Genomic DNA, 230686 nt, shown 5'->3' on the forward strand with positions numbered 1-230686 from the left:
GACGTTGAGGCCGCCCACCGGGCGGCCTCAACGCATTCCCCGCCCTCCGCGACCCGCCGCACCCGCCAGCCAGGCGACGCGCCCCCGTCCGGCGCGGGCGGCTCGGGCGGCTCGGGCAACCCACGATCGACACCGGGCGTCCGTTCGCACGTCGTGGTCGTCTAGCGTGCCCGGGCGCACGTACCGTGCCTCGCCAACTGCTTCGCACCCACAGGAGGACGCGTCCGTGCCCGAGGGCCAGTCATCCGAGCGTCGCAACCGCGGCGGCGGTCAGCAGCGCCGCGGGCGCGAGACGCCGCAACGTGACCGTCGGCGCGACTCTCGCGGCGGCGAGGCCGAGACCGGCCGCTCGCTCGGCGCACCCACCGGGGCCCGCGCCCCGATCGGGCTCGATCGCGCCCGCTCGCGCGCCGGCGCGCCACCGCGTCCCGGGCGCGAAGCGGCTGCGCCGCCGCGGCCCGAGCTGCCCGAGGACGAGGAGCCGCAACTGCCCAAGGGCGTGCGGCGCGAGATCGACCGCGTCATCGGCAAGAACCGGCGGGGTCGCGAGATCGCCCTCGCGCTCAGCATCGGGGCCGCGGCCATCGAAGAGGAACGTCTCGACGTCGCGCTCCCGATGCTCGCCTGGGCCAAGCACGAGGCGCCGCGCATCGCGGCCGTCCGCGAGGCCTACGGCGTCGCGCTGTACCTCGAAGAGCAGTACCCCGCAGCGCTCAGCGAACTGCAGGCCTACAAGCGCATCACGGGCAAGGTCGACCAGAACCATCTGATCGCCGACTGCCTCCGGGCGCTCGAGCGCGGGGTCGACCGCGTCGTCGACGCGGCCGCGGCCCTCGCCAACGCCGACGACGCCCCCGAGGACCGCCGCGCGGAAGCCGCCATCGTGTGGGCCTCGGCGCTCGCCGACAGCGGGGACGTCGGCGCCGGGCGCGCCGTGCTGCGCAAGTACCTCGCCCGCATCGGTGCCGGCAGGGCCGAGCACGTGCTGCGCGTGCGCTACGTCGCGGCCGAGCTCGCCGAACGCGACGGCGACGCGGCCGAGGCGCGCGAGCAGTTCCTCACGATCCGGGCGGCCGACCCGGACTTCCTCGACGTCGACGAGCGGTTGGCCAGCCTGGACGGGTGAGCGGACCCGTCAGCCGACGTCCGTCAGCGTGCCCTCGTCGCGGCGCTGGAAGTAGCGCACGAGACCGGCGGCGTTGGACGTGTAGCCGGAGAGCAGCTCGATCCGGTCCTCGGCGTGAGGGTCGTCGGCGACCTGCGTGAAGTCGAGCTCGCTGGCGAAGCGGTGCTGCAGCGTCTCGGCGACGTGGTCGAGCTCCGTCCCGGTCGGACCGCCGGCGATGGCGTGGCGGTAGGCCGACTCGGCGGTCGCCGCCCACAGCCGTAACCGGTCCTCGGCCTCGGCCAGGGCCGCGTCGGGCGGGTCGACCGGGCCGTAGTGCGCCAGGTAGACCCGCGACGGCTCGCGCTCCCGGTAGCGCGCCAACGAGCGCAGCGCCGCCTCGAGGTGGAAGTCCGCCGGCGGGGTCGCCGGCCGGATGTGGGTCATGCCCGGCAGCTTCACCCCGACCGAGTCGCCGGAGAAGATCGCGCCGGTCCCCGAGTCGTGGACGCCGACGTGGTGCTTCGCGTGTCCCGGGGTGTACAGCAACTCCAGTTCGCGCCCGCCGCCGAGGTCCAGGCGGTCACCGTCGTCGACGCCGAGGAGCCGGTCGCGCTCGATCGGCGTGCAGTCGCCGTAGACCTCGTCGTACAGCGCGCCGTAGACCCGCCGGGAGGAGACGTTGAGCCGCGCGGGCTCGTGCAGGTGCGGGGCGCCGACCTCACTGACGACGATCCTGGCGTTGGGGAACGCGGCCGCCAGGTCGCCGGCACCGCCGGCGTGGTCGAGGTGGATGTGGGTGAGCACGACGTAGGCGAGGTCGTCTGGATCGAAGCCCAGCGCCCGCAGGCCCGCGATCACGGACGCGATCGACTTCGCCGGCCCGCACTCGATCAGCGCCGGTCGCGGGGCGGTCAGCAGGAACCCGGCCGTCACCGTGTCCATGCCGCCGGTCAGCGTGTCGAGCGCGACGACGCCGTCGTCGTAGCGCTCCGCGGGCGAGGGGACGATCTCGACGGCCTCGTCGTCGGTGTGCATGGGCTCCCTTTCCACAGCCCGATCGAGACTAGTGACCGCCTCGCGGCCCATGCGCTCTACCGTCCGCCGCCTCGCGAGGACACGACGTTGCAGGAGCGATGATGAGCACGCAGCAGGCGGCGACGGCCAACGACGGTGCCGAGGGTTGGGCCGTCAACGAGGTCCGGATCATCGGCCGGGCCAGCGGTGAGCCGGAGCGGCGGACCCTGCCGTCGGGCGACGAACTCGTGCTGCTGCGCGTGGTCGTGCCCCGGCCGGGTGGCGGCGCGGACACCGTGCCCGTCAGTGTCGGCCCGGCGCCCGCGCGGGGCCGGCCCGGTCCGGGGCAGGTCGGCCGGCGCCTGCTCGCCGACGCGCAACGGCTGCCGGCGGGGGAGCGGGTGGAGGTCACCGGCGCGCTCCGGCGGCGATGGTGGCGCACGCCAGGCGGCGGTCCGGCCAGCCGCATGGAGGTCCAGGCGGCGTCGGTGGCGCGCGCCGCCGGCACGTCCGTGGACGAGACGTCGGTGAACGGGTGAGGTCACCGCTCCTCGGCGGCGCAGCCCGGCATGTCCCGCGGACGGGGTGTCACGGCTCCTCGGTGGCCTCGGGGTCCTCGTCCTCCTCCTCGCTGGGGTCGTCCTCGGCGGGCAGACGGTCGCCCGGCAGCGCGACGTGCAGGATCGCCTGACCGGGTTGCACCAGCGGCAGGGTCGTCGCCCCGATCACGAAGCCTTCCTCGGTCGCCTCGTGCGTGGCGCGTTCCTCGCCCAGCGGGCTGACGGTCGTCCACAGCGGCCGGCCCGGCGTCAGGTGGTCGCCCGCGGCGACGTGCAACTCGAGCAGGCCGCCACGGTGGGCACGCAGCCAGCGCGACGCGTGCAGCACCATCGGCGCCGGATGTGCCGGAGGAGGCGCGGCGTGGATCATCCCCAGGCGCTGCAGGACCCGCAGCACGCCCCGGAGCGCGACGTCGATGGCGTCCTCGTCGAACCGCAGCGGCCCGCCGCCCTCGTAGGTCAGCACGGACACGCCCCGGTCGCCGGCGACCTCGCGCAGCGAGCCCGGCCGCAGCCGCGCATCCAGCACGAAGGGGGCCCCGAACGCCACGGCGAGATCGTGGGCGCGACGATCGCTCGTGTCGACGCGGACCTGGGGGACGTTGGTGCGATGGTTTGCCGCCGTGTGCAGGTCGATGCCGACGTCGCTGCCGACGATGACCTCCTCCACCAGCAGCCGCGCGATCCGTGCGGCCATGGAGCCGTCGTGGGAGCCGGGGAACGACCGGTTGAGGTCGCGCCGGTCCGGCAGGTAACGCGACCCGATCTGCACGCCCAGTACGTTGACGATGGGCACCACCACGACGACCCCGGCGAGCGTGGCCGGATCCAGGCGGTCGAGCAACCCCCGGGACACGGCGATGCCGTTCAGTTCGTCACCGTGGACGGCGGCGGTGACGAACACCCGTGGACCGTCCGCCGTGCCGTTGATCACGGCCATCGGCAACGTCGTGCGGTCGCCGGTGTAGGCCTCGGACGCCGACGGGAACAGGTGGCGGCGCTCACCCGGGGCGACGCTGACCCCGGCGACGCTGATCGGTCCGTTCACGCGGTGGTCCCGCCCGCCTTCGCCGCCGCCGCACCGGTCACCAGGTACCCGTTGGCCGGGTCGACCAGACAGTGGTGCTCGAGGGTCAGACGGCCCAGCAGCATGCGGAAGATCATCCCGGTCCGGTCGGTGAGCGTGACGTCGGCGACCGTGTCCAGCGGGCCGCAGACGATCCGTGTGCGCACGACCGGCCGCCGCTCGGCACGGGCGCCGGTGTCCTTCACGATCCGGTGGCCGACGACGGGTGCCTCGATCTCGTGGTGCTCCGGCGCGTCACGGCGGCCGAGCACGACGTCGAAACGCACGACGGGGAACGGGTCGCCGTCGTGCTCGTGCTCGCCGATCTCCTCGAGTCGGGTGACGTGCAGGGCACTGGACCGGGCGCCGGTGTCGAGCTTGCCGCGCACCTCCAGCCCCCACTCCGGCAGCGACACGTGCTCCTTCCAGCCGAGCACCGGCAGCCCATTGTCGGCCGGTGGCGTCGACACGCTGCCTCCTCGATCGGGTCGGCGCAGCCTAGACGTGAGCCGCGGCGCGGCCCGAGACGTCCGGTCAGCGCCAGTTCGGCGGTGGCGGTGGCGGCGGTGGCGGCGTGTCACGACGGCGCACCGGATGGAAGGGCTCCTGGCCGCGACGCTGTCGGCCACGGTCGAGCAGGAGCACCAGCACGAGGCCGACCAGGAAGCCGGCGATATGGGCCTCGTAGGCGACGGCGTCGGTCACGGGGCTGCGCACGGCGACGTACTGCAGTGCCAGCCAGCCGGCCAGCAGCAGCCAGGCGGGCATCGCGACGATCGCGAAGAACAGCAGCCACGTCCGGATGCGCACCTTCGGGAGGACCAGCGCCAGCAGGTACAGCGGGAACGGCACGATGGTGAAGACGCGCGCCCGCGGGAACATGACGAGGTAGGCCCCGAGGATGGCGGCGATCGCGCCGGACGCGCCGACCAGCGGCGTGAGTGCGGCGACACCCGCTGCGTTGAAGAAGACGTGCCCGGCCGTGGCGGCCAACCCGCCGGCCAGGTAGAAGCCGACGAACCGCCGCCGGCCGAGCCGGTCCTCGACGTTGTTGCCGAAGATGCCGAGGAACAGCAGGTTGCCCACGAGGTGGCCCAGGCTGCCGTGCAGGAACATCGCCGTGATCGCGGACACCAGCACGCTCTTGTCGACGCCGCCGGCGGCACACTCGCCGAGCACGGCCTGCAGCTCGGGGTCCGACAGGGCGCGGCCGGTCAGCAGTTCCTGGGGGATCGCGGCCCACCGGTAGACGAACCGGAACTGCTCGCATCCCGCCAAGGTGGCCTGGTAGGCGAACACGGCGATGTTGATCGCGATGAACGTCCAGGTGACGACCGCGCGGCGACGGGTCGGGTTGACGTCCCCGATGGGGAGCACCGCGACGGCCGGCGCGATCACAGCACCGCGCGCAGTCGCAACAGGTCCGTCATGGACGCATCCAGGCGGACCCGGTTGCTGGCGTAGGCACGCGAGAAGGTGAGCTCACCGTTCGCGACCGCCAGCAGGTCGTCGGACAACATCGAGATGCGGATGTCGGCGCGGCGCGGCGGTGCCTCCTCGAGGACGATGAGCTCGCCACGGCGCCACTCGGCGTGCCGCACGTAGTCGAGGTCGGGGCAGCGTGCCTCGATGGTGCGGCGGTTGGGCAGCAGCGCCCGCACGTCCTCGTCGACCTCGCCGAACCGGTCTAGGAGTCCCCACAGCACCGCGTCGACCTCTTCGACGGTGGCCACCGTGTCGGCTCCTGTCGGTGATGGGCCATATGGAAGGCCAGACGCTAGCAGTCGCCACCGTGGCCCTTCGGGCCGCAGGGCCGGGCGGTCGGACGCCTGGTGCCCGCCCGACGGTGCGGCGCGGCGTGCCCACGGCGGTAGCGTCCGGCGAAGCCTTTTCGCGGTCCGCCGACAGGAGACCCCGTGCGCCGCCTGCTGCCCGACGTGGTCGAGGAGGATCTCGCGTCCGTCTACGACGGGTTGCGCCTGGTGGGACCGATCGGGCGGCGAGCGGGCGTGAGCCTCGGCATGGTCTCGTCGGTGGACGGCGCCGCCAGCATCGCCGGTCGCACCGCGGCACTGGGCGATGCCGCCGACCGGACGGCCTTCGGTGCCCTCCGGGCGGCCGCCGACGCCGTGCTGGTCGGCGCCGGCACCGTACGCGCGGAGAACTACGGCCCGGCGGCCGGCAGCGCCGAGCGTCGCCGCCGCCGCGAACAGAAGGGGCTGTCGGCCGCACCGCGGCTGGTGGTGGTGAGCAACGGGCTCGACCTCGATCCGGGCGCACGGCTGTTCGCCGATCCCGCGCATCCGCCGCTGTTGGCCACCAACGCCCGCGCGGCCGCGGGCAACGCGCAGCTTGGCGAGGTCGCGGAGTACCTCGTCGCCGGTGAGGAACGGGTCGACCTTCGTGAGCTGCTCCTGCAGTTGGCCGCCCGGGGCCTGGGCGCGGTGCTGTGCGAGGGAGGCCCGTCGTTGAACGCGGCACTGCTGGCCGACGACCTCGTCGACGAGCTCTACCTCACGCTCGCACCGGTCCTCGTCGGTGGCAGCGCGACCCGGATCGTCGCGGGCCCCACGGAAGCCGTGCAGCGGATGGAGCTCGCAGAACTGCGCGAGCACGACGGCGAACTGCTGCTCCGCTACCGCCGCGACTCGCTCGCACCGACCGATCGGCTGTAGACGAAGCCCGCGCAGGTGGTTGCTAGCCTGAGCCGTCGACCCGAGATGGGGGAATCCACCGTGAACGACGCGCTCCAGCGCTACATCGAGGCCGCCTCCGGCCTGACGCAGGTGACGGCCAAGAAGGCCGAACGCATCGTCAAGAACCTGGTCCGCTCCGGCGAGGCCGCCAGCGATCAGGTCGGTGACCTGGTCGACGACCTGATGGAGCGCAGCGGCCGCAATCGCGAGGCGATCATGGCCCTCGTCAAGGCCGAGTCGACCCGCGTGGTCCGCAACATGGGGCTGGCTACCAGCAAGGAACTCGACCGGCTGCAGAAGCAGGTCGCCGACCTCAAGCGTTCGCTGGGCCGCACCCAGCGCGACAGCGGTGCGGCGAAGACGTCGACCACCACCGACGGCGCAGAGGCCGCGGCGAAGACGGCCAAGAAGACCGCCAAGAAGACCGCCGGCAAGACGGCGAAGAAGACCGCGGCTGCCGTCCCTGCGGGCAAGACCGCCGCGAAGCGGACCGTCAAGAAGACCGCGGCTGCTGCCCCTGCGGGCAAGACCGCCGCGAAGAAGACCGCGAAGAAGACCGCCAAGACGGCCGCCAAGAAGACGGCCGCCAAGAAGAGCGCGGCGAAGAAGACGGCGAAGAAGACCACCGCCGCCACGGCGACGCCTTCGGCCGAGGCGACCAACGCCGGCCCCGCGAAGACGGCGGCGAAGAAGACCGCCAAGAAGACGGCCGGCAAGAAGACGACGGCGAAGAAGGCCACGGTCAAGAAGGCGGCGGCCGACGTGCGCCGTGACGCGGCCACCGGCACCGACGCGCCGCCGGAGGCCTCGCCGATCCTCGCCGAGCGGCTCGAGCAGGTCACCAACGAGGGCGACGAGTCGTGAGCGACACGCCCGACGTCGATCGCGACGTCGATCCCGCCCTGGCGGCGTTGCACGACTCGCTGCGTACCGTCGACGCGCTCCCGGTGGGGGAGCGCGTCGCGGTGTTCGAGCAACTCAACGACGGCATCGCGCGCGAACTCGCCCGCCTCGACGAGGTCTGACCGTCAGCCCGGCACGCCGGCGACTGGACGCCGAGTTGGTCCGCCGCGAGCTGGTGACCAGCCGCACCGAGGCGCAGCAGGCCATCGCGGCGGGACTGGTCACCGTGGACGGTGCGCCGGCGCTGAAGCCGGCCACGCAGGTGCATGCCGGGCAGGCCGTCGTCGTGGCCGCGCCGCCACGCCCGTACGTCTCGCGGGGCGGCGAGAAGCTGGCGCACGCCCTCGACCGCTTCGCCGTCGACCCGGCCGGGCGTCGCTGCCTCGACGCGGGCGTCTCGACCGGCGGGTTCACCGACTGCCTGCTGCAGCGCGGCGCCGACCACGTGCTCGCCTACGACGTCGGCTACGGCCAGGTCCACGAGAAGCTGCGCCAGGACGAGCGGGTGACCGTCCGGGAACGCACCAACGTCCGTGACCTGACCCCGCAGGACCTGCCGCCACCGTTGCCCGACCTGCTGGTCGCCGACCTGTCGTTCATCTCGCTCGCGAGCGTGCTGCCCGTCCTGCGGCCGTTGCTGGCGCCACCGGCCGAGGGCGTCGTACTGGTCAAGCCGCAGTTCGAGGCGGAACGCGACCAGGTCGGCAAGGGCGGCGTCGTGCGCGACCCGACCGTCTGGGGCCAGTGCCTGCGGCGCGTTGCCGAGGCCGCCCGCTCGCTAGGGTGGGAGCGGCTGGACGTCACCGCGTCGCCCCTGCTCGGCCCGGCGGGAAACGTGGAGTTCCTGATGCACCTGCAGACCGACGCCACCTCGGCCCCGTCGCTCGACGAGGTCGTGGCCGCGGCCGTCGACGAGGGCCGCCGGCGCCGAGCGGACGCCCGCCCGTGAAGATCGGGCTGGTGGTCCATGCCGGACGCGACGCCTCGATCGCGGCCGCCGCGCAGGCCGCCCGCCTGCTCGACGACCTCGGCGTCAGCGTGGTGGTCGCCGACGGCGCGGCCGACGACGAGGCGCCGCCGGTCGACCCCGCCGGGATCGCCACGCCCGTGTCGGCCGAGCGGTTCGCCGACGGGCTGGACCTGGCGATCTCCTTCGGTGGGGACGGGACCTTCCTGCGCGCCGCGCACCTGTGCCGCGACGCCGACGTGCCGGTGCTGGGCGTCAACCTCGGCCGCCTCGGCTTCCTCGCCGAGGTCGAACACGACGAACTGACACAGGCGCTCCGTGAGGTGACCGAAGCCGGCTTCGAGGTCGAGCCCCGGCCGACCCTGGAGGTTCGCGCCCACGGCCCCGACGGCGCCGTCCTCGCCACCGGGTGGGCCCTCAACGAGGTGGCGCTGGAGAAGACCGCCCGTCAGCGGTTGCTGCTTATGGACGTGCACGTCGCCGACACGCTGTTCGCCAAGGTCCCCGCCGACGCGTTGATCGTGGCCACCAGCACCGGTTCGACCGCCTACGCGTTGTCGGCCGGCGGCCCCATCGTCTCGCCCCGCGTGCCCGCCATGCTGGTGGTCCCGGTGGCGCCGCACACGCTGTTCGACCGCACGGTCGTCGCCGCGGTCGACGAGGAGATCCGGGTCGAGCTGGTCGCCGAGCAGGCCCCGGCGGTCGTCTCCTGCGACGGCCGTCAGCCGGTCGTGCTGGAGGCCGGTGGCTACGTCACCGTCCGCGGCGACGGCCGCGCCGTGCGGCTCGCCCGTGTCGACGCGCTCGACTTCTACGAACTGGTGCGCCGCAAGTTCGGTCTGCGCTGACGCGCGCCGGTCGTCCCCAGCCGGTGACGCGGCGTCGGACGGTCTGCCCGGGAGGATCGGTAGCCTCCCGTCCGGTGCGGTCCGTGACACAGGAGCGGTAGGTGCTCGACGAGCTCCACATCCGGGGTCTGGGGGTCATCGAGGACGCCGTCCTGCAGCTGTCGCCCGGCCTGACGGTGGTGACGGGCGAGACCGGGGCCGGCAAGACCATGCTGGTGACGGCGCTGCAACTGCTGCTTGGCGCGCGTGCCGACACCGCGCTCGTCCGCGCCGGCGAGGACGTCGCGCTCGCGGAAGCGGTGGTCAACCCCGCGCCGCCAGAGGCCGCGGACTGGTTGCGGGACGGGGACGACGTGCTGATCGTGGCCCGTGAGATCCCCGCCGACGGCCGCTCACGCGCACGCGTCGGCGGACGTCTCGCCCCCGTCTCCACGCTGGCCGACGTCCTGGGCCGACACGTCGAGGTGCACGCGCAGCACGAGCACCATCGGCTCACGCGGCCCGAGGTGCAGCGCACGCTGCTCGACCGGTTCGCCGGGGATCCGCATGCACGGACGCTGACGCAGTACCGCGAGGCCCACCGCGCCTGGCGCGAGCTGGCCGACCGGCTGCAGCGTCTGGAACGCGACGCCCGCGAGCGCGCCCGTGACCTCGACCGGATGCGCTTCGAGGTGGCCGAGATCGACGCGGCCGAGTTGGATCCGGACACCGACGCGGCCATCGACCAGGAACTCGAGCGGCTCGCCAACGCCGAGGACATCCAGCTCGGTGCGGCGACGGCCGCACAGGCGCTGGGCAGCGACGGTGCGGGCGAGCCGCTGGGCGTGGCACTGGACGCCCTGCGGCGGCTGCCGGTCGACGAGCCCGACGTGGAGTCCCTGCGCGAGCGCGCGACGGCGATCGCGGCCGAGGTCGCCGAACTGGCCGCCGACACGCGGGCCTACGGCGAGGGGGCGGCTGCCGATCCCGAGCGGCTGGCACACCTGCAGGAACGCCGGCGGGTGTTGGGCAACCTGCTGCGCAAGTACGGCGCCGATCTCGCTGCCGTGCTGGCCTACGCCGACGAGGCCCGTGCGCGGCTGACCGCCCTCGAGACCGAGGAGTCCGACGCCGGACAGCTCGAGCAACGTGTCGCCGAGGCGCGCGGCCGCGTGCTGGAACTCGCTGGCGACGTCCACCGCGGGCGGTCGCTGGCGGCGGCCCGCCTGGCCGAGGCGGTCGACGGCCATCTCGCCGACCTCGCCATGCCGCATGCCAGGTTCCAGGTCGCGGTCGAGTACGACGAGGACGGCGACCCCGGCGCCGAGGGCCTCGATCGGGTCACGTTCCTGCTGGCCGCCAACCCGGGTGAGCCGGCTCGACCCGTCGCCCAGGCCGCCTCCGGGGGGGAGCGCTCGCGGGTCTCCCTCGCGGTCGAGGTGGCACTGGCCGACGTCGACGACGCCCGCGTGCTCGTGTTCGACGAGGTCGACGCCGGGATCGGCGGGGCGACCGCCCTGGCCGTGGGGGAGAAGCTGGCGCGCCTCGCGCGGGGTGCCGACGGGCGCGCCCGCCAGGTGCTGTGCGTCACGCATCTCGCGCAGCTGGCGGCGTTCGCCGACGTCCACCACGTGGTCGAGAAGGGCGTGGCGGGCGGACGGACCGTCACGACGACGCGGCGTGTCGCCGACGACGACCGTGCCGGCGAGCTCGCGCGCATGCTGGGCGGCGACGCGACGGCCGACGCCGGCCTGCAGCACGCCCGCGAACTGCTCGCCCAGGCCCGCCAGCGCCGGGCCGGCTGACGCGCTCCGCCAGCGCGTCTGCGGCAACCGCGCGAGGCGATGGTCCGACGCGCGTCGCGCGTACGCGTCGGCCGCCGCCTGGCGACGGTGATCGAACGTAGGTACCGTTTCCGGCCGCTGCGATGCCCGCCGGCACCTCTCGTGCCTCTCGGGTCCCACACGCTGGAGACCATGCCGTCCGGTGGCGTCGCAGCTTCCCCGTGTCCCCGCCCGGGAGCCTCGTGCTGTCTCGTCCGGTCTTCCGCCCTGCCCGCCGCCTGCGCGCCACCGGCGCCCTGGCCGTCACCGCCGTGGTCCTGCTCGTCCTGCCGCCCCTGGTCGCCGCCGAAGCGGGTGAGCGGGGCGCCGACGCCTCCGCCCCCGGGGTCGGCGTCGCCGGACCGGTCGCCGGCGCTGCGGCCGCGACCGATGGCGGCTCCGGGGACGCGGGGTCCACCGAGGACGATCCCGACCGCGCCGCGGCACTGCCGGCCGTGTTCGCGCGGGTGAAGGGGCTCGACCTGCGACTGCCCGCCGACGACGTCGTGGCGCACGGTTTCCACGAGGCCGCCGGCTCGGGCCCGCTGGTCCTGCGCCCCGTCGGCACCTGGGAGGAGCGGGCCGACGCGAACGGTTTCGACCCCGACGACGCGATCGCCGACGCGGACGGGCCCGGTTACCTCGTGCTCCCCACCCGTGGCCGGGCGCAGCATCCGACCAGCGCGGCCGACGTGGTCCTGGAGATCGACGAACCGGTCGTCGCCCCGGTCGACGGGCGCGTGACGAAGGTCGCCGACTACCGCCTCTACGACGAGCACGACGACCTGCGCATCGAGATCCGGCCCCACGACGCGCCGCATCTGCGTGTCACGCTGCTGCACGTCGAGGGCGCCGAGGTGAAGCAGGGCGACGACGTCCGCGCCGGTGACCTCGTCGCCGCCCGCGCCCGGCTCTTCCCGTTCCCCAGCCAGATCGACCGGTTCGTCGGCGCCGCACTGCCGCACGTCCACGTCGAGGTCTCCCACGAGGACGCCTGACGGACGGCTGCTGCGGCCGCGGCCTTTCGATTCGCGGACGGGTGATGCCACAGGACCTTGCCCCACCGGACTAGATTCCCGGTGCCGACGCCACCTGGCGTCGGCACCGTGCTGTCGGGCAGAGGAACGCACGCTGAGCCGCTCTCGTCACTGGTTCGGACGCCGTCGCTCGCGTGCGCCGGTGGTGTTCGTCGCCCTCGGCGGCCTCCTCGCCAGCGTCTCGGCCGTCTACGCCGTCGGTGCCGGTGGTCCCGGCGGCGCCATGGCGGGGCTGGAAGCCGACGACCAGGAAGCAGCCATCCGTCCCGCCCGGGCACCGCGCGCGGTCGAACGCGCACAGCCGTCGGGCCGGAGCACGACGCCCGCCGACCCGGCCACGGCGTCCACCGACCCGACCGTGGCGTCCGCCGGTACCGACGCGGCCCTGACCGACGCGCAGCCCGACGCCGTGCCGGTGCCGGCGACCGGGCCCTTCGCGCGCGTCGGTGAGCTGCAGCTGTGGCTGCCCGCGGACGAGTTGGTGGTCCTGGGCTTCCACGAGTCCGCGAACCGTGACGCGCTGGCGATGGAACCGGTCGGCGCGATCACCGACCACCAGAACACGACGAAGTTCGGCCCGCCGCCGACGGACCCCGCGGGGACCGACTACCTCGTGCTGTCGTCGCGCGGACGGCCCACGCCGGCGACCTCGGCCGCCGATCTGGTCTATCCCGACGGGGTGCCCCTCCGCGCACCCGTCGACGGCGAGGTCGTCGACGTCCGCGAGTACCACCTCTACGGCCGCCACCTCGACACCCGGATCGAGATCGTCCCGGACGCCGCACCGCACCTGCGGATCGTGCTGATCCACGTCGACGGCGCCGCGGTGGCAGCCGGCGACCGGGTCGAAGCCGGCCGCACCGTCATCGCACCGGCCGTGCGCCGGTTCTCGTTCTCCAGCCACATCGACCGCTACACCGAGCCGGACCGGTTCGGTCACGTCCACCTCGAGGTGCAGCCGGTCGACGCCCCCCGCCCGGGCGACGATGGCCCCGCCGACCCGGACCACGATGCCGCCTCCCGCCCCGACGAGGATGGCACCACCCGCCCCGACGACCCCGACGCCTCGCCGGACGGCTGATCGACCCGTCGGCGGTGTCACCTCGTTGGCCCGCGGCCGGCCGGCCCGCTACCGTCGTCCGGGCCCGCTGCGGCGTGGCCCCCGAAGCAGCCCTCGCCCCTCGCGCGCTCCCAGGAGGCCCCGCAGGTGGTCAAGTACATCTTCGTGACGGGTGGCGTCGCCTCGGCGCTCGGCAAGGGCATCACCGCCGCCTCGCTCGGACGGCTGCTGAAGGCACGCGGCCTGCGGGTCACCATGCAGAAGCTCGACCCGTACCTCAACGTCGACCCCGGCACGATGAACCCGTTCGAGCACGGCGAGGTGTTCGTCACCGACGACGGCGGCGAGACCGACCTCGACCTCGGCCACTACGAGCGGTTCATCGACGAGAACCTGCACCGCGGCTCGTCGGTGTCCTCCGGGCAGATCTGGTTGTCGGTCATCAACAAGGAACGCCGCGGCGACTACCTCGGCAAGACCGTCCAGGTCATCCCGCACATCACCGACGAGATCAAGGCCCGCATCCACGACGTCGCGGGCGCCGGTGGTGACGAGGTCGACGTCGTCATCACCGAGGTCGGCGGGACCGTCGGCGACATCGAGGGCCTGCCGTTCCTGGAGGCGATCCGCCAGCTGCGCTACGACGTCGGTCGCGACAACATCTGCTACGTGCACTGCGCCCTGGTGCCCTACATCTCGGCCTCGAACGAGCTGAAGACCAAGCCGGCGCAGCACTCCGTCCGTGAACTGCGCGCCGTCGGTATCCAGCCCGACGTGCTCGTGCTGCGCAGCGACCGCGACCTCGAGGAAGGCCTGCGCCGCAAGGTGGCGCTGCAGTGCGACGTCGAGGTGGATGCGGTCATCGCCTCGGTCGACCGCTCGTCGCTGTACGAGGTGCCGCTCGGCATGCGCGAGGAAGGGCTCGACCGGGTCGTGGCCAAGCGACTGGGGTTGCCCGACGTGACGCCCGACCTGTCGGAGTGGGAGGCGCTGGTCGGACGGGTGCAGTCCGCCCGCGAGACCGTGACGATCGCCATCGTCGGCAAGTACGTCGACCTACCGGACGCGTACCTCTCGGTCGTGGAGAGCCTGCGCCACGGAGGCCTCGCGCACGGCACCGACGTCGAGCTGCGGTGGATCGCCAGCGACGACCTCAGTCCCGTCGACCACGCCGACGCGGCGGAGACGGTCGCCCGCAAGCTCGCGGACGTGGACGGGCTGCTCGTCCCCGGCGGGTTCGGCGTGCGCGGCGTCGAAGGCAAGATCGCCGCGATCCGCTACGCCCGCGAGCACGCCATCCCGTTCCTCGGCCTGTGCCTCGGGCTGCAGTCGGCGGTCATCGAATTCGCCCGCAACGTCGCCGGGCTGCCGTTCGCCCACTCCTCGGAGTTCGAGCCGAACTCGCCCGACCCCGTCATCGACCTGATGCACGACCAGCGGGACGTGACGGACAAGGGTGGGACGATGCGGCTGGGTTCGTACCCGGCCAAGCTGCGGCCCGGGACGCAGACGCGCAAGGCCTACGGGGACGAGCCCGTCATCTACGAGCGTCACCGTCACCGTTTCGAGGTGAACAACCGCTACCGGCAGCGCCTCGAGGAGGCCGGGCTGGTCTTCTCCGGCCTCTCGCCCGACGACCGGCTCGTGGAGTTCATCGAGCTGCCCGACCACCCCTGGTTCGTGGCGACGCAGGCCCACCCGGAGCTGAAGTCACGGCCGAACCGGCCGCACCCGCTGTTCGACGGGTTCGTCGGCGCGGCGCTGCAACGTCGGCGCGAGACCTCCGGGCGTCTGCCGGTGGAGATCGACGGCGAGCTGGGCGACGGCGCCAACCAACTCGACGAGCCGACCGCCGCCGAACTCGCCGAGGCCGTGGGACGTGACGGCCTGTCCGACTCGCTGTCCGGCGCGCGCGACTGACCTCGCCCGGACCGCGGACGACCGCAGGAGGAACCGTGACCGTCTGGTTCGAGACCACCGATCGCCGCACCGTCTACGACGGTCGGGCCACGGTCCGGATCGACACGGTGCGGATGCCCGACGGTGACGAGGTCGAACGCGAGGTCGTCGAGCAGATGCCGGCCGTCGCCGTCGTCCCCGTGACCGACGACGGCGAGGTCTACCTGCTCAAGCAGTACCGCCAACCGGTCGGCGCCTACGTGCTCGAGGTGCCCGCGGGGGTGCTGGACGTCGACGGCGAGGCGCCCGAGGACGCCGCGCGGCGCGAGCTCGTGGAGGAGATCAGCCACGACTGCGACGAACTCGTCCCGCTGACCGTCTTCCTCAACTCGGCCGGGTGGAGCACCGAGCGGACGCACGTCTACCTCGCCCGTGGGCTCCGGCCGACGTCACCACCCGACGATTTCGTCGTCGAGCACGAGGAAGCCGACATGGAGGTCGTCCGGCTTCCGTTCAAGGAGGCGCTCGCCCTGGTCGTGGCGGGGGAGGTCGCGGACGCCAAGACCGTGGTCGGGCTGCTGTTGGCGGCGCTGGCGTTGGACCGCTGACCGGTCCCAGCGTCGGGTCCGCCGGCGCTCGGGGAGTGGCGCCTCCGCGGGGCGGGGCGCCGCGCTCACTACGCTGATCGGGGAGCGACCGAGGGAGCGAGTGCATGACGCAGCAGCCGGCGGCCGCCGGCGCGTCGTCCGCCACGGGCGCACTCACCTCGAGATATATCGACCACCTGCGGGCGGAGCGCGGGCTGGCCCGCAACACCGTCGAGGCATACCGACGCGATCTCGACCGGTACGCCACCTACCTCGCGGAGGTCGGGCTCACCGATCCGCGTCAGGTGGCGCCGGACGACCTGCAGGCGTTCGTCGCCTGGTTGCGGCGCGCGCGGGTCGGGGACGGGCGGGCCTATGCGGAGTCGTCGGTCGCCCGCATGGTGGTCGCCGTCCGCGGCTTCCACCGGTTCCTCGCCCGGGAGGGGCTGGCGGCGGAGGACGTCGCCGCCGACCTCGGGACCCCCCGGGCGCCCCGGTCGCTGCCGAAGGCGCTTTCGGTCGCGGAGGTCGAACGGTTGCTCGCCGCGCCGGTCGGGTCCGAGCCGCTCGCGCTCCGCGACCGCGCCATCCTCGAGGTGCTGTACGGCGCCGGGCTCCGGATCAGCGAACTGACGGGACTCGACGTCGACGACGTCGACCGCGTCGACCGGTTGGTCCGGGTCCGGGGCAAGGGCGACAAGGAACGCATCGTCCCGTACGGCGAACTCGCGGCGGTCGCCCTGGACGCGTGGATAGTCCAGGCGCGCCCGACCCTCGCCGGCCGGACACCCGCGCTCTACCTCAACGCCCGCGGCGGCCGGCTGACCCGGCAGGGCGCGTGGAAGATCATCGTGGCGCATGCCGACCGGGTCGGCCTGGGGGAGCGCGTCTCCCCGCACACGTTGCGCCACTCGTTCGCGACCCACCTGCTCGACGGCGGGGCGGACGTGCGCGCGGTGCAGGAACTGCTCGGGCACGCCAGTGTCACCACGACCCAGATCTACACGCTGGTGAGTCGTGCCGCCCTGCGGCAGGTCTACGAACGGGCCCACCCCCGCGCGAAGCGCTGACCGGGCGGCGTCGCCCCGCGGCCAGAGTTGCGGCCACTCCCCGGGGGACTCGGAGAGCGAGACCTCCCGACGCTGGAAGAAAGCTCCTAAACCATCACTCGACACCACGCAGGTGTTCAGCGTCGGGGGCTCCACGAACCGGATCGGCTTCCAGGTCCTGGCAATGCTCCTACCTCGCGGCGCTCGTCGGGTGGTCGGCACGGCGGTCGTCGCGAGCGGACCTGATCGCGGGCCGCGTGGGCCGCGGTGCGCGGCCGGGTTCCGCGTCGGACGCGCAGCGCAGGCCGCGTTCCCGGCGGGCCGGGCCCGCGCGCGTGGCCGTGCTGTCGCGAGGGCGGTGGTCAGGCACTCGCTGGGCGAACCCGAGCCGGCCACGTGGGTGTTCGATCCCGGCCGACGCCGGGGGCAGACGGGCGAGGCCGACGAGCCGGCCCGGCTCCGGAGGCGCGTGCTTGCCGCGCCGGAGCGCGCGACCCGCGCGCCACTACCGGAGGCGGAAGAGCGGCGCTCGCCATGACGGACCGGCCCAGTGCGGCGACGGGCGCGCGCGAACGCACAGGCACCGCTCGGCTCTCCCACACCACGCCGACCACGATCGGCGCAGGGGTCGGCGTGCGCATCGGCGTTCGGACGGGCCCGGCGCGACGTGATCCAGGCAGCTGCTCCGGCAGGCCGCTGGAGCCTGGCCGCGCCAGTGGCCGCCACCGCCGATGTGCACAGACCGATGAATCGTTCTATCGCTACGTCGACAGAACGACAACGGTGTGATTGTCCCGCCCTTCCGGCGAGGCTAGGGTCCGGCGACCTCGCGTCGCCGTGTCCCTGCAGCGATGTGGCGAGAGAGCGTTTTGTCGATGAAGCGCCCCGTGCTGGGGCGCTGCCCGCCGAAGGAGGAACCGTGTCGCAAGGTGCGGTCGAACCGACCATGCTCGGGGCTGACGCCGCCGCCAGCCTGCGGTCGCCACGCGACCAGCTGCGGCCCGGTGGCGGGCCGGAGAAGCGCCAGCCCGCGCGCGTCATCGCGATGGCGAACCAGAAGGGCGGCGTGGGCAAGACGACCACGACGATCAACCTCGGAGGGGCGCTCGCCGAGCTCGGTCAGCGGGTTCTGCTCATCGACATGGACCCGCAGGGATCGCTCGGGGTCGGCCTCGGCATCGAGCCGCACGCCCGGCAGGCGACCGTCTACAACCTGCTCATGCAGGACGGCACCACCCTCGACGACGCGTTGGTGGAGTCGCGGATGGAGGGCATGCACCTGCTGCCCGCCAACATCGACCTCGCCGCGGCCGAACTGCTGCTGGTCCAGGAGGTCGCGCGCGAGCAGGCCCTGCAGCGCGTCGTGGACCGGCTCCGGTACCGCTACGACCACATCCTGATCGACTGCCCACCCAGCCTGGGGCTGCTCACGATCAACGGGCTCACGGCGGCCGACGGCGTCATCATCCCCCTGGAGTGCGAGTACTTCGCGCTCCGGGGCATGTCGCTGCTGATGCAGACCCTCGAGCGGGTCCGTGACCGCCTCAACCCTCGACTCGAGCTCGAGGGCATCGTGGCGACCATGTTCGACGCACGGACGCTCCACACCAGGGAAGTCCTGGAACGTGTCCGTGACGCGTTCGGTGGCGCCGTGTTCGAGACGACGATCAACAAGACGATCCGGTTCGCCGAGGCACCGGTCGCCGGCGAGCCGATCCTCAGCTACGCCGGGCGCTCCCGGGGGGCCGAGGCCTATCGCCAGCTCGCCAAGGAGGTCCTCCAGCGTGAACCGTCGAGCTAGCCTGCCCGGCGCGGACGAGTTGTTCCGCGCCACGTCCGGCCGCGACGAGCGTCCCGGCAGCGAGGAACGTTCGCGCCGTGACGAGCCCCGGGGCCGTGCCCGGCTCTCGCCCGCCCCGGACCCGGCGGCCGACGCGCCGGAGGCCTCGGGCCGTGTCCGTCACGACCAGAAGATCACGGTCTATCTGACGGCCCAGGAGCTCCTCGACCTCGAACAGGCGCGCCTGCGGCTGCGGGCCGAGTTCGACATCGCCGTGGACCGCGGTCGCATCGTGCGCGAGGCCGTGGCCGAGTTGCTCCAGGAGCTCCACGAACGCGGACCCGATGCCGCCGTGGTGCGCCGTCTCAGCTGAGACGCCGCATCGCAGCCGCGGGGCACGCGCCGGCTGCCGGCCTTCGGCATCGACGAACAGGTGATCGCCATGTCGACACTCGAGATCCCGGTCCTCATCGCCCGCAAGCGTGACGGTGGCGAGCTCGGCCGCGAGCAGCTGCTGGGATTCGTGGCGGCCTACCTGTCCGGCGAGGTCGAAGACGCCCAGATGGCGGCCTTCCTCATGGCGGGTGTGATCCGTGGGTTCACGCGTGACGAGGCGGTCACCCTGACCGAAGCGCTGCTCGACTCGGGCGAGCGGATCGATCTCACCGGGCTGCGCGGCCCCACGGTCGACAAGCACTCCACGGGCGGGGTGGGGGACACCACCACGCTCGTGGTCGGGCCGCTGCTGGCCGCCGCGGGCTGTCAGGTGGCGAAGCTGTCGGGGCGCGGGCTCGGCCACACCGGCGGCACGCTCGACAAGCTCGAGGCCATCCCGGGGTTGCGGGTCGACCTCGCTCCGGACGAACTGCACGATCAGGTCGAGCGCATCGGCCTCGCCGTCGCGGCCGCGACGCAGGACCTGGTGCCGGCCGACAAGCGCCTGTACGCGCTGCGTGACGTGACCGGCACGGTCGCGAGCCCGGCGCTGATCGCGTCCAGCGTGATGTCGAAGAAGCTGGCTGGCGGGGCCCAGCACGTGCTGCTCGACGTCAAGGCCGGCAGCGGCGCCTTCATGGAGGACATCGACGAAGCGCGGGCGCTGGCGGAGCTCTGCGTGCAGATCGGCGAGGCACACGGCCGCCGGACGGGCGCGCTGGTGACCGACATGTCGCAGCCGCTCGGCGATGCGGTGGGCAACGCCCTGGAGGTGGGCGCGGCCGTGGAGATCCTGCGGGGTGAACGCAGCGGCCGCCTGCGCGACCTCTCGGTCGAGTTGGCGGCCGCGATGCTCGTCCTGACGGGGATCGAACCCGACGCGGCTCGCGCCCGCGTCGACCAGCTCCTGGGTGAAGGGGCTGCACTGGAAACGTTTAGGGAGTTCGTGACGGCGCAGGGTGGCGACCCTGCGGTCGCAGACCGGCCCTGGGAAGTACTGCCAGCTGCACCGATCGTCGCCGAATGGCGCCCCGGCGCCGGCGTGGTCGCCGGCTTCCAGTGCCGGCGCCTCGGCGAACTGGCCGCGCTGCTCGGGGCCGGTCGCCAGCGGCAGGGCGACCAACTCGATCTCGCCGTGGGACTCGAGGTGCTGCCCCGGATCGGCGACCCGGTCGCCGACGACGAGGTGGTCGTCCGTGTGCACGCCCGTCGGCAGGAGGACGCCGACCGCGTCCTGGCCGAGCTCGACGGTGCCGTGCAGTTCGCGCAGGGCTCGGTGCCGACCGTGCCCCTGGTCCACGCACACGTCGGGCTGGCGGGCGACCCATCCGCGGCCTCACCTGCGTGAACGCGTCCAGGTCGTCGCTGACGCGCGCTGGCGCCTCGGAGCAGGGTCCGGCATCTGGCGGTCACCACCAATCGGTGCCACGGAGGTCCCGGCGCGCCTGGTGTCAGCTCCGCGAGGTGACCAGCCCCCGTCGATAGGCCTCGGCAACGGCCTGCGCCCCGGTCTCGACGCCGAGCTTGTGGTAGACGGCGGTGAGATGGTTCTTCACGGTCTTCACCGACAGCTCGAGAGACGTCGCGATCTCGCCCGGGCGCAACCCGCGCGCCAGGGCGAGCAGGACGTCGCGCTCGCGGCTGGTCAGTGCCGCCGGTGCCACCTCACGTCGCGCCGCCAGGGCCGTGGCCCGGTCGGCGACGTTCGAGCTGACGTAGCGCTGCCCGTCGCCCAACCGACGGACGGCGTCGAGCAGCTCGTCGACCGGGGCCGACTTCGACACGAAGCCCTCGGCGTCCAGTGCCAGGACCTGACGCAGACTGGCCTCGTCGTCGTGCATGGTCAGGAACAGGATCCGGACCTCGGGAGACTCCCGGCGGACCTGCTCGGCGGTCGAGAAGCCGTCGCGGCCCGGCATCGCAATGTCCAGCAGCAGCAGGTCGGGCGCCGCCCCGCGGACGGCGGCGATGGCACCGGGGCCGTCGGACGCCTCGGCCACGACGCGCACGCCGTCGGCCTGCGCCAGCGCCTTGACCACGCTCTGCCGGACCAACGTGTGGTCGTCGGCGACCACCACCCGTAGCTGACTCAACGTGGCCTCCCGGACGTGCGTGTGGCCTGGGTTGACGTCGGGCAGCGCAGGTGGACCACGGTGCCGCCGCCGACACGCGGGCGAACTGCCAGCGAGCCGCCGAGCAGACTCGCACGTTCGCGCATGGTGCGCATCCCGACACCGCCGCCCGCCTGGGGGGAGCGGTCCGTCAGCCCGACGCCGTCGTCCTCGACGGTCAACTCCAGCACCGAAGTGTCGCGTTCGAGGGTCACCGTCACGCGCTCCGCGGCCGCGTGGCGAACGGCGTTCGACAGCGCCTCCTGTGCGACCCGCAGCACCTGCTCGGCACGCTCGGAGGCGACCGGTGCGCGGCCGTACGACACGAACTCGAGCGTGGGCCCGGTGGCCGACGTCAATCGATCGACATGTCGACGAAGCTGTACGTCGATGTCTCCCTCCGTCGGCAGGCGCAGGTCCGTGATCGTGGCCCGCAGCTCCTCCAGCGTGTGTCGCGCCAGCCGCGCCAGGCGCGCGAGCTCGGCGTCCTCCGGCGCCAGCGTGGCCGTCAGCGCCCGGAGCTCGAGTTCCATGCTGAGGTGGGCCAGCGACTGCGCGACGCCGTCGTGGAGGTCTCCCGCGAGCCGGCGCCGTGCGGCGTCCGCGGCGCGCGACTGCGTGCCGTCGAACAGCCTGGCGTTGTCCAGTGCCAGGCCCCCGTCCGCGGCGATCGACGCCAGCCGGGGGCGCAGCGCCCGGCCGCGGTCGAGGTCGTCGAAGCCGACCAACAGCACCCCGGCGAGGGAGTGCGCGGTCCCCAGCGCGAGCACCGTCCAGTGCCGTGCCGCGGCCGTCGCCGGCCGCAGGGCGGCCGGCAGTGCCTGCGGGGTGAGGAAACGCGCCCCGGACGCCGAGGTGGCCGCCCTCCCGCGCAGTTCGTCCAGCCGGACCCGCCGACCGGCGCCGGGGGCGAGGCCGGCGGCGGCGGCCGGCTCCAGCAGCCCGTGTTCCTCGACGAGTACGAGGACCGCCCGCGGGCCGGCCAGCGCCCGCACCTCGGCGACCAGTGCGGCCGACACCGTGGCGACGTCCAGCCCACCCGGCAGGTGGTCGGCCATGCTGCGCAGCGAGGACAGCAGTCGGTTGGCGGTCTGGAGCACGATCCGGTCCCGGTCGGACCGCTCGTACACGACCTGGACCACCGACGCCGCGGTGGCGCCGACCGCCGGGAAGAGCAGCGCCGTGGCGAGCCCGCCGCTGACCCCCAGGTCGGGCAGTCGACCGACGGCGGCGAGGCTCGCCACCAGCGCCAGCCCCAACGTGGCCCCCGCGGCCGTGCCGCCCCGCAGGCCGAACGCCGCCCCGGAGCGGACCGCACCGTGCAGCAGGAACGGCAGGAGCGGCAGGACCTGACCACGGGTGAGTGCCGTGAGGACGACACCGGCAGCCACGTCCGCCATCGGCTGCCACGCCGTGCGGGGGAGGGCGGTCGTGAGCGCGACGTAGCCGGCCAGCGCGCCGACGACGCCCGCGGCGAGGTCGACGCCGGCCAGCGTCGCCAGCAGCGGCGTGAGTGCCGCGGCGCCGAGCCGGATCCAGTCCTCGCTGTCCAGGCGCGGAAGGCCCGGCCGCGGGCGGCCTGCCGCCAGGGTCGAAACGCCCCGAGCGAGGCCCTGGTCCGGGTCTCGCACGTTGCCCTCCGACGTGGAACTGCCTGCGGCGTCGATCACGGGACCGGCCCGTGTCGCCGGGCCGTCGTCGCCTCGTTGACCCGTGTCGCGGGCGGAAGGATACTCCTGCACCCTTCTGTCTCGTCGAGGAGCAACCGTGCCCGCCGTCGGAGCCTCCTGGCTGCTGCGCGCCGACGGCCCGCCGCCTCCGCCCCCCGGCTCCGGCGGACCTGGCCCGTCGCCCTGGCGGCCCCCGGAAGCCGACCCGTCCGGTGCCCCGCGCCCATGGCAGGGTCCGGCGGGAGGTCCGCCTCCGGGCGGACGCCCGGGTGGGGCTCCGCCGGGCGGCGGAGGCGGTCCGTGGGGCCCGGCTCCCGGTGGAGGCGGCGGCCCGTGGGGCCCACCCCCGGGCGGGCCGCAAGGACCGCCCCCGGGTGGTGGGGGTCCGTGGGGCCCGGCCCCGGGTGGCCCGCCGCCGGGCGCACCCTTCGCGCCGCCGCCCGGCGCGCCGGGGCACCTGCTGCCGCTGCGCCCGCTCGCGGCCGGCGACGTCCTCGACGGCGCGATCACGATCCTGCGCCGCGGCTTCGGCGTGCTGGCGGCGATCATCCTGCTCGTGCACGGCCCGTACCAGCTGGTGGCGGCGCTGGCCCTGGACCGGGTCCTGCCGGAGTTCGGCGATCCCGACGCCTTCGCGCAGTTCTTCGGTGGCGAGGTGGCCGTCGACCTGCTCCAGCGGATCGTGCTCGTGGGCGGCCTCAGCGCCATCATCGGCCTGCTGGTGCACGTGCTGGTCGGGGGGGCGGTCGTCTCGGCCATCCTCGAACTCGACCACGGCCGCCCGTCGCGTGCCGCGCCGGCCCTGCGGCGCAGCTTCCAGGTGTCGGGCGGCACGCTCGGCGCCAGCGTGCTCGGCATCGTCACGGCCGTGATCGTGGGCGTCATGGTGATGGTGCTGATCGCCCTGCTGGCCGTGGCGGTGCCGCCGCTCGGGATCCTGCTGGGGCTCGCGAGCCTGCCACTGCTCGCGGGCATCGCGATCGCCGTCGTGTACCTCGTCCTGCCCGTGGCGGTCGTGGAGGAGACCGGCCCACTGCGCACGCTCTCCCGCGCGTGGTGGGTGCTGCGCCGTCGGTTCTGGTGGGTGCTCGGCGTGACCTCGCTGGCCGTCCTGCTGGTCGGGGCGATCTCCTTCGGTGTGCAGATGCTCCTGCTGCTGCTCGCCGGGCTCGCCGGCCCGCTCGGGTTCCTGGTCGAGGCCGCCGCCGGCACGTTGAGCGCGCTGATCTCGGTCCCGGTCACGGTCGGGGCCGCCCTGCTGCTCTACCACGACGCCCGCATCCGCGGCGAGGGCTACGACCTGCGGGCCCGCGCGCAGGGCCGGCCGTGGGGTTGACCCGGTTGCCGACCCTCCTTCACGGATCCGGCGTCGTCGCCGCGGCCGCGCCGCTGCGCCACGACCCCGAGGTCCTGCGCGACACCGCGCGTGAACTGCTGTCGCGGCCCCCGTACACCGAGCAGGCGCCGGGCCCGGTCACCGACGTGCTGCTGCGCCTGCGCCAGTGGATCGCCGGCGTTCTGGACGCCGTGCTGGGCGCGGTCGCGGGCAACACGGGGTTCGCCTGGGCCGTCGTCGCGGCCGGCACCGGACTGCTGGTGGTCCTGGCGATCCGCTGGAGCCGCGGCCTCACGCTGGACCGCGCCGACGCGGTCGCGCCCGTGGGCGAGCCCGGACGCACGGCATCGGATTGGCGGCGCGAGGCCACCGCCCACGCCGAGGTCAGGGCGTGGTCGGAGGCGGTGCGCGCCGGCTACGCGGCGGTCGTGGCCGACCTCGTCGCCGCCGGCGTGCTCACCGACGCGGGCGGGCGGACGGTGGGCGAGATCGACCGGCAGGTGACGGCCGACGACCCGACGAGCGCACCGGCGGTGCGCCGCGCCGGACGAGTGTTCGAGGACGTCTGGTACGGGCACCGCCAGGCCGGTGAGGACGACTTCCGAGCCGTCGTGGCCGCCTGGCGTACCGAGCGGGCCGGGGCGGCCACCCGCGGGCGTGCCGCTGCGGACGCGGAGTCGGCGCCTTGACGCGGATCGACGCACCCGGGCGAGCCGGCCCCCGGCGGGGCCGTCTCGCGGTCGTGGCCGCCGTCGTCAGCCTCGTGGTCGCCGGCCTGCTGGTCGGGCCCACCGCCACCGACGACCCACTGGACCCGGCCTCGGTCGGCCCGGAGGGCCTGCGCGGGCTGGTCGAGGTGCTCCGCCACAACGACGTCGACGTGGACGTCTCGCTGGAACCTCCCGCCGACCAGGCGACCAGCGTCTTCGTCCCCGTCGACCTGCTCACCGACGCCCGACGCGACGCGCTGCTCGACTGGGTGGAGGCCGGCGGGCGGCTGGTGGTCGCCGACGCGGGCTCGCCGCTGCACGGCCTGGCCGCCGCCGGCGCCGGGTTCGTCGACACCATCGGGCCGACGACCCGCGCACCCCGCTGCGACCTGCTCCCCGAGGTGGCGGCGGTCACCCATGCCGGCTGGGTCGGCTACGAGGTCCCCGACGACGCGACGGCCTGCTTCGCGCTGGGGGACGACCACGCCTGGCTGGTCGCGACCAGCCACGGCAGCGGCGAGGTGGTCGCGCTGGGTTCGGCCGCGCCCTTCACCAACCGGCTGCTCGACGACGACGACCATGCCGTGCTGGCGGCGAGCCTGCTCGCGCCCGCACCGGGGGACCGGCTGCGGATCGCGCCGCGCCCCCCGCTGGGCGAGGGCGAGACCTCGCTGCTGGACCTGGTCGACCCGCGGGTGTGGCAGGGGCTGGCGCTGCTCCTGGGGGCCGTCGTCGTGGCAGCGATCGCCCGCGGGCGCCGGCTCGGCCGTCCCGTGGCCGAGCAGCTACCGCCGGTGCTTCCCTCGATCGAGCTCACGAACTCGCTCGCGCAGTTGTTGCAACGCGCCGGTCGGCCGGCCGCGGCGGCCACGCGTCTGCGCGCCGACGCCCGCGGGGTCGTGGCCCACGCGACCGGGCAGCCGCCCCATGTCACGGACGAGCGGCTGGTCGCCGCGGCCGTCGCCCGGCTGGGCGTGTCCGAGGTTGAGGCCCGCACGGCCCTGCTCGACCAGCCCGAGGTCGCCGACGCCGACCTGCTCACCGTCCAGAAGGCGGTCCGACGCCTCCGCCACGCCGCCACCCACGCCGGCACCGGCGACGACGCCGGCGACGACGCCCGCGATGCCGCCGGCGACGAACCCATCCAGCGATGAAACGATCTGTCGACCTGTCGTCCCGGATTCCGGCGAGCCGCTGCCGGGAACACGCGATCAACCCTTCCAGGAGCTCCACGTGACCGAGTCCGCCTCACCGTCCCTGGCCGCGCCCGAGGTGACCGACGCCGACGCGCGGTCGGCCCTGGTGGCCGTGCGCGAGGAGATCGCCAAGGTCGTCGTCGGGCAGGAACCGGTGGTCACCGGGCTGGTCACCGCCCTGCTCGTGCGGGGGCACGTGCTGCTCGAGGGCGTGCCCGGTGTCGCCAAGACGCTGCTGGTCAACACCCTGGCCGCCGCCCTGGACCTGCGCGCCAACCGGGTGCAGTTCACGCCGGACCTGATGCCGGCGGACGTGACCGGTCAGCACCTCCTCGACGAGGCCGGCACGGGGTTCCGGTTCCGCGAGGGCCCGGTCTTCACCAACCTGCTGCTGGCGGACGAGATCAACCGCACCCCGCCGCGGACCCAGGCGGCCCTGCTGGAGGCGATGCAGGAGCGGCAGGTGACGACCGCCGGGGAGACCCGCCGGTTGCCGGAGCCGTTCCTCGTGGTCGCGACACAGAACCCCGTCGAGTACGAAGGCACCTACCCCCTGCCCGAGGCGCAGCTCGACCGGTTCCTGTTCAAGCTGCAGGTCCCGTACCCGAACGAGGAGCAGGAGCGCGAGATCCTGACCCGCCACGACCGAGGCGGTGACGCTTCCGACCCGGCCGAGGCCGGCGTGCGGCGGGTCGCGGACGCCGCCACGTTGACGGCGGCCCGTCAGCACGTGCGGAGCGTCCGGGTCGAGGCCCCGGTCCGGGACTACGTGGTCGCACTGTGCCGTGCGACGCGCGACGCACCGGCCGTCGAGCTGGGCGTCTCGCCGCGCGGGACGACCATGCTGCTGCACGCGGCCAAGGCCTGGGCGTGGCTGGCGGGACGGCCCTACCTCACCCCGGACGAGGTCAAGGCGGTCGCGAAGCCGACTCTCCGCCACCGCCTGCAGCTGCGTCCGGAGGCGGAGCTGGACGGCACCACGGCCGACCTGGTCCTCGACGGGGTACTGGCCAACGTCCCCGTACCGCGATGAGCGGCGCGCCCACGGCGACCCCCCGCCGCGGCAGCCGCACCTGGTGGTCCGGGGTCCTGCCGCTGCCGACGGTGCGCGCCGCGGCGGTGCTCGTCGCGTTGGTCCCGCTGGTGTGGGTCGCGCCGGTGACGGTGCCGTTCTGGGCGCCGGTGCTGGCGGTCGCGGCACTGGTCACCGCCGACGCCTGGCTCGCGCCGACCCCGTGGCACCTCGTGGTCGACCGCGAGCTGCCGCCGATCGTGAGCCTGGGCAGCGACGCCGAGGTGGTCTGGTCGGTGCGCAACCCGACCGGCCGGCGCGCCGCCGTCGCCGTCGCGGACGCGCTGCCACCCAGTCTCGGCGCGGCGCGGCGACGGTTCGCGCTCACGGTCCCAGCCGGGTCCCGGCGGCAGGTCACGGCGACGCTCGCCCCGAGCCGGCGAGGCACGTTCCGGCCCGCCACGCTCACGGTCCGGGTGACGGGGCCGCTGGGGCTGGGCCGGCGACAGGCCGACCGTGCGGTCCCGGGCCGCGTCGAGGTCCATCCGAGCTTCCGCTCGCGGGCCGCCGCCGAGCTGCGGGTGCGCCGCAACCGGGTCCTCGAGGAGGGCCTGCGCGCCATCCGGGCCCGGGGCGGCGGGACCCAGTTCGACGCGCTGCGCGAGTACGTCGAGGGTGACGACGTGCGCCGGGTGGACTGGGCGGCCACCGCCAGGGCCGGCCACCCGGTCGTCCGCACCTACCGGGCGGAACGCAACCAGCAGGTGCTCGCACTCCTGGACGCCGGCCGCCTCAGCGCCGGACTGGTCGAGGGCGTGCCCCGGCTCGACCACGCCATGGACGCCGTCCTGGCGCTCGCGACGATCGCCATGCGCTCCGGCGACCGCACCGGCCTGGTCGTGTTCGGCACCGCGGTGCACGCCACGGTGCCGGCCCGCAACGACCAGGGCCAGCTGCGGCGGCTGTCGACGGCCATGCACGCGGTCGAGCCGGAGCTGGCGGAGAGCGACTACCGCGAGGCGTTCCGCACCGCCCTCGGCCGCTTCCGGCGGCAGGCGACGCTGGTGCTGTTCACCGAGCTCGGCGCCGAGGCGGTGCAGGAGAGCCTCGTCCCGGCCCTGCCGCTGCTGGTCCGCGACCACGCCGTCATCGTCGCGTCGGTGCGTGACCCGGCGGTGGAGCACGCCCGCGACCGTGTCCCGGACCGGCCGGCTGACGTCTACCGCTCGGCGGCCGCCGTCACGGTGCTGCGCGAACGCGACCGGGCGGCCCAGCAGCTGCGCGCCCTCGGGGTGCAGGTCGTGGACGCGCTGCCGGGTGAGTTGGCGGGTCGTGTCGGCGACGCCTACCTGGAGACCAAGGCCCGCGGACGCTGACCTGCGGCGGCCGCGCCCTCGCCCAGCGCGCCGGTGCGGCCGGCCCGAGCGGCGCGCATGCCCAGGACGCCGACGTAGGCGAGGAACGCCGCCCACACCGCGGCGCCGGTCCCGACCCGCGCCCAGGTCGGCCACGGCGCGGCGGTGACGTAGCCCTCCAGCAGGCCGGCCACCAGGAAGACGAGCACCAGGCCGATCACGATCACGATCGAGCGGCGGCCCTCCTCGGCGAGCGCCTCACGTCGGGTGCGGTCGCCCGGTGCCACCAGCGTCCACCCCAGCTGCAGGCCCGCCCCGCCGGCGACGAAGACGGCGGTCAGCTCGAGCAGGCCGTGGGGCAGGATCAGGCCCCAGAAGCGGGCCGCGTCCCCGGCGGCGTGGAAGAGCCCGGCCGCCACCCCGACGTTGACGCCGTTGAAGAGCAGGATCGCCAGGGTCGGCACGCCGGCGGCGATGCCGCTGCCGAACGCGAGCGCACCGACGGCCGCGTTGTTGGTGAACACGCGGGCCGCGAAGGTCGTGCCCGGTTCGGCCGAGTAGTAGGCCTCGAACTCCTCCTCGAGGTAGGCCTGCCGGGCGGCCTCGGGCAGCGCCGCCTCGAACGCGGCCGGGCTGTTCGCCAGCCACACGGCCACGGCGGCGAACCCTGCGACGAAGACGATGGTCGCGACGAGGATCGCCCGCCGCGCGTGCCACACCGCCGCCGGGAAGGTCACCACCACCGCCTCGGCGAACGTGCCCAGCGACCGGGCCCGCGAGCCGTGCACGACCGCCCCCGAACGGGCCACCAGCCCACTGAGCTGGGCCGCCAGCCCCGGGTCGCGGTAGCGCACACGCACGGTTGACAGCTGGCTGGACACCCGCAGGTGCAGCCGCACCAGCTCGTCGAGTTCGGCGTCGGACAGCCGGCCGGGTGCGCCGCCGGCGCGGCGCACGAGCTCGTCCAGCCGCTGCCACGTCGGCTGGTTGCGCAGGATGTACCCGTCGATGTCCGTGGTGTGCCCCCGGGTCGGGCCGGGAGGGACCGGCTACCGTCCCGGCAGTCTAGGAGGCCTGCCGTTTGCGTTCCTCGCCGTCCCCGCCGGGCACCGTCACTCCCGAGGCGGTCGAGCTGGAGCTCGAGTACGCCACCGTCGGCTCGCGCGGGATCGCCTACCTGCTGGACCTGCTGATCATCGGGCTGCTGTTCGTGCTGATCGCCGTCGCCGAGGGCACCTTCGGGGTCAGCGGGTTCGTACCGGGCTGGCTCGGGCTCGCGCTGTTGCTGCTGCTGGCCTTCGCCGTGCAGTTCGGCTACCCGATCGGCTTCGAGACCCTGTGGCGCGGCCGCACCCCCGGCAAGGCGGCCATGGGGCTACGGGTCGTCACGGTCGAAGGGGCGCCCGTCGGGCTGCGCCACGCCGCCCTGCGTGCCGTCGTCGGCCTGTTCGAACTGCTCCCCACGCTCGGCGTGCCGGCGATGATCAGCTCGCTGGTGGGCGCCCGCGGCCAGCGGCTCGGCGACCTCGCGGCCGGGACGGTCGTACTGCGCGAGCGGCGAGGCAGCCGTGCACCGGCACCCCAGCAGTTCGCGGCGCCCCCGGGTCTGGAGGGCTACGTCGCCCACCTCGACGTCAGCCGCCTCGGGCCGGCCGACTACGCAGCCGTCCGTGACACCCTCCTGCGCCTGCACGAGCTGACCCCGGCGGCCCGGCGCCACGTGGCCGAGACCGTCGCCGACGGACTGCTCGGGCGGGTGGCCCCGGCTCCGCCGTCCGGGGTACCGGCCGAGGTCTGGCTGGCCTGCGTCGCCGCCGCCGTGCAGGCACGCCGCTCGCCCGGACCGCGTCCGACGGCGCCCGCCCGGCCCGCCGGCGGCCCGGCCGGGCCGGCCGGTGGCGGCGGATGGGCCGCACCGCCCCGCGAGGCGGGCTCGGATACGCCGCCGGCGTCGCGTGCAGGCGAGGCGGTGGACCCGCCGCGACCCGCCGGGGAGGCCCAGAACCGGCCGGGCACGGACACGGGCTTCCAACCGCCCGCCTGACCCGACACGTCGTCACGTCGGTAGAGCGACGGTGTCGACCTGTCGGCAGGAAACGCCACGACGGACGCTCGTCCCGGTCGGCCGGGGCCCACCGCTACGCTGGCACGCTCGTGCCGGCCCCGTCTTCCCCCGCGCAGGATCGTCCGCCACCCATGGCCTACCAGGTGAAGCTCGAGGTCTTCGAGGGGCCGTTCGACCTGCTGCTGCAGCTCATCTCGCGGCGCAAGCTCGACGTGACCGAGGTCGACCTGGCCGAGATCACGGCCGACTTCCTCGCCCACCTCGAGCAGGGCATCGAGGACCTGGACCTGGAGACCGCCACGCGGTTCCTGGTCGTGGCCGCGACGCTCATCGAGCTCAAGGCGGCACGGCTGCTGCCCCGCGATGACCGCGAGGAGCTCGATGACCTGCTGGGTGACGCACGGGACCTGCTCTACGCCCGCCTGCTCGAGTACCGCGCCTTCCGCGACACGGCCCGTGTGCTGGCCCACCACCTGCTGCGCAACGAGGCGCACCTCGGCCGTGAGGTGCCACCGGAGCCGTGGCTGCAACGGCTCGTGCCGGAGACGCCCCTGGCGGTGGACGCCACCGGGCTGGCAGCCATCGCGGCGTCCGCGCTGGCGCCGACCCCCGAGGCGCCCGTCGACCTCAGCCACATCCGCCGCAGCTACGTGACCATCCGCGAGGCGGCCCTGACCGTCCTCGACCGGCTGCGACCGGGCGGCGAGGCCGCGAGCTTCTCGGACCTGGTCGCCGACCGCGGGCGTGGCGACCGTGTCGTGTTCTTCCTGGCCCTGCTCGAGCTGTTCAAGCTCGGACACGTGGACCTCGACCAGCCCGACCACCGCGGTCCGTTGGCGGTGGCGCGGCGCGAGGGCGGCCAGGACCTGGAGTCCCTGACCGAGTCCGACGACCCCGACGAGTCCGCGCCCGAGGCGGCTGAGGACGCGCCGGCGGAGGCACCCCTGGACGTGCGAGGAGCGTCGTGAGCGAGCCATCACCGACCGACACCCCGGCCGTGGAGACCGGCGACGGCCTGCCGCTGGCGGCCCCGCCCGCCCAGCCGCCGGCCGACGCCGACCTGCGCCCGGGCGTCGAGGCACTGCTGTTCCTCGCCGACGAGCCGCTGGACGCCGCGGCGATCGCCGAGGTCGTCGATCGTGACGTCGCCGAGGTGGAGACGCTGCTGGAGGAGCTCACCGCCAGCTATGCGGCCGCCGGCGGGGGCATACAGATCCGGCAGGTCGCCGGCGGCTGGCGCATGTACACCGCCCAGGCGGCCCGCCCGGTGCTCGAGCGCTGGGCGCTGGCCGGCAAGACCGGCCGGCTGACCCAGGCTGCCCTGGAGACCCTGGCCGTCGTCGCCTACAAGCAGCCCATCAGCCGCAGCGAGATCGGCGACATCCGCGGCGTCAGCGCCGACGGCGCGGTCCGCAGCCTCGTGGCCCGCGGGTTCGTCACCGAGGTCGGCCGCGACGAGGGTCCCGGACAGGCCGTGCTGTACGGCACGACCACCCTCTTCCTCGAGCGGCTCGGTCTGCAGTCCCTCGACGAGCTGCCCCCGCTGACCGACTTCCTGCCGGAGGCGCCCGCCCCCGACGAGCCCGACCTCGCCAGCCTCAAGGAGGTGCGCCAGCGCCTCGCGCGCGGCGACGAGCTGCCCGTGCGCGGCGTCCTGGAAGGTCGTCGGACCAACACCGGCACCGACGAGGAGCCGGACGACGAGGACGACGTGATGCCCGCGCCGACGACGGCGGTGGGGGCCGGCCGCGGCGGCGAGGACATGGACGAGCTGACCGACCGGCTGGAGCAGGCGGCGCGCAACGCCGTCGACCGGCTCCGGCAGGCGGTGGCCGCCGGTGAACGCGACGCCCAGGACGACGCCGCGGACGTCACCGAAGGCGCCGAGGAGCCGACACCCGCCGGGGAGCCTTCCGATGGCTGAGGAACGTGTCCAGAAGGTGCTCGCGGCGGCCGGGATCGCCTCGCGGCGCGCCTGCGAGGAGCTGATCGCCGAGGGCCGCGTCACGGTCAACGGCGAGGTGATCGAACTGGGCGCCAAGTGCGACCCGTTGGCGGACGTCATCGCCGTCGACGGCGAACGGGTCAACACCGACCCGGACAAGCTCTACGTCCTGCTCAACAAGCCGCGCGGGGTGGTGACCACCGTGGACGACCCCCAGGGCCGGCCGACGGTCGTCGATCTGGTCAACCTGCCGCAGCGCCTGTACCCGGTCGGCCGTCTCGACCAGGACACCGAGGGCCTGCTGCTGCTCACCAACGACGGCGAGCTCACCCACCAGCTGCTCCACCCCTCCTTCGAGGTCGAGCGCGTCTACGTGGCACTCGTGCCCGGCCCGGTGCGCAAGAAGGCACTGGCGCAGCTGCGCGAGGGGGTCGAGCTGGACGACGGCATCGCCCGGGCCCGCCGTGCCCGGGTGCTGGAGGAGGAGCGCGGTCGGGCGCTGGTCGAGCTCGTCATGACCGAGGGCCGCAAGCGTGAGGTGCGCCGCATGTTCGCCGCGCTGGGCCTCACCGTGGAGCGGCTGGCCCGGGTCGCCTACGCCGGCGTCGAGCTGGGGGACCTGCGGCAGGGCAAGTGGCGCTTCCTTACGCAGGCGGAGATCGGCCGACTGTATGCGGCGGTCGCGACGCCCCACCGCGGCGACCCGCCACGACGACCGACCGCTGCCCGCGGGTCGCGACGGAGCTCGCGCACCGAGCGCGACGCGCGGGCCGCCAACACGGCGCGGGCGACGCGCCGGGGAGGACCGCGATGAGCGACGAACGCGTCCGGGCGCTGCGCGGCGCCACCACGTTGGACCACGACGACCGCGACCACCTCATCGAGCGAACGCAGGAGCTGATGGCGGCCGTCTTCGCCCGCAACGAGCTGGTCGAGGACGACCTCATCTCGATCGTCTTCACGGCGACCGACGACATCCACGCCGCCTTCCCGGCCGAGGCCGCACGCGAGGCCGGCATCACCCACGTCCCACTGCTGTGTGCCCGCGAGCTGGAGATCGACGGTGGCATCCGGCGCTGCGTCCGGATCCTCGTCCACGCCTACACACGGCGGACACCGCGGGAGCTGCGCCACGTCTATCTGCACGAGGCCCGCCAGCTGCGCACGGACCTCCCGGAATGAGCCGCCACCGCTCCTGCGGCGCCCGGGAGGCGCCGACACCCCCGGTCGGCGGGTGCCTCGACCCTGCCGTGGCCCGCAACGCCCCGCCTGACGCGTCTGAGCGTGTTCGCGCAGGTCAGCGGCCGTGAGCAGCAGCCGGGACCCCGGCGCCGGTCGTGTACTGCCCGGCCGCGTCGCCGTCGTCGGCGGCGGACTGATCGGCGGCTCGCTGGCCGCCGCCTGCCGCCGGGCCGGGGTCGGCGAGGTGGTGCTGACCGACCGCGACCCGCAGGTGCGTCGCCGCGCGGGGGAGCGCGGGCTGGCCGACCGGATCGCGGGAGACGTCGCCGAGGCGGTGGCCGACGCCGATCTGGTCGTGCTGGCCGTGCCCGCGCACGTGGTGCCGGAAGTGGCCCTGACGGCCGCGGCGTCCGCCCCCACCGGCGCGATCCTGACCGATGTGGCCAGCCTCAAGTCCAACTTGACGGTTGATGTCGAGTCGAGGTTGAGGCTTTCGGGGTTGGATCCGAGCCGGTTCGTGGGCGGTCACCCCATGGCCGGCAGCGAGCACAGCGGACCGGACGCGGCCGATCCGACGCTCTTCCAGGGCGCGACCTGGATCCTCACGCCGACCGCGGTCACCGGGACCGCCGCGGTGCAGGTCGTCTCGGGGCTGCTGCGGGGGATCGGCGCCCGGGTCCTGGCCCTGGCGCCCCAGCGTCACGACGAGCTCGTCGCGCTGGTGAGTCACCTCCCTCATCTCGCGGCCAGCACCCTGGCCGACGTCGCCGGTGAGGCCTCGGCGGCCGCGGGGGAGGTGGTCCTCGCGATCGCCGGCGGGGGGTTCCGGGACACGACCCGCGTGGCCGCGTCCGACGCCGCCCTGTGGCGCGGGATCCTGACCGGCAACCGGGCCGCCGTGCTGGCGGCCCTCGAGCGCTACCGCGACCGTCTCTCGGAGGTCCACGACGCGCTCGCGCGCGGTGACGACGACCGCCTGGAGACGGTGTTGGCTCGTGCCAGTGAGGCCCGCCGGCGCATGGTGCCGAAGGCCACCGACGAGGACGTGGTGGACGTCGTCGTGGCCCTCGACGACCGGCCCGGCACGCTCGCCGTCGCCACCACGGCACTGGGGGAGGCCGGCATCAACGTCGAGGACCTCGCCATGCGCCACGCGGTCGACGGCCAACGCGGTGCGCTGCTGGTGCGCGTGGCTGGTGGCGTGCGCGAGCGCGCACTGCAGGTGCTGTCGGCACAGGGGCTGGCCGTGCACGTGGAGTCCGAAGGTGCGGCCGAGAGCTGACCGGCTGACCGGCTGCCCGGCCGGCGGCGGCTCCCGCGCGGATGTGCGGCACCGGCCCGTCGGTGGCAGGCTGCCGGCGGCCACCACGCCCCGAACGACCCTCCCGCCCAGCCGCCCCGTCGCCGTCGAGACCGCCCGTGAACCAGCGCCTGATCGAGCCGCTCACCGTGCCGCCCGACGCGGACGTGCGGGTCCCCGGCTCCAAGAGCCTGACCAACCGTGCGCTGGTGGCGGCGGCGCTGGCGCGCGGCACCTCCGTGCTCGAGGGCGTGCTGTTCGCCGACGACACCGAAGCGATGCTGACCGCGCTGCAGGCCCTCGGGGTGGGCGTGACGGTCGACCACGACGCCGAACGCGTCGTCGTCGAAGGACTCGACGGCGCGGTCCCGGCCGGCCCGACCGACCTGGACGTCCGGCTGTCGGGGACGACGGCGCGGTTCCTCGCGCCGCTGCTGGCGCTGGGGCGCGGCCCCTACCTGCTCGACGCGGCGCCACCGTTCCGGGCCCGGCCGATGGGTCCGCTGTTCACGGCCCTGCGGGACCTGGGGGTCACGATCGAGGAGCAGGGCGCCCCCGGGCACCTGCCGGCCGTGTTCACCTCGGCTGGCGTGCGGGGCGGCCGTCTGACGGTCCCGGCCGACGTCTCCAGCCAGTTCCTGTCCGGCCTGCTGCTGAGTGCCCCGCTGTTCCCAGAAGGCCTCGAGGTGGCCGTGGCCACCGACCTGGTCTCGCGCCCCTACGTCGCCCTGACGACCGCGGTGATGGCCGCGTTCGGTGCACGGGTCGAGGCGGCCGACGACGGCATGTCCTACGTCGTGGCTCCGACCGGCTACCGGGCGGCGGACTACCGCATCGAGCCCGACGCGAGCGCCGCGTCCTACTTCCTCGCCGCCGCCGCCATCACCGGCGGGCGGGTCCGCATCCCCGGGCTCGGCCGCCGTGCCCACCAGGGCGACGTGCGCTTCGCCGACCTGCTCGGCCGCATGGGGGCGCAGGTCGCGTGGTCCGCCGACGCCGTGGAGGTCCGGGGCACCGGCACGCTGCGGGGCATCGACGTCGACATGGCCGACGTGTCCGACACCGCCCAGACGCTCGCGGCGGTGGCCGTCTTCGCCGAAGGGCCCACGCGCGTGCGCGGCATCGGCTTCATCCGCCACAAGGAGACCGACCGGGTGGGTGCGGTCGTGGCCGAACTGCGCCGACTCGGCATCGACGCCCGCGAGGAGGACGACGGCTTCGTGGTCCATCCCGGCGCCCCCACCGCTGGGGTCGTGCACACCTACGACGACCACCGCATGGCGATGAGCTTCGCGCTGCTCGGCCTGCGGGTGCCGGGGATCGTGATCGCGGACCCGGGCTGTGTCGCCAAGACCTTCCCCGACTACTTCGCCGTCCTCGAGTCGCTGCGCCGGGCGGCCTGACAACGGCCCGACGCGCGGTCGTCCGCGGCCACCGCCGGGTCGGGTGGCCGGGCGCCGCGCGGGAGCCGGTCGGCGCCCGCGGGTAGGGTGACCCGGTCCGCCACCCCGGCGCCCGCCGTCCGCCACCTCGTGTCCCAGGAGTACCTCGCCGTGCCCGCCGATGCCTCGTCGCGCATCCCGCCGACCGCGGACGACACCGCCGATGGCACCGTGGACGACGCCCCGCACGACGCCGAACGTGTCGGGGCGGGACGTCCCCTGGTGGTCGCGATCGACGGACCGGCCGGCTCGGGCAAGTCGTCGGTCGCCCGGCGCGTCGCTCAACGGCTGGGCATGCCCCACGTCGACACGGGCGCGCTGTACCGGGCCGCGACGCTGGCGGTCCTGCGCGCGGAGGTCGACCCGGACGACGAAGACGCCTGCGCGGCCGTGGTCGCGGCGGTCGACCTGCAACGCCGCGGCGACCGCACCTTCCTCGACGGCGAGGACGTCGAGGACGAGATCCGCGGTGACGCCGTCACGGCCGCGGTCTCCGCGGTGTCGGCACACGCCGCCGTCCGCGCGGCGCTGCTGCCCGCCCAGCGGCACGCGGTCGCCGAGCACGGGGGCGTGGTGGAGGGGCGCGACATCGGCTCGGCCGTGCTGCCCGAGGCGGACGTCAAGGTGTTCCTGACCGCGTCGGTCGAGGAGCGCGCCCGCCGCCGCGGCGGCCAGGTCGGCCGCGACGACCTCGAGGTGCTCGCGCAGGAGATCGCCGCACGCGACGCCGCCGACGGTGGCCGCGCGGTGTCGCCGATGGCCGTTGCCGACGACGCCTGGGTGCTGGACTCCTCCGATCTCGACGTCGAGCAGGTGGTCGACGCGGTGGTGGACCGGGTCCGCGAGGTGGCCGGCGCCCGCCCGGTCGACCCGCTGTCCGCCCGCCGTGCCCTGCCGCGCGTCGCCATCGTCGGACGGCCCAACGTCGGCAAGTCCACGCTGGTCAACCGCATCCTCGGCGCCCGCGTCGCCATCGTCGAGGAGAAGCCCGGCGTGACCCGCGACCGCACCGAACATCCCGCGGAGTGGCTCGGGCGCCACTTCCTCGTCGTCGACACCGGCGGCTGGGAGCACCAGGCCGAGGGCATGGCCGCCCGCATCGTCGAGCAGGCCGAGGCCGCGGTCACCGACGCCGACCTGGTGCTGTTCGTGGTGGACGCGACGGTCGGGGCGCTGGAGGACGACGAGCGCTACGCCCGCCTGCTGCGTCGCAGCGGCGTGCCGACGCTGCTGGTGGCCAACAAGGTCGACAGCAACGCACAGGAGTCACTGGTCCACGAGCTGTACGGGCTCGGCCTGGGCGCAGCCCACCCCGTGTCCGCACGGCACGGCCGCGGCGTCGGTGACCTGCTCGACGAGGTACTGGCGGGCCTGCCGGAGGCGGCCGAGGTGGCGCCCGAGGCCGACGCGGTCCCGCGGGTGGCGATCGTCGGCAAGCCCAACGTCGGCAAGTCCTCACTGTTCAACCGCCTGCTGGGTCAGGAACGCTCCATCGTCGACAGCGTCCCGCACACCACCCGCGATGCGGTCGACACCATGGTGGAGGTCGACGGCGAGCCGTGGGTGTTCGTCGACACCGCCGGTATGCGGCGGCGCTACCGCCACGGCGAGGAGACCGAGCTGTACTCGGTCGACCGGACCCGCGCCGCCATCCAGGGCGCCGACCTGGTCCTGTTCGTGATCGACGCGTCCGAGCCGCTGGGGGAGCAGGACCAGCGGCTGGCCGCCCTGCTGCGCGAGGCCGGCCGCGGGGTCGTGCTGGTGTGCAACAAGTGGGACCTCGTCGACGAGGACCGTCGCCACGAACTCGAGCGCGAACTCGACCGGTTGCTGTCGTTCGCGGCCTGGGCGCCGCGCGTGAACGTGTCCGCGGCCAGCGGCCGGGGTCTGCGCCGCCTGCTGCCGCAGCTGCGCAGCGTCTGGGGCAACTACCGCCGTCGCGTGCCGACCCGCGAGCTCAACCGACTCGTCGAGGACGCGGTCGCGCGCCACCCGCTGCCACGGCAGGGCAACCGCAACCTCAAGATCCGCTACGCCACCCAGGCCGAGATCGCCCCGCCGCGCTTCGTGCTGTTCGCCAACGGGGCGCTGCCGCCGTCCTACCGGCGCTACCTGGAGCGCGAACTGCGCCAGCAGCACGACTTCACGGGTGTGCCCCTGCTGTTCGAGGACCGCCCGCCCGCGCCCCGCAACCGGCGCTGACCGGGCGCCGGCGACACCGCGCGGCGGGATCGCCCGGTTGGCTCGCGGCGGCCGCAGGCGGTAGCGTGCTCGCTTCGCGCGACCGGCCTTCGCCGGGCGCGCACTGGTGGCCGACGACCCGCGTTCGCAGGTCCGTCGGGCCGACCACCGGGCTGTGGCGCAGTCAGGTAGCGCACTCGTCTGGGGGGCGAGGGGTCGCCGGTTCAAGTCCGGCCAGCCCGACGCGAACCGCCGGGGTCCCACGCGGACCCCGGCGGCACGTGTCTTCGGCCGAGGCTCGCTAGCGTGCATGGTCGGGCAGCCAACGGGCAGGACGGCGATGCGCTTCTACGACCTCGGCGGCGGTGGGGAGCAGCGCGTGGCCTCGCGCCGGGTCCTGACCGTGCCGAACCTGCTGTCGTTCGCGCGGTTGGCGATCCTGCCGGTCGTGTATCTCGATCTGGTCCAGGGCCGGCTCGTGCGGGCGTTCGTGCTGCTGGTCGTCTTCGCCTCCACGGACTGGTTCGACGGCTACGTCGCCCGCCGGTTCGACCAGGTCACCGAACTGGGCAAGCTGCTCGATCCGATCAGCGACCGGGTCCTGTTCGTGGTGGTCGGCGTCGCCTTCGTCGTGTCCGGCCTGCTGCCCCTGTGGGCGGTGCTGGTCCTGCTCGTGCGCGACGTCCTGGTCGGCATCGCGGGCGTGGCGCTGGTCCTGCGCGGCGCCAAGCCGCCGGACGTGACCCGCCTGGGCAAGACCGCGACGTTCGGGCTGATGTGGGCGCTGCCCACCTTCCTGGTGGCCGCGATCGTCGGTGACGGCACGCAGGACCCGCAGCCGGTGCTCTACGCGATCGCCTGGGTCCTGTTCCTGGTCAACGCGGCGCTGTACTGGCTGGCCGCCGCCGACTACGCGCGCACCGTGCGACGCCGGGCCCAGGTCGCGGCCGAGGGGGACCGTCCCGCACCCGACGGCGACTGAAACCCGCGCGCGACGCTGCGGTAGGGTGACCCGCGTCGGCCGGATGGTCGACCAGCCCGGAGCGTCCTTCCCGCAAGCGCTCCTCAGGACCAAGACAGGAGACCCCTGCCGTGGCGGACGACACGCCCAGCGAGCTGCGCTACACCGAGCAACACGAGTGGCTGCGGGACGACGGTGACGTGATCACGGTCGGCATCACGAAGTTCGCGCAGGAGCAACTCGGCGATGTCGTGTACGTCGACCTGCCGAGTCCCGGTGCCGAGGTCGAGCAGGGGCAGGCGTTCGGCGAGGTGGAGTCCACCAAGTCGGTGTCGGACCTGTACGCGCCGGTGAGCGGGGTCGTCGTCGAGCGCAACGAGGACCTCGACGAGCGGCCGGAACTGGTCAACCTCGACCCCTACGGGCAGGGCTGGATGGTGACGATCCGGCCCGGCGATCGCTCGGAACTCGACGGACTGCTGGACGCCGACGCCTACGAGTCCCACGCACAGGGCTGAAACCGCCGGGGAGTCTCCGGTTCCACCTGAGGTCGAGACGCCGGCCGCGTCGGCCGCGCCGGCCGCGACCGGCGCCTCGTGCGGACCTGTGGTGAAGGCTGCGCGGCGCACCCGCGTCGTCTACGCTGGTCCGCCCCGCCGGGACGGCACGAGGGTCGACCTCGACCTCACGGCGAGCCGCGCCGGCGGTGCCGGCGTTCGACCATCTGCCGACCGAACCCGGGTAGGAGGCGACGTGTACTGCAGCCAGTGCGGCGAGCAGGTCCCCGAGGACGCCAACTTCTGTCCCTCCTGCGGGGCACGCATCGTGGCCGAGGGCAGCCACGAGCACACCACCGCCGCCATCGAGGTCGGCGCGTTCGACCCCTCCCACGAGCCCGGCGCGCTGCCGGAGCTCGAGCCCGGCACGGGCATGCTGGTCGTAGTGCGGGGCCCCAACGCCGGGGCGCGCTTCGTCCTCGACCACGACCCGGTGACCGTCGGACGCCACCCTGACTCCGACATCTTCCTCGACGACGTGACCGTGTCGCGCCGCCACGCGGAGCTCGTCCGCAGCGACGTGGGCACGGTCGTTCGCGATCTGGGCAGTCTGAACGGGTCGTACGTCAACGGCGAACGGGTCGAGGAGCGCTCGCTCGCCACCGGTGACGAAGTCCAGATCGGCCGTTTCAAGTTGCTGTACGTCGGTGACGGTGGCGATCCGGCCGGGCTGGCGCCATGAAGTCCCTCACCATCGGTGAGGTGCTGAACCGGCTCAAGGACGAGTTCGACGACATCACGATCTCGAAGATCCGGTTCCTGGAGGCCGAGGGCCTCATCTCGCCGGACCGGACCGAGTCGGGGTACCGCAAGTTCACCGGCGAGGACATCGACCGCCTGCGCTACGTGCTCCGTGCCCAGCGGGACCGTTACCTGCCGCTGAAGGTGATCAAGGAAGAGCTCGAACGCATCGACGCCGGGCAACCCGTCGAGCGGCCGGCGTCGTCCGCGGACGATCCGTCGGCGGCGGCGCCCGCGACCGCGGACGGGACCGTCCCGGCTCCCGAGCCCGGTGGCGGCGCACCGACGCCGGCCCCGGCCGGCGAACGATCGGTCTTCGACGCCGCCCCCGGCGACGTGCGTCTGTCGGCGGCCGAGCTCGCCGACGCGACCGGACTGACGGAACGTGACGTGGCCCAGCTGCGCGAGCACGGGCTGCTGGGGCCGGGTCCCCACCACGACGGCGACGACCTGCAGGTCGCCAAGCTGGCGGCGTCCCTGTTCGACAACGGCTTGGAAGCACGACACCTGCGCATGTACCGCCAGTTCGCCGACCGCGAGGCCGCGCTGGCCGAGCAGCTGGTCGCACCCCTGCTGCGCCAGCGCAATCCCGACAGCCGCCGCACCGCCACCGAGCAGACCGAGCGCGTGGTCTCGGCCGGCGGAGCCCTGCACCGAGCGCTGCTGGCCAAGCAGCTGCGCAACCTGCTCGGCTCGTGAGGGCCACGGAGATCCCGTGCCGCCGCGCGGCCGGGCTGCTGCTGATCCTCGCGCTGCTGCTGGCGACGGCGGCACCGGCGCCTGCAGGGGCGGCCCTGCCGGTGCTGGACGACCCCGCCGTGGCCGGCCCGCCCCCCGAGGCCTGGCCCGAACCGGCTGCCACGGAGGTCCCGGCGACCAGCTGGGTCCTGGTCGAGGCCAGCACCGGCCAACGGCTGGCCGAACACGACGCGGAGGAACTCCGGCCGGTCGCCTCGACCATCAAGGTGCTGACCGCACTGACCGTCGTGCAACGGGCCGACCTCGACGAGGAGGTGACCGTCGGCCGGGAGGTCCTGGTCGAGGGCGCGTCGGTGGGTCTGCAGCCAGGCGACACCTGGACGGTCGGTGACCTGCTCGAGGCCATCCTGGTCCGCTCGGGCAACGACGCCGCCGAGGCGCTGGCCCGACACGTCGGCGGCGACACCCAGCGCTTCCTCGAACTGATGGAGGCGGACATCGAGGCACTCGGGCTCGACGCCCGCGATCTCGTCAGCCCTACCGGTCTGGACGACGCCAACCGGCTGTCGGCGCTGGACCTGGCCACCATCGCCCGGGCGGCGCTCGCCGAACCGGAACTGCGGCCGCTGCTGGCCCTCCGGGAGACCACCACGCCGGTGGTCGGCCCGCGCGAGAACCGCAACGAACTGCTGCAGCGCTACGACGGCGCGACGGGGGTTAAGACCGGGTTCACGCTGGCCGCGGGCAACAGCCTGATCGCCAGCGCGCAGCGGGACGGTCGTGAGCTGATCGCGGTGGTACTGGACGCCGGCGACGACCCCGCGCGGTTCGAGCAGGCCGCCCAGCTCCTGGACCTCGGGTTCGACGACTTCACCCGGCACGAGCTGACGAGCGTCGTCGACCTCGCGGTGGCCGGCGGCTGGCAGACGTTCACCGCCGGGCCCGTGACGGTGAGTGCCCCCGGCGCGGCGACGCCCGACCTCGTGCTCGACCTGCCGGCGCGGGTACCCGAGACGTCGCTGTCGCTGCAAGCCGTGGTCGACGGCACCGTTCTGGCCGGTGTCGATGCCGTGGCGGACACCAGCGGTGCGTTCGAACCGGCACGCGCGGAGGCGGCCGATCCGGCCGCCGACCCGCCTGCGGCCCGCCTCGGCCAGGCCCTGGTCGACGGTGCCTACGCGTCCCTGCGGGCAGCCGCCGCTGCAGACACCCTCCGCTAGCCTGCAGCAGTCGACGACCCAGGAGCACCTCTTGATCGAGATGGAGCTCGTCGGCGTGCGGGTGGAGCTGCCGGCCAACCAGCCGATCGTGCTGCTCAAGGAACGGCACGGCACCCGCTACCTGCCGATCTGGATCGGAGCGGTCGAGGCCACCGCCATCGCCTTCGCGCTGCAGGGCGTGGAGACGCCCCGCCCCTTGACCCACGACCTCTTCGTGGACGTCCTCGGCCAGCTCGGTGCCGAGCTGTCGGCGGTGCACGTGACCGCCCTGCGCGACGGGACCTTCTACGCCGAGCTCCACCTCTCACGCGAGGGCCGGACGCTGACGGTGTCCGCCCGCCCGTCGGACGCCATCGCCCTGGCCAGCCGACTCGAGGGTGTGCCGATCTTCGGGGCCGAGCAGGTGCTGGAGGAAGCCGGCCTGGAGATCGAGGCCTCGGACGACGAGGGCGAGGAGGGCGTCGACGCCGAGGAGGCGGTCCGCCAGTTCCGCGAGTTCCTCGAGGACATCAGCCCCGAGGACTTCCGCGAGCAGTGACGCCGGCCGGCGGGTCGCGTCCGGGCGCGCCGGGGGATCGGGGTCTTCCGTCGTCCGTGACGGAAACCGCTTCGCCCGCCCACGGCCGCCGGCCTCATGCGCCGGGCTTTCCGTCGCCCGTGACGGAAACCGCTCACGCCCGCCACGGCTCGCCGGCCCCACGCGCGGCCGGTGTGTGCGCACAGAGCATCCGCGCATCGGGGCTGGACGCCACCTGACCACGGCATTTCGTGCCCTTTCGATGCCGCTGGAGAGCCTCGACGTGGCGTCCAGCTACGGGAACTGGCACGAGCAGGGCACCCCACACGCGTTCCCTTTCGGGCCATTTCGCTACCTCTGCATGCACAAAACTCTCGACCTGGAGTCCAGGGTGAGGCAGTAGGAACCCTGCAGCTGCCATTGACACGGGTGTAGTTCCGCCCGTAGCCTCACGTCGGCCGTATCGGTGGAGGGGCGTCAGCCCGCATCGCTCCACCGGAGACGGGCCTCGGGGAGTGGAGCGGATCAGCGGATCTCGCTCCACCGGCGACACCAGGAGCACACCGTTGAGCACGATGCCGGAAGCCGGTCAGCTCGCCCTCGACGTCGGCGACGTCGGCGTCCGCGAGGGCTACCGAGGCTCCTCGGCCACGAAGATCGTGGGCATCACGTACCGCCAGCTCGACTACTGGGCGCGGACGGGCCTGGTGGAGCCCAGCGTCAGGAAAGCCACCGGCTCCGGCACCCAGCGGCTGTACTCCTTCGACGACGTCGTCCGCCTCCGCGTGGTGAAGCGGCTGCTGGACACCGGCGTGTCGCTGCAGAAGGTCCGGCGGGCCGTCGACGAACTGCGCGCCCGCGGCCGCTCCCTGGCCGACGCCACCCTGGTGTCGCACGGCGACTCGGTCTACCTCCTGGAGGACGACGCCTCGCTGGTCGACCTGCTGCGTCGCGGGCAGGGCGTGTTCGCCATCGCGCTCGGCCCGGTCATCGAGGAACTGCGCGGCGAGGTGACGGCGTTCCCCACCGAGCGCCTCGACGACGTCGCCCCGGGCCAGGCCGCCGACATGGACGACGCTGCCAACGGCTGAGGCCGTCAGGCGTTGGCAGGGGCCAGACGCTCGCGCAGCCAGGCGATGTCGCTGGCCTGCGAACCGTCCTCGCCGTCCGGGGTCTCCACGATCACGTCGGCGCCGGCCTGGCGCACCACCTCGACGAGCACGTCCGGCGAGATGCGGCCGCGGCCGAGGTTCTGGTGACGGTCGCGGCCAGAGCCGAAGTCGTCCTTGGAGTCGTTGAGGTGGACGAGGTCGATCCCGCCCGTGAGCGCGCCGATGCGGGCGACGGCGTCGTCGAGTTCCTCGCCGGCCGCATGCGTGTGGCAGGTGTCGAGGCAGAACCCGAACGGGGTCTCCACGCCGTCCAGCGCCTCCCAGAGCCGACCGATGCGGTCGAAGTGCCGGGCGACGGCGTTGTTGCCGCCGGCCGTGTTCTCGATGAGGATCGGCACGGACGTCTGCAGCCGCTCGAGGGTCGAGCGCCAGTTCGCGTAGCCGGCCGCGACGTCGTCGTCCTCGGGGAGGTGGCCGCCGTGGACGATGACGCCCAGCGCGCCGATGGCCTCGGCGGCGCGCACCGTCTTCTCCAGCAGTTGGCGGCTGGGATGGCGCACGCGGTTGTTGGTGGTCGCGACGTTCACGAGGTACGGCGCGTGGACGTAGATCGCGACGTCGCTGGCCCGCAGGACCTCGGCGTCCTCCCGTGGCTTCGGCCCGCGGAACTGCTGCGGCGGTGACAGGAAGACCTGCACCGCGTCGGCGCCGCGCTCCGCGGCGGCCGTGAGCGGGTCCTGGGGTGGCACGTGGGCGCCGATGCGCATGACGGGCGAGCCTTCTCGGCGGGGACAGGACGTTCTCTTCCGAGGAGGCTATCGCGCGTCCTTGGCAGCCCGGCTGCGAGGCTGGTTCGATGCCGCCGGATGCGGTCGAACCCCTTTCGACACGTCCCGAAACGTCGTCGTCGTCCCGCGGAGCCCACCGTGCCCAACCCGACCGACCTCGCCGGCCTGCAGGACGAGTCCGGGTTCCACCGGCGCCATCTGGGCCCCGACGACGCCGACCGGCGGGCGATGCTCGAGGTGCTCGGCGTCGAGGACGTCGCGACGCTGCTGGACCGGGCGGTACCGGCCAGCATCCGCGACGACCAGCCGCTCGACCTGCCGGCGCCCGCCTCCGAGGCGACCGTGCTGGCCCGCCTGCGCGAACTGGCGGCCCGCAACACGGTGCGCAAGGCGTTCGTCGGGCTGGGCTACCACGGCACGGTCACGCCGCCGGTCATCCGCCGCAACGTGCTGGAGGACCCGGGCTGGTACACGGCCTACACGCCCTACCAGCCGGAGATCTCGCAGGGCCGCCTGGAGGCGCTGCTCGTCTTCCAGACGATGGTCCGCGACCTGACCGGCATGGACCTGGCCGGGGCGTCCCTGCTGGACGAGGCGACCGCCGCCGCCGAGGGCCTGACCTTGTGCCATCGGGTGTCACGCAAGCAGGGACCGGACGGCGCCGATGCGAGCGCGCTGCTGATCGACGTCGCCTGCCATCCGCAGACGATCGCGGTCGTGCGCACGCGAGCCCTGCCGCTGGGGCTGCGCGTGCACGTCGCCGACCTGCGCGACGCGGACGTGCTGGCGGGTCTGGATTTGGACGACGTGGTCGCCGCGCTGGTCCAGCAGCCGACCACCGACGGACTGGTCGTCGACGACACCGCGTTGATCGAGCGTCTGCACGATGCCGACGTGCTGGTCACCGTCGCGACCGACCTGTTCGCCTGCACGCTGGTGACGCCGCCGGGGGAGCAGGGCGCGGACGTCGTCGTCGGCTCCACGCAGCGCTTCGGCGTGCCCATGATGTACGGCGGCCCGCACGCGGCGTTCCTCGCCACCCGCGACCGCTATGCCCGCAACCTGCCGGGGCGGCTCGTCGGCGTCTCGGTCGACACCGCCGGCCGCGAGGCCTACCGCCTGGCGCTGCAGACCCGCGAGCAGCACATCCGCCGCGAGAAGGCCACCTCCAACATCTGCACCTCGCAGGTGCTGCTGGCCGTGGTCGCGGCCATGTACGCCGTCCACCACGGGCCCGGCGGGCTGCAGCGGATCGCCCGCCGCATGCACGCCTATGCCGGGGTCTTGCGCGAGCTGCTCGTCGCGGCCGACCTCGAGGTACGCGGCGACACCTGGTTCGACACCCTGACGGTGACCGTACCGGGCCGGGCCGACGCGGTCCTGCGAGCGGCGGCCGACGCGGGCTACGAACTCGGGCGGGTCCCCGCCGACGACACCGGCGCCTGGGACGCCGACCACGTGCGGGTCGCCTTCGACGAGACCACGAACGTCGCTGACCTCGCCGCCGTGGCCCGCGTGCTCACCGGCGAGCAGGTGTCGGTCGCGGACGTCGAGGCACGACTCGACGGCGGCCAGCGTGACCTGGCCGCCGGCCTGCCCGGCGTCCCCGACGGGCTGCGGCGCACCAGCGACTTTCTCACCGACGCGCGCTTCCACCGCTACCGCTCGGAGACCGAGCTGCTGCGCTGGCTGCGCTCGCTGAAGGCCAAGGACGTCGCGTTGGACCGGGCGATGATCCCGCTCGGGTCCTGCACGATGAAGCTCAACGCGACCGCGGAGATGGAGGCGATCACCTGGCCGGCGTTCGCCGACCTGCACCCGTTCGTGCCGGTCGACCGCTCGCCGGGCACCCGTCAGGTGATCGCCGACCTCGAGCACTGGCTCGCGGAGATCACCGGCTACGACGCGGTGAGCCTGCAACCCAACGCCGGCTCGCAGGGCGAGCTCGCGGGGCTGCTCGCGATCCGTGGCTACCACCGCGCCAACGACGACGACGGGCGCGACGTGTGCCTGATCCCGTCCTCGGCGCACGGCACCAACGCCGCCAGCGCCGTCATGGCCGGCATGCGGGTCAAGGTGGTGGCCTGCGACGAGGACGGCAACGTCGACGTCGACGACCTCAAGCGGCTGGTCACCGAGCATGCCGACCACCTCGCGGCCCTGATGGTCACCTACCCGTCGACGCACGGGGTCTTCGAGCGGCGCATCGGCGACATCTGCGCCCTCGTGCACGACCACGGCGGCCAGGTCTACCTCGACGGCGCGAACCTCAACGCGCTGGTGGGCGTGGCCCGACCCGGCCGGTTCGGGGCCGACGTCAGCCACCTCAACCTCCACAAGACGTTCTGCATCCCGCACGGCGGGGGCGGGCCGGGTGTCGGGCCGGTGGGATGCCGCTCGCACCTCGCGCCCTACCTGCCGACCCACCCGCTGGTGCCAGAGTCCGGACACGCGGCTTCCCGCGACGTCGAACCGGAGCTGCGTACGGGACCGGTGGCGGCCGCGCCGTGGGGGTCGGCCGGGATCCTGCAGATCTCGTGGGCCTACATCGCGCTGATGGGTGCCTCGGGCCTGCGGGCCGCGACCGAGACCGCCATCCTCAACGCCAACTACGTCGCGGCCCGGCTCGCCGACGGCTACCCGGTGCTCTACACCGGCGAGAACGGCCTGGTGGCCCACGAGGCGATCGTCGACGTGCGCGGCTGGAAGGAACGTTCGGGCATCACGAACGAGGACGTCGCCAAGCGGCTCATCGACCACGGCTTCCACGCGCCGACGATGTCGTTCCCGGTCGCCGGCACGCTCATGATCGAACCGACGGAGTCGGAGTCGAAGGCCGAGCTCGACCGGTTCTGCGACGCGATGCTCGCCATCCGTGCCGAGGAGGAGCGGGTCGAGGCAGGGGAGTGGCCCCGCGACGACAACCCGCTGGTCAACGCGCCGCACCCGGCCGAGGACCTGCTCGCCGACGAGTGGTCGCATCCGTACGGCCGCCGGGAAGCGGCCTACCCGGCCGGCGTGCGTCGCGACGACAAGTACTGGCCGCCGGTGTCCCGGATCGACAACGCGCACGGTGACCGCAACCTCGTGTGTGCCTGCCCGGCGCCCGAGGCGTTCGCGGACTGACGCGCCAGCGGCCGGAAGGTTGCAACGACTTCCGTGTCGTGCAGGGGCTGCACGATGCAGCCGGTGACGCAACCTCGGCAGGGGTTCGCCGGTCTGGAGGGGTGAAGGCTCCCACCCTCCGCGCTGGACGCGCGGCCCTCCCAGACAGGCACCACGATGTCCGCCCTCACCCTTCCCTCGTTCCGTGACACCCGTCTCGTCGCCGGCCGTGGCATGCGGCTGCTGCTGACCGTCCTGCTCGCCGTGTCCCTACTGGGGATCGGCGGTGTCGGCACCGCCGAGGCCGCCACCAGCAACGCCACCATCAAGGAACTGCAGCAGCGGCTGAAGGACCTCGGCTATCCGGTCGGCACGGTCGACGGCGTCGACGGTCCGCGGACCCGCCAGGGCCTGTGCGCCTGGCGGCGGCTGAGCGGGGGGACCGCCAGCCGCAACGCCCTGGCCGCCGGCGAACTGAAGGCGATCCGCGCGACCACCGGCCTGCCCAAGGCCGCGGCGGGCCGCGGCGTCACCATCGACAAGACCTGCCAGACGATCTACCACCGCGCCGACGGCAAGTGGCGCAAGGTCCTGATCACCTCGACCGGCACCGGCGGCCTGCCGCGCAACGGCGACTTCAGGATCCAGCGCGTCAAGCAGGGCTGGCACACCTCGTCGCTGTACCCCTCGCCGACGCCGAACATGTACAGCCCGATGTACTTCGACGGTGCGATCGCGATCCACGGCTCCAACAGCGTCCCCGCCAAGCCCGCCAGCCACGGCTGCGCGCGGGTCACGCCGAAGGGCGCCGACTACCTCTTCGCCCGCCTGAAGGTCGGCGACCCGGTCAAGGTCATCGGCAAGTACTGATCGTCGGCGGCGTCAGCGCCACCCGTCTGGGTCGACGCCGCCGGGCACCCCGGCCCCCGGGTCGTAGGGCGTGCGGGTGAAGACGAACGACGCGAGGTCGAGGTGGTTCACCTCGGCCTCGTCGTCGTACCGGACCCGCAGCACCTCGCCGGCGTAGTAGCCGTCCAGCCCCAGCCAGGTGCCGTCGTCCTGGCGCACGAACCTCGACGCCCGTGCCGGGCCCTGGACGGGCTTCATCTCGAGGCGGCCGTCACCGGTCGCGGTGACGGAGACCGGGGTCGGCCCCCAGTACCAGATGCCGGCCAGGGCCAGCGCGGCCCGGTCGACGCCGCCGGGCTCCCAGGCCGGAGCCGGCTTCGGGGCGTGCTCGTGCAGCAGCGCCAGCAGGTCGCGGGACAACTCGAGGTCGAGCCCGGCGGTCGTGTTGGTGGCGACCACGACCGCGTCACGGGTGTCCGCGTCGACGCGCAGCAGGGCGAGGAACCCGGGCATGGAGCCGCCGTGGCCGAAGCTACGGCGGCCCTTGGCGTCGGCGAAGACCTGCACGCCCAGCCCGTACGCCGAGGTCCAGGGCTGACCCGGCCGGTCGTCGATCGACACGGGGCGCCGCGCGGCATCCAAGGTGTCGGGGCTCAACAGCCCGTCACCGTCGCCGCCGAGGAACGCCGCCCAGCGGGCGAGGTCGGGCAGCGTCATCCACAGCTGACCGGCCGGAGCCATCGCGCCGGCGTCGTGCTCGGGCTCCGCCAGCACGGCGTCGGCGAAGGGGTGCACGGCCAGGCCCGGCGCGAAGGGCGGCCGCGGGCGCACGGTCGTGTCCGCCAGGCCCAGCGGGCCGAACCAGTCCTTGGCCAGCACCTCGTCCCAGCGGCAGCCGTGCGCCAATTCCAGCAGCCGGCCGAGCACGGCGTAGCCGACGTTGCTGTAGTGGTGGCGGCGACCGGCGCCCAGCGGCGCGGTCGGCTGCTCGAGCCGGCCGAGCAGGTCGTCCCAGTCGCCACCGGGGGCGCGCTCCCACCACGGCCCCGCGGTCTCCGCCCGCAGCCCGGCCGCCTGCGCCAGCAGCTGCAGCACGGTGGCACGTCCGACCGGCGCGTCCGGCACGTGGTCGGTCACCCGGTCGTCGAGGTCGACGCGGCCCTGTTCGGCGAGCCGCAGCACGGACATGCCGACCAGCGTCTTCGTGATCGAGCCGATGCGGTACTGCGTGCGGGCGTCGGGCGGACGGCCGTCGACCTGCCCGGCGGCGCCCTGCCAGACCAGCTCGCCGTCGCGCACGAGCCCCGCCACCACCGACGGCAGCCGCGAGGTGCGCTGCGCCTGTGCCAGGCGCTGGGCCAACCGCTCGGACACCGGGTCGGGAAGGGCGGGCAACGGGGCACTCCTGGCGGGCGACGAGGTGGGACGTGCGTGGCCCTGCATGGCCGTCGGGCCGGACGATGGCCGCGACGGACCGCGAGGGCACGGTTCGGCAGCGAGGCTACTCGGCGCCGGTGGCGTACCGTTCCGCGGTTGGCTCGCGGCGGCGCCCACCTCGGCGCCCCGCGTCGTTCCCCGAGGTTCGGATGTCACTCGCCCTGTCGACGGCGCTGCTCGTGGTCGGGCTGGCGCTGCTGGTGTTCTCCGCCGACCAGTTCGTCGCAGGCGCGGAGGCGATCGCCCTGCGTTTGCGCTGGTCGGCGACCGTGATCGGCGCCGTGGTGGTGGGGTTCGGTACCTCGCTGCCGGAGCTGGTGACCTCCGTGCTGGGCGCCCTGCGAGGCGACGCCGACCTGGCCATCGGCAACGCGGCCGGCTCGAACGTCGCGAACCTGCTGCTGATCCTCGGCGTCGCGGCCATCGTCGCCCCCATCGTCGGCAAGCGCGACCAGGCGCCGGTCCGTGACGCGACCATCGCCGGCGTGGCCGGGGTGCTGCTGCTGGTGCTGGCACTGGACCGCACGATCGGGCTGCTCGACGGGCTGCTGCTGACGGCGGTGCTGCTGGGCACCGTGATCTGGCAGGTCCGGACCGCCAGCGACGACACGGTCCCGGAAACCGGCGTGCCGCTCACGCCCGCGCACCGATTCGTCGTGCCACGGGTGGTGTTGGGACTGGCCGGCGTGCTGGTCGGTGCGCAGCTGCTGGTCACCGGCGCGATCGACCTCGCCGAAGCGGCCGGCGTGCCGCAGATCGTGATCGCGTCCGTGCTGGTGGCGGTTGGGACCTCGCTGCCGGAGTTGGCGACCGCCATCGCCTCGTCACAACGTGGGCAGGTGCAGATCCTGCTGGGCAACCTGCTCGGCTCCAACGCGTTCAACGCGTTGTTCGTCGTCGGCGCGTCGGCACTGGTCGCCGCCAGCCGCGACGACGGCCTGCAGGTGGACACGCCGGCGCTGGCGGTCGTGGTCGCGGCCGCGGTCGTCACCGGGGTGGCGGCGCTGGTGCTCGCGCGCCGGCCCAGCGTGCCGCGAGGAGCCGGCATCGCCCTGGTCGCCCTGCACCTCGCCTCGGTGCCGGCCCTGCTCGCGATCAGTTGACCGCCCGAAGCGGCCGGTGAGCGGACAGAGCCGATCAGCCCGGCGAGCTCTCCGCCGCCCCAGGGTTGATCTCTCCCATGCTCGGGCGACCCCACGGGTCACGCGACGATCTGATCGCGACGGATCCGGCGTCGAAGATCAGCCCGTGTTCCCACCGCGGTGCGCGCCTCCGCGCCCGTCGCACGAACATCGGCTGCCGAACTCACGGGCTGGTGACGCGGACGTAGTAGCCGTCGGGGTCGAGCAGCCGGAAGTCGCGGCGTCCCCACGGTTGATCGCCCAGACCGGTGGCGAGCGTGGCACCGGCCGCTTGCGCGTGTTCGCAGGCGGCCTCGACGTCGTCGACCTCGAGCACGAGTTCGACGCCGCGGCCGGGTGCTTGGCCCTCGACGCGAGCGGCCGGGTGGTCGTCGGGCAACATGCCGGCGCGGCCGATGCCGATGACCGCATCGCCCCGCCGCACGGCCACGTAGTCGCGTGACGCCCCGTCCTTCGCCACACGCTCGAAGTCGAGGACACGGCAGTAGAACCCCACCGAGCGCTCGACGTCGTCGACGAACAACTCGACCTGCAACTTGCCGTCCATGCGCTCTCCTCAGGTGATCTCTTCTCGTCGCGCGCGGGCAAGTGCCGCGCGCGTCGAGGCGAGCAGGTCCGCGTCGCCTCGCTGCTCACGATGTGCGAGCGCCCGTGAGAGGTGGTGCACCGCCTTCGCTGTGTTGCCGGCTTCGAGGTGCGCCTTGCCGAGGTGCTGGTGCACGAAGTCGAGCAGGTCGTCGAGGGACGGCTCGTTCCGTACCTCGTGCAGCAGCTCCGTCAACTGCTGGACGGCCGTCGCGGCATCACCCCGCAGCGCGTTCACATCCGCCAACCGGATCCGTGATGCCGCCGCCTGTCGGGCGAGCCCGTGACGGTTCGCCGAGATGATGGCGTCGCTCAAGAGTACCTCGGCACGGTCGAGGTCCCGGACGATCGCGGCGTAGCCGCCCGCACGCCCGAGCAGCCGGACGCGTTCCTCCGCTGTGGGTGCTTCGGCGGCGCGATCGACCAGCCAGTCGACGGCCGCCAGCATCTGCTCGGGGTCGTCGGCCTCGGCCCGCAAGCCGTCGCGGATCGTGTAGCCGACCGCATGGGGTGGCTCGCCATCGGCCACAGCAGCTCCGTCGCCCGGGGACGCGGCGGGGCATTGAAGCAGCGAGACCGCACGACCGCGGTCGGCCTGCAGAAGCCGATGCCGGCGCGCAGGCCTGGAGGCGGCAGCGGACGCCGTCCGTCGGCCGCTGCGAACGCGGCGATCATGGCAGCCGGGTGCGATGATGCTTGCGGGACCCGCCGGGTTCGTCGGGAGGTCGTTCGGTGCTGCGACGTCTCTACAAGGCCGCCATCGGCCTGCTGCTGGTGATCGCGGGCATCGCCATGCTGGTGCTGCCCGGCCCGGGGCTGCTGTTCATCGCCGGCGGCGGGGCGCTGATGCTGTCGCAGTGGCCACGGGGCCGCCGGGCGCTCGCGTCGCTTCGCGTGTGGCTTCGGGGCCGCTACGGCTCCCACCGCGTCCGTCGCGTGGAGGCGCGGATCCCCAAGGAGGTCTGCCCGCCGGCGGAGACGATGGAGCTGCGGGCACTGGCCCAGGCGCCGATCCCGCCGCCCGCACCCGACGGCGAACCGCCGCGCTGACCTCCGCCCGTCGGCGGTCACAGCATCGACAGTTGCTCGACCTGCGCCGAGGTCGGCGTGGGCACCTCGTGGCCGCTGCTGCTGCGCTCGTCGCCGCGGACGACGCGGCGGCGTCCGGGCTCGCCACCGTGACGGTCGACGATGCGACGCACGAGCCGATGGATGCGCTGCTGCTCGGCCTTGGGCGCGTAGCTGCGGGCGTACAGATGCCGGTAGCGCTCCAGCAGTTCCGGCCGCACCTCGGCGAGCCAGGGCAGGAAGACGTCGCGGAGCCCGGGTCGCAGGTGCAGCACGATCGGGGTGATGCGGTCCGCGCCGGCCTCCAGGGCGCCGCGCACGACGGCCTCGAGCTGCTCCGGCGCGTCGCTGAGGCCGGGGATGATCGGCGCGACCATCACGCCGGTCGGGATTCCGGCCTCGTGCAGGGCCGCGATGGCCTCCAGGCGCCGCTGCGGGTGCGGGGTGCCCGGCTCGGAGGCGCGCCAGACATCGGTGTCCAGCGTCGGGATCGACATGCTCACGCCGGTGCACACGCCTCGGCGGGCCGCCTCGGCCAGGACGTCGAGGTCGCGCGTGACCAGCGTGCCCTTCGTCAGCACGGAGTAGGAGTTGCCGGCCTCGGTGAGGGTCTGGATGACCCCGCGGGTCAGCCGGTAGCGCCCTTCGCACCGCTGATAGGGGTCGGTGTTGGTGCCCAGCGCCACGTGGTTGCCGCCCCACGATGGCCGGCACAGCTCGGCGCGGAGCCGCTCGACCGCGTTGATCTTCACCACGATGACCGACTCGAAGTCCTTACCGGCATCCAGGTCGAGGTACGTGTGCGTCGGCCGAGCGAAACAGTAGGAGCACGCATGGGTGCAGCCCCGGTAGGTGTTGATCGTCCACTCGAAGGGCATGCCGGCCGCGGCGGGGACGTGGTTGAGCAGGCTCTTCGCGCGGACGTGGACGAACTCGACGCCGGCGAACTCCGGGTGGGTGATCCGCTCGCCGAGGCCGGGCAGCGCCGACTCCTCCTCGACCGTCGCCCACCGCAGCCGCTGCGCTGCCTCGCCCATCGTCCGCTGCCTCGCTCCGACTCCGCCGACAAGGGTAGCGAACGTATGTTCGAGTGCGGCGTGGTCGCGACCGGGCCCGCGGAGGACCAGGCTGCTCGTCACCGATGCGACGTGCGGAGCAAGCTGGGGGACGAACCCCGGCCGGTCGCTCCAGACCCACGAGGCCTCGCCCCGGCCCGGGCGTCGATCCGGATCTCGGCCACGCATCCCGGCCACGGATCCCGGGACACGGGTTCCGGCCGCGCACACCGCCCCCTACGCCCAGCCGGGCCCTTCCCGGTCGACCGACCGCGACTACGGTTCCGGGCGGGCGGAGAGGAGCCAGGCAGATGGGATACGACGCGGACGTCATCGTGGTGGGCGGGGGACTGGCGGGCCTGGTCGCCACGGCGGAGCTCGCCGACGCCGGCCGGCGCGTGCTGCTGGTCGACCAGGAACCCGAGCAGTCGCTGGGCGGCCAGGCGTTCTGGTCCTTCGGCGGGCTGTTCTTCGTCGACTCGCCCGAGCAGCGCCGCATGCGCATCGACGACTCGCGCGAGCTGGCCCTGCAGGACTGGATGGGCACCGCCGACTTCGACCGCGACGAGGACCACTGGCCACGCAAGTGGGCCGAGGCGTACGTCGACTTCGCCTGCGGCGAGAAGCGCGCCTGGCTCCACGAGCAGGGCATGCGGTGGTTCCCGATCGTCGGCTGGGCGGAGCGCGGCGGCTACGGCGCGTACGGGCACGGCAACTCGGTGCCGCGCTTCCACATCACCTGGGGGACCGGGCCGGGCGTGGTGGAACCGTTCGAACGGCGCGTGCGTGAAGCGGCCGAGCGCGGTCTGGTGCGCTTCCACTTCCGTCACCGCGTCGACGAGCTGATCGTCGAGGACGGCGCCGCTCAGGGCGTGCGCGGCAAGGTGCTCGAGCCCTCCGACGTGCAGCGGGGTGAGCGCAGCTCCCGCGTCGAGGTGGGCGAGTTCGAGCTGCGCGCGCAGGCCGTCGTCGTCACCTCTGGCGGCATCGGCGCCAACCACGACCTGGTGCGCCGCAACTGGCCGGAGCGGCTCGGCCCGCCACCGCAGCGGATGCTGTCGGGCGTGCCCGACCACGTCGACGGGCGCATGCTGCAGATCACCCAGGACGCCGGCGCCAACGTCATCAATCCCGACCGGATGTGGCACTACACCGAGGGCATCGCCAACCACACCCCGATCTGGACCAACCACGGGATCCGGATCCTGCCCGGCCCGTCGTCGCTGTGGCTGGACGCGACCGGCAAGCGTCTGCCGGTGCCGCTGTTCCCGGGCTTCGACACGCTCGGGACGCTGGCGCACATCACCCGCACGGGCCACGAGCACACCTGGTTCGTGCTCACGATGAAGATCATCGAGAAGGAGTTCGCGCTCTCCGGCTCCGAACAGAACCCGGACCTGACCGGCAAGGACCTGAAGCTGCTGTCCACGCGTGTGCGCTCGGGCCCGTCCGGGCCGGTCCAGGCGTTCCTCGACAAGGGCGAGGACTTCGTGGTGGAGAACAACCTCGAAGCGCTCGTGCGCGGCATGAACCAGCTCACCGACGAGCCGCTGCTGGACTTCGAGCAGGTCCGCCGCGAGGTGACCGCCCGCGACCGCGAGCTCGCCAACACGTTCACCAAGGACCTGCAGATCGCCGCGATCCGCAACGCCCGCACCTACCTCGGCGACAAGCTGATCCGGGTCGCGACGCCGCACCGCATCCTTGACCCCGACGCCGGCCCGCTCATCGGCGTGAAGCTCAACATCCTGACCCGCAAGACGCTGGGCGGCCTGGAGACCGACCTGGACGCCCGTGTGCTGCAGCCCGGCGGCGAACCGGTGCCGGGCCTGTACGCGGCCGGCGAGGTGGCCGGCTTCGGTGGCGGTGGCATGCACGGCTACCGCGCCCTGGAGGGCACCTTCCTCGGCGGCTGCATCTTCTCCGGCCGGGCGGCGGGTCGGGCGGCTGCGGCGGCCGTCGGCTAGCCCCACACTGGCGGCATGCCCGCCACCGCAGTCACCGACGAGACGCCCGGCCACGGCCGTGAGCCGGGCGGCCGGCGGTGGCTGCGCCGACTGGGAGTGCTCGTCGTGGTGCTCGGCGTCCTGGCCGCGACGGTCGCGGCCGTGCCGGCGCTGCGGGTCCGGGCCGTGGCCGCCGCGACCAGCCTCGACGCGCTGGGCGTGCCGGTCCCGCGCCCGTTCGCCGCCGAGGTCACGACCGGCCAGCGCACCATCGCCGGCGTCGAGGGCGCCTGGTTCGACCCCGGCCCCGACGCGCCGGTGGTCCTGCTGGTGCCGGGTGCCGCACCGGAGGGCCTGGACGACCCACGGATCGTGCGGGTCGCCGAGGCGCTGGCGCGCTCGAAGCGGGCCGTGTTCATGCCCGAGCTGCGGGTGTACCAACAGGACCTCGTCGTCGACGACGTCCACGACCTGGCCGACATCACGCTCGAGCTGGCCCTCGAGCGCGGGCCGGTGCTGCTGGTCGGCGCGTCCTTCGGCGGCTCGCTGGGGCTGCTTGCCGCCGCCGATCCAAGGCTGGACGGCCAGCTGCTGGGGGTGGCGACGTTCGGTTCCTACGTGGACCTGCTCGGCGTCGTGCAGGCCGGCACCACCGGCACGGCGCTGGTCGGCGACCGGGCGATCGCGTGGGACCCGCATCCGCTGGCCGACCAGGTGATCCGCGACCAACTGGTCGATCTCCTGCCGGCCGAGTTCCGCGCCGAGGTCGTCGAGGTCCTCGACGGCGAGCGGGATCCCGACACGCTCCCGGAACCGATCCGCGCCGCCTACGAGCTGGCAATGAACGACGACCCGAACCGCACCCGCGAGCTGGCCCGGCAGATCCCCGAGGAACTCCAGCGCCGGCTGGCCGAGGTGTCACCGGTCACGGTCGCCGACGACATCGACACGCGGGTGATCGCGATGCACTCGACGCAGGACCCGGCGATCCCGTACGCGGAACTGCTGCGGCTGGGCGACGCGATCCCACACGCCGAACTGCACACCCTGGACACGTTCACCCACGTCGACCTCGCCCTGGACACTCCGCGCGACTGGTGGGACGCCGGCGGCGACCTGCGCGTCGTGTGGACCTTCGTCACCGAACTGCTGGAGGCGCAACGGACCTGACGGCCGGTACGCCCGGCTTGGCGGCGGAGGACGAAGGCACCAGCGATCGCGACGCCGGCTCGATTCGGGTTAGGAACGTCCCGGACGCCTCGCCCGGACGCTGATTGGCTCGAACGGGCCTCAGGCGTTCGGTGAGCGGTGCTCGAGCGTGCGAAGCGATGTCCGGCCTGCCTCGCCGTCTGGCGCGGCAGGTCCGCGCGGTTCTGCGGCCGGTGCGGCGCCGTCCTGACGCCCACGCGGCCACGCGCGTCGACGCCGCGCCGCCCACACCGCCGCACCTCGCTGCTGACCGGGACCGCCGCGATCGGTGTGCTGGTCGCCGTCCTGGCCGGCGTCCGCGTGTGGACGCCGGACCGGCTGCCGGGAAGCGCGGTGGTGGAGATCGGCGCCGGGCGGACCGCCACCAGCGAACCGGCACCACCGGGCAGCAACCTGCCGCCCGCCGCCGTCGGTGGCGGGCTGATCATCGTCCTCGAAGACGACCGGCTGCTGGCCTCCGACGCCGTCACGGGCTGGCCGAGGTTCGACGTCAGCCTCACCGCCATCGGCCTGCCCGTCACCCAGCAGGTGGCGAGGTCGGCGCCCGGACCGGCGCCGGAGACGACCACCTCGGTGAGCGTCCGCGCCCACGACGGCGGGGCGATCGTGGCCAGCGGTGGCGTCACGGTCGCCCTGGATGCGCGCGGCGGTGTGCGTTGGACCCACCGCTCGACCCGCTGGCACACGGCCGTCACGGCCGCGGACGACGAGCGCGCCGTCCTGGTCGGCCCCGACGACGACTCGGGGAAACGGTTGCTGCTGGAGGTGCTGGAGACCGACGACGGCACGGTGCGCTTCAGCCGGCGGGTCGCGACCGTGATCGGGGTCGGCAAGCACTCCGCCATGGTCGAGGAGATCGGCAAGGACGGGCAGATCGCCGCCATCGACCTGGACGACGGCAGCCTGCGCTGGCGTCTGGGATCGCGTGGCCCCACCGACCGCCGGACCGCAGCCCGGTGACGCCCGTCGACGTTAGGTCGACGGCCGACCGGCGCCGGTCGCGTTCAGCGGCCGGCGAGTTCCAACCAGCGCAGCAGCGTGCGGACCGCGAAACCGGTTCCGTGGCGGGGGTTGTGGTAGCGGTCGGCGTCCTGCCAGAACGGCCCGGCGATGTCGAGGTGGGCCCAGGGCCGCTCGGCGACGAACTCGCGCAGGAACAGCCCGCCCATGGTCGCGCCGGCCTCGTCGCCGCGGCCGAGGTTCTCCAGGTCGGCCACCTCGGACTCGAGGTTGTCGCGCAGCTCCTCCCACAGCGGCAGGTGCCACAGGGTCTCGCCGGCGCTCTCCGCGGCGGTCAACAGCTGCCGTAGCAGGTCGTCGTCGTTGGCGAACACCCCGGCCGCCCGCTTGCCCAGCGCACGGGCGACAGCGCCGGTCAGCGTGGCGACGTCGACGACCGCCTCGACGTCGTCGTCCTCGACGGCCAGACTGAGCCCGTCGGCCAGCACCAGCCGGCCCTCGGCGTCGGTGTTCATCACCTCGACGGTGGTGCCGTTGCGGATCCGGATGACGTCGCTGGGACGCTGGGCGTCGCCGCCGATCATGTTCTCCGCGAGGCACAGGTAGCCGACGACCTCGACCTGGACGTCCAGCTCCGGCAGCGCGGCGAAGACCGCCAGCACGGCGCCGGCGCCGCCCATGTCGCCCTTCATCGCCTCCATGATCGGCGAGGGCCGCTTGAGCGAGATCCCGCCGGTGTCGAACGTGATGCCCTTGCCGACCAGCGCGACCTTGGCGACCGGCGACTCGGGCCGGTAGCGCAGCTGCACCAGGCACGGCGGCCGCGACGAGCCGCGCCCGACCGCCAGCAGACCGCCGCAGCGCTCCTCGACCAGCCGCTCCTCGTCCCAGACCTCGACCTCGACCGCGTCGGGCAGCAGCGCGCGGGCCTGCTCGGCCATGTCGGCGGGGCCCAACAGGTTCGGCGGCGTGGTCACGAGGTCACGGGCGATGTTCTGCGCCTCGGCGTGCAGCCGGGCCAGCTCGAGCTGCCGGCCGGCGTCCTCGGCCAGCGACGAGGGCACCACCAGGGTCAGGTCGTCCAGGCGCAACGGGTCGCGCTCGGGCCGGCAGTCGTCGTAGCGGTAGGCACCCAGCAGCGCACCCTCGGCGACGGCCCGGACGGTCTCCAGCCCCGGGCGCACCAGCACCAGGGTGGTCGCCAGCGTCCGGCACTTCGGCGCGAGGTGGCGCACGGCGGCGCCGGCGGCGCGGCGCAGCTGCTCGGGCGACAGCTCGTCCATGCGTCCGAGCCCGACCAGCGTGACCCGGCCCCACGGCTGGCCCGGCGCGGCGAGGTCGAGCACCTCGCCGAGCCGGCCCCGGAAGCTCGCGTCGCGCGGCACCTCGTCCAGCCCGAGCGCCCGCAGCGCCTGCTCCGCGCCGGGCGCCTCGATGGCGCCGCGGAAGACCGGGACGACCAGCGCGTCGACGTCCAGTTCGTCGACGCCGTCGGTCGTGACGTGCACGGCGGGCAGTCGGCTGGGCAACGACGCTCCAAGGATCCGGGGGTGACCGCGCAGCCTAGACAATCCGGGTCGCGACGAGACCCGGCCCGTCGGCGTCAGGCCTGGGGGATGCGCAGGGTGAAGGTCGCGCCCTCGCCTTCGGGGCTGGTGACCTGCAGCGAACCGCCCATGCCCTCGGCCAGCGCCCGGCCGATGTAGAGGCCCAGGCCGGTGCCCGACACGCCCTCGTTGTCGCGGCCGCGGAAGAACTTGTCGAACACGCGCTCGAGCTCGTCGGCCGGGATGCCCTCGCCGTGGTCCTTGACCGCGAACGCGACCTGGTCCCCGTCGGCGTAGGCGCGCAGGCAGATGGGCTGCTCGCCCGCGAACTTCAACGCGTTGTTGCACAGGTTGACCAGGATCTGCTCGACCCGGTCGGGGTCGCCCAGCGCCAGCGGGAGCGAGTCCTCCACGTCGGTGTCCGGCAGCGGCGTGTCGCACAGGTCGGCCACCGCCGCGACCACGTCGGCGGGGCGCAGCGGCACCGGCTGCACGTCGGGGAGCCGGTCGCCGTCGAGGCGGGAGAAGTCGAGGAACTGCTGCACCAGCCCGCGCAGGCGCTGGCCCTGCCGACGCACCCGCCCGGCGACGGCCGAGTACTCGGGCAGCTCGGCGGACTCCACGACGCTGAGGAACCCGAGGATGGAGGCCAGCGGGGTCTGCATGTCGTGGGACAACCCCGCCATCATCTCGTCTCGGACGCGGTCGGCGGCGAGCCGCTCGCGGTAGCGGGCCATGTCCAGGTTGGTGCGGATGCGGGCCACCAGCTCGAGGTTGGTGAAGGGCTTGACGAGGTAGTCGTCCGCGCCGGCGTCCAGGCCGCCGACCGTGGCCTCCTCGCCGGCCCGGGCGGAGAGCATCACGACCGGCAGGCGCGCGTGGTCCGGGTCGTCACGCAGTGCCTGGACGAGTTCGAAGCCGTCGAGGTTGGGCATCATCACGTCGGTCAGCACCAGGTCGGGCGTGCGCTGGCGGATGCGTGCGAGCGCCTCGGTGCCGTCGACGGCCGAGGACACCTCGTAGTGCTCGCCGAGCACCCGCACGAGGTAGCGGCGCATGTCCGGGTTGTCGTCGACGACCAGCACGTGCGCGCCGCCGGTGTCGCCGACGTCGGCGGCGGTCACCGATGGCGCGTCCGCCCGGCCCGGCTCGGTCCAGCCCAGCGCCTCGTCGAGGAACACGGTCGGGTCGATCGGGGTGCGCTCGAGCGCAGGGGCGGCGTCGACCTGGTCGGCCGGCAGGTGCGCGCGCCCGTAGGGGATCGCGACCCGGAAGGTGCTGCCGACCCCCTCGGTGGTCTGCACCTCGATGTCGCCGCCGTGGAGACGGGCCAGCTCACGCGCCAGCGACAGGCCGATGCCGGTGCCCTCGTGGCTGCGGGCCCGCGCGCCGCGCACCCGGTGGAAGCGCTCGAACAGCCGCCCGACCTCGTCGGGTGGCACGCCGACACCGGTGTCCTCGACCTCCAGCACGGCGTGGTCGCCGCCGTCGCGGAGCCGCACGGCGATGTGGCCGTCGAACGTGTACTTGATGGCGTTGGACACCAGGTTGAAGACGATCTTCTCCCAGCTGTCCCGGTCGACGTGGACGGCCTGGGGCAGCCCCTGCAGCTCGACCCGGTAGTCCAGGCCGGCCCGCTCCACCGCGGAGCGGAACACGCTGGCGAGGTCGCCGGTGACGTCGGTCAGGTCGGTGGCGACGAAGCTGGCGCCGGCGCGGCCGGCCTCGATGCGGGAGAAGTCCAGCAGCGTGTTGACCAGCTTGGTGAGGCGGTCGGCGTTGCGCCGCACGACGTCGAGGTCGTCGCGGTAGCCGGCCGGCAGGTCCGGGTCGCTGAGCACGTCCTCCAGCGGGCGCAGCAGCAGCGTCAGCGGAGTGCGGAACTCGTGGCTGACGTTGCTGAAGAACTCGGTCTTGGCCCGGTTGAGTTCCGCCAGGGCCTGGGCCCGGGCGCGTTCCTGCTCGGCGGCGCGGACGTCCGCCAGCGCCTTGGCGACCTGGTCGCCGACCAGCGCGAGGAAGTTCTCGTACTCCTCGTCCCACGGGCGCTGGGCGTTGACGCCGGTGACCAGCACGCTGGTGACCTCGGCCGCGCCCGGGTCCCGCAACGGCTGCACGTAGGCCTGCCGCGGCGAGGGCCCGTCCAGCGGTTCGAGCGCGTCGTCGAGCCAGCCGGGCACCTTCACCAGCGCCGGACCGTCCAGGACCACCTTTGCCAGCTCGAACGGTGCGTCGCGGTCCAGCGGGCAGCTCTGCCCGACCAGCTCGGGGTCCAGTGACGACTGGGCGTCGAGGCAGGCCTTCTCGCCGTCGACGAGGTACAGGGCGGCAAAGGCCACGTCACCGCGATCCTCGCCGAGCACCGGCAGCAGGGCGGCCGGAGCGCCCTCGGAGGAGGTGAGCTCGCGGGCGCGGTCGCTCAGCCGGCCGAGCACCCGCAGGCGGCGGTCCTGCAGCACCCGTTCGGTCGTCTCCGTCACGGCGGTGAAGATGCCGTCGATGCGTCCGTCGGCGCCGGGCACGGGGCTGTAGGAGAAGGTGAAGTAGCTCTCCTCGACGCTGCCGCTGCGGTCTATCCGCAGCAACTGGTCCTCGGACCACGTGGCCTCACCGCTCATGGCCTGGTCGAGCATCGGACCGATGACGTCCCAGATCTCCGGCCACACCCGCCGGCCGGGGGCCCCCATCGAGGCCGGGTGCTTGTCGCCCAGGATCACCCGGTAGGCGTCGTTGTAGAGCATGACCAGCTCGTCGCCCCACCAGATCAGCATGGGGAACTTGGACGCGAGGCAGACGTCCAGCGCCGTGCGCAGGTTCTGCGGCCAGTGCTCGGCGGGCCCGAGCGGCGTGGCCGCCCAGTCGATCCCGTCGATCAGGGACGCGCAGGCGGCATCGTCGATGTGTTCGTGCAAGTCCCCGTCCCGCGGCTCGAGAGGTGGGCAATGGGCGAGGATTCAACACCACCGGGTATCGGCTCCGAACGGTCGGCGCGGTCGGGAACGACCCGGAAAGCGGCAAACCCGCCACGACGGGTCGTGGCGGGCCTGCAGGCGGGGTTCGCGGATGGTGATAGGTCAGCCGACCAGACCCTGCTCCTGGAGCCATTCGCCGGCGATCTCGTTGGGTGCGAGCCCCTCGGCCGCGCGGCTGTTGAGGTCGATGAGCACCTCGGTGGTGAGCTGGGCGCTGATGCCGTCGATGAGCGAGACCAGGTCGTCGCCGTAGGCGTCGACGACCTCGGTGCGCAGCACCGGCACGATGTTCTCCGGCGGCACGATGGCGTCGGGGTCCTCCAGGCGCACCAGCGACTCGTCGGCCAGCGGCGGGTCGGTGGAGAACAGCAGGATCACGTCGACGTCACCGGCCTGCAGCGCGGCCAGGCGGGCGGCCGACTCCTGGATGGACTCGAACTCCACGTCCAGGCCGTAGCCTTCGGTGAGGCCGAGCAGGCAGGTGTCGCGCTCCTCGCACTCGGGCGGACCGGCGAACGTGATGGCCGTGCCCTGCAGGTCGGCCAGCGAGCTCACGCCGTTCTGCTCGGCGAACTCGGCGGTGGTCACGAACGCGTTGGCGTTCTCCGCCGGCGCCGGCTCCAGCACCGTGACGTCGTCCTCCTCGAAGGCGGCCCGGAGTGCCTCGACGCCGCTGTCGACGTCGGTGGGCGCCTCCTCGCCGAAGCCGACCACCAGGGCCGAGCCGAGGTACTCGGGCAGGAAGTCGAGGTTGCCGCCCGACAGCTCCGGGAAGATCAGCTCACGGGCGCCGAGGTCCAGCTCGCGGCCGACCGGGTAGCCGGCGTCCTCCATCGCCTGGCCGTAGATCTCCGCCAGGATGGTCGACTCCGGGAAGTTGAACGACGCCACCGCGATCTCCGGGCCCTCGGGCACCTCGGTGTCGGCGCCCTGCGGCTCCTCCTCGGCGGGGTCGCCGGTCTGCGCGTCGGGGGTCTCCTCAGCGTCCTCGCCGTCGCCGCCGCAGGCCGCGAGCAGCAGCGCGAGCGCTGCCACCGGGGCGAGCGTGCGGGTCAGGCGGCGCCGGCGGCCGGCGCGCGCCGCAACGGTACGCATGGGTCGTTCCTCTCGGTCAGGTCGGTTCGGGAGCGTAGGCGGGGGTCGCGGACCGGAGCGGTCCGCGGCACGAGGTGGTCAGCCGGCGGCGCCGGCACGGTTGGCGACGTCGGCGAGGGCGGTGTCGTCGCGGACGCCGCTGGGGACCAGCAGCCGTTCCAGACGCGTGAAGGCGACGTCGGCGAGCAGGGTCAGGGCGGCCAGCAGCAGCGCGCCCGCGAGCACGATGTGGCGGGCGCCGGCGCCGCGCGCGAACCCGTCGACGACGTAGCGGCCGAGCCCGCCGCCGTTGGTGACGATCGCGCCGATCGCGGTGGTGGCGATGACCTGCAGGAACGCGATGCGCACGCCGGCGAGCATCACCGGGCTGGCCAGCGGCAGCTCGATCTGGCGCAGCACCTGCCCTTCGGTGTAGCCCATGCCGCGGGCCGCCTCGACGGTGGCGGCGTCGACGCCGCGCACGGCCGTGTAGGTGTTGGTGAACACCGGCGGCATCGCCAGCGCGGTCAGCGCCAGCACGAGCGGCCAGAACTGGGTGCCGACCCAGCCGGTGCGGGTTGCCAGGAGCCAGAACAGCACGATCAGGCCGAACGAGGGGATGGCGCGGCCGAGGTTGACCACGGCGGAGGCGGCCGCCTCGGCCCGGCGGTGATGGGCGAGGAAGAGCGCCGGCGGGATCGCCAGCCCGACCGCCAGCAGGATCGCGACCAGCGACACCCACAGGTGCTGCATGGTGCGGAACGGCACGCCGGCCGGGTCGGTGAGGCTCCACCGGACGGGCTCGGCCAGCCAGGCGGCCGTGTCGCCGAACAGCTCGATCATGCCGGCAGCCTCCGCCGCGCCCACGGGGTCAGCGCCCGCTCGACGCCCAGCAGCAGCACGTCGATGACGATGGCCAGCACGACCGACAGCAGCGTGCCGACCACGATCATGCTGGGGAACGGTGGCAGGGTCCGGAACCCGCGCAGGATGAAGGCGCCCAGCCCGCCGCGGCCGAGCAGCGCGGTCACCGTCACCAGCCCGATCACGGTCACCGACGCGATCCGCAGCCCGGCGACGATGACCGGCAGCGCCAGCGGCAGCTCGATCTCCAGGAACCGGCGCCCGCGCCGGTAGCCCATCCCGTCGGCGGCCTCGAGTACCTCGGCGGGCACGCCCTCGATGCCGGCGACGATGTTCCGCACCAGGATCAGGATCGTGTAGGTGATCAGCGCGATGATGGCGACCTGGTCGCCGATGCCGGTGAACGGCACCAGCAGCGCGAACAGCGCCAGCGACGGGATCGTGTACAGCACCCCGCCGAACGCCAGGATCGGCGCGAGCGTGCGTCGGTAGCCCAGGGCGACCAGCGCCAGGCCGAGCGAGATCAGCAGTCCGAAGCCGACGGCCACGACCGTGAAGTACAGGTGCTGGAGGGTCTGCGCCCAGATCCAGTCGGCGTTGCGCACGACCCAGTCCCACTCCAGCAGCGGGCGGGTGGCCTGGGCGACCACGGCCGTGCTCACGTCGCGAGCCGCCGGGCGACGTCCTCGATGAACAACATGCCGAGGTAGTGCGGCCCGTCGGTGACGACGGCGACCTGGTTGCGGGTGGTCACGATCGCATCCAGCGCGCCACGCAGCGACGTGTCGCCCTTGATGACGACCCGGAACTCGCGGGTGTCGTGGTCGCCGACGCGGCGGGTGGGGTCGAGGTCGTCGACCCACAGCCAGCCGCGCAGTTCGTCGCCGTCGAGCACCCCGATCCAGTCGACGCCTTCCTCGGTGGCGACGCGGCGGGCGTCGTCGGCGGAGGCGGTCGCATCCACGACCGGGCCGCGGACGAGGTCGCCGTCGGACGCGGACAGCAGCGACAGCTGCTTGAGGGCGAGTTCGGCGCCGAGGAAGGAGCGCACGAAGTCGTTGGCGGGGGAACGCAGCAGCTCGGTGGGGGTGGCGTACTGCTCCAGCACCCCGCCGACGTTGAGGATGGCGATGCGGTCGCCGAGCTTGATGGCCTCGTCGATGTCGTGGGTGACGAACACGATGGTCTTGCCGAGCTCGCGCTGCAGCTCCAGCAGCTGGTCCTGCAGGCGGGTGCGCACGAGCGGGTCGACGGCGCCGTAGGGCTCGTCCATGAGCAGCACGGGCGGGTCGGCGGCCAGGGCCCGGGCGACCCCGACACGCTGACGTTGCCCGCCGGAGAGCTCGGAGGGATACCTCGACGCCAGTGCCGGGTCGAGGTCCATGCGCTGGAGCAGCTCGGTGGTGCGGGCCTGGATGCGGTCCTTGTCCCAGCCGAGCAGGCGCGGGACGGTGGCGACGTTCTGGCCGATGGTCTTGTGCGGGAACAGCCCGATCTGCTGGATGACGTAGCCGATGTCGCGGCGCAGCTCGTGCGGGGCCCGCTGGGTGGTGTCGGTGCCGTCGAGGAGGACCGTGCCGCTGGTGGGCTCGATGATCCGGTTGATCATCTTGAGCGTGGTGGTCTTGCCGCAGCCCGAGGGGCCGACGAGCACCACGACCTCGCCGCGCGGGACGGTGAGGCTGAGCCCGTCCACGGCCGGCGTGTCGCTTCCGGGGAAGCGCTTGGTGAGCTGCCGCAGCTCGATCATCGACTCCCCGCCGGCGGGCGAGGCGGGAGCCGGCGCCGGGGCGGTCTGTTGCACGCGGGTCTCCTGTCCGGCGGGCTCGCGGCGGGCACGAAGCCTAGGCGAGCCCGGCAGGGCCCGGTGGGAGCCGGACCGTGGCGTGTTCGGAGCTACGGTCCTCCCGGCCGGGTGACCGGACCATGGACGAAAGGCGGTCGAGGTGTCACTGTCCGATCTGGACGAGGTCTTCGACGGAGCGCTGGTGTGGGGGATGGAGCTGGATCCCCGCTACCGGGTGCTGGCCGTGACGCTGGAGCCCACGGCCGAGCGCTACCCGTGGGGGGACGCCGACGATCGTCGGGTGCAGCTGCTGGTGCATCCAGTGTCGACCGTCCTGGCCTCGTTCCGCTCGGTCGAGGACGGGCGGCGGCTGCTGCACACGTTCACGGACGCGCAGTTGGTCGACGTGGCCGGCGCGTTCGGCGGGGCGGCGGTGGCGGCGCCGCTGTTCGGGCGGCCCGAGCCGCGGCCGGGGGAGTGGTCGCCGCAGTTCAGCATGGAGGGCCGCTCCAGCGCCGCCGACGGCACCCGCCACACCCTGACGGTCCAGCTCCGCGCCGACGACCTCGAGCTCGACCTGTTCGCCCGCTTCGACGAGGTCGAGGTGAAGGGTCCGGACGGCACGAACCTGGACCTCGACGCCCGGCGCGCGTCGGACTGATCCGCGCGCCGGGTGATCCGACCTGTCGAACGTGGGTCGGCGGACGCGATGCTCTGGCACGATTGGTCCTCCAGGGGCGAGGGGCAAGGTCGTGTCGTGTCGGTGACGGAACGGTTGGAGTCCGCCAGCCGCTTCTGGATCGCCTGGTGGGCACTGGGGATCGTGGCGCTCGTCGGCCTGGTCGTCGTGCCGCTGATCCTCGACGTGTCCGGGGGCGTCAGCGTGCCTCGATTCAACCGCTGGCTCGTCGAGGTCTGGCTGGTGACCGGGCTGGTCGCACTCGTGGTCCGACGGCTGCGCCCCTTCGATCTCTGGAACCGAACGCAGAAGGTCGTGTTCACCGGGCTGGCGGTGGGTGTCCTCGTTGCCCAGCTGTCGCCGATCAGCCTGCCGATCTACCCGTTCAGCGACTGGGCCATGTACACCGAGCCTGCCGCCGAAGTGCCGTATCCGGCGTTCGTCATGCTCGCGGACGGCGCAGAGGTCGGCCATCTGCCGATCGCCGACCTCGTTCCGAACGTGCTCGGCCGCGAGATCATGGACCGGTTCGGCGAGCTGAGTGTTCGCGCGGAGGAGGGGGACACGGGGGCCGAGCAAGCCATCACGAAACTGTTGCACCGACTCCTCGACGCGCACGGAGATCCTGACGTGGACGCCGTCGAGGCGCGCTCGTGTCTTGTCGCGGGAACAGGGATCGCTCGGCACACGGACTGCCGGACGGTCCTGGTGGTGCAGCGATGATCGAGAGCACCGTGGCCGCCCAGCGGCTCGCCGTGGTCCGCATCGTCGTGTTCGGCGTCTGGTTCATCCGACTCGCGACCACACCGGTCGCCAGCTACGCACTGTTGCCATCGGAGGCGGTGCAGCCGGTCGGCATCATGCAGCTGCTGCCTGTGGCGACGCTGCTGAGCTCGCCGGTGGCGCTGGAGTTGCTGAGGGGCGCCGGGCTGGTCTTCACGGCCGCATGCGTTCTGGGCCTTCGGCCGTGGCGTCTCCTCGGCGTGACGGCGTTCCTGCTCGTGCTCTGGCACGACGGAGCGATGAAGGCGACGCAGGCCTACGTGAACCACGGTCAGGCGCTGGCAATGTTCGCGACCCTGATGCTCGCTGTCTCACCGGCGGCTGACGCATTCAGTGTCATGACGAACCGGGTCTCCGCGGCTCGCTCGAAGGCGTATGCCGGCGGCCTCCTGGCGTGCGCCCTGTTCGCCACGACGAGTTACACCTTCGTGGGCCTGCGCCGCATCATCTACGGCGGCTGGAGTGTCTTCACGGACGGCACGATCGAGCGCTGGGTCGAGGCACGTTCGCTGGAGTACGCCGCCTATGACTTCCGCCTGGGTGCGGAGTTGCTCCAGGTGCGTGGCGCAGGTGCGGTGCTGGTTCTCGGCATGCTCCTGGCCACCGTCGCCGAGGCGGGAGCCGTCCTCATCCTGCTGTGGCGACGTCTGCAAATCCCGTGGCTGGTGGCGATCGTCGGCTTCCACGTGTCGACGCTGCTGCTGATGAACATCTTCTTCTGGGAGAACGTGGCGATCCTGGTTGCGCTCTTCGCCACGCCCGAGTTCCTCGAACGTCGCCTTCGCGAGCCAGATGCCGCTCTGACGGTTTGATCAGTCGTTCGGCTCGTCCTCGTGGTGTCGGACGTCGAATGCCCGACACCACGAGGATCCGTCGTCAGTCGCTGCGGGTGGCCGGCGGCAGGACGCAGGCGCCGCCGAACGGGCTGGCCGCCGCACGGGTGGCCAGATCGGCGTTCACGGTCAGCCACGACTGCAGCACCGGTGCGGTGACCGCCGGGGCTGCGCCACGTTCGGCAGGCATGTCGACCTCGAGGATCTCCATGCCGCGGGTCGGGTCCTGGGTGTAGACGAGGTTGGTCTTGCGTCCCGTCTGGTGGCCGTCGGCGTCGTACTCGGGCACCCACTTCGCGCCCCAGGTCTCCTGCACGCCGGTGATCCAGAAGCCGACCTGGCGGATCTCGGTCGGGTCGTTGACGTCGAGGATGCGCAGGCCCTGCTGGTACCAGCCCTGCGCGACGTAGCCGTCCTGGTGGTAGTCGAAGTAGTGGGCCGAGCAGAACGCGCCGGCGGGCGTCTTGACGCCGGTGTCGAGCAGTTCCGTGTTCCACTGGTCGAGTGGCGTGATCGTGCCGCCGTCCTGGACGCCGTCGGGGTTGATGGTCGGGTCGAGGTCGGGGACGTGCCAGGTCTGGAACGAGCCCTCCGACGCGCAGGTGGTGTCGATGTAGTCCTCTTCGGTGACCAGCAGCACGTTGCCGCGGTCGACGTGCGGGCTGCCGCTGTCAGTCACGCGATGGCCCTTCGCGTTTCCCTTCGGGTTGGCCTTGCCGGGACGGTGCCGCGGGCCGGTGAAGTCGTCGGCATTCGGACGCAGGCTGTTGTGGGAGATGAAGTTGTTCCAGGCCGGGTCGCGGCCGTGGACGTCCGACGAGTTGAGGACGACCGGTGCGGTGGGGTCGGTGACGTCGTAGCCGACGATGCCGCCGGTGCCGACCCACCACGTCACCTCGTCGGCGTCCACGTCCCAGTCGTGGCCGATGCCGGTGGAGAAGGCCGCGTTGCCCTCCATCGGCTGGCCGGTGACCTGGTCGAGGACAACCGGGTCGTCGAGGTCGGTGAGGTCCACGACGTCGAAGGCGGCGCCGCGGCCGGACGAGTAGGCGTGGGTGCACTCGCGGTTGGCGCAGCCGACGGTGTGGGTGTCCGTGCCGACGTTCACACGTGAGCGGATGTAGGGCGAGGCCGGGTCGGTAACGTCGACAACCACAATCTCGTCGTAGGTGCCGACGTCGGTCGGGTCCTCGGTCGGTGTGACCCCGATGCTGTCGAAGCCGACGAGCACGAACTTGGTGCCGTCGGCGCGCTCGCCGAGCTTGACGTTCTCGTTCTGGAACAGCGCCATCGGCACCGCACCGAGCAGCCGCGGCAGCCGCGGGTCGCTGATGTCGTAGGTGCGGATGCCCGTCAGCGTGGATGCGTACATCAGCGGTGCGTCGCTGGCGAACGCGACCGAGATCACCGACGGCTCCGGCAACAGGCCGACCGGCGTGACGTTCGGACTCGGCAGCAGCGTGTCGGCCGTCGCCTCGACGATCGAGACCGTGAAGCCGACGACGCCACCGACGGTGCCGGTCACGTCGTCCAGCGTCGACCCCAGGCCGGTGGCCCCGAGCGGTGAGGTCGCCAGCACCAGCGGCGCGACGGCCAGAGCGGCGTAGCCGCGGATCCTTGTCATGTCCCCTCCCAGGTGAGTGAGTTCCTGAGGAGGACAACGATCTCGCCGCGGCGAGGACACGCGACCGGCAGCCGGGATTGTCGGCAAGGCTGGGGCCGCCCGATCCAGTCGGACCCGCGTATCGGACCGTTCATCAATCTTGGCGATTGAGCCAATCCTGCGGGCAACGGATAGTTCCCGACAGCAGGACGACGTCAGCAGTGAGGCGGGCGTCGGAAGCTACACAGGAGATGGACAAGCATGACGCAGGACCTCTTCATCAAGCTGGCCGTCGCCCGCAACAACTTCGTCGCGCGCACGCGCGACGGGGTTGAGGGTGCCACGGCCGTGGAATACGGCCTCATGGTCGCGCTCATCGCGGTTGCCATCATCGGGGCCGTGCGACTGATCGGCACCAACCTCGACACGATGTTCGATGGCGTGGCCAACGACATCGCCGGCACCTGAGATTGCTCGAATCTAGGCGGGGCGGCTGACAAGGTGTCGCCGCCCTGCCTGTATAGGCACGATGCAAGCGAGGTCACGATGCTGGAGAAACGCGAAGAGGGAGCGACTGCCGTCGAGTACTCCCTGATGGCGGGCCTCATCGCTCTCGCCATCATCGCCGCGGTCCGCTCCTTAGGAACGGCCGTGCTGGGCATCTTCGTAGATCTTTCGTCGCGGATGGGCTGGGGATGACATCGCGGGGAAGAAAGCACCGCAACGAGGGGGCCGCGGCCGTAGAGTTCGCGCTCGTACTGCTGCCCCTGCTGGCAATTGTGGCCGGCATCATCGACTTCGGGTTGATGCTCAACGCCCAACTCAGCCTGACGCACGCCGCGCGTGAGGGCGTCAGGGTTCTCGCCATCGGCGACGGAGACGGGGCAGCCGCAGCGACGACAGCCTTCCAGCCATCGCCGGGCGCGACTGGATTCGCTGCCACGCCGACAGGGTGCCCGAACGCCGCTGGCCGAGCCGTGATGCAGACATCGGCAACCTACGAGTACTACTTCCTGCGGGTGTTCCTGCCCGAGGACGGACGACCCCTCCAAAGTCGGGCGGTAATGCGATGCAACGGCTGAATCGAGACGATGGCGCAGTGACGGTCATCGTCGCCCTCCTGATCGTCACGCTCCTCGGCGTTGCCGCAATCGCCATTGACGTCGGAAATCTGTTCTGGGAACGCCGCGCCCTTCAGAATGGCGCCGATGCCGCTGCACTTGCGGCCGCTCAGGATTTCGCGTCCGGTAATGGTGCAGCAGCAGCAGAGGTGGCTGCGCGTGACTTCGCCGACAGCAACAACAGTCGTGGCGCTTGGGTCGAGTCCTTCACACAACCGACTTCCAACAGCGTCCGGGTGGTGACGCGCTCCGGCAACATCGATGGCGAAGTGCCACTCAACTCGATCCTCGCGCAGTTTCTTGGCAGGGAGACATACTTCGCTCGTGCCACTGCCACTGCGGCCTGGGGCGGCATGGGTGGTGGGTCCACGGTCCCGCTCGCCTTCTCCTGGTGTGAGTGGGATCGGTTCACCAACGGGCTCGGGATTGATGCATTGCCGACCGCCAACCTAACGGTATTCCACCACACATCCTCCGCGTCGGATGAAAACGACTGCGATGGGCCCGCCGGTCAGGACTATCCCGGTGGCTTTGGCTGGTTGGACACCAATGGTTCCGGAACATGCACCGCCGATGTGATTCTGGGGCAGGTTGGAGGCGACACGGGCAACTCGCCTCCTGTGCCGGCAAGTTCGACGGGATGCACGAGCGCCTTCTTCGCGGGCTTGATCGGTCAGACAGTTCTCATGCCCGTATTCGGGGACGTTACGGGCACTGGTAGCAACGCCACGTACGACGTGTTGGGGTTCGCTGCCCTGGAGGTCACAGGCTTCAGGTTCGGCGGCTCGCTCACCGGTGGTGTGGTGCCCTGCGGCAACCCGAATCGCTGCATCAGTGGGCGATTCGTCGCCTACTACGACCTCGGCCAGGAACCCGTGGAGGGTGCGCCGGACTACGGCGCTTACGTCATTGGTCTGACCGGTTAGGAGTATCACCATGGTTCGCAAGGTCTTGGGTGTAGTAGGGGCCGTGCTGCTCGCGTTGATCGGCACTGGGCTTCTGGTGGCATACGTGCGGGGGGCCGAGGACCGAGCACTCGCCGGGGAGGAGGTCGTCGAAGTTCTGGTCGTCCGCGAGGACGTGCCGAGGGGCACCGAGGCCGAGGCACTCGGCGACTACGTCGCGGTGGAGCGTGTCCCGAAGAAGGTTCGCGCTATCGGTGGCATCGACGACCTCGATGCCCTCAACGGGCAGGTCGCGGCCGTGGACCTCGTGGCCGGCGAGCAGCTGGTGCGGCCGCGCTTCGTCACGCCGGCGCAACTCGAGGAGGAATCGCAGATCGAGGTGCCCGAGGGGCTGCAGGAAGTGACGCTGTCCCTCGAACCGCACCGAGCCATGGGCGGGAAGGTGAAGCCCGGGGACACCGTCGGGATCTTCGCCTCCTTCGACCTGAACGACAAACGTGAAGACGAGCAGATCGCGGAGGCGGAGAACGAGGACTACCGCCAGCGTCTCAGCGAGACCTCCAAGATGATCCTGCACAAGCTGCTGGTCACGAGCGTGCAATGGGAGCAGGTCCCGCAGACGCCCGACAACACCGGTGACGAGGCTTCCTCGGGGGCGTCGGGTGGGCGGATCGAGCTCGCTCCCACCGGCAACCTTCTCGTGACCTTCGCCGTCAGCGTCGAGCAGGCCGAGCGAATGATCTTCACCGCCGAGCACGGCACCGTCTGGCTGTCGGCCGAACCGGAGACCGCCGACGAGGACGGCAGCGTCCTGCGGACGCCGGGGAACATCTACAATGACTGACCTGCGCATCCTCCTCGCCACCCCCCACGCCGGCTATGAGCAGCGCGTCCGGCAGGCCTTCGGTGGACTTCTAAACGGCGACCTGCGCCGCTGGGACGCGGCGCTCGGGGCCGTCAGTCCCGACGGGCTGCTCCGGCAACTCAGCGACGCGCAGCCTGATGTCGTCGCCATCGGTCCGGGGCTCGACCTTGACACCGCACTGGCGATGGCGGCTCAGCTTGAGCAGGACCGCCCGGAGATCAGTGTCCTGCTCATCAGCGAGACCGAGCCGGCACTGTGGGAGCGGGCAATGCGGGCCGGCATCCGCGACGTCCTCGACCCCAGCGCCGTCGACGCCGATGTACGCGCCGCGTTCGATCGCGCCTTGCACGTCGCCGAGGGACGCCGCCGCAACCTCGTCGGCGTGCCGGACGCCGCGCCTTCGGGCCGAATCATCACCGTGTTGTCCCCGAAGGGCGGTTCGGGCAAGACGACCCTTGCCAGCAACCTGGCGGTCGGGCTGGCACTGGCCGAGCCCAACAAGGTGGCGATCGTCGACCTCGACCTGCAGTTCGGTGACGTCAGCAGCGCGCTGCGCATGAATCCGGAAACCAGCATCGTCGACGCCGTGCGCGCCCCTGGGCACCAGGACGCGATGACCCTGAAGACGTTCCTGACGGCCCACCCGTCAGGCCTCTGGGCTCTGTGTGGTCCCGACGCCCCGGCCGAGGGCGAACTGGTGACCGCAGAGCAGGCCAAGGCCGTCGTCCAGACGCTGGCCGGCGAGTTCCGCTACGTCGTGGTCGACACCTGCGCAGGTCTGACGGAGCACACCCTCTCGGTTCTGGAGGTCTCGACCGACCTGATCCTGATGTGCGCGATGGATGTGCTGAGCGTCCGCAGCCTCCGCAAGGAGGTGGACGCGCTGGAGCAACTCGGGATGACGCACCAGCGCCGCCACTTCGTCATCAACCGCGCCGATTCCAAGGTCGGCCTGGACATCAAGGACGTCGAGGCCACCGTCGGCCAGCCGGTGGACGTGGCCGTGTCGAGTTCGCGGGTCGTGCCGCTGTCGATGAACCAGGGCAGCCCCGTGGTCGAGTCCGAGCCGCGCTCGCAGGTGGCCAAGCAGTTCACCAGCCTGGTCCACAAGTTCGCCGAACAGCCGCAGCAGAGCGGCTTCTCCCTTCTGCGCAGGAGCGGACGATGAAGCTCAGCCAGCGACTCAACGGCGCCGGCGCGCCGGACTCGCCCGCCGGCGCCGGCGCGGCTGCCGTGTCCGCGCCGACGGTTCCGCCCCCGCCGTCACTCCCGAAGCCCGAGGTGACGCCGAAGGTCGACCCGCTCCTGCAGATCAAGCAACGAGCGCAGCAGGCCCTGTTCGCTCGCCTGGGCTCACGGCTCTACGACTCCTCGCTCAGCGACGAGCAGCTGCAGGCGTTCGTCCGTCAGGAACTCGGCGAGATCATCGACGGCGAGCGGATCCCGCTGACCGCCGAGGAGCGGCAGCGACTGACGGCCGACGTCAGCAACGACGTCCTGGGCTACGGCCCGATCCAGCCGTTCCTCGACGACGAGACTGTCACCGAGGTGATGGTCAACGGCGCTGAGAACATCTACGTCGAGCGCACCGGTCACGTGCAACGCACAGAGGCCCGGTTCGTGACCGAGGACCACCTGCGCCGCATCATCGAACGGATCGTTTCCCAGGTCGGACGCCGCATCGACGAATCGTCGCCGATGGTGGACGCTCGACTTCCCGACGGGTCGCGCGTCAACGCGATCGTGCCGCCGCTGGCCGTCGACGGGCCGTCGCTCACGATCCGCAAGTTCGCCAAGGACCCCTACGGCATCGATGACCTGATCAGCTTCGGGACAATGACCGGCCCGCTGGCACAGCTGCTGGACGCCGTCGTGCGAGGTCGCCTCAACGTGCTGGTCTCCGGCGGTACCGGTACCGGCAAGACGACGCTACTGAACGTGCTGTCCTCGTTCATCCCGGAGGAGGAGCGGATCGTCACCATCGAGGACGCGGTCGAACTGCAACTGCACCAGGAGCACGTCGTCCGTCTCGAATCGCGCCCGCCCAATATCGAGGGCAAGGGCCAGATCACCATCCGTGACCTGGTCCGCAACTCCCTGCGCATGCGGCCGGATCGGATCATCGTCGGTGAGACGCGTGGTGGTGAGGCACTGGACATGCTCCAGGCCATGAACACCGGCCACGATGGCTCGCTGTCCACCGTTCACGCCAACTCGCCGCGTGACGCGATCTCCCGACTGGAGACGATGGTGCTGATGGCCGGCGTCGACCTGCCGGTGCGGGCCATCCGGGAACAGGTCGCGTCGGCCATCGACCTGATCGTGCAGATCAGCCGGCTTCGTGACGGCAGCCGCCGCATCACCCACGTCACCGAGGTGCACGGCATGGAGGGCCAGGTCGTCACTCTCCAGGACGTGTTCGTGTTCGACTACGGCGCCGGCATCGACGAGGACGGACGCTTCCGCGGCACCCAGCGGCCGACCGGGATCCGTCCACGCTTCACAGAGACGCTGGAGCAGTTCGGGATACCGATCCCGGCGCTGGTGTTCGGGGCGCCGATCGACGCCGACGGCCCGTTCAGCACCCATGGCGTGGTGGGACGATGAGACGCCCGCTCGGCTTCCTCGGCGCGCTGCTCGCGTTGATGTCACTGCCCGCATCGTTGGCTGGGGCACAGGAGTCGGCCACCATCCGGATCGGGGACGTCGGCCTCGACGCCTTCCCAGATGTGCGGGTAGAGGTCGCCGTCCCCGTTTCCGCTGGGGCGGAGGGGCTCGAGGACGCCTTCACCGTCCGGGAAGAAGGTGAAGCTCGCGAGGTCCTCGGCGTCCGTCAGGCCTCGAGCTCTGACCTGCAGGTCGCCCTGGTCATCGACACCAGCGGCAGCATGGGCATCGACGCGATGAACGAGGCCAAGGAGGCCGCGACCTCGTTCCTCGACCAGTTGCCGGAAGCCGCGAAGGTCGCCGTGCTGAGCTACGCCTCCGAGGTGACGCTGCACACCGACTTTGAGGCGACGCACGACGAGCACGACGCGGCCATCGACGCGCTCGTCGCCAACGGCAACACCGCCATGTACGACGGCGTCCTTGCGGCCATCGACGCGTTCCCAGAGCCCGTTGCGGAGACCAAGCAGGCGGTAGTGCTGCTCACCGACGGTGCCGACACGGTCAGTGAAGCGGGACTGGACGCCGTCACGGCGGCGCTCGAGGCGGGTGGCGTCACGCTGCGTGGCATCGCCTACAAGACCGAGGATGCCGACGACACGTCGATCGCCGCCATGGCGGAAGCGTCGCAAGGCAGCTGGGCAGAGGCCGACGACCAGGAAGCGTTGAACTCCATCTACGACGCGCTCGCCGCCGAGCTGACCAACCGCTACCTCGTGGACTACCGCTCGGACAGCGCCGGCGACACGGAGATCGCGGTCGAGTTGGCGTTGGGCGGCCAGAGAGCCGTCGACCGTCGGACGATCGAGCTGCCAGCCCTGCCCGCTCCGGTCGAAGAGGAGTCAGAGGTCGCGGTCGCTGAGCCCGCTGTGCCGTCCGTCGTGATACCAGACATCGACGCCCGACCGCTGCTGTACAGCGGTGCAGTGCTCTGGTTCGTCGCGCTCGCCGTCATCCTGGCCACCGTGCTGGCGCCGCGGGAGCGTCGTGCGCAACTGTGGGGGGCCGCTCGCCGAGCGCGCGGCGGCAGCGGTCGGGAGTTCGCGAACCGCGCCGCGATGCTGGCCGAGCGCAGCCTCGAACGACGCGGATATCAGTCCGGACTGAACGCAGCACTCGAGCGGGCTGGCATAGATCTCCGCCCCGGCGAGTTCATCGTCCTGACATTCAGCGTCATGGTGACCGCCGGAGCGGTCGGTTGGCACCTTGACGGCCTGCCGGTCGGTGCGCTCATGGCCCTCGCTGCGGCCGTTGGTGCGCGTCTCGTGGTTTCGGCGAAGACATCGCGACGTCAGGCGAAATTCGCCGATCAACTCGGGGACACCCTCCAGTTGCTGTCGGGCAGTCTGCGAGCCGGCTACAGCTTCCTCCAAGCAGTCGATGCGGTCGCCCGGGAGGCCGACTCCCCTTCCTCACAGGAGTTTTCACGACTGGTGGTGGAAAACCGTCTCGGACGCGATTTCACCGATGCACTGCACGCAATGGCCGGACGTATGCAGTCCGAGGACTTCGAGTGGGTCGTACAGGCCATCGAGATTCATCGTGAGGTCGGTGGCGATTTGGCCGAAGTACTCGACACGGTGGCTGGAACGATTCGGGAGCGCAACCAAATCCGTCGCCAGGTCAAGGCGCTCAGCGCCGAGGGCCGGTTGTCAGCGTGGGTGCTAGCGCTTCTTCCTGTAGCCGTGGGATTCATGATCTACCTCACGAACCGCCCTTATATCGCCGAGTTGACGAACGGTGGGCTGCTCGGTTGGGGGCTCCTGGGCACAGCGGCAGTCCTAATGACTGCCGGCATCTTCTGGTTGCGAAGCGTCGTTAAGCTTGAGTTCTAGGAGCAGGTCATGCCACTCACGGTCTACCTCTCGGCAGCGGCGATCGCACTGTCCGTGCCGCTGCTCTGGTGGTCGGTAGCCGGCGCGCGCGCGAACAAGTTGGTCGACCGCAGCGTGCTGATGGGTGGCTCCACCGATCTGCGCGCCGCCGTGCTGCAACAGTCCGCGCAGGTGCGTGCGCAGCCCCTGATGGGCGGCCTTGCCCGGTTCGCACGCCGACTCACACCCGTCGGTTGGTTCGAATCCCTCGAACACCGCTTGATGCTGGCAGGACGACCTGTCGAATGGACGATCGAGCGTGTGCTCGTTGCGAAAATCGTCCTCGGAGCGGTGGGCCTTCTGCTGGGCTTCTGGCTCTTCGCTGGCAACAGGACTCTATTGTGGCTGCTGTTGTGGGGCGGGTTGGTAGCGCTAGGCTATTTCACGCCGGACCTGTTGCTCCACAGCCGTGGGATGGAACGCCGAGACGCCATCGCGCGAGCGCTTCCCGACACGCTGGATCAGATGACGATCGCCGTAGAGGCTGGACTCGGCTTCGAGGCAGCAATGGCGCGTGCCGGCCGGACAGGTCAAGGGCCGTTGGCCGAGGAATTGGTGCGCACACTGCAGGAGGTGCAGATCGGCGTGCCGCGGGCCAAAGCGCTGCGCAACCTCGCCGACCGCACCGAGCAAGCAGACCTGCGCCACTTCGTGCTGGCGGTCGTCCAGGCCGAGTCGTACGGCATCCCGGTGGCCGACGTACTGCGCACGCAGGCGGCCGAGCAGCGGGTCAAGCGCCGCCAGCGCGCCGAAGAACGGGCGATGAAGATTCCGGTGAAGATCATCTTTCCGCTGATCCTCTGCATCCTGCCGACGCTGTTCATCGTGATCCTCGGCCCAGCGGCCATCCAGATGAGTCGGACACTGTTCGGCGAGGGCGGCGCCTTCTCCTAGCACCGCAGGGGGACATGATGACCCTTTTGCCCGAGCCAGTCGTCGGAACGCTGACCGACGGGCTGGTGCGCTCCGTCCGCGAGGCGGCGCACGATGCGCTGTCCGTCGCGCCCGGCCCCGGCCAGCGGCACGCCACGCCGACCCGCACGGGTTTCGACGTCCTCGACCGCGTCCTCGGTGGTGGGCTGCGCCCGACGGATCTCGCGCTGTTGGGTGGCTCGCCGGGTGTGGGCAAGACGGTCGCCGCCCTGCAGATGGCCCGCCGGGCCGCGCTCGACGGACGCACGTGCGTGTACGTCTCGTTCGAGCACGACCAGGCCACGATGCTCGGCAGACTGCTCGCGCTGGAAGTGGCGGAGATCGCCGACGCCGACCACGCCGTCGACAGCGACCGGCTGGCACGCGTGCTGATCGACGCCACCGCAGGCTTCCGGTCGCTCAGGGACGTCATCACGTCGGAACCGATCGCCGCGAAGGCGTTCTCACGCCTCGACCTCTACAGCGATCGTCTGCTCCTCGTGCGGGGCAGCGGCAGCGAGACGGACGTCACGGCGATCGAAGCCATCCTCGACCGCCACGCCGACGCCGGTGACCTCCTCGTCGTCGACTACCTGCAGCGGGTCGCGACGCCGTCGCCCGTGGCCGACGAGCACGAACACGTCACGCTCGTGACACAGGCACTGAAGGACCTCGCCATGCGCCGCCGGATGGCCGTGATGGCGCTGGTCGCGGCCGACTGGGACGGGTTGCGCTCGGGACGCCTGCGATTGCACCACCTGCGTGGCTCGTCCGCGCTCGCGTACGAGTGCGATGTCGCGGTCCTGCTCAACGACAAGCACCACGCCGTGGCCAAGGCCCACCTGGCGTACGACCCGCTGCGGGCCGAGACGTTCCACCACTACGTGGTGTTCAGCGTGGAGAAGAACCGCGGCGGGCCGGCCATGGTGGACCTGGAGTTCCGCAAGGACTTCTTGCACTACCGCTTCGACACAGCAGGGGAGTACCTGCGGGAGAGGCTTGTCGACGACCGTCTGGCGGGGGAGTGACCGCCCGGAGGATCGACGGGGGATCAGCCGGACGTCTCGTCCCAACCCGCCTTGCGGGCCAGCGCGACCGCAGAGAGCTGCGAGTTCACGCCCAGCTTCGCCAGCACCGACCGGATCTGGGTGCGGACGGTCGCCATGGACACCACCGCCTCCTTGGCGATCTGGTCGGCCGTCGCGCCGTCCATGAGGGACCGGAGCACGTAGGCCTCCTTCGGCGTCAGCCGCTCGAAGACCGCCAGCCGTTCGTTCTCCCGCGCACGATGTTCGGTGAAGTCGTCGATCAGCGCTTCGCGTTGCCCCGGGGTCAGCAGCGTCCCGTCCGCCAGGACCGTTTTCACCGCGTCGACCAATTCGTCGAACGGCTGCGACTTCCCGACGACCCCGACCGCGCCGGCCTCGACGCAGGCGCCCAGGCGCGGCCGGTCGGTGACCCCGGTGAGCATGACCACACGCGCACCCAGCTCCGACAGCCGAGGAATCAGGGACAGGCTGGTGCCGAGCTCGCCACCGATGTCGAGGTCGAGCAGGACGACGTCCGTCTCGTCCTCCGTCACGGCGCCGACGATGGCCTCCTCGGTCAGTTCGTCGCAGATGACGACCCGCATGTCGTTGGCCTGCAAGGCGAACCGCAGGCTCTGCGCGAGCAGTCCATGATCGTCGACGACGACGACCCGCGGCCGTGCCCCGGTCGGCTCCATGTCACCCCCAGCTTCCCGACGATCGTCCCGGACCGCCGGTGGTTGCGACTCTATGGTGAGGGCGGAGGGTTCGCATGAACACTTCGCCGGTCGAGGCGCAGATCCTGGTGCGCGTCAGCCCACGGGTACTGGGCGATGCGCTGTGCGTCGCCCTGCGCGAGCAGGCCCTGGACGCGATGGTGTGCCCCGTGCCCGAGCGCCGGCGTGCCCCCCGCGACACGCGCCACTTCGACGTCGCCGTCGTCAACGAAGCGCTACCGCGCGAGTTGGTCGCGCGCAGTGTCGTGGTGCTCGGTGAGGACGGCCGCCCGGTCCGCGTCCTGCGTCGCGGAGACGAGGAAGAGGTGCGCGGCAGCGGCGACCTCAGCGACCTGCTCGAGCTCGTCATCGACCTGGCCTCCGACACCGTCCACGGGGCGAGCTGACGACGCGGTGCGCTCGACGAACCCGGGAAGCACGACCGCGAAGCAAGCGCCGGTCGCCGGCTGGTCATCCTCCAGTCGGAGCTCGCCGCCCTGCTCCGACATCAGTTGAGCGGAGACGTACAGGCCCAGACCGCTTCCTTCGTGTGCCGCACCGGCCCGACCACGCACGCCCCGCTCGAAAATTCGCTCGCGGTCCTCGGTGTCGATGCCCGGCCCCTGGTCGCTCACGCGGATGACCACGCGGTCGTCATCGAGTGTCGCAGCGACCGTCACCTTCCCGTCGCCATAGCGGTGTGCGTTCCGCAGCAGGTTCTGCACGACCTCGGCGGTGTCGGTGGGGTTGCCAACGGCGACGAGGTCGTCGGGGACGTCGACGGAGATCCATGCACCGAGCGAGCGCTGGCAGGTGACGACGGCCGCGATGGCCTCGGCGACGCGAAAGCGGCCGGTCGTGTTGGTGCGGACCGGCCGGCCGACGAGCTCCTGCAAGCGGGCGATCTCAGCACTGACCGCGGTGGAAAGCGCATCACGGTCATCGGGCTGGAGCTGGTCGGAGTACGCCTGCAACGCTCGCGTGGCCCCCTCGATGGCAGCCAGCGCGTTGCGGGCCTCGTGCGCCCTCTCGACCTCCTTCGCGAGGTCAGCCTCGAAGCGAGCCTCGGCGGTGCGCTTCTTCGTCTCCGCTTCCAGCAGGCGGCCGCTCTGGTCGAAGTAGGCCTGCGCGAGCGCCGCGGTCGCACCGGTCACGGCAGCGAGCAGGCCCGCGACCTCGAGGAAGCGGCTACCAACGTCGGCGAGGAAGCGTGAGGAGGCAGGCACCACGGCTACCAGGTGGCCGTAGGCAAAGAGCAGGAGCAGAAGACCGATCCAGCCGAGGAAGGCCCGTCCCTCGCGCCTGCCCCGCCGGACGTAGGCGACGCCGACCGCGGTCCAGGCACAGGCAAGCACGCCGTCGACGAAGCCGCCCTCCATCGGGACAGGCCGCTCGAGGAACGCCATCACCGTCATGCCGAGGCCAGCTGTGGCGAGCACGGACATGGCGGCCGCGACCACCAACTGCTGGGGCCGGATCCGCGCGTCGACGACCGGCGCGGCCACGCCCCGGTATGCCAGTGAGAGGGCGGTGAGCAGAGCGCCCCATCGGAGCCAGCGGATCGCGTCGCCGGCCAGCAGGTCCGTCGACAGCAGCAAGGCGTCGGCGACGGCGGTGATCGCCCACAGCGTCATCGCCGGCATGAGCCAGGCCGCCGCGGCGTCGCCAACAAGGCGCCAGCGCAGGTGGCAGAGCACGGCGACCAGCAGCGCGAACGCGCACGCCGCGACCTCGAGTTGCCCCTCCAGCGTGCCCGGCCGGATGGCGCCCGGAAGCGAGACGGTCATCGCCGTCAGGACCAGCACGCATGCCAGGACAGCGCTGGCCACGAGGGCGCAGGTGAGGGCCACACCGGGCGGGTGCCCGCCGATCAGTCCTCGACGGTCCGCCCCGTGGTAGCCCTCACGCCGGTCCGTGGACCACGACGTGCCACGCTGCCCCTGCATCCGCCCCATTCGCGTCGCCCCGTGCAGTGCTTGCGACCGGTTCCCCTGAGCCAGCCGCGAGTCGGCACGTTAGCGTTCAGGATCGACTATTGAGGGCGGTTTGAGCAGCTTCACCAACTCTTCACGACGGCCGTTCGGCCGTCACCTGGCCAGCTTGGACGACAGCCACGTCGCGAGTTCCATGGCGATGAGCGCGGCGGCGCCGAAGGTGGCGAGGATGGCGAAGAACGCGAGAACCGTGGCGATCGACTGCTGCATGGTGGGGGCCTCCTGAGTACGTACGGGGGCCTCACGGCCGCGCCGTTGCTCGGGCATCTACTTCGTAACACGACTTCGGAGCGGGCAGGTAGGACCGTCGGCCAGTACTCACGGAATCCGGTCGACTCCGCCTGCCCCTTCGACCGTCCTGTGACGTCCCACGAAGCGTCGGCCACACAGCCCCTGGGCTTGAGGCCGAGTACGGCCACTCGTCAGATCGTTGCCGTTTTAGGGCCGACGAACCGGAGATTCCTCATACTTCGGACCCGCACTGGCGGGCGGGGCCGCCGGCCGCCAAAGGGAGTGTCACGTGGGGCTCGACGCCGACGGGATCGTGCAGCGCATCCGTGAACTGGCCCGTGAGCAGGCGGCGCGCCTGCCATTGTCGGTCGGTGCCACCGATGGACAGCTCGAGCAGGCCATCGAGCAGGTATCCGCCGCGATACACGACGACCGCAGGCTGCGGCGCTTCTTTCGGCAAGGTGAGGCCGCGTCCGGCATTGCCCGGTCCTTGGTGACCTGGGAAATCCTCGTCGCGGCCGTCGGGGAGCGCTGCGCGGAGGCGCGGCTGAACGTCCTGCGCGGACTGCCACCGCCACGGTCGCCGTTGGCCGAGCAAGTGACCGAGGCGCAGACCGAACTCGGCCCACGTCGGATACCGGGCAGCGTCGTGGAGTCGTCGCGCCGGGTGAAGCGGCGCGCCGAGCGGCTGCCGCCTCCCACGGTGGCGGACAAGCGTGTGCTGCGTGGCCTCCGCGAGGCCGTTTCCGTCCAACCGACGGAACCCGACGACCCCGTCCATGCCGAGGGCTATGACCACGCCGTCTGGCTGGAGGACTGGCTCGGGTTCGCCGTCGGCGACGAGGCGCTGGCAGACCTGGAAGGACGGATCGCCGCACATCCCGAGGTCCTCGCCGCCGAGCACGAGGACCGTGAGTGCCTGTTCGTCGCCGCTCCGGACCTGCATCCCGAGGACGTTCGCCGCCTCGTGATCGACCTCCTCGCCCCGACGTTCGACGGCGACTGGGAAGCGCGGGTCTGACCGCGACGGTCGGGCCGGGACAAGCACGTGCACCCGCCGGCGCGCCGGCGGGTGCACGAGACGGGCTGGTCAGTCCTTGGGGACGTAGAGCCGCAGGTTGGTGATCGAGGCCGAGCCCTCGTAGTAGTTGGTGTGTGGATTGCCGATGATGAAGTAGTCGGGGTACGCGGAGTCGGACGGCCACAGGCTGCCCATGTCGTAACTGCCGTACGGCCCGTCGATCACGTGCTGGCGGTCGAACTCGCCGTCGTACTCGTCGGGCGTCTGGTTGTAGTGCCAGATCGGGTGGCCGTCCTGGACGAACTCGCGCTCGAACCGCAGCGTGTCCGGACCGTGCAGGAACGTGCCGCTGACTTCCTGGACGTAGCTCGTGCCGGTCCGCTCGATCGCGAAGCGGTACGTCTCGCCCGGCAGCAGGTCGGGGCGCAGTTCGCCGACGGAGACGATGTTCACGCCCGGGTCACCGCCGTGGAAGAAGCCACAGTCGGTCTCCATCATGAACTCGTTGTAGACGAAGCCGGTGTTGCGCTGGTTGTCGTCGGTCAGGAACAGCATGTTGATGGGGATGCTGCTCAGGCTGCGCGGATCGTGGTGGCTGTAGGTCTCACCCGTCCTCGGGTCGCACACGTCGTAGTTGGCGCCCCAGCTGTGCGTGACCTGGTACTGGTCCATCACGACCTTGCGCCGGTTGTGGATGAACACGTTGTTCCGCGGTGCCGGATCCGGGTAGTCGACGATGCCGAGGAAGTAGAAGCCGTTCTCCCCGCGGACGTCGGCGAAGTCGCAGTACGCCGGCGAGGTCGGCTGTCCGACCGTGGCCGTCCACGGATGCTGGGTCTTGCAGCCCTCGGCGCCATAGCCGTTGATCAACCCGTCGTAGTCCCACGCGCCGTCACGGGGTCCGCCGAAGTCGAGCGCGACCAGCTCGTACTCGATCCGGTAGCGGTCCGGCAGCGGCTCGGTGGGACGGACGATCGCGCCGTCGGTGTTGTTCGGCAGGTCGAAGTGACCGACCTTGCCGACGCCGGGGACGACCGCATCGCGGAACGTGGGGACCTGCGCCAGCTCACCGGTCTTGCCCTGGTCCCGGGTCGCGAGCTCGGCGGTGAGCCAGCCGTCACGGCCGAACTCGAAGCTCGCGCGATAGGTGTCGAAGGAGTCCAGGGCTTCGGCGAAGACGTCACCACCCTTGACGTGGAAGGCCTCGCCGTCGTCGTCGAACGGCCCGTACTGGTCGGACAGGTCGTCACGCTCCCACGTGAGGTCTCGTCCGACCGGCGCGCCGAACCGCTCGACATACTTCAGGCGCCACTGCGACGGATCGTGTGGTGCCGCGCGCCGCGAGGTCTCGTCCGACGACGCCACCTCGCTGCCCGACGGCGCCGCCTCCTCGGCTGCCCCGGCGGCGACGCCCGGAAGGCTCACCGCCAGGGTGAGGGCGGCGAAACCGATGCCGCGCCCCCAGGTTCGTGCTGCTCGTCTCGACATGCTGCTCCCTTCATTCGGACGGCAGCGAGGTCTCTCCCCGCCCCCGACGACGCCACCGATCCGACCTGCGGCCGAGGCGGCGACGTCCAGATGCGTGTCCGACACTCCCACTGGTGGACACGACGGTTCAGGTCATCGCGACTCGCTCGGCCGCCTGCAGGACCTCGAGGAGCCGTGCGACCTCGCTGGCCATGACCTGCCGGGCCGGCCCGACGTACTTGCGGGTGTCGACCAGGTCCGGCTGCGCGGCGAGGGTGTCACGCACGGATGCGGTGAACACCTTGTTGAGGTGCGTGGCGATGTTGATCTTGGTCATGCCCGCTTCGACCGCGCGCGTGAGCTCCTCGTCGGGCACGCCGCTGGAGCCGTGCAGCACCAACGGGACACCTGCGGCCTTTCGAAGGGCCGCGATCAGGTCCAGGTCCAGCTCGGCCGTGCGTGTGGTCATCGCGTGCGAGGTGCCGACCGCCACGGCCAGCCCGTCGACGCCGGTCATCTCGACGAAGCGGCGAGCCTCGTCCGGGTCCGTGCGGACGCCGGGAGCGTGGACGCCGTCCTTGCCGCCGACCTCGCCCAGCTCGGCCTCGACCCACACCTCACGGCCAGCCGCGCCGGCGACGACCTCGCGGGTGGTCGCGAGGTTCTGCTCCCAGGGCAGCTTCGAGCCGTCGTACATGACCGAGCCGAAACCCAGCGCGATGGCTTCGTCGACCAGATCCGGCTCAGTGGCGTGGTCGAGGTGGACGGCCACCGGCACGCGTGCCGTCTCCGCGACGGCCAGCGCTGCTCGAGCCAGGGGAGCGAGCCGCCCGTGCCAGCGCACCGCGTTCTCGCTGATCTGCAGGATCACGCCGGCCCGGGCTTCCTCGGCGCCCGTGACGTGTGCCTCGGCGTGCTCGAGATGCACCACGTTGAAGGCGCCGACGCCATAGCGGCCTTCGTGCGCAGCCTGGACGAGCGAGGCGGTCGGGACCAGCGGCATGGAGTTCCTTGCGTACGCGGGTGGGGGCGTCAGATCGTTTCGAGGGTCACATCGGGCAGCAGCCGGCGGTAGGCCGCCAGCTCGAAGGCGCCCGCCCCGACGACGAGGGTGTTCGCCGCGCCGGCGGCAGCGGCCGACTGCAGGGCGGCCGACCACGGCAGGTCCTGGGCCAGCGCGACGGCCAGGGCGCCGGCGAACGCGTCACCCGAGCCGGCGGGGTGGCGCGCGTCCACCCTCGGGGCGTGGATCCGTTGCGTCGCCTGTCCGACGCCGGCCGCCACGGCGCCGTCCGCACCGGCGGTGACGATCGCTCGTCGGCAGCCGTCCAGCAGGGCACGTGCCGCGTCCGCGGGATCCTCCACGCCGGTGACCTCGGCGGCCTCCTCACGGTCGACCTTGATCACGTCCACGCCGGTCTTCAGCGCGGCCCGTAGTCCCGGTCCGGAGCTGTCGACGACCACGCTCGCCCCGGCGCCAGCGGCCGACGCGAGCAGCCAGCACACGGTGTCGAGGTGATCGCCGTCCGGCAGCGAACCGGACACGACCAGGATCCCGCCTGCCAGCAGGTCGGCGAGACACCGCTCGGCCGATTCGCGGAGCCGCTCGGGCGGGATGGCCTCGCCCCGGTCGTACAGCAGCACCGCGTGCCGGTCGTCGGAGATCACCTGGGTCGTGCGGGTCCGCCACGTGTCGCTGCGGTCCACCACGAAATCCTCGTCGAGGCCCTCGTCGTGCAGGCTCTCGGCCAGCCACGCGCCGGTGTCGCCCGCGACCACGCCGTGGCAGCGCACGCTGCCGCCGAGGAGGTGGACGGTGCGGGCGACGTTGATGCCCTTGCCGCCCGCCAGGCGTCGACGCTCGACCGGGCGGAGCGGCACGTCGAAGCGCAGATCCTCGACCAGGACCGTCTCGTCGACGGCCGGATTCGGGGTGAAGGTACGGATCGTCACAGGAAGAAGATGCGGTCGCCGTGCTCGGCCGTCAGGCGGGCGTTGTACTCAGCCCCGCCATCGACGTTGGCGGCGAGGAAGACCGGTGGCTCGACGCCGCTGTCAGCCACCCGCTGGATCGCTCCCGACACCATCGCGTGCAGCAGCGCGGTCGACGTGACCCCGGACGCGGGCGTGAACTTCTGTGGCACGTTCGGGTGCTCGAGCACCGCGTCGCCGACGTCCACCTTGTTGTCCAGCACCACATCGGCGTGGTCGTGCATCTTCGTCCCGGACGGGTGGCGCGACTCCACGCTGCCGCTGTAGGCGACCGACGTCACGGCGATCACCTGCAGACCCCGCTCCTTGGCGCCCTTGGCCATCTCGATCGGCACGGCGTTGCGGCCCGAGACCGACACGACGATCAGCACGTCGCCGGGCTGGATCGGCGTGGCGTCGAGCAGCGCGTCCGCGAAGCCCTCGAGCTTCTCCATGGCGGAGGTCAGCGTGGTCGGGCGCGTCTCCAGCGAGGTGATGCCGGGCCCGAAGATCGGGTTGATCAGCATCAGTCCACCGGCGCGGTAGATGATGTCCTGCACGGGCAGGGCGGAGTGGGTGCAGCCGAACGCGAAGATGCGCCGACCTTCGACGACCGCGTCGGCCAGCAGCCGTGCCGCGGCGTCGATGTTGTCCTGTTCCTCGGTCCGGAGGCGCTCGAGCAGCCCGCCGACCGCTGCGAGGTAGTCGTTGGCGAGGTTGGTCATCGTCGAATCCATCGTTCGTCGGGAAGGGCGTCGTGGGCGACGACGCCCGAGATCAGGGTCAACAGGGGATGGAGCCCGTCCGGCTCCAGGAGGACGAGATCGGCGGTCGCCCCGGCAGCGATCGTGCCGCGGTCGTGCAGCCCCATGGCCTGGGCCGGGACGCCCGACGCGGCGTGCAGCGCCGCGGCGAGGTCCTGGCCGCTGGCCGCCTGGTAGCGCGCCACGCCGTCCAGCAGGTCGAGCGTGCTGCCGGCCAGCCCACCGGCCTGGGTGCGGGCGATGCCGTCGCGGACGACCACCCGCTGGTCGGCGAGCAGGTACTCGCCGTCGCCCAATCCGGTGGCGCGCATCGCATCGCTGACGAGCACCACCCGTGCGGGTCCGGCGGCCTGTGCGACGAGGCGCAGCGTGGTGGGGTGGAGGTGGATCAGGTCGGCGATCACCTGGACGAACACGCGCGGGTCGGTCAGGCATGCGCCGACGACGCCCGGTTCGCGGTGGTGCAGCGGGGGCATGCCGTTGAACAGGTGGGTGGCCTGCGTCGCGCCGGCGTCGATCGCCGCCTGGGTGTGCTCGACATCGGCGTCGGAGTGGCCGATCGCGATGCGGACGCCGGCCGCCGATGCTGCCCGCGTCAGGGCCAGGTCGGGGTCGCGTTCGGGTGCGACGGTCAGCAGCGCGACCTCGCCGCTGTCGAGCCACCGGCGCCACTCGGCCGGGTCGGCGTCGCGAAGGTGGGCGGGGTCCTGCGCGCCGCATCGTGCCGGCGACAGGTAGGGGCCCTCGAGGTGGAGCCCGATGGAGCGGGCCTCGCCATCGCCGGGGACGTAGGTGCGGTGGGCCTCGATGGCCGCGCGCAGCCCCTCGGGGTGGTGGCTGGCGGTGGTCGGCGCCCAACTGGTCACCCCACGGGCGGCGAGGTGCCGCGCCACGGTCCGTAGCGCCTCGTGGGTCGCATCGAGGGTGTCGTACCCCTCGGCGCCGTGGATGTGGATGTCCACCAACCCGGGGGCGAGGAGCAGGCCCGTGGCGTCCACCACGGGCCCGTCGTCCTCGAGGTCCTGGCCGACGCGCACGATGCCGTCGGCGGCCACCACGACGTCGGCGACGCCGTGGCGATGGCCGTCCGACAGGACCTGTGCACCTCGCAGCAGCATGCTCAGACCGCTCCGAACAGGCGCGCCACGAACCAGATCAGGATGCCCGGCACGATCGCGTCGGGGACCGTGAACGCCAGGCCCTCCGCGCCCATGCCGCTGAGGTCGCCGAACACCTGGTAGCGGTACGCAAAGCTGATCAGCCACCAGCCGACGAAGCCCCACAGGAACCCGCCGAGGATGGCGCCGCGCTTGCCGCCGGTGGCGTTGCCGAAGATCGCCGCGGCACCGGAGGCGAAGAACGCCACGATCATGCTCGGGATCGGCACCGGCATCCCGGCCGCCGCCAGCGTCGCCATGCCCGCGACCTGCCCGAACGTGCCGGAGATGAGGCCGATCACCAGCGCGTTGGGGGCGAACGGGAAGATCACCGGCACATCCAGCGCCGGGATCGCACCGGGGATCACACGCTCGGCGATGCCCTGGAAGGCCGGCACGATCTCACCGATGAGCATGCGCACGCCGTAGAGCAGGATCAGCATGCCGGCCGTGAAACCGGCCGCCTGCAGCAGCGCGAACACGATCCAGTTCTGACCGCCGGAGATGTCCTCCTCGAGCACGCTGATCCCCACGGCCGACGCGGCCAGGCCGGCCGCGGCCGCGACCACCAGGATCATGACCAGCGTGGTGGACACCGCGATGTCGCGGAAGAAGTTCAGGCTCTGCGGCACCTCGATGTTCTCGGTCGAGTCGTCGGGCTTGCCGACCAGGCCGCCGAGCCAGCCGGCGGTCACGTTCAGCAGCGTCTGCCCGTGACCGAAGGCGATGTCGTCGCTGCCGGTGATCTTGCGCATGAACGGCTGGGCGAGGGCCGGCGCCAGGGTCATGTAGGCACCGAACACCACCGAGGCCAGCGCGACGGTCGCGACGGTGTTGAGTCCGAACGAGTGGAACAGGATCGCGAAGGCACCCGCGTGGACCCAGATCATGTGCCCGGTCAGGTAGATGTACTTGAACGGGGTGAAGCGGGCCAGCAGCAGGTGGATCACCAGGCCGAACAGCAGGGTCCAGCCGATCGCGGCGCCGACGTTGCCGACGTTGGCGTCCTGGACGGCGGAGACCACGGCCTCGTCGAAGGTCACGAACGTCTGGAAGCGTTCGGTCGGCAGCCCGGTCTCGAACATCTGCTGGATCGGGCCGAGCGCCTCGAGCAGGACGGCGATGCCGCCGCCGATGATCAGCAGGCTCAGCCCGGTCTTGATCGTGCCGGTGACGACCTGCCCGGACGGCGCCTTCTGGGCCAGCAGCCCGATCAGCGCGATGATCGCCAGGATCACCGCCGGAATCTGTAGCAGTTCCACGAAGAACTGCACCGTGCTCATCATCCCCTCATCCTCTCCCTGGGTCCCCGTTCCCGGTGACGGCGTGGTGGATCACGCCTCGCCGGCGACCTCCTTGGCCGCCGGCACGACCTTCTCGGCGATCTCGGCCTTGTTGACGAGGTTGTCGATGTAGACCACCGGGGTGCTCGAGCCACCGAGGTGCGAGCGCATGTCCGATGGCGCCACGATGAGATCGGCCTGCATCGTCTTGACCGAGCCGAGGTCGACGGGACTGACCTCGGCGGCCACGCCTGCCTCGCGCAGGATCTTGTCGACGGTGAGCTTCAGCATCATGCTGGTGCCGAAGCCCATCCCACAGACGGTTGCGATACGCATGGACGGTTCCTTGTGTGCGTGCGGGTCACTTCACCCGTCAGCTGGTGAGCAGTTCCAGGACGGCCTGCGGCGTCTGGGCGCCCGCGACTCGCTCCACGACGTCGGGATCGCCCAGCCGCACGGCGAGGTCCTGCAGCGCGGCGAGGTGGGCTTCCTTGTCGACGGGTGCGAGGGCGACGACCAGCCGCACCGGGTCGTTTGTCGCGTGGCCGAAGGCGACCGGGTCGCGCAGGGTGACCAGCGAGATGCCGGTGCGGACCACGCCGTCCTCCGGCTTCGCATGGGGCAGTGCGACGCCCGGCGCGATGACGCAGTAGGGCCCGAGCTCGTCGAGCGCGTCGACCATGGCCTGCACGTAGTCGGGCTCGCAGGCGCCGGCGTCCCGGAGCAGCTCACCCGCGGCACGGACCGCACCGGCCCGGTCGTCGACCTGCACGCCGGTGCGGATGACGTCGACGGTCAGCAGGTCCTCAAGCATCGAGGGTCACCACCGCGGTGAGGTTCTCGGGCCGGTCGGGGTCGAGCTGCTCGTCGCGCGCCATGGCCAGTCCGAGCAGCTGCACGAACGGCAGGGCCAGCACGTCCCGCCAGCCGTCCGGCAGCGCCGAGGAGGCGGCGAGGTCGGCACCGGCGACGTCGTGGCGTGTGGCGACCGTGACCGTCCGTGCGCCGAGGTCGGCCATGTCCGCCAGCACCTTGCGCTCGAGCGGCTCGTCGCCGTCGAGCAGGCCGATCACGAGCGTGCCGGCGCCGATCATCGACATGGGGCCGTGCCGCACCTCGAGGGTGTGGAACGCCTGCGCCTCGACGAGCGCGACCTCGGTGAGCTTGAGGGCCGCCTCGCAGGCCAGGCCATAGCGGGGCCCGCTTCCCAGCACGACGATGCGTTCGGGGCGGCCCGACGCGAGAACGTCCTCCACCAGCCGGTCTGCGTCGGCGAGCATTCGCGCCCCCGCTTCCTCGATGGCCTCGGACACGCCGTCGGGTACGGGCCGGAACAGCGAGAGCGCGCCGAGCATCATCGAGGTGAACGAGCGGGTCTGGACGACCGACTCCTCGGCAGCATGGTCGAGGTCCACCCGTGTCGCGGCCTGCGCTGCCAGATCGCTTCGCGCATCGCAGGTGACCGACAGACGCTGGCCGGGCCAGTCCTGCAGGACGCGCACGGTCTCGCTGGTCGCACCGGAACGCGAGATCGCCAGCAGCGGGGTCTGCTCCGGCGCCGAGGTCCACGAGGCCCGGTCGAGCAGCAGCTCGGACGCCGGCAGGGACCGCACCGGCACCCGCAGGTCGTGCTCGACGTGGCGCGCCAGCCAGCGGGCGACGTAGAACGTCGACCCGCACCCGGTCACGAGCAGGTTCGCGCCGTCGGCGGCAGCGGCCGGCGGTGACGCGATCTGCAAGGTCTGCTTCCAGGTGGCCGGCTGCGAGCGGATCTCACGCTCGGTGACGGCGCCGGGGGTGGCTTCGGGCACGGAACTCTCCTTCATGCCGAATCGGCGATCTCGACGGCGACGCCGCGCGCACGGATGGCGGCGAGCAGGTCTGGGTCGGCTTCGGAATCGGTCACCAGGCGGGAGGCCGCCTCGACCGGGGCGGTCTTCGACGCCGCGACGTGACCGAGCTTGGTGGCATCGGCGACGATGGTCAGGCGATTGCTGGTGCGCATCACGGCCTGGTCCGTGACCAGCTCGGGCAGGTGCTCGCTGGTCAGGCCGTGGTCGGGGTCGACCCCGCGCATGCCCATGACCACCTCGTCGCAGCGCATCTGCTCCAGCGCCCGCTCGGCGAGGTGGCCGATCATCGACATCTCTCGATGCCGCAGGAATCCGCCGACGACGACCACGTCGACGGCCGAGCTGGCCAGCGCACTGGCGATGGGGAGCGCGTTGGTGACGACGGTGAGGTGCTGCCGGCCGGCGAGGTGGTCCGCGACCGCCAGCGTCGTCGTCCCGGAGCCGAGGAAGACGGTCGAACCGTCCGGGATCGAGCGCGCGACGAGCCGACCGATCGACTGCTTCGCGGCCGCCTGTTGGCCCAATCGCTGCGTCCATGGTGGTTCGTCGGTGGGACGCTCCAGGGCGACGGCCCCGCCGTGGGTGCGCTCGATCTCGTTGCGGTCGTGCAGCAGCTGCAGGTCCCGGCGAATGGTCATCTCCGAGACCTGGAAACGTTCCGCGAGCTCGCCGACGGAGACGGCGCCCAGGCGCCTCACGAGCTCCGCGATCGCGCGCGCCCGCTGTTCCCGCAACGGCCCACCACGCTCGGCCACGCCCACCTCCTGGACATTTCGCTCGACTTCGAACATCATGTCGAACAGAAACGAACAATGACGGTCGGAGCCAGCGATGTCAAGCCCCACCTTCCCGGACGCCCCTATTCGTGGAGCTTCAGCATCGCCGGGGCTCGGCGAGGGCCGGATCGCGATCGTTGCCGAGCCAGCGTCCGCGGCGGAAGCGGCGGCAATCGGACACCTGACGACCCAGGAGATGTTCGATCGTGCTCGCGCCGGCCTCCGCGCCGAGGCCGAGCGCGCAGCGGGCGAGGTCGCGCAGATCCTGCGCGGTCAGCTGGCTCTGCTCGACGACCCGAACCTCGCGCGGACGGTCGAGGAGGAACGTGCCGCCGGTCGCTCACTGGCGGAGGCCGTCGATGCCGCGGCGGCACGCCTGCGCGATGGACTGCTGGCCAGCGACGTCGAGCGGATCCGTCAACGGGCCAGCGACGTCGACGACCTCGCCGCCCGGCTGCAGACGGCGGCGACCGGGCGCGCGCGGTCGCCGGTGGTCCCGGACGGGCCCGGCCCGTTCGTGTTGGTGGCCCGCGACCTGCTTCCGTCCCAGACCGCGCAACTGGATGCCGACCGCGTGACCGGGCTCGTGCTGGAGGACGGCGGTCCGACCGCACACGCCGCCATCATCGCGCGGGCACTCGCGATCCCGCTGGTCACCGGGGTCACGGACGCCCGTGAGCTCCTGGCCGCCCACTCCTCGGCCCTCGTCGACGGGACCCACGGCGGCGTCTGGCCCGAGCCCGACGACCAGGTCCGGGACCGGCTCACCGCAGCACAGCCCGCCGCGCCGGCGGAGGCGGCGCAGCCGGTCCGCCGAGTCGAGCTCGGGGGCGGCGAGGTCGTCGAGGTTGCCGTCAACATCGGCGCCGTCGCCGAGGCGGAACGCGCCTCCAAGGCCGGCGCCCGGGCGGTGGGCCTCCTGCGCAGCGAGCTCCTGGCGTTCGCCGGCGCCCGGAGCCGCGAAGAGCTGGCCGGCGTCCTGCGGCAGGTCGGGCAGGCCATCGACGGGCCGATCGTGTTCCGGCTCCTCGACGTGGGCGGCGACAAGCCCCTGGACGGCGTGACCGTCGAAGGCGAACCCAACCCGATGCTGGGTGCACGCGGTGTGCGTCTGCTCGACACCTCCGAGCAGGTCTTCGTCGAGCAGTTGGCGGCGGTCGCGGCGGTCCTCGACGAGGTGGACGTGCGGATCAGCGTCCCGATGGTCGCCGACCCGGCCGAGGTGGTGGCCGTGCGTGAACTGTGGTCACGTGTGAGCGACCAGCCGGCCCCGCCGATCGGCATCATGGTGGAGACGCCCGCCGCGGTGTTCCTGGCCGAGCCCCTGGCGGCGGTCAGCGACTTCTTCTCCATCGGCACCAACGACCTGACCCAGTACGTGCTGGCGGCCGACCGCGGGAACCCGGCGGTCGCGCACATGGTCGACGCGACGCATCCCGCCGTACTCGGCGCCATCGGTCACGTGACGCGCGCCGCCCAGGCGGCGAACATCCCCGTGGCCGTGTGCGGGCAGGCCGCCGCCGACCCGGTGGCGCAGCGCCTGCTCGTCGGGCTGGGCGTGACCGAGCTCTCGGTGCCGGTCGATGCCCTGCAGGCCACCGTGGCCGCACTGCGCGGCGTGGCGATCGAGGAGCTCCGCGAGGAAGCCTCTCGGGCCACCGGGGCGCACGAGACGCCGGAACCGGCGTCGCACGAGGGTCGCGAAGACACGGGCGATGCTGAGCCTGGACGATTCGTGGTGACCAATCCCGACGGCCTGCACGTCCGGCCGGCGAGCCAGCTGGCCGACGTCGCGAACGAGCACGGCGTGCGGATCGTGATCCGCACGGCGACGGGGGAGGGGGACGCGAGCAGCGTCTTCTCCATCCTCGCCCTCGGCATCGACACGGGCCACGAGGTGGAGGTCGACGTGGAGGGGGACGCCGCCGACATGGCCTGGCCGAGCGTCCGCGCCATCCTCGCCGGGGACACGCCGTAGGCGACCCGGTGCGCGGCGCACCGTGGCGTCACGGAGGCTGCGCGCCACCTCCGGTAGGACCTTATATAACGGGGTAGGCTGGCGAGTGAGTCAGCCCCGACCGGAGTGATCGCGTGCCGACCTCCCGATCCCGAACCGGCGATCGCACACCCTCGGAGCGCAAGCACGTCGGTCTGACGTTGCCGCGACGGGTGAAGCAGCAGGCGACCGAGGCCGCGTCCGTGCACGACTGGTCCGTGGGGGACTGGGTGCTGGCGGTCGCGGCCGAGTTCGGGCCGGCACTGCGCGAGCGGCTGGGCCGTGTCGAGGTCCGCAAGCGCCCCAAGGTCGAAGACGCCGCCTTCGCGGCCCTGTATCTGACGCCCGACGAGCGCGACGAGTTGGACGACCAGGCGGTGGCGTGCGGCCTGAACCGCTCGGCGTTCGTCACCGCCGTCGCACGCCTGGGACTGGGCGACGACCTCGAGGACGTCGTCGCCTCCCTGCGAGCACCCGGCACGAGCGACCAGCCGGCAGCGGCCCCCTGAACCCACCGGGACTCGGGCGACTACGGTCGGGCGCGACGTCCACGGGAGAGGAACCACCTTGGCATCGCTGTCGCTCGAGCAGGCCCAGCAGATCATCGACGGCGCCTTCGCCGCCGCGCAGGAACACGACCTCAAGCCGCTCGCGGTCCTGGTGCTGGACGCCGGCGGGCACGCGAAGGCGTTCGCGCGGCAGGACGGCGCGGCCAACATGCGCTTCCAGATCGCGCACGGGAAAGCGTTCGGTGCGCTCGGGATGGGAACCGGCTCGCGGGCGCTGATGGAACGCGCCGAGCAGCAGGCCTACTTCATCGCGGCGGCCACCGCGGCGTTCGGTGGGGCGCTGGTGCCGGTGCCGGGCGGCGTGCTGATCAAGGACGGCGATGGCGAGATCCTCGGCGCGGTCGGCGTGACGGGCGACACCTCGGACAACGACGAGATCGCGGCGGTGGCCGGCATCGAGGCGGTCGGGCTCGTCGCCGTCACCGGCTGACACATCTGCTCAACGGGAGTCCGGTCGGCGGGCCGCTGAGCCGTGCGGGTCCGCCATGACATGGAACCGCACCCGCTTCGTCGGCGTCCAACGGGGCGACGAAGGGGAGAAGCATGCGTCCGACGACCCGTCAGATTCTCGCGGCCGCTGGCTGCCTCGCGCTCGTCCTGACCGCGTGCGGCGCGGGGGACACGGCCACCGAGGCCGCCCTGGACGTCACGCTGCAGGGCGCCGACGACGAGGCCGCGGAGATGCCGGCGGCCGGCGGCGCGCTGGACGCCGGGGCAGAGGCCGACGCGGCCGCCCCGCTGGTCGACGAGGACCCCGCGGCGCCGGAGGGGGAGCGCGGCGGGATCGAGTCGGTCGTGTTCGACGACCACGGCGTGGCCGGGTGGGTCGACACCGGTAGCGACGCCGTCTCCACCTTCCGCACGGACGCGACCGTCGGCTCGTACCGGGTCGCGGAGTCGTGGCTGGTCAACGGCGTGCTGCCACCCGCCGAGGGCGTACGCGCCGAGGAATGGATCAACGCGCTCGACCACGGTTACCCGGCACCCGCCGGTGACGAGGTGTGGGCCGTGCACGCCGACGCCGGCGCACCGTGGTGGCAGACCGGACCCGACGCGCCGGCCAACACCCGGCTGTTGCGCGTCGGGTTGCGCGCCACCGACGGCGTGGGGGAGCGGCCCCCGGCCTCGATCACGTTCGTGATCGACGTGTCGGGATCGATGGAGACCGACGACCGGCTGGACACCGTGGTGGAGGTGCTTGGCCGCTCCCTCGACCGGCTCGACGAGCGTGACCAGGTCGCCATCGTGACCTTCCACGACGACGCACGACTGGAGCTGGCCCACACCAGCGACTACGGGCAGGTCCGCGACGTGCTCGCCGGCCTGCGGCCGCTGAACGCGACCAACACCGGCGCCGGTGTCGTCCTGGGCCACGAGACGGCCGCCGAGGGCCATCGCGAGGGCGACCACTCGAGCGTGGTCGTGCTGGCCGACGGAATGGCCAACGAAGGCGTCACCGACCCGCGGCAGATCGTCGAACGCCTCGACGAGGTGGGCGGGCCCGCCCGGATCGTGACGCACACGGTGGGGATCGGTCGCGAGGTCTACAACGACGCGTTGCTGTCCACCCTCGCCAACGAGTCCGGCGGTACCTACGCCTACATCGACCGCAGCGACCAGGCCGACCGGCTCTTCGACCGCGACCTGCCGCTGCTGTGGCCGGTGGCCCACGACGTCAAGACCCAGGTGACGTTCGAGCCGTCGAGCGTGCGGGCATGGCGCCTGATCGGCTACGAGTCGCGGGCGCTGGCGGCGGAGGACTTCCGCGACGACGCCGTCACCGGCGCCTACGTCGGCGCCGGACATGCCGTCACGGCGATCTACGAGCTCGACCTCGCGGTCGAGGGCGGCACCGGCGGCGAGCTCGGCCAGGTGCAGGTGCGGTGGGCCGACCCGCGCTCGGGCGACGTCAGCGAGATGGAGGTGCCGCTGCCGGCGGCGCTGGCCACAGAGGAGTCCGGGTCGGCCACGTTCGGCCAGGCCGCGGCGATGACCGCACTGGTCGAGGCGCTACGCGGCTCGCCACATGCGCTGGTCAACCTGCAGCAGGTCGCCGACCAGGCCGACGGCGAGCTGGCCGCACTGGTGGAGGCCTCGCGCGCCGCCTTCCAGGGCGCACCCGCCCAGCGCCGAGAGTTCGTCCAGCCGTGACGGCCAGGACCCGGGGTGCAAGCACCCGATCTGTCAGAAGCGGACGGTGGCCGGCACGTGCGCGGCGTTCGTCCAGGCCGCCTGGGTGCCGGCGAGCCGCCAGAGCAGCGCGGCGGTCTGGGCACGGGTGACCCGGTCGGTGGGGGCGTATTCGGTCGCGGTCTTGCCGGTGACGACCCCGTGTTCCGTCAGGAACGCCACGGCCGGGTCGAAGTGCTCGCGGGCCCGGACGTCGATGAACGGATGCCGGCCGGCGGGCGCCGGGCTGCCCACGAAGCGCCACAGGAACGACGCCATCTGGCCGCGGGTCACGGTAGCCGACGGGTCGAACCGTCCATCGCGGGTCCCGGTCACCACGCCGGCCTGCTGCAGCCAGGCGACGGCGTCGGCGTAGTAGGCGTCTGCCGGCACGTCCCCGAACGTGTGCGGCGCCCGCGGGGCGGGCTTGCCGGCGGTCCGCCACAGGAACGCCGCCATCTGTGCGCGCGTCACCGGGCGTGACGAGCCGAAGCTGCCGTCGGCGACGCCGCCGGTGATGTCGTGGCCAACCATCCACAGTACGGCGTCGTGGTGCCACGCGTCGGCGGGCACGTCGCGGAACGGGCCCGACGTGGACGCCGGCGTCGACGAGTTCACGTCGGGCAGCGGGCGCCAATAGGAGGTCCTGCGCAGCGCACCGTCCCAGGTGAAGCTGAAGTGGATGTGGTCGGTGTGCGGGCTCGCGCCGGTGTAGGGACGCCAACCCTCGTCGGGCCGGTAGGCGTTCCAGACCTGGCGGTTCCAGATGATGTACATGATGCCGAGCCGGCGGGCCATGGCGTGGCGGTTGCCGTGCTCGTCGGTGGCGAGCAGCCAGCCGAGCACCTCGTCGGCCTTGCGCCGGTCGCTGGCGTTGTTGGCGTTCAGCATCCAGTCGTAGGCGCGGCCCTCCTTGTGCTCGCTCTTGCCGCCTTGCGAGCAGTTGCGCAGGATGCCGCCACCGTTGGCGCCGTAGGTGCGCTGCAGGAGTGCGCGGAAGTCACGGACACCGGGCTGCTCCTCGGACAGGCACTGGCTCTGGCCCTCGTAGCGCGCGTAGGCGTCGATGTTGGCGCCGTACGTGCCGCTCGGCAGCGGGCTGGCCAACGCCGGTGCGACGAGCGTCGCGAGCAGGCCGGCGAGGAGGGCGGCGACGGTCAGCGGGCGGAACAGACGGGCGGGCACAGCACAACGCACGGGCTTCCTTGCCTGCATGGGACGGGCGACACCTGCCGGCAGCCTCGGCGTGAGCGCGCGCGAGCAGAGATGCGGGCAGGACCCCTTGCTTCGGACGTTGGCCGCGACAGCTTCAACGCAGCGGCACGAACGCGCGGGCTGCGCCCGGCCACGCCGCTGCCGTGGCGGGGCTGACAACGACCCCACGACGGAGCTGCTCGCCCCAGTTCGCGGGTGGCGGCACACCTGAGGGGAGCGACCGTCCGCGCGCGCAAGTTTACGTAATGTCGCTTATGGGGGAACTGCGAGGTGCCGGGAGAGGGGTCGCGCGGACGACTGCGACATGGAATGGTCGCGCCTCAGTCTCGCGGTCCATCGCCCACCTCAGTCAGTCTCGACGACCTCGAACCAGAGCTCGCCGCCGCCGTCGGCGCGGTACGAGACGGTGATCTCTTCGTTCTTGGCGATCGGCCGCAGTGACCACAGTTCGGCCGACTCGGTGTCGGGCACCAACCACAGGTACGCGTTCGGGTCCGGGCTGTGGTTGCACATCGACGACACACCCAGGACCAGGCCGGCGGACCCGTCGTCGTTCCACTCGTAGACGTAGTCGTCGACGATCGTCTGCTGCAGCGCGGCGCGCTGCTCGGCCGGGACGACCAGGACCGGCGCCTGCATGAGCAGCGTGTCCGCCGCGATGCGACGGGTGGCGAACAAGCCTCGTCCGGCGACGGGCGACTCGCGGACTTCGTACAACACCGGGCCTCCGGGCATGCGTGGACGCGGGATCGTGCCGCATCGCCACCGCAGGCTCGTTATATCACGTGCTGTCGACCACTCCCCGACGCTCCTGGCCCGAACATAGGCGGGCTCCTGCTCGGTCAACTCCAGTGCCACCCACAGCCGGGTGCCGGTCGCGGCCGCCACCCGCCGCTCCTCCCCCAGCAACGCCAGCTGTGCCTCGGGAGTGTCGCGGTAGGCCATCACCACGATCCCGTCCACGACCGCGGCGATCTTGTCCAGCAAGGTCCCCCGGCCGCTGGAGGCCGGGACCGTCCGTGGTCACCACCACCACCTCGATCGGCACGTCGGACGACCCGCCACAGGCGGGGCGCCGGCAGCGCGCCTCCCTTGACATGGCCGTGCGACGCTGCCAGCCGCCGCAGGTCAGTAGGCCGGGTAGCCGTGCTTGGCGGCCGACGCGGCGTCCAGCACCTTGATCGCCTCGTCGATGCTGTCGACCGGCAGCAGTCGCATCCGCCCCGGGTTGAAGTCCTCGAGCTCGTGTGCCTGCACGGCGGGGAACACCAGCACGTCGGCGCCACGGTTGCGTGCGGCGGTCGCCTTCGCCGGCAGGCCGCCGATGCGGGTGACGGCGCCGTCGCCGCGGATGCCGCCGGTGCCGGCGACGTGACGCCCGTGTGCCAGGTCGTGGTTGGCCACCTCGGCGTAGGTCATCAGCGCGATCATCAGCCCGTGCGAGCGGCCGAGCGCGAGGTCGCGGAACCAGCCGATCGGCGCGAAGCTGGCGAGCTGGCCGCCGATCGCCGCGTCGAGGTCCCCCGGCGCGAGGTCGACGACGTGGATCTCGTCGAACGGCAGCAGCGGGCCGGGAGCGGCATAGGTCTTGCCCTCGTCGGACTGGAAGATCACCGGTGACTCGGCCTTGGCGACCGCGCGCTGCCAGGCGCGGCGGTCGACGAGGTCGACGCCGTTCATACGGGTGATCGTCATCTGCTCGGGCAGGTAGCCCTCGGTGGGGCCGACGCCCTCGACCAACAGGCCGAAGTCGACGTCGATCCCGGCACGCGAGAGCCCGACCGCGACGGCGGCCGGCTCGTTGACGCGTGGACGCTGCGCCCCGGCAGCCGTCCGCATGTTCCGCGTGTGACCGACGTCGACGAGCCGGTCGGCCACCACCTCGGCCACCATGGGCGGCCGGCCGACGGTCAGCCACGACCAGCGGCCGGGCGGGTTCACGACCTGCCCTTCGACGACCAGCCGGCCGTCCAGCCGCCAGGCGTTCCCGGGCGGGTCCTCGTCCACCAGGTGGACCCAGGGCACGGGCGCCAGCAGCACCAGCATCGCGAGGATCAGCAGCTTCGTGGCGCGCATACGGCGTCGCGGCTGCGTCATGCAGTGGCCTCCCAGTTGCCGTTGTCCCGGTTGCTCTCCACGTTCGAACGTACCGGGTGGTCACTGTCCAGACGAACAGGGGGAGGGCTTCTTCACGACTCCGGCAGCGCCTACGCACCTGGCGCGCAGCGGGAACTCGCACGGCATCGTGCGCACACGCCTCGCCCCCGGCACGTGGCCGGGGGCGAGCGTCGTTCCTACGCGCTCAGTCGTCGTGATCGGGCGCCGGACCGCCGTGATCCTCGCCGGGCTGCGCGGTGTAGTCGTCCGGCTGGGTCTCGGGCGCGGGCTGGCCCTCGTGCTCCTCGTCGGTCGGCTGCGGATGCTCCGACATGCTTGCCTCGTTTCGCCTCGGAATCGGCGGATGGGGATGGTCGAGGTCCGGCGCGACGCGCAGACGCGCGGCGCGTCCGGCCCTCGCGTCAGGCGCGTCGCGTCCCGCGGTCGGTGCTGTCGCCACGGCCGACGCGTTCGGCCACGAACAACACGATCAGCACACCGATGATCGAACCGAGCAGGCCCGCCGTGCCGAGTGCCAGGCCCTCGCCGCTGATGAGCGAGCCCAACACGCCACCGACGACCGAGCCGACCATGCCCAGCGCGGCGGTCGCCACGAAGCCCATCTTCTGACGGCCCGGCATGATCAGGCGGCCGAGATAGCCGGCCACGATGCCGAGGATGATGAAGGCGATGATGCCCACGGAGACGCTCCTTGTCGCTGGTTGAGAATCCAGCGTCGTCGCTGGTTTCCGAGAATCCCAGCGTCCGTGTCCAGGGCGCAGGCTCACAGCAGGACCCCCCGGCCGTTCGCCGGTCCCGGCCGCGTACCGGGACGGATGACCACCGGCGGGGGGCGGCACCCGGCCCGGCCACCGGGCCAGACCCGGCGTCAGTCGATGCGGCGGTAGCGACGCACCGAGGCCGGGACTGCGATCGCCAGGATCGCACCGGCCCACGCGAGGGTGAGCAGCACGGGCCGCAGCGTCGGGCCCCCGATCGACAGGGCCCGGGCCGCATCGGCGGCGACCGTCACGGGACTGTTGGCCGCGAATCCCTGCAGCCAGCTCGGCATCGTCTCCACCGGCACGAAGATCGAGCTGGCGAAGACCAACGGGAAGACGGCCACGAACCCGGCGGTCTGCGCCGCCTCGGCCCCCGGCACCGCGAGGGCGACGTAGGTGAAGATCCAGCTCAGCACGAACCCGAACAACCCGACCACCGCGAGCGCACCGACCGCCGCCAGGAAGCCTTGCGTGAATCGGAACCCGAGCAGGTAGCCCACCGCCGTCATGAGCAGCAGGACGGCGAGGTTGCGGGTCAGGTCGGCGAAGGTGCGCCCCGCCAGGACCGCGTAGCGGGCCATCGGCATGGAACGGAACCGGTCGATGACGCCGCGCTCGAGGTCCTCGGCGAGGCCGACCGCCGTCTGCGTGGACCGGAATGCCGCCGACTGCACGAAGATGCCGGGCAGCAGGAAATCGAGGTACTCGATCCCCTCGGGCAGCGCCGCGCCGGCCACACCCCCGAACACGGCCGAGAACAGCACCACGAACATCACTGGCTGGATCGTCGAGAACACCAGCAGCCGCGGCTGGCGCAAGAAGTGCCGCAGGTTGCGCTTGGTCACGGTCCACGCGTCGCGCACCGCCAGGCGCGTGGCGGGACCCTCCAGCGGCTTGGCGGGCAGGCTCGGCGCCGTCATGGCGTCACCTCCTCGACGGGGCCGGTCGGCGGCGCACCCTCCGCGGAGCGGGTGCCGGTGAGCTCCAGGAAGACGTCGTCCAGCGTCGGACGGCGCAGACCGACGTCCCGGACCTCGACCCCGCGGGCGGCCAGGCGTCGTGCCACCTCGGCCAGCACCTCCAGCGGCGCGTCCTCCTCGACGTGCACCAGCACGCGGCGGGCATCGGGGGCGGCCTCGGCCTGCGGCAGGGCGTCCATGGCCACCTCGACGTCGCCGTCGTCGGCCAGCAGGACGTCGACCACCCGGCCGCCGATGCGGTCCTTGAGCTGGTCGCCGGTGCCTTCGGCGATGATGTGCCCGCGGTCGATCACGGCGATCCGATCGGCGAGCACGTCCGCCTCCTCGAGGTACTGGGTCGTCAACAGCAGCGTCGTGCCCTGTGCGACGAGGTCCCGGGTCACCTCCCAGATGGCGTTGCGGCTGCGCGGATCCAGGCCCGTGGTCGGCTCGTCGAGGAACAGCAGCCGCGGCTGCACGACGAGGCTGGACGCCAGGTCCAGGCGCCGGCGCATGCCGCCCGAGTAGGTCCGGGCCGGACGGTCCGCGGCCGTCACGAGATCGAACCGCTCCAGCAGCTCGTCGGCACGCTCGCGGGCGGCCCGCAACGGCAGGTGGAACAGCTCACCGAACATGCGCAGGTTCTCGCGGCCGGTCAACAGCTCGTCGACGGCCGCGTACTGGCCGGTGAGGCCGATCAGCCGGCGCACCTGCGGGGCCTCACGCACCACGTCGTGACCGAAGACCGTGGCCCGGCCGCCGTCGGGCGTCAGCAGGGTGGCGAGCACGCGCACGAGGGTCGTCTTGCCGGCCCCGTTCGGCCCGAGCAGACCCAGCACCTCCCCCACGCCCACCTCGAGGTCGACCCCGGCCAGGGCGTCGTGTCCCCCGAAGCGCTTTCGCACCTGCTGCACCCGGACGGCGAGTTCGCTCACGTGGTCGTGCTCCTCGCTCGGGCGCCGCGCGCGTCCCACGCTAGGGCAGCCCGGGTCCGGCCGTTTCCGGCGCGGCTGCCCGCGCCACGCGGTCGCCTCAGGTGTATTCGATGAGCAGCACGGCCCGCGTCCCGTCCGAACGGGCTTCGTAGCGGTGTGGCACGTCGCCCGGGAACGTGGCGAGGTCTCCCTCTTCGAGTTCCACGAGCCCGCCGACCGGACCGACCAGCAGGCGACCGGCGGTGACCAGCACGTGTTCGACGGTGCCGACGGTGTGCGGCTCGGCGTTGCCGCCCTCCCCCGCCGGGTTGCCCGGTTCCAGCTCCAGCACCGACAACTCGACCCGGGCGAGGTGCGTGGTGGTCAGCAGCACCCGGGCTTCGAGGTTGTAGCGCTCGCTGCGCAGCCGGGGCGCGTCACCGGCGCGCACGACCCGGACCGGTGGGACCGGCGGTTCGAGCAGCGCGCCGAACGGGACCCCGAGCGCGCGTGCGAGTGCCCACAGCGTCTCGATGCCGGGGTTGGCGTCGCCCGCTTCGATCGCGTGCAGCGTGGACTTGCCGATGCCGGCCGCGGCCGCGACGTCCGCCAGGCTGCGGCCCGCCCGCGAGCGCAACTCGCGGACCGTGGCGGCCACCCGTGCCCGCAGTTCCGCGGCACCCTCGCCGTTGTCGAGGTCTCGCGGTCGGTCCTCGTGCACCGAGGTGTCCTTGCTCGTCGCCGTGGTGACTGCCGTGCTCGTTGCGCCGGCGGCTTGCGTTGCCGCCCGCGGTGCGTACAGAATACCGAACGATGAGTTCACTTCACCGAACGCCCGTGTCACCGCCGCTGGTCGGCGGCATCGTCGCACGCACGCTGCCCGTCGCGGTGGCGGTGGCCGCCTACGGCGTCTCCTTCGGGGTGCTGGCGGTCGCGGCGGGTCTGTCGCCGCTGCTCGCGACGCTGTCCAGCCTGCTGGTCTGTGCCGGGGGCAGTCAGTTCGCGTTCATCGGCGTGCTCGCCGCCGGTGGCAGCCCGATGACCGGCGCGGTCGGCGGGTTGCTGCTCAACCTGCGTTTCCTCGCCTTCGGGCTCGCGATGCGACAGCACCTGCCGCGTGACGCGTCGCGGCCACGCCGGCTGGCCGACGCCCACCTCGTCGTCGACGAGACGGTCGCCCTCACGCTGGCCGGCCCCGACGACCACCGCCCACGCCGTTTCCGGGTGATCGGCGTCACGCTGGTCTCGACCTGGGTGGTGACCACGGCGATCGGCGCCTACGGCGGCAGCCGGCTGGGCGACCTGGACGCATGGGGCCTGGACGTGGCGTTCCCGGCCGGGTTCGTCGCACTGCTGGCCCCGTGGCTCCGCACGCGCCGCGGGAAGGTTGCCGCGGCGGTCGGTGGACTCATCGCCCTCGCGTTGACTCCCCTGCTGCCACCGGGCATCCCCGTCGTCGTGGCGGCCGCGGGCGCTGCGCTCGCGCTCCGGGTCCCGGAGCCGGCTCCCGCGCCCGACACCCGGCCGACGTCGGCGCGCCCGACCGGTACGGCCGACGGCGCCGACACCTCCGCGGACACCGGCCCCGGCACCGGCGCCGATCCCGGCTCGAAGGAGGGCTGACATGGTCCTGTTGGCGCTCGCCCTGCTCACGGTCGGGACCTACGCCGCCAAGGCCGCGGGCCTGCTGGTCGCCACCGACCGGGAACTGCCGCTGGGGCTGCGGCGGGCCGTTGACCTGCTGCCGGCGGCGCTGCTCGCGGCCCTGGTCGTCACCCAGACGGTCGCCGACGGGCAGGCGCTGCACCTCGACGCCCGCATCGCCGGCGTGGCCGCCGCCGGGCTCGCCGTGTGGCTGCGCGCGCCGTTCGCCGTCGTCGTGGTCGCCGGCATGGCCACCACCGCCGGGTTGCGCGCGCTCGGCGTCGGCTGACCACCGCCCCGACCGAGCGTTGTTCCCGAACCGGACCCGCGGGCGTTGGCCGTGTCAGAGCTGGTCGCGGGCGTAGGCGGTCGCCAGGCTGTCCGCGTACTCGTTCCAGCGGTTGCCGGCGTGCGCCTTGATCCAGCGCACGTCCAGCTCCGGGCGGGCCGAAACGGCCTCGTAGAGCGGGCGCACGAGGTCGAGGTTCTCCACCGGCCCGGTCTTGCGCCGCCACCCGCGTGCCGCCCAGCCCGCGGCCCACTCGTTGATGGTCCGTACCGCCAGGTTGGAATCGGAGTAGACGACGGCGGGCGTGCCGGCCGGCACCAGCTCGATGCCGTGCAGCAGGGCGGTGAGCTCCATGCGGTTGTTGGTCGTGTGCGGTTCGTGGCCGCGGTCCTGGGCGACCACCTCGCCGTCGACGACGTAGACCGCGCCCCAGCCGCCGGGACCGGGGTTGGGGCTGGCGGCCCCGTCGGTGAACACCCCGGAATCGGGGCCGCCCGCGTACTTGTCGAGTACCTCGGCGAGCGTCAGCTGCTCCTCGCCGGCCAGGGCGGCGGCATCGCGCGACCCACTGCGGGTGCGCGTGCGGCCGCCGCGGTAGCAGCGGGGGCACTCCTTCGGCGTCCAGCCCGGATAGCGGGCCAGGAGGTCGGGCGACGGGGTGAACGTCTGCCCGCAGGAGGCACAGGTCAGCGGCGTGGTGTCGGACATGACGCGCGAGCCTACTGGCCTGCGCGCCACCCCCGGACGCCGCGAGGCGGTCTCCGGATGCCTAGAGCCGGTGCTCGGCGAGGACGAGCCGCGAGCCGAACACGTCCTTGGTGTAGCGGCTGGGCGAACCACGGTCGATGAGGAACTCGGCCGGGTCGGCCTCCAGGTCGAAACCGACGGTCATCGCGCAGTGGTCGCAGCGGTACTTGCCCAACCCGACCATGCCGCCGATGAGGTGCTGCTCACCGTCACAGCGCGTGCACGAACGGCGGGACGGCACGTCGGCGAGGGCCGTGCCGCCTGCGGGAAACCTGGTCTCGTCCATGGCGTCAGCCTACCTGCCGTCCCGGGTCCGCCGCGGCACGTGTCCCCCGTGACCGCGTCGTCCCAACCTACTATCGCTGTCGGAAACGGTACTGCTCAACGCCCGTCCGTGCGGCCATCTCGTGTGACGAGCACGCGGCCGCCCGCGTCCGTGCGCACCACCTCGAGCCGCCACCCGCGAGGCCCTCGCGGGGGCCGACCCAGCGCCCGCCACCAGGCGGCGACGTCGATCTCCATGCCGTGGGTGGCGATCTCCACCTCGTCCACGTCGACGCTCCGCAGCCAGGCCCGCACGGCCTTGGGGCGCACCGGCAGCACGGCGTGGATCTGCGACGCCCGGTACCACGGGCTCGGCGAGGGCGGCTCGTCGAGGGTCAGCAGCGCCCGTGCGTCCGCGAGCCGCCGGGCGCCGACCTCGGCACCGATCGTGTCGTGCAGGCGTGCCCGCACCGCGGCCGGCGCCACCCGCAGCAGCACCGCACCGGGCGCACCGACCGGCAGGCGGGTGCGCGGCGCGTCGGCCGGGCGGGTCCGGGTCACGCCCGATGGCAGCAGCGTCGCCCGCGCGCCGACCCCCGGCGTGCGCAAGGCTGCCGTCCACACGATCGACTCGCGCAACTCGCCCTCGACCTGGACGAACTCCAGCTCCGCGTCGCCGGGCAGGTCCGGGTCGGCGAGGTCGACGGCCGGCGAGAGCACCACGCCGCCGCCGCGTGCGTGGGACTGCGCCGCCAGCAGCGCCCCGACCGGCGGGAGGTGCTCGGCCAGTCGACGCACCCGACGCCCGTCGCGGCGACGGCCGGGGTCGGCGTGGAACACCGCGTCGTCCGGCACGGCGACGTGGAGCGCGTCCGCGCAGCACGTCCCCACCTCCAGCCCCAGCTGTCGCGCGTTGTGCCCGAGCAGGACGAGCCGGGCCTCGTCGAGATCGACGGCGGTCACCTCGGCGCCGTGGGCGGCCGCGGCGAAGGCGTCGCCACCGAGCCCGGCACACAGGTCCCACACGGCGCCGCTGCCCAGCCGGCGGGTCCGCCAGTCGCTGACCGTGGGGTCGCTGGCCTGTTCGAGTCCCTCGCGCGTGAACAGCAGCCGGTCGGCCTGCGGCCACCGTGCCCGTGCCCGCCGTCGGGCCACGGCCGCGGCCACGACCGCCGACGACGCCGCCGGCGACAGACCGGTCCGGCGCAGACGCGTGACGACCGCGAGCTCGGCCTCGCCGGCGTCCAGCGCCGCCGTCACGTCGTCGACGTGAGGCGTGCCGTCGGTGACGAGCCACCGGGCGGTGGCGGCGTCGAGCGTGTCCACGGGTCGTCGGATCCCTCTTCGGCGTCGCCAGCGGTCGCGTGCGCGGGCAGCGGCTTCGACAGGATGGCGGGAGGTACTAGGAGGTTTGCACAGGTTTCTCTACAGTTTCGCGCCGTGTACCGCCGTGGGGTGGTACGGCACCCGATGGGAGGCACGAACCCGATGGCACCTGCCAAGAAGGCCGCGAAGTCGACCGCCAAGAAGACGGCGGCGAAGAAGACGGCCGCGAAGAAGACGGCGGCCAAGAAGACCGCGAGCAAGAAGACCGCCAAGAAGACGGCGGCCAAGAAGACCGCGGGCAAGAAGACCGCCAAGAAGACCGCTGCCAGCTCGGCAGGCGCCCGCGAGAACGTGATCGTCACGTCGAAGCTGCGCGAGGCGGTCCGCTCGCACGACGTGCGCATGTCCTCGGACCTGGTCGAGGCCCTCAACGAGCAGGTCCACGAGCTGCTCGCCAAGGCCGTCGACCGGGCCAAGGGCAACGGTCGCGGCACCGTTCGCGCGAACGACCTGTAGTCACCCGCGAAACGGCGACGGCGGTGGTGCGGGCCCCTGGGCTCGCACCACCGCCGTCTCTGTCCCCGCTTGCGGGGACGAGGCGCAGGTGACCGAAGTCCGCCGGCCCTCCCCCGCTACGGTGACGCCATGAGACTTCTTCGACTCGACGACGACGCGCCGGACCTCGGTCCCGACCCCGTACTCGTGCTCTCGCTCGACGGGTGGACCGACGCCGGCGAGGGCGGCACGGCCGCCGCCGACGCGCTGCGCGGCACCGCCCATCCCGTGCCGTTGGGCACGTTCGACGGCGACGCGCTCTACGACTACCGCGACCGTCGGCCGCAGCTGGCCATCGACCGCGGCATGCTCGCCCAGCCGGTCTGGCCGGAGCTCACGCTCGAAGCGCTGCGTCCGACCAGCGGACCGGCCCTGCTGCTGGTGACCGGCGCCGAACCGGACCTGTCGTGGCAGCAGCTGGGCCGTGACCTGCTCGAGCTGGCCAACCGCTTCGGTGCCACCCGCTACGTCGGTCTCGGCGCCGTGCCCGGACCGATCCCCCACACCCGGCCGGTGCAGATCCTGGCGACCTCCAGCGACCCGCAACTGCTGGAGCGCATCGGCCGGCCGCACGAGCAGCTCGTGGTCCCCTCGTCGTGCCAGTCGGCGATGGAGGCGCTGCTCGCGGCCGGGGGCCTGACGACGCTGGGACTGTGGGCGCGGATCCCGCACTACATCGCGGGCGAGTACCCGGAGGCGGCGCGCGCCTTGCTGGAACGGTTCACGGGTTACCTCGGCACGCCCGTGGACCTCACCCCCTTCGACGAGGCGGTGACCGACAACCGCGCCAAGCTCGACCTCGCCGCGGCCTCGTCCGACGAGGTCACCGAGCACGTCCGCCAGCTCGAGCGGCTCTACGACGCCGAACTGGAGGCCGAACGGCTGGCCGACGGCAACGGTGCCGGGGGCGCCGACTTCACCGAGGCGCAGGTCCCCTCCGCCGACGACCTCGCCGCGGAGATCGAGCGGTTCCTGCGCGGTCGCACGGAGTAGCGCGACGTGGACACACGGCCGGGCCCGCGCGGGCCCGGCCGGTGTCGTCCACGGTGTCTCAGATGGTGAAGTGGAGGTCGGCCTCGATCTCGGCGACGTCCATCTGCGCCTTCTGCAGCTTGCCGCTGTAGTCCCAGTTGAGGCTCTGCCAGCGGGTCACCTGGTCCAGCATCCAGATGCCCGATTGCCGGGCGCCGTTGCCGGACTTGCCGTTGCCGCCGAAGGGCAGGTGTGCCTCGGCACCCGAGGTGGAGTTGTTGACGCTGACCATGCCGGCCGAGACCTGCTCGCGGAACCGGAAGGCCGACTTCGGGTCGCGGGTGTAGATCGCCGACGACAGCCCGTAGCCGTGTCCGTTCGCGAGGGCGATGGCCTCGTCGAAGTCGTCGAAGCTGGCCACCGGCACGATCGGCCCGAACGTCTCGTTCTGGTAGAGCGCGTCGTCGGCCGTGACGCCGTCGACGATGACGGGGTGCTCGAAGATGCCCCGCGCCGGGTCGCCGACGAAGCCCTCGCGCGGGTTGTCGGCCGTGATGCGCCCGAGCGCCTGCGAGCCCGACGTGCGGTGATGCGGCTGGATGTGCTCGAGCCAGTTCTCGAACCCGTCGGCGAACTTCTGCGAGATCATCGGGCCGTAGAGCACCGACTGGAACGGGTCGCCGACCGGGGCCCCCTCGACCGCCGCGGTGAAGCGACGCAGGAAGTCGTCGTGGACGGACTCGTGGACGATGGCGACACCCAGCGAGGTGCAGCGCTGGCCGGCCGTGCCGAAGCCGGAGAACAGCGCCCCCTCGACGGCGAGGTCCAGGTCGGCGTCGGGCATCACGACCAGCGGGTTCTTGCCGCCGAGCTCCAGGGTCGGGGTGACCAGGTGCCGGCCGCACAGGGCGGCGATGTCGCGGCCGACGGTCGACGAACCGGTGAACCCGACCTTCTGCAGCAGACCGGCCTCCAGGGCCCGCTCGAGACCGGCCGCGGTCTCCTGCCCGTCGGTCACCACCAGCTGCACGACGCCGGCCGGGATGCCGGCCGCCTCGATGCAGCGCACGAACGCCTCGGCGATGGCCGGGGCGTACTCGGCCGGCTTCCACACGGCGGCGTTGCCCGCCACCAGGGCCGGGACCAGATACCAGGACGGCACCGCGATCGGGAAGTTGCCGGCCGTGATGACGGCCATCGTCCCGACCGGCTCACGGAAGGTGAACAGCTGCTTGTCGGGCATCTCGCTGGGGACGGTCTGGCCGTACAGGCGCCGGCCCTCGGAGGCGAAGAACACGCAGGTGTCGATGACCTCCTGCACCTCGCCCAGCGCCTCGGTGTAGGGCTTGCCGATCTCGCGGGTGACCAGCCGTGCCAACGCCTCCTTGTTGTTGGCGATGATGCGGCCGAGGTCGCCGATCGCGACCCCGCGGATGGGCGCGGGCACGGCGGCCCAGGCGGCCTGCGCCGCGCGGGCGGCCTCGGCCGCACGCACGAAGGTGTCGGCATCGCCCAGCGACACGCGTGCGACGAGGTCGTCGAGGTCGGCCGGGTTGCGCAGCTCCACCGTCCGGCCGCCCTCGATGGGCTTGCCGTCGATGCGTGAGCTCAGTTCCTGCACGTCTGCCATGTCGGGAGGCCTTTCGGGCGGGCCGGCGCGTCCTGGCGCCGGCTCAGGCGGTCAGGGAGGTCAGCACCCGGTCGAGGGCCGCGACGCCCTCCTCCAGGTCCTCCTCCGTGACGGTGAGGGTGGGGCGGAACCGCACGCTGTTGGTGCCGCAGCCGAGCAGGAACACCTGCTCGTCCGTGAACATGCGCGCGGTGACGGCGTCACGCAAGTCCGCGTCGGGCAGGTCCAGCGCGCACATCAGCCCGCGACCGCGGACACCGCTGACGATCCGGTGGCGGCCGGCCAGCTCGTGCAGGCGGCCGAGCAGCACCTCGCCGAGTTTGGCGGCCCGCTCGACCAGCCCCTCGCGCTCGATCGCCTCCAGCATGACGGTGGCGCGCACGATGTCGCTGAGCCCGCCGCCGAAGGTCGAGTTGATCCGCGACGAGGTCTGGAACACGTGGCCGGGCACCTCGTCGAGGCGGCCGCCGGCCATGATCCCGCACACGTGGGTCTTCTTGCCGAAGGCCACCACGTCGGGCTGCAGCCCCAGTTGCTGGTAGGCCCAGGCGGTGCCGGTGAGTCCGACGCCGGTCTGCACCTCGTCGCACACGAACAGTGCGTCGTGCTCGTGGGCCAGCGCCTGCAGTTCCTGCAGGAAGCGGGGTGAGAGGTGGCGGTCGCCGCCCTCCCCCTGGATCGGCTCCACCAGCACGCAGGCGATGTCGTGGGCGTTGGCCGTGAAGGCGTCGCGGGCCTGTCGGAGGGCGACGTCCTCGGCGGCGAGGTTGGCGTCGGCGTTGGCCTCCAGCGGAAAGGCCAGGGCCGGCGTGTCGATGCGGGGCCAGGCGAACTTCGGGAACCGCGCGACCTTGTTGGGGTCGGTGTTGGTGAGGCTCATCGTGTAGCCGGTGCGGCCGTGGAACGCACCGGTCAGGTGCAGCACCTGCATCCCGAGCGCCGGGTCGCGTCCAGCGGCCTCGTTGAAGCGCGACTTCCAGTCGAACGCCGTCTTGATGGCGTTCTCCACTGCCAGCCCACCCCCCTCGACGAGGAACAGGTACGGCAGCGCCGGGTCGCCCAGCACGCGCGAGAACGCGTCCACGAAGGCAGCCAGCTCGACGGTGTACACGTCGGAGTTGGACGGCTTGTGCGAGGCGGCGCGCGCCAGCGCGGTCTGCGTCTGCGGGTCGGTGATGGCCGGGTGGTTCATGCCCAGCGCGTTGGACGCGAAGAACGTGAACAGGTCGAGGTAGGGGGTCCCGGTCCGGGCGTCGACCAGCCGCGACCCGGCGCTGGCGTCGAGGTCGAGCACGAAGTCGTACCCGTCGACGAGCAGGTGGTCGCGCAGGACGTCCTGCACGCGCGCCGGCGTGATCATCCGCAGTTCCTTCTCCCTGGAGTGGCGCGAACGCTAGACCGGCAGGGCGCGCACCATGAGCACGCGAGCGGGCCCGACCGATAGGCGCACGTGGTTTGCCCCCCGCCGTCGACGGCCGCACTCGTCGCGGGCGGAACGGCACGTTACTCTACCGACCAGACGGTTCAGTAATCGAGGTCTTCTTGCCCCGCCCGAGTGCCCGCCTGCGCCTGCTGAAGTGCGCCGCCGAGGTCGTCCGCCGCGACGGCGCCGGCGCGCTGACCCTGGACGCCGTCGCGGAGGAAGCCGGCGCCAGCAAGGGAGGCGTCCTGTACCACTTCCCCACCAAGGCCGCCCTGGTCAAGGCGCTCGTCGACGACGTGCTCGACACGTTCGAGTCCGAGGTGGACAGCCGTGCCGCCCACGACCCGCGGGCCGGCGCCTGGGCGCACGCCTACGTCGACGCGACCTTCGACGTGGCCGTCTCCCAGCCGGACCTGGCCGTGGCGTTGCTGTTCGTCACCGGCCCGGACGGCAGCCTGCTGCACCAGTGCGCCGCCCGGCTGGACGCGTGGCACCGCACCCTGTTGGCCGACGGCCTGTCCCCCGCCACCGGCGCGCTGGTCCGCTACGCGTGCGACGGCTGGTGGACCGTGGGGACGCTCGGCGCCGGCGAGGATCGCGAGGTGACGGCCGCCCTGCGCCAGCGCCTGCATGCCATGATCGACGACGAGGTCGGTCCATGACGACCCTGTTGACCTACCTGGGCGTGTTCGTCGCGGCCGCCATCCCGTGGCTCGAGGTGCTGCTCGTGGTGCCGGCCGGGATCGTGGCCGGGCTGCCGGCCGTGCCGGTCGTGGTCGTGGCCGCACTCGGCAACGCCGCGACCCTGGTGCCGCTGGTGCTGGCCGGTGACCGGTTGCGGGCGTGGTGGCGCCGCCGGCGAGGCGCGGGCGACGTCGCGGCGGACGACGTTCAGGCCGACGGTGCGGACGGTGGGCCGACCGCCGGCGGCCGGGGTGCTCGCGCACGACGGGTCTTCGACCGCTACGGCCTGCCGGGCCTGGCGGTGCTCGGTCCGTTGCTCACCGGCATCCACGTCGCCGCCGTCGTCGCCCTGGCCGCCGGCGCCGAGCGTCGCCGCACGCTGCTGTGGCTGACCGCCGGCCTGACCGTGTGGGCCGTGCTGGCCGCCGCGGCGACGCTGCTGGGACTGGACACGTTCGTCGACCGCGAGTCGCTGCCTCGGTTGCCCGGCACCTGACCGGGCCGCACCGAGGTCATGCGGGACGCGAGCCGGTCGTGGACATCGCCCGGCGCCGCGTATCCAGGGCTGATGGAACGTCGCCGTGCAGCACGTCAGGGTGTGCTCTCAGTGCCCTTCGGGAGTCGACGCCCAACTTCCCGAACACATTGCGCAGGTGCCACTCGACCGTGCGGGGGCTGAGGAAGAGCCGGCCGCCGATCTCCGAGTTCGTCATGCCTTCGGCGGCGAGACGGGCGACGTGCTCCTCCTGAGCCGTGAGTTCGCGCGTCCCGGCACCCCGCTTGCGAATCTTCTCCCCGGTGGCGAGCAGTTCGTGCCGCGCCCGCTCGGCGAAGCCATGGGCGCCGACCTGGTCGAAGTAGTCGAAGGCGGCGCGCAACTCTCGACGCGCATCCAGTCGTCGGTTCTCGCGTCGGAGCCACTCGCCGTACAGCAACTGCGTGCGGGCACGTTGCAGCGTGACGCGGCAGCGACCGAGCCGCTCGAGCGACTCCCGGTAGTGGGACTCGGCCGCCTCGGAGCCGCTGAGCAGCGCGCGAGCCCGGGCCCTCATGCCCAACGCCCACTCCGTGGTCACGGCCCCGACGCGTGTCTCGAGATGACCGTTGGCATCAGCGGCGGTGTCTCGCCGCCCCGTGCGGACGGCGGCTTCCACCAGCTCGGAGAGCGCCCAGTTGAAGAGACCGAGCTGCTCGTGCTCGCATGCGCGCTGCGCCGAGACGTACGCCGTGTCGTGATCCGCGAGACCGTTGTGGAGCACGGCGTTCGCATACTCGGCAAGGCCGGACAGCCGTCCCCTGGCGGCGGCCGACACATCACGGGACCCGGCGTCGAGACTCGGCACCATCGCCGGTTCGTCGCAACGCCATGCCTCGAGGAGCAACCGGCCGTCATGGGCCGTCCGCGCTCCGGTGGCCTCCCGGATCGCCGCCGCCTCGTCGAGGAGCGTGGCCGCATCGTCGAGCCGGCCGGAATGCAGCCGGGCGTCGGCCAGGACCTCGAGCGCCATCGGCAGCGCCGCGAGCGCGCCCCGTTCGCGCGCGACCTGCACCGCGCGTTCGGCCAGCGAATGCCACGCCTGGTCGTCCCAGACCTCGTGTGCGACCGCGGCGACGAGGCAGGGGCCGGCAGCCCCCGCTCCGGACGACGGCGCCTTCCGGAAGGCTCGCAGCGCGCACTGCAGCGCTGGCACCGCTGGCGTGTAGCCGTCGGTGAAGCGAAGCGCGAGGCCGTCGACGAGCCAGTCCCGTGCCCGACGGCCACCCGCACCGTCGGGCGCGGCGCGAGCGGCTTCCGCGACGTCACGCAGGGCTCGCACCCCGTCACCGCCTCCGACACGGACGCCCGCTGCGAACGCGTCGAGGTAGGCGTCACGCGCCGACTCGGCGTCCAACGGCTCGAGACATCGGGCGGCGTGGAGCAGCCGCGTCGACGCCTCGATGTCACCGCGGCACATGGAGCGGATACGGGCGTCGAGTTGTTCCGCGCGGACGCTCGGGAGCGCGTCCGGGTGCTGCCTCGGCACCGTCGAGAGGAGTACGAGGGCGGCGTCCGAGGCCCCGGCCTCGAACTTTACCTCCGCGGCGGCCAGCGCGCGCACCGCCCGCCTCGCAGGATCCACGGTGAGCGTGGCCGCCCGCGCGAGGAGCGCTGCGGCCGCCGCCAGACCGGCGCGGTGCTGGGCCCGTTGGGCCGAACGCTCGAGCTCCGCAGCGACCTGCTCGTCGGGACCGAGCACCGCGTGCGCGCGGTGCCAGGCGCGCCGGTCGGGGTCCTGTTCGCCGTCGGTGACCTCGGCCAGGGCGCGATGCACCCGGCAACGATCGGCGGCGTCCGCGCCGTGGTAGGCGGCCGACCGGGCGAGCGGATGCGCGAATCGCACCCGCTGGCCCAACTCCAGCAGCCCGGCGTCCAGCGCCGGTGCCACGGCATTCATGGCGATGCCGAGACGTTCGGCGGCGCGGTGGACCATCACCGGGTCACCAACGGGCTCCGCCGCGGCGGCGAGGAGGAACAGGCGAGTCTCCGGGGACAGGGCGAGCAGCCGTCGCGTGTAGCTCTGCTCACCCCGCTCGACCAGGCCTCGACCGTTCGGGAGACCGAACCCGCCGGCCAACTCCTCCACCGTCGTGAACCTCGGCAGCTTCAGGAGTTCGCCCGGGTTCGCGTGGCTCTCGTCGACCATCCGCTCGCACACGGCGGCATCCAGACGACCGTGCACATGGTCCATCAGGAGTGCGCGTGCCTCGCCGTTCTGCAGCGCCCTGACGACCAGCTCGGGGCACCCTGCGAGGACGTCGTCCCCGCTACCCGTGCGGGCCGCACACACGACGGCGACCCGGTCCGCGGCGAGCCGGCGGGCCACGAAGCCGAGCACCCGCACCGATGCTGGATCGAACCAGTGCACGTCGTCGACGATGCAGGCAAGCGGTCGGCGCGCCGCGGCGTCACCGAACAACGTCAGCGTGGCCAGGGCGACGAGGAACGGCTCGGGCGGTGCGCCGGGGACTCGCCCGAACACGGTCGCGAGCGCCTGTCGTTGCGGGGATGGCAGCCGTTCGAGCCCATCCGCCAACGGTGCGCACAGCTGGTGGAGACCGCCGTACGTGAACTCCCGCTCCGCCTCGACCCCTCTGGCCCTGGTGACCTGCCAGTCGGTGACGCGGTCGGCCACGTGCCCGAGCAGCGCACTCTTGCCGACGCCGGCCTCCCCTCGGATGACGGCCACGCCGCCGTGACCGGCGAGGACGTCCGCCAGCAGCCGCCCGAGCGCTTCGCGTTCGGCATCACGTCCGCGCAGCTTCAAGCCCGCCTCCGATTGGGCTCCAACGACCGAGGGTCCGCCTGCTCGCGCAGAGTGTCCAGGCAACCGTCAGCCCTGGCACAGACCCGGTGGACCCCCGGGGGTGCTGACGATGCCGGGCTCCACCTCGGTGCCCGTGCCCCCGGCTGGACCAGGGACGCGAACAGGTGCTCCCACGGGCGCGAGCCCGGCGTGTGACGGTCAGACTCGATGGCATTCGACGACGCCGTGCCGCGGTCGAGGCGCGACGGAAGACCATGGCAGCGCAACCGGGAGGATCGACGTGGCACTCGTCTCACGGAGATTCACGGGCCGTCCGCACACCCGAGACGGCGCCGGGCTGCTCCCGCCGGGTCAGTACGACGTCGGCGACGACTTCCCGGTCCTGTCGGCCGGTCCGACGCCGACGACCAGTCTGGCGGAGTGGGACTTCCTGATCACCGGCGAGGTCGACGGTACGCGGCGCTGGACGTGGGAGGAGTTCCAGCAGCTACCGCGGGAAGAGGTGACCGCCGACATCCACTGCGTCACGAAGTGGTCCAAGTTCAACACCTCGTGGGAAGGTGTGTCGGTCGACACCTTGCTGGACGGCGTCGAGACGGCCGCCGACTTCGTCCTGGCCTTCAGCGACCACGACTACACGACGAACCTCCCGCTGGCCGACGTGACCAACGGCCGGGCCTGGGTCGTCGACCGCTACGAGAACGAGCCCCTGGAGCCGGAACACGGTGGGCCGGCTCGGCTCCTCGTGCCGCACCTGTACTTCTGGAAGTCAGCCAAGTGGGTACGCGGCCTGCAGCTGTCGAGCTTCGACGAACCCGGCTTCTGGGAGACACTCGGATACCACGAATACGGTGACCCATGGCGGGAACAGCGCTACGCCGGCGACTGATCTGGCAGATCGCCACCGTCATCACGAACCGGCCCGTCAGCGACGCGGCCAGGCGGGTGACGCTGGACGTCGCCGACTGGCCGGGCCATCGGCCGGGGCAGCACGTGGACGTCCGGCTGACGGCACCCGACGGGTATCAGGCGCAGCGCAGCTACTCCGTCGCATCGGCGCCAGAGCGCCCGCAGGTCGACCTGGTCGTCCAGCGAGTAGCCGGCGGGGAGGTCTCCCCGTACCTGACCGACGAGCTCCGCGATGGCGATCAGATCGAGTTGCGTGGACCGATCGGCGGGTACTTCGTCTGGCATTCGACCTCCGGCGGGCCGGTGCAGCTCATCGCGGGAGGTTCCGGCATCGCACCGTTCCTCGCCATGCTCGAGCATCACGAGGCGAGCGGCTCGACCGCTGCCCTCCGCCTGCTGTACTCCGCCCGCACGCCGTCGGCCGTCATCGATGCGCACAGGCTCGACGCCCACGCACGACGAGGCGTCGCCACCACGATCACCCTGACCCGTGCTGCCTCCCCGGACGGCGTCCGACGACGCCGGCGCGTCGACGCACAGCTTCTCGCAGACGTCGTTTGGCCCGTTCCCGCGCGACCGCAGATCTTCGTGTGTGGGCCGACCACGTTCGTGGAGTCGGTCGCGAACGACCTCGTCGGGCTCGGCCACACCCCCGCGTCGATCAGAACGGAACGCTTCGGCTGACGGAAGAGGAGAAGCTCATGAGTCAGGTCTCACACCGGCTCGACGGCAACGTCGCCGCCGGACCCTTGGCCACGCTGTTCGCGTTCGACATCACGACCACACGGTGCACGTGCGCCACCTGCGGCGCGGCAGCACTGTTCGCCGAGTATCACGCCTACACGGATGCCCCAGGCACGGTCGTGCGCTGCCCGAGGTGTGAAGGAGTGCTCGTGCGCCTCGCCGAGACCCCCGGGCACCTGTGTGTCGACCTGCGCGGCGCACGCCTGGTCGACGTGGCCGATTCGGATGGCGCGACGTGATGTCCGAACCATCGATCGAAGGACGACGACGCACGTCCGGCGACGAGCACCGCACGCTGCAGGTCGTGGTCCTGCCGGTGGCCGACATCGAACGCGCAAAGGACTTCTACCGGGCCGCAGGCTGGCGCGTCGACGGCGACTTCGACGACCACGGATACCACGTGATCCACGTCACGCCGCCCACGTCGGCCTTCTCGATCATCTTCGCCGGCGCCATCGACGGCCAGCACCACTCACTTCCCGCCACGGCATGGGAGCTCGAGTCGCCGGAAACGGCCTGGTTCTGGTGGTCGCCCGCCGCGAACACACCCAACCCCCCGTGGCCGTGAACCGCCAGACCTTGCCAAGCCACGAACGAGGAGCCCAGCATGCGAAGCGATGGGGGTGTCCCCCGCCGGACCGACCCGTACCCGCGTCACCTGACCGCCCTGGTGCTGTCCGGGTCCCGACGATCGAAGTCGCTCAACACACGGTTGGCGCGATTGGCAGCACGACATCTCACGGTCATCGGCGTCGAGGTCACACTGGCCACCCTGGCCGAGTTCGATGCGCCCAACTACGACCAGGATGCCGAAGACGCATCCGGCGTCCCGGAGTCGCCGGCGCGCTTGCGAGACCTGCTGGCGTCGTCCGACGCGTTCCTCATCGTGTCACCCGAGTACAACGCGTCGATGCCTGGCGGGCTGAAGAACCTCGTCGACTGGGTCTCCCGGTACCGGCCTCAGCCCTTCCACCAGCAGCACGGCCTGCTCATGTCCGCGTCGCCCTCGATGGCCGGCGGCAATCGCGGCCTGTGGGCCCTGCGTGTCCCGCTGGAGCACCTGGGAGCCCGGGTCTACCCCGACATGTTCTCGCTCGCTCGTGCGCACGAGGCGTTCGACGACGTCGGCCGACTCCGCGACGAGGGCCTCACGAGCTTCTTCGAGTCGACCATCGAGGGCTTCGTCGATCTGGTCGAAGCGAGGACGCACTACCCCTCGTTGAAGACCGCGTGGATCGAATTCCTGGGCGAGCCGCACAGCCACGCCACCGCTCGCATCGATGCACCATCGCAGCCGACCCCGGCCGCTCCGCGGAACTGACCTGCCGCGCGGCGCCACCGCGGCCGCCGTCCTGCAGGCCAGGGGTCCGGACCAGGGTGCCCGACGGGTGCGCCGTGCCGGCACGAGGACCAGCCTGTTGGCGTCACCGAGAAGGGCGCGCCATGAGCACCACCGTCGACACCGCGACCGACATTCGGCCATTTCGCATCGACACCTCCGAGGAGCAGATCGACGACCTGCGCCGGCGCATCGCGACGGCGCGTTGGCCCACCCGGGAGCTCGTGCCTGATCGATCACAAGGTGTACAGCGAGCGACGCTACAGGCGCTCGCCCGCTACTGGACGAGCGACTACGACTGGCACCGGTGCACCACGAGGCTGAACGCACTCCCGCAATTCACGTGCGAGATCGACGGGGTCGACATCCACTTCATCCACGTCAGGTCACCGCATGAGCAGGCGCTCCCGCTGATCATGACGCATGGCTGGCCGGGCTCGGTCATCGAGCTGCTGCACACCATCGGCCCACTGACCGATCCGACGGCGCACGGCGGCCGCCCCGAGGACGCGTTCCACGTCGTGCTGCCGTCCCTGCCGGGTTACGGCTTCTCGGGCGAACCGACCGAGCTCGGCTGGGAGTCCGGCCGCATGGCACGCGCCTGGGCGGAACTGATGAACCGCCTCGGCTACACGCACTACGTCGCTCAGGGCGGTGACGTCGGCGCCACCGTCACCGACGCGATGGGCCGCCAAGCTCCCGAGGGGCTGCTCGGCATCCACGTGAACCTGCTCGCCGCGGCGATCGCCCTCGCGGACCAGCTGCCGGCGCAGTCCGGGCCGGAACGCGCCGCGCATGCCGCGCTCACCACGTTCACGACGGACGGCTTCGGCTACTTCCTGGAGCAGTCCACCCGCCCCCAGACGATCGGCTATGCCCTGCTGGACTCGCCACTCGGGCTGGCAGCCTGGATGCTCGATCACGACACGGACAGCTACTACAAGATCGCCCGTGCGTTCGTCGACGGTGAGCCCGTGGGCAACCTCACCAGGGACAACGTCCTCGACAACGTCACCTTGTACTGGCTGACGGGCACCGGTGCCTCGGCCGCCCGGTGGTACTGGGAATTCGGACGGTCCCTCGCCGCGGCCGGTGCGGCCGGGCTGGCCCCGCCGCCGGTCTCGGTCCCCGTCGCCTTCACGACCTTTCCCGGTGAGATCTGGGCGGCGCCGCGCAGCTGGGTCGAGACGGTCTACCCGGAGCTCGCCTACTTCAACGAGGTCGAGATGGGCGGTCACTTCCCCGCCTGGGAGGAACCACAGCTCTTCACCGACGAACTGCGGTCGGCGTTCCGGCCACTGCGTGGATGAAGGTCGCGGCTCGATCGGCGAGCGCCGATCGACGTCCACCAGAACTGACGACTACGGCGAGGTGAGTTCCTCGACGACGCGGTCGACGCAGGCGGTGTAGGCCTGCACGTCCGCCAGGTCGACCGCCGGGAACATGCCGACGCGCAGCTGGTTGCGGCCGAGCTTGCGGTAGGCGTCCGTGTCGAGGATCCCGTTCGCGCGCAGGACCGCGTTGACCTGGTCGGCGCTGACGGCGTCGTCGAGGTCGATCGTGGCCACCACCAGCGAGCGGGCGTCGGGGTCCTGCACGAACGGGGTCGCCCAGTCGCGCGCCTGCGCCCAGCCGTAGACGGCGTCGGCCTTCTTGCGCTGCTCGGCGACGACGCCGTCGAGCCCACCGAAGGTCTCGTTCATCCAGTCGACCTGCTCGGCGGCGAGGAACACCGTCGACACGCTCGGCGTGTTGTAGGTCTGGTGCTTGCGGCTGTTGTCCAGCGCGGTGGCGAGGTCGAGGAAGGTCGGCACGTAGCGGTCGCTCTCGGCGATCCGCACGATCCGCTCCACCGCCGCGGGCGACACGATCGCCACGACCAGCCCGCCCTCGGAGGCGAAGCCCTTCTGCAGGCTGAAGTAGTAGACGTCGGTCTGCGCCAGGTCGACCGGCAGGCCGCCAGCGCCGGAGGTGGCGTCCACCACGACCAGCGCGTCGTCGGTGCGCCGGGGCTGCTGCAGAACGCCGGTGGACGTCTCGTTGTGCGTGAAGGCCTGCACGTCGCAGCCGTCCGCGGGCGACGCGACGGGGACGGCACCGAACGCGGCCTCGATCACGTCGGGGTCCTGCAGCCACGGGGCCGCGGTGGTCACCTTGGCGAACTTGCCGCTGAACTCCCCGAAGACGTAGTGGCGAGCACGCTGCTCCACGAGTCCGAACGCGGCCGCCTCCCAGAACGCCGTGGCACCGCCGACGCTCAGCAGGATCTCGTAGCCCTCGGGCAGGCCGAACAGGCTGCCCAGGCCCTCCTGCAGCCGGCGGACCTGGTCCTTGACCCGCGGCTGACGGTGCGAGGTGCCGAGCAGCTGGTCACCGACCTCGGCCAGGCGCGCCAGCGCCTCGGGCCGGACCTTGGACGGACCGCACCCGAAGCGGCCGTCGGCGGGCAGCAACTCGGCGGGCAGGACGAGATCGGTCATGGGTGTGCCTCGGCTGGAGGAAGCGGAGCGTGCGGGTGACGACAGCGGAAGCCGGCGGGCCGGTGGCGGTGGCCGACCACGACCGGGTGACGAGTCAACCCCCTGCCGCGGCCGACCGCCAACCGGGCGAGGGATAGGCTCGCAACCGGTTGGCGTTCTTCCGACGACAAGCGAGATCACACGTGTCCCTCTCCCGCCGCATCCTCGAGATGGAGGAGTCCCCGACGCTCGCCGTCGACGCGAAGGCGAAGGCGCTGAAGGCCGCGGGCGAACCGGTGATCGGCTTCGGCGCAGGGGAGCCCGACTTCCCCACCCCCGACCACATCGTCGAGGCGGCCCAGCGCGCCGCCGCCGACCCCGCCACCCACCGCTACTCCCCCGCGGCCGGGCTGCCGGCCCTCCGCGAGGCCGTGGTCGACCGCACGCGGACCGACTCCGGGGTCGGCGTCGACCCGGCCCAGGTCACGGTCACCAACGGCGGCAAGCACGCGCTGTACAACGTGTTCATGGCGCTGGTCGACCCCGGCGACGAGGTGCTCGTCCCGGCCCCGTACTGGGTCAGCTACCCGGAGCAGATCAAGCTGGCCGGCGGCACCCCCGTGGCCGTGCCCACCACCAAGGACACCGGCTTCCGCGCCAGCGTCGAGGTGCTCGAGCGGCACCGCACCGAACGCACCAAGGCGCTGGTGTTCGTCTCGCCGTCCAACCCGACCGGCGCGATGTACCCGGCCGAGGAGGTCGAGGCGATCGGCCGCTGGGCGGTCCAGCACGGCATCTGGGTCGTCACCGACGAGATCTACCAGCACCTCGTGTACGGCGACGCGACGTTCGCGTCGCTGCCCGGGCTGGTCCCCGACGCGCTCGAGCGGACCGTCCTGGTCAACGGCGTCGCCAAGACCTACGCCATGACCGGCTGGCGGGTCGGCTGGTCGATCGCGCCCCCGGAACTGGCCAAGGGCATCAACAAGCTGCAGAGCCAGGTGACCTCCAACGTCGCCAACGTCGCCCAGCACGCCGCGATCGCGGCCCTGACCGGACCGCAGGAGCCCGTCGCCCACATGCGCGAGGCGTTCGACCGGCGCCGGCGACTGGCCGTGGAACGGCTGGCCGCCATCCCGGGCGTCGAGGTGGTCGAACCCGAGGGCGCCTTCTACGTGTTCCCGTCCTTCGAGGGCGTGCTCGGCCGCGAGCTGGCCGGACGCCGCCTCGACACCACCCTCGAGCTGGCCGAGGTGCTGCTCGAGCAGGCCAAGGTCGCGTTGGTCCCGGGCGAGGCGTTCGGCGCGCCCGGCTACGCCCGGCTGTCGTACGCGCTGGGCGACGACGACCTGGCCGAGGGCATCGACCGCATCGCGAAACTGCTGGCCGGCTGAGCCGGTCAGCGTCCGCGTCACGGCGCCGGTGGGGATTCCTCCCCGCCGGCGTCGTCTTGGTGGTCGTCGCCGGCGCTGCTGGCGATGCGCCGCACCAGCGGCCAGGCCAGCACGCCGGCGAGCCAGGCCGTGACGGTCGGGCTGCCCTGGCGGCGCAGCATGACCGCCGTGCGGATCCCCATCCCGACGTACAGCAGCAGCGCCAGGACCAGGAACGCGACCAGCCAGTTGCTGGTCATTCCTTCTCGTAGGGCTGGCCGTCGGCGGCCGGCGCCCGCAGCCGCCCGATCAGGCCGGCCACCACGAAGATCGTGACGATGTAGGGAATGGTCAGCAGCAGCGACGAGGGCACCCCGGTGTCCAGTAGCTGCAGCGCGGACGCGAGGGCGGTCGCGAATCCGAACAGCAGTGCGGCGCCGAACGCGCCGACCGGGCTGTAGCGCCCGACCAGCATGGCGGCCAGGGCGATGAAGCCGCGCCCGCCGGTCATCTCGCGGCTGAAGGAGCCGACCGAGTCGAGGGTGAACCAGGCCCCACCCATGCCGGCCACCACGCCGCCCAGCAGCACGGCCTTCCAGCGGGTCGCGATCACCGGGATGCCGACCGTGTCGGCCGCCCGCGGCTTCTCGCCCACCGACCGCAGGCGCAGTCCCCACCGGGTGCGGAACAGCGCGTGGTGCAGCCAGCCGACGGCGATCAGCATCGCGAACGTCAGCGGTGTGGCCACGAACAGCAACGGTCCGATGACCGGGATGTCGGACAGGATCGGGATCGCCCACGTCCCGAACCGTGGCGGCCGGTTGAGCCCGGCGGAGCCGGCCAGCACCTGCGAGGTGAGGAACGACGTCAGGCCGGTCGCGAACACGATCAGGACCACGCCGGTGACGATCTGGTCGGCCTTGAAGGTGATCGACAGGCCGGCCAGCATGGCCGCGACGAGCACGCCGGCGGCGATGCCCCCCAGCAGGCCGAACCAAGAGTTGGCCGTGACGCTTCCCACGACCGCGCCGGTGAAGGCGGCGGCGAGGAACTGGCCCTCGATCGCGATGTTGATCACCCCGGCGCGTTCGCACAGCACGCCCGCGAGGGCGCCGAAGGCGATCGGCGTGGCCGCGAACAGCGTGGAACGCAGCAGGCCGATCATGGACAGCGACTGCTCGGCCGCCGCCCAGGTCAGGAACGCGAGCACGAACAGCAGCGTCGCCCCGCCCAGCGCGAGGACGGCGCGCTCCCCGAAGCCCTTGACGACCTGGTAGAGCGCGACGGCGACGACGACCACGCCGAGCACGACGACGGTCGGCAGGACCATGACCTGGATCGGCGGGACGCCGCGGGTCGGGTCCATGATGAAGCGAGCCGTGGTGCCGCCCGAGCCGGGCGCGAAGACGCCCAGCATGACCGCCCCGAGCAGGAGCGAGAACAGGCCGAAGCGCTGGTTGCGGCGACGGAGCGCCGACTCGCTGCGAACGGTGACGGCGCTCACGAGCCCCACCCCTTGGCGATCTGGCCGGTGCCGGTGTCTGCGGTCTTGATGCGGTAGATGGCGCGCACGAGACCCGGGGCGGCGATGAACACGATGATCAGGGCCTGGATGACGACCACCAGGTCGAGCGACGTGCCGGTCGTGGCCTGCATGGTGCGCCCGCCCGCGCGCAGGGCGCCGAACAGCAGCCCGGCCGCGACCGTGCCGCCGACGCCGCCGCGGCCGAGCAGGGCCACGGTGATGCCGTCGAAGCCGAGACCGGCGGAGAAGCCCGGCGTGATGCGGTGGTGGATGCCGAGGATCTCGGCCGCGCCGCCCGTCCCGGCCAGGGCCCCGCCCAGCGCCATCGCCAGGATGACGACCCGGCCGGGGTTCATGCCGGCCGAGGTGGCGGCGTGCGGGTTCTGACCGACGGCGTTGATCTCGAAGCCGCGGGTCGAGCGCTCCAGGAACCAGAACATCGCGATCGCGACGACGATCGCGAGCACCAGCCCCCAGTTGACGCGCTGACCGTCGATGAACGGCAGGCGCGGCAGCCGGGCCGGCTCCTCGACCGACCGCGAGATCGGGTCGGTGCGGTCGGGGCGGCGGAACAGCGCCGTCGTGAGCAGGAAGTTGGTGCCGAGGATGGCGACGTTGTTGAGCATGATGGTCGTGATGACCTCGTGCGCCCCGGTGCGGGCCTTGAGGACCCCCGGCAGCCACCCGTAGAGGAACCCGCCGACGACCCCGCCGAGCACCGCCAGCGGCAGGTGGATCGGCAGCGGCAGGCCGGTCAGCGCGAACCCGACCAGCGCGGCGGTCAGACCACCGGCGATCAGCTGGCCCTCCGCACCGATGTTGAACAGCCCGGCGCGCAACGGGATGGCCACGGCCAGGCCGGTCAGGATCAGCGGGGTGGCCGCGACCAGCGTCTCCGACACCTGCCCGACCCCGCCCAGCGAGCCTCGCAGCAACGCGCCGTAGGCGCTGCCGACCGCGTCCCAGGCGGCTGCCAGCGTGTCGGTGGGCCGCGCGGCGAAGTAGCCCATGGCGTCGCGCGTGGCGTCGTCGGAGAGGACGATGACCACCGCGCCGACCACCAGGGCGCTGAAGATCGCCAACAGCGTGGTGATGACGCTGGTGCCGGTGACGGCCTTCACCAGCCGCTGCGACACCGAGGCGTCCAACGTCGCGGATGCCGCCATCCGCTCGCGTTCCGCCACCGCCTCGAGCTCTGCCTGCTCGGCCTCGCGCTCGGCCTCGGCGACGGCCGTGTGGTCGGGTTCGCCCGTCGGCGGCCCGGAGCGCTCGTCGTGGTCGCTCACCGGTCAGGCTCCCTTCTGCAGGGCTTCGTCGGGCGAGGCACCGGCCATCATCAGGCCGACCGCGTCCTTGGAGATCGGCGTCTCGAACGGACCGAGCAGCCGGCCGCGGAACATGACCGCGACCCGGTCGGCCAGGGCCAGCACCTCGTCGAGTTCGGAGGACACGACCACGACCGCCGCGCCCTCGTCGCGCTTGGTGACCAGCCGGGCGTGGATGTGCTCGATCGAGCCGACGTCGACACCACGGGTCGGCTGGGCGACGACGAGCAGGTCGATCTCGCGCTGGAACTCGCGGGCGACGACCACCTTCTGCTGGTTGCCGCCGGACAGCGAGCCGGCCGTGGTGTGGATGGAAGGGGTGCGCACGTCGAAGTCCGCGACCTGCTTGCGGGCGTGTTCCTCGATGACCCCGAAGTCGAGGGCGCCGCGGCGGGCGAACGGCGCCGCGTCCCACAGGTCGAGGATCAGGTTCTCCGCGATGGAGAAGCCCGACACCAGCCCTTCGCGGTTGCGGTCCTCGGGCACGTGCCCGACGCCGGCGCGCAGGACCTCCTTGCGCGTCAGGCCGGCGATCGACCGGCCGCCGACGTTGACCTCGCCCTCGAAGTCGGGTTCCAGGCCGGTGATCGCCCGCACCAGCGGGGTCTGACCGTTGCCCTCGACGCCGGCGATGGCGAGGATCTCGCCGCGGCGGACCTCGAAGCCGACGCGGTCGACGATCGGCGCGTCGGTGAGGTCGCGCACCACCAGGTCGCGGACCTCCAGCACCGCGTCGCCGGGCCGGGCGGGCGGCCGGTCGACGGTGAGGTCGACGGGACGGCCCACCATCAGATCGGCCAACTCCTGCTCGCTGGACGTGCGGGGGTCGGCGGTCCCCACGATCCGCCCCCGGCGCAGGACGCTGACGCGGTCGACCAGCTGGCGGTGCTCGCGCAGCTTGTGGGAGATGAAGATGGCCGAGCGCCCCTCGCCGACGAACCGGCGGACGGCCTCGAACAGGTCGTCGGCCTCCTGCGGGGTGAGCACGGCGGTCGGCTCGTCGAGGATCAGCAGCCGCGCGTCGCGGTAGAGCGCCTTCAGGATCTCGACCCGCTGCTGCAGACCGACCGGCAGGTCCTCGACGACCGCGTCGGGATCGACCGGCAGCCCGGAGGCCTCGGCCAGCTCACGGACGGCGTCGCTGGCGGCCGCGCGGTCCAGTCGGCCCAGACCGCGCGTCCGTTCGACACCCAGCGTGATGTTCTCCGCGACGGTGAAGACCGGCACCAGCATGAAGTGCTGGTGGACCATGCCGATGCCGGCCGCGATCGCGTCCCCGGGATCGTCGAAGGCGACCGGCTGCCCGTCGACCACGATCTCGCCCTCGTCGGCCGAGTACAGGCCGTAGAGGATGTTCATCAGGGTGGACTTGCCGGCGCCGTTCTCGCCGAGCAGGCCGTGGATCTCGCCCGGCTCGACGGTCAGGTCGACGTGGTCGTTGGCGACGACGCCGGGGAAACGCTTGGTGATGCCACGCAGCTCGAGGCGCACGTCCCTCGTCCCTTTGCTCGACACGTCACGGCGCCAGGGCGCGGGATTCCCTGGCCAGAGGACGGGGAGGGTGCCACATCGGCACCCTCCCCGTCCTTCACGGCTCCTCGGAGCCGTCGTACGGTGCTGCTGGTCGACCTCAGCCCTGCGGCGTGGTCTCCAGCTCGCCGGCGATGATCTGCTGGCGCAGCTCGTCGAGCTCCTGCTGCAGACCCTCGGGCAGGTCGTCCTCGAAGTCGTGGAACGGGGCCAGCGCGACGCCCTCGTTCTCCAGGGTGCCGACGTAGTCACCGCCCTCGAAGGTCCCGTTGACCGCCGCTTCGATGGCGTCGAACACGGCCACGTCCATCTGCTTCATGACGGACGTGAACATGATGTCACCGAAGTCGGTCGACTCGTAGCCGTCCGTGTCGACCCAGATCAGCGAGCCCTCGCCGCGGTCCTGGATGGCCGCGGCGCTGCCGCCGCCGACGGGGCCGGCGACCGGCATGATGATGTCGGCGCCGTTGTCCATCAGGGTCTCGGTGACGCTGCGGCCGAGGTCCAGCGACGTGAAGTCGTTGGTGAACTGGCCGTCCGAGCCGTCCCAGCCGAGGACCTGGACGTCCTCGCCCTTCTCCTCGTTGTAGTGCTCCACGCCGGCCAGGAACCCGTCCATGAAGATGGTCACGGTCGGGATGTTCAGGCCGCCGTACGTGCCGACGGTGCCCGTCTCCGTGTACGCGGCGGCGGCATAACCGGCCAGGAACGCGGCCTCGGAGGTGTTGAAGGTCAGGCCGAGCACGTTGTCCACGCCCCACTCGTTGGGGTAGTCGACGATCGCGAACAGCTGGTCCTCGTTGGCCTCGGCGGCCTCACCGGTCACCTCGGCGAGCAGGAAGCCGACCGGGATGATGATGTCGCAGTCCTGCTGGATGAAGGCCTGCATGTTGGGCTGGAAGTCGGTTTCCGACTGCGACTCGAGGTAGTCGACCTGCACCCCGAGCTCTTCCTCGGCGCGCAGCAGCCCGTTGTAGGCGGTCTCGTTGAACGAGCCGTCGTCCACGCCGCCCTGGTCGGTGATCATGCAGGCGCGGAAGTCGGTGGCCTCGGCGGGAGCTTCCTCGCCGTCGGTCTCCTCGGTCTCGCCGCCGGTCGCCTCACCGTCGGTCTCGGCGGGCTGGTCGGTGGCCTCCGGGGTCTCCTCGGGGGCCTCGCCGCACGCCGTGAGCGCGAGCGCCCCGGCCACGGCAGCCGCGAGTGCGCGGCGGGTGGTCTTCCTCATGAAGGGTCCTGTCCTTCCCAGCCGGTGCGCGCGGTGCGAACCAGCGTCCCTGGGATGTACGCGGGGGGCGTCGCGTCGGCGTGGCCGGCCGGCCCGAGGCCGGGCCCGGCGCACGACGACACCGCGACCGCCTACCCGCAGCGTACTACCCGCCTCGTAGGGAGTGCGTCACCTTCGCGTCACCGAGCGGCGACCGCGCCGGTCACACGAAGTAGCGGATCTGGCCGTCCGAGGCCTGCACCACCGCGTGGACGGCCTCGTGCAGCCGCGCGTGCAGGGCGCGGAACGCCGCGGTCTCCGCGTCCTCGCCCTCGCCGGCCGGGTCCTCCTGGTGCGCAGGCTGCTCCTCCGGCGTGGTGGTCAGCTCCTCGAGGGCCGCGTCCCAGTCGGCGAGGCGGGCACGACGCTCGAGGTGCAGCGACGGCGCGTGCAGCAGGGCCCGGTCGAGGTCCTGGACGATGCTGACGACCACGTCGGTGCTGGTGCGTACCCCGGGTTGTGACAGCAGCCGCAGCGCCTGCAGCTTGCGCATCGCCATGGCGGCGACCATCACCGGCTCCGACAGCTCGGTCACGGCCGCGTCCACGTCCTGCAGCGACAGGCTCACACGGTCGGGGACGTCGAACCAGTCGCGCAGCGTGTCGAAGAGCACGGCGGTGACGTCGTGCAGCGCCAGCAGCTCGTCGGGCTTGTCCAGCGGTTCCATCAGCTCCTCCGGTCACACGCCACGCGCGCGACCGTGCAGCCTAATCCCACCGGCGGCCGCCGGACCGGCTCAGGGCTCCGGATTGCGCGGGCAGTCGACCCGTGCGGAGGCGTCCGAGAGCTCGGCCATGGCCTCGGCGCTCAGCGGCTGCTCCACCGCGTCGAGGACGTCGCGGTCGACGCACACGACGGTGCTGCTGCGGGCGCGGGCCTGGGCGCCCGGGGCGGTCGTGACGAAGCGGTCGGTGGTCACCAGCACGGTCGGGCTGGCCTGCGACAGCAGCTTGAGCACCAGCGGGCGGACCTCGGCGTCGAAGGTCTCGGCCTGCACCGCGCGCAGGTCGAAACGGGCCTGGGCGGCGGGATCGGCCTGGCCGAGTGCGCGCAGCTGGGTGTAGCCGTCCAACAGCCGCTCGCGGCCACGCAGCACCTGCTCGAGCCCGCGCTCGGCGGCGCCGCGCAACTCGTCACCGCCGGTGGAGACGCCGTCGGCGTCCTTGGTGTCAGACGGGAACTCGAGGTCGTGGACCTCCCAGTCCGCCAGGGGTCCCAGCCCGCTCCACACGTCCAGCCAGCCGCGCGCGACCAGCGCCACGGCCTCGGCGGCCGGGCCGTCGGCCTCGTCGGCCGCGACGAACAGGCGGCGCAGCTCGGGTTCGAGGGTGTCCAGGCGGGCGCGGGTGGTGCCGACGTCGCCCTCCAGCCGGCCCCAGGTCGACGTCGGGTCGATCTCCACGCCCGTCGGCGGCGGCGCGTCCGGCAGGCTGTCCTCGAGCACGTCGAGCGCCGCCAGCAGCGAGGCAGGATCACGCAGTGGTGCCTCGGCGCCCGGGTCGGCGGCGTCCGCGCCGTCGTCGGTCGGATCGGTCGCCTCGTCCGACCCGCTGGTCGCCTCCTGGCCGGCGGCCTGGGCGGCATCGAGTTCGGCGCTGGCGACACCGCCACCGGTCATCACGACCGCGAGCAGCACGCCGACGCCGAGCAGTGCGAGGACTGAGCTGAGGGCCTTCACCGACGGACTCCTGGGACGACGCTGGCCGGACCCCGCAGGCGTTGGCGCACGCGGGGCCCGGCCAGTTCATCGGCAGGGAGGGGGCCGGACCTAAGGGCTTGGTCGCGGCGCGCCCGGTCGGCCGCTCGGGGCGGCGGCTCAGTAGCGGTAGGTGTCGTCCTTGAACGGGCCCTCGACCTCGACGCCGAGGTAGTCGGCCTGCTCGGAGCTGAGCGTGGTCAGGTGCGCGCCGATCTTCTCCAGGTGCAGGCGCGCCACCTCCTCGTCGAGCCGCTTGGGCAGCACGTAGACCTCGTGCTTGTAGGTCTCGTGGTTGCGCCACAGTTCGATCTGCGCGAGCACCTGGTTGGTGAACGACGTCGACATCACGAACGAGCTGTGCCCGGTGGCGTTGCCGAGGTTCACCAGCCGGCCCTCGGACAGCAGGATGACGCTGCGGCCGTTGGGCAGGTGGACGAGATCGACCTGCGGCTTGATGTTGGTCCACTCGTACTCGCGCAGCGCGGCCGTCTCGATCTCCGTGTCGAAGTGGCCGATGTTGCACAGGATCGCGTGGTCCTTCATCTGCAGGACGTGCTCGCGCGTCACGATGCTCATGTTGCCGGTGGCGGTGACGACGATGTCGGCCTGCTCGATCACGTCCTCCATCCGCACGACCCGGTAGCCCTCCATGGCGGCCTGCAGGGCGTTGATGGGATCGATCTCGGTCACGTAGACGGTCGCGCCGAGCCCGTCGAGCGCCTGCGCGCAGCCCTTGCCGACGTCGCCGTAGCCGGCCACGACCGCGACCTTGCCGGCGATCATGACGTCGGTGCCGCGTTTGAGGCCGTCGATCAGCGACTCGCGGCAGCCGTAGAGATTGTCGAACTTCGACTTGGTGACCGAGTCGTTGACGTTCAGGGCCGGCATCTGCAGCAGCCCCTGCTTCTGCAGCCGGCGCAGGGCCTTGATGCCGGTGGTGGTCTCCTCGGACACCCCGACGATGTCGCCGAGCAGCTCGGGGCGGTGGTCGTGGACGTAGGCGGTCAGGTCACCGCCGTCGTCGAGCAGCAACGTCGGGCCCGACCCGTCGGGCCACGCCAGGGTCTGCTCGATGCACCACCAGTACTCCTCCTCCGTCTCGCCCTTCCAGGCGAAGACCGGGGTGCCGGCAGCGGCGACGGCCGCGGCGGCCTCGTCCTGGGTGGAGAAGATGTTGCACGACGCCCAGCGCACGTCGGCACCGAGGGCCTGCAGCGTCTCGATCAGCACGGCGGTCTGCACGGTCATGTGCAGGCAGCCGGCGATGCGGGCGCCAGCCAGCGGCTGCTCGTCGGCGTAGCGCTCGCGCAGGGCCATCAGACCGGGCATCTCGTACTCGGCCAGGCCGATCTCCTTGCGGCCCCACTCGGCCAGTTCGAGGTCGCGGACCTCGAAGTCACGGTCCGGGTAGCGACGGTCGATCGCGGCGCTGGTGGGGGCGGACGGGGTGGGTTGTGACTCGGACACGACGGCGAACTCCTGGAAGGTCGGGCCGCGCGGAAGGGCGGCGAGATGGCGTGGACGCGGCCTGGCGTCGCACGCGCGAACGATCGCGTTGACGCGGGAGGGAGGGCCGGACTCGACCGCCTCGTCAGTCGCGAGTGTGCCGCACGGAGGTGGCCGCGCGCCACCGCCGGGCACGCCCCGTCAGCGCGGGGCGGCCAGGACCAGCGCGAAGTCGCCGTCGGCGTCGGTGAGCCAGCGCTGCACCTCGAAGCCGGCGGCCGTGAGCTCCGCGCTCAGCCCGTCGCGCCGGAACTTGCTGGACAACTCGGTGCGCAGGCCCTCACCGGCGGCGAAGGTCCACCGCTGGCCGTCGGCCGGCAGGGCGATGACGGTGTCGCGGCGCGCGACCAGCCACATCTCGATGCGGTCCTGCTCGGCGTTCCAGCACGGGGCGTGCGCGAAGTCGTCCGGGTCCACCTCGGCGTCCAGCTCGCGGCGCACCACCTCGAGGACGTTGCGGTTGAACGCGGCCGTGACCCCGGCCGGGTCGTCGTAGGCGGCCAACAGCCGGTCGGTGTCCTTCACCAGGTCGGCGCCCAGCAGCAGGCGGTCGTCGGGGTCGCAGGCGGCCCGCATGGCCGCGAGCAGGGTGGGCCGCTGGTCCGGGTCGAGGTTGCCGATCGTCGAGCCGAGGAAGGCCAGCAGCCGCCGGCCCCGGCGCGGCAGCGCGGCCAGGTCGGCCTCGAAGTCGCCGACGTAGCCGCGCACCTCGAGCCAGGGGTAGTCGGCCTGCAGTGCCTCGGCCGCGCCGTCCACGGCCGTCTCCGACACGTCCAGCGGCACGTACGTCGGGCCCGGCCGGTGCCGGTGCATCGCCGCCAGCAGCAGGCGGGTCTTGGTCGACGAGCCGCTGCCGAGCTCGACCAGCTCGTCGGCGTCCGCGGCCGCGGCCAGGGCGTCCGCATGTGCCTGCAGGATGGCCGTCTCCGCACGGGTCGGGTAGTACTCCGGCAGCTGGGTGATCTGCTCGAACAGCGCGGAACCCCGTCCGTCGTAGAACCACTTCGACGGCAGCTGCGGCGGCGTGTCGGCCAGGCCCCGCACGACGTCGTCCAGCAGCTGCGCGCGGCGGTCCGCCGGCGGGGACACGCGCTGTACCTGCGGCTGCGAGGCGGCACCCCGGCTCATGCGACCTCGGGCAGGTCGGCGAGCCGCGACACCGGTAGCTCCGCCGTCGTGAGGCGTACCTCGTCGTCGCCGACGTCGCGCAGGCAGGTCAGGAACCGGTCACGGGCCACGTCACGGGCTCCGAGAGAGGCCAGGTGCGGGGTGGTCAGCTGCACGTCCAGCAGCACGCCGCCCGCCGAGCGCAGCCGGTGCACCAGGTCCAGCAGCGCGATCTTGGAGGCGTCGGTGGCGCGGTGGAACATCGACTCGCCGGTGAACACCCCGCCGATCTGCACGCCGTAGACGCCGCCAACGAGCCGTCCGGCGTTCCAGACCTCGAGGCTGTGGGCCCAGCCGAGCTCGTGGAGCCGGCCGTAGGCACGCGCCATCGTCGTGGTGATCCAGGTGCCCGCCTCACCGCGGCCCTGGGCGCAGGCCGCGACGACGGCCGCGAAGGACGCGTCGACGGTGGTCGTCCACCCGCAACGGCGCACGCGCCGCAACAGCGAGCGGCTGACGTGGAAGTCGGTCAGGGGCAGCACGCCTCGCGGGTCCGGCGAGAACCACGGCAGCGGCACGCCGGGGTGCGGCCACGGGAAGATCCCGCGTCGGTAGGCGTCCACCAGCGTGCCTGGGGCCAGGTCCGCGCCGACCCCGACGACGCCGTCCTCGTCCGCCTCGCCGGGGTCGGGCAGGACCCATGCCGAGGGCGGCACCGGCTGTGGTGGGCGCGCGAGGCCCGGCTCCGCGGGCGTGGCCGGGCGGCGTCCGAGCCACCGTCGCTCGGCCGGTCGGTCGCCCGTCTGCGCTCCCGCCACGTCCACCGCCCTGTCCACCCCGTCGATCGGACGCTACCAGGGGCCCGTGACCGGCGGGGTGGCCGGGTGGGTCGGCGGCGGTGGCTCGGCCGACTACCGTTCGCGCCCCTGCGCGAGAGGACCTCAGGTTGCGGCTGCACCTCGTCGACGGCACCTACGAGCTGTTCCGTGCCCACTTCTCGAAGCGGCCCGACCGCACCGACCGTGACGGCAACGACGTCAAGGCGACCGTCGGGCTCGTGAACGGCCTGCTGCAACTGCTCGAGGACGACGAGGAGCAGGTCACGCACGTCGCGGTGGCGTTCGACAACCCGATCGAGAGCTGGCGCAACGAGCGCTTCCCCGCCTACAAGGACAGCACCGGCGTCGACCCCGCGCTGCTCGCGCAGTTCGACGCCGCCGAGGAGGCCGTGCGCTCGCTGGGCATGACCGTGTGGTCGATGCGCGAGTACGAGGCCGACGATGCGTTGGGCACGGCCGCCGTGCGCTTCGCCGACGAGGTCGAGCAGGTGCGCATCCTGACGCCCGACAAGGACCTCGGCCAGGTCGTCCGCGGGCAGCGCATCGTCCAGGTCGACCGGCTGCGGAGCAAGGTCTACGACGAGGACGGCGTCCGCGACCGGCTCGGGGTGCCCCCCGCCTCCGTCCCGGACCTGCTCGCCCTGGTCGGCGACACCGCCGACGGCATCCCGGGCCTGAAGGGGTTCGGCAAGGTCGGCGCCGCCGCCGTGCTGACCCGCTACGGGCACCTGGAGGACATCCCGACCGTCGGCGCCGCCTGGGAGGTGGACGTGCGCGGCGCGGCCCGGCTGGCCGCGACCCTGGTCGAACAGCGCGAGCAGGCGCTGCTGTACCGCGAGCTGGCGACCCTCGCGCTGAACCTGCCGCTTCCGGAGTCGCTGGAGCAACTGGCCTGGGCCGGCGCACGCCGCGAGGCGTGGCTGGCCTTCTGCGAGCGGGTCGGGTCCGAGTCGTTGCGCGAGCGTCCGGCGGCGTGGTCGGCGTGACCGAGCCATCCGAGCCCTTCGAGGACGAGGGGCCGCGTCCGCCCGACGACCTGCGCCGCAGCTCGGCGCTGGTCGGTGCCGGCATCTTCCTGTCGCGCATCGCCGGCCTCGTGCGCGAATCGGCGACCGCCGCCTTCCTCGGCACGGGCGTCGGCGCGGACGCGCTGCGCGCCGCCCTCAAGATCCCCAACCTGCTGCAGAACCTGCTGGGCGAGGGGGTGCTGTCGGCCTCGTTCATCCCGGCCTACGCGAAGCTGCTCGACGAGGGCAAGGAACGTGAGGCCGGCCGTCTGGCGGGTGCGGTCGCCGGTCTGCTGATGCTGGTCACGGGCGTGCTGGTCGTGATCGGCGTCGTCTTCGCCGAGCCGATCACGCGGCTGCTGGCGCCGGGGTGGCCGCCGGACAGCGACCGGTTCGCGCTGACCGTCACGCTGGCGCGGATCCTGACCCCAGGCGTCGGGTTCCTGGTGCTGTCGGCGTGGTGCCTTGGTGTCCTGAACTCGCACCGGCGGTTCTTCCTGTCCTACGTGGCGCCGGTCGCCTGGAACACCGCGATCATCGTGGTGCTCGTCGCCGCCGGTCTGCTGACCACCAATGAGCTGTCGATCGCGCAGGCCTTCGCCTGGGGTGCCCTCGTCGGCTCCTTGGCGCAGTTCGCGGTGCAGCTGCCCAGCGTGCTGCGCCTGGCCCGGCCCCTGCGCCTGTCGATCTCGTTCGCGATCCCCGGCGTGCCCGCGGTCGTGCGGCGCTTCGGTCAGGTGGTCGCCGGCCGTGGCGGCGTGCAGTTGGCCGCCTACGTCGACGTGGTGGTCGCCTCCCTGCTGGCGGCGGGCGCGATGTCCGCGCTCGGCTACGCGCAGATCCTCTACCTGCTGCCGATCAGCCTGTTCGGGATGGCGATCGCGGCGGCGGAGCTGCCGGCGCTGTCGACCCTCGACCACGGCGACCGGGACCGCGTCGTGGCGCGCATCGACACGGCACTGGGCCGGGTCGCGTTCTTCGTCGTGCCCAGCGCCATCGCGTTCGTCGTGGCCGGCGACGTGGTCGTGGCCACGATCTTCCAGCGGGGCAACTTCACCGCCGACGCCTCCGCCCAGGTCGGCTTCGTCCTGGCCGTCTACAGCCTCGGGATGCTGGCCAGCACGAGCTCGCGGCTGCTGCAGTCGTCGCTCTACGGGATCGGCGACACCCGCAGCCCGGCCATCTACGCCGTGCTGCGGGTCGTGCTCAGCCTGGTCGTCGGCATCAGCATCATGTTCCCGCTCGACGCGGTGCAGCTGACGACACAGGGCTTCGCCGTCGTCGGGGACGTGGCCTGGCAGATCGCACCCGAGAGCCTGCGCGCGAGCGACGTCAACCAGTACCGGCTGGGTGCCGCCGGCCTGGCCCTCGGCGCCTCGGTCGGTGCGTGGTTCGAGCTGGCCCTGCTGCGCACCCGCGTCCGGATCGTGTTCGGCCGCACGCGCCTGGGTGGGCCGAATGCGGCACGGATCGCGATCGGCGCGGCCTGTGCCGCCGGGGCCGCGTTGGGCGTCCGGTCCTGGCTCGCGGCCCTGGACCAGCACCCGACCGTCGAGGGAGCGCTCGGGCTGCTGCTCATCGGCCTGGCCTACCTGTTGCCGACCCGCCTGCTCAAGGTGCCCGAGGCCTGCGAGCTGACCGGGCGCCTGGAACGGCTCGTGCGACGCTGACCCGCCGCTAGGGTCGTCGCCGCGACGGCGGGGACGCGCGCCCGAGGACGGGCCGGGCCGGAAAGGATCGGACGTGCTCACCGTCTGGGACCTGTACCTCGACGCCCGTGACGCGGTCGTGCTGTTCGAGGCGGTCGTGACGCTGGAGCGCCACCGATGGGTCCGCGAGCCGCTGCCGCTGGAGGACGCTCAGGCGCTGCGCGACCGGCTGCAGGTCATCACCCGCATCGCCGGCGAGGACGCCGTGTACTGGGAGCGCGAGGCCGAGGACCGGCGCGAGGCCGCCGAGGTGGACGGCGGCCGCTGGGGCAGCGCGCAGGTGGCGGCGACCATGAGCGAGACGGCGCAGGCCCTGTCGGCCGGCTCTCGGGAGGTGCTGGTGGCCTGCCGGGCCGCCCTGCAGGACCTGTCCACGCGACTGGACGAACACGCCGCCCGTGGTCAGGGGCCCGGTTCGTCGCCGTAGTGGGCCACCGCCGACGGGTCCAGGATCGCCAGCAACTGTTCCTGCAGCCAGGCGAGGTGGTCCATGACGGCCAGGCGGTAGGCGACCGGGTCGTCGGGGTCGACGTCGTCGCGGTCGAGGTCCTCGATCCCGATGCGGGCCCCGATGGCCAGTCGCAGGTCGTTGAGGACGCCGAGGACGAGCGTGGCCTCCTCGGGCTGCAGACGCACGCGCAGCTGACCGCGGTGCTCGACACCACGGTCGAGCAGGGCCGTCAGCTCCTCGAGGCCGGTGAGGCGGCTGGCGAGCAGGTCGTCGTGCAGCAGCCCGCGCAGCTCCCGGTCGGCCTCCCGGTCCCCGGACACGGCCGTCGGGAACAGCCGCTGCACGACCGGGTCGTCGGGATCGCCGCCGAGCAGCGCCTCGCGCAGCGCGTCACGCATGGAGCGCAGCAGGTCGACCTCGACCGCTTCGAGCTGCATGCGGATGGCGTCGCCCTGACGACGGAAGGCGCGGGTCACGACGCGCGCTGGATGGTCGCCTGCAGGCCGTAGCCGTGCAGTTGCTGCACGTACAGCTCGGCCTGCTCACGCGGCTCGGAGGCGACCAGTGCCTTGCCCTGGTGATGGACCTCGAGCATCAGCTTGCGGGCCACCGCCTCGGAGTAGCCGAAGACGCGGCGGAACACGAAGACGACGTAGGACATCAGGTTGACCGGATCGTCCCAGACGATGACGTCCCAGGGCCGGTCGCGGTGCGTGACGTCCTCGACCTGCTCCTCACGTTCCTTGACCGGCGTCGCTGCCGGGCCGGCGAGCCGCACCCTCCACCTCCCGGAATCCTCGGCACGTTCCAGCCGGGTCACCGTACCCCGGGGACGGCGACGGCCGCCGCCGGATCTGCCGGCGACGGCCGCACTGCTCGTACGCACGAGGCGCGACGACGGTGCTCAGCGACGGCGACGGCGGGCCATGCGGCGCTGACGCTCGCGCTCCTCGAGCTCCTCCCACGACGGCGGCGGCGCCATCGTGCGGCCGACGGGGTTGTCGGCGGGCGCCTGCTTGGTGACGGTCACGCCGGTGGCCGCCCGGCGACCGCCCTCGGACTCGCCGATCTCGAACTCGACCTCGTCGCCGGAGCGCAGTGCCGCGCCGCCGTTGACCTGATCGCCGGCGACGTAGAACTCGTCGCCGTCGCTGGTGGTGACGAAGCCGAAGTTGCGGTCGGCGTTGAAGACCTTGACGCGTCCGGTGGGCATGGGCTTTGGCTACCTCGGTGGGAAGTGAAGTCGAACGAGGGTTCGGCGGGGGTCTGTCGACGGGGTCGCTGTCGACGTTGGTCACGCAGGACCGCACCGCGAACCGGCGGCGCATCCGGGCACCGCGAGTGGTGGAGCGTAGCGGCTCGACCCGACACACGCCCAGCGGCGGCCGCGGCCACGGTGCGGGGAGGGATCAGCCGTGCGCGGCGGCCCAGGCCCGGGCGGCGTCCTCGACCTCCTCGTAGGCGCCGACGCCGAGGGCCTCCATCGGGGTGCGGCCCTCGAGGCGCTTCTGCGGGTGGCCGAACCAGCGCGCCGCGGCCGGCTCGTCGACCCAGCCCTGCAGCACCCGCAGGACGTCCAGCGCGACCTCGACCGGGTGACGTTCGCGGTCGGGCTCGGCCTCGTGCAACCGGTCCACGGCCTCGTCACCCACGATGGCGCGCAGTTCGAGTTCGTCGTCGAGCGGGTCGTCGCGATACACGCTCAGCCCCTTCCGCGGCCCTGGCGCAGCTGCTCGTGCTGCTGCTCGCACTCCGCCACGAACTCCTCGGCCGCGGCCAAGCGGTCGGGCAGTCGCTCCTGCTCGTCCACGATCACGCCGATGCGGGCGCGCACCGCGTCGAGCAGCGGCTGATCGGTGTGGCGCAACCACCGGCGCAAGCGCGCGTCGACCGGGTCGGCCAGCGCCTCGCCCTCGCTGATGAAGCGGCGCAACCGCCGGACCTCGTCGCGCAGGTACTCCTCGTAGCGGCGCAGGGAATCGAGGTCCTCACGGGCGCGCAGGAGGGTGAAGTAGGCGGCCTCGACCTCGTTGCGTGGCACGTCAGTCCTGTGCCTCGGCGCGCTGCTTGAGCCCGCGCAGCCCCTGGTCGAGGATCGTCTTGGCCGCGCGCTTCTTCAGGAAGCCCGGCAAGGGCAGGTCGACGTCGGCCTCCAGGCGGTAGCGCACGTGGGTGCCGCCGTCGGTCTCCGCCAGGTCGTAGGCGCCGTCGAGCTGCGAGATGGTCTCGCCCTCGACCAGCGTCCAGCGGATGTCGTAGTCGTCGTACGTGTAGCGAAGGACGTAGGCGATCTCTGCCACGCGCGCGTCGACCCGGAAGCGGGCGGTCTCCGGATAGCCGTCACCGTCGGTGGTGAGGACCTCCGTCTCCAGCACGCCGTCCGCCCACTGCGGGTAGGTGGCGAGGTCCGTGATCGTGTTCCACACCGTGTCGATCGGTGCGGCGACGACCACCTCGTCGCTGACGCGCTCACCCATGCCGCTTCGCCTTCCGCTCGCCGGGACCGCCCGCGGGTGCGGGCGAGTGAACCGGCCAATCTAGCCGTGGACGGCCGGTCGGTCGCCGGGGGCGAACTCGTCCGGGGCGCCGGGGTCCGCCGGTTCCGGACCCGGCTCCTCCCCCGCCGACTCCGTCTCCGCGAGCTCCGCGGTGATCCGGGCGACGCCGGCCTCCAGCTCGCGCAGCGCCCGGACGTCACGCACGACCTGGCGGCGCAGGCGGCGCAGCTCGTCCACGGCCGGGCCCAGCAGCTGGTCCGGTTCGTTGCCTTCCCAGGCCGGGCACAGTGCCTTGAAGTCGCACCAGTCGCACAGCCGGTTGGGGGTCGGCTCGTAGCGTTCCTCGCGCACGGCACGGGCGGTGGCCAGCACGCGCTCGCGTGCCGCGTCCAGGTCCAGGTCCTCCAGCGGCACGGTCACGGTCACGCCCGCGACGACGAAGTCGAGGGACACCGTGGCCGGCAGCACGCCGAACAGGTGTCGGCACGCCAGCGCGTAGATGGCCAGCTGCAGCGAGTCGGCCACGCGCTCGCGGTTCTTCACCTTGCGGTTGGTCTTGTAGTCCACGACGTGGAAGCGGCCGTCGTCGTCGACGTCGACGCGGTCGATGGAGCCGACCACGGTGGCCTCGAACCCGATCGGCAACTCGAACCACGCCTCGGTCGCGGCCGGCAGCCGGTACACGGGGGCGGCGCGACGGTGGAAGCGGCGCAGCACGTCCTGCGCGTGGCGGTAGTAGGCCAGCTGCTCGCCGCGGTCGAGGTGCGAGAACCCGGTGCTGTCCCACCGCTCGTAGAGGAAGCCGAGCAGCTCGTCCTCGGTCGGGCAGGTCGGCAGCTTGCGGTCGTAGAAGTCCTCCAGCGCGGCGTGGATGGAGGTGCCGAACGACAGGTGCGGGCCGGGTTTGCCGGGCAGCTTGTCGACGTAGGCGTACCGGAAGCGTCGGGGGCAGTTCGCGTACGCGTCGACGCGGCTGAACGACAGCCGCACCCGACCCTCGTGGTCGATCAGCGGCGGCGAGTCCGGCTCCAGTTCCCCGAACGTGCCCGGCGGGGCGCCGTCCACGTCGAGCAGGCGCAGTGCACCCCCCGGCCCCTCGGGCACGGGCGGCTCCGCCCCGGGCTGGGGATCGGTCACGGACTCGTCCACGGTCGTCTCAGGCATCGTGACCGAGGGTAACCCTCCCCCGCGACACCCCCACGGATTTGCCCACACCGCGGGGCGCGACCGCGTGTCGCGTGGGCCCGCGGCGCGGAAACGGCGGCGCCTCGCGGCCGGATCAGCGGTGGGCGGCGAGCACGGTCAGCATCTCGTCGTGCAGGTGCCCGTTGGTGCTGAGCGCGCTGCCGCCGGCGGCCGTACGGGCGCCGAGCAGCGAGGTGAAGCGGCCGCCGGCGGCCTCGACCACCGCCTTGACGGCGACCAGGTCCCAGAGGTTGACCTCGGCCTCGATGGCGACGTCGGTGCTTCCCGAGGCGACCAGGCAGTGCTGCCAGAAGTCCCCGTAGCCGCGCTGGCGGGCGGTCCGTGAGGCGAGGTCGTCGACGAGGTCGCCGTAGCCCCGCTCGCGGAAGTAGGCCAGTCCCCCGAACGCGATCTCCGCGTCGGCGAGGTGCTGCACGTCGCTGACCTCGATGCGCGCCCCGTCGTGGGTGGCACCCTCCCCCACGACGCCTGCCCATCGCGAGCCCAGCGCCGGCGCGGTCACGACGCCCAGCACGTCGTCCTCGTCGACGCGCAGCCCGATCAGCGTGGCGAAGATCGGGTTGCCCTTGACGAAGTTGGTGGTGCCGTCGATCGGGTCCAGCACCCAGGTGGGTGCACCCTCCGGACCGTCGAGGCCGTCCTCCTCACCGAGGACGGCGTGGTCGGGGAACCGCGACCGGATCGCGGCCCGCAGGCGGCGTTCCACGTCCACGTCCACCTCGGTGACCCAGGTGCCGTCGGTCTTGGTCCGCGCGGCCTGGCGGCCGCCGAACGCGGAGCGGGTGCGGGCGTCGGCGAGGTCGGCCAGTTCCTGGGCGAAGGCGAGCTCGTCGGCGTACCGACTCACCAGTCGAAGGACATGTCGTCGAAGCGCAGGATGATGTCGTTGGGCTGCACGGTGAGGGTGACCTCTTCGCGCGGCACCCACAGCGGGATGCACGGGCCCTGGCCGGCGTGGCCCATCAGGCAGATCTGCAGCTGCCCCTCGGCGTCGAGGCCGATGATCTGGCGGGCGTAGCTCAGCAGCTCGTGGAACTCCGCCCCGCCGGCGCGGCGCTTCTGGAACGCCGTCGCCCAGCGCGACTCCGAGCGTCCGTAGTTGGCGATGACCTGCCCGGGCGACAGCTTGGTGATGCCGTTGAGCGAGCGCACGACCTTGAGCGGCTTGTCCGCCTTGGGGGCCTTGCCCACACGGACGGCAGCATCGGGCGACGCCAGCCGGCCCGGCAGGTCCTCGAGCTCGAAGTTGCCGGCCGCCTGGGCGGCCTTCTGCCGCTCGACGGGAACCTGGACCTCGATCTTGGTGGCCACTTGACTTGCCTCTCGACCTACGCACGCGACGGGTGACCGCCCAGCGTAGCTGCCGCCCCGCCGGGGCGGCGTGGACACCAGGGTCCCGGGACGGACGGGACGCGCGAGGGCCGGCGACGATGGCGCCGGCCCCCGCGTCGCGCACGCTGCTGGTAGCCCCGACGGGATTCGAACCCGCGTCACCACCTTGAAAGGGTGGGATCCTAGGCCGCTGGACGACGGGGCCGCGGGTGCGCGGGCGGGAGGCTATCGCGTCGCCGGCGGTGGCGGCGACGCCGCCCGCCCGGTCCGGGCGACCGACGCCGGGTGCGTGCCGGCACGAGGCCGGGCACGCCCGAGACCGGTCGCGCCCCAAGCCGGCACGCGCCAGGCCGCCTCGACCACGACGCGGCGCGAGAGCTTGCTGGCACCCGCGCGCCGCTCGACGAAGGTGATGGGCACCTCGGCGAGCACGAACCCCGCCCGCCACGCCCGCAGCGCGGTCTCCACCTGGAACGCGTAGCCGTCGGAGGTGAGCGCGTCGACGGCGATGGTGCGCAGCACCGCCGCCCGGAAGGCGCGGAACCCGCTGGTGGCGTCGGACACCGGCAGGCGCGTCAGCCCGCGCACGTAGCGGTTGCCCCACGTGGACAGGGCAATGCGCCCGGCCGTCCACTGCCGCACGTCACCGCCGGGCACGTAGCGCGAGCCGATGACGAGGTCCGCTTCGTGCAGCGCCGCCAGCAGGGCGGGTAGCTCGGCGGGGTCGTGGGACAGGTCGGCGTCCATCTCCACGAGCACGTCGTAGCCCCGGGCCAGGCCCCAGCGCAGCCCGGCCCGGTAGGCCGGCCCGAGCCCCGCCTTGTGGGAGCGGTGCAGCACGTGGACACCGGAGTCGGCGGCGGCCAGCCGGGCGACGAGCCGGCCGGTGCCGTCTGGGCTGGCGTCGTCGACGACCAGCACCTCGGGTGGCCCCAGAGCCGTGTCGGCAGCGTCGCCCGGGTCCGGGCCCACCGCGGCGGCGCCCCCGTCACCGGGCAGGCGGCGCAGCGCCGTCACGAGTTCCTCGATGGTGCCGCGTTCCTCATAGGTGGGGACGACCACGAGCGTCCTCACACGGCGGCCTCCTGGCGTGCCTGCTCCCGCGCCGGAGCGGGCCGGCGCCGCTGCCACAGCGCGAGTCCGAGCAGTCCGAGGATCCCCGCGCGCGTCAGCCACCCGACCACGTCGCCGATGCGCAGGTAGGGGGTCAGCCCCTCGACCAGCGGCACCTCGCGGCGGATGGTCGCCTGGCCGAACAGGTCGGTGACCTGCTCGACGCCGCCACCCGGGTCGACGAACGCCGAGGCGCCAGACAGCGCGCCGTGCACCACCCACCGGCCGGTCTCCACCGCGCGCAGGCGGCTCTGCGCCAGGTGCTGGTAGGGCTCGGCGCTCTCGCCGAAGGAGGCGTCGGTGGTCGCCGCGACGATGAGCTGGGCGGGCTCGGCGCCGGCCAGGACGTTGGTCCGGTTGACCCCCGCGAACAGCGTCTCGAAGCAGATCAGCACGGCCACGGGGACGTCGCCGACCTCGACCAGGTGCGGTTCGGGGTGGGGCAGGATGTCGCGGGGGATCTGCTGCAGCGGCGGGAACCAGTCGAGGTAGGTCCGCATCGGGATGTACTCGCCGAACGGCACCACCCGTCGCTTGTCGTAGCGACCCGCCACCTCGGCGTCCTGGTCGAGCAGCAACTGGGTGCGGTAGAAGCCGGTCGCGGGGTCGGGGCCGTCGAGGTTCATGCCGGCCAGCAGGTACTGCGAGGTGCGGGCCGACTCCTCCAGCAGCGGCAGGAAGGCCGCACCCCGGTCGGTGTAGGGGTCGGTGTCGACGCTGGCCTCCGGCCACACGGTCAGCTCCGGCGGAGGCCCGTCCTGCGTGGCGGCGACGGTCAGGTCACGCATCTGGGTCGTGATCCGGTACGACGGCTCGGCGACGTCCTCCTCCCAGTGGCGGATGTCGTTGCCCTGCACGACCAGGACGTCGAGTCGCCCCGTCTCCGCCGGGGGCTCGATCGTGGCCAGGACCGACACCAGCAGCGCGCCGACGAGCACGAGCACGGGCGTGCGCGCACCCGCGACGGCGTGCTCGACCGGGCCCGACTCGCGGGCCCGCAGCCCCTGCACGGTGTCGCGGGCGACGACGTAGGCGGCCGCCCCGATCAGCACGACCAGGAACGTGATGCCACGTCCCCCGACCAGCCGGGCCACGGGCAGCAGCCAGGAGCCGTCGACGTGGGCGTAGGCGATCGCGCCCCACTCGAAGCCGTTGAGCGGCCAGATGGCGCGCCACGCATCGACGCCGGTCCACCCGACCGCCGTGGCCAGCGGCAGCCAGGGGCTGCGCAGCACCGGCCGCAGCGCCACCGCCAGCACACCGAAGAACAGCGCCTGGACGGTGGCCAGAAGGGCCCAGCCGAAGTAGCCGGCCGGCAGCACCAGCCAGGACAGCATCGGCCCGAACGTGGCCAGGCCGGTCAGCAGGCCCAGCCGGAACGGGCGGGCCCGTCCGCCCGTGCGCTCGGCCAGCCGCAGGTCGAACGCCAGTGCCGCCAGCAGCAGTGCGGGCGCGGCGAAGCTGGCCCACCACCACTCCAGGGGTGGGTGTGCGACCAGCACGGCCAGCCCCGCCGCTGCAGCCAGCGTCGGGGCGGTCGCCGCGTCGCGCGGCGTCAGGCGCAGTCTCGGCAGAGCATGCGCTCCGGATCGGCGAGTTGGGTGTCCAACTTGGCCATGTAACACGACCGACAGACGAACTCGCTCTCGCGCACGCCGTCGATGTCGTCGTCCTCGTCGTCCTCGTCGTCCCCCGCCACCGCAGCGACGATCTCGTCCTCGTCGTCGTCGAACGCGACGGTCGCGGGCAGCGAGGGCGATTCGTCCTCGTCCTCGTCGTCCGAGGGCGTCGGAACGGTCAGCTCGTCCTCGCCTTCGGCGAGCGCCTCGTCGTCCTCGAGTCCGTCGTCGTCGTTCTCGAGGTCGTCGTCCTCCGCGAAGGCGTCCTCGTCGAGATCCTCGTCCTGGTCCCCGACCTCGTCCTCGAAGTCGTCGTCGACCTCGGTGGTGTCGACGTCGTCGACCTCGGTCGCGTCGACGTCCTCGACGAGGTCGGCGTCGTCGCGAGCGGTGCCCTTCCGAGCTGCCACGGGCGTGCTCCTGCTCCGGTCCACCCCGTCCCGGAGGGCGGACGGGCGCGCTTCGTACCAGAGCGTCCAGGCGCATGCAAGACGACGCGGACGGCGTCCCAGGTGCTCCGGGGGGCCCCGGCCGGTCTCCGGCCCGGGACCCCCCGTGAGATCTGGCGGGCCACCCCGCCGTTGGGGCCGCGCCAGGACCGGTACGGCTGATCGAGGCGCGTTGTCTACTGAGCGTGTGGCCGCCGCGGCAAGCCGGTGTCCCGAGGAGGTTTCCTGGACCGGGAGCGCCCCAAACGTGTCGCCTGAAGAACGTTGCCCCGGGTCGGCCGCCCCCTCCCCAGGAGGCACGGATCACCGCCGCGCGCGAAAACAACCAGCGCGGCCGCCGCGCGTCAAGCAGTTGCCGGTCGGTGGTCGGGCGGTTTGCGCATGCCGCGCGATACGTCCCACCGCGCGCAGGTCAGCGGCCGTGGGCCGACGGCAGCGGCGCCTGCCCGTGCGCCACGCGGCCGTGGACCACCGCCAGGACGCACCGCGCGCCACGCGGGTCGTCGGCGGCGTACGGATCGCCCTCGAAGGCGGCGAGGTCGGCGCGCATGCCGGCGCGCACCACCCCGACCCAGCGTTCCTGGCGTGCGGCGTAGCGCCCCCCGAGGGTCGACATGGACACCGCCTCGAGCCGGGTCACCGCGTGCTCGGGCCGGTGGCGGTGCTCGGCGGCCCACACGGTCCCCCACGGGTCCATGGGCGTGACGTTGGTGTCCGATCCGAATGCCAGCCCGACGCCACGGTCGGCCAGCGCCCGGTACGGGTTGGACCAGCTGGCCCGCCGCGCCCCCAGCCGGCTGCGGTACATCCCGTCGGGGCCGCCCCAGCGATGCTCGAACATCGGCTGGGCGGAGACCACCAGACCGAGCTCGGCGAGGTCGTCGAGGAGCGGCGGCGGCAGGACCTCGCCGTGCTCGACGCGGTGGCGCAGCCGGCGGATCGCGTCGCCGTCGGCGTGCTCCAGCCGTGCGGCGACGGCGCGCCAGCAGCGCACGACCTGGCTGATCGCGGCGTCCCCGATCGCGTGCACCCCGGTCTGCAGCCCGGCGCGGGTCGCCTCCTCCAACCAGTCGGTGAGTGTGTCGTCGTCCAGTTCGAGGTGCCCGGAGGTGCTCGGCCGGTCGCTGTAGGGCTCGCACAGCGCCGCCGTGTGGGAACCGAGCGAGCCGTCGAGGAACAGGTCCCCGCCGACCGTGCGCAGGTCACGCGCGATCGGGATCTCGACCTCCAGCCCGCCCCAGTAGGGCAGCACCTCGATCGGCCACTCCCCCGTCACCCAGGCGTCGAAGTCCTCGAGCCCCATGAGGTCGGGACCGCCCATCTCGTGCACGGAGCCGATCCCGAGCGACGCCGCGTGCGCGACCGCCGCGTGGCGGGCCTCGTCCAGCTCGTGGGCCGACATCGCGCCGATGCTCCAGCGACGCACGATGTGGTTGGCCTCGCGCCGCAGCAGCCCGCTGACCTGGCCGGCGCCGTTGCGCTCGATCCCCTCGGCGCGGGCCAGCGGCGCGGACGCGAGCGTGTTGCGGTCGACCAGCGCCGCGTGCCCGTCGACCCGCGAGAGGTAGACCGCGGAGCCGCCGGCCGCCGCGGCCAGCGCGTCGGGCCCGGGCAGGTCGTCCGGGTAGGCGTGCGGGTCGAAGCCGTGCCCCCACAGCACACGGCCGGTGTGCTGGCTGGCATAGCTCGAGACGGCGTGCAGCAACTCCTCGCCGGAACGGGCGGAGGTGAGGTCGAGTCCGGTCAGGCCGAGCCCGGTCGGGGTCAGGTGGACGTGGGCGTCCACGAACGCCGGACCGAGCACGCAGCCGTCCAGGTCGAGCCGGTGCTCGTGCGGTGGCGCCTGGTCCGGGTCGTCCCCGACCCAGACGACCCGGCTGCCGCGCACCAGCACGGCACGGGCGGCCTGGCGTGCGTGGCCGAGCGTCACGACCCGGTCGGCGACGATCAGGGTTCCACGCGGTGCGGGCCGCAACGGGTCCGCGCCGCCGGCAGGAGTGGCATTCACGTGGCCTCAGCGACCTCTCTCGTCGCGTACACGACGCGCCGCGGCTACCGCGATAGTAGGGAGCCGTCGGGGTGCTGTCGCGTCGCCGCCGCGGGGTGGCGTCACAGCGAACGACTCGCGCCGCCGACCAGCACGAGCAGCAGCCCTGCGGTGACGAACAGGCCCAACGCCCACAACGGCCGCCGCAGCGAGACGGGACGACGCCGTGCCTCGTCGACGAGGCTGAACACGGCGAGGTGGATGGCCGCGAGCACGCAGCCGACGACGAGGCCGAGCAGCACCGCCACGAGGCCGGAACCGCCCGGCGCGCCGAGCAGCCCCAGCGCCGCGGCGCCCAGCACGCCCAGGACGCCGCCGACGACCACCAGCCGCCGGCCGGCGCGCAGACGGCCGCGGTCGTGCGCGCCCGGGTCCGGCGGCTCGCCCGGCCGCGCCGCGTCCGGCGGAGGCTCCTGGGGCGACCCCGGCGTCGGCGCGTCAGGCACGGGCACCCGTCAACTGACGGCCGATCACCATGCGCTGGATCTGGTTGGTGCCCTCCACGATCTGCAGCACCTTCGCCTCGCGCATGTAGCGCTCGACCGGGAAGTCCGTGGTGTAGCCGTAGCCGCCGAACACCTGCACCGCGTCGGTGGTGGTCTGCATGGTGGCGTCCGTCGCGAACAGCTTGGCCATGGCCGCGACCTTGGTGGTGTCGTAGCCGTGGTCACGGCGGTCGGCGGCGGACTGGTAGAGGGTGCGGGACGCCTCCGTACGGGTGGCCATGTCGGCCAGCAGGAAGCTCACCCCCTGGAACGACGCGATCGGCTGGCCGAACTGCTCCCGCTCGCGCGCGTAGGCCAGCGCCGCGTCGAGCGCGGCCTGGGCCAGCCCGGTGGCGCAGGCGGCGATGCCCAGGCGGCCGCCGTCGAGCGAGGCCATGGCGATCCGGAAGCCGGTGCCCTCCTGGTCGCCGACGAGCCGGTCGGCCGGGACGGGAGCGTTCTCGAAGACCAGCTGGGCCGTCGGCGAGGCCCACATGCCCATCTTCTGTTCCGGTGGGGCGACGGTCAGCCCGGGCTGGTCGGCGTCCACCACGAACGCGGAGATGCCCCGCGCGCCAGCGTCGCCGGTACGCGCCATCACGAGGTAGCGGTCGGCGACGCCGCCGTGGGTCACCCAGGCCTTGACGCCGTCGAGGCGATAGACCTCGCCGTCGCGCTTGGCGATGGTGGTCATGCCGGCCGCGTCGGAGCCGGAGCCCGGCTCGGACAGCGAGTAGGCGCCCAGGGCGCGCCCGGCCACCAGGTCCGGCACGAAGCGGTCACGCTGCTCGGGCGTGGCGTGCGTGTCGATGCCCCACGTGGACAGCGTGTGCACGGACAGGCCCAGCCCCAGCGCCAGCAACCCGCGCGAGAGTTCCTCCACGACCATGAGGTAGGTGGCGAAGGGCAGCGCGGAGCCGCCGACGTCCTCGCCGAACGGCAGGCCGGTCAGGTCCATGCGCGCGAGCTGGTCGAACAGGGGTCGCGGGAAGGTGTGCTCACGCTCCCAGCGGTCGGCCTGTGGGGCGACCTCCTCGCGGGTGAAGCCTTCGACGAGTTCGAGCAGCGAGCGCTGCTCCTCGGGCAGACGGTGGATCACGACGCGTTCGTCCTCGGGCAGGGGCGGTGACGGGTCAGGCCCGGTCACGCGCGCGGTCGGGGGTCAGGGACATCAGCACGCGGCGGGGCACGTAGCCGAGCGCCTCGAGGAAGCGCTGGCCGCCTTCGTTGTCGGCAGCCACGGAGATCTCCACCACCGGCACGCGGGTCTGCGACGCCCATTCCTGGATGCTGAGCAGCAACGCCTCACCGACCCGACGACGGCGGGCGTCGGCGCGGGTGAAGATCGGCCCGATGGTGCAACCGGTCGGGCGCAGCGTGCCGGCCGCGTAGCCCAGCGAGCGCCCGTCCTGCGGGTCGACCGCGAGCCAGAAGATCCCGCCCTGCGGCAGCGGCGGGTTGCCCGGCGCGCCGTAGAGCGACTCCTGTTCGGCGCGGTACTCGGTCGCGAGCGGCCGGATCTCCTCGATCCGGGCCCGCCGGACCTCGACCCCGGAAGGTCCCTGTGCCATCTGCCGTCCTCTCCCCGACCGGCGACCGCCGCGGCGGCCGGTGTCAGCAGACCACGATCTCCCGCGGCCGGTGGTTGACCCGTTCCACGCCGTCGTCGGTGACGACGACGATGTCCTCGATGCGTGCCCCGTAGCGGTCGGGCACGTAGATCCCGGGTTCGACCGAGAACGCCATTCCGGCGGTCAGCGGCTCCTCGTTGCCGCCGACGATCCACGGCTCCTCGTGTTCCTCGACGCCGATGCCGTGTCCGGTGCGATGGATGAAGCGCTCGCCGTAGCCGGCGTCGCGGATGACCGCCCGGGCGGCCTCGTCGATCGAGGCGGCGCTGACGCCGGGACGCACGGCCTGCACGGCCGCCTCCTGGGCCTCTTCGAGCACCGTGTGCAGCTCGGCGTAGCCGTCGGGTACGTGGCCGACGACGTAGTCGCGGGTCATGTCGGAGCAGTAGCCGTTGCGGGTGCCGCCGATGTCGACGACCACGGCGTCACCGGGGGCGAGTGCGCGCTCACCGGTCTCGTGGTGCGGCGAGGCGCCGTTGGGGCCGGAGGCGACGATGACGAAGTTGACCTCGTCGTGGTCCTCGAGGATCAGCTCGGCGAGGTCGCGGCCGACCTCGGCCTCGGTCCGGCCGGGGCGCAGCAGGGTCGGCACCGCGGCGTGGACGGCGTCGATCGCGGCGCCCACCTCCCGCAGCGCCTGGATCTCCTCCGGCGACTTGCGCAGCCGCAGCTCGCGCATGACCCGGGACCCGGCCACCCAGTCCGCGGCGGGCAGCGCCGCCTGCAACTGCAGGGTGAACGAGGTCCACAGCCGGTCCTGCAACGCCAGCCGGCCGTCCTGGGCGCCGGCCTCGTGCAGCAGGTCGCGCACGAGCGCCATCGGGTCGTCCGTCTCGTCCCAGGCCCGCAGCGGTGCGATGCGGTCCGCGCCGCTCTCCTGGGCCCGGGCGGCCTCCAACGTGGGCACGACCAGCGCCGGCTCGCCTGCGGCCGGTACGACCAGCAGCGTGAGCCGCTCGAGCGGCAGCGCGTGGTAGCCGACGAGGTAGCGCAGGTCGGCGCTCGGGCCGATCAGCAGCGCGTCGACACCCGCCTCGCGCATCGCGGTCCGAGCGCGCTCCAGCCGTTGCGTGGTCACCGTTCCTCCTCGGTCGGGGGCCGAGTCTAGGAGCCGAGCCGTCCGGTACGCCGCGCCGTGCGCGCCGGTCACAGTTTGAGCCGCAGCACCCGGTGGAGGAGGTCGAAGCTGGCCGGCGTGTGGCCGAGCAGTTCCCCGTCGGCCTCGACCAGCAGCGGGCGTGCGGCGTCGACCGCGACCCGGGAGGACTGCCACTCGCGGACGTCGTCGCGCGACAGGTGGGTGCCGCGCCGCAACTGCGGCAGGCCACGAACGACGTCGATCGGGCTGGCACCCCACGCCTGGACGTTGAACCGCTCGTCGTAGGGCAGCGCGCGGGGCGCGACGTGCATCCCACCGCCGAAGAACTGGCCGTTGGCGACCACCACGTTGCACAGCGGCTCGGTGCGGGTGCCCTGGTCGACGGTGACGGTGGTGTCCACGTGCCGGAAGCGGGCGACGGCGCCCATGACGGCCGCGGCGTAGCGGGCCGTGCCGAGCCGGCGCGGCAGCTTCGCCGCGAGGGCGACCACCACGCCGCCGTAACCGGCCTCGGCGACGTTGGCGAACAGCACGCTGCGCGGCGCACCGTCCAGCCCGGTGAGCCGGACGCGCCCGAGGTCGATGGGCAGGGTCTGCTCGCCGAGCAGGTGGTCGGCGACCACCTCGGGGGCCCGGTCGAGCCCGAACGTGCGGGCGAAGTCGCACCCGGTGCCGCCCGCGACCACCCCCAGGACCGGGTCGTCGCCGCGCACCCGCCCGGTCTCCGCGTCGACCAGCCCGTTGACGACTTCCTGCACGGTGCCGTCGCCGCCGACGGCGACCACGAACCGGCGCCCTTCCTCCTCGACGGCGCGACGCGCGAGGTCCGTCGCGTCCAGGCGGCGTCCGGTGACCGCCACGTCGTGCTCGAGACCCCGGGCCGTCAGCGCCGCCGTCAGCCGCGGCAGAGCGGCGTCACGTCCCGCCCCGGCGCTGGGATTGGCGATGAGCAGCGGTCGGCCGAGGGGGGAGGACACGGATGGAGGGCTCCGGACGGGGGCCGGGAGCGTAATCGCCCCGCGGGGGCGTCGGCGCACCTCCGCGGCCGGCGCGGCTCACGCCTCGACGATTCGCGGGCTCACGCCTCGACGATCCCGCGCCGCAGCGCGTCGACGGCCTCGGCGGCGGTGCCGGCCAGCGGCTCACCGCCGACGCTTCGCAGCTGGCCGACGAGGTCGGCGACCTGCTTGACGTTGCGCACGAAGTCGCCACCGGTGAGGTCGAGCGTGCCGAGCGCGTCGTCGAGGTCGTCGCCCGACGCCCACCGGTACGCGGGGGCGACGAACCCGGCGTCGAGGTCCCGCAGCGGCCGCACGCCGGCGTCCCGCTCGTGGCGGCGCAGCTCCTCGGCCAGGTCCAGGAGCTCCTCGACGGCGTCGTAGAGGGCCAACGTCGGCAGCTCGGGCCGCTCGGTCGGCTCGCCGCCGCGCGGCTCGTAGAGGAACAGCGCCGCGATGCCCGCCAGTTCGGCTGGGTCGAGCTCGTCGAGGATGCCGCGACGCACCGCCTCGGCGACCAGGAGGTCGACCTCGCTGTAGATCCCGGCCAGCCGCAGCCCCTCCTCGGTGGGCCGGATGTCGTCCCCGTCCTGGTCGAGGTAGTCCAGCCGCACGAGCACGCGCAGGATCCGGTGCAGCTGGCGGACCAGCGACCCGGTGGCGCGCTCGATGGAGCGGCGCAGCCCGCCCGCCTGCTCCTCGAGGTCGTCGGCGCGGTACTGCCAGCGCTCGTGCTCGGCGCGGTCGGGGCACTGGTGGCACGGATGCGCCCGCACCTGCTCGCGGAGCTCGCGGACCTCCGCCGACGGCCCGGTGTCGGCCGGTTCGGGCCTGGCCGGCGGTCGCCCCCCCGACGCGCCGTCGTCGATCGCGGGCGGGTCCAGCGCCCGCAGCGCGACCGCGACGTCGCGCCGGTAGTCCTTCTGGCGTGGGTTGCCGCTCTTGGGCAGCCGGATGCGCTCGACGGGGACGGGCGGACCGTCCAGCTCGCGCGGGCCGACCTTGCTGAGCGCCCGGTCGTCGGCGACGACCTGGGCCAGTGGCGTGCCCTTCTTGGTGACCTGCACGCCGACCACCGCGGCCAACCCGCGGCGGCCCGTCCACGGCAGGTGCAGCACGTCCCCGGGTTGCAGGGCCGCGATGCCGGCCTGGACCTGGTCCTCGGCGTCGCGGCGGCGCGCCTTGGCCTCGCTCTTCTCCAGCCGGCTGAGCCGCCGCCGCAGGTGCCAGTACCCGCGCCAGTCCCCCAGCTCGCACTGCAGGTGGCGGGCGTACCCGGTGAGCGCCTCCTCGAGCTCCGAGAGCTTCTCCGAGGTGCGCACGACCGACTCGTCGGCCTCGAACTGGGCGAACGAGGCGCCGAGCAGGGCCTCGGCCTGGGCGAGGTCGTGCCGGCGCAGCAGGTTGACGGCCATGTTGTAGGACGGGGCGAACGAGCTGCGCAGCGGGTAGGTGCGGGTGCCGACGAGCCCGGCGACGGTCGGGAAGTCCAGGTCGCGCTGGTAGAGCACCACGGCGTGGCCGACGTGGTCGATGCCGCGCCGCCCGGCGCGCCCGGTCAGCTGGGTGTACTCGCCCGGCGTCAGCAGCACGTGCGACTCACCGTTCCACTTCTCCAGCCGTTCGATGACGACCGTCCGGGCGGGCATGTTGATGCCCAGCGCCAGCGTCTCGGTGGCGACCACGACCTTCAGCAGGCCGCGCTGGAAGAGCACCTCGACCGCTTCCTTGAAGGCGGGCACCATGCCGGCGTGGTGGGCGGCGATCCCGTCGAGCAGGGCGCCGCGCCAGCGGTCGAAGCCCAGCACGCGCAGGTCGGCGTCGGGCAGGTCGCCCAGCATCGTGTCGACGGTCGCGGCGATCTCGGCCCGCTCGTGGCGATCGGTGAGCCGCACGCCCGCCTGGATCAGCTGGGCGACGGCGTCCTCGCAGCCCTGCCGCGAGAAGACGAACACGATCGCCGGCAGCCACCCGCGGTGGGCGAGCTCCTCGATCACGTGGGGGCGCGACGGCCAGCGCAGCCGGACGTCGGGCGCCATGCGGCGGCCCTTGTTGGTGACCCGGTTGCGGGTGCGGGCCCGGCGCTCGAGCATGATCACGTCGGGGTTCGGGACCCCACCCAGCGCCTGTGCCGCCCGTTCCCGGTGCTCGCGGGTGGCGCCGCCCTTGCGGCCGGCCCGGAACGTGTCGTAGATCCTGTCGTTGACGAAGTAGTGGTGGCGCAGCGGGACGGGACGCGCCTCCTCGATCACCACCTCGCAGTGGTCACGGACCTCGTCGAGCCAGCGCCCGAACTCCTCGGCGTTGCTGACGGTGGCCGACAGCGCCGCGAGCTGCACGGAGGCCGGGAGCTGGACGATGACCTCCTCCCACACCGCGCCGCGGGAGCGGTCGGCGAGGTAGTGGACCTCGTCGAGCACCACGTGGCGCAGGTGCCGCAACGTCGGCGAGGTCTCGTAGATCATGTTGCGCAGCACCTCGGTGGTCATGACGACCACCGGCGCCTCGCCGTTGACGGACCGGTCACCCGTCAGCAGCCCGACGCGGTCCTCGCCGTAGCGGTCGACGAGGTCGCGGTACTTCTGGTTCGACAGCGCCTTGATCGGGGTGGTGTAGAAGCACTTGCCGCCGTGGTGCAGCGCCTCGTGGCAGGCGAACTCGCCCACCACCGTCTTGCCGGCGCCCGTGGGCGCGGCGACCAGGACGGAGCGGCCGGCCAGCAGGGCCTCGATCGCACGGACCTGGAACGGATCCGGCGCGAACCCCAGCTCGGCCACGAACGAGGCCACGACCGGGTCGTCGAGCACCGGCGGACGGGGTTCCTCGTGTGCGACGGCGTCAGACACCTACGACCTCACCTCGTCGACGGCTGCGACGGCCCGTGTGGGGCGCGTGGGCACGAGGCTAAAGGCTTCCGTGCCCACCGGAGCGTCAACCGGCACGGTCCGCCGGCCGTGCGTCACTCGCCGCCGAGCTCCGGGAAGTCCGGCAGTTCGGGCAGCGGCGACACGTCGCCGCGACCGCCGTCGAGGTCCATGATCCCGGCCCGGGCGGACTGCACGATCTGCTCGCCGCGCACCCGCAGCCGCGCCACCTCGGTCAGCAGCCCGGCCCGGCGGTCGGGGTCGTCGATCTCCGCCGCACGGGTCAGCACCACCACGGCGTCACGGGACAGCGTGATGCCGTTGACGAACTGCCGCTGCACCGGGCGCCCCTCGGGGGCGACGTCGATGGCGGCGACACGGGCCAGCACGTTGTCGTAGGCGGCCAGCCAGCTGTCGGACGACGCGGCGACGAGCGACGGGTCCTCGTCGCGCTGGAGCGCCACGAGCGCCTCGCTGACCGAGGGGCGGTCGCCGGCGCCGGAGGTCCAGATGCCGTCGGCGTCGAACACCAGCGGCAGGGCCTGCTGCTCGAGTTGGATGCGGATGTCCTCGCCGCTGTCGGGCGCCGTCTCGCGTCCGAGCAGGAACCCGGCGATGAGCGCCAGGGCGGTGATGGCCAGGGCACGGCCGAGGCGGGCACGGCGGGCGCGGTAGATCGCACGACGCAGCCGCATCGCCGTCGAGTTGTCCATCTCACCCGTGTCGACGCGGCCCGGCCGCTGCTGTTCCAGCTCCGGTGGCGTCATGCGGCCTCCCGCCGGCGTCGGGCACGCTCGATGAGCCGGGCCGCGAGGATGGAGAACTCGTAGAACAGCAGCATCGGACCGGCCATCAGCAGCAGCGTGACCGCGTCGGTGGTCGGCGTGATGAAGGCGGCGGCGATCAGGATCAGGACCGCCGCGTAGGGCCGCCAGGCCCGCAGCAGGTGCGACTTGACGACCCCGACCAGTGACAGGAACACCAGCACCAGCGGCAGTTCGAACACCAGCCCGAACGCGACCGACGTCGTCAGGAAGAACGACAGGTACTCGTTGGCCGACAGCAGCGTCTCCACGTCGGGGCCGGCGATGCCGAGCAGGATCCGCAGCCCCTGGGGGATCACCAGGTAGGCGAAGCCGATGCCCAGCGCGAACATCACCTGACTGAGGACCACGAAGGGCAGCGCGTAGCGGCGCTCGGTGCGGGTCAGCCCGGGCGTGATGAAACGCCACAGCTGGTAGAAGATGACCGGCCCGCCGATGAACAGGCCGATCACGACGGCCGTCTTCATACGCACCGAGAACGGTTCCAGCGGCCGCAGCGCGATCAGGTTGCAGCTGTCCTCGGGTCGCAGGACCGCCAGTGCCTGGCAATACGGGTCGACGAGGACCTGCAACACCCACGGGAAGACCATGTAGCCGACGACGGTGCCGACGGCCAGGGCGAGCAGTGCGCGAAACAGCCGGGTCCGGAGTTCGGCGAGATGCTCGAACAGCGTCATCTCGCCGGGGGTGTCCCCCTCGGCGACCTCAGGACTCCGTGTCACGACGTGGCGCGGGCGGCGTGCTCTCGTCCTTGGCCCGCTGCTCCGCCTCGGTCTCCGCGTCCGCCTCCGCGCTGGCCTTGCGGAACTCCTTCATGCTCTTCCCGATGGAGCCGGCCAGGTCGGGCAGCTTCTTGGCCCCGAACAGCAGCAGCACGATGAAGAGGATGACGAGCAGTTCCCACCCGCCGGGCATGGTCATAAGGGTTCCTGCTGGTCGCTGACGCTCCGCCGGACCTCGCACGATCCGGTCGGGTCAGTCTAGCCGTTGTGACCGTCGCCGGTTCGGGACCATGCCTCGCCGACCCGCTCGAGCTCGGCCGAGGTCACCTCGGCGTCGGCCTGCAGCTGCGCCAGCGCCGGCGCGATGCGCCGTTCGAGGTCGCGGACCTCGCCGGCCATGCGGGCCAGGCGCCGGACCAGGACGAGGACCAGGACGACCAGCGCGGCGAGCGTGCCGAGCAGCACGGCCACGATGACGGCCACGACAGGCAGGGGCATGGCGGGTCCTGGCGACGAACGACGCGGGGCGCCTCCCAACCGGGAGGCGCCCCGAGTGTAGGCCCGTGGGCCTGGGCGTCAGTTCGCCAGCAGCTGCTCGAACCAGTCGTCGCCCTCGAGCAGGTGATGGAAGTCCAGCAGGTCGTCGACGGTCAGCCGCGGCCCCGGCGCGACCCCCTCGGGGTGCGGAGGCAGCAGCCGCTCGAGCGCCTCGTCCAGTCCCTCGGCCTCCTCGATCGGCACCCCGCCCGTGCTCAGCAGCTGCGCGATGCGCTCGTCGGCCGGCTTGGTCACCACCTCGGAGCAGTCGGGACACAGGAAGCGGTAGGTACTGCCCTCGCCGACGAGTCCGTCGTCGGCACGCGTGATCCGCAGCGTCACGTCGGGCGGCTGCAGATCCACCTCACCACAGGCGGGGCAGTTGGCGCGGATACGGGTCACGTGCGGCCTCCTTCGGCGGGGCGCAGGTGACCCGACCATCGGCACGGACGCAATCCGATTCAGCCGATCAACCGGCAAATCCCCCGAAGTGACCGTGGGACACTAGTCCCAGGTGTACTGCCCCAGCGCCTCGGCGGCCAGGGTGGCGACCTGTTCGCGCAGCTCGTCGGGCGCGCGCACGTGCGCCTCGCCTGCCGCCGTGAGCACCACCCGCGCGAGCCAGGCCGGCGCGTCGGTGCGCAGCCGGACCAGCGCCCCGCCGTCGGACAGCTCCTCGACGGCGTCGGGCACGACCGCGTCCAGCACCCACCGGCCGGCCCGCGACAGCTCGAGCTCGACCGCCAGGTCGTCGGGTCCCGGCGCGTAGACGGGTGGCGGCAGTTGCTCGGGCGCGGGCGCCGCACGGGGCTGGTCGGTCACCTCGAGGTCGGCGACGCGGTCGAGGCGGAACGTGCGGGCGTCGTCGACGTCCACGTCGTGCCCGCGCAGGTACCACAGCCCGTCGACGACCTGCAGCGCCCACGGATCGACGGTGCGCCACTGCGGCGCCTGGTCGGCCCGCCCCTGGTACTGCACCCGGACCCGGCGCTGCCCGGAGATCGCCTGACGGAGGGCGGGCACCAGCGCGTGCGTGCCGGGCTCGACGACGTCGGCGACCGCCTCCGGGATGCCGAGCGCGGCCCGGACCTTGCCGACGGCGCTGCGCAGCGCCGGCAGCTCGTCGCCCAGCGCCTCGCCGACCGCGTCGAGGGTCAGCACCAGTCGCAGCGCCTCGCGCGGCGTCGGGCGCAGCGGGCGCTTGAGTTCGTCGGCCATCCGCACGACGACCCGGTCGCCGACGATCTGCACCTCGAACAGGTCGCCGCCGCCCAGGCCGGGCAGCCCGCAGAAGTCGAGGTGACCCAGGTCCCGACGGATCGTCGCCTCCGACACGCCGAACGCGTGCGCCGCCTCGGCCAGCGACGCGCCGGGGCGCTCGAGCAACCACGGCACCAGCGTCAGCATCCGCGCCACGTCCCCCGCCGCGCTCATGTTCTCTCCCGTCCGCCACCGGACTCCTCCCGCCCGCCGCTGGCGGCCAGGCGGCGCAGGCCGTCGACGACCTGCGTGCGCAGCTCCGGGGGCTCGAGCACCTCGACGTCCGGACCGAGGCCCAGCAGCCACGAGCGGTCGCGGACCGGGTCGCGGTCGGGCAGCCGCAACACGGGGTGCCCCTCGTGCGTGCGGCCGGTGTCGACCCCGCCGCGCAGCTCCACCGTCCAGCGCGCGTCGGGGCGCACCGCCACCTCGATGTCGACGCGCTGCCCCTCCGGCCCGGACACGGCCGCCGCCGGGTCGAAGTCGGCCGGGACCGTGTAGCCGCCCGCCACGCCCGCCTCGCGCGCCGGGCCGACGAACCGGTCGAGCCGGAACGCCCGCACGGCGTCGCGGGCGTGGTCACGGCCGACGAGGTACCAGGCGCCGCGACGCTGCGCGATCGCGTACGGATCGACGGTGCGTTCGGCGGTGGCGCCGTCGGCGGTGCGGTAGGGGAACCGCAGCGGGGTGCGGCGGACCACGGCGTCGGCGACGGCGTCGACCGGGTCGGGTGCCAGCGTGACCCGGGTCGTGGGCGAGGTCGCCAGCTCGGCCGGGTCGGGTGCGCGAGCGGCCAGCTTGGCCAGGGCGAGCTGGGCGCCCTCGGTGCCGGTCAGCTGCACGGCCAGCGACAGGGCCGCGACCTCCTCGGCGGTCAGGTCGACGTCGGCGAGCTCGTACTGGGCGCGGTCGACGACGTAGCCGACCTCGTCGCCGAAGAACACGTCACGGGTCTCCACGGGGACACCCAGGCGGCGCAGCTCGTCCTTGTCGCGCTCGAACATGCGCCGCGACGACTCCGGATCACCCTGCGTGTAGTAGCCGGTCTTCTGCCGGATCTCGTTCAGGGTCATCGGACGGCGGGTCTCCAGCAACGCCACCGTCAGGTTGACCAGCCGTTCGACCTTCGCGGTCACGGATCTGCCCCTCGCCACGCCCGACGCACCGAACCGGGCACGCCGGGCGTCAGCCTAGTGGCCACCCAGCCGCTCACATGGCAGCGATGAGCTTGTCGACGCGCTCGTCCTCGTAGCGGAACGGGTCCTTGCAGAGCACCGTGCGCTGGGCCTGGTCGTTCAGCTTCAGGTGCACCCAGTCGACGGTGTAGTCGCGGCGCTTGGCCTTGGCATGGGTGATGAACCGCCCCCGCAGCGCGGCGCGCGTGGTCGCGGGCGGATGCACCATGGCGTGCTCGATCTCCGCGTCGTCGAGCAGCCGCTGCGCACGGCCCTGCCGGGCCAGCAGGTAGTACAGGCCCCGGTCCCGCACGACGTCGTGGTAGGCCAGGTCGAGCAGCTGGACGCGTGCGTGCGCCAGCGGCAGCTCGTGCTTGGCGCGGTAGGACTCGATCAGGCGGTACTTCGCCACCCAGTCGAGCTGGCGGCCCAACGCCATCGGGTCGTGGACGAGGTGCTCGAGCACGTGGCGCCACTCGGTGACCACCCGCTTGGCCTCGTCGTCGGCGTCGTGTGACGCCTCGACGAACCGCTCCACCCGCTCGAGGTAGGCCTGCTGGATCTCCAGTGCCGACATCTCGCGGCCGTTGGCCAGCCGGATGCGTCGCGTGCCGGTCAGGTCGTGGCTGATCTCGCGGATGGCCCGGATCGGGTTGTCCAGGGTCAGGTCACGGATGACCGCCTGTTCCTCGAGCATCCGCAGCACCAGGTCGCACGTGGCCACCTTCAGCCACGTCGTGTACTCCGACATGTTCGAGTCGCCCACGATGACGTGCAGCCGCCGGTAGCGCTCGGCGTCGGCGTGCGGCTCGTCGCGGGTGTTGATGATCGGCCGCGAGCGTGTGGTCGCCGACGACACGCCCTCCCAGATGTGCTCGGCCCGCTGCGAGAGGCTGAAGACCGCGCCCCGCGGCGTCTGCAGCACCTTGCCGGCGCCGGCGAACACCTGCCGGGTCACCAGGAACGGGATGAGCGCCTCGGCCAGGCGCTGGAACTCCCCCACCCGGGCGACGAGGTAGTTCTCGTGGCAGCCGTAGGAGTTGCCGGCCGAGTCGGTGTTGTTCTTGAACAGCGAGATGGTCCCGGAGATGCCCTCTTCGTGCAGCCGCTGCTCGGCGGCCAGCACGAGGTCCTCGACGATGCGCTCGCCGGCCTTGTCGTGGATCACGGCCTGCCGCGGCGAGTCGCACTCGGGCGTCGCGTACTCCGGGTGGGAGCCGACGTCGAGGTACAGCCGCGCGCCGTTCTCCAGGAAGACGTTGGAGGAGCGGCCCCACGACACGACCCGGCGGAAGAGGTAGCGGGCGACCTCGTCGGGGCTCAGCCGCCGCTGGCCCTGGAACGTGCACGTGACGCCGTACTCGTTCTCGATGCCGAAGATCCGTCGGCGCACCCACGTCCCTCTCGCGTCTGGTGACCCGATGGTGCCCCATCGCCGGGCCCACCGCGCGAAACCGGGCCCGTTCCGCGCGTTGGCGGCGGCGCGGGACTCACGACTCCACGGCCTGCCGCAGCGCGTCGTCACGCAGCCGGAAGAAGCGCCGGCGCGGGCGCGTGCTGTCCAGCCCGGCCACCTCGAGGTCGCCTGCCTCGATCGGCCGGCCGGCCGCCCGCGTGAGTGCCTCGACGCAGGCGCGGACCGCGGCGTCGCGGTCCAGCCCCTCGCGCCAGGTCTGTTCGAGTGACTGCACGATCGGTTCGGTCTCGCCGCCGATGACCACGAAGCGGTGTTCGTCGACGATCGAGCCGTCGTAGAGGATGTGGTACAGCTCGAGCCCGCCGCCGTGGTCGGCGTGGCCGACCTCGGCGATCAGCAGTTCCACCTCGTAGGGCTTGGCCTCGCCCCCCATGAAGATGGCACCCAGCGCCTGCGAGTAGGCGTTGGCCAGCGCCTTGGCGGTGACGTCCTCGCGGGCGTACTGGTAGCCCTTCACGTCGGCCAGCCGGATACCCGCGACCCGCATCGACTCGAACTCGTTGTAACGGCCGACGGCCGCGAACCCGATGCGGTCGTAGATCTCCGAGGTCTTGTGCAGCGACCGCGACGGGTTCTCGCTGACGAACACCACGCCGTCGGCGTACTCGGCGGCGACCAGGGCACGGCCCCGCGCGATGCCCTTCCGGGCGTACTCGGCCCGGTCCTTCATGAACTGTTCGGGTGCGACGTAGAACGGGGTTGCCACGGCGGCGGCCTTCCTGCGGCGGGTGGGTCAGGCGGAGGGCTGGCGGTTGCGTCGACGCTCGACCGTCGCCTCCACGTGGGCGGCGACCTGCTCGTCGTCGAGCTCCCGGTACCCGGCGCCGTCGATCTCCGCCACGATCGGGTAGATGCGTCGGATCAGGTCCGGACCACCGGTCGCGCTGTCCTCCTCGGCCGCGTCGAACAGCGCCTCGACGGCGATCCCGGCCGCGGTGTCCAGGTCGGCCTCGGGCTCGACGAGCCGCTTCAGGGTCGCGCGCGCGGCGAGCGACCCGGAACCGGTGGCCGCGTAGGTCGTGGCCCGGTAGCGCCCGCCGACGGGGTCGTACTCGAAGATGCGCCCGGCGCCGCTGCGCGGGTCGAAGCCGGCGAACAGCGGCACGACGACCAGACCCTGCATCGCCAGTGGCAGGTGGGCGCGGACGAGTCCGGCCAGCTTGTTGGACTTGCCCTCCAGCGACAGCGGCTCGCCCTCGACCTTCTCGTAGTGCTCCAGCTCCGTCGCGAAGATGCGGGCCAGCTCCATCGCCGGGCCGGCCGCGCCGCTGATGCCCACCGCCGACCAGTCGTCGGCCGGGAAGATCTTGCGCATGTCGCCACGGGAGATGAGGTTGCCGGCCGTGGCACGCCGGTCACCGGCGATGACGACCCCGTGGGCGGACAGCACCGCGAGCACCGTGGTGCCCTCGACCAGCCGCTCGCGCAGCGACTCGTGCATCGGCGCGCCGCTCAGGACCGGCGGGACCGCGTCGGGCGCCTGGCGGCGCAACGTCTCGAAGAACGAGCTGCCTCGGGCGTCGAACGGCGAGGGCAGTCCCGCGAGCAACTCGTCGGCTCGGAAGGTCAACGGTGGATCCTCTCCTGGACCTGGCGCAGCGTAGGCCCCGCCACCCCGAAACGCCTCGGACCTGCGTCGGTCGCCGATCACCCGGCCTCGCCCGGGTCATACCGCTCACGAGGTGGCGGGCTCTATGCTCCGCCGGAGGTGCCGGTCGACTGACCGAACGGTGCACGACGGCGAGGCCGGGGGCTGACAGGTGGGTCCGCAGCGCGACGGGACGGCCGGGTTCGGCCCGCTCGGGCTCGACCGTCCGCGCGAGACCCTGCGGCAGGGCCTGCTGCTGGGCACGGCCGGTGCGGCGGCGCTCGCCTCGGTCGCGTTCTTCGCGGCCGCACCGGCTCTGCCCGGACTGGCGGAGGCCGTGCCCGCCATCTTCACCTTCGCCGTGGTGGCCGCGGTCGGCTCGGCCTGGCTGCTGCGCGTCCACGACGAGATGGACCCGGACCCGGCGCTTCGCTGGGCGGCGGCCGGCTACGCCGTCAGCGGCATGGCGATGCTGTTGGCCGTGATCTCGTTTCCCACCATCTCCCCCACCGGCGGGCCGCTGCGGTCGGGGCCGTCCCAGGCGGCGGCGCTGTACCTGACCTGGCACGGGGTCGTGGCCATCATGACGCTGCTGGGCACCTTCCGGACGGCGCCCCGCCGGGCGCTGCGGCGGGGCGCCGTCGTCGTCGCGCTCGCGCTGGTCGTGCTGGCGGCCGCGGACCTCTCGCTGCCCAGCCTCGTGCACCCGGACGGCGACTACACCGCGGCGTTCCGCGGCTTCCTCACCCTCACGGCCGCGCTGTCGGCCGTCGCCACGTGGCGCTGGGTCATCGTCGCGGGCCGGGCGCCGACCTGGCCACGCGCGTGGGTTGCGGTCAGCCTGCTGCTGCTCACCTGGGACCTGGTGCTCTACGGGTTCGCCGAGCGGCGCCTGTCCGTTGCCTGGTGGGCGAGCCTGTCCAGCCGCATCGCCGGCTTCGTGGTCCTCGCCCTCGGACTGCTCGTCGGCGTGCGGACCGTGTTCCGGTCGCTGAACGGCTACGCGGAGCGGCTCACCCGGCTGGCCGCCGAGCGTGACGCCGCGGCGCGTGACCTGGCCACCGCCAACCAGGAACTGCAGGCCTTCGCCCACGTCGTCGCACACGACCTGCGCTCGCCCCTGACCGGCGCCAGCGGCTACGTCGACCTCGCCCGCGCCGCCCCCGAGGAGCTGTCAGTTGACGTCGTCGACCTGCTCGAGCGCGCCAGCGTCCAGCACCGTCGCATGAGCCGGCTGATCACGGACCTGCTCGAGTACGCCGAGGTGTCCCACGGCGACGTGCAGCGGGCACCGGTCGACCTGGCCGCCCTCGGCCACGAGGTCGTCCGTGAGCGCAGCGCCGAGTCGACCGTGACCGTCGACGGCCTGCCGAACGTGACCGGCGACCCGATGCGGCTGCGGCAGCTGCTCGACAACCTCATCGGCAACGCGCTCAAGTACGTCCCGCCGGGCGTCGACCCGCACGTGCGGGTCTGGGCGGAGACGACCGACGGTCAGGTGACCGTGCACGTCGACGACAACGGCATCGGGATCGACCCCGCCCGGGCCGAGGAGATCTTCCAGCCGTTCGTGCGGACCAACGACGCGCGGGCCGGCTATCCGGGCACCGGGATCGGTCTGGCGATCTGCCAGCGGGTGGTCGAGCAGCACGACGGCTCGATCCGGGCCGTGCCGCGGCCCAGCGGCGGCACGCGCTTCACCTTCACGCTGCCCGCGGGCGAGGGGCCGGCCCTCCGCACGCCACCGGTGCGCGCCCCGCAGGACGCCGGCTGAGGAACGGGAAGGACGCTCGGCCAGGGAGCCGGTCGCAACGTGTCCTGGGACCAACCCGTCGGGCCTACTGGCCGCCCTTCTGGACGTAGCCGCGGACGAACTCCTCGGCGTTCTCCTCCAGGACGTCGTCGATCTCGTCGAGGAGCTCGTCGACGTCGTCGAGGAGGTCCTTCGTGGCCTCGTCGGTCTCGGTCGCGGTGGCCTCGACCTCCTCGACCTCCTCCTGGGTGCTGCCGCCCTTGCGGACCTGCCCACCGTCGCTCATGACCGTCCTCCCGTGAGCGCGAACCGGCAGCGTACCGCCGCCCGCCTGCTCAGTTCGTCAGTGCCTCGAGCAGTTCGGCCGCGTCCGCCACCTGGTCGAGCAGGTCCCCGACGTGCTCGCGGGTCCCGCGACCGGGCTCCATCATCGGCACGCGCTGCAGTGCCTCGCGGCCCACGTCGAAGATCAGCGAGTCCCACCCGGCCGCGACGACCTGATCCGGGAACCGGCGCAGGCACTCGCCCCGGAACCAGGCCCGCGTGTCGGCTGGCGGCGTGGACGTCGCGGCGCGGACCTCGGCCTCGGACACCAGCCGCTCGACGCGGCCACGGGCGGCCAGGCGCTGGTACAGGCCCTTGTCCCGGCGCACGTCGTGGTACTGCAGGTCGACCATCTTGAGCCGGTCGTGGTCCCAGTCCAACCCGTGCCGGGTCCGGAACTGCTCGAGCAGTTCCAGCTTGGTGGCCCAGTCGACCTGGCCCGACAGCTTGCGCGGGTCCTGCTCGGCGGTGGTGAGCAGTGCCTCCCACCGGTCCAGGACGTCCTGCGCGGACGGGTCGGCGCGCCCCTGTTCCTTGACGTAGCGCGCCGCCGCCTCGAAGTAGTGCCACTGGATCTCCAGCGGGGTCACGCGCCGGCCGTCGTCGGTCGGCAGGGTGATCCGGCCGGTCAGGTCGTGGCTGATCGCGTGGAAGGCCTGCACCGGTCGGTGGATCGTCGGCGGATCGGGGAGCGCGTCGTCCTCGATGAGGTCGAGGACCAGCAGCATCGTGCCGACCTTCAGGAAGGTCGCGACCTCGCACAGGTTGGCGTCACCGTTGATCACGTGCAGCCGGCGGTAGCGCTCCGGGTCGGCGTGGGGCTCGTCGCGCGTGTTCATCAGCGGGCGCTTGAGGGTGGTCTCCAGCCCGACCTCGACCTCGAAGAAGTCGGCGCGCTGCGACAGCTGGAACGGCACGTCCTCGCCGCGGAACTCGGTGCCGAGCCGTCCGGAGCCGACGTACAGCAGCCGGCTGAGGAAGAACGGCTGCAATTGGCGGGTCAGCCGCCCGAACGGGACCTCGCGTGGCACGAGGTAGTTCTCGTGGGTGCCGTAGGCGGCGCCCTTGCCGTCGGTGTTGTTCTTGTGGACCAGGACCCGGTGCCCCTCGGGCAGGGTCAGCGCGGCCAGCCGGGCGGCGTCCTCGAGGATCCGCTCCCCCGCCTTGTCCCACACCACCAGGTCGCGGGCGTTGGAGCACTCCGGTGTCGCGTACTCGGGGTGGGCGTGGTCGACGTAGAAGCGCGCCCCGTTGGTCAGGACCGTGTTGGCCAGCCCGAGTTCGTCGTCCGTGACCGGCTCGTGCGGATCGGGGACCTCGTAGCCACGCGCGTCGCGCATGGGGTGCTCGTCGGTGTGGTCCCAGCGGACCTCGCGGTCGCCGGCACCGCGGTAGGCGCCGACCACCAGCGACGAGGCCAACACGGGGTTGACCTCGCGTGGACCGTCGACCGCGATGCCGTACTCGGTCTCCACGCCGACGAATTTCGGGGTCGCCACGGGCTCGCCATGCCTCTCGTCGTCGTATCCGGGGCGCTGCAGGCCGCTGCGACCTAGAGGTACTGCCCGGGGTTGAGGTTCTCGATCGCCCGGCCGGGAGCGGCGTCGCCGCCGCTGATGAGCGTGCGCACGTACACGATGCGCTCGCCCTTCTTGCCCGAGATCCGCGCCCAGTCGTCCGGGTTGGTGGTGTTGGGCAGGTCCTCGTTCTCGCGGAACTCGTCGCGGATCGCGCGCAACAGGTCGTCGGTCGACAACCCCTTGGGCCCGCTGTCGAGGACCCGCTTGATCGCGTACTTCTTCGCCCGTGCGACCACGTTCTCGATCATCGCCCCCGAGTTGAAGTCCTTGAAGTACAGGATCTCCTTCTCGCCGTTGGCGTAGGTGACCTCGAGGAACTCGTTGTCGCGGTCGGCGGCGTACATCTTGTCGACGGTGCGCGCGATCATCGCCTGGATGGCCCGCTCGCCGTCGCCGTGGGTGGCCAGCTCCTCGGGGTGCAGCGGCAGCCGCGGGTGCAGGTAGATCCCGAAGATCTCGCGGGCGGCGTCGGCGTCGGGCCGGTCGACCTTGATCTTCACGTCGAGGCGGCCGGGCCGCAGGATCGCGGGGTCGATCATGTCCTCGCGGTTGGACGCGCCGATGACCACGACGTCCTTGAGGCTCTCCACCCCGTCGATCTCCGCCAGCAGCTGGGGGACGATGGTGGTCTCCACGTCCGAGGACACCCCCGAACCGCGTGTGCGGAACAGCGACTCCATCTCGTCGAAGAACACGATGACCGGGAAGCCCTCGGCCGACTTCTCCCGCGCGCGCTGGAAGATCAGCCGGATCTGCCGCTCGGTCTCGCCGACGTACTTGTTGAGCAGCTCGGGGCCCTTGACGTTGAGGAAGTAGCTCCGGACGTCGTCGCGGCCGGTCTTCTCCGCCACCCGCTGGGCCAGCGAGTTGGCGACCGCCTTGGCGATCATCGTCTTGCCGCAGCCGGGCGGGCCGTACAGCAGGATGCCCTTGGGCGCCCGCAACTCGTGCTCGACGAACAGCTCGGCGTGCAGGTAGGGCAGCTCGACGGCGTCGCGGATGGCCTCGACCTGCTCCTTGAGGCCGCCGATCTGCTCGTAGGAGATGTCGGGGACCTGCTCGAGGACGAGCTGCTCGACCTCGGCCTTGGGGACGCGCTCGACCGCGGTGTTGGAGCGGGTGTCGACCAGCAGCGAGTCGCCGGCCTTCAGCGGCAGCTCCTGCAGCGGCTCGGCCAGGTGGATGACCCGCTCGTCGTCGGTGTGGCCGAGCACGACCGCGCGCCCGTCGCCGAGCAGCTCGGCGATGATCATCAGCTCGCCGCGGTTCTCGAACTCGCCGACGGCGACGACGTTCATGGACTCGTTGAGCAGGACCTCCTGGCCCGCTCGCAGCGCGTCCACCTCGATCTCCGGGCCGACGCCGACCTCGAGCTTGCGGCCCGACACCATGACGGTGACCGTGCCGGTCTCCGCGTCGGCGCCCAGGAAGGTCGCGTAGGACTGCGGCGGGGCGGCCAGCCGCTCGACCTCCTCGCGCATCTGGGCGAGCTGGTCGCGCGCGGCGCGCAGGGTCTCCGTCAGCTTGTCGTTCTGGGCCAGCGCGGCCTGCAGCTTGCCCTTGGTCTCCAGTAGGCGTTCCTCGAGCACGCGGATCCGCGCGGGCGCCGACTCCAGCCGACGCCGCAGCAGGTCGACCTCCTCGCGGAGGAACTTCAGCTCCGCGGCCAGCTCGTCCGGGTCCTGGTGCTCACCCGGGCGGACGGGGTGCGGTTCGCGGGCACGGCCCGGGCCGCGGGGGTCGTCGGAGGGGCCGTGCAGGGGGCGGTCCGGACGCTGGTTCACGTGGCCTCCTACCGCTTCGGGGAACCCTCTGGGCGAGGCCCCGGGCGGGTGCACCGAGGCGCTCCCACCCCGACGGCCTCTGAGCCGGCGAGTGTAGGGCACATCATGACGGCTTCGGCCCGGGCCCTCCCGGAACCGTCAGCAAATGGTGTGGTCCACGGGCGCAGCCCGCTCGGGGTCAATCCGCGTCGGTGTCGGCCCCGTCGTCGGCCGGCCCGGCGCCGGCCGGCCCGTCCTCGGCGGCAGCGTCCGACCACACCAGGCCCGGTCCGAGATCGGCCTTGCGTCGCGGCGGCGGGGGGCCACCTTCCGCCCGCGCCGGAACGCGGCGCGCCGTGGTCAGGAACGCGGTGTGGGCGACCATGCGGTGCGCCGGGCGCACCGCCAGCCCGTCGACGTCCCAGGGGCGCACCAGCGTCTCCGTGGTCCGCACGTCGGTGAAGCGGCCGTCGGCCCACAGCGCCTCGGTGAACCGCATCACCTGCGGCACGGTCGGGGTGTAGGCGAGCACGATCGCCCCGGTCGGGAGCGCCTCGGCGGCGCCGGGCACCAGCAGCCACGGCTCGAGCAGGTCCAGCACCAGCCGGTGCGGACGCACGCCGAGGTCGGCGAGACCGTCGACGAGGTCGGCGTCCACCAGCGCCCAGTTGTCCGGGACGCCACCGAGGAAGCGCGCGACGTTGCGGCGGGCATGGACCGCGTGGTCCTCGCGGCGCTCGAACGAGACGACCCGCCCCTCGCTGCCGACCGCGGCCAGCAGTGCCAGCGTGAGCGCGCCGGAGCCGGCGCCGGCCTCCACGACCGTGCAACCGGGCCGGATGTCGGCGGCAGCGACGATCGCGGCCTGGTCCTTGGGGTAGACCACCTGCGCCCCGCGCTTCATCTTGAGCACGTAGTCCTCGCGCGTCGGGCGCAGGGCCACCACCTCCATGTTGCGGTTGGTGCGCACGGCGGTGCCCTCGGCACGGCCGATGAGCTGATCGTGGGCGACCAGGCCGGCGTGGCTGTGCCACTCGGCACCGGCCGCGAGCTCGACGAGGTAGCGCCGCCCGCGGCGGTCGATCAGCACCACCAGTTCGCCGGCGGCCAGCACGGTGTCGGTGCCGGGCAGCACGGGAGCGGCGGACAGGGAGGTGGTGTCGGTGTCGGTCATGCGGGCGTCATCCGGAGCTCTGGTCGGTGCCGGCGGCGGCTGCCGCGGCGGCGGTCGGGGCCGTACCGGCGGCAGGCGCGCGGGCGGCGGTCGGAGCGGCGCCGGCGCCGGCCAGCACGGGCAGCGCGGTCAGGATCCGCTCGCGCTGGCGGCAGAAGGCGCAGGTCTCGCCGCTGGTCGGCATTCCACACCGGTCACAGGCGCCGATCGGCGTGCCGTCGTCGCGCGCCTCCTCGGCGAAGCGGTCGTGGCGGTCGAGGAAGCCGAACAGGAACTGGGCCTTGGCGCCCGGCGCGGTGCGCTCCAGGGCGTTGAGCATCTCCTTGTGCTCCTGGCCGGTGTTGCCGTCGACCAGCGGGCACTCCTCGACGACGTAGTCGATGCCGCGCACGACGCAGTAGGCGGCCATCTCGCGCTCGGAGAGGCGGTACAGCGGCTTGCACTTGCGGACCTGGTTCGTGCCGCTGGCGGGCAGCACCGGGCGCTGGCGGGCCAGGAAGTCGTCGTGCCAGCGCAGCAGGTTGCCCAGCAGGGTCGCGGCCTCGTCGTCGAGGTTGTGGCCGGTCACCACCGCGTCGTAGCCGTGGTCGACCGCGACCTTGTTGAAGACGTAGCGCTTGCTCAGGCCGCAGACACCGCAGGCCGATCGGGTGGTCGACGAGGCGCCCGACGGCGTCGTGTACCCGTAGGCCTCGCCCAGGTCCACGACGTGCAGGCGCGCGCCCCGGGCGGCGGCGAAGTCCTCGCAGATCCGCTGGCTGCGCCGGGAGTAGCCGCCGATGCCCAGGCCGATGTACAGCCCGTCGACCCGGTAGCCGAGCTCCAGGAGGATGTCCCACAGCGCGAGCGAGTCCTTGCCGCCGGACACCGCGACCAGCAACCGGTCGGCGTAGGAGAACATCCGCTCGCGGGCGCGGCTGGCCTGCGGATGGTCGATCGCCTTGCGGACCTGGTTCTGGACGTGGTCGACGAAGTGGGCCGGGCACCAGGCGGCACGGTGGCGCGGTTCCTCGATGACCGCGGCGCCGCGGCACACCGCACAGCGTGGCCCGCCGGCACCGCCCGAGATCACGGGACGGATCTCCACCTCGGCGTCGGCGTGGAGCTCGTGGTCGGCCGTGACCAGCCCGGCGTCGTGGATGACGAGCACCGTGGTCGGGTTGAGATCGAGGCGGTCGAGCAGCTCACCGACGGTGAGCGGCCCCTCGACCTGCTCGACGCGGTCGGGATTGCGCAGGCTGACGCGCACCACGGATGGGACCTCCTGTCCTGCTGGTCGACACCGGAGCAGATGGCTCGGGCGTCTGCACGGTCCGGTGGCGGACCGCGGCCGGCCAGCGTAGCGACCGGCGGCCGGGCAACCGGGCGGGGCGGCCTCAGCCGTCGCCGGTCGCCGCGGCGTCGGCCGGGACGTCGGTGGCCGGCTGCGTGTCGGCCGGGACGTCGGTCGCCTCGTCGGGCAGCGGGGTCCCGCGCGGGCCGGTGTCCAGGCCGTCCTCCTCGGCCTCGGTCACGTGCACGACCGGGCCCTCCGGTTCCTCGCCGATGCCCGGGGCCTCGGCGTCCTCGGCCTCGGCGTCGCCCGGCGAGTCGATGGTGAGGGTGCGGCCCGGCTGCAGTTCGTAGTCCTTGCCGCGGACCTCGATCGTCAGCGGGTCGCCCTCGCTGAGCGTGAAGTCCATGCCCTCGTGGGTGAGCTCGACCTCGATGCGGCGGTCGTGGAAGCGCAACGGGAACGCGAGCCGGCTCCACGGTGCCGGCAGCCGCGGGTCGAAGCGCAGGTGACCGTCGTGGTCGCGCAACCCGCCGAAGCCGTACACCAGCGCCATCCACACGCCCCCGGTCGAGGCGATGTGCACGCCGTCCACGACGTTGCCGGCGACATCGGCCAGGTCCATCAGCAGGGCGTACTGGAAGTACTCGAGCGCCTTCTCCTCGTAGCCGATCTCCGCGGCCAGGATCGATTGGACGCAGGCGGACAGCGACGAATCACCGGTGGTGAGCGGGTCGTAGTAGTCGAAGTTGCGCCGCTTCTGCTCCGGCGAGAACTGGTCGGCGAGCAGCACCATCGCCAGCACCACGTCCGCCTGCTTGATCACCTGGTGGCGGTAGATCACCAGCGGGTGGTAGTGCAACAGCAGCGGGTAGCGGTCGATCGGCGTGCCCGCGAAGTCCCAGCGCTCCTTCTCCAGGAAGTTGGCGTCCTGGGGGTGGATGCCGCGGTCCTCGTCATAGGGCACGAACATGGCGTCGGCCGCACGCTGCCAGGCGAGCACCTCCTCGTCCTGCAGGCCGGTCTCGTGGACGAGGTGGCGGTAGGCGGCCGGGGCCTCCTCGCGCATCCACAGCACCACCTCGGCGGCGTAGCGCAGGTTCTGGCGCGCCATCAGGTTGGTGAACGCGTTGTCGTTCACCACGGTGGTGTACTCGTCGGGCCCGGTCACCCCGTGCAGGTGGAACGCGTCGTCCTCGGGACTGAAGAATCCGAGGCCGGTCCACAGCCGGGCCGTCTCCACGAGGATCTCCGCGCCGACCTCGCAGAGCAGCTCCTTGTCGTCGCGCACGTCGACGTAGCGCTTGATCGCATGCGCGATGTCGGCGTCGATGTGGTACTGGGCGGTGCCGGCCTGGTAGTAGGCCGACGCCTCCTCGCCGTTGACCGTCCGCCAGGGGAAGAGCGCGCCCGGTTCCGACAGCTCCGCGGCGCGTTCGCGGGCCAGCGGCAGCATCGTGTGCCGGAACCGCAGCAGGTTGCGGGTGATGCGCGGCTCGGTGTAGGTCAGGAACGGCGTGACGTAGATCTCCGTGTCCCAGAAGTAGTGGCCCTCGTAGGCCTGCCCGGTCAGCCCCTTGGCCGGGATCCCGGACGTCTCCGCACGCGCGGAGGCCTGGCACAGCTGGAAGATGTTCCAGCGGATGGCCTGCTGGACGCGCCGCGGACCTTCCACCTGCACGTCGGCGCGGTGCCAGAAGTCGTCGAGGTAGCGCCGCTGCGCCTGCGCGAGCACGTCGAACCCGCTGCGCACGGCCCGGTCCAGCGTCCGCCGCGAGCGGTCCACCAGCTCGCGCGGCGGCACCGACCGCGAGCTGTGGTAGGTGAAGAACTTGACCACGCGGAACGGCACGCCGGCCTTCGCGTCGATCGTGAACACGACCTTGGACAGGTCCTCGGACCACGTCGCCGCGGCGTCCCACGGGTTGTCGGTCTCCACCACGTGGTCGACGCCGACGCCGAGGGTCATCCGCGAGTTGGTGGTCCGGTAGCCGGTGACCAGCCGCAGGTTCTCGGCGTGGTGGTCACGGGCGTTCAGGACCCGGTGGCGGAACGCCTTGGCGCGCCGCGGGTCGCCGCCGTTGGTACGGGGTTCGTCGACCGCCTCGGCGTCCTGCCGGTTCAGCAGCTGCGAGGAGATGACCACCGGCGCATCCGTGTCGACCTCGACCTCGTAGCAGATGGCGCCGAGGTGGCGCTGGTCGAGCGACACCAGCCGGGTCGAGCGCAGACGGACCTGCTTGCCCGCCGGGGTGGACCAGTGCAGGTCGCGGCGCAGCACGCCGTCGCGGAAGTCGAGTTCGCGGTGGTACTCGGGCAGCCGGGCCGTGGGCAGGTACAGCGGTTCGTCGTCGACGTAGAGCTTGAGCAGCGACGCGTCGGGCGCGTTGATGATGGTCTGGCCGGTACGCGCGAAGCCGTAGGCCTCCTCGGCGTGCTCGATGTTCCACGTCTCGTGGAAGCCGTTGACGAAGGTGCCCGTCTCTATCCCCGGGCGGCCCTCCTCGAAGGTGCCGCGGATCCCGAGGTAGCCGTTGGACAGGGCGAAGACGGTCTCCGCGTTGCCCATCCAACGCCGGGAGAAGCCGATCTCGGCAAGCCGCCACTCGTCCGCCGGGAACAGGTGCTCCGGCGGCAGGCGCAGTTCGCGGGGGATCAAAGGAACTCGGACTCCGGGAAAAGGGGTGCTGGGAAGCAAGGGGTGCCAGGGACCGCGACGCTACTCCCCTGCACGTCCCCGTGGTGACACGTACGGGCGCCGTGCGCCGGCGTTCGTCGAGTGCGCGCGCGGGCATGGTGAGCGGCCACCCGACGTCACCTGCCCGTCAGGGTGTCACGGACCAGCGTGCGGAGCCGATCGATGCCGACGCCCTTCTCGGCACTGACCCATACCACCTCGGCCGGTGCCACCTCGCAGCCGCTGGCCAGGTCGCGCCTGCGGCGCTCACGCTTGGACGAGCGCACCTTGTCGTGCTTGGTCGCCACGATCCGGAACGCGACCTCGTTGGCCCGCAACCAGGCGAGCATCTCCTTGTCCAGGCCGGTGGGGCCGACCTCGCCGTCGACGAGGAGCAGCGTGAGCGCGAGCGGCTCGCGTTCGACGAGGTAGCGCTGCATCCGGCGCTGCCACGCCGTGCGTTCGGTGGCCGAGACCTTGGCGTAGCCGTAGCCCGGCAGGTCCACGATCGTGCCGCCGTCGGTCTCGAAGAGGTTCAGCAGCCGGGTCTTGCCGGGCTTGCCGGACACCTTGGCGAGGTCCTTGCGATGGGCCAGCGCGTTCAGCAGCGACGACTTGCCGACGTTGGACCGGCCGACGACGGCGATCTCGGCCGGGCTCGCGGGCAGCTCGGCCACACCGGGTGCGGACATGACGAAGCGCAGGGGCAGCGGCGTGTTCATGGCGCGCAGTGTTGCAGGCGTCAGGCGTCGCGCTCGGCTTGCGCCTTCAGGGCCGCCAGACGACGGTCCCACCGGTCACCGACGTCCTCGATCCACGCGGTGGCCAGTCGCAGCGGCTCGCCCTGCAGGCGGTAGCGCGATTCACGACCGTGGCGCTGGGCCGTCACCACCTCGGCGTCCTCGAGCACACGCAGATGCTTGGTGACGGCCTGCCGGGTGATCGGTAGCTCGTCGGCGAGCTCCGTGGCCGTCAGCATGCGGCCCTCCGCCAGGCGGGTCACGATCGTGCGGCGGGTGTCGTCGGCGAGGGCGCCGAGGACGCGGCCGACCGATGCCGTCATGCCGCCCGCGCGAGGATCTGGTGCACCGGAGCGCCGTCCTCGCCGCGCAGCTCGTGGGCCTCGACCAGGCGCAGCCGCGCCTCCGGTGTGGCCGGTGGGCGCCCAGGACGGCCGTCCGTGTCCTCGAGGGCGGGCGCGTCGTCGAGGGCGGGGGCGTCGTCGACGGTGGGCGGCGCCTGGACCTCCTCGGTGACGGTGACGCGGCTGCCCCCGTCCTCGGGCGTCACGGCGATGTGCACCCGCCACCGGTCGTCGCCCTCGTCCCGGACGTAGCGAAGGCCGTCGGGGGTGGGGGTCACGTCGACGTCCTCGCCGAGCCAGGCACGGCGACGCTCCGGATCGACGAGGTTGCGACGGACCACGTCCGGCGTGGCCTCGATGCGGATGTCGCGGGTGATCGCTCTCATCGTCGTCGCCCTCCCGGCGCCTCGGCCCGGCCATCGGATCGCGCAACCGATCGGTTGCGAATCCTGCATGCTGCCCGTAGCTTACGCAACCGGAGGGTTGCACGCCGCGCCTCCGCCGCCCGGAAGGAGTCCGCCGCCATGTCCAGCACCGACGTGCCGCCCCGTGCGCCCGAGCCGGGCGCACCCGAACCGGACGCACCCGAACCGCCGCGACCGCCCGCCGTCACCGACCCGATCGGTGCGATGGCCCGGCTCTCGCCCTACGAGCGCCTCTTCGAGCAGCGGGTGGTGTTCCTGCGCGGCGCCCTCGAGGAGACCACGGCCGACGACCTGGTCGCCCAGCTGCTCGCCCTCGACCACGACAGCGACCAGCCGATCACGCTGCTCATCGACTCGCCGGGCGGCAACACCTTCGGGATGTTCGCGCTGCACGACGTCATGGCCTCGCTGCGCTCGCCCGTCCACACGCGTTGTGTCGGCCTCGCGGCGTCCGCGGGCGCCTTCCTGCTCGCGACCGGCACCGGCATCCGCTCGGCCACGGCCAACGCGAGCATCATGTTCCACCAGCCCTGGGGCGGCACCGGCCGGCGCACCGCGATCGACATCGCCAAGCAGGCGGCCCAGTTCGCCGACACCCGCCGCCGGATGCAGGCCATCCTGGCCGAGCGCACGGGGCAGGACTACGAACGCATCCGCCGCGACCTCGATCGCGATCACTGGCTGACGGCCGACGAGGCCCTGGCCTACGGCGCGATCGACGAGGTGATCGGTACGGCGCCCCGCGTGCCGGCCACCTAGCCACGGTGGTGCGGGCATCGTCGCACCCGCGACGAACCCCTCGAACTTTCGCGACGCCAGGTCTTCCCCTTCGCCGCACCGTGGCGTAAGCTGCTGTTCAGTCGGTCGTCCGTGTCCCCCCGTCGCGGACGACCGACTCATGTCCGGGGAGTCTGACGAACCGTTCGCACCGTGGCGGCGGCCGCCCATGTCCGGTGGAGATGGACCACCGGACGGTGGCATGGTCGGTCATGCGACCTTAAGGTCTGCTGAGCGCGCGGAAACGCGGGGGGATGCCGAAGCTCCGTCCTCGGACGGGGCTTCGGCGCGTCTGCGGGCGTCAGTCGCCGTACGCGACCTGACAGAAGCCGTGGTTGCAGTAGCCACCCGGGTTCTTGGCCAGGTACTGCTGGTGCTCCGGCTCGGCGTGGTACCAGTCTCCCAGGGGCGCGATCTCGGTCGTGATCTCGCCGTAGCCGTTCTCCGCCAACTTCGCGGCGTAGCGCGCACGTGAGGCCTCGGCCACCTTCCGTTGCTCGTCGGAGGTGACGTAGATCGCCGAGCGGTACTGCGTCCCGACGTCGTTGCCCTGCCGCATCCCCTGGGTTGGATCGTGGTTCTCCCAGAACGGGCCGAGCAGACCGTCGAAGTCGATCACGGTCGGGTCGTACACCACGACCACGACCTCCGCGTGCCCGGTCCGGCCGGAGCAGACCTCACGGTAGGTCGGGTGCGGCGTGTGACCGCCGGCATAGGCGGCCGCGGTGGTGTAGACGCCGGGCAACTGCCAGAAGATCCGCTCGGCGCCCCAGAAGCAGCCCATCCCGAAGACCGCTACCTCGTGCCCCTCGGGCCAGGGCGGCGTGATGGCCCGCCCGTGCACGTGATGGGCGTCGGGGATCGGGAACGGAGAGGTGTCACGCCCGGGCAGGGCGTCTTCGGGACGGACCATCTCGATCTTGGTGCGGTCGCCGAACCACATGACAGCAGGTCCTTCGTCGAAGGCCTCGTCGACGCGAGGCGGGGTGGGCGTCAACGCATGGGTACCGCGTCCGTGTTCCCACCGCACGTCGTCGGCCGGCGGCCGGCGGCCTCAGCCCTCGTGACGGTCACGGCGCACCGTGGCCCGCCGGCCCTTCACGGTCGTGTCGCGCAACGCGGCGACGACCTGGTCCACCTGTCCGGCGGGTACCTCGACGAGCGAGAAGTTCTGGGTGATCTGGATCGCGCCGATGTCCCGGCCGCGCACGCCGGCCTCGTTCGCGATCGCACCGACCAGGTCCTTGGGGCGGATGCCCGCGCCGCGACCGAGCCCGATGAAGACGCGTGCCGTGTCGCCGCCGGCCTGGCCGCGGGGCGGGCGACGGCCACCGGTCCGACCGGCCCGGCCGCCGCGGTCACGGTCGTCAGGGGCCAGCGACATCTGCGGCAGCTCCTCTTCCTCCTCGACGTCCCCGCCGATGGCGTCGTGGGCGAGCTTGACCGCCGCCAGGGCGACCTCGACGAGGTCGAACTCGTCGGACAGCGTGTCCACCACCACCCGGAACTGCTCGAGGTCGTCGCCCAACAGTTCCTCGCGCAGCGCGGCGCGGGTCAGCTCGAAGCGACGGGCCCGCAGGTCGGCGACGGTCGGGATCCGCGCCACCTCCATCTTCTGGCCGGTGTGACGCTCGATCGCCTTGAGCAGCCGATGCTGGCGCGGCTCGACCAGCGTGATGGCCACGCCCTCGCGCCCGGCGCGCCCGACCCGGCCGATGCGGTGGGTGTAGGCCTCCGGGGCGGAGGGCACGTCGTAGTTGACGACGTGGGTGAGGTGCTCGATGTCCAGGCCGCGGGCGGCCACGTCCGTGGCGACGAGCAGGTCGGCGGTCTCGTTGCGCAGCCGGTCCATGACGCGGTCGCGCTGCTCCTGGCTCATGCCGCCGTGCAACGCCTCGGCGCGGTAGCCGCGCCCGTTCATGGTCTCGGTGAGCTCGTCGACCTCGTTGCGGGTGCCGCAGAAGACGATGGTGGAGCCGGGTGCCTCGACGTCGAGGATGCGCCCGAGGGCGGCCGGCTTGTGCGGCCGTGCGACGACGTAGGCGGTCTGGCGGATGCGCGGACCCTCGGCGCTGCCGGGGACCGCGGCCTCGCGGCCGATGCTGATCCGCACCGGGTCGGTCAGGTGCGCGCGGGCCAGCTTCTCGATGTGTCGGGGCATCGTGGCGGAGAACAGCACCGTCTGGCGGGTGGCCGGTGCCTCCTCCAGGATCGCCTCCAGGTCCTCCTGGAAGCCCATGTCGAGCATCTCGTCGGCCTCGTCGAGCACGACCACCTCGACGTCGTCCAGGACGAGGGTGCCGCGCCCGAGGTGGTCGAGCGCCCGGCCCGGCGTGGCGACCACCACGTCGACGCCCCGCCCGAGTTCCTTGAGCTGGCGCCCGATCGGCTGGCCGCCGTAGATGGGCAGCACGCGCGCGCCCAGGGTCCGGCCGTAGCGGTGGATCGCCTGCGAGACCTGCATCGCCAGCTCGCGGGTCGGCACCAGGACCAGCGCCGACGGCTGCCGGCCGCGGTCCCCGGGCGCGAGCCGCTGCAGCAACGGCAGCGCGAAGGCCGCCGTCTTGCCGGTCCCGGTCGCGGCCTGGCCCAGCACGTCCCGGCCCTCGACCAGGTGCGGGATGGCCTCGCACTGGATCGGCGTCGGCTCCTCGTAGCCGAGGCTGGCCAGCTCGGCCAGCAGCTCCTGGCGCAGGGGCAGCTCGTCGAAGCTCGGCGTCGTCGTCTCGTCGACGGACATGGACTTCAGGCCTTCGTGTGTCGTCGGACGGGCGACGGGGGCCCCGACGTGCCGGGACCCCCGTGGATGGTGACGTGCGGTCAGCGATCCCGCAGCGACCGCAGGACGAACTGCAGGATGCCGCCGTGGCGGTAGTAGGTCGCCTCACCGGGGGTGTCGATGCGCAGGCGTGCGTCGAACGACACCTCGCTGCCGTCCTCGCGCCGGGCCGTCACCGCGACGGTGGCGGGGATCTGGCCGTCGTTGAGCGCGGTGACGCCGCCGATGTCGAACGTCTCCTCGCCGGTCAGGCCCAGCGAGTCGGCGTCCTCCCCCTCGGGGAACTGCAGCGGCAACACACCCATGCCGATCAGGTTCGACCGGTGGATGCGCTCGAACGACGTGGCGATCACGGCCTTCACGCCCAGCAGCAAGGTGCCCTTGGCGGCCCAGTCACGCGACGAGCCGGAGCCGTACTCCTTGCCCGCCAGCACGACCAGCGGCACGTTGTGCTGCTGGTAGTGCTCCGAGGCCTCGAAGATGGTCGCGACCTCGCCGCCCTCGGTGAAGTCGCGGGTGAAGCCGCCCTCGGTGCCCGGCGCGAGCTGGTTGCGCAGGCGGATGTTGCCGAACGTGCCGCGGATCATGACCTCGTGGTTGCCGCGGCGCGAGCCGTAGCTGTTGAAGTCGCGCCGCTCGACGCCGTGCCCGGTGAGGTACTGCCCCGCCGGGCTGTCGGCCTTGATCGCACCGGCCGGCGAGATGTGGTCGGTCGTCACCGAGTCGCCGAGCTTGGCCAGCACCCGCGCGCCGGCGATGTCCTCCACCGGCTCGGGCTGGGCCGCCATGCCGTCGAAGAACGTGGGCTTGCGGATGTAGGTCGACGCCTCGTCCCAGTCGAAGGTGTCGCCCTCGGGTGTCGGCAGCGACTTCCAGCGCTCGTCGCCCTCGAAGACCGACGCGTACTCCTTGGTGAACGTCTCCGACTGCAGCGCCCGGCCGATGGTCTCCTGGATCTCCTTCGGGGAGGGCCAGATGTCGGACAGGAAGACCGGCTCGCCGTCGGACCCGGTACCCAGGGGCTCGGAGGTGAGGTCGACGTCCATCGACCCCGCCAGCGCGTAGGCGACCACCAGCGGCGGCGAGGCGAGGTAGTTCATCTTGACGTCGGGGTTGATCCGGCCCTCGAAGTTGCGGTTGCCGGACAGCACGGAGACGACGGCGAGGTCGTGCTCCTGCACGGCCTGCGACACCTCGGGGATCAGCGGCCCGGAATTGCCGATGCAGGTCGTGCAGCCGTAGCCGACGAGGTTGAAGCCCAGCTTGTCGAGGTACGGCGTCAGCCCCGCACGGTCGTAGTAGTCCATGACGACCTTGGAGCCGGGCGCGAGGGTGGTCTTCACCCACGGCTTGCGCTCGAGCCCGCGGTCGACGGCGTTCTTGGCCAGCAGCGCCGCGCCGATCATGACGCTGGGGTTGGAGGTGTTGGTGCAGGAGGTGATGGCCGCGATCGTCACCGCACCGTGGTCGAGCGTGAAGGACGTGCCGTCCTCCAGCGTCACCTCGACCGGGTTGGCGGCGCGCTCGTCCCCGTTGGCGGCGTAGTGCTTGGGCGCCGGCGCGCCGTCGTGGTTGGTCGCCGGGGCGCCCGGCGTCGGGTCGGAGGCCGGGAAGGTCTCCGCCACCGCCTCGTCGTGGCCGGCGTACTCCACCTCGTCGCCGGCGTAGTCCTGCAGCGCGACCCGGAAGGAACGCTTGGCGTCGGACAGGTCGACGCGGTCCTGCGGGCGCTTCGGCCCCGCCAGCGACGGCACCACGGTCGACAGGTCGAGCTCGAGGTGCTCGGAGTAGTCGGGCTCGGCGTCGGGGTCGTGCCACAGGCCCTGCGTCCTGGCGTAGGCCTCGACCAGCGCGATCTGGTGGTCGCTGCGGCCGGTGAAGCGCAGGTAGCTCAGCGTCTCCTCGTCGACCGGGAAGATCGCCGCGGTCGAGCCGTACTCCGGCGACATGTTGCCGATGGTGGCCCGGTTGGCCAGCGGCACCGCCGTGACGCCGGGGCCGTAGAACTCGACGAACTTGCCGACCACGCCGTGCTCGCGGAGCATCTCCGTGATGGTCAGCACCAGGTCGGTCGCCGTCGCCCCGTCGGGCAGCTCGCCGGACAGCTTGAAGCCGACCACCCGTGGGATCAGCATGGAGACCGGCTGGCCCAGCATCGCCGCCTCGGCCTCGATGCCGCCGACGCCCCAGCCGAGCACGCCGAGGCCGTTGACCATCGTGGTGTGCGAGTCGGTCCCGACCAGCGTGTCGGGATAGGCCTGCAGGGTCCCGTCGGGCAGCTCGTTCGGGAACACGACCCGGGCGAGGTGCTCGATGTTGACCTGGTGGACGATGCCGGTGCCGGGCGGGACCACCTTCAGGCCGTCGAACGCGCCCTGGCCCCAGCGCAGGAAGGCGTAGCGCTCCTGGTTGCGCTGGTAGTCGAGGTCGATGTTGATCCGCAGTGCGTCGGACGTGCCGAAGGTGTCGGCGACGACGGAGTGGTCGATGACCAGCTCGGCCGGGACGAGCGGGTTGATCTTGGACGGGTCGCCGCCCAGGTCGGCCATGGCCTCGCGCATCGCGGCGAGGTCGACGACGGCCGGCACGCCGGTGAAGTCCTGCAGGATGACCCGCGCGGGCGAGAACTGGATCTCCGTGCTGGGTTCGGCGGTGGCGTCCCAGGCGGCCAGGGCCCGCACGTCGTCGGCGGTGATGTCGGTGCCGTCCTCCGTGCGCAGCAGGTTCTCCAGCAACACCTTCAGGCTGTAGGGCAGCCGCTGCTGGCCCTCCACCGCGTCGAGGCGGTAGATCTCGTAGTCCGTGCCGTCGACCTCGAGGTGGCTCTTCGCGCCGAAGCTGTCGATGCTGCTCACATGGGCTCCTCGTGGTTGGTCGCTCCGAGGCGGGAGCGCGGTCTGGGGTGGCGGGCGAGCCGCACGCCGGGTCCGGGCTGCAGCGTGCTCGCGGAAGGGGCACCGGCCCCCGCCGAAACGCCGTCGCGCCGGGGAGGCGGGCCCTGGCGCGACCATACCCGAGTGCGTCAGCCGCCCGGTCGTACGGACGGGTGCGCGAGCGGTCCGGCGACCGCCGCGCGCAGCCGCGCCCGTACCGGAAGGTCGAGCCCGGTGCGCGAGCCCCTCCGGGCGCGTCACCGTGGGGTCGTTCGCTCGTTGGGGCCTGCGACGACGCGCCCTGCCAGCGAGGCATCCCGATGCTCCGTCCGTTCGCGTACCAGCCGCCGCACCGGGTCCGGGCGGCGGTCCTCGGTGTGGTCGCGCTCTCGCTGACCACCTGCGCCGCGGACACCGGCCCGCCGGTGACGGGGGCGGCAGCGACGGCTGCCGCGGCGGCCGGTGCCGTGACCTCGGGTGTCGCGTCGGCGGATGCCGCGGCGTCCTCGCCGGCAGACGCTTCGGTGGCCGCACCCGTACCGGCGGGCACGCCGGCGTCCATCCCGTCACTCGAGCGGCCGGCCGACGTGCGGGTGGTGCCGGAGGCTGGTCCGGCCGACGTCACGGACGTGCAGCCTCCCGCGCCCGAGACGCCTCCGGCTCCAGACCTCCCGGCGCAGGTGCCGCTCGTCGAGCCGACCGTCGTCCTCCGGGCGCCGGCGGGCACGGCGCTGGCGGACGACGCGCTGGACGTGGTCGGCGCCGCCGAGGCCGTGGGCACGGCCGTCACCAGCCTCGACGTCCAGGCGACCGGCCCGACCGGCGAGGAGGACGAACTGCACGCGCTGAGGGTCGACGTCGAGGCGTTCCGGCCCTTCACCCCGGACGTGACCGCCCACAGCGTCGGGGTCTGGGAGCGCCTGCTCGACGGCGACGTGGTCGTGCGGCACGACGTCGCCCAGCGCCTGGAGCTGGAGCTCGGCGGCACGGTCACGCTGCGGACGCCTCACGGCACGGTGCCCGCCCGGGTCGGCGCCCTCGCCGCCAACGGTGCGCCGCCGCTGGCCGACCTGCTGGTCTCGCCGGAGCTGGGCGAACTGCTCGGCGCCGACGCGGCCGACACGCTGATCGTCGGCGGCGGCGACGAGGACGTGCAGGCCCTGGCCGACCGGCTCGCGGACCAGCTCGGCGCGGAGGCCGAGCTGGTGCGACCGCCGGCGCCGCGGCAGGCCCCGGTCAAACGCAGCGGCAGCGTGACGCTGGAACCGTTCGCCTACACCTCGCGCGGCGACGGCACGATCGCCATCGACCCCGACTGGGTGGCGCGCAACATCGTGCCCGTGGAGATCCCCGGCATGGGCACCACCCGCTGTCACCGGGTCATGGTCCCGCAGCTGCAGGCGGCGCTGCGCGAGGTGGCCGAGGCGGGCTTGTACGGCCACTTCGATCCGGGCCAGTTCGCCGGCTGCTTCGTGCCGCGCCACATCCTGTGGAACCCCCAACGCGGGCTGTCGATGCACGCCTGGGGCCTGGCGATCGACTTCAACGCCCGCGACAACGCCTACGGGGCCACGCCGCAGATGGACCTGCGGATCGTGGAGATCTTCGAGAAGTGGGGCTTCGCCTGGGGCGGCTGGTGGAGCACCCCCGACGGCATGCACTTCGAGCTCGAGCGGATCATCGAGGTCGGCTGACGATCGGTAGCCCCCGCCCGTCCCGACGGTCCTGGACTGCAGACGGCGGGCCGGTGCCCGGATGGGTGCATCCGGACCTGCGGTCGGTGCGCGCCAGGATGCACGCATCGAGGCCGCGGGCGCCCGAGGACGGCCGGCCGCACGTCCGTCCGCGGGGGCTGAGCGGCCACGGGCGCCACTAGGCTGGCGGCACGACCGCTTCCCGCCCGGCACGCTCGGAGTCGTCATGCCGACCCTCGCCCTGGTCCGCCACGGCCAGTCGCTCTGGAACCTGGAGAACCGCTTCACCGGCTGGGTGGACGTGCCCCTCACCGAGCTCGGCCGGGCCGAGGCGCGCAAGGCCGGCGAGCGCCTGCGCGGCACCGCCTTCGACGTGGCCTACACCTCGCGCCTGACGCGGGCGGAGGAGACCCTGACCCTGATCCAGGAGACGGCCGGGCTGCAGCTACCCGTGATCCGGGACGAGGCCCTGAACGAGCGCCACTACGGCGACCTGCAGGGCCTGAACAAGGCCGACACGGCCGCGAAGTACGGCGACGAGCAGGTGCACATCTGGCGCCGCTCGTTCGCGACCCCGCCACCCAACGGCGAGGCACTGAAGGACACCGCCGCCCGCACCCTGCCGTTCTTCGAGCGCGCCATCCTGGGCGACATCCGCCAGGGCAAGGACGTGCTGGTGGTCGCGCACGGCAACTCCAACCGCGCCATCGTGATGCAGTTGGAGGACGTGCCGGAGGACGAGATCCCGGGCGTGGAGCTGGCCACCGGCGTGCCGCTGGTCTACGAACTGTCCGAGGACGGCGCCATGCTGGGCAAGACGATCCTCGAGTGACCCGGCGGGCCATCGGGCCGTCGCCGTGCAGCGCGCCGGTGGCCGCTCGGTAGCCTCGACCAGAACCCCGGCCAGGAGACCTGCCACCGTGCTGGAGCCCGTGCGACCCGGCGAGGGATGGGGCGTCCTCCACCTCTTCCTCCGCATCGACCACGCCGCCGTGCCGACGTTGCCGCCCGGTGCCGCCAAGGACTTCGCGGGCGTGCTCGAACGATGGGCCGAGCGGACCCAGCTGCACGTGTTCAGCGCGCTCGGGCACAAGGCCGACGTGATGCTGATGGCGGTCGACGCCGACCTGTCGCTGCTCCGCGCCCTGCAGACCGACGTGCAGGCGTCGCAGGCCGCGCCGGCTGTGAAGCTGACGTGGTCGTACCTGTCGCTGACCGAGGGCAGCGAGTACACCCAGACCCCCGAGGAGTACCGCGAGTACCTCGCCGGCGAGGGCGTCGAGGGTGACGACCTGCAGCGCCGGGTCGACCAGTTCGCCGAGCGGATGGCGAAGTACACCGACGACAAGCTCCACCCGCGCATGCCCGCGTGGGAGCTGGCCTGCTTCTACCCGATGTCGCACCGCCGTTGGGGCGAGGACAACTGGTACTCGCTGGACTTCCCCGAACGCCGCCGGCTCATGCACGACCACGGCCGGTCCGGGCGCGCCTACACCGGCCGGGTGCTGCAGCTGGTGTCGGGCAGCACGGGGCTGGACGAGTGGGAATGGGGCGTGACCCTGTTCGCGCACGACCTCGCCGACATCAAGGACATCGTCTACACGATGCGCTACGACGAGGCGTCGGCGCGGTACGCGGAGTTCGGGGACTTCGTCATCGGTATCCGCCGCTCCCCCGCCGACCTCGTCGCCGAGGTGGGGCTCGAGCGCACGACGTGAGCGCCGCCGGCGTGGCCGCCGGGGTCCCGCCCGCCGCGCTCGACCCGGCGCCGTTGCTCGCGCGTGGCGTGACGTTGATGCGCGAGCTCGGCCTGGGCGAGGGCGACCGCGTGGGCGTGCTGCTCGGCAACGACTCCCCCACGTTCGGGATCCTCGCCGCGGCCTGCCTCGAGGGGGTCGTGGCCGTGCCGCTCCCGCCCGACCTGGCAGCCGGCGAGGTCGCGGAGGTCCTGGACGACGCCGAACCGACCTGCGTGCTGACCTCCCCGGCGTGGGCGGCCGCACTGTCGGGCCGGCACGAGCGCGTCGAGGTGGTCGACGCGGCCCGTTTCGACGCCCTCGCCGGCACCGATCCGAGTTCGCCGTGGCCGCGCACGCGCCCGATGGCGTACACCTCGGGCACGACCGGCCGGCGCAAGGGTGTCCACGTCGGCGTGCACGACCCCGTCTGGGGCCGCGAGGTGATCGAGGACGAGCACGTCGCCTTCGACCGCCGGCACGGTGACGTGCACCTCGTGGTCTCACCGCTGTACCACTCCGGGCCGTTCCGGTTCGCGCTGGTCACGGCGCTGCTCGGTGGCCGCGTGGCGGTGCTGCCACGCTTCGACGCGCGGGCCTGGTCGGCCGCGATGCGTGCGGTCCGGCCCACCTCGCTGTTCTGCGTCCCCACGCACCTGCACCGGTTGCTCGCCGATAGCGACGACCCGCGCGAGGACCTCGCGTCCCTGCGGCTGCTGGCGCACGCCGGCGCCCCCTGCCCCGTGCCGCTCAAGGAGCGCGTCCTGGACGCGGCGCCCGCCGGGTCCGTGTGGGAGTTCTACGGCTCGACCGAGGGCCAGTTCACGACCTGTCCGCCGGACGTGTGGCAGGCCACACCCGGCACGGTCGGCCGCGCCCGCCCCGGACGGCACCTGACGGTCCGCGGCGCCGACGGTGGTCGGCTGCCCGCCGGGCAGGTCGGCACCGTCTGGGCCGAGGTGCCCGACCACGCGCGCTTCGCCTACTGGCGTGACCCCGCGCGGACCGCGGCGGCCTGGGACGGCGACGCCTTCACCGTCGGCGACCTCGGCCACCTCGACCCGCACGGCCGGCTGTTCCTCGCCGGGCGGCCCGGCGACCTGGTCATCACCGGGGGCGTCAACGTGTACCCGGCCGAGGTCGAGCGGCACCTGCTCGGCCTGCCCGGCGTCGCCGAGGCGGCCGTGTTCGGCCTCCCCGACGACGACTGGGGCGAGCGGCTGGTCGCTGTCGTGGTCCCCTGGCCGGGCGCCGACCTCGACGGCGAGGCGCTGCGCGGCGCGCTCGCCGACCGGCTGTCACGGGCCAAGGCGCCCAAGGACGTCCTGGTCGTGGACGAGTTGCCCCGCACCGCGACCGGCAAGATCCTGCGCGCCGGCACCGCATTGGCGGACCTGTGGGAGCACCGCACGTGACCGGCCGACCCCCGGGCGACCACCACCTCGCGGAGTTGCGCCGCCACCTCGCCACGCACCGTCCCCGCGACGTGCGCGAGGAACGGTCGCTGCGCCGGACGCTCGCGCTACTGGACTGGCTGGCCGACCCGCTGTCGGAGACGGCCGACTCCACGCACGTCACCGGCTCGGCGATCGTTCTTGACGCTGGTGGCCGGGTACTGCTCCACCGCCACAAGCGGCTGGGGATCTGGCTGCAGCCGGGCGGGCACGTGGACCCCGGCGAGTCGGTGGCGCAGGCCGCCGTCCGCGAGACCCGCGAGGAGACCGGCCTGGCGGCGCGGCATCCGGACGGCGGCCCGCTGGTCGCGCACGTCGACGTGCACCAGGGCCCGCGTGGGCACGTCCACCTCGACGTCCGCTACCTGCTGCACGCCGACGGCGACGCCGTGCTGGAACCCGAACCCGGCGAGTCGCCGCACGTCGGCTGGTTCGACCTCGACGCGGTGCGCCACGTCGGCGACGCGTCGCTGGTCTCCGCCGCGGAGGCGGCGCTGGGGATCACGATCGGCGCCGTCCGCTGAAGCCGCGTCAGGACGGCGGCAGCTCGATCGCCACCGGCGCCGACAGCCCGGCCGCGTCAGCCGAGCCCGGTTCGTGCGGAAAGCCGCGGACCTCGCGCCGGAAGGCGTGCAGCGTCAGCCGGCCGGCCTTCGCATCCAGGTCGCCGAGGAGCGGGTCAGCTCGGGCGCCGGGCCGAAGTCACCGGCGTGGATGCCGAAGACCTCCCCGTCCGACGCGAACGCGTAGCCGGCGACGTCGTACTGCCCCCGCAGCGTCACGACCAGCTCGTCCGCCTCGTGGCGCCAACCACCCTGGTCACCGTCCCACACGGCGGCCGGGTGGGGTCGCGGTCCGCGCCGCCCGTCCTCCTCGACCGTCAGCATCGGCGTGCCGCGGACCTCGACCTCGTTCCGGAAGTGGCGATCAGAACAGGCGGAGGTGGACCTCTTCCTCGCCGCGCAGGCGGGCGAGGTCGACCTCGACGCACGCGATGCCGCGGGACTCGGCCAGCACGCGCGCCTGCGGCTTGATGACCGTCGCCGCGAACACCCCGCGCACGGGCGTGAGCAGCGGGTCGCGCTGCATCCGCTCCAGGTAGCGGGTCAGCTGCTCGACCCCGTCGATCTCGCCGATTCGCTTGATCTCAACGGCGACCGCGCCGCCGTCGGCGTCCCGGCACAGCAGGTCGACCGGTCCGAGGTCGGTGCGGAACTCGCGCTGGACGCAGACCAGGTCCGGCTCGAGGTGGGACGGGTGGGCCGCCAGCAGTTCCTGCAGCTCGCGCTCGACGCCGTCCAGGGTGAGCCCGCGTTCCATGTCGAGCTCGTAGCTGACGTCCTCGAGGACGTGCTCCAGCTCGATCGTCAGCCGCTCGCCCTTCGGGTTGGTGACCACCCACCGGCCGGCTTCCTCGCGGAGGGTGTTGGGCGCGTTCATCCAGTTCAGCGGCTTGTAGGCCCCCACGTCGGCGTGCAGGGCGACGCAGCCGTCCGCCTTGACCATGATGAGCCGGACAGCGCTGGTGAGGGTCGACGACAGCCGACCCTCGTAGGTCGCGGAGCACCGCGCGACGAGCAGGCGCATGGCGCGGGACCGTACCGCCGGCCCGGACGGCCACCAACCCGTCGCGCACGCGGCCGCCCCGGGGGCCCACGACCGCCGGTGGGCTACGCTCGTGGACCGGGTCCCGGCCGCGCGGCGCGCGCCGGCCGTGCGGTACCCGCCACTCCCCGTTCCACGTTCCCGGAAGGTCCCGCCGTGGCGCTCCAGGTCGGTCTCGTCGGCCTGCCCAACGTCGGCAAGTCGACCCTGTTCAACGCCGTCTCGCAGGCCGGCGCGGAAGCCGCCAACTTCCCGTTCTGCACCATCGACCCCAACGTCGGCGTGGTCGCGGTGCCCGACGCCCGCCTGACGCGGCTCGCCGAGCTGGCCCAGTCCGCCAAGGTGGTGCCGACCGCGATCGAGTTCGTGGACATCGCCGGGCTGGTCGCCGGCGCGTCCCAGGGCGAGGGGCTCGGCAACCAGTTCCTGGCGCACATCCGCGAGGTCGACGCGATCTGCAACGTGGTGCGCTGCTTCGAGGACGACGACATCGTCCACGTCAGCGGCTCGGTCGACCCGGCCCGCGACATCGAGGTGATCACGACCGAGCTGGTGCTGGCCGACCTCGCCACGACGGAGAAGCGGCTGGAGCGCGCGACGCGGGCCGCCCGCAGCGGCGACAAGGACCTCGCGCGCGAACGCGACCAGGTCCTGGCCCTGCGCGACCACCTCGCCGAGGGCCACGTGGCGCGCACCTTCGCCGGCGACCTGGAGCCGTCGGTCGCACGCGAGCTGTCGCTGCTGACCGCCAAGCCGGTTCTGTACGCCGCCAACGTCGCCGAGGACGACCTGCCGGACGGCAACGCCCACGTCGACGTGGTGCGCAAGCTCGCCGAGGAGGAGGGCGCCGAGGTCGTGGTGATCTCCGCCCAGGTCGAGGCCGAGCTCGCGGAGCTCGAGGGCCCCGAGCGCGACGAGTACCTCGCCTCGCTGGGACTGGAGCGCTCCGGCCTCGAGCGCCTGATCGACCGCGCCTACCGGCTGCTCGGGCTGCTGACCTACTTCACGGCCGGGCCGAAGGAGAGCCGGGCGTGGACGGTGCCGGCCGGCTCGACCGCGCCGCGGGCCGCCCGCGAGATCCACACCGACTTCGAGCGCGGCTTCATCAAGGCCGAGGTCATCGCCTTCGACGACTACGACCGCCTGGGATCCGAGGCGGCCGCCCGAGAGGCCGGCCGCCTGCGGATCGAGGGCAAGGAGTACGTGGTCGCGGACGGCGACGTCATCCACTTCCGCTTTAACGTCTAGACCACGGCGCCCGACGTGGGCGTCACCACGAGCTGCCCCGACCAGAGCGGGGCGACCAGGAGGCGATTCGACATGGCCCGGACAGAGCCCATCACGCGACTCGAGGTGGCCGCCTGTCCCACCCACCGCGTCGACGTCAAACACTACGGGCCCTACGAGGTCGGCTGCGCGTGCCTGAACGACGAGCGCCGCGCCGAACTGGCGGAGCGGCTCGAGCGGGCGCGCGCGGAAGGCAACCCGCTCGCCGAGATGGCCGAATGACACGGCCGGCCGCCCGCCCGGAGCCGAACGCCTGACGACCCTGCCCCGGACGAACGGGATCATCGCGTGGCACGCAAGGGACTCGGTGGCCGACTGCAACGCGGCGCCCGCCTCGCCCGCACGGGCGTGCGCGGCGCCTCGGGGCTGGCCGGCGCGAAGGCGCGCCAGCTGGCCGGCCGGCCCGGCGCGGACGACGACGCCCACCGCGAGCTGGCCGCCAACCTCGCCGAGGTGCTCGGTGACATGAAGGGCGCCGCGATGAAGCTCGGCCAGCTGCTGAGCTTCGTCGACCTCGACCTGCCGCCCGACGTGCGCAACGTCTACCACGACGCGCTGGCGGAACTGCGTGACGCGGCGCCCGCCTTCGACCCGGCCGCGATCGACCAGGTGCTGCGCGAGGAGTACGGCGCCGCCCCGGAGACGGTGTTCGCGACGTTCGACCGCACGCCGCTGGCGGCCGCGTCGATCGGGCAGGTCCACGCCGCCACCCTCGACGACGGCCGCGACGTCGTCGTCAAGGTCCAGTACCCCGGGGTCGCCGAGGCCGTGCGCGCGGACCTGCGCAACGCGGAGACGTTCCGGCCCATCGCACGGCTCATGGCGCCCAACCAGGAGATCGAGCCACTGCTCGAGGAACTGCGCGAGCGCATCGACGACGAGCTCGACTACCAGCGCGAGGCCCGCTACCAGCGGGCGTTCGCGACCCGCTACGCGGGGCATCCGTTCATCCGCGTGCCCGACATCGTCGGCGACCTGTGCCGCAACCGTGTGCTCGTCAGCGAACGCGTCCGTGGGGAACGCTTCGACACGGTCGCCACGCAGGCCGACGAGGACACCCGCCAGCGCGTCGGCGAGATCGTCTTCCGCTACGCCTTCGGGTCGATCGGTCGCTTCCGGCTGTTCAACGGCGACCCCCACCCGGGCAACTACCTGATCGAGGCCGAGGGGTCGGCCGCCGACGGGGGCGTGCGCGTCGCCTTCCTCGACTACGGCTCGGTGAAGATGTTCACGCGCGAGCGCTACGCGTCGATGCGTGCTGTCGAGGAGTCGGTGGCGCGGGCCGACCGCGGCGAGGCCATCGCCGCCCTGCGCGACGCCGGGTTCCTGCCGAAGACGGTCCGGGTCGACGAGGACCTCGTCCACGACTGGTTCCGGCTCTACACGCGGCCGGTGCTGGCAGCACAGCCGTTCACGTTCACGCCGGACTATGCCGCCGAGGTGATCCGCTCCACCACCGACCCGCGCAGCCCGTACAGCGAGATGCTGCGCAAGCTCAACCTGCCACCGGACTACCTGCTGCTCAACCGCATCCAGTGGGGGCTGAACTCCGTGCTCGGTCGGCTCGGCGCCACCAACGACTGGAAGGCGATCCGCGACGAGTACGTCGTGCCCGACGCGCCGCCGGCCACCCCGCTGGGCAAGCTCGACGCGGCCTGGTGGCGTGACCGCGATCCGGAGATCGACCCGCCGGCCTGAGACGCGGGCGCAGGCGCCGACCCGGTCAGCCGGGCAGGCGGGCGCCGTGGTCGGCCGCGAGCGTGTCGAGCCACCGGGTCACGAACAGCGCGAGGTGACCGCGCTGCAGCGACGCCGAGGGGCGGAAGCGGCCGTCACCGGTACCGGCGGCCCAGCCCGCCTCGACGGCCTGGTTCACGGGCGTCTCGTGGGCGCCGTGGTCGTCGAAGAACCAGTCCCGCTTCGGGGCGGGCAGACGCTGGCCGGTGCAATGCTCGTGGGCCTGGACCAGCATGCGGGCCATCTGCCCGCGCGTGACCGGCGCCTGGGGGCGGAAGGTGCCGTCCTCGTAGCCGCTGATCACGCCCGCCCGGGCCAGGGCGTGGATCGCGTTCGCGTGCTCGTGCCGGGGCGAGACGTCGGCGAAGCGGTGGTCGTCGGGTGCGGGCAGCTGCCCACCGCTGTGCTCGATGGTGCGGGCCACGAAGCTCGCGAGCTGGGCGCGGGTGACCGTGCGCCCCGGCGAGAACTTCGTCGCGCTGGTGCCCTTGGCGACGTCCCACCAGGCGAGGCAGTCCACGGCCCGCCGCTGCGCGCTGGACACGTCGGTGAACCCGCTCGCCGGCACCCGCCCCGACGGGCAGGCGACGTCGATGTCGCGCGGCTGCGGCTGCGGCAACCGGTTCGGCGACGTGCTTCCGTCGGGGCGGCGGAACACGGCCGTGGCGTACATCCGGCCATTGTCGGCGATCGTGACGCCGATGCCGACCTCGGTGAACGAGGTGCTCAACAGGTTGTCGCGGTGGCCGGGCGACTCCAGCCAGCCACGCATGATGCGGTCGGCCGTCGGCCGCCAGCCGCCGATCGCGTCGACCGGGCCGGCCCAGGCGATGTTCTCGCCCCAGGTGCGCCAGCAGCAGATCTGGTGGCTGACCGACGGGTTGTGCCGGAACGCACCGGTGCGGGCCATCTGGTCCGACCAGCCGCGGGCCGCCTCGCGCAGGTCGCCCCGCACGACCAGCGCCGGGCGTGAGCGGTCCCGGCGGGCCTCGTTGTGCGCCGCGACCAGACGCGCCTCGGCCTTGGCCTCCGCGGAGGTCCGCTCCGGCACCGCGTGTGCCGCACCGGCCATGGGCACGAGCCCGACCGGGGCCAGCAGGGCGAACGCGGTCAACAGGACGAGGACGGGCGGGACACGACGGGCACGCGCCGACATGCGGTTCCTGGGCTCGGGAGCGGTGGGCGAGGGTGAGACAGGACCCGGGTCCCGGGTCCGCGCGGTGGGCATATCGAACGTCCCGAGGCGACGACGAGTTCCACGCATGCGCCGGCCCCGACCGGTGCCTCGCTGAGCGCACGTGATCGGGGCCGGTGACGACCGCGGTGGTCCTACGACTTGCTGCCGGCGTAGACGTCGTCGATCACGTGGCCGTACTTCTCCGAGACGACGTGCCGCTTGACCGACATCTTCTGGCTGAGTTCCACGCCCACCTCGAAGTCCTCGGGCAGGATGCGGAAGGTCCGGATCGACTCGGCCTTGGACACGGCCTGGTTGGCCTCGTCGACCGCCTTCTGTACCTCGGCACGCAGGTCCGGGTCGTCCACGAGGTCGGCGACGGTCTTGCCGGCCTTGCCGTTGGCCTCGGCCCAGGTCGCGAACGCCTCGGGGTCGATCGTGATGAGGGCGGCGATGAACGGCTTGCCGTCACCGACGACCATCGACTGGCTGACCAGCGCGTGGGCGCGCATCCGGTCCTCGAGGATGGCCGGGGCGACGTTCTTCCCGCCGGCGGTGACCAGGATCTCCTTCTTGCGGCCGGTGATCCTGAGGTAGCCCTCGCCGTCGAGCTGGCCGATGTCGCCGGTGTGGAACCAGCCGTCGTCCTCCAGCACCTCGCGGGTGGCGTCCTCGTTCTGGTAGTAGCCGACGAAGATGTTGCCGCCCTTGAGCAGGACCTCGCCGTCCTCGGCGATCTTGACCGAGACACCCGGCAGCGGCTTGCCGACCGTGCCGATCTTGAACGCGTCGGGCCGGTTGACGCTGGCGGGAGCGGTCGTCTCCGTCAGGCCGTAGCCCTCCAGGATCGTGACGCCGATGCCGTTGAAGAAGTGGCCGAGCCGCTCGCCGAGCGCCGCACCGCCGGACACCGCGTAGCGGACGTTGCCGCCCATCGCGGCCCGCAGCTTGCCGTAGACGAGCTTGTCGAACAGCCCGTGCTGCAGCTTCGTGCCGAAGCCGACCGCACCGGCGGCTTGCTCACGCGAGTACTGCTCCGCGACGGCGGCCGCCTTGTCGAAGATCTTGCCCTTGCCGTCGCCGTGTGCCTTCTGCTGCGCGCCGTTGAAGACCTTCTCGAACACGCGGGGCACGGCCAGCAGGAAGGTCGGCTTGAACATGCCGAGCTCCTCGAGGAGCTGCGGGATGCCCGTGGAGTAGCCCAGCTTCACGCCGGCGTTGATCGTGGCGACCTGGATGTAGCGGGCGAAGATGTGCGCCAGCGGCAGGAACAGCAGCGTGCTCTCGCTGGGCCGCATGACCTCGCTGATCGCGGACTCGCTCTGGGCGACGTTCCAGGCGAAGTTCCGGTGCGTGAGCTCGCAGCCCTTCGGCCGGCCGGTCGTGCCCGACGTGTAGACCAGCGTGGCGAGGTCGTCGGCCGTGACCGCGGAGGCGCGCTGCTGCACCTGCTCGTCGGTGACGTCGGCGCCGGCCGCCTTGAGCGTGTCCAGGCCGCCTTCCTCGATGACGAAGACGTTGCGGCAGTTCGGCAGCTTGCCGGACACCTCGTCGAAGATCGAGCGCAGTTCCGGGGTCTCGATGACGATGCCGACGGCGTCGGAGTCGGAGACGATCCACTCCACCTGCTCGGCCGAGGAGGTCTCGTAGATCGGCACCGTGACGGCGCCCGCCGCCCAGATCGCGTAGTCGAGGACCGTCCACTCCAGTCGGGTCGCCGACATGATGCAGACCCGCTCGCCCGGCTCCACACCGAGCCCGATCAGGCCCTTCGCGACCGCGGTCACCTCGTCGACGAACTGGCGGACCGTCCAGTCCACGAAGGTGTCGCCCACCCGGTGGGAGACCGCCACCCGGTCCGGCGACGTGCGCGCGGCTTCGAACAGCGGGCCGGTGAGGTTTGCCCCGTCGGGCACCGCGACCTCGCCCGGGCTGGTGTACTCCTGCATGTCGTCTCCCCTTGCCGTGCTCGGCGTCATCCCGTTTCTGGCCGGTAGGGGTCGGACACGAATTCGTCCGCGACCGCGGTCCCCCACCGTCGACCTTCGGCTTGCCGGCAGGCCTGGCTGCGTGCCGGTGCCTCCCTCGGCGCTGATCGTAGCAAGCACCCCACACGGACCGGAGGTGCCGGTGGGTCGCGGGGGTGCGACGGCTAGCGTCGGTCGGGTTCCTGGTTCGCCGACGCTCCGGACGATTCCTGCCATGGACGTGCACACCCGGATCCACGGGCCCGTCGCGGTCGTGACCATCGACCGGCCGACGGTGCGCAACGCCGTCGACCGCCCGACGGCGGACGCCCTGCTCGACGCCTGCGAGGCGGCGGACGCCGACCCGGACGTCGCGGTGCTGGTGCTGACCGGAGCGGGCGGCACCTTCTGTGCGGGCGCGGACCTACATGCCGTCGACGACCCGCAGCGGCGCAACCGCCTGGAGCGCAACGACCTCGGCCCCATGGGTCCGACCCGCCGGATGCCGAGCAAGCCCGTCATCGCGGCCGTCGAGGGACACGCCGTCGCCGGCGGCCTGGAGCTCGCCCTGTGGTGCGACCTGCGGGTGGCGGCCAGCGACGCCGTGTTCGGGGTGTTCTGCCGACGCTGGGGCGTGCCCCTGATCGACGGCGGCACGGTGCGCCTGCCGAGGATCGTCGGGCACGGCCGCGCGCTCGACCTCGTGCTTACGGGACGTCCGGTGGACGCCGAGGAGGCGCTCGCGATCGGTCTCGTCACCCGCGTGGTGGCGCCCGGCGAGGCGCTGGCGGCGGCCGTGGAGCTCGGTGGGCAGTTGTCCGCGCTCCCCCAGCGCACGCTGCGCGCCGACCTCGCCTCCACCCGGGCGGCGTTCGACCGGCCGTTGCCCGAGGCCCTGCTCGCCGAGCACGACGGCGGCGTGGCGGCGATCGAGGCGGGCGGCATGGCCGACGTCGCCCACTTCCGGGCCGGGGCCGGCCGCCACGGCGCGCCGCCGCCCTAGCCGCCGCAAACGCGCGCGCCGTCGCGGGCGTGGCGCGCCGTCGCGGGCGTGGCGCGCCGCCGCGGTCGTGGCGTCAGCGGCGACGCGGGTCCAGCTCCGCCGGCAGCGCCGGGAGCCAGCCGAGCTCCAGCAGGGCCCACAGGCCGATCAGCACGGCCTCGGCGGCGTCGTGCCGCAGCGAGGCGGGTCTGGCGTCGCCGCAGGTGGTGATGACCCGTCGCGCCAACGCGTCGGCCGCCTGCTTCGCGCCGGCACCGCTGCGCTGCTCGCGGGGGTGCAGCAGACGGGCGCGCCACGTCTCGGGTGCCACCCGCAGGACCTGGGCGCCCCGGCGGCCCGCCCGCTTGGCCCACACGTCACCAAGAGCACGGTCGCCCTCCACGACCAGCGCCTGGATGCTGCCGGCCTCCCGCAGCAGCCCGTCCGCGCCGCCACGCAGCCGCGTGCGCGTGCCGAAGTTGCGCGAGCCGACGCGCTCGAGCCGCCCGCCGTCGTCGAAGAGCGCGAACCCCGTCCGCAGGCCCAGGTCGACCGCCAGCAGCCGCCGCAGGGCGGGCGCGGCCGCCGTCCCACCCGACCCGTCCGCCACCACCCGTCACCTCCCGCCGGCCGACCCGGCAGCCGGGCCGCCCACGCCCCGGCCACACCCCGGGCGAAGGTCGCTCGCCCGCGTTGTCGGACAGGGTGCCCGCTCCCCTAGCCTGCCGGCGATTCCCCTCGCCCGTCTCTCGAGGACGTCTTGACCAGCCACGACACGCCCCCCGACGCCGACACCGGTGCCGTCCGGGAGAACCTGACCCGCGACGAGGCCCGGGAGCGCGCCGCCCGCGTCGCCGACGTGCACACCAGCGTGCACCTCGACCTCACCACGGGCGCGGAGACGTTCGAGGCCACCTCGCGGATCCGGTTCCGCACCATCGACGACGGCGGCACGTTCGTGGACTGCACCGCCGACCGCGTGCAGCGGGTCGAACTCGACGGTGAGGTCCTGCCCGCCGAGGTGGTCGAGCCGACGCGGATCCAGTTGCCGGGCCTCCACGCCGGCGAGCACGAGCTCACGGTCGTCGCGACGATGGCCTATCGCCACGAGGGCAAGGGCCTGCACCGCTTCGTGGACCCGAGCGACGACCGGGTCTACCTCCACAGCCAGTTCGAGCCGTTCGACGCCCACCTCGTCTACGCCTGCTTCGACCAGCCGGACCTCAAGACCACGTTCGCGCTGAGCGTCGACGCTCCCGAGGAGTGGGTCGTCGTCTCCAACGGCCGCGCGCTCGAGCGCCCCGACGAGGGGCGGGCCGGCCGCTGGGTGTTCGAGCCGACCCCGGTGCTGTCCACCTACGTCACGGCGATCGTCGCCGGTTCCTACGCCGAGGTGACCGACGAGCACCGCGGGATGCCGCTCGGGGTGTTCGTACGCCGCTCGCTGGCGCAGTACCTCGACACCGACGAGATCTTCGAGGTGACCAAGCAGGGGCTGGACTACTTCGAGGACGTGTTCGCCACGCCGTACCCGTTCGGCAAGTACGACCAGCTGTTCGTGCCGGAGTTCTCCGCCGGGGCGATGGAGAACCCGGGCGCGATCACGTTCTCCGAGCTGTACGTGTTCCGCAGCAAGGTCACCGACGCCAACCACGAGCGCCGCGCGGAGACCATCCTCCACGAGATGGCCCACATGTGGTTCGGCGACCTCGTGACCATGCGCTGGTGGGACGACCTGTGGCTCAACGAGTCGTTCGCCACGTTCATGGCCGTGCTCTCGCAGGCCGACGCGACCCGCTGGCGAAACGCCTGGGTCACGTTCCTGGACGCCGAGAAGGCGTGGGCGAAGATGCAGGACCAGCTGCCCTCGACGCACCCGGTGGCCGACGAAATGCCCGACGTCGAGTCGGTGCACCAGAACTTCGACGGCATCACCTACGCCAAGGGCGCGTCCGTGCTGCGTCAGCTGGTCGCCTGGGTCGGCCAGGACGAGTTCCTCGCCGGCGTGCGTGACTACTTCGACCGGCACGCGTGGGGCAACACCGACCTCGGTGACTTCCTCGGCGCACTCGAGCGCACGAGCGGCCGCGACCTGGCCGCCTGGCGCGACGAGTGGCTGCTGACCACCGGCGTCAACACCCTCACGCCGGAGATCGAGCTCGCCGACGACGGCACCTACGCCGACGTCGTGATCGTGCAGAGCGCACCGGCGCCGTCGTGGGCCGGTCTGCCCGGCGTGCCGGCCCGCGAGCCGGTCCTGCGACGCCACCGCGTCGCCGTCGGTGTCTACCGCCGTACCGCCGAGGGCCTCGTCCGTGACCAGCGCGTCGAGCTGGACGTCGAGGGCGAGCGCACGCCCGTCAAGGACCTGGTCGGGGTGCCGGCCGGCGACGTGCTGCTGGTCAACGACGACGACCTCACCTACGCCAAGGTCGAGCTCGACCCTGCCTCGACCCGCGTGCTGACCGACGCGTTGGACGCGCTGGTTCAGCCGCTGCCCCGCGCGCTGGTCTGGTCGTCCACCTGGGACATGGTCCGCGACGGCCGGCTGCCGGCCCGTGACTACGTCGACCTCGTGATCCGCAACGTCGCCTCCGAGTCGGAGGTCGGCGTGCTGCAACGGCTGCTGCTGCGGGCCACCGGCGCGGCCGAGCGCTACGCCGACCCGGCGGTGCGCGATCAGCTGCTGGGCCGGCTGGCCCGGCACGCGCGCGAGCTGCTGGCCGACCTCACGCCCGGCAGCGACCACCAGCTCGCCGTCGCCCGCCACTGGGCCGCGACCGCCCGCGCCGACGAGGCACAGCTGGCCGACGTCCAGCGCCTCCTCGACGGCGCGCTCCGCTTCGAAGGCCTGGAGCTGGACACCGACCTGCGCTGGCACCTCGTGATCTGCCTGGCCCGCGCCGGCGCGGTCGGCCAGGAGCGGATCGCGGCCGAGCTCGAGCGCGACGACACCGACCTCGGGCGTCGCCAGGCGGCGACGGCCCGGGCGGTGCAGCCGCTGGCCGACGCGAAGGAGGCCGCCTGGCGACAGCTGTTGGACGACACCTCGCTGTCGCACACGGTGTCGCGCCAGATCTGGGGTGGGTTCAGCCAGCTCGACCAGGGCGAGGTCCTGGCGCCCTACACGGAGCGCTACTTCGCGTCGCTGGACGGCGTGTGGCGGGACCGCTCGCTGGACTGGGCGCTGGAGTTCTCCGAGGGCATGTTCCCCCACTGGGCCGCGTCGCCGGTGCTGGTCGACACGGTGGACGCGACGCTCGCCCGCGAGGACCTGCCGCGACCGCTGCGACGGATCCTCCTGGAGCAGCGCGACACGCTGGTCCGCACGCTGGACGCCCGCGCCCGCGACGCCGCCGCCTGACCCCCGAGGAACACGATGCACCACGACGCCCCCCTGCACGTCTTCGCCGAGCTGACGACCGCCAACGCGGCCTACGCCGACGGTGGCGACCACCGGGTCCTGCCGGTCGTGCCGTCACGTCAACTCGCGATCGTCACCTGCATGGACGCCCGCATCGACGTGTTCGCGGCCGTTGGCCTGCAGCTCGGCGAAGCGCACGTCATCCGCAACGCCGGCGCGCGGGTCACCGACGACGTGCGCCGGTCACTGGCCCTGTCGACGCACCTGCTCGGCACCCGGGCGGTCGCGCTGGTCGCCCACACCAACTGCGGGGTGCACGACCCCGAGGGCACCATCTACGACCGCATGTCGGTCACGATGGGGCGCGCCCCGGCCGACCGCGACTGGCACACCTTCGCGGACCCGCGTGACGCCCTGCGGGACGACGCCCGGCAGCTGCTGGCCTGGCCGGACCGGCCCGACGGCTTCGCGGTCGGGGCCTACCTGTTCGACGTGGAGACCGGCCGGCTGGAAGAGGTCGTCGCCCCGATCGCCGCACCGCCGGTGTGAGCCGCCGTGGCTGACCGCTACGGCGACGACGTCCTCGCCGACCCGCGCGCCCACCGGCGTGTCGTGCCCACCGTGACGGTCTCCCGCGGCCTGCTGGTCGAGGCCGACGGGGGGTTCGTGGGGACGGTCGTTGGCTGCACGGCCCGCGAGGTGGTGCTGCGCGACCGGCGGGGACGCGAGCGGCGGTTCTCGCTCGAGCCGGGTCTGTTCCGCGTCGACGACCAACTCGTGCGGCTGATCGCGCCTGCCCGGCCGGCGCCGGCGCCCAAGGCCCCCGCGGTGTCCAACAGCGGTTCGGTGGCCGTGGCCGATGCCCCGGCGCGCGTGGCGCGTGCCAGCCGCATCCTCGTCGAGGGGGTGCACGACGCCGAACTCGTCGAGCAGGTCTGGGGCCACGACCTGCGCGTCGAGGGCGTGGTCGTGGACGTGCTGCACGGCGCCGACGACCTGGACGCCGTCGTGCGCGCGTTCGCGCCCGGTCGCGGCCGTCGCCTGGGGGTGCTGCTCGACCACCTCGTCGCGGGCACGAAGGAGGCCCGCATCGCGGCGAGCGTGCGGCATCCCCACGTGTTGGTGACCGGCCACCCGTTCGTCGACGTGTGGCAGGCGGTGCGTCCGGAGGTGGTCGGCATCGACGCCTGGCCGACGGTGCCACGCGGCGAGCCGTGGAAGGAGGGCGTCGCCCGGCGGCTCGGCTTCCCCGACCACCAGGAGCTGTGGCGACGGATCCGGACCTCGGTGACCACCTGGCGCGATCTCGACCGCTCGCTGATCCGGGCCGTCGAGGAGCTGATCGACTTCGTCACGGACCCCGACGTCTGACGACGGCCGCCCGCGCCAGCGGGCTCGAGGTCGAACGAGCGGTGCACGTCGGTCCGGCGTCGCCCCGGTGCGTCGCTGGCTCGACCGAGCGCCACAGCCGCGACCGTGCGTCGACGGGTGTCGGTCAGGTCGTGCTCGGTGTCCGGTGCCCGTGGTCGGTGGTCGGGTGCAGCGTCGTCGAGGCAGGTGGCGGTGTCGAGGCGCGCTCCATGCCGTCGCGTACGAGCACGCCGACACCGATCCCGAGCATGACCCACAAGCCGTTGAGGCGGCCGCCGGCGACCATGGCGGCGACCGCGCCCGGGCACGTGCCCGCGACGGCCCAACCGACGCCGAACGTCAGCCCGCCCTTCACGTGCTTGGCCTGCGGCTGCTCCCGCCCGATCCTGAGCGGCCCACCGAACGGGGTGCGCCACCGGCGGCGCTCCAGCAGCCACAGGAGAGGGGCTGCCGTCCCGATCGAGGCGACCATCATGAGGTACAGGTGCGCCTCCTGGAACAGCAACCCGCGGTGGATCACGTCGTAGTCGGCCATGCCGCTCAACCACAACGCCGCGCCGAACACCAGCCCGAGCAGCAGTCCGACGAGCCTCACAGCGCACCCCCGGTGGCGATGTGCACGAGCCAGGTCACGGCCACCGCCGTGGCGAAGAAGGTGCCGGTCGCGGTGAGGCTGCCCGCAGATCGCGTCGAACAGCCAGCGAGGCCGTTGCCCGACGTACAGCCTCCGGCCCACCGGGCGCCGTAGCCGACGAGCACCCCGCCCACGACGAGGACGGGCGGCAGCGCGCCGGCGGGCAGGACCTCGCTCAGCTTTCCGTAGTAGGAACTCGGAGCCAGCTGGCCACGGAACGCCGCCGCGGTGGCGGCGCCGCCGAGCAGGCCGGCGAAGAACCACAGACGCCACGGATCCGCTGGTCGTCTGAGGATCACGAAGCCGAGGTGGAGGTACGACCCCGACACGCCGAGCCGCTGGTTCGTCAGCAGGTAGAGCGCCACGACCAGCGCCCCGAAGATCGGGCCGGCCACGTACCAGGGCAACACGTCCGCCCTCTCCACCCGCCGGCGTGCACACCCGCGGGACCTCGCGTCAGCGTACGTCCCGGTCTTCCGCCAGGTGAGGGTTTCGGACGCTCATTCGGCGACACCATCGGCCTCAGCGCCCTCGAGGTCGAAGCAGCGCGCCGGGCGGGAGCGCTCACCTGGCGGTCAGCCTCGGGCGGAGGGTTCCTCCTCGGGGGTGGCCCAGGGGGTGGCGACCTCGGCGCCTTCCAGGTGATCGGTGCGGCGGCGGTCCTGACCGCGGCGCTCGACGCGCAGGCCCTCGGTGACCGGCGGGCCGGCCGCCTCGGCGACCGCGGTGATCTCGTCACCGACCAGCTCGTCGCGGTCGAGGAGCGCGTCGCGCAGCGCCTCGAGGATGTGGCGGTTCGCGTCGATCAGCGCCCGCACACGCGCCTTGGACACCGCCAGCAGGCGGTCGACCTCGGGCCGCGTGACCGGGTCGGCGAGGGTGCGGCCGACCAGGTTCGTGTCGCCGAGCGGGCCGTTCTGCACCGCCGCCAGCGACACCAGGCTGCCGCCCATGCCGGCGGCGCCGACGGCCTCGCACGCCACCCGTGTGGCCGCGACCAGGTCGCCGCTGGGCCCGGTCGAGGACTCGCCGAAGTACAACTCCTCGGCGACCATCCCGCCCATGGCGATGTCGACCAGGGCCTGCAGCTCGCTCTTCGCCCGCGTGTAGACCTCGTCGAGGTCGCCGTGGGCGAGCAGACCCAGCGAACCGGAGCGCTTCACGATCGACAGCACCTCGAGCTTGCGGCGCTGGGTGAGGAAGGCGACGGTGGCGTGTCCGGCTTCGTGGGTCGCGACGACGCGCCGCTCGTGGTCGGTGTAGACGACCGGGTTCTTGAGTCCCACCTCCTCGTTGAGGCGGGCGCCCTGGACGTCACGCCAGTCGAGCGCGTCGCGACCGTCGCGCAGGGCGTGCAGGAGCGCCTCGTCGAGCAGGTGCTCGATCATCACCGGCGTGTAGCCGAACGTCTGGCCGGCCAGCGCGTCGCGGAGTTCGGGGTCGTCGAGCGCTGCGGCGTGCGACTTGCGGGCCAGGAAGTGGTCGATCAGGTCGCGACGGGCCGCGCGCGCGGGCGGCTCGAACGTCAGGCGTCGATCGAAGCGGCCCGGTCGCAGCATGGCGGGGTCGAGCCGGTCGGCGCGGTTGGTCGCCGCGATCAGCAGCAGGTTGTTGTACGCGGACGGCTTGCGCTGGATCTGGCGGTGCAGGGGCAGGAAGCCGTTGATCCAGTCGCTGACGGCGTTGCGGGCGCGCTCGTGCCAGGGCGGCTGGTCGAACGATTGCATCTGGATCAGCAGCTCGTTGACGATCCCACCGGTGCCTTCGCTCATCATGCGTTGCAGGCGCAGGCCCGTCCCCTCGAGCAGGTGCTGCTCGTGCGCGTGGGCGGGGGCCGGGTCGGTCGGCTGCCCGCACGGCGCCATGAGGGTGGGCGCCGGGGTGGCGTTCATGCCGCCGCGCGCCGTCGCGATGGCGTCGATCTCCTCGATGAAGCCGATCGCACCGCCCTCGCGGCGGGCGGCCTTGCGCAGCGCGCGGAAGTAGGCGCGGATCTTGCGGGCCGTGGCCCCGTACCACATCGATTGGAAGCTGGTGGCGGACACGAACAGGAACGGCACCCCGGCCTCGCGCGCCAGGGCCTTGGCGAGATGGGTCTTGCCGGTCCCCGGCGGTCCCTCGAACAGCAGCCCGCGGCGCGGGGTGCCACCCAGCTGCTCGCGGAACCGGGCGTAGCCGAGGAACGTGTTGAGGGTGCGCACGACCTCCTCGACGATGGCGTCGATGCCCTTGACGTCGGCGAGCGAGACGTCGATCTGTTCGGGCCGGAACGTCAGGTGGGGCGAGCGGCCGCTGGCCAGCGGCATCGCCACGATCGCCAGCAGCGCGACGACGAAGACCAGCGGGATGACGTAGAGGATCGGGTCGTCGGGCAGCCCCGGCAGCGCGAAGACCTGGAAGGGGCGGCCGTCGAGGATGCGGTACCACAGGAACGCCAGCGGAACGGCCAGCACCACCGCGAGCGTGCGCAACCGGGCCTGCCGGCGCCGCTCGCGAGCGGTCCCGACGTCGGCCGCCGAGGCACCGAGGAACGCCCCGCCGAGCGCGGCCGCGACGCTGTCGGAGCGCTGCCGCCCGCCGGCGTCGATCGTGGCCGTGTGCTCGCGACGGGCGTCGTCGGTCATCCCTGGTCCCCTCCCCGGCCCCCGCCCACGCTGAGCAGTCGGGCCCTTACGCACAGTGAACGGCCCCCACGGCGCGGATCCCCTGAACATCGGGACATCGAGTGACCGTCCGCACGTGCCGTGCGCCTGACGCGCGGACGGCGGGTCGCCACACACCGGCGCGGGCGGTGCGTCAGGTGTCCCGCACGGGCGGCGCACTGCGGCGCGAGCGGACGACCGCGAAGGACAGGCTCGCGACCAGCCCGCCCCACACGAGCACGAGGGCGATGACCATCAGGACCACGGCGGACGTGCTCATGCCGACATCTCCGGATCGAACTCGACCGGCACCGACTCGTGCCAGGGGCGGGCGGTGAACAGCACGCCGATGACCAGGGCCAGCGCGGCGGCGCCCCAGCCGAAGACCACCAGGAAGTCGACCGGCAGCCCCTCGTAGGGCTCGGCCAACTCACGCCGCAGGTTGTCGATGGTGACCGCACCCAGCAGCAGCGGCGTCACCCCGACGAGCGCGCCCGACCACCAGCCGCCCAGCGGCAGTTCGGACACGGCGTCGGCGTGCTGGCGCAGCTCCGACAGCCGGCGCAGTGCCCAGGCGACCACGATCACCTCGGCGAGCCCGACCGCGGCCACGCCGAAGTTGTTCACGAAGTTGTCGACCACGTCCAGCAGCGTCGGGCCGAGCCCGGTCGCGTAGAACAACGACACCACGGCCGTCCCGCCGCCGATCACGCCAACGGCCTTGGCGCGGCTCCAGCCGAACTTGTCGATCACGGCCGACGCGCTGGCCTCGGTGATGGAGATCAGCGACGACAGTCCGGCGGCGACGAGCGAGGCGAAGAACAGCACCCCGAACACCCGGTTCAGGGCCGGCAGCTCCGACACGATGGTCGGGAAGACCACGAACGCGAGGCCCACCCCGCCGGTGGCGACCTCGTCCACGGCGGCGCCCTGCGACGCGGCCAGGAACCCGATCGCGGCGAACACGCCGATGCCGGCGAGCAACTCGAACGACGAGTTGGCGAACCCCGCGATGAAGCCGTTGGTGGTCAGGTCGGCGCCGCGACGCGGCAGGTAGCTCGCGTACGTGATCATGATCGCGAAGCCGACGGACAGGGAGAAGAAGATCTGCCCGTACGCGGCCACCCAGATGCCGCCGTCGCCGAGCGCGCCCCAGTCGGGCGTGAAGAACGCGTCCAGCCCCTCGGTGGCGCCGGGAAGGGTCAGGGCGCGCACCACCAGCACGCCGAAGGTGACCACCAGCAGCGGGATCAGGATGCGGTTGGCGCGCTCGACACCGCGACGCACCCCGCTGGCGAGCACGCCCAGGGTCACCAGCCAGATGGCGACCAGCGGGACCAGCACGCCCAGCCGCATGCCGCCGAGCTGCCAGGGCTCGCTGGCGGCCCAGTAGCTCTCGAAGAGGAATGCCTCGGGGTCGTCGCCCCACGCGAGGTCGAACGCGAACCACGTGTAGGCCGCAGCCCAGGCGATGACGACCGCGTAGTAGCTGGCGATCAGCAGGCACACGCCGACCTGCCACCACCCGAGCACCTCGGCACGGGGGTGCAGGCGGCGGAAGGTCAGCGGGGCGCTGCCGCGGAAGCGGTGACCGAGCGCGTACTCCAGCACGAGCAGCGGGATCCCGGCCGTCAGCAGCGCGACCAGGTAGGGCACGAGGAAGGCACCGCCGCCGTTGTCGTAGGCGACGTAGGGGAACCGCCAGATGTTGCCCAGTCCGATGGCGGAGCCGATGGCGGCCAGCAGGAATCCGGCCCGGCTCCCCCACTGTTCACGTTGTTCGGCCACGACGACCTCGCTCTCGCCCGTCTTCCCGCCGTGAGGAGGGCTAGGACAGCGCGCCGAACGCCCACCGACGTGCAGGCGGTCCCGGCCGTGCGGCGGTGTCCGCCGCCACGAGACCGGTCAGATCCGGCAGATCGCCGTGACGTCGGCGCCGCTGGCTTCCAACTGCCAGCCCGCGCCCGGGTCCGCCCGGCGGGTCAGTCCGACGGCGTCGAGATCCGGGTGCGCGAGCAGTGTCGCCGTCAGCCGCCCCTTGCAGACCTTCGTGCGCGCGGCGTTGGCCGCCCGACCGTCGGGGCGCACGAAGCGGACCGAAACGACGTCGAGGTCGCGGCGCACGCCCGCGTCCCAGACCCGGGCGTGCTCGGCGGGCAGCAGATCCCACACCCGCCGCCCCTGGCCGAGCCGCGCCAGTTCCTCGGCGACCCGTTCGCGCCACCAGCCGCCCAGGCCGCCCAGCGACGGCAGGCGCGCGGCCACCTCGAGGCGGTAGTCGGGCACGGGGTCGGCCATGGCGGCCAGGCCGAGCAGCGCGGACACCACGCGCACGTCAGCGCCCGCGCCTTCCGGGTCCAGTTCGGCCAGTCCGGCGTTGCCGTGCACGACCCCGCGATAGCGCCGGTGGGCGGGCATGGTCGGCGCCGCGGGCAGGCCGACCAGCAGCTTGCGGGCGTCGGCGACCCTGCCGGTGCCGACGCCGGCGAGGCGCGCCAGCGCCGCGTCGTCGAGGGCGTCGACGTCGTCCAGCACGGCCGCCAGCACCTGCCGGCGGGCGTCTCCCAACGCGCCGCCGTCGCGGGCCACGACCTCGCCGTAGGTGGGCTGCTCGCCGCCCTCGGCCTTGCCCTTCGAGGGTGGCAGCAGGACCAGCGGTGCGCTCACGCGCGTGCCGGCCGGGCCAGCAGCACCGCCAGGGCGACCGACAGGCCCAGCAGGCTGACCCCCAACGGGACGTGCACCGAGGAGGCGACGGCGCTGCCGGTGCGGTGACCGACGTAGCCGAGTCCGGTCTGGCCGACCAGGCCGACCACGAGCAGGATCGCCAGCGCCAGCGGCAGGGAGCCCGCGCGTGCGACGAGGACCAGCCCGGTCAGGACGACCGACAGCAGCAGCACACCGTGGCCGACGCCGCCGTGGAGTCCGAACAGGCCGCCGTCGACGAACAGTGCCTGCCCCGCGAGCGCAGCCTGGGTCAGGATCCCGAGCGCCACGAGCCAGGCGACGACGAGCAACGGCGTGCGCAGGGCCGGACGGGCGGTGGTGGGCGCGGCCGAGGCGGTCATGCCGGCCCCTCCCCCAGCACGACACCGAGATCGATGTCGGCGGGCGTGTCGAAGCGGTACGTCGCGTGCCCGACCCGATCGGCGGGACCGACGCCGACGGCGACCATGCCGGCCGCCAGGGCGGCGTCCACCCCCGACGTGGCGTCCTCGACGACCACGCACTGTCCGGGCGGGACGTCCAGCCGACGGGCGGCCTCGAGGAACAGGTCCGGGGCCGGCTTCGCCCGCTCGACGCTGTGCCCGTCGGCGACGGCGTCGAAGCGGTCCGTGAGTTGCAGCTTCTCCAGCACCAGCCCGGCGTTCTTGCTGGACGAACCGATCGCGACCTTCAGACCGCGCCGCTTGGCGTCGTCGACGAGGTCGACCGCGCCGGGCAGGGCGTCGTCGGGCGTCATGCCGGCCAGGGAGTCGACGTAGTAGCGGTTCTTGCGCTCCATCCACGCCTCGAGGGTGGGCTCGTCGACCTGCCGGTCGCCGAGCAGGGCGAGCAGCGACTCGCGGCGCGACAGGCCGCGCAGGGCCTCGTTGGCCGTGCGGTCGAAGGGCAGCCCCTCCTCGTCGGCGAGGCGCTGCCAACCCTGATAGTGCTGCTCGGCGGTGTCGGTGATGACGCCGTCGAGGTCGAAGATCACGGCGCGTGGCCGCACGTCGGTCACGGTCGGTCCAGTCGTCACGGGAGCGGGGTCGGCACGCTACCCGGGTGCCGCCTGCAACCGCACGGCGGCCGACGACGTCTCACGTCACGACGCGGGCCGGACGGCGGCCCGCCGGTCGTGAAAAGGACCGTCGCGATGCGCGTCCCCACCCTCCTGGCGGCGCTGACCGCCCTCGTCGTCGCGACGGCCGGCTGCGGCAATGGTGCCACCGCTGCCACGTCTGGTCCCGACCAAGCCGTCTCCAGCGGCGACGCCGGTCCGAGTGCCGGCATGTGCGCCGCCGACGCCCCCGACTGCGTCGACACGGTCATCGAGCCCGCTGCCGGCGCCGACGGGTTCGTCCCCGAGGCCGAGCGCGAGACGGCCCGGGCGATGGTCGGGCTGGCGGAGGACGAGCTCGCGCCCGACGTGCGGGTCGGCCGGCGCGGTGGCGAGCAGATGATGCTGACCGAGGACTACGTGCTGGGCCGCAAGACCGTCGAGCTCGACGACGACGGCGCGGGCACGTTCCGGGTCGTCGCCGTGACGGTCGAGCTGCCGGACGGGCCCGAAACCGTCACCGGGTGAGGCCGCTCACCAGCGGTCGTGCACGTGCTCGCGGACCTGCCGGTCGTACAGCTCCTTGATGGCTTGCGCCGTCGACTCGTCGACCGGCGGCAGCGAGAGCACGGCCGCGTTGGCTCGCGCCTGGTCGGGATTGCGGGCCCCGGGGATGGCCGCGGTGACGCCGTGCTGGTCGGCCAGCCAGCGCAGCGCCAGCTGGGCGGGGGTCACGCCCTCGGGTGCCAGCGCGGCGAACTCGCGGGCCGCGGCCACGCCGACCTCGAACGGCACGCCGGCGAAGGTCTCGCCCACGTCGAAGGCCTCGCCGTGCCGGTTGAAGTTGCGGTGGTCGTCCGCGGCGAAGGTCGTGTCCTCGTTGAAACGACCCGACAGCAGCCCGCTGGCCAACGGGACCCGCGCCAGGATCCCGACTTTCTGTGCCGCCGCCCGGGGCAGCACCTCGTCGAGCGGCTTCTGCCGGAACGCGTTGACGATGATCTGCAGGCAGGCGACGCCTGGGCGTTCCAACGCCCGGATCGCCTCCGCGACCGTCTCCACGCTGACGCCGTAGGCACGCACGAGTCCGTCCTCGCGCATCGCGTCCAGGGCGGCGAACACCTCGTCGTCCTCCAGCACCTCGGGCGGTGGGCAGTGCAGTTGGACGAGGTCGAGCGCCTCCATCTCGAGGTTGGTGCGACAGCGCTCGACCCAGTCGCGCAGCGCCTCAGGGGTGTAGGCCGCGGCCACGTGAGGGTCGGCGCGCCGGCCCACCTTCGTGGCGACGAACAGCTCGTCGGCGTCCGGCCCGAGGTCGCGTCGGAAGGCGGCGACCAGCCGTTCGCTGCGCCCGTCGCCGTACACGTCGGCGGTGTCGAGCAGGCGCACGCCGTCCTCGACCGCGGCGTGCAACGTCGCCAGCGCGTCCGCCTCGGTGACCTGTCCCCAGTCACCACCGAACTGCCAGCAGCCGAGGCCGATCGGCGGGACCTCCCGGCCGGTGTCGCCGAGCGGGCGGGGTGCGTCGGTCATCGCGGAACTCCTGGCCGGTGCTCGGGGTGGTGGAAAGCGGGTCGGAGGCGACTCGTACCAGGTCGCCGGGGGTCGTGCTATCCGGCGCCGCGGCCGGACAGCACCACCCACCAGACCAGGACGGCAGCGCCGGCGGTGAGCCAGGCCGTGTAGTCGCCGACGTGGGCGGTGTGCAGCCCGCGCAGGGCCCGGACGGGCGCCCCCAGCCGGCCCGGCCTGCGGCGACCGCGCCAGCGCGCCGCCACCAGGCCGCCGAGCACGGCCGCGACGCCCGCCAACAGCCCCGTCGCCAGTGACGAGGCGCCCCACACGTCGGGCGCATCCGGGCCCGCGGCCCGCGCCGGTGGGGCGCGGTCCAGGACGGCGGCGACGTAGGCAGCGCGGTCGTGGAACATGCCGGCGGCGCGCGCCACACTGGTCTCCGTGCCCGGCAGCAGCGGCACGACGACGCCGGCGACGATCAGCACGGCCGGGAGCCAGACGAAGGCGGCCGGCTGGTGGTCCTCGGGCTCGGGGTGGTCCTCGGCGACCTTGCCGTGCGGATCGGCGGCGACCGGCCAGCCGGTCACCAGGTGCACGACGTGCCGCAGGGCGGCGGCCCCGGTCAGGACCGCGGCGGCGTACAGCACCGGGACCACCGCGTAGCGGCCGGCGTCCTCGGCCGCCCCGGACAGCGCGGCCTTGCCGGCGTACAGCCCCGACGGCGGCAGACCCGCCAGTGCGAGCCCGCCGAGGGCCAGCAGCGCGACCACGACCGGCAACCGGGCGCCGCGCCCGGACAGCTCGCCGACCTGCAGGTGACCCCAGCGGTGCAGCACGAGCCCGGCCAGCAGCAGCAGCCCCAGCTTCACCGGCGCGTGGCCGAGCACGTACAGCGCCACGGCCGCGGTCGCCTCGGGGGCCGCCAGCCCGAGCCCGGCGGCGGCGATCCCGAGGTGGGACACGCTGGAGAAGGCCAACAGCCGCTTGAGGTGGTTCTGGCACAGGCTCATGATCCCGGCCACCACGGCCGTGACGGCGCCGCCGACCAGCAACGCCAGCGCGACCGGTGACGCCGGGTCGTCGCCGCCGCCGAGCGCCACCACCTCGATGCGGGCGATGCCGTAGAGGGCCAGCGGGAGCAGGACGGCGCCGAACAGCCCGGCGTGCTGGACCGTCGTCGCGGTGTGCAGGTCGGCGTGAGCGAAGTGGAACGGCACCAGCCCGGCCTTCACCGCGAGCCCGGTCACCACCATCCCGACGGCCAGCGCGAGCCCGACCCCCCAGGCCTCCTCGGGCAGGGCCGCACCGGCCGCCGCCAGGTTCGGCGTGCCCAGCCGCCCGTGCAGGAGCCCGACACCGGAGAGCACGAGCACCGCGCCGATCGTGCTGGTGACGGCCATGTTCACGGCCGCCGGCAACGCCGCCGGGTCGTCGGTCTTCCCGGCGGTGATGGCGTAGACCGTGATGCCCATCAGCTCGAGGAACACGAACATCGTGAAGAGGTCGCCGGCCAGCAGGAACCCGTTGGCGGCCGCCAGCAGCAGCGCGGTCAGGACGTGCGTGAGCCCGCCGCCGCGGGCACCCGCGGCGGCGAAGTGCACGAACACGGCCGTCACCAGTGCGCTCGTGAGCGTGACGAAGCCGGCCGCCAGTGGATCGGCGACGAACGGGATCCCGACCGGCAGGCCGTCCACCGGCCCCCAGTCGCCGAGGTGGTGCACCAGCGGGCCGGCTGCGGCGCGGACCGTCACGACGGCGCCGATCGCGGTCGTGGCGGCGGCCGCGGCGATCGCCACCACGTCCGGTGCCCGCCTGGTCGCGTGCACGCCCGGGACCCGCGTCAGTGCCGCGCCCAGCAGCGGGATCGCGACCAGCAACGGGAGCAGCCCCGCTCCCTCACCCACGCAGCACGTCCAGGTCCGCCGGGTCGAGCGTGTCGTAGCGGCGCTTGATCCGTACGACGCAGGCCAGCAGCAACGCGGTGACCGCGACGCCGACCACGATGTCGGTGACGGCCAGCGCCTGCACGAGCGGATCGGCCAGCGCGGCGCCCGCACCGACGTCCTCGTCGATCACCGGTGCGGTCGCGCCCTCCGTGTGGCCGACGCCGACCAGCAGCAGCCAGGCGCCGGCGTGGACCAGCGACGTGCACAGCACGGTGTGCTGCAGGTCGCGGGTGGCGACGATCCCGTACAGGCCGGCGAGGATCAGCCAGGCCGCGACCAGCAGCGGGAGCGCGTCGACCACCGCGCTCACGCCGGCTCCTCCCGCTCGAGGGGCTCCTCCTGGACCTCGGCGACGATCAGCAGCACGGCGGCGCCGGCCTCGATGGCCACGAGGAAGCTGAGCGCCAGGATCGTCCCCGACGACACCAGTTCGCCGAGCGCGCCCAGCGGCAGCACGTTGGTCAGGAACGCGCCCGCGACGACCAGGCCGGCGAGCCCGACCAGCACGTAGCCGCCGAGGCTCACCGCCTCCAGGACGTCGAGCTGCCGGTCGGGGGCGAAATGACGCTGCGCGCGGTAGCGGCCGGCCAGGAACACCAGCGCCAGGGCCGTGACGGCCAACGCGCCGGCCTGCAGCCCACCACCGAGGCTGAGGTGCCCACGGAAGGTCACGTACACCGCGAAGACCGCCGTCGGCACCACCAGCGCGAGCGCGGCCGCACGCACGGCATCCGACGTCGCCGGGACCGACCGGCCGGGCGCACCGCGGCGGGGTTCGTGGCGGCGACCTTCGCCGGGCAGCTCGCGCAGCACCAGCTGCAGGCCCGCGGAGGCGGCGAACAGCGCCAGGGCCTCGCCGAGCGTGTCGGTGGCGCGCAGGTCGAACAGCACGCCGGACACGGCGTTCGGCGAGCGCTGCTCGACGGCGGCGTCCACCAGCAGGCCGGCGAGGTCGCTGCCCGCGGAGGTCGCCGGCGCGAGGTCCAGCAGGCCAGCGAGCAATGCCGTCCCCAGCACGGCGCCGGACACGGCGAAGACCAGCAGGCGGCGTCTGACGTCCCGGGAGCGCGCGCTCATTCGGAGCGTCCCCGCAGCTCGGCGAGCGTGACGAAGATCAGCAGCGGCACGACCAGGCCGCTGACGACCACCTGCGCCAGCGCCGCGTCAGGGGCCTGGTAGAGCAGGAACACCAGGGCCAGCACGAGCCCGAACAGGCCGAACACCAGCGCCTGGTGGACGATGTCGCGCGTCATCACCACGGCCGTGCCGACGACGCCGGCCAGGAGCACCGCGAGGATCCGTGCGAGCGTCATTCGACCACGTCCGGCGCGTGGTCCCGCAGCCGCGAGACGTCGCCGCGCACCAGTCCGGCCCGGGCGGTGGCATGTGTCGCGACCGGCGCGGCGACCTGCAGCACGCCGACCACGACGGCGACCCGCGCCGTCGTGCCGCTCAGCCCGAACGAGGCCGCACAGGCCACCAGCAGCGCAGCGGAACCGACGTGGGCGAGCGGGCCGAGGAAGTGCAGCCGGTCCAGGGCGTCCACCGCCAGCAGCACCCCGCCGACCGCCACGACGCCGGTGACCAGCACGACCCCCAGCGCGACCGCCGTGAGCGCGGTCACAGCCAGCGCTCCAGGGAGCGGGCGTACACCAGCGACCCGGCCAGTGTGAGCACCGCCAGCGCGACGGCCACCTCGAAGAAGACCAGCCGCCCGGACGCGATGCCGTACACGACCGCGGCGATCGGCGCCAGCATCCCCGTCAGTTGCAACCCCACGACGCGCGTCAGCGTGTCGCCGCGCAGCACCGCCATGCTGGCGACCGCCACCAGCGCGGTCACCGTCACGGCCGCGACCGTCCAGACCATCAACGCGGTTCCGTGAGGCGCGGATGGATCGGCGGCGTGTCCGTGTCGCTCAGCCGGTGCACGATCGCGACGTCGCGCTCGTGGTCGAAGCCGAGCAGGATGGAGTTGGGCTGCAGCGTCGTCGCGATCGTGGCGACCACCCGGCGCGTCGTCGCGGCGGTCTCTGCGTCGCCGGCGCCCGCGGGGACGTCGGTGCCCTCCTCGTCGGCGCCGGCGGACGCGGGGCCGACGACGAACGGCACCTCGACGATCTCGCCGGCGACGCGCCGGCCCCGGACCAGGTCGACGAACCGGCACGTCACGATCCAGCTGTCGCGCAGGAGTCCGACGACGATCGCCGGCAACAGTGGCAGCCAGGTCGCCACGGTGGCGGGGCGGTGACCCAGCCGGCGGCGCAGTGCCGCACCACCGACGCCGGCGGCGACCGCGAGCAGGCCGGCCACCACGAGGTCGTGCCAGTGGAGGCTGCCGGCGAACAGCAGCCAGAGCACCGCGACCAGCACGCCCTCCAGCAGCACGCGCCCGCCGGTGCCGTGGCGTCCCGGCCGTGTGACCTGGTCGTCCAACGTCGTCGTCCTCAGCCGGTGGGCGTGCCGGGGTGCGGGTCGATCTCCCGTGCCCCCTGTGCCGTGGCGAACTCGGCCGGCCGTGCCTCGGCGGTGTCGGGCGCGAGCGCCGGGGTCGGACCGCCGGCGCGCTCGCGCAGCCCCGCGATGACCTCCTGCACGGCGTCGGTGGCCGAGACGCGCGGCTGCCAGCCCAGCTCCGTGCGGGCCCGCGTGGTGTCCAGCAGCGGGCAACGCAGTGCGATGTCGAACCAGCCGACGTCGACCGGGTGCAGGCGGGCCGCCCAGGTCGCCCGAACCGCGGTCCGCGCCAGCCGCACGGGAACCCGAACGGTGCGGGCACCGAGGAGGTCGGCCAGTTCCTCGAGGTCCAGGACCGGGTCGGCGGCGAGGTTGAACGCCCCCCGGACGTCACGGACGACGGCCGCCCGGAACGCCTCGGCGACGTCGTCGGTGTGCAGGGCCTGGAAGCGCAGTCCGGGCACGTCCGGCAGCACGGGGACCGCCGACGCGCGCGCCAGCGCGTTCGGGAACAGCGACCCCAGGAACAGGCGTCGCATGCGGGAGGCCGCCTCGGCCTTGAACAGCAGCGCCGGCCGGAGGCGGACGACCCGCCGTGACGGCTCCCGAGCCTCCAGCGCGTCGAGCACGCGTTCGACGTACGCCTTCTCCCGCGAGTACGGCGAGGTGGCGATCCCGTGGGTCGGCCACGACTCGTCGACGGCGCGGCCGTCCTCCGGTCCGGGCGAGTAGGCGCCGACCGACGACGCGTGGACCAGCACCGGCACGCCCTCGGCCGCGACGGCGTCGGCGACGTTCACGCTGCCGACCACGTTGACGTCCCACAGCCGTGACAGGTCACGACTGGGCTGGATGAGCCAGGTCAGGTGCACCACCGCGTCGGCGCCCCGTACGAGCCGCCGCAGACCGTCGCGGTCCAGCACGTCGCCCTGCGCCCAGGTGACCTTCGGAGGCGACTCGCCCTCCGGCAGGTGGCGGGCCACCCCCACCACCTCGTCGACGGCGTCGTCGGCGCTCAGGCTCCGCACCACGCTGGTGCCGACGTTGCCGGTGGCACCGGTCACCACGACGCGCATCATCCACCCACCGTCGGTTCGAAGCTCCCGGCGATCGCCGGGAACTGCTGGGCGACCTCGTCCCAGTTCCCGGCCGGCGCCTGGAGGTTGAGTGCGTACGCGTGCCCGAGGTCGTCGGCGAGCACGTTGAGGTTGATCGCCTGCAGCGACGCGCCGCCGCTGGCGTAGGTGTACTCCCACATCGCCGCGTCCCAGTCGCGGTAGGTCGCCGGTTGCAGGCGCACGCGTTCGTAGTCGGACTGGCGCTGCGCGAACGCGGCCTCCGCGGCTTCCCAGTCCGCCACGGGGTCCGAGGCGGGGTCGTCGGTCCAGTCCACCCGCAGGTACGCCCCCGTCTCGGGATCGACCCAGTCGGTGCGGTTGCCGTCGGCGGCCCGCTCCTGCCAGTCCGGCGGGACGGCGACCCGGTAGGTCGCCCCTTCGACGACCTGCCAGTCGCCGGGTGGGTCGCTCTCCGGGACGGCGAACGACTCGTCGCCCGCGGGCGCGTCCTCGTTGCCGTCGGCCGGTTCGGTGGTGCCGGTGGCGGCGTCGTCGGTCGGTGCCTCGTCGGCGCCGGCGTCTCCGGCGTCGCCGGTCGCCTCGTCGGTGGCGTCGTCGGGGGCGTCCTCGGTGGCGTCCTCGGTGGTCTCGTCGTCGGCGGGCGTCCGTTCGGCGGTGTCGGGGGACGCCTCGTCCGTGGATCCGCCCTGCGCCACCGGCGGATCGGCCTCGTCGGGCGTCCCGTCGTCACCGCCGAGCACGAAGACCAGGGCGGCGACGATGGCCAGCATCGCCACCGCGGCCAGGATCATCGACCGGCGTCGGCCGGCGGAACCGCCGGTGACGGTCCTCCCTTCCGCCTCCAGGGGCGGTGTGTCGTCGTTCGCCGGGCCACGGACGGCTGCGCCGACGGGCCCGGCCACCGTGGCGGCGACGTCGTCGGCGGCCAGCGTCATCGCGGAGGCCGGGATGCCGGCCACGGTCGCCAACTGCTCGCGCACGCGGTCGGCGTCGGGACGGGCCGCGGGGTCCTTGCGCAGCAGGGCGGTCAGCGTGTCGCGCATGGCGTCGGCGCGTTCGAAGGGCCGCGCGGGCTCGTTGACCACCGCGTGGACCGTTGCCAGCGGCGTGCGCCGCTCGAAGGGCGGCGCGCCCTCCACCGCGAAGTACAGCGTGGCGCCCAGCCCCCACAGGTCGGCCGGCGGGGCGGCCGCCTCCCCGCGGGCCTGCTCCGGGGCGAGGTAGCTCGGTGACCCGAGCGCGACGCCCGTGCGGGTCAGGCTGACCTCGCCCGCCAGCGCCGCGATGCCGAAGTCGGCCAACTTCACCGTGCCGTCGTCGAGGACGAAGACGTTGCTCGGCTTCACGTCGCGGTGGACGACGCCGCGGCGATGCGCCTCCGAGAGCACCTCGAGGAGCCCGAAGCCCAGCGCCGCCGCCGCCGCCTCCGGCAGGGGCCCCTGTTCCTGCACCCGTTGGCGCAGCGTCGGCGCGGCGACGTACTCCATGACCAGATGCACCACGTCACCGTCGTCGATGACGTCGTGGACCACGACGGCACCGGGATGGTCCAGACGGGCGGCGGCGCGTGCCTCGGCCAGCACCCGGCGGCGCAGGCGTACCCGCTCCTCGTCGGACAACTCGTCCGGGATCTCCACCTCTTTGACGGCGACGGGACGGCCGAGCGTCTCGTCGGTGGCCTGCCACACGGTGCCGCCGCCCCCACGGGCGATCCGGCGGACGAGTTCGTATCGTCCGCCGACACGTCGTCGGGTCACCGGTTCCACGGCACCGACCGTAAGCGTCGGATGCCGTGGTGGGGACCCGCCCGCCCCCTGCCGAACGGGCGGAACCGGCGTGCCGTCGGCGCCGGCACGTCCCGACCGAGGTGGCGAGACACCGCCGAGGCACGCCACTCCGTCCAGCGGGACCGGAGCAGGTCACTGGCCGAACACCCCGCCACGCCCGGCGGGCGCCGGCGACGACTACTTGGCTCGGCCCAACCGCTGGAGAGGGCGGCCGGGGGAAGGAGCACGCGTGCCGGAGTTCGACCTCGCGACGATCGACCTGGCCATCATCGGCGCCTACATCGTGGGCATCCTCGGGATCGGCTTCTGGGTCGGCCGCGGCAAGGAGGACTCCGAGGGGTTCTTCCTGGCCGGCCGCGGCATGGTGTGGCCGCTCGTCGGCTTCGCGCTGATCTCCGCCAACTTCTCCGGATCGCTGTACCTCGGGCTGGCCGGTGCCGGCTACAGCCAGGGCATCGCGGTCTGGAACTACGAGTGGATGGCGACGCTCGTCCTCGTGTTCTTCGCCGTCCTGATCCTGCCGATCTACCTGCAGTCGAAGATCCAGACCGTCCCGGAGTTCCTCGAGCGCCGCTACGACAAGAGGTCACGAAAGGCGTTCTCCGCCTTCAACGTGGTCACCGGGATGCTCATCGACAGCGCCGGCGCCATGTTCGCCGGTGCGCTCGTGCTGTCACTGCTGTTCCCCGACGTCCCGCTGATGGTGCACATCATCGCGATCGCCCTGCTCGGCGGCATCTACGTCGCGCTGGGCGGTCTGCAGGCCGTCATGATCACCGACACGATCCAGGGGGTCCTGCTGCTCGGTGCCGGCGGCGTCATCTTCGTGGCGGCGTTCGCCAACTTCGACTTCGACTGGTCGGTTCTGCCGGAGCTCGCACCCGAGGGCGGCTTCACCATCGCTCCTCCCCCGGACGACGACTTCCTGCCCTGGCCGGGGTTGTTCACCGGCGCGATCTGGCTCGGCTTCTACGTCTGGATCACCAACCACATGGTGGTCCAGAAGGTCCTGTCGGCGAAGAACCTCGACCACGGCCGCTGGGGGGCCCTGTTCGCCGGCTTCATGCAGCTGCCCCTGCTGATCCTGCTGATCTTCCCGGGCATCCTGGCCCGCGGCTTCTTCGACGAGCTGCCCGACGACGACCTGGCCTGGCCCGCCCTCGTCTTCGAGATCCTGCCGGTCGGGTTGCGCGGCCTGATCGTCGCGGCACTGATCGCCGCGCTGATGTCGACCCTCGACTCCGTGCTCAACGGCGCCTCCAGCCTGGTCGTCAACGACTTCATCCGGGAACGCCGGGACTACACCGAACGGCAGCTGTTGCTGCGCGGCCGCATCCTGGTCGGCGTGTTCATGGTCATCGCCGCCGCGTGGGCGCCCGTGATCCTCACCTTCGAAGGCATCGTCGAGTTCTTCCAGTCCTTCCTCGGGTACGTGACGATGCCGATCGTGATCGTCCTGCTCGGCGGGATCTTCTGGAAGCGCGCGTCGCGGCAGGCCGGCTTCTGGACGCTGGCGACCATCTTCCCGCTGGGCCTGGTCGCCTTCTTCGCGACCGAGATCTTCGAGCTGATCGAGATCCAGTTCCTCTACGGCACCGGCATCATGTTCGCGATCAGCGTGATCGCCTTTGTCGTGATCTCCCTCGCGACCCCCGCGCCGGATCCCTCGACCTTCGAGGAGGTCAGCTTCGACCGGGACGTCTGGCGCAAGGAGAGCCTCGAGCTCGCCGAAAAGCCGAAGTACCAGAACTACCGCTGGCTCGCCGGTGCCCTGTTCGTGCTCACCATCGCCGTCATCATCCCGTTCATCTGAGGAGGCCCGTCGATGCCCTTCTTGCCCACCACGGTGCTCGTCGCGACCGATGGCAGCGAGAGCAGCCGGGCCGCTCTGCTGGCCGCCGTGGACCTGTGCCGCGCCACCTCGTCGCCCCTGCACCTCGTGCACGCGAAATCGACCTCACCGACGTTGCGCGGCCGCCCCATGACCCCGGGGCAGCGCACCGCCACCGAAGACGAGGGCGAGCAGCTGCTGAAACGTGAGGCCGAGGCGGCTGCCGACGCCGGCTGGGAGGTCGAGGGGACCCACCTTCGCCACGGCGACAGCGCCGACCGGGTCATCGGCCAGGTCCAGGCGGAGCTCGGGGCCGGGTTGCTGGTCGTCGCCGCCGGCCGCTCCGGCTCGGTGGCCGGGCGACTGCTGCGGCCCACCGGCGCCGGCACGGTCCGCCGCGCGCCCGGCTCCGTGCTGGTCGTCCGCGCGTGATCGACGACCTCGCACCGGTCACCGCACAGCGGTCTCGCAGAACGTGATCGCCCGGGTCGCCGGATCGATGCGGACCCTCGTGCCCTGCGGGACGGTCCAGATCGGGTCGGTGTGCCCGAAGTCGACGTTGGTGACGACGGGCAGGTCGTGGAGGCCCTGCTCCCCGCGCACGACGTCGAGGATGGCGTCGTCGTACCGCCCGTGCTCCTCGACCGGCAGGTTCGCGCCGCCGGGACGACCGAAGACGAGGCCGGCCAACCGCTCGAGCTCTCCCGTCAGCGCCAGCGTGCGCAGCAGGTAGGTGAGGCGTTCTGGAGGAGGTTGGTCCTCGCTCGTCTCCAGGAAGAGCACCACGCCCTCGAGCGACGGCCACCACGCCGTGCCACGCAGGAAGTCCAGCACCTCGAGGCATCCCACGAGCGACGGGCCTTCGTGCACGACGCCGCCGTGCCACCGCCACCCCGTAGGCGGCTGCAGTGCCCGTGCCTGCTGCTGGTCGGCCGGATCCGCCCAGTCGCGCTGCTCGACCGTCCAGCCGCCGCGGTTCTCCGGCCACTGGAGCGGTGCCGTGGGCTCGAACAGGGTCCGACGGATGCCGTCGACGAGGTAGTCGTGCAGACCGGCGTTCTCCGCGAAGCCGGCCATGATGGCCGGGCCGTAGAACGACACGACGCCGGCACGCAGCAGCGCCATCTGGGTGATGGTGGTGTCGGAGTAGCCGAGGAACACCTTGGGGTTCGCGGCCAGCAGGTCGAGGTCGAGGTGCGGGAGGAGCCGGATCGAGTCGTCACCGCCGATCACCGACACGACGCCGGCGATGTCCGGATCGGCGAACGCACGATGGAGATCGTCGGCCCGCGCCGCGGGCTTCGCCGCCAGTGTGGCCGCGTCCGCGAGCGTGTGCGGCATCTCGACGATCTCGACCCCGAACGCCTCCTCGAGCTGCCGCTTGCCGGCCTCGTAGCGGTGGGGGAAGGTCCCCGCGCCGCCCCACGACAAGGAGACCGCGGCCAGCCGGTCGCCTGCCCGCAAGCGCCGTGGCTTCGTCAGCATCGCGTCCCTCCCGCGGCGAACCGCGTCGCCGAACCCGACCCTACAGCTGCCACCACGACGACCCGGTGCCAGCCTGCCTTCTCCGGGCTGGGAGCCTGTCGAACACCGCGCCTGGACCGCGCGCGATGCGGCTGGCCCTCGGCTCCGCGACTACCTCCTCGCTCCGGGGCAAGAGCGCAGCCGCACGGCTCAGGCGCTGCGAGCGCCCTCGGTGCGTCCGGCCTGCCGGTCCGTGTTCCTGGACGAGGGGCGCGCGCTCCGCCCCGGACGTCGACATGCCGGAAACCTGGCCATGCTCAGGGAGTGGGCGGGCGCTCGGCCCGGCCCGACCGCCGGAACGCCGGAAACCTGGCCATGCTCAGGGAATGGGCGGGCGCTCGGCCCGGCCCGACCGCCGGAACGCCGGAAACCTGGCCATGCTCAGGGAGTCGGCGGGCGCGCGGTCCGCCCCGGACGTCGGCATGCAAGAAACCTGGCCATGCTCGGCACCACCGTGTCAGCCTCGGGTTGGTAGGCCCGTTCAACGATGTTGGAGGTCACGGTTGCCGGCGATGGCGGCGTCGATGGCGTCTCGGTGCATGGTGGCCGCCAGGACGGCTGCTGCGGCGCCGACGGCAAGGGCGGCCAGCAGGAACGGCGCTCGAAGGCCCGCCGTGCTGGCGATCGCGCCGCCGACGATCGCGCCGAGGGGGGCTGGGCCGAGGCCGATGACCCGCACGCCGGTGATGACCCGACCGAGCATCCGGGCAGGTGGTATTGCTTGGCGCAGCGACTGCGCGACCACGTTGCGCGATGCGATGGACGCAGCGGTGATGAACAGCATCGCCGCAGCCAGAAGCGGGCCGCGTGCGGCGGCGAGCCCGGCAGTGGAGGCAGCGCTCACCGTGACCGTCGACACCATCACGGTGCGTCGGTGCCACCGGGTCACCAGCCGGCCAGCGGTCAGCGCCCCGAGCAGGCCGCCAGCGGCACCGACCGCGATCAGCAGCCCGTACCCGAACGCCGAGACCTCGAGGAGTTCGATCGCGAACAGCACGAAGACCGCGCCGACGGCTGCCGCGCCGAAGTTCGCCAGCCCGGCCGAGATGGCGATCGGTCGCAGCAGCTGGTGGGTCCAGACGTAGCGGAGCCCGTCAACGACGTCCGCTGACATCTTCGACGTCACATCCGCGGGCGCGTCGAGGTCGGGAGTCGGCCGCAGGTCGGTGCGCACGAACCACACGAACAGCGTGGCGGCCAGGTAGGTGCCGGCGTCGAGGAAGAACGGTGCGGCAGCAGCGAGCGCGAACAGCGCCCCGCCGATCGGCGCGCCGGCGATCTGGTTGGTCACCATCTGAGCGGACAGCAGCCGGCCGTTGGCGACCTCGAGCTGATCGGCCGCAGCGAGCTTCGGCACCGACGCCTGGGCCGCCGAATCCGCCAGCGTCTCCCCGATCGCGATCGCGGTCGCGGTCACGTACAGGATCAGCAGGTTCACCGCCCCGGTGGCCACCGCGACCGCGAACACGGTCGCGACGACACCACGCGCCGCCTGGACCCCGATCAGCAACCGTCGCCGGTCCGCACGGTCGACCACCGCGCCGGTGACCGGCCCCAGCAGCAACCACGGCAGATACGTCAGCGCCGTCACTCCGGAGATCAGCAGCGGCTCTCGCGTCAGCGTCACCGCCAGCAGCGGCAGCGCGACCAACCGCAACCCATCGCCGAGGTTCGACAACGTCGAGGCCGCCCAGAACCACCAGTAGTCCCGCGACAGCCGCCCGGTCACCATGCCCCTTCGCCAAACGAGCCGACACGTTAGACAGAGACGGTGCGCCCGTGCGGAAACACCCTGGAGTCGCTCTGCGCCGCCTCGCCCGCGGTCGTGCGCCCCAAGCCGCTGCCGATCTCCAGGGACAAGGCGAACGCCCTGGCGGCGCGTCCATTTGGCGTGTACACCGCTACCGCAGTGAAGAGGGGGCGAACGGCGCGACGGCGCTACGCGGGGACGGCCCGCCGCACCCAGTCACCGATCGCAGTCACCACCTCGACGTCCCCCACCAGGGCGCGGTGATCGAGGTGCGGGAATCTCAGCAGCTCGCCGCCGTAGCGGTCCACCACTGGGCGACCGCGCGTGTCGGCGAAGTCCCGGCCCGCGACCACCAGCAGCGGCACGTCGATGCTCGGCACCGACACCCCACGCTGCCGTTCCCCCAGGGCCAACAGCGACTCCGGACGGTGACGCACGCCGGGCGGCACGGGCCCGTAGGCCGACTCGGCCTCGTAGACACCGGGTGTCGGCTCGACCGTGGCGTCGCGTCGGCCGAGCTCGGCCGGCAGGCTCGGTTCGATGACGACCAGCGCCGCCGGCGACGTGGTTGCCGCCGCCAGCATCGCGACCAGCCCGCCCATGCTCCAGCCACACAGCACATGGCGGGCATCCCCGGCGGCGGCCACGACACGCCCGGTGTAGTCGGCCATGCCGGCGTGCGCGACGTGGAGCCCGTCCTGGAGGTCCGGCGCCACCACCTCGACATCGGTCAGCCAGTCGGACCAGCGGTCGAAGACCCACGGTCCGCTGGTCGCGCCGTGCACCAGCACCAGCCGAACGGTCACGCCGCCCGTCCGCTGCTGCTCTGGGGCGGGCCGTGAGCCGACACCGGGGTCGTCACGACTCGGCGAGGCGACGGTTCGCCTCGGCGCCCATGAGCATCAGGCCGCCGTCGACGTTCAGCGACGCGCCGGTCGTGTAGGACGCCTCGGGCGAGGCGAGGTAGCGGACCGCGTGCGCGATCTCGAAGGCGTTGCCCGGGCGGGTGATCGCCAGCCCCGGGCGCGACCCCGCCTCCGGCTCCTCCTCGTGCTGCCCGGTCATCTTGGTGGCGATCTCGCCGGGCGCGATCGCATTGACCGTGATGTCGTACTCACCGAGCTCCAGCGCCATCACCTTCAGCAGCAGCCCGAGCCCGCCCTTGGCCGCGCAGTAGGCCGACGAGCCGAGCAGCGGCACGTGCTCGTGCACGGACGTGACAGCGACGATGCGCCCGCCCTGGCCGCGGTCGACCATGTGCCGCGCAGCCGCCTGCATGGACAGGAAGGCGCCGGTCAGATCGACGTCGAGCACACGGCGCCACTCCTCGAGGTCCTGCTCCAGGAACGGTGTCGACGAGCCCTCGCCCGCGTTGTTCACGAAGACGTCGAGGTGCCCGAGTTCCTCGATGAGCTCCTCGACCACCCCGGGGCCCGAGGTCGCGTCGGAGAGGTCGAGCTGGCGGACGAAGGCCCGCTGACCGTGTTCCTCGACCTCGGCCTGGGTCTCCTTCGCGCCGTCCTCGTCGGCGTGGTAGGTGAGACCGACGTCGTAGCCGGCCTCGGCGAGTACCACGGCGGTGGCCTTGCCGATCCCGGAGCTGGCGCCGGTGATGATCGCGGTGCGGGCCATGTACCTCTCCTGTGGACGCGTGGATCCGGGCGCCCAGCCTGCGGCGCGCCGGCGCGACCGGCGGCGGCGGGCCGGCACGAACGGCCGGGGACCTCGCCTGGCCCGGCGACGGACCGCCTGCCAGCATCGGTCGCCCGGTCCGCCTGTAGCCGACACGCCGGAGACGACGTGCCCACCGCCGGAGACGTACCCACCGCCGGAGACGTACCCACCGCCGCACGACCCGCCCCTGACACGGCCGTGGCCCAACGCCTCGACGCGCTCACGCCACTGCTGCTACCGGCTCTTCGCGACAGCGCGGGCCGTCACGACCTGGACGGGCAGGTGCCGGATCTCTCGGCGGACGCGGTGCGGGCGACGCTGCAGCAGGTCGGTACGGGCCCGACGCTGGACGATCCCCACGACGAGGCGCACCTGCGGGCGTTCGAGGCGCTCGTCCAGGTCGAGTACGGCGAGGCCGGCATGCACCGCCGTAGCGCACGGCCGCTGCTGCAGGCGCTGGACGTCTCCGGCTACGCGCGCCCCTACGCCCCGGAAGAGGAACGGCGGGCGGCCCGCAGCCGCCACCTCGCCGCCTGGCCGGCCGCCATCGAGGCCGGGATCCAGACGCTCGACGCCGTCCCGGCGCCGCTCGCGACGGGGCTGCTGCGCTCGGTGCACGGGGTCGCGGTCGGCATCGAGCCGGACGAGCCACACGCCGTGGAGGCCATCGCCGCGCACGGCCGCCTCGTCGGGCACCTCGAGCGGCTGGCCGCGGACGGTGACGCCGACCCGGCGCTGGGTGGCGAGTTGCTGGCGCGGTGGCTCGGCGCCGGCGAGGCGATGGACGTCGACCTCGGCGCGCTGGAGGAGAGCGCCGACCGCGAGCGCGACCGCCTGCGGACACTGCTCGACGAGGCCTGCCGCGGCATCGACCCCTCGGCGTCCACCGGCGAGGTCGTCGCACGGCTCCTGGACGACCATCCGGACGCCGACGGGGTGCTCACGACCGCCCGTGAGCTGACCGCCGAGGTGCTGGACTGGGTGCGCGAGTCGGGGCTGCTGCCCGACTGGGGCGGGACCTGCGAGGTGGCCCCGAGCCCACCCTCGCGACGCTGGGCCACCGCGATGATGTCGTGGGCGGCGCCGTACGAACCCGACGGGCCGTCCTGGTACTACATCACCCCGCCCGACCCGGCCTGGCCCGAGGACCGGCAGCGCTCGTGGCTGTCGGCGTTCTCGTTCACGACGCTGCCGTCGACGACGGTGCACGAGGTCGCCCCCGGCCACTTCTCGCACGGCCGGGCCCTGCGACGGCTCGACAGCGACGTGCGGCGCAGCCTGCACTCCTCGTCGTTCGTGGAGGGGTGGGCGCACTACGCCGAGGAGCTGCTCGTCGAGGAGGGCTACCGCGGCGGCGACCCGCGGTTCCAGGCCGGTGTGGCATTGAAGGCCCTGCTGCGCGTCACCCGGTTGGCGGTCGCGATCGGCCTGCACCGGCGCACGATGGGCTTCACCGAGGCGGTCGCGAGGTTCCGTGACGACGCCCTGCTGCGTGCGGCGCCGGCCGAGGCCGAAGCGGCCCGTGGCACGTTCGACCCCACCTACGGACGCTACACGTGGGGCAAGCTCGAGCTGCTGCGGCTGCGCGACCGAGCGCGCCGTCGCTGGGGGGCGGGCTTCACGTCGCGCCGGTTCCACGAGGCGGTGCTCTCGCTGGGCGCGCCACCGCTCGGGCTGCTGCCCGCCGCTCTGGACGGTTAACGGGCCGAGGACCCCGACGAGGAGGCCGCCGACTCCGCCGCGGCCTGTTCCGCGGCCTCCTGCTCGGCCTGCTCGGCCGGCGTGGGCGGGGTCTCCGCCGCCACTTGTTCCTCGAACTCCTCGGGTGGAGGCCCGGCGCGCACGTCGTCCAGGATCCGGGCGATGATCGCGGCCGTCGGCACGGCGAGGAACGCCCCGAGGATCCCCAGCAGCAGCGAGCCGGCCGTGATCACCAGCAGCACCACCAGCGGGTGCAGCCGGATGGCGCGGCCCAGGATGAACGGCTCCAGGACGTTGCTCTCGAGCTGTTGCACGGCCAGGACCAACGCCAGCACGGCGAGGCCGGTGCCCAGGCCCCCGTCAGCCAGCGCGACCAGCACGGCCAGGGCACCGGTGCTCACGGCACCGACGATCGGGAACAGGCCACCGAAGAAGATGAGCACGGCCAGCGGCAGGGCCAGCGGGACGCCCAGGATCACCAGGCCGATGCCGATGAAGACCGCGTCGACCAACGCGACCAGCAGCTGGCCGCGGAAGTAGGACCCGAGCGTGCTCCACGCCTGGTCCAGGGCCTGGCGGGTGCGGGCACGTGCGCGGCCCGGGAGCGTGGAGACCAGGCCGTCGCGCAGCCGGCGACCGTCCTTCAGGTAGAAGAACAGCACCACGAACAGCAGCAGCAGCCCGATCAGGACCTCGAAGGCCGCGAAGGCGGCGTCGGCGGCCTCACCGGCGTACTCGCCGATGTCGCCCACCTGCTCCTGGGCCGCGGCGATGAGTTCCGACAGGCCGCCGACCTGCAGACCGAACGGCTCGGTCTCGAGCCACGCCTCGATCTCGTCGACGCCCTCCCCGGCCGACTCGGCCAGCTCGGGGATCTGGTCGGCGACCACCGGCACCATCGCGCCGATCACGCCGACGATCAGGCCGATGCCCAGCAGGATCGAGAGCAGCGACGCCAGCGCGTCCGGCACCTTGGCCCGTCGCAGCCGGTCGGCGACCGGGCGCAGCAGCGTCGCCGGGAACAGCGCCAGCACCACCGGGATGACCAGCAACGACACCAGCGAGACGAGGTAGAGGACCACCACCGCGACACCGAGGATCCCCAGTGTCGCCCAGGCGGTCCGGCCGGTGCGCCAGAGACGCTCCGGGCCGGGCGCGGGCGTTGACTCCTGACTCACGCTCCCCCCTGCAAGGTCGATCTCCGGCACGGTAGGACGTGCCTGGCGCACCGGCGGCCGGCACGCCCGCCGAACGGCCGGTCCGCGCCGCCGGCCGAGCGGCTGGTCCACACCGTCGCCGCATGGGCGGCGGGCCACGCCTTACCATGTCGGACTGGACACCCAACCCCCGCACATCCGGTGTCCGTGGCCCGGACCGGTGCCGGACGGCACGCGCCCGGGGGACGAAGGTCCCCTGTAGCTGCGCCTCCGCACGCCGACGCTCACGGCGAGAAGGCACGGCCGCGCCGCGGCAGTCAGGAACGTCATGTCACGCCCGCTCCACGCCGAGCTCGCGACGCTCGCCGCCAACCTGCGCTTCGCCTGGTACGCGCCGGCCCGGCAGATCTTCGCCGACCTCGATCCGCTCGCCTGGGAACGTGGGGAGCACGACCCCGTCAAGGTGCTCGAAGCCTGCGAGGGTCGGCTCGATGCCGTCGCCGCACGACCGGGTTTCGCCGCCCGTGTCCGCGACGCCGCCGACGACCTGCGGGCCTACCTCGCCGACGACGACACCTGGTACCGCCGCGCCGGCGGCGACCCGGACCGGGTGGTGGCCTACTACTCGGCCGAGTTCGCGCTGACCGACTGCCTGCACACCTACTCGGGCGGGCTGGGCGTGCTCGCCGGTGACCACCTGCGCTCGGCGTCCGACCTGGGCATCCCGCTGGTCGCCGTGGGCCTCGCGTACGGCGACGGCTACTTCCGCCAGCGCCTGGACGCCTCGGGCTGGCAGCACGCCGAGCCCGCCCACAACGACTTCACCACCGCGCCGGTCAGCCCGGTGCTCGACGAGCACGGGCGGCGGGTGACCGTCGAGGTGCCCGTCGGCGGCGGCCGCGTCCTGGTGCAGGCCTGGCACGTGGCGGTCGGCCGGGTGCCGCTGTACCTGCTGGACACCGACGTGGACGGCAACCACCCCCACCAGCGTGCCATCACCGGCCAGCTCTACGGCGGCGACGACGACCTGCGCCTGCGCCAGGAGCTCGTCCTGGGCGTCGGCGGGGCCCGGCTGCTCGAGATGTTGGGCATCGACGTGCAGGTGCACCATCTCAACGAGGGCCATGCCGCGTTCGCCGGGCTGGAACTGCTGCGCCGCCACCTGGACCGCGGTCAGCCGCTCGCCGCTGCGGTCGAGCAGGTCCGCGACGAACTGGTCTTCACCACGCACACGCCCGTGCCGGCCGGCCACGACGAGTTCGGCTGGGACCTGGCGGCCTACCACCTCGCCCCGTTCGTGGAGACGTTGCCGGTCGAATTCCGAGCCCTGTGGGACCTCGCGACCGGTCCTGGCGACGAACGCTGGTCGCAGACCGTGCTCGCACTGTCGCTGGCCGGCAAGGCCAACGGCGTCGCCCGGTTGCACGGCGAGGTGTCGCGCCGGATGTGGGCGCGCCTGTGGCCCGCCCAGCAGGTCGAGGAGGTGCCGATCAGCCACGTCACCAACGGCGTGCATCCCGGCATGTGGGTGGGACCCGAACTCGCTCGTCTCTACGACGCGCGCCTGGGTCCCGACTGGCGCGACAGCGACGCCGCCGCCACCTGGACACGGATCCGCGAGGTCGAGCCGACGCTGCTGTGGCGGACCCACGTGGCCGCCCGGCGGCGGCTGATCGGCGAGGCACGCGACCGCCTCGCCGCCCAGACCCGGCGCCACGGCGTGGGTCCCGACGGCCGTGGGCTGGACCCGGACGCCCTGACGATCGGGTTCGCCCGCCGGTTCGCGACCTACAAGCGCGCGACCCTGCTCGCGCACGACCTCGACCGGCTCGCCGAGATCCTGGGCGACGACCGTCGACCGGTGCAGGTCCTGATCGCCGGCAAGGCGCACCCGCGCGACGAGCCCGGCAAGCACCTCATCCAGCGCCTCGTCGGCCTGTCGCGCGATGCGCGGCTGAAAGGACGACTGGTGTTCCTGGAGGGCTACGACCTCGACCTGGCCGCTTCGCTGGTGGCGGGCGTGGACGTGTGGCTCAACAACCCGCTGCGCCCGCTGGAGGCATCCGGCACCTCGGGCATGAAGGCCGCCATGAACGGCGGGCTGAACCTGTCGATCCTCGATGGCTGGTGGGACGAGGCCGTCGCCGACCTGGCCCCGCGGGCGTCGGCCGGCTTCGGCTGGGCGATCGGCGACCGCGAGGAAGGCGGAGACGAGCACACCCGCACCGCCGCCGACGCCGACGCCCTGTACCGCCTGCTGGCCGACGAGGTGGTGCCCGCGTTCTACGACCGCGACCAGGACGGCGTTCCGGCGGGCTGGGTCGCGATGATGCAGGACGCCATCGCGCTGCTCTCGCCCCGGTTCTCCACCCACCGGATGGTCGCGGACTACGTCGCCGAGGCCTACGACCTGGTCGGCCGCGACCTCGAGGTCGCCTGACCGCACCCGCTGGCGCCGGCCCGGGTCAGCCCGCGGCCCGGCGCAGGCGGTCCATCACCGCCCGGCCGACGCCGACCTCGGGGACGGACTCCACGACGACGACGTCGGCGCCCGCCTGCTCCGCCGCGCGCAGCGCGGCGTAGAGGTGGCGGGCGAGGTCGGCGGCGTCGGCGAAACGGGTGGCGGTGACGACCTCCGCCGGCGCCGCGTCACAGGACACCAGCGCGACCCGCTCCCCCGCCTCGATCGACTGCTTGGCCACCAGCGGCCCCTCGCCCGGGGCGACCAGGGCCACCCGGCAGCGCGGGGCGTAGTGCCGGTAGCGCGTCCCGGGCGATGCGCGGAGCGCGTCCGGGTCGGCCGTCTCCCCCACGACACCGAGGTCCTCGCGGGTGATGCTGCCCTCGCGCAGGACCACCGGGCGGGGCCCCCGGGCGTCGACGACGGTCGACTCCACGCCCACGGGGCAGGGGCCGCCGTCGACGACGACCGCCACCGCGTCGCCGAGGTCGTCCGCCACGTGGCGGGCCTCGGTCGGTGACGGGCGGCCGGAGCGGTTGGCAGAGGGCGCCGCGACCGGGAGGTCCACGGCCCGCAACAGCGCCTCGGCGACGGGATGGTCGGGAACGCGGACGGCGACCGTGGACAGGCCACCGGTCGTGACCGACGGCAGCGTGTCCGCCGCGTCGACCACGATCGTCAACGGTCCGGGCCAGAACGTGGCCGCGAGCGAGCGGGCCAGCGGCGTCCAGCGCGACACGACCGAGCCGACCTGTCCGGCGTCGGCGAGGTGCACGATCAGCGGGTTGTCGGCCGGACGGCCCTTGGCCGCGAACACGCGTGCGACCGCGTCGGCACGACGTGCGTCCGCGCCCAGGCCGTAGACCGTCTCCGTCGGGAAGGCCACCAGCTCACCGGCGCGCAGGGCCGCACACGCACGGGCCAGCCCGTCCACGTCGGGTACCACCACGCCGGCCATGCGCTGCTTCCTCGGTCCCGTGGGCGTCTGCCCTCACGACGCGGAGGGTAGGTCAGGACCGGGAGGCGGGCGGTGTCAGCCGGTGAGCCGGCCCACTTCGGCCAGGTCGAGGTGCAGCGTGACCCGGAGTGGCTGCTCCGGGCCGGGCTCGTGCCAGGCGACCGCCTCGCACGAGAGCACGTAGGGCGGTTCGAGCGAGGCCAGCAGTTGCAGGCCCGTGTGCACCTCGTCGGCGAGCGGACGCGGCAGCTCACCCAGTTCGGTCGCGTCCGGGCCCAGGACCAGCACGCGGCGCGGCTCGGTCGGACGCGACGCGAGCACCGGACGCAGCTCGACCCGGACGGTGAACGCCGCCCCGGAGCCGTCCCGCAGGGCCGCCAATCGGCGCAGGTCGGGCTGGTGCACGGCGGTCGCGTGCACGGGGAGATCGTCGCGCCCATCGACCTGCAGCCGTCGGGCACCGGCAAAATCCTGCCGCAGTCGGTCGGCCTTTCGAGACGGTCCGTCCCAGCGAAGCGACGGCGGTCCGACCCGCCACGACCGAGTCGCGGACGAACGACCAATTCGTCTGTCCGTCGGTCCCTCGGCCGGGGACCTTCGCGCAGGGCCCGCGACGAACCGCTATGACTCCGACTCCTGACGAGGAGGCAGGCGTGGCCGGCTCCGAGTACGACGTGGTGGTCATCGGCGCCGGCCCGGCCGGCGAGAACGCGGCCGACTACGCACGCCAGCACGGCCTGCGGGTCGCCATCGTGGAGCGCGAACTGGTCGGCGGCGAATGCAGCTACTGGGCCTGCATCCCATCGAAGGCGCTGCTGCGACCCGGCGAGGCGCTCGCCGCCGTTCGACGGGTCCCCGCCGCGGCCGCCGCCGTGACCGGCCCCCTCGACACGGCGGCAGCGCTGCGCGGTCGCGACGCATTCGTCGCCGACTGGCACGACGACGGTCAGGTCTCCTGGCTGCAGGGAGCGGGTATCGACCTCGTGCGCGGCCACGGACGGCTCGTCGACGAGCGTGTCGTCGAGGTCGCGGCGGAGGACGGCCGCACGGCCCGTTTCAGCGCGGCCCGCGGGGTGGTGGTGGCGGTCGGGTCACGCGCCGTCCTCCCGCCGATAGCCGGACTCCACGACGTCGGCGCGTGGACCAACCGCGAGGCCACCGAGGCGGGCGCGGCCCCCCGCCGACTGCTGGTGCTCGGCGCGGGACCGGTCGGCGTCGAGCTGGCCCAGGCGTGGCGCCGGCTCGGCAGCGAGGAGGTGACCATCGTCTCGCGCGGTTCCCGGGTCCTCGGCGGCGAGGAGCCGGCCGCCAGCGAGCTGCTGGCGCGGGGCCTGCGCGCCGACGGCATCGGGCTGGAACTCGGCCGCCAGCTGACGGCCGTGCACCGCGACGACCACGACGGCCCGGTCCACGCCCGTCTGTCGGACGGTCGCGAGCTGGTCGCCGACCAGCTGCTCGTCGCCGTCGGCCGGCACGCGGCCACGGGTGACCTCGGCCTCGACGACATCGGCGTGACGCCCGGCGAGCGCGGCTTCCTCGACGTCGACGAGCACCTGCGCGTTCCCGGACACCCGTGGCTGTACGTCGTCGGGGACGCCAACGGCCGCGCCCTGCAGACCCATCAGGGCAAGTACCAGGGCCGTCTCGTCGGCGACGCGCTGGCGGGCGTCGAGGTGCCGCCGGCCTGGGCGGACCGGCAGGCCGTCACGCGCGTCGTGTTCACCGACCCGCAGGTGGCCTCGGTCGGGCTGACCGCCGCACGGGCGCGCGAGACCGGCCTGCGCGTCCGGGAGTTGCAGGTCGGCCTCGACAGCGTGGCCGGCGGGTCGCTGCAGGGCGAGGACGTCGCGGGCCTGGCGCACCTCGTCGTCGACCTGGACCGCGACGTGGTCGTCGGCGCCACGTTCGTCGGCCCCGGTGCCGCCGAGCTGCTGCACTCGGCGACGATCGCCGTGGCGGGCGAGGTCCCGCTGGCGCGACTGTGGCACGCCGTGCCACCGTTCCCCTCCACCTCCGAGGTGTGGCTGCGCCTGCTGGAGGCCGACCGCACCGAAAGGCACGCCTCGTGACGACGCGAACGCCCCCGACGACCTCGACGCTCGCGGAGCAGGTGCGACTGTTGTCGGGCCAGGACAACTGGCGGACGGAGCCGATCGGTGACGTGCGCGCACTCGTGCTGGCCGACGGCCCCCACGGCGTCAGACGCCCGTCGGCCGGTCAGCTGGGGATCGGCGAGGCGGTCCCGGCGACATGCTTCCCGACCGCGGCCAGCCTGGCCGCCACCTGGGATCCGGACCTGCTGGAGGAGGTGGGGGCCGCGCTGGGCCGCGAGGCGCGCGCCCGTGACGTGGACGTGCTGCTCGGCCCCGGTCTCAACCTCAAGCGGCATCCCGCCGGCGGGCGCAACTTCGAGTACTTCTCCGAGGACCCGCTGCTGTCGGGCCGGCTCGCCGCCGCGCTCGTGCGTGGCGTCCAGTCGCAGGGCGTCGGCGCCTGCCTCAAGCACTTCGCCGTGAACAACCAGGAGTCGAACCGGCTGATCGTCGACGTCGTGGTCGACGAACGCACCCTTCGCGAGCTGTACCTCAGCGGCTTCGAGATCGCGGTCCGCGAGTCGGCGCCCTGGACCGTGATGTGCGCCTACAACCGTGTCAACGGCGTGTACTGCTCCGACAGCCGGCGCCTGCTC

General features: G+C 72.8%; 226 protein-coding genes and 2 tRNA genes (1 of these 228 cut by a window edge). 99 read left to right on the forward strand and 129 right to left on the reverse strand.

Annotation, left to right across the window (positions count from 1 at the left end; all coding sequences use genetic code 11):
* The first annotated feature begins 226 nt into the window (after positions 1–226).
* Positions 227–1126 carry a hypothetical protein gene (locus ACERM0_RS00005; protein WP_373676433.1) on the forward strand — a complete coding sequence of 300 codons (900 nt, stop codon included), beginning with the start codon at positions 227–229 and terminating at the stop codon, positions 1124–1126.
* 9 nt (positions 1127–1135) lie between these two features.
* On the opposite strand, the gene ACERM0_RS00010 is transcribed toward ACERM0_RS00005, so the two are convergent.
* A complete protein-coding gene (locus ACERM0_RS00010) occupies positions 1136–2143 on the reverse strand; it encodes an MBL fold metallo-hydrolase (RefSeq protein WP_373676434.1) in 1008 nt (335 codons plus the stop codon).
* A gap of 101 nt (positions 2144–2244) precedes the next feature.
* Here ACERM0_RS00010 and ACERM0_RS00015 point away from each other — a divergent pair, with 101 nt between their 5' ends.
* The gene (locus ACERM0_RS00015) at positions 2245–2661 is read left to right on the forward strand and encodes a single-stranded DNA-binding protein (RefSeq protein WP_373676435.1); all 417 of its coding nucleotides are present in this window, start codon (positions 2245–2247) and stop codon (positions 2659–2661) included.
* 49 nt (positions 2662–2710) lie between these two features.
* On the opposite strand, the gene ACERM0_RS00020 is transcribed toward ACERM0_RS00015, so the two are convergent.
* The 4 genes from ACERM0_RS00020 to ACERM0_RS00035 all read right to left on the reverse strand — a co-directional run bounded on the left by ACERM0_RS00020 (position 2711) and on the right by ACERM0_RS00035 (position 5481).
* Positions 2711–3730 (reverse strand): succinylglutamate desuccinylase/aspartoacylase family protein, encoded by a 1020-nt coding sequence (locus ACERM0_RS00020; protein WP_373676436.1) that lies wholly within the window; start codon positions 3728–3730, stop codon positions 2711–2713.
* Positions 3727–4218, reverse strand: a complete 492-nt coding sequence (locus ACERM0_RS00025) for an ATP-dependent zinc protease (RefSeq protein ID WP_373676437.1) — start codon at positions 4216–4218, stop codon at positions 3727–3729. Before ACERM0_RS00025 ends, ACERM0_RS00020 begins: the two co-directional genes overlap by 4 nt.
* 64 nt (positions 4219–4282) lie before the next feature.
* Positions 4283–5146 carry a rhomboid family intramembrane serine protease gene (locus ACERM0_RS00030; protein WP_373676438.1) on the reverse strand — a complete coding sequence of 288 codons (864 nt, stop codon included), beginning with the start codon at positions 5144–5146 and terminating at the stop codon, positions 4283–4285.
* A complete protein-coding gene (locus tag ACERM0_RS00035; RefSeq protein WP_373676439.1) occupies positions 5143–5481 on the reverse strand; it encodes a sterol-binding protein in 339 nt (112 codons plus the stop codon). Before ACERM0_RS00035 ends, ACERM0_RS00030 begins: the two co-directional genes overlap by 4 nt.
* Before the next feature lie 183 nt (positions 5482–5664).
* Between ACERM0_RS00035 and ACERM0_RS00040 the strand changes: the two genes are divergently transcribed.
* The 14 genes from ACERM0_RS00040 to ACERM0_RS00105 all read left to right on the forward strand — a co-directional run bounded on the left by ACERM0_RS00040 (position 5665) and on the right by ACERM0_RS00105 (position 20159).
* Positions 5665–6423 (forward strand): dihydrofolate reductase family protein, encoded by a 759-nt coding sequence (locus ACERM0_RS00040; protein ID WP_373676440.1) that lies wholly within the window; start codon positions 5665–5667, stop codon positions 6421–6423.
* Positions 6424–6483: 60 nt separating this feature from the next.
* Positions 6484–7308 (forward strand): phasin family protein, encoded by an 825-nt coding sequence (locus ACERM0_RS00045; RefSeq protein ID WP_373676441.1) that lies wholly within the window; start codon positions 6484–6486, stop codon positions 7306–7308.
* Complete coding sequence (locus ACERM0_RS00050) at positions 7305–7469, forward strand: hypothetical protein (protein ID WP_373676959.1); 165 nt, start codon at positions 7305–7307, stop codon at positions 7467–7469. Before ACERM0_RS00045 ends, ACERM0_RS00050 begins: the two co-directional genes overlap by 4 nt.
* Complete coding sequence (locus ACERM0_RS00055; protein WP_373676938.1) at positions 7466–8296, forward strand: TlyA family RNA methyltransferase; 831 nt, start codon at positions 7466–7468, stop codon at positions 8294–8296. Before ACERM0_RS00050 ends, ACERM0_RS00055 begins: the two co-directional genes overlap by 4 nt.
* Positions 8293–9162, forward strand: coding sequence for an NAD(+)/NADH kinase (locus ACERM0_RS00060; protein WP_373676442.1), 870 nt, complete (start codon positions 8293–8295; stop codon positions 9160–9162). The genes ACERM0_RS00055 and ACERM0_RS00060 overlap by 4 nt, the downstream gene beginning before the upstream one ends.
* A 101-nt stretch (positions 9163–9263) precedes the next feature.
* Positions 9264–10946, forward strand: a complete 1683-nt coding sequence (gene recN / locus ACERM0_RS00065) for a DNA repair protein RecN (protein WP_373676443.1) — start codon at positions 9264–9266, stop codon at positions 10944–10946.
* 221 nt (positions 10947–11167) lie between these two features.
* On the forward strand, positions 11168–11962 hold the full coding sequence (locus ACERM0_RS00070; RefSeq protein ID WP_373676444.1) for a hypothetical protein: 795 nt from the start codon (positions 11168–11170) through the stop codon (positions 11960–11962).
* 181 nt (positions 11963–12143) lie between these two features.
* Complete coding sequence (locus ACERM0_RS00075) at positions 12144–13082, forward strand: M23 family metallopeptidase (protein ID WP_373676445.1); 939 nt, start codon at positions 12144–12146, stop codon at positions 13080–13082.
* A 126-nt stretch (positions 13083–13208) separates the two neighbouring features.
* A complete protein-coding gene (locus tag ACERM0_RS00080; protein WP_373676446.1) occupies positions 13209–14981 on the forward strand; it encodes a CTP synthase in 1773 nt (590 codons plus the stop codon).
* 35 nt (positions 14982–15016) lie between these two features.
* The gene (locus ACERM0_RS00085; protein WP_373676447.1) at positions 15017–15568 is read left to right on the forward strand and encodes an NUDIX domain-containing protein; all 552 of its coding nucleotides are present in this window, start codon (positions 15017–15019) and stop codon (positions 15566–15568) included.
* A 104-nt stretch (positions 15569–15672) separates the two neighbouring features.
* Positions 15673–16617 carry a site-specific tyrosine recombinase XerD gene (gene xerD / locus ACERM0_RS00090; protein ID WP_373676448.1) on the forward strand — a complete coding sequence of 315 codons (945 nt, stop codon included), beginning with the start codon at positions 15673–15675 and terminating at the stop codon, positions 16615–16617.
* An 898-nt stretch (positions 16618–17515) separates the two neighbouring features.
* A complete protein-coding gene (locus ACERM0_RS00095; protein WP_373676449.1) occupies positions 17516–18397 on the forward strand; it encodes a ParA family protein in 882 nt (293 codons plus the stop codon).
* Complete coding sequence (locus ACERM0_RS00100; RefSeq protein WP_373676450.1) at positions 18381–18749, forward strand: hypothetical protein; 369 nt, start codon at positions 18381–18383, stop codon at positions 18747–18749. The genes ACERM0_RS00095 and ACERM0_RS00100 overlap by 17 nt, the downstream gene beginning before the upstream one ends.
* Positions 18750–18818: 69 nt before the next feature.
* Positions 18819–20159 (forward strand): thymidine phosphorylase, encoded by a 1341-nt coding sequence (locus ACERM0_RS00105; RefSeq protein ID WP_373676451.1) that lies wholly within the window; start codon positions 18819–18821, stop codon positions 20157–20159.
* A 103-nt stretch (positions 20160–20262) separates the two neighbouring features.
* On the opposite strand, the gene ACERM0_RS00110 is transcribed toward ACERM0_RS00105, so the two are convergent.
* The gene (locus ACERM0_RS00110; RefSeq protein ID WP_373676452.1) at positions 20263–20904 is read right to left on the reverse strand and encodes a response regulator; all 642 of its coding nucleotides are present in this window, start codon (positions 20902–20904) and stop codon (positions 20263–20265) included.
* Positions 20901–22553, reverse strand: a complete 1653-nt coding sequence (locus ACERM0_RS00115; RefSeq protein ID WP_373676453.1) for an ATP-binding protein — start codon at positions 22551–22553, stop codon at positions 20901–20903. The genes ACERM0_RS00110 and ACERM0_RS00115 overlap by 4 nt, the downstream gene beginning before the upstream one ends.
* 571 nt (positions 22554–23124) lie before the next feature.
* On the opposite strand from ACERM0_RS00115, the gene ACERM0_RS00120 reads away from it, so the two are divergent.
* From ACERM0_RS00120 to ACERM0_RS00140, 5 genes are all read left to right on the forward strand, one after another.
* Positions 23125–23928: a hypothetical protein gene (locus tag ACERM0_RS00120; protein WP_373676454.1), complete on the forward strand. Its 804-nt coding sequence runs from the start codon at positions 23125–23127 to the stop codon at positions 23926–23928.
* Between the two features lie 5 nt (positions 23929–23933).
* Positions 23934–24617 carry a DUF4129 domain-containing protein gene (locus tag ACERM0_RS00125; RefSeq protein WP_373676455.1) on the forward strand — a complete coding sequence of 228 codons (684 nt, stop codon included), beginning with the start codon at positions 23934–23936 and terminating at the stop codon, positions 24615–24617.
* Complete coding sequence (locus ACERM0_RS00130; RefSeq protein WP_373676456.1) at positions 24614–25792, forward strand: DUF4350 domain-containing protein; 1179 nt, start codon at positions 24614–24616, stop codon at positions 25790–25792. Before ACERM0_RS00125 ends, ACERM0_RS00130 begins: the two co-directional genes overlap by 4 nt.
* Before the next feature lie 103 nt (positions 25793–25895).
* On the forward strand, positions 25896–26867 hold the full coding sequence (locus tag ACERM0_RS00135) for an AAA family ATPase (protein WP_373676939.1): 972 nt from the start codon (positions 25896–25898) through the stop codon (positions 26865–26867).
* Positions 26864–28222 carry a DUF58 domain-containing protein gene (locus tag ACERM0_RS00140; RefSeq protein ID WP_373676457.1) on the forward strand — a complete coding sequence of 453 codons (1359 nt, stop codon included), beginning with the start codon at positions 26864–26866 and terminating at the stop codon, positions 28220–28222. The genes ACERM0_RS00135 and ACERM0_RS00140 overlap by 4 nt, the downstream gene beginning before the upstream one ends.
* Here ACERM0_RS00140 and ACERM0_RS00145 read toward each other — a convergent pair.
* Complete coding sequence (locus ACERM0_RS00145) at positions 28192–29157, reverse strand: stage II sporulation protein M (protein WP_373676458.1); 966 nt, start codon at positions 29155–29157, stop codon at positions 28192–28194. The genes ACERM0_RS00140 and ACERM0_RS00145 overlap by 31 nt on opposite strands.
* Before the next feature lie 125 nt (positions 29158–29282).
* Between ACERM0_RS00145 and ACERM0_RS00150 the strand changes: the two genes are divergently transcribed.
* From ACERM0_RS00150 to ACERM0_RS00225, 16 genes are all read left to right on the forward strand, one after another.
* A complete protein-coding gene (locus tag ACERM0_RS00150; protein ID WP_373676459.1) occupies positions 29283–30245 on the forward strand; it encodes an RDD family protein in 963 nt (320 codons plus the stop codon).
* 152 nt (positions 30246–30397) lie between these two features.
* Complete coding sequence (locus ACERM0_RS00155; RefSeq protein ID WP_373676460.1) at positions 30398–31234, forward strand: ScpA family protein; 837 nt, start codon at positions 30398–30400, stop codon at positions 31232–31234.
* Positions 31231–32190, forward strand: a complete 960-nt coding sequence (gene scpB, locus ACERM0_RS00160) for an SMC-Scp complex subunit ScpB (protein ID WP_373676461.1) — start codon at positions 31231–31233, stop codon at positions 32188–32190. The genes ACERM0_RS00155 and scpB overlap by 4 nt, the downstream gene beginning before the upstream one ends.
* Positions 32183–33025, forward strand: coding sequence for a pseudouridine synthase (locus tag ACERM0_RS00165; protein WP_373676462.1), 843 nt, complete (start codon positions 32183–32185; stop codon positions 33023–33025). The genes scpB and ACERM0_RS00165 overlap by 8 nt, the downstream gene beginning before the upstream one ends.
* Positions 33022–33393 (forward strand): chorismate mutase, encoded by a 372-nt coding sequence (gene aroH / locus ACERM0_RS00170; RefSeq protein ID WP_373676463.1) that lies wholly within the window; start codon positions 33022–33024, stop codon positions 33391–33393. Before ACERM0_RS00165 ends, aroH begins: the two co-directional genes overlap by 4 nt.
* 124 nt (positions 33394–33517) lie before the next feature.
* Positions 33518–34675, forward strand: a complete 1158-nt coding sequence (locus tag ACERM0_RS00175; RefSeq protein ID WP_373676464.1) for a prephenate dehydrogenase/arogenate dehydrogenase family protein — start codon at positions 33518–33520, stop codon at positions 34673–34675.
* Between the two features lie 137 nt (positions 34676–34812).
* Positions 34813–36096, forward strand: a complete 1284-nt coding sequence (gene aroA / locus ACERM0_RS00180; protein WP_373676465.1) for a 3-phosphoshikimate 1-carboxyvinyltransferase — start codon at positions 34813–34815, stop codon at positions 36094–36096.
* 87 nt (positions 36097–36183) lie between these two features.
* Positions 36184–38337 (forward strand): ribosome biogenesis GTPase Der, encoded by a 2154-nt coding sequence (der, locus tag ACERM0_RS00185; RefSeq protein WP_373676466.1) that lies wholly within the window; start codon positions 36184–36186, stop codon positions 38335–38337.
* A 148-nt stretch (positions 38338–38485) separates the two neighbouring features.
* A tRNA-Pro gene (locus ACERM0_RS00190) sits at positions 38486–38559 on the forward strand.
* 97 nt (positions 38560–38656) lie between these two features.
* Positions 38657–39298 (forward strand): CDP-alcohol phosphatidyltransferase family protein, encoded by a 642-nt coding sequence (locus ACERM0_RS00195; RefSeq protein ID WP_373676467.1) that lies wholly within the window; start codon positions 38657–38659, stop codon positions 39296–39298.
* Between the two features lie 110 nt (positions 39299–39408).
* Positions 39409–39795: a glycine cleavage system protein GcvH gene (gene gcvH, locus ACERM0_RS00200; RefSeq protein WP_373676468.1), complete on the forward strand. Its 387-nt coding sequence runs from the start codon at positions 39409–39411 to the stop codon at positions 39793–39795.
* A gap of 235 nt (positions 39796–40030) precedes the next feature.
* Positions 40031–40516: an FHA domain-containing protein gene (locus ACERM0_RS00205; protein WP_373676469.1), complete on the forward strand. Its 486-nt coding sequence runs from the start codon at positions 40031–40033 to the stop codon at positions 40514–40516.
* A complete protein-coding gene (locus ACERM0_RS00210; protein WP_373676470.1) occupies positions 40513–41274 on the forward strand; it encodes a MerR family transcriptional regulator in 762 nt (253 codons plus the stop codon). The genes ACERM0_RS00205 and ACERM0_RS00210 overlap by 4 nt, the downstream gene beginning before the upstream one ends.
* The gene (locus ACERM0_RS00215; protein WP_373676471.1) at positions 41271–42494 is read left to right on the forward strand and encodes a D-alanyl-D-alanine carboxypeptidase family protein; all 1224 of its coding nucleotides are present in this window, start codon (positions 41271–41273) and stop codon (positions 42492–42494) included. Before ACERM0_RS00210 ends, ACERM0_RS00215 begins: the two co-directional genes overlap by 4 nt.
* 31 nt (positions 42495–42525) lie before the next feature.
* Positions 42526–43032, forward strand: coding sequence for a bifunctional nuclease family protein (locus ACERM0_RS00220; protein WP_373676472.1), 507 nt, complete (start codon positions 42526–42528; stop codon positions 43030–43032).
* Positions 43033–43586: 554 nt separating this feature from the next.
* Positions 43587–44102: a MerR family transcriptional regulator gene (locus tag ACERM0_RS00225; protein ID WP_373676940.1), complete on the forward strand. Its 516-nt coding sequence runs from the start codon at positions 43587–43589 to the stop codon at positions 44100–44102.
* Positions 44103–44107: 5 nt separating this feature from the next.
* Here ACERM0_RS00225 and ACERM0_RS00230 read toward each other — a convergent pair whose 3' ends face one another.
* Complete coding sequence (locus ACERM0_RS00230; protein ID WP_373676473.1) at positions 44108–44890, reverse strand: deoxyribonuclease IV; 783 nt, start codon at positions 44888–44890, stop codon at positions 44108–44110.
* Positions 44891–44989: 99 nt separating this feature from the next.
* On the opposite strand from ACERM0_RS00230, the gene gcvP reads away from it, so the two are divergent.
* Positions 44990–48037: an aminomethyl-transferring glycine dehydrogenase gene (gcvP, locus tag ACERM0_RS00235; protein WP_373676474.1), complete on the forward strand. Its 3048-nt coding sequence runs from the start codon at positions 44990–44992 to the stop codon at positions 48035–48037.
* Between the two features lie 156 nt (positions 48038–48193).
* Complete coding sequence (locus ACERM0_RS00240; RefSeq protein WP_373676475.1) at positions 48194–48886, forward strand: L,D-transpeptidase family protein; 693 nt, start codon at positions 48194–48196, stop codon at positions 48884–48886.
* A gap of 12 nt (positions 48887–48898) precedes the next feature.
* Here the strand turns inward: ACERM0_RS00240 and ACERM0_RS00245 are convergent, their stop codons facing one another.
* Positions 48899–50260 carry a serine hydrolase domain-containing protein gene (locus ACERM0_RS00245; RefSeq protein ID WP_373676476.1) on the reverse strand — a complete coding sequence of 454 codons (1362 nt, stop codon included), beginning with the start codon at positions 50258–50260 and terminating at the stop codon, positions 48899–48901.
* Positions 50261–50451: 191 nt separating this feature from the next.
* Here ACERM0_RS00245 and ACERM0_RS00250 point away from each other — a divergent pair, with 191 nt between their 5' ends.
* The gene (locus ACERM0_RS00250; protein WP_373676477.1) at positions 50452–51405 is read left to right on the forward strand and encodes a calcium/sodium antiporter; all 954 of its coding nucleotides are present in this window, start codon (positions 50452–50454) and stop codon (positions 51403–51405) included.
* Positions 51406–51607: 202 nt separating this feature from the next.
* Here ACERM0_RS00250 and ACERM0_RS00255 read toward each other — a convergent pair whose 3' ends face one another.
* Both ACERM0_RS00255 and ACERM0_RS00260 read right to left on the reverse strand, forming a co-directional pair.
* Complete coding sequence (locus ACERM0_RS00255; protein WP_373676478.1) at positions 51608–51991, reverse strand: VOC family protein; 384 nt, start codon at positions 51989–51991, stop codon at positions 51608–51610.
* Positions 51992–52000: 9 nt separating this feature from the next.
* Positions 52001–52558 carry a hypothetical protein gene (locus ACERM0_RS00260; protein WP_373676479.1) on the reverse strand — a complete coding sequence of 186 codons (558 nt, stop codon included), beginning with the start codon at positions 52556–52558 and terminating at the stop codon, positions 52001–52003.
* A 203-nt stretch (positions 52559–52761) separates the two neighbouring features.
* Here ACERM0_RS00260 and ACERM0_RS00265 point away from each other — a divergent pair, with 203 nt between their 5' ends.
* Positions 52762–53079, forward strand: a complete 318-nt coding sequence (locus ACERM0_RS00265; protein ID WP_373676480.1) for a PGPGW domain-containing protein — start codon at positions 52762–52764, stop codon at positions 53077–53079.
* Positions 53080–53096: 17 nt separating this feature from the next.
* Here ACERM0_RS00265 and ACERM0_RS00270 read toward each other — a convergent pair whose 3' ends face one another.
* On the reverse strand, positions 53097–54113 hold the full coding sequence (locus ACERM0_RS00270) for a radical SAM protein (protein ID WP_373676941.1): 1017 nt from the start codon (positions 54111–54113) through the stop codon (positions 53097–53099).
* A 350-nt stretch (positions 54114–54463) separates the two neighbouring features.
* Between ACERM0_RS00270 and ACERM0_RS00275 the strand changes: the two genes are divergently transcribed.
* From ACERM0_RS00275 to ACERM0_RS00285, 3 genes are all read left to right on the forward strand, one after another.
* Positions 54464–56119, forward strand: coding sequence for an FAD-binding dehydrogenase (locus ACERM0_RS00275; protein ID WP_373676481.1), 1656 nt, complete (start codon positions 54464–54466; stop codon positions 56117–56119).
* A 15-nt stretch (positions 56120–56134) separates the two neighbouring features.
* Positions 56135–57268: an alpha/beta fold hydrolase gene (locus ACERM0_RS00280; RefSeq protein WP_373676482.1), complete on the forward strand. Its 1134-nt coding sequence runs from the start codon at positions 56135–56137 to the stop codon at positions 57266–57268.
* A gap of 138 nt (positions 57269–57406) precedes the next feature.
* Entirely contained in the window at positions 57407–58267 is an 861-nt protein-coding gene (locus ACERM0_RS00285) for a hypothetical protein (protein ID WP_373676483.1), read from the forward strand.
* A gap of 44 nt (positions 58268–58311) precedes the next feature.
* Here ACERM0_RS00285 and ACERM0_RS00290 read toward each other — a convergent pair whose 3' ends face one another.
* The 6 genes from ACERM0_RS00290 to ACERM0_RS00315 form a co-directional block, all read right to left on the reverse strand.
* Positions 58312–59796: a leucyl aminopeptidase gene (locus ACERM0_RS00290; protein WP_373676484.1), complete on the reverse strand. Its 1485-nt coding sequence runs from the start codon at positions 59794–59796 to the stop codon at positions 58312–58314.
* 74 nt (positions 59797–59870) lie between these two features.
* Positions 59871–62726 (reverse strand): ATP-binding protein, encoded by a 2856-nt coding sequence (locus tag ACERM0_RS00295; protein WP_373676485.1) that lies wholly within the window; start codon positions 62724–62726, stop codon positions 59871–59873.
* Between the two features lie 162 nt (positions 62727–62888).
* Positions 62889–63881, reverse strand: a complete 993-nt coding sequence (locus ACERM0_RS00300; RefSeq protein WP_373676486.1) for an ABC transporter substrate-binding protein — start codon at positions 63879–63881, stop codon at positions 62889–62891.
* A 78-nt stretch (positions 63882–63959) separates the two neighbouring features.
* Positions 63960–64700 (reverse strand): ABC transporter permease, encoded by a 741-nt coding sequence (locus ACERM0_RS00305; protein ID WP_373676942.1) that lies wholly within the window; start codon positions 64698–64700, stop codon positions 63960–63962.
* Positions 64700–65386 (reverse strand): ABC transporter permease, encoded by a 687-nt coding sequence (locus ACERM0_RS00310; RefSeq protein ID WP_373676487.1) that lies wholly within the window; start codon positions 65384–65386, stop codon positions 64700–64702. The genes ACERM0_RS00305 and ACERM0_RS00310 overlap by 1 nt, the downstream gene beginning before the upstream one ends.
* Entirely contained in the window at positions 65383–66528 is a 1146-nt protein-coding gene (locus tag ACERM0_RS00315) for a betaine/proline/choline family ABC transporter ATP-binding protein (protein ID WP_373676488.1), read from the reverse strand. Before ACERM0_RS00315 ends, ACERM0_RS00310 begins: the two co-directional genes overlap by 4 nt.
* 142 nt (positions 66529–66670) lie before the next feature.
* Between ACERM0_RS00315 and ACERM0_RS00320 the strand changes: the two genes are divergently transcribed.
* The 3 genes from ACERM0_RS00320 (at position 66671) to ACERM0_RS00330 (ending at position 68784) form a co-directional block, all read left to right on the forward strand.
* Positions 66671–67171, forward strand: coding sequence for a hypothetical protein (locus ACERM0_RS00320; RefSeq protein ID WP_373676489.1), 501 nt, complete (start codon positions 66671–66673; stop codon positions 67169–67171).
* Between the two features lie 96 nt (positions 67172–67267).
* Complete coding sequence (locus ACERM0_RS00325) at positions 67268–67912, forward strand: hypothetical protein (RefSeq protein ID WP_373676490.1); 645 nt, start codon at positions 67268–67270, stop codon at positions 67910–67912.
* Complete coding sequence (locus tag ACERM0_RS00330; RefSeq protein ID WP_373676491.1) at positions 67909–68784, forward strand: hypothetical protein; 876 nt, start codon at positions 67909–67911, stop codon at positions 68782–68784. The genes ACERM0_RS00325 and ACERM0_RS00330 overlap by 4 nt, the downstream gene beginning before the upstream one ends.
* 64 nt (positions 68785–68848) lie before the next feature.
* Here ACERM0_RS00330 and ACERM0_RS00335 read toward each other — a convergent pair whose 3' ends face one another.
* On the reverse strand, positions 68849–70429 hold the full coding sequence (locus ACERM0_RS00335; protein ID WP_373676492.1) for a hypothetical protein: 1581 nt from the start codon (positions 70427–70429) through the stop codon (positions 68849–68851).
* A 240-nt stretch (positions 70430–70669) separates the two neighbouring features.
* Between ACERM0_RS00335 and ACERM0_RS00340 the strand changes: the two genes are divergently transcribed.
* From ACERM0_RS00340 to ACERM0_RS00385, 10 genes are all read left to right on the forward strand, one after another.
* Complete coding sequence (locus ACERM0_RS00340; protein ID WP_373676493.1) at positions 70670–70876, forward strand: Flp family type IVb pilin; 207 nt, start codon at positions 70670–70672, stop codon at positions 70874–70876.
* A gap of 78 nt (positions 70877–70954) precedes the next feature.
* The gene (locus ACERM0_RS00345) at positions 70955–71107 is read left to right on the forward strand and encodes a Flp family type IVb pilin (protein WP_373676494.1); all 153 of its coding nucleotides are present in this window, start codon (positions 70955–70957) and stop codon (positions 71105–71107) included.
* Complete coding sequence (locus ACERM0_RS00350) at positions 71104–71490, forward strand: TadE/TadG family type IV pilus assembly protein (protein ID WP_373676495.1); 387 nt, start codon at positions 71104–71106, stop codon at positions 71488–71490. Before ACERM0_RS00345 ends, ACERM0_RS00350 begins: the two co-directional genes overlap by 4 nt.
* Before the next feature lie 17 nt (positions 71491–71507).
* The gene (locus ACERM0_RS00355) at positions 71508–72455 is read left to right on the forward strand and encodes a pilus assembly protein TadG-related protein (RefSeq protein ID WP_373676496.1); all 948 of its coding nucleotides are present in this window, start codon (positions 71508–71510) and stop codon (positions 72453–72455) included.
* Positions 72456–72465: 10 nt separating this feature from the next.
* Complete coding sequence (locus ACERM0_RS00360; RefSeq protein WP_373676497.1) at positions 72466–73278, forward strand: Flp pilus assembly protein CpaB; 813 nt, start codon at positions 72466–72468, stop codon at positions 73276–73278.
* Positions 73271–74467 (forward strand): CpaE family protein, encoded by a 1197-nt coding sequence (locus tag ACERM0_RS00365; RefSeq protein WP_373676498.1) that lies wholly within the window; start codon positions 73271–73273, stop codon positions 74465–74467. The genes ACERM0_RS00360 and ACERM0_RS00365 overlap by 8 nt, the downstream gene beginning before the upstream one ends.
* Positions 74464–75906, forward strand: coding sequence for a CpaF family protein (locus tag ACERM0_RS00370; RefSeq protein WP_373676499.1), 1443 nt, complete (start codon positions 74464–74466; stop codon positions 75904–75906). The genes ACERM0_RS00365 and ACERM0_RS00370 overlap by 4 nt, the downstream gene beginning before the upstream one ends.
* Positions 75903–77801: a type II secretion system F family protein gene (locus tag ACERM0_RS00375; protein WP_373676500.1), complete on the forward strand. Its 1899-nt coding sequence runs from the start codon at positions 75903–75905 to the stop codon at positions 77799–77801. Before ACERM0_RS00370 ends, ACERM0_RS00375 begins: the two co-directional genes overlap by 4 nt.
* 9 nt (positions 77802–77810) lie before the next feature.
* Positions 77811–78734 (forward strand): type II secretion system F family protein, encoded by a 924-nt coding sequence (locus tag ACERM0_RS00380; RefSeq protein ID WP_373676501.1) that lies wholly within the window; start codon positions 77811–77813, stop codon positions 78732–78734.
* Between the two features lie 17 nt (positions 78735–78751).
* A complete protein-coding gene (locus ACERM0_RS00385; protein WP_373676502.1) occupies positions 78752–79780 on the forward strand; it encodes a DnaB-like helicase C-terminal domain-containing protein in 1029 nt (342 codons plus the stop codon).
* A 23-nt stretch (positions 79781–79803) separates the two neighbouring features.
* Here ACERM0_RS00385 and ACERM0_RS00390 read toward each other — a convergent pair whose 3' ends face one another.
* The gene (locus ACERM0_RS00390; RefSeq protein WP_373676503.1) at positions 79804–80478 is read right to left on the reverse strand and encodes a response regulator; all 675 of its coding nucleotides are present in this window, start codon (positions 80476–80478) and stop codon (positions 79804–79806) included.
* 254 nt (positions 80479–80732) lie between these two features.
* Positions 80733–82325 (reverse strand): sensor histidine kinase, encoded by a 1593-nt coding sequence (locus tag ACERM0_RS00395; protein ID WP_373676505.1) that lies wholly within the window; start codon positions 82323–82325, stop codon positions 80733–80735.
* A 685-nt stretch (positions 82326–83010) separates the two neighbouring features.
* Here ACERM0_RS00395 and ACERM0_RS00400 point away from each other — a divergent pair.
* A complete protein-coding gene (locus ACERM0_RS00400) occupies positions 83011–83742 on the forward strand; it encodes a hypothetical protein (RefSeq protein WP_373676506.1) in 732 nt (243 codons plus the stop codon).
* Between the two features lie 69 nt (positions 83743–83811).
* Here the strand turns inward: ACERM0_RS00400 and ACERM0_RS00405 are convergent, their stop codons facing one another.
* The 10 genes from ACERM0_RS00405 to ACERM0_RS00450 form a co-directional block, all read right to left on the reverse strand.
* Complete coding sequence (locus tag ACERM0_RS00405; protein WP_373676507.1) at positions 83812–85230, reverse strand: hypothetical protein; 1419 nt, start codon at positions 85228–85230, stop codon at positions 83812–83814.
* 127 nt (positions 85231–85357) lie between these two features.
* Entirely contained in the window at positions 85358–86212 is an 855-nt protein-coding gene (locus ACERM0_RS00410; protein ID WP_373676508.1) for a ketose-bisphosphate aldolase, read from the reverse strand.
* Between the two features lie 29 nt (positions 86213–86241).
* A complete protein-coding gene (locus ACERM0_RS00415; protein ID WP_373676509.1) occupies positions 86242–87162 on the reverse strand; it encodes a 1-phosphofructokinase family hexose kinase in 921 nt (306 codons plus the stop codon).
* Positions 87159–87905, reverse strand: coding sequence for a sugar isomerase domain-containing protein (locus ACERM0_RS00420; protein ID WP_373676943.1), 747 nt, complete (start codon positions 87903–87905; stop codon positions 87159–87161). Before ACERM0_RS00420 ends, ACERM0_RS00415 begins: the two co-directional genes overlap by 4 nt.
* Positions 87902–89062: an N-acetylglucosamine-6-phosphate deacetylase gene (gene nagA, locus ACERM0_RS00425; protein ID WP_373676510.1), complete on the reverse strand. Its 1161-nt coding sequence runs from the start codon at positions 89060–89062 to the stop codon at positions 87902–87904. Before nagA ends, ACERM0_RS00420 begins: the two co-directional genes overlap by 4 nt.
* A gap of 2 nt (positions 89063–89064) precedes the next feature.
* Positions 89065–90387, reverse strand: coding sequence for a PTS ascorbate transporter subunit IIC (locus ACERM0_RS00430; RefSeq protein WP_373676511.1), 1323 nt, complete (start codon positions 90385–90387; stop codon positions 89065–89067).
* Positions 90388–90435: 48 nt separating this feature from the next.
* Entirely contained in the window at positions 90436–90720 is a 285-nt protein-coding gene (locus tag ACERM0_RS00435; protein ID WP_373676512.1) for a PTS sugar transporter subunit IIB, read from the reverse strand.
* Positions 90721–90757: 37 nt separating this feature from the next.
* Positions 90758–91198, reverse strand: coding sequence for a PTS sugar transporter subunit IIA (locus ACERM0_RS00440; RefSeq protein ID WP_373676513.1), 441 nt, complete (start codon positions 91196–91198; stop codon positions 90758–90760).
* Positions 91191–92195 carry an SIS domain-containing protein gene (locus ACERM0_RS00445; protein ID WP_373676514.1) on the reverse strand — a complete coding sequence of 335 codons (1005 nt, stop codon included), beginning with the start codon at positions 92193–92195 and terminating at the stop codon, positions 91191–91193. Before ACERM0_RS00445 ends, ACERM0_RS00440 begins: the two co-directional genes overlap by 8 nt.
* Before the next feature lie 11 nt (positions 92196–92206).
* Complete coding sequence (locus ACERM0_RS00450) at positions 92207–92992, reverse strand: DeoR/GlpR family DNA-binding transcription regulator (protein ID WP_373676515.1); 786 nt, start codon at positions 92990–92992, stop codon at positions 92207–92209.
* A gap of 76 nt (positions 92993–93068) precedes the next feature.
* On the opposite strand from ACERM0_RS00450, the gene ACERM0_RS00455 reads away from it, so the two are divergent.
* The 4 genes from ACERM0_RS00455 to ACERM0_RS00470 all read left to right on the forward strand — a co-directional run bounded on the left by ACERM0_RS00455 (position 93069) and on the right by ACERM0_RS00470 (position 97729).
* Entirely contained in the window at positions 93069–94991 is a 1923-nt protein-coding gene (locus tag ACERM0_RS00455; protein ID WP_373676516.1) for an HPr family phosphocarrier protein, read from the forward strand.
* Between the two features lie 113 nt (positions 94992–95104).
* Complete coding sequence (locus ACERM0_RS00460; RefSeq protein WP_373676517.1) at positions 95105–95518, forward strand: hypothetical protein; 414 nt, start codon at positions 95105–95107, stop codon at positions 95516–95518.
* Positions 95519–95576: 58 nt separating this feature from the next.
* Complete coding sequence (locus ACERM0_RS00465; protein WP_373676519.1) at positions 95577–96008, forward strand: heme-binding protein; 432 nt, start codon at positions 95577–95579, stop codon at positions 96006–96008.
* Positions 96009–96121: 113 nt separating this feature from the next.
* Positions 96122–97729: a von Willebrand factor type A domain-containing protein gene (locus ACERM0_RS00470; RefSeq protein WP_373676520.1), complete on the forward strand. Its 1608-nt coding sequence runs from the start codon at positions 96122–96124 to the stop codon at positions 97727–97729.
* 33 nt (positions 97730–97762) lie between these two features.
* Here ACERM0_RS00470 and ACERM0_RS00475 read toward each other — a convergent pair whose 3' ends face one another.
* The 8 genes from ACERM0_RS00475 to ACERM0_RS00510 form a co-directional block, all read right to left on the reverse strand.
* Complete coding sequence (locus ACERM0_RS00475) at positions 97763–98944, reverse strand: S-layer homology domain-containing protein (RefSeq protein WP_373676521.1); 1182 nt, start codon at positions 98942–98944, stop codon at positions 97763–97765.
* 363 nt (positions 98945–99307) lie between these two features.
* Positions 99308–99949: an SET domain-containing protein gene (locus ACERM0_RS00480; protein WP_373676522.1), complete on the reverse strand. Its 642-nt coding sequence runs from the start codon at positions 99947–99949 to the stop codon at positions 99308–99310.
* 141 nt (positions 99950–100090) lie between these two features.
* A complete protein-coding gene (locus ACERM0_RS00485) occupies positions 100091–101059 on the reverse strand; it encodes a S16 family serine protease (protein WP_373676523.1) in 969 nt (322 codons plus the stop codon).
* Between the two features lie 205 nt (positions 101060–101264).
* A complete protein-coding gene (locus ACERM0_RS00490) occupies positions 101265–101393 on the reverse strand; it encodes a hypothetical protein (protein ID WP_373676524.1) in 129 nt (42 codons plus the stop codon).
* Positions 101394–101481: 88 nt separating this feature from the next.
* On the reverse strand, positions 101482–101760 hold the full coding sequence (locus tag ACERM0_RS00495) for a GlsB/YeaQ/YmgE family stress response membrane protein (RefSeq protein ID WP_373676525.1): 279 nt from the start codon (positions 101758–101760) through the stop codon (positions 101482–101484).
* A gap of 188 nt (positions 101761–101948) precedes the next feature.
* The gene (locus tag ACERM0_RS00500; RefSeq protein WP_373676526.1) at positions 101949–102761 is read right to left on the reverse strand and encodes an ABC transporter permease; all 813 of its coding nucleotides are present in this window, start codon (positions 102759–102761) and stop codon (positions 101949–101951) included.
* The gene (locus tag ACERM0_RS00505) at positions 102758–103735 is read right to left on the reverse strand and encodes an ATP-binding cassette domain-containing protein (RefSeq protein ID WP_373676527.1); all 978 of its coding nucleotides are present in this window, start codon (positions 103733–103735) and stop codon (positions 102758–102760) included. The genes ACERM0_RS00500 and ACERM0_RS00505 overlap by 4 nt, the downstream gene beginning before the upstream one ends.
* 97 nt (positions 103736–103832) lie before the next feature.
* Complete coding sequence (locus ACERM0_RS00510; RefSeq protein WP_373676528.1) at positions 103833–104435, reverse strand: helix-turn-helix domain-containing protein; 603 nt, start codon at positions 104433–104435, stop codon at positions 103833–103835.
* A 92-nt stretch (positions 104436–104527) separates the two neighbouring features.
* On the opposite strand from ACERM0_RS00510, the gene ACERM0_RS00515 reads away from it, so the two are divergent.
* Positions 104528–105337, forward strand: a complete 810-nt coding sequence (locus ACERM0_RS00515; RefSeq protein WP_373676530.1) for an AzlC family ABC transporter permease — start codon at positions 104528–104530, stop codon at positions 105335–105337.
* Position 105338: 1 nt separating this feature from the next.
* Positions 105339–105647 carry an AzlD domain-containing protein gene (locus tag ACERM0_RS00520; RefSeq protein ID WP_373676531.1) on the forward strand — a complete coding sequence of 103 codons (309 nt, stop codon included), beginning with the start codon at positions 105339–105341 and terminating at the stop codon, positions 105645–105647.
* Between the two features lie 54 nt (positions 105648–105701).
* On the opposite strand, the gene ACERM0_RS00525 is transcribed toward ACERM0_RS00520, so the two are convergent.
* From ACERM0_RS00525 to ACERM0_RS00535, 3 genes are all read right to left on the reverse strand, one after another.
* Positions 105702–106355, reverse strand: coding sequence for a ribonuclease H (locus ACERM0_RS00525; RefSeq protein WP_373676532.1), 654 nt, complete (start codon positions 106353–106355; stop codon positions 105702–105704).
* A 61-nt stretch (positions 106356–106416) separates the two neighbouring features.
* Positions 106417–106680, reverse strand: coding sequence for a hypothetical protein (locus tag ACERM0_RS00530; protein ID WP_373676533.1), 264 nt, complete (start codon positions 106678–106680; stop codon positions 106417–106419).
* A gap of 95 nt (positions 106681–106775) precedes the next feature.
* On the reverse strand, positions 106776–107984 hold the full coding sequence (locus ACERM0_RS00535) for a hypothetical protein (RefSeq protein ID WP_373676534.1): 1209 nt from the start codon (positions 107982–107984) through the stop codon (positions 106776–106778).
* A gap of 162 nt (positions 107985–108146) precedes the next feature.
* Between ACERM0_RS00535 and ACERM0_RS00540 the strand changes: the two genes are divergently transcribed.
* Positions 108147–108500 carry a hypothetical protein gene (locus ACERM0_RS00540; RefSeq protein WP_373676535.1) on the forward strand — a complete coding sequence of 118 codons (354 nt, stop codon included), beginning with the start codon at positions 108147–108149 and terminating at the stop codon, positions 108498–108500.
* A gap of 129 nt (positions 108501–108629) precedes the next feature.
* Complete coding sequence (locus tag ACERM0_RS00545; RefSeq protein ID WP_373676536.1) at positions 108630–109532, forward strand: PAC2 family protein; 903 nt, start codon at positions 108630–108632, stop codon at positions 109530–109532.
* Between the two features lie 58 nt (positions 109533–109590).
* Here the strand turns inward: ACERM0_RS00545 and ACERM0_RS00550 are convergent, their stop codons facing one another.
* The gene (locus ACERM0_RS00550; protein WP_373676537.1) at positions 109591–111141 is read right to left on the reverse strand and encodes an aldehyde dehydrogenase family protein; all 1551 of its coding nucleotides are present in this window, start codon (positions 111139–111141) and stop codon (positions 109591–109593) included.
* Positions 111142–111184: 43 nt separating this feature from the next.
* A complete protein-coding gene (gene lat / locus ACERM0_RS00555; protein WP_373676538.1) occupies positions 111185–112501 on the reverse strand; it encodes an L-lysine 6-transaminase in 1317 nt (438 codons plus the stop codon).
* 182 nt (positions 112502–112683) lie between these two features.
* Here lat and ACERM0_RS00560 point away from each other — a divergent pair, with 182 nt between their 5' ends.
* Both ACERM0_RS00560 and ACERM0_RS00565 read left to right on the forward strand, forming a co-directional pair.
* Positions 112684–113226 (forward strand): TetR/AcrR family transcriptional regulator, encoded by a 543-nt coding sequence (locus tag ACERM0_RS00560; protein WP_373676539.1) that lies wholly within the window; start codon positions 112684–112686, stop codon positions 113224–113226.
* On the forward strand, positions 113223–113744 hold the full coding sequence (locus ACERM0_RS00565; RefSeq protein WP_373676540.1) for a small multi-drug export protein: 522 nt from the start codon (positions 113223–113225) through the stop codon (positions 113742–113744). The genes ACERM0_RS00560 and ACERM0_RS00565 overlap by 4 nt, the downstream gene beginning before the upstream one ends.
* A 16-nt stretch (positions 113745–113760) precedes the next feature.
* Here the strand turns inward: ACERM0_RS00565 and ACERM0_RS00570 are convergent, their stop codons facing one another.
* Positions 113761–116553, reverse strand: coding sequence for an AAA family ATPase (locus tag ACERM0_RS00570; protein ID WP_373676542.1), 2793 nt, complete (start codon positions 116551–116553; stop codon positions 113761–113763).
* 280 nt (positions 116554–116833) lie between these two features.
* Between ACERM0_RS00570 and ACERM0_RS00575 the strand changes: the two genes are divergently transcribed.
* The 6 genes from ACERM0_RS00575 to ACERM0_RS00600 all read left to right on the forward strand — a co-directional run bounded on the left by ACERM0_RS00575 (position 116834) and on the right by ACERM0_RS00600 (position 120855).
* Positions 116834–117442, forward strand: coding sequence for a molybdopterin-dependent oxidoreductase (locus tag ACERM0_RS00575; RefSeq protein WP_373676543.1), 609 nt, complete (start codon positions 116834–116836; stop codon positions 117440–117442).
* The gene (locus tag ACERM0_RS00580; RefSeq protein ID WP_373676544.1) at positions 117412–118146 is read left to right on the forward strand and encodes an FAD-binding oxidoreductase; all 735 of its coding nucleotides are present in this window, start codon (positions 117412–117414) and stop codon (positions 118144–118146) included. Before ACERM0_RS00575 ends, ACERM0_RS00580 begins: the two co-directional genes overlap by 31 nt.
* A gap of 17 nt (positions 118147–118163) precedes the next feature.
* Positions 118164–118445: a DUF6510 family protein gene (locus ACERM0_RS00585; RefSeq protein ID WP_373676545.1), complete on the forward strand. Its 282-nt coding sequence runs from the start codon at positions 118164–118166 to the stop codon at positions 118443–118445.
* Positions 118445–118774 (forward strand): hypothetical protein, encoded by a 330-nt coding sequence (locus ACERM0_RS00590; RefSeq protein WP_373676546.1) that lies wholly within the window; start codon positions 118445–118447, stop codon positions 118772–118774. The genes ACERM0_RS00585 and ACERM0_RS00590 overlap by 1 nt, the downstream gene beginning before the upstream one ends.
* Before the next feature lie 39 nt (positions 118775–118813).
* On the forward strand, positions 118814–119527 hold the full coding sequence (locus ACERM0_RS00595; RefSeq protein WP_373676547.1) for an NADPH-dependent FMN reductase: 714 nt from the start codon (positions 118814–118816) through the stop codon (positions 119525–119527).
* Between the two features lie 122 nt (positions 119528–119649).
* Positions 119650–120855, forward strand: coding sequence for an epoxide hydrolase family protein (locus tag ACERM0_RS00600; RefSeq protein WP_373676548.1), 1206 nt, complete (start codon positions 119650–119652; stop codon positions 120853–120855).
* 51 nt (positions 120856–120906) lie between these two features.
* On the opposite strand, the gene serC is transcribed toward ACERM0_RS00600, so the two are convergent.
* Positions 120907–122025: a phosphoserine transaminase gene (serC, locus tag ACERM0_RS00605; protein ID WP_373676549.1), complete on the reverse strand. Its 1119-nt coding sequence runs from the start codon at positions 122023–122025 to the stop codon at positions 120907–120909.
* 209 nt (positions 122026–122234) lie between these two features.
* Here serC and ACERM0_RS00610 point away from each other — a divergent pair, with 209 nt between their 5' ends.
* Positions 122235–123398: a pyridoxal phosphate-dependent aminotransferase gene (locus ACERM0_RS00610; RefSeq protein ID WP_373676944.1), complete on the forward strand. Its 1164-nt coding sequence runs from the start codon at positions 122235–122237 to the stop codon at positions 123396–123398.
* A gap of 17 nt (positions 123399–123415) precedes the next feature.
* Here the strand turns inward: ACERM0_RS00610 and ACERM0_RS00615 are convergent, their stop codons facing one another.
* The 10 genes from ACERM0_RS00615 to aat all read right to left on the reverse strand — a co-directional run bounded on the left by ACERM0_RS00615 (position 123416) and on the right by aat (position 134169).
* Positions 123416–123637 (reverse strand): hypothetical protein, encoded by a 222-nt coding sequence (locus ACERM0_RS00615; protein WP_373676550.1) that lies wholly within the window; start codon positions 123635–123637, stop codon positions 123416–123418.
* The gene (locus ACERM0_RS00620; protein WP_373676551.1) at positions 123634–124881 is read right to left on the reverse strand and encodes an ABC transporter permease; all 1248 of its coding nucleotides are present in this window, start codon (positions 124879–124881) and stop codon (positions 123634–123636) included. Before ACERM0_RS00620 ends, ACERM0_RS00615 begins: the two co-directional genes overlap by 4 nt.
* Positions 124878–126188 carry an ABC transporter permease gene (locus tag ACERM0_RS00625; protein WP_373676552.1) on the reverse strand — a complete coding sequence of 437 codons (1311 nt, stop codon included), beginning with the start codon at positions 126186–126188 and terminating at the stop codon, positions 124878–124880. Before ACERM0_RS00625 ends, ACERM0_RS00620 begins: the two co-directional genes overlap by 4 nt.
* Positions 126189–126191: 3 nt before the next feature.
* Complete coding sequence (locus ACERM0_RS00630; RefSeq protein WP_373676553.1) at positions 126192–127718, reverse strand: ABC transporter ATP-binding protein; 1527 nt, start codon at positions 127716–127718, stop codon at positions 126192–126194.
* Positions 127719–127857: 139 nt separating this feature from the next.
* Entirely contained in the window at positions 127858–128982 is a 1125-nt protein-coding gene (locus ACERM0_RS00635) for a BMP family protein (RefSeq protein ID WP_373676554.1), read from the reverse strand.
* Positions 128983–129184: 202 nt separating this feature from the next.
* Positions 129185–129688, reverse strand: a complete 504-nt coding sequence (locus ACERM0_RS00640; RefSeq protein WP_373676555.1) for a hypothetical protein — start codon at positions 129686–129688, stop codon at positions 129185–129187.
* 69 nt (positions 129689–129757) lie between these two features.
* Positions 129758–130699, reverse strand: a complete 942-nt coding sequence (locus ACERM0_RS00645) for a hypothetical protein (RefSeq protein WP_373676556.1) — start codon at positions 130697–130699, stop codon at positions 129758–129760.
* Positions 130700–130837: 138 nt separating this feature from the next.
* Positions 130838–132142: an adenosylhomocysteinase gene (gene ahcY, locus ACERM0_RS00650; protein WP_373676945.1), complete on the reverse strand. Its 1305-nt coding sequence runs from the start codon at positions 132140–132142 to the stop codon at positions 130838–130840.
* Positions 132143–132367: 225 nt separating this feature from the next.
* Entirely contained in the window at positions 132368–133354 is a 987-nt protein-coding gene (egtD, locus tag ACERM0_RS00655; RefSeq protein WP_373676557.1) for an L-histidine N(alpha)-methyltransferase, read from the reverse strand.
* Entirely contained in the window at positions 133351–134169 is an 819-nt protein-coding gene (aat, locus tag ACERM0_RS00660) for a leucyl/phenylalanyl-tRNA--protein transferase (RefSeq protein ID WP_373676558.1), read from the reverse strand. Before aat ends, egtD begins: the two co-directional genes overlap by 4 nt.
* A 110-nt stretch (positions 134170–134279) precedes the next feature.
* On the opposite strand from aat, the gene ACERM0_RS00665 reads away from it, so the two are divergent.
* The 3 genes from ACERM0_RS00665 to ACERM0_RS00675 all read left to right on the forward strand — a co-directional run bounded on the left by ACERM0_RS00665 (position 134280) and on the right by ACERM0_RS00675 (position 137315).
* Positions 134280–135158, forward strand: coding sequence for a 5'-3' exonuclease H3TH domain-containing protein (locus ACERM0_RS00665; RefSeq protein ID WP_373676559.1), 879 nt, complete (start codon positions 134280–134282; stop codon positions 135156–135158).
* Complete coding sequence (gene murJ, locus ACERM0_RS00670; protein WP_373676560.1) at positions 135155–136849, forward strand: murein biosynthesis integral membrane protein MurJ; 1695 nt, start codon at positions 135155–135157, stop codon at positions 136847–136849. Before ACERM0_RS00665 ends, murJ begins: the two co-directional genes overlap by 4 nt.
* Positions 136850–136922: 73 nt before the next feature.
* Positions 136923–137315: a hypothetical protein gene (locus ACERM0_RS00675; RefSeq protein ID WP_373676561.1), complete on the forward strand. Its 393-nt coding sequence runs from the start codon at positions 136923–136925 to the stop codon at positions 137313–137315.
* On the opposite strand, the gene ACERM0_RS00680 is transcribed toward ACERM0_RS00675, so the two are convergent.
* The 30 genes from ACERM0_RS00680 to prcB all read right to left on the reverse strand — a co-directional run bounded on the left by ACERM0_RS00680 (position 137291) and on the right by prcB (position 162245).
* On the reverse strand, positions 137291–137815 hold the full coding sequence (locus tag ACERM0_RS00680; RefSeq protein WP_373676562.1) for a DUF2017 family protein: 525 nt from the start codon (positions 137813–137815) through the stop codon (positions 137291–137293). The genes ACERM0_RS00675 and ACERM0_RS00680 overlap by 25 nt on opposite strands.
* Entirely contained in the window at positions 137812–138117 is a 306-nt protein-coding gene (gene clpS / locus ACERM0_RS00685) for an ATP-dependent Clp protease adapter ClpS (protein ID WP_373676563.1), read from the reverse strand. Before clpS ends, ACERM0_RS00680 begins: the two co-directional genes overlap by 4 nt.
* Positions 138118–138243: 126 nt before the next feature.
* Positions 138244–138552, reverse strand: coding sequence for a cold-shock protein (locus ACERM0_RS00690; protein WP_373676564.1), 309 nt, complete (start codon positions 138550–138552; stop codon positions 138244–138246).
* A 196-nt stretch (positions 138553–138748) separates the two neighbouring features.
* On the reverse strand, positions 138749–139039 hold the full coding sequence (locus ACERM0_RS00695; protein WP_373676565.1) for a hypothetical protein: 291 nt from the start codon (positions 139037–139039) through the stop codon (positions 138749–138751).
* Positions 139040–139041: 2 nt separating this feature from the next.
* Entirely contained in the window at positions 139042–139380 is a 339-nt protein-coding gene (locus tag ACERM0_RS00700; RefSeq protein ID WP_373676566.1) for a hypothetical protein, read from the reverse strand.
* Position 139381: 1 nt separating this feature from the next.
* Positions 139382–139816, reverse strand: a complete 435-nt coding sequence (locus ACERM0_RS00705) for an SRPBCC family protein (protein WP_373676567.1) — start codon at positions 139814–139816, stop codon at positions 139382–139384.
* A gap of 60 nt (positions 139817–139876) precedes the next feature.
* On the reverse strand, positions 139877–141001 hold the full coding sequence (locus ACERM0_RS00710) for a RecB family exonuclease (protein ID WP_373676568.1): 1125 nt from the start codon (positions 140999–141001) through the stop codon (positions 139877–139879).
* 115 nt (positions 141002–141116) lie between these two features.
* Positions 141117–141890, reverse strand: a complete 774-nt coding sequence (locus ACERM0_RS00715; RefSeq protein ID WP_373676569.1) for an inositol monophosphatase — start codon at positions 141888–141890, stop codon at positions 141117–141119.
* Positions 141887–142354: a hypothetical protein gene (locus tag ACERM0_RS00720; protein WP_373676570.1), complete on the reverse strand. Its 468-nt coding sequence runs from the start codon at positions 142352–142354 to the stop codon at positions 141887–141889. The genes ACERM0_RS00715 and ACERM0_RS00720 overlap by 4 nt, the downstream gene beginning before the upstream one ends.
* A 150-nt stretch (positions 142355–142504) precedes the next feature.
* Positions 142505–142580 (reverse strand) — tRNA-Glu (locus tag ACERM0_RS00725).
* A 20-nt stretch (positions 142581–142600) separates the two neighbouring features.
* Positions 142601–143449 carry a polyprenol monophosphomannose synthase gene (locus tag ACERM0_RS00730; protein ID WP_373676571.1) on the reverse strand — a complete coding sequence of 283 codons (849 nt, stop codon included), beginning with the start codon at positions 143447–143449 and terminating at the stop codon, positions 142601–142603.
* Positions 143446–144990 (reverse strand): apolipoprotein N-acyltransferase, encoded by a 1545-nt coding sequence (gene lnt / locus ACERM0_RS00735; protein ID WP_373676573.1) that lies wholly within the window; start codon positions 144988–144990, stop codon positions 143446–143448. Before lnt ends, ACERM0_RS00730 begins: the two co-directional genes overlap by 4 nt.
* A 53-nt stretch (positions 144991–145043) precedes the next feature.
* Entirely contained in the window at positions 145044–145517 is a 474-nt protein-coding gene (locus ACERM0_RS00740) for a hypothetical protein (protein ID WP_373676574.1), read from the reverse strand.
* Between the two features lie 451 nt (positions 145518–145968).
* A complete protein-coding gene (locus tag ACERM0_RS00745) occupies positions 145969–147564 on the reverse strand; it encodes an amidohydrolase (RefSeq protein ID WP_373676575.1) in 1596 nt (531 codons plus the stop codon).
* A 101-nt stretch (positions 147565–147665) separates the two neighbouring features.
* A complete protein-coding gene (locus ACERM0_RS00750; protein WP_373676576.1) occupies positions 147666–148055 on the reverse strand; it encodes a hypothetical protein in 390 nt (129 codons plus the stop codon).
* Positions 148042–149235: an acyl-CoA dehydrogenase family protein gene (locus ACERM0_RS00755; protein ID WP_373676577.1), complete on the reverse strand. Its 1194-nt coding sequence runs from the start codon at positions 149233–149235 to the stop codon at positions 148042–148044. The genes ACERM0_RS00750 and ACERM0_RS00755 overlap by 14 nt, the downstream gene beginning before the upstream one ends.
* Positions 149222–149659 (reverse strand): GNAT family N-acetyltransferase, encoded by a 438-nt coding sequence (locus ACERM0_RS00760; RefSeq protein ID WP_373676578.1) that lies wholly within the window; start codon positions 149657–149659, stop codon positions 149222–149224. Before ACERM0_RS00760 ends, ACERM0_RS00755 begins: the two co-directional genes overlap by 14 nt.
* A gap of 43 nt (positions 149660–149702) precedes the next feature.
* Positions 149703–150797 (reverse strand): M24 family metallopeptidase, encoded by a 1095-nt coding sequence (locus ACERM0_RS00765; protein WP_373676579.1) that lies wholly within the window; start codon positions 150795–150797, stop codon positions 149703–149705.
* Positions 150798–150865: 68 nt separating this feature from the next.
* Positions 150866–151795: a diacylglycerol kinase family protein gene (locus ACERM0_RS00770; protein WP_373676580.1), complete on the reverse strand. Its 930-nt coding sequence runs from the start codon at positions 151793–151795 to the stop codon at positions 150866–150868.
* Positions 151796–151896: 101 nt separating this feature from the next.
* Entirely contained in the window at positions 151897–154662 is a 2766-nt protein-coding gene (locus ACERM0_RS00775; protein ID WP_373676581.1) for a DEAD/DEAH box helicase, read from the reverse strand.
* A gap of 113 nt (positions 154663–154775) precedes the next feature.
* Positions 154776–155447, reverse strand: a complete 672-nt coding sequence (locus tag ACERM0_RS00780; RefSeq protein WP_373676582.1) for a hypothetical protein — start codon at positions 155445–155447, stop codon at positions 154776–154778.
* Entirely contained in the window at positions 155444–156226 is a 783-nt protein-coding gene (gene tatC, locus ACERM0_RS00785; RefSeq protein WP_373676583.1) for a twin-arginine translocase subunit TatC, read from the reverse strand. Before tatC ends, ACERM0_RS00780 begins: the two co-directional genes overlap by 4 nt.
* Positions 156210–156419 carry a twin-arginine translocase TatA/TatE family subunit gene (gene tatA / locus ACERM0_RS00790; protein ID WP_373676584.1) on the reverse strand — a complete coding sequence of 70 codons (210 nt, stop codon included), beginning with the start codon at positions 156417–156419 and terminating at the stop codon, positions 156210–156212. The genes tatC and tatA overlap by 17 nt, the downstream gene beginning before the upstream one ends.
* Before the next feature lie 65 nt (positions 156420–156484).
* The gene (locus ACERM0_RS00795; RefSeq protein WP_373676585.1) at positions 156485–156724 is read right to left on the reverse strand and encodes a hypothetical protein; all 240 of its coding nucleotides are present in this window, start codon (positions 156722–156724) and stop codon (positions 156485–156487) included.
* 78 nt (positions 156725–156802) lie between these two features.
* Entirely contained in the window at positions 156803–157165 is a 363-nt protein-coding gene (locus ACERM0_RS00800) for a hypothetical protein (RefSeq protein WP_373676586.1), read from the reverse strand.
* 102 nt (positions 157166–157267) lie between these two features.
* Positions 157268–158197 carry a helix-turn-helix transcriptional regulator gene (locus tag ACERM0_RS00805; RefSeq protein ID WP_373676587.1) on the reverse strand — a complete coding sequence of 310 codons (930 nt, stop codon included), beginning with the start codon at positions 158195–158197 and terminating at the stop codon, positions 157268–157270.
* Complete coding sequence (locus ACERM0_RS00810; RefSeq protein WP_373676588.1) at positions 158194–159159, reverse strand: helix-turn-helix transcriptional regulator; 966 nt, start codon at positions 159157–159159, stop codon at positions 158194–158196. The genes ACERM0_RS00805 and ACERM0_RS00810 overlap by 4 nt, the downstream gene beginning before the upstream one ends.
* A gap of 73 nt (positions 159160–159232) precedes the next feature.
* Positions 159233–160591 carry a Pup--protein ligase gene (gene pafA / locus ACERM0_RS00815; protein WP_373676589.1) on the reverse strand — a complete coding sequence of 453 codons (1359 nt, stop codon included), beginning with the start codon at positions 160589–160591 and terminating at the stop codon, positions 159233–159235.
* 97 nt (positions 160592–160688) lie between these two features.
* Complete coding sequence (gene prcA / locus ACERM0_RS00820; RefSeq protein WP_373676590.1) at positions 160689–161381, reverse strand: proteasome subunit alpha; 693 nt, start codon at positions 161379–161381, stop codon at positions 160689–160691.
* Positions 161382–161408: 27 nt separating this feature from the next.
* Positions 161409–162245, reverse strand: coding sequence for a proteasome subunit beta (gene prcB / locus ACERM0_RS00825; protein WP_373676591.1), 837 nt, complete (start codon positions 162243–162245; stop codon positions 161409–161411).
* A 190-nt stretch (positions 162246–162435) separates the two neighbouring features.
* Here prcB and ACERM0_RS00830 point away from each other — a divergent pair, with 190 nt between their 5' ends.
* Complete coding sequence (locus tag ACERM0_RS00830; protein WP_373676592.1) at positions 162436–164037, forward strand: ATP-binding protein; 1602 nt, start codon at positions 162436–162438, stop codon at positions 164035–164037.
* Between the two features lie 64 nt (positions 164038–164101).
* Here the strand turns inward: ACERM0_RS00830 and ACERM0_RS00835 are convergent, their stop codons facing one another.
* The 9 genes from ACERM0_RS00835 to ACERM0_RS00875 all read right to left on the reverse strand — a co-directional run bounded on the left by ACERM0_RS00835 (position 164102) and on the right by ACERM0_RS00875 (position 174277).
* Positions 164102–164302 (reverse strand): ubiquitin-like protein Pup, encoded by a 201-nt coding sequence (locus ACERM0_RS00835; protein WP_373676593.1) that lies wholly within the window; start codon positions 164300–164302, stop codon positions 164102–164104.
* Between the two features lie 49 nt (positions 164303–164351).
* Complete coding sequence (dop, locus tag ACERM0_RS00840; RefSeq protein WP_373676594.1) at positions 164352–165839, reverse strand: depupylase/deamidase Dop; 1488 nt, start codon at positions 165837–165839, stop codon at positions 164352–164354.
* Positions 165840–165892: 53 nt separating this feature from the next.
* Positions 165893–167680, reverse strand: coding sequence for a proteasome ATPase (gene arc / locus ACERM0_RS00845; protein ID WP_373676946.1), 1788 nt, complete (start codon positions 167678–167680; stop codon positions 165893–165895).
* Positions 167681–167882: 202 nt separating this feature from the next.
* The gene (locus ACERM0_RS00850; RefSeq protein ID WP_373676595.1) at positions 167883–168857 is read right to left on the reverse strand and encodes a tRNA (adenine-N1)-methyltransferase; all 975 of its coding nucleotides are present in this window, start codon (positions 168855–168857) and stop codon (positions 167883–167885) included.
* Between the two features lie 7 nt (positions 168858–168864).
* On the reverse strand, positions 168865–170109 hold the full coding sequence (locus tag ACERM0_RS00855; RefSeq protein ID WP_373676596.1) for an ATP-binding protein: 1245 nt from the start codon (positions 170107–170109) through the stop codon (positions 168865–168867).
* A 124-nt stretch (positions 170110–170233) separates the two neighbouring features.
* Positions 170234–172789 (reverse strand): glycoside hydrolase family 65 protein, encoded by a 2556-nt coding sequence (locus ACERM0_RS00860; protein ID WP_373676597.1) that lies wholly within the window; start codon positions 172787–172789, stop codon positions 170234–170236.
* A 155-nt stretch (positions 172790–172944) separates the two neighbouring features.
* A complete protein-coding gene (gene yihA / locus ACERM0_RS00865; RefSeq protein WP_373676598.1) occupies positions 172945–173529 on the reverse strand; it encodes a ribosome biogenesis GTP-binding protein YihA/YsxC in 585 nt (194 codons plus the stop codon).
* A gap of 20 nt (positions 173530–173549) precedes the next feature.
* Entirely contained in the window at positions 173550–173870 is a 321-nt protein-coding gene (locus tag ACERM0_RS00870) for an ArsR/SmtB family transcription factor (protein WP_373676599.1), read from the reverse strand.
* Positions 173867–174277 carry a hypothetical protein gene (locus ACERM0_RS00875; RefSeq protein ID WP_373676600.1) on the reverse strand — a complete coding sequence of 137 codons (411 nt, stop codon included), beginning with the start codon at positions 174275–174277 and terminating at the stop codon, positions 173867–173869. The genes ACERM0_RS00870 and ACERM0_RS00875 overlap by 4 nt, the downstream gene beginning before the upstream one ends.
* Before the next feature lie 138 nt (positions 174278–174415).
* Between ACERM0_RS00875 and ACERM0_RS00880 the strand changes: the two genes are divergently transcribed.
* The gene (locus ACERM0_RS00880; protein WP_373676601.1) at positions 174416–175075 is read left to right on the forward strand and encodes a ClpP family protease; all 660 of its coding nucleotides are present in this window, start codon (positions 174416–174418) and stop codon (positions 175073–175075) included.
* Positions 175076–175394: 319 nt separating this feature from the next.
* On the opposite strand, the gene msrA is transcribed toward ACERM0_RS00880, so the two are convergent.
* The 3 genes from msrA to ACERM0_RS00895 form a co-directional block, all read right to left on the reverse strand.
* The gene (gene msrA, locus ACERM0_RS00885; RefSeq protein WP_373676602.1) at positions 175395–176036 is read right to left on the reverse strand and encodes a peptide-methionine (S)-S-oxide reductase MsrA; all 642 of its coding nucleotides are present in this window, start codon (positions 176034–176036) and stop codon (positions 175395–175397) included.
* Positions 176037–176147: 111 nt separating this feature from the next.
* Complete coding sequence (locus ACERM0_RS00890; RefSeq protein ID WP_373676603.1) at positions 176148–177833, reverse strand: DEAD/DEAH box helicase; 1686 nt, start codon at positions 177831–177833, stop codon at positions 176148–176150.
* Between the two features lie 80 nt (positions 177834–177913).
* Entirely contained in the window at positions 177914–180727 is a 2814-nt protein-coding gene (locus ACERM0_RS00895; protein WP_373676604.1) for an aconitate hydratase, read from the reverse strand.
* Between the two features lie 338 nt (positions 180728–181065).
* Here ACERM0_RS00895 and ACERM0_RS00900 point away from each other — a divergent pair, with 338 nt between their 5' ends.
* The 5 genes from ACERM0_RS00900 (at position 181066) to ACERM0_RS00920 (ending at position 186153) form a co-directional block, all read left to right on the forward strand.
* Positions 181066–182439, forward strand: coding sequence for a M15 family metallopeptidase (locus ACERM0_RS00900; RefSeq protein ID WP_373676605.1), 1374 nt, complete (start codon positions 181066–181068; stop codon positions 182437–182439).
* 226 nt (positions 182440–182665) lie between these two features.
* On the forward strand, positions 182666–183271 hold the full coding sequence (locus ACERM0_RS00905; RefSeq protein WP_373676606.1) for a 2,3-diphosphoglycerate-dependent phosphoglycerate mutase: 606 nt from the start codon (positions 182666–182668) through the stop codon (positions 183269–183271).
* Between the two features lie 88 nt (positions 183272–183359).
* A complete protein-coding gene (locus ACERM0_RS00910; RefSeq protein ID WP_373676607.1) occupies positions 183360–184157 on the forward strand; it encodes a chlorite dismutase family protein in 798 nt (265 codons plus the stop codon).
* A complete protein-coding gene (locus ACERM0_RS00915; RefSeq protein ID WP_373676608.1) occupies positions 184154–185590 on the forward strand; it encodes a class I adenylate-forming enzyme family protein in 1437 nt (478 codons plus the stop codon). The genes ACERM0_RS00910 and ACERM0_RS00915 overlap by 4 nt, the downstream gene beginning before the upstream one ends.
* A complete protein-coding gene (locus tag ACERM0_RS00920; RefSeq protein WP_373676609.1) occupies positions 185587–186153 on the forward strand; it encodes an NUDIX hydrolase in 567 nt (188 codons plus the stop codon). Before ACERM0_RS00915 ends, ACERM0_RS00920 begins: the two co-directional genes overlap by 4 nt.
* Positions 186154–186267: 114 nt before the next feature.
* Here ACERM0_RS00920 and ACERM0_RS00925 read toward each other — a convergent pair whose 3' ends face one another.
* Together ACERM0_RS00925 and nucS are read right to left on the reverse strand one after the other, a co-directional pair.
* Positions 186268–186516, reverse strand: a complete 249-nt coding sequence (locus tag ACERM0_RS00925) for a hypothetical protein (protein WP_373676610.1) — start codon at positions 186514–186516, stop codon at positions 186268–186270.
* Between the two features lie 40 nt (positions 186517–186556).
* The gene (gene nucS, locus ACERM0_RS00930) at positions 186557–187216 is read right to left on the reverse strand and encodes an endonuclease NucS (protein WP_373676611.1); all 660 of its coding nucleotides are present in this window, start codon (positions 187214–187216) and stop codon (positions 186557–186559) included.
* Between the two features lie 174 nt (positions 187217–187390).
* Here nucS and ychF point away from each other — a divergent pair, with 174 nt between their 5' ends.
* The 3 genes from ychF to ACERM0_RS00945 all read left to right on the forward strand — a co-directional run bounded on the left by ychF (position 187391) and on the right by ACERM0_RS00945 (position 190219).
* The gene (ychF, locus tag ACERM0_RS00935) at positions 187391–188482 is read left to right on the forward strand and encodes a redox-regulated ATPase YchF (RefSeq protein ID WP_373676612.1); all 1092 of its coding nucleotides are present in this window, start codon (positions 187391–187393) and stop codon (positions 188480–188482) included.
* Positions 188483–188554: 72 nt separating this feature from the next.
* Entirely contained in the window at positions 188555–188743 is a 189-nt protein-coding gene (locus ACERM0_RS00940; protein WP_373676613.1) for a hypothetical protein, read from the forward strand.
* A gap of 66 nt (positions 188744–188809) precedes the next feature.
* Complete coding sequence (locus ACERM0_RS00945; RefSeq protein WP_373676614.1) at positions 188810–190219, forward strand: ABC1 kinase family protein; 1410 nt, start codon at positions 188810–188812, stop codon at positions 190217–190219.
* 25 nt (positions 190220–190244) lie between these two features.
* Here ACERM0_RS00945 and ACERM0_RS00950 read toward each other — a convergent pair whose 3' ends face one another.
* Both ACERM0_RS00950 and ACERM0_RS00955 read right to left on the reverse strand, forming a co-directional pair.
* On the reverse strand, positions 190245–191414 hold the full coding sequence (locus ACERM0_RS00950; RefSeq protein ID WP_373676615.1) for an S-layer homology domain-containing protein: 1170 nt from the start codon (positions 191412–191414) through the stop codon (positions 190245–190247).
* A gap of 173 nt (positions 191415–191587) precedes the next feature.
* Positions 191588–193384 (reverse strand): long-chain fatty acid--CoA ligase, encoded by a 1797-nt coding sequence (locus ACERM0_RS00955; RefSeq protein WP_373676616.1) that lies wholly within the window; start codon positions 193382–193384, stop codon positions 191588–191590.
* Between the two features lie 253 nt (positions 193385–193637).
* On the opposite strand from ACERM0_RS00955, the gene ACERM0_RS00960 reads away from it, so the two are divergent.
* Entirely contained in the window at positions 193638–194405 is a 768-nt protein-coding gene (locus tag ACERM0_RS00960) for a crotonase/enoyl-CoA hydratase family protein (RefSeq protein ID WP_373676617.1), read from the forward strand.
* 73 nt (positions 194406–194478) lie between these two features.
* Here the strand turns inward: ACERM0_RS00960 and ACERM0_RS00965 are convergent, their stop codons facing one another.
* Positions 194479–194994, reverse strand: coding sequence for a hypothetical protein (locus ACERM0_RS00965; RefSeq protein WP_373676618.1), 516 nt, complete (start codon positions 194992–194994; stop codon positions 194479–194481).
* 150 nt (positions 194995–195144) lie between these two features.
* Here ACERM0_RS00965 and pepN point away from each other — a divergent pair, with 150 nt between their 5' ends.
* From pepN to ACERM0_RS00980, 3 genes are read left to right on the forward strand one after another with little or no spacing between them, the layout of a single operon-like run.
* Positions 195145–197748: an aminopeptidase N gene (pepN, locus tag ACERM0_RS00970; protein ID WP_373676619.1), complete on the forward strand. Its 2604-nt coding sequence runs from the start codon at positions 195145–195147 to the stop codon at positions 197746–197748.
* Between the two features lie 15 nt (positions 197749–197763).
* On the forward strand, positions 197764–198297 hold the full coding sequence (locus ACERM0_RS00975) for a beta-class carbonic anhydrase (RefSeq protein WP_373676620.1): 534 nt from the start codon (positions 197764–197766) through the stop codon (positions 198295–198297).
* Between the two features lie 6 nt (positions 198298–198303).
* Positions 198304–199119, forward strand: a complete 816-nt coding sequence (locus tag ACERM0_RS00980; protein ID WP_373676621.1) for a DUF3097 family protein — start codon at positions 198304–198306, stop codon at positions 199117–199119.
* Positions 199120–199243: 124 nt separating this feature from the next.
* Here ACERM0_RS00980 and ACERM0_RS00985 read toward each other — a convergent pair whose 3' ends face one another.
* The 8 genes from ACERM0_RS00985 to pgmB all read right to left on the reverse strand — a co-directional run bounded on the left by ACERM0_RS00985 (position 199244) and on the right by pgmB (position 206119).
* On the reverse strand, positions 199244–199714 hold the full coding sequence (locus ACERM0_RS00985; protein WP_373676622.1) for a DUF6691 family protein: 471 nt from the start codon (positions 199712–199714) through the stop codon (positions 199244–199246).
* On the reverse strand, positions 199711–200163 hold the full coding sequence (locus ACERM0_RS00990) for a YeeE/YedE family protein (protein WP_373676623.1): 453 nt from the start codon (positions 200161–200163) through the stop codon (positions 199711–199713). The genes ACERM0_RS00985 and ACERM0_RS00990 overlap by 4 nt, the downstream gene beginning before the upstream one ends.
* Before the next feature lie 165 nt (positions 200164–200328).
* Positions 200329–202377, reverse strand: coding sequence for an AAA family ATPase (locus tag ACERM0_RS00995; protein WP_373676624.1), 2049 nt, complete (start codon positions 202375–202377; stop codon positions 200329–200331).
* Between the two features lie 172 nt (positions 202378–202549).
* On the reverse strand, positions 202550–202675 hold the full coding sequence (locus ACERM0_RS01000; protein WP_373676625.1) for a methionine/alanine import family NSS transporter small subunit: 126 nt from the start codon (positions 202673–202675) through the stop codon (positions 202550–202552).
* Complete coding sequence (locus tag ACERM0_RS01005) at positions 202672–204183, reverse strand: sodium-dependent transporter (RefSeq protein ID WP_373676626.1); 1512 nt, start codon at positions 204181–204183, stop codon at positions 202672–202674. The genes ACERM0_RS01000 and ACERM0_RS01005 overlap by 4 nt, the downstream gene beginning before the upstream one ends.
* 117 nt (positions 204184–204300) lie before the next feature.
* Positions 204301–205062 carry a peroxide stress protein YaaA gene (gene yaaA, locus ACERM0_RS01010; protein ID WP_373676627.1) on the reverse strand — a complete coding sequence of 254 codons (762 nt, stop codon included), beginning with the start codon at positions 205060–205062 and terminating at the stop codon, positions 204301–204303.
* Positions 205059–205463: a DUF6220 domain-containing protein gene (locus tag ACERM0_RS01015; RefSeq protein ID WP_373676628.1), complete on the reverse strand. Its 405-nt coding sequence runs from the start codon at positions 205461–205463 to the stop codon at positions 205059–205061. Before ACERM0_RS01015 ends, yaaA begins: the two co-directional genes overlap by 4 nt.
* A complete protein-coding gene (gene pgmB / locus ACERM0_RS01020) occupies positions 205460–206119 on the reverse strand; it encodes a beta-phosphoglucomutase (protein WP_373676629.1) in 660 nt (219 codons plus the stop codon). The genes ACERM0_RS01015 and pgmB overlap by 4 nt, the downstream gene beginning before the upstream one ends.
* 135 nt (positions 206120–206254) lie before the next feature.
* Here pgmB and ACERM0_RS01025 point away from each other — a divergent pair, with 135 nt between their 5' ends.
* Positions 206255–206686, forward strand: coding sequence for a hypothetical protein (locus ACERM0_RS01025; protein WP_373676630.1), 432 nt, complete (start codon positions 206255–206257; stop codon positions 206684–206686).
* A gap of 6 nt (positions 206687–206692) precedes the next feature.
* On the opposite strand, the gene ACERM0_RS01030 is transcribed toward ACERM0_RS01025, so the two are convergent.
* The 10 genes from ACERM0_RS01030 to ACERM0_RS01075 all read right to left on the reverse strand — a co-directional run bounded on the left by ACERM0_RS01030 (position 206693) and on the right by ACERM0_RS01075 (position 214920).
* Entirely contained in the window at positions 206693–207691 is a 999-nt protein-coding gene (locus tag ACERM0_RS01030; protein WP_373676631.1) for an aldo/keto reductase, read from the reverse strand.
* A gap of 77 nt (positions 207692–207768) precedes the next feature.
* Positions 207769–209577 carry a complex I subunit 5 family protein gene (locus ACERM0_RS01035; protein ID WP_373676632.1) on the reverse strand — a complete coding sequence of 603 codons (1809 nt, stop codon included), beginning with the start codon at positions 209575–209577 and terminating at the stop codon, positions 207769–207771.
* Positions 209570–209929 carry a sodium:proton antiporter gene (locus tag ACERM0_RS01040; RefSeq protein WP_373676633.1) on the reverse strand — a complete coding sequence of 120 codons (360 nt, stop codon included), beginning with the start codon at positions 209927–209929 and terminating at the stop codon, positions 209570–209572. Before ACERM0_RS01040 ends, ACERM0_RS01035 begins: the two co-directional genes overlap by 8 nt.
* A complete protein-coding gene (locus ACERM0_RS01045) occupies positions 209926–210696 on the reverse strand; it encodes an MnhB domain-containing protein (RefSeq protein WP_373676634.1) in 771 nt (256 codons plus the stop codon). Before ACERM0_RS01045 ends, ACERM0_RS01040 begins: the two co-directional genes overlap by 4 nt.
* Positions 210693–210932 carry a DUF4040 domain-containing protein gene (locus tag ACERM0_RS01050; protein WP_373676635.1) on the reverse strand — a complete coding sequence of 80 codons (240 nt, stop codon included), beginning with the start codon at positions 210930–210932 and terminating at the stop codon, positions 210693–210695. Before ACERM0_RS01050 ends, ACERM0_RS01045 begins: the two co-directional genes overlap by 4 nt.
* Complete coding sequence (locus tag ACERM0_RS01055; protein ID WP_373676636.1) at positions 210929–211243, reverse strand: monovalent cation/H(+) antiporter subunit G; 315 nt, start codon at positions 211241–211243, stop codon at positions 210929–210931. The genes ACERM0_RS01050 and ACERM0_RS01055 overlap by 4 nt, the downstream gene beginning before the upstream one ends.
* Entirely contained in the window at positions 211240–211488 is a 249-nt protein-coding gene (locus ACERM0_RS01060; RefSeq protein WP_373676637.1) for a monovalent cation/H+ antiporter complex subunit F, read from the reverse strand. Before ACERM0_RS01060 ends, ACERM0_RS01055 begins: the two co-directional genes overlap by 4 nt.
* Positions 211488–212054 (reverse strand): hypothetical protein, encoded by a 567-nt coding sequence (locus ACERM0_RS01065; protein WP_373676638.1) that lies wholly within the window; start codon positions 212052–212054, stop codon positions 211488–211490. The genes ACERM0_RS01060 and ACERM0_RS01065 overlap by 1 nt, the downstream gene beginning before the upstream one ends.
* 11 nt (positions 212055–212065) lie before the next feature.
* Positions 212066–213154, reverse strand: a complete 1089-nt coding sequence (locus ACERM0_RS01070) for an NAD-dependent epimerase/dehydratase family protein (RefSeq protein ID WP_373676639.1) — start codon at positions 213152–213154, stop codon at positions 212066–212068.
* Positions 213151–214920: a protein kinase gene (locus tag ACERM0_RS01075; RefSeq protein ID WP_373676641.1), complete on the reverse strand. Its 1770-nt coding sequence runs from the start codon at positions 214918–214920 to the stop codon at positions 213151–213153. The genes ACERM0_RS01070 and ACERM0_RS01075 overlap by 4 nt, the downstream gene beginning before the upstream one ends.
* A gap of 250 nt (positions 214921–215170) precedes the next feature.
* On the opposite strand from ACERM0_RS01075, the gene ACERM0_RS01080 reads away from it, so the two are divergent.
* Positions 215171–216754 carry a sodium/solute symporter gene (locus ACERM0_RS01080; RefSeq protein ID WP_373676642.1) on the forward strand — a complete coding sequence of 528 codons (1584 nt, stop codon included), beginning with the start codon at positions 215171–215173 and terminating at the stop codon, positions 216752–216754.
* Between the two features lie 12 nt (positions 216755–216766).
* A complete protein-coding gene (locus tag ACERM0_RS01085) occupies positions 216767–217204 on the forward strand; it encodes a universal stress protein (RefSeq protein WP_373676643.1) in 438 nt (145 codons plus the stop codon).
* A gap of 18 nt (positions 217205–217222) precedes the next feature.
* Here the strand turns inward: ACERM0_RS01085 and ACERM0_RS01090 are convergent, their stop codons facing one another.
* The 4 genes from ACERM0_RS01090 to ACERM0_RS01105 form a co-directional block, all read right to left on the reverse strand.
* A complete protein-coding gene (locus tag ACERM0_RS01090; RefSeq protein ID WP_373676644.1) occupies positions 217223–218257 on the reverse strand; it encodes a S66 peptidase family protein in 1035 nt (344 codons plus the stop codon).
* 520 nt (positions 218258–218777) lie between these two features.
* Complete coding sequence (locus ACERM0_RS01095; protein ID WP_373676645.1) at positions 218778–220028, reverse strand: MFS transporter; 1251 nt, start codon at positions 220026–220028, stop codon at positions 218778–218780.
* Between the two features lie 206 nt (positions 220029–220234).
* On the reverse strand, positions 220235–220852 hold the full coding sequence (locus ACERM0_RS01100; protein WP_373676646.1) for an alpha/beta fold hydrolase: 618 nt from the start codon (positions 220850–220852) through the stop codon (positions 220235–220237).
* Positions 220853–220904: 52 nt separating this feature from the next.
* Positions 220905–221678, reverse strand: a complete 774-nt coding sequence (locus ACERM0_RS01105; RefSeq protein WP_373676647.1) for an SDR family oxidoreductase — start codon at positions 221676–221678, stop codon at positions 220905–220907.
* A 168-nt stretch (positions 221679–221846) separates the two neighbouring features.
* Between ACERM0_RS01105 and ACERM0_RS01110 the strand changes: the two genes are divergently transcribed.
* A complete protein-coding gene (locus tag ACERM0_RS01110) occupies positions 221847–223421 on the forward strand; it encodes a DUF885 family protein (RefSeq protein WP_373676648.1) in 1575 nt (524 codons plus the stop codon).
* Here the strand turns inward: ACERM0_RS01110 and ACERM0_RS01115 are convergent.
* Positions 223418–224599 carry an AI-2E family transporter gene (locus tag ACERM0_RS01115; RefSeq protein WP_373676649.1) on the reverse strand — a complete coding sequence of 394 codons (1182 nt, stop codon included), beginning with the start codon at positions 224597–224599 and terminating at the stop codon, positions 223418–223420. The two genes, ACERM0_RS01110 and ACERM0_RS01115, sit on opposite strands and share 4 nt — an antisense overlap.
* Before the next feature lie 307 nt (positions 224600–224906).
* Between ACERM0_RS01115 and glgP the strand changes: the two genes are divergently transcribed.
* Positions 224907–227018 carry an alpha-glucan family phosphorylase gene (gene glgP, locus ACERM0_RS01120; RefSeq protein ID WP_373676650.1) on the forward strand — a complete coding sequence of 704 codons (2112 nt, stop codon included), beginning with the start codon at positions 224907–224909 and terminating at the stop codon, positions 227016–227018.
* A gap of 25 nt (positions 227019–227043) precedes the next feature.
* Here the strand turns inward: glgP and ACERM0_RS01125 are convergent, their stop codons facing one another.
* Both ACERM0_RS01125 and ACERM0_RS01130 read right to left on the reverse strand, forming a co-directional pair.
* The gene (locus tag ACERM0_RS01125; RefSeq protein WP_373676651.1) at positions 227044–227997 is read right to left on the reverse strand and encodes an L-threonylcarbamoyladenylate synthase; all 954 of its coding nucleotides are present in this window, start codon (positions 227995–227997) and stop codon (positions 227044–227046) included.
* A 75-nt stretch (positions 227998–228072) separates the two neighbouring features.
* Positions 228073–228417, reverse strand: coding sequence for a hypothetical protein (locus ACERM0_RS01130; protein WP_373676652.1), 345 nt, complete (start codon positions 228415–228417; stop codon positions 228073–228075).
* A 203-nt stretch (positions 228418–228620) separates the two neighbouring features.
* On the opposite strand from ACERM0_RS01130, the gene ACERM0_RS01135 reads away from it, so the two are divergent.
* Together ACERM0_RS01135 and ACERM0_RS01140 are read left to right on the forward strand one after the other, a co-directional pair.
* Positions 228621–230066, forward strand: coding sequence for an NAD(P)/FAD-dependent oxidoreductase (locus ACERM0_RS01135; protein ID WP_373676653.1), 1446 nt, complete (start codon positions 228621–228623; stop codon positions 230064–230066).
* Positions 230063–230686, forward strand: the 5' end (the start) of a protein-coding gene (locus ACERM0_RS01140; protein WP_373676654.1) for a glycoside hydrolase family 3 C-terminal domain-containing protein. It continues 1731 nt past the right edge of the window; 624 of the gene's 2355 nt are visible here — the first part of the coding sequence; its start codon is at positions 230063–230065; its stop codon lies beyond the right edge, outside the window. The genes ACERM0_RS01135 and ACERM0_RS01140 overlap by 4 nt, the downstream gene beginning before the upstream one ends.

Source organism: Egicoccus sp. AB-alg2 (genome assembly GCF_041821065.1).
In the GTDB taxonomy this organism is placed as follows: domain Bacteria; phylum Actinomycetota; class Nitriliruptoria; order Nitriliruptorales; family Nitriliruptoraceae; genus Egicoccus.

Bases quoted from the DNA above. Each gene is read 5' to 3' on its own strand.
- ACERM0_RS00010 (WP_373676434.1), bottom strand. From the start codon at position 2,143: ATGCACACCGACGACGAGGCCGTCGAGATCGTCCCCTCGCCCGCGGAG.
- ACERM0_RS00015 (WP_373676435.1), top strand. From the start codon at position 2,245: ATGAGCACGCAGCAGGCGGCGACGGCCAACGACGGTGCCGAGGGTTGG.
- xerD (WP_373676448.1), top strand. From the start codon at position 15,673: ATGACGCAGCAGCCGGCGGCCGCCGGCGCGTCGTCCGCCACGGGCGCA.
- ACERM0_RS00105 (WP_373676451.1), top strand. From the start codon at position 18,819: ATGTCGACACTCGAGATCCCGGTCCTCATCGCCCGCAAGCGTGACGGT.
- ACERM0_RS00140 (WP_373676457.1), top strand. From the start codon at position 26,864: ATGAGCGGCGCGCCCACGGCGACCCCCCGCCGCGGCAGCCGCACCTGG.
- ACERM0_RS00155 (WP_373676460.1), top strand. From the start codon at position 30,398: ATGGCCTACCAGGTGAAGCTCGAGGTCTTCGAGGGGCCGTTCGACCTG.
- ACERM0_RS00165 (WP_373676462.1), top strand. From the start codon at position 32,183: ATGGCTGAGGAACGTGTCCAGAAGGTGCTCGCGGCGGCCGGGATCGCC.
- aroH (WP_373676463.1), top strand. From the start codon at position 33,022: ATGAGCGACGAACGCGTCCGGGCGCTGCGCGGCGCCACCACGTTGGAC.
- ACERM0_RS00195 (WP_373676467.1), top strand. From the start codon at position 38,657: ATGCGCTTCTACGACCTCGGCGGCGGTGGGGAGCAGCGCGTGGCCTCG.
- ACERM0_RS00210 (WP_373676470.1), top strand. From the start codon at position 40,513: ATGAAGTCCCTCACCATCGGTGAGGTGCTGAACCGGCTCAAGGACGAG.
- ACERM0_RS00225 (WP_373676940.1), top strand. From the start codon at position 43,587: ATGCCGGAAGCCGGTCAGCTCGCCCTCGACGTCGGCGACGTCGGCGTC.
- ACERM0_RS00230 (WP_373676473.1), bottom strand. From the start codon at position 44,890: ATGCGCATCGGCGCCCACGTGCCACCCCAGGACCCGCTCACGGCCGCC.
- gcvP (WP_373676474.1), top strand. From the start codon at position 44,990: ATGCGGTCGAACCCCTTTCGACACGTCCCGAAACGTCGTCGTCGTCCC.
- ACERM0_RS00240 (WP_373676475.1), top strand. From the start codon at position 48,194: ATGTCCGCCCTCACCCTTCCCTCGTTCCGTGACACCCGTCTCGTCGCC.
- ACERM0_RS00250 (WP_373676477.1), top strand. From the start codon at position 50,452: ATGTCACTCGCCCTGTCGACGGCGCTGCTCGTGGTCGGGCTGGCGCTG.
- ACERM0_RS00255 (WP_373676478.1), bottom strand. From the start codon at position 51,991: ATGGACGGCAAGTTGCAGGTCGAGTTGTTCGTCGACGACGTCGAGCGC.
- ACERM0_RS00275 (WP_373676481.1), top strand. From the start codon at position 54,464: ATGGGATACGACGCGGACGTCATCGTGGTGGGCGGGGGACTGGCGGGC.
- ACERM0_RS00280 (WP_373676482.1), top strand. From the start codon at position 56,135: ATGCCCGCCACCGCAGTCACCGACGAGACGCCCGGCCACGGCCGTGAG.
- ACERM0_RS00300 (WP_373676486.1), bottom strand. From the start codon at position 63,881: ATGCGTACCGTTGCGGCGCGCGCCGGCCGCCGGCGCCGCCTGACCCGC.
- ACERM0_RS00330 (WP_373676491.1), top strand. From the start codon at position 67,909: ATGATCGAGAGCACCGTGGCCGCCCAGCGGCTCGCCGTGGTCCGCATC.
- ACERM0_RS00335 (WP_373676492.1), bottom strand. From the start codon at position 70,429: ATGACAAGGATCCGCGGCTACGCCGCTCTGGCCGTCGCGCCGCTGGTG.
- ACERM0_RS00340 (WP_373676493.1), top strand. From the start codon at position 70,670: ATGACGCAGGACCTCTTCATCAAGCTGGCCGTCGCCCGCAACAACTTC.
- ACERM0_RS00345 (WP_373676494.1), top strand. From the start codon at position 70,955: ATGCTGGAGAAACGCGAAGAGGGAGCGACTGCCGTCGAGTACTCCCTG.
- ACERM0_RS00350 (WP_373676495.1), top strand. From the start codon at position 71,104: ATGACATCGCGGGGAAGAAAGCACCGCAACGAGGGGGCCGCGGCCGTA.
- ACERM0_RS00360 (WP_373676497.1), top strand. From the start codon at position 72,466: ATGGTTCGCAAGGTCTTGGGTGTAGTAGGGGCCGTGCTGCTCGCGTTG.
- ACERM0_RS00365 (WP_373676498.1), top strand. From the start codon at position 73,271: ATGACTGACCTGCGCATCCTCCTCGCCACCCCCCACGCCGGCTATGAG.
- ACERM0_RS00370 (WP_373676499.1), top strand. From the start codon at position 74,464: ATGAAGCTCAGCCAGCGACTCAACGGCGCCGGCGCGCCGGACTCGCCC.
- ACERM0_RS00375 (WP_373676500.1), top strand. From the start codon at position 75,903: ATGAGACGCCCGCTCGGCTTCCTCGGCGCGCTGCTCGCGTTGATGTCA.
- ACERM0_RS00380 (WP_373676501.1), top strand. From the start codon at position 77,811: ATGCCACTCACGGTCTACCTCTCGGCAGCGGCGATCGCACTGTCCGTG.
- ACERM0_RS00385 (WP_373676502.1), top strand. From the start codon at position 78,752: ATGACCCTTTTGCCCGAGCCAGTCGTCGGAACGCTGACCGACGGGCTG.
- ACERM0_RS00390 (WP_373676503.1), bottom strand. From the start codon at position 80,478: ATGGAGCCGACCGGGGCACGGCCGCGGGTCGTCGTCGTCGACGATCAT.
- ACERM0_RS00405 (WP_373676507.1), bottom strand. From the start codon at position 85,230: ATGTCGAGACGAGCAGCACGAACCTGGGGGCGCGGCATCGGTTTCGCC.
- ACERM0_RS00410 (WP_373676508.1), bottom strand. From the start codon at position 86,212: ATGCCGCTGGTCCCGACCGCCTCGCTCGTCCAGGCTGCGCACGAAGGC.
- ACERM0_RS00420 (WP_373676943.1), bottom strand. From the start codon at position 87,905: ATGACCAACCTCGCCAACGACTACCTCGCAGCGGTCGGCGGGCTGCTC.
- nagA (WP_373676510.1), bottom strand. From the start codon at position 89,062: ATGCTGCTGCGAGGTGCACAGGTCCTGTCGGACGGCCATCGCCACGGC.
- ACERM0_RS00430 (WP_373676511.1), bottom strand. From the start codon at position 90,387: ATGATGAGCACGGTGCAGTTCTTCGTGGAACTGCTACAGATTCCGGCG.
- ACERM0_RS00435 (WP_373676512.1), bottom strand. From the start codon at position 90,720: ATGCGTATCGCAACCGTCTGTGGGATGGGCTTCGGCACCAGCATGATG.
- ACERM0_RS00440 (WP_373676513.1), bottom strand. From the start codon at position 91,198: ATGCTTGAGGACCTGCTGACCGTCGACGTCATCCGCACCGGCGTGCAG.
- ACERM0_RS00455 (WP_373676516.1), top strand. From the start codon at position 93,069: ATGTCAAGCCCCACCTTCCCGGACGCCCCTATTCGTGGAGCTTCAGCA.
- ACERM0_RS00470 (WP_373676520.1), top strand. From the start codon at position 96,122: ATGCGTCCGACGACCCGTCAGATTCTCGCGGCCGCTGGCTGCCTCGCG.
- ACERM0_RS00485 (WP_373676523.1), bottom strand. From the start codon at position 101,059: ATGACGCAGCCGCGACGCCGTATGCGCGCCACGAAGCTGCTGATCCTC.
- ACERM0_RS00490 (WP_373676524.1), bottom strand. From the start codon at position 101,393: ATGTCGGAGCATCCGCAGCCGACCGACGAGGAGCACGAGGGCCAGCCC.
- ACERM0_RS00500 (WP_373676526.1), bottom strand. From the start codon at position 102,761: ATGACGGCGCCGAGCCTGCCCGCCAAGCCGCTGGAGGGTCCCGCCACG.
- ACERM0_RS00515 (WP_373676530.1), top strand. From the start codon at position 104,528: ATGAGTTCACTTCACCGAACGCCCGTGTCACCGCCGCTGGTCGGCGGC.
- ACERM0_RS00520 (WP_373676531.1), top strand. From the start codon at position 105,339: ATGGTCCTGTTGGCGCTCGCCCTGCTCACGGTCGGGACCTACGCCGCC.
- ACERM0_RS00525 (WP_373676532.1), bottom strand. From the start codon at position 106,355: ATGTCCGACACCACGCCGCTGACCTGTGCCTCCTGCGGGCAGACGTTC.
- ACERM0_RS00530 (WP_373676533.1), bottom strand. From the start codon at position 106,680: ATGGACGAGACCAGGTTTCCCGCAGGCGGCACGGCCCTCGCCGACGTG.
- ACERM0_RS00540 (WP_373676535.1), top strand. From the start codon at position 108,147: ATGGCACCTGCCAAGAAGGCCGCGAAGTCGACCGCCAAGAAGACGGCG.
- ACERM0_RS00545 (WP_373676536.1), top strand. From the start codon at position 108,630: ATGAGACTTCTTCGACTCGACGACGACGCGCCGGACCTCGGTCCCGAC.
- ACERM0_RS00550 (WP_373676537.1), bottom strand. From the start codon at position 111,141: ATGGCAGACGTGCAGGAACTGAGCTCACGCATCGACGGCAAGCCCATC.
- lat (WP_373676538.1), bottom strand. From the start codon at position 112,501: ATGATCACGCCGGCGCGCGTGCAGGACGTCCTGCGCGACCACCTGCTC.
- ACERM0_RS00565 (WP_373676540.1), top strand. From the start codon at position 113,223: ATGACGACCCTGTTGACCTACCTGGGCGTGTTCGTCGCGGCCGCCATC.
- ACERM0_RS00580 (WP_373676544.1), top strand. From the start codon at position 117,412: ATGGCGGGAACAGCGCTACGCCGGCGACTGATCTGGCAGATCGCCACC.
- ACERM0_RS00585 (WP_373676545.1), top strand. From the start codon at position 118,164: ATGAGTCAGGTCTCACACCGGCTCGACGGCAACGTCGCCGCCGGACCC.
- ACERM0_RS00590 (WP_373676546.1), top strand. From the start codon at position 118,445: ATGTCCGAACCATCGATCGAAGGACGACGACGCACGTCCGGCGACGAG.
- ACERM0_RS00595 (WP_373676547.1), top strand. From the start codon at position 118,814: ATGCGAAGCGATGGGGGTGTCCCCCGCCGGACCGACCCGTACCCGCGT.
- ACERM0_RS00600 (WP_373676548.1), top strand. From the start codon at position 119,650: ATGAGCACCACCGTCGACACCGCGACCGACATTCGGCCATTTCGCATC.
- serC (WP_373676549.1), bottom strand. From the start codon at position 122,025: ATGACCGATCTCGTCCTGCCCGCCGAGTTGCTGCCCGCCGACGGCCGC.
- ACERM0_RS00610 (WP_373676944.1), top strand. From the start codon at position 122,235: ATGGAGGAGTCCCCGACGCTCGCCGTCGACGCGAAGGCGAAGGCGCTG.
- ACERM0_RS00615 (WP_373676550.1), bottom strand. From the start codon at position 123,637: ATGACCAGCAACTGGCTGGTCGCGTTCCTGGTCCTGGCGCTGCTGCTG.
- ACERM0_RS00635 (WP_373676554.1), bottom strand. From the start codon at position 128,982: ATGAGGAAGACCACCCGCCGCGCACTCGCGGCTGCCGTGGCCGGGGCG.
- ACERM0_RS00640 (WP_373676555.1), bottom strand. From the start codon at position 129,688: ATGGAACCGCTGGACAAGCCCGACGAGCTGCTGGCGCTGCACGACGTC.
- egtD (WP_373676557.1), bottom strand. From the start codon at position 133,354: ATGAGCCGGGGTGCCGCCTCGCAGCCGCAGGTACAGCGCGTGTCCCCG.
- ACERM0_RS00690 (WP_373676564.1), bottom strand. From the start codon at position 138,552: ATGCCCACCGGACGCGTCAAGGTCTTCAACGCCGACCGCAACTTCGGC.
- ACERM0_RS00705 (WP_373676567.1), bottom strand. From the start codon at position 139,816: ATGGGTGAGCGCGTCAGCGACGAGGTGGTCGTCGCCGCACCGATCGAC.
- ACERM0_RS00710 (WP_373676568.1), bottom strand. From the start codon at position 141,001: ATGCCTGAGACGACCGTGGACGAGTCCGTGACCGATCCCCAGCCCGGG.
- ACERM0_RS00760 (WP_373676578.1), bottom strand. From the start codon at position 149,659: ATGGCACAGGGACCTTCCGGGGTCGAGGTCCGGCGGGCCCGGATCGAG.
- ACERM0_RS00780 (WP_373676582.1), bottom strand. From the start codon at position 155,447: ATGACGCCACCGGAGCTGGAACAGCAGCGGCCGGGCCGCGTCGACACG.
- tatA (WP_373676584.1), bottom strand. From the start codon at position 156,419: ATGCCCGGCGGGTGGGAACTGCTCGTCATCCTCTTCATCGTGCTGCTG.
- ACERM0_RS00795 (WP_373676585.1), bottom strand. From the start codon at position 156,724: ATGCCCCTGCCTGTCGTGGCCGTCATCGTGGCCGTGCTGCTCGGCACG.
- ACERM0_RS00805 (WP_373676587.1), bottom strand. From the start codon at position 158,197: ATGAGCGCGGCGGGGGACGTGGCGCGGATGCTGACGCTGGTGCCGTGG.
- ACERM0_RS00835 (WP_373676593.1), bottom strand. From the start codon at position 164,302: ATGAGCGACGGTGGGCAGGTCCGCAAGGGCGGCAGCACCCAGGAGGAG.
- ACERM0_RS00850 (WP_373676595.1), bottom strand. From the start codon at position 168,857: ATGACCGACACCGACACCACCTCCCTGTCCGCCGCTCCCGTGCTGCCC.
- yihA (WP_373676598.1), bottom strand. From the start codon at position 173,529: ATGAACACGCCGCTGCCCCTGCGCTTCGTCATGTCCGCACCCGGTGTG.
- ACERM0_RS00870 (WP_373676599.1), bottom strand. From the start codon at position 173,870: ATGACGGCATCGGTCGGCCGCGTCCTCGGCGCCCTCGCCGACGACACC.
- ACERM0_RS00875 (WP_373676600.1), bottom strand. From the start codon at position 174,277: ATGAGAGCGATCACCCGCGACATCCGCATCGAGGCCACGCCGGACGTG.
- ACERM0_RS00880 (WP_373676601.1), top strand. From the start codon at position 174,416: ATGTCCAGCACCGACGTGCCGCCCCGTGCGCCCGAGCCGGGCGCACCC.
- msrA (WP_373676602.1), bottom strand. From the start codon at position 176,036: ATGTGGTTCGGCGACCGCACCAAGATCGAGATGGTCCGTCCCGAAGAC.
- ACERM0_RS00890 (WP_373676603.1), bottom strand. From the start codon at position 177,833: ATGTCCGTCGACGAGACGACGACGCCGAGCTTCGACGAGCTGCCCCTG.
- ACERM0_RS00900 (WP_373676605.1), top strand. From the start codon at position 181,066: ATGCTCCGTCCGTTCGCGTACCAGCCGCCGCACCGGGTCCGGGCGGCG.
- ACERM0_RS00905 (WP_373676606.1), top strand. From the start codon at position 182,666: ATGCCGACCCTCGCCCTGGTCCGCCACGGCCAGTCGCTCTGGAACCTG.
- ACERM0_RS00925 (WP_373676610.1), bottom strand. From the start codon at position 186,516: ATGCTGACGGTCGAGGAGGACGGGCGGCGCGGACCGCGACCCCACCCG.
- nucS (WP_373676611.1), bottom strand. From the start codon at position 187,216: ATGCGCCTGCTCGTCGCGCGGTGCTCCGCGACCTACGAGGGTCGGCTG.
- ACERM0_RS00940 (WP_373676613.1), top strand. From the start codon at position 188,555: ATGGCCCGGACAGAGCCCATCACGCGACTCGAGGTGGCCGCCTGTCCC.
- ACERM0_RS00950 (WP_373676615.1), bottom strand. From the start codon at position 191,414: ATGTCGGCGCGTGCCCGTCGTGTCCCGCCCGTCCTCGTCCTGTTGACC.
- ACERM0_RS00955 (WP_373676616.1), bottom strand. From the start codon at position 193,384: ATGCAGGAGTACACCAGCCCGGGCGAGGTCGCGGTGCCCGACGGGGCA.
- ACERM0_RS00960 (WP_373676617.1), top strand. From the start codon at position 193,638: ATGGACGTGCACACCCGGATCCACGGGCCCGTCGCGGTCGTGACCATC.
- ACERM0_RS00975 (WP_373676620.1), top strand. From the start codon at position 197,764: ATGCACCACGACGCCCCCCTGCACGTCTTCGCCGAGCTGACGACCGCC.
- ACERM0_RS00995 (WP_373676624.1), bottom strand. From the start codon at position 202,377: ATGACCGACGACGCCCGTCGCGAGCACACGGCCACGATCGACGCCGGC.
- ACERM0_RS01000 (WP_373676625.1), bottom strand. From the start codon at position 202,675: ATGAGCACGTCCGCCGTGGTCCTGATGGTCATCGCCCTCGTGCTCGTG.
- ACERM0_RS01015 (WP_373676628.1), bottom strand. From the start codon at position 205,463: ATGACCGCCTCGGCCGCGCCCACCACCGCCCGTCCGGCCCTGCGCACG.
- ACERM0_RS01025 (WP_373676630.1), top strand. From the start codon at position 206,255: ATGCGCGTCCCCACCCTCCTGGCGGCGCTGACCGCCCTCGTCGTCGCG.
- ACERM0_RS01030 (WP_373676631.1), bottom strand. From the start codon at position 207,691: ATGACCGACGCACCCCGCCCGCTCGGCGACACCGGCCGGGAGGTCCCG.
- ACERM0_RS01045 (WP_373676634.1), bottom strand. From the start codon at position 210,696: ATGAGCGCGCGCTCCCGGGACGTCAGACGCCGCCTGCTGGTCTTCGCC.
- ACERM0_RS01050 (WP_373676635.1), bottom strand. From the start codon at position 210,932: ATGACGCTCGCACGGATCCTCGCGGTGCTCCTGGCCGGCGTCGTCGGC.
- ACERM0_RS01060 (WP_373676637.1), bottom strand. From the start codon at position 211,488: ATGGTCTGGACGGTCGCGGCCGTGACGGTGACCGCGCTGGTGGCGGTC.
- ACERM0_RS01070 (WP_373676639.1), bottom strand. From the start codon at position 213,154: ATGATGCGCGTCGTGGTGACCGGTGCCACCGGCAACGTCGGCACCAGC.
- ACERM0_RS01085 (WP_373676643.1), top strand. From the start codon at position 216,767: ATGCCCTTCTTGCCCACCACGGTGCTCGTCGCGACCGATGGCAGCGAG.
- ACERM0_RS01090 (WP_373676644.1), bottom strand. From the start codon at position 218,257: ATGCTGACGAAGCCACGGCGCTTGCGGGCAGGCGACCGGCTGGCCGCG.
- ACERM0_RS01095 (WP_373676645.1), bottom strand. From the start codon at position 220,028: ATGGTGACCGGGCGGCTGTCGCGGGACTACTGGTGGTTCTGGGCGGCC.
- ACERM0_RS01105 (WP_373676647.1), bottom strand. From the start codon at position 221,678: ATGGCCCGCACCGCGATCATCACCGGCGCCAGCTCCGGGATCGGCAAG.
- glgP (WP_373676650.1), top strand. From the start codon at position 224,907: ATGTCACGCCCGCTCCACGCCGAGCTCGCGACGCTCGCCGCCAACCTG.
- ACERM0_RS01125 (WP_373676651.1), bottom strand. From the start codon at position 227,997: ATGGCCGGCGTGGTGGTACCCGACGTGGACGGGCTGGCCCGTGCGTGT.
- ACERM0_RS01135 (WP_373676653.1), top strand. From the start codon at position 228,621: ATGACTCCGACTCCTGACGAGGAGGCAGGCGTGGCCGGCTCCGAGTAC.